Annotated in this window: 197 protein-coding genes and 3 pseudogenes (2 of these 200 only partly in view); 95 read left to right on the forward strand and 105 right to left on the reverse strand. The window is 63.3% G+C overall.

Annotated elements, in window-relative coordinates; translation table 11 throughout:
* Together BMY68_RS06645 and BMY68_RS06650 are read left to right on the forward strand one after the other, a co-directional pair.
* On the forward strand, window positions 1–348 hold the 3' portion of the coding sequence (locus tag BMY68_RS06645) for an FMN-dependent NADH-azoreductase (protein WP_085530920.1). Its footprint begins 264 nt before the window's first position; 348 of the gene's 612 nt are visible here — the last part of the coding sequence; its start codon lies beyond the left edge, outside the window; its stop codon occupies window positions 346–348.
* A gap of 227 nt (window positions 349–575) precedes the next feature.
* Complete coding sequence (locus tag BMY68_RS06650; RefSeq protein ID WP_085530919.1) at window positions 576–1,613, forward strand: alpha/beta hydrolase family protein; 1,038 nt, start codon at window positions 576–578, stop codon at window positions 1,611–1,613.
* 1 nt (window position 1,614) lies between these two features.
* Here BMY68_RS06650 and BMY68_RS06655 read toward each other — a convergent pair whose 3' ends face one another.
* From BMY68_RS06655 to BMY68_RS30035, 3 genes and pseudogenes are all read right to left on the reverse strand, one after another.
* Window positions 1,615–2,802, reverse strand: coding sequence for an MFS transporter (locus BMY68_RS06655; protein ID WP_085530918.1), 1,188 nt, complete (start codon window positions 2,800–2,802; stop codon window positions 1,615–1,617).
* Between the two features lie 203 nt (window positions 2,803–3,005).
* On the reverse strand, window positions 3,006–4,592 hold the full coding sequence (locus BMY68_RS06660; protein ID WP_009043780.1) for an ABC-F family ATPase: 1,587 nt from the start codon (window positions 4,590–4,592) through the stop codon (window positions 3,006–3,008).
* 5 nt (window positions 4,593–4,597) lie between these two features.
* Window positions 4,598–4,814, reverse strand: a pseudogene (locus BMY68_RS30035) (integrase); the annotation flags it as partial.
* Window positions 4,815–5,126: 312 nt separating this feature from the next.
* On the opposite strand from BMY68_RS30035, the gene lpxO reads away from it, so the two are divergent.
* Complete coding sequence (lpxO, locus tag BMY68_RS06670; protein ID WP_062825821.1) at window positions 5,127–6,026, forward strand: lipid A hydroxylase LpxO; 900 nt, start codon at window positions 5,127–5,129, stop codon at window positions 6,024–6,026.
* 86 nt (window positions 6,027–6,112) lie between these two features.
* Here the strand turns inward: lpxO and ligD are convergent, their stop codons facing one another.
* Entirely contained in the window at window positions 6,113–8,644 is a 2,532-nt protein-coding gene (gene ligD, locus BMY68_RS06675) for a DNA ligase D (protein WP_085530917.1), read from the reverse strand.
* 32 nt (window positions 8,645–8,676) lie between these two features.
* Window positions 8,677–9,540, reverse strand: a complete 864-nt coding sequence (locus BMY68_RS06680; protein WP_085530916.1) for a non-homologous end joining protein Ku — start codon at window positions 9,538–9,540, stop codon at window positions 8,677–8,679.
* 216 nt (window positions 9,541–9,756) lie between these two features.
* Between BMY68_RS06680 and BMY68_RS06685 the strand changes: the two genes are divergently transcribed.
* On the forward strand, window positions 9,757–10,122 hold the full coding sequence (locus BMY68_RS06685; protein WP_085530915.1) for a hypothetical protein: 366 nt from the start codon (window positions 9,757–9,759) through the stop codon (window positions 10,120–10,122).
* 67 nt (window positions 10,123–10,189) lie between these two features.
* Entirely contained in the window at window positions 10,190–11,341 is a 1,152-nt protein-coding gene (locus BMY68_RS06690) for a PQQ-dependent sugar dehydrogenase (protein ID WP_085530914.1), read from the forward strand.
* Window positions 11,342–11,453: 112 nt separating this feature from the next.
* On the opposite strand, the gene rimI is transcribed toward BMY68_RS06690, so the two are convergent.
* On the reverse strand, window positions 11,454–12,560 hold the full coding sequence (gene rimI / locus BMY68_RS06695; RefSeq protein ID WP_085530913.1) for a ribosomal protein S18-alanine N-acetyltransferase: 1,107 nt from the start codon (window positions 12,558–12,560) through the stop codon (window positions 11,454–11,456).
* Between the two features lie 176 nt (window positions 12,561–12,736).
* On the opposite strand from rimI, the gene BMY68_RS06700 reads away from it, so the two are divergent.
* Both BMY68_RS06700 and BMY68_RS06705 read left to right on the forward strand, forming a co-directional pair.
* Window positions 12,737–14,239: a RimK family protein gene (locus BMY68_RS06700; RefSeq protein WP_175534813.1), complete on the forward strand. Its 1,503-nt coding sequence runs from the start codon at window positions 12,737–12,739 to the stop codon at window positions 14,237–14,239.
* A gap of 7 nt (window positions 14,240–14,246) precedes the next feature.
* Window positions 14,247–15,188 (forward strand): magnesium transporter CorA family protein, encoded by a 942-nt coding sequence (locus BMY68_RS06705; RefSeq protein WP_085530911.1) that lies wholly within the window; start codon window positions 14,247–14,249, stop codon window positions 15,186–15,188.
* Between the two features lie 4 nt (window positions 15,189–15,192).
* Here BMY68_RS06705 and map read toward each other — a convergent pair whose 3' ends face one another.
* Window positions 15,193–15,957 carry a type I methionyl aminopeptidase gene (gene map / locus BMY68_RS06710; protein ID WP_085530910.1) on the reverse strand — a complete coding sequence of 255 codons (765 nt, stop codon included), beginning with the start codon at window positions 15,955–15,957 and terminating at the stop codon, window positions 15,193–15,195.
* Entirely contained in the window at window positions 15,954–16,157 is a 204-nt protein-coding gene (locus BMY68_RS06715; protein WP_009048910.1) for a ParD-like family protein, read from the reverse strand. Before BMY68_RS06715 ends, map begins: the two co-directional genes overlap by 4 nt.
* 271 nt (window positions 16,158–16,428) lie before the next feature.
* On the opposite strand from BMY68_RS06715, the pseudogene ilvA reads away from it, so the two are divergent.
* Window positions 16,429–17,436: pseudogene (ilvA, locus tag BMY68_RS06720) on the forward strand (threonine ammonia-lyase, biosynthetic); the annotation flags it as partial.
* A gap of 150 nt (window positions 17,437–17,586) precedes the next feature.
* Here the strand turns inward: ilvA and eco are convergent.
* The gene (eco, locus tag BMY68_RS06725; RefSeq protein WP_085530908.1) at window positions 17,587–18,069 is read right to left on the reverse strand and encodes a serine protease inhibitor ecotin; all 483 of its coding nucleotides are present in this window, start codon (window positions 18,067–18,069) and stop codon (window positions 17,587–17,589) included.
* A 493-nt stretch (window positions 18,070–18,562) separates the two neighbouring features.
* Between eco and BMY68_RS06730 the strand changes: the two genes are divergently transcribed.
* Window positions 18,563–18,832, forward strand: coding sequence for a DUF1652 domain-containing protein (locus BMY68_RS06730; RefSeq protein WP_007926398.1), 270 nt, complete (start codon window positions 18,563–18,565; stop codon window positions 18,830–18,832).
* Between the two features lie 147 nt (window positions 18,833–18,979).
* Here BMY68_RS06730 and BMY68_RS06735 read toward each other — a convergent pair whose 3' ends face one another.
* The 7 genes from BMY68_RS06735 to BMY68_RS06765 form a co-directional block, all read right to left on the reverse strand.
* Window positions 18,980–19,240, reverse strand: a complete 261-nt coding sequence (locus BMY68_RS06735; protein ID WP_085530907.1) for a DUF2790 domain-containing protein — start codon at window positions 19,238–19,240, stop codon at window positions 18,980–18,982.
* Window positions 19,241–19,497: 257 nt separating this feature from the next.
* Entirely contained in the window at window positions 19,498–20,469 is a 972-nt protein-coding gene (locus BMY68_RS06740; protein ID WP_085530906.1) for a tetratricopeptide repeat protein, read from the reverse strand.
* A gap of 7 nt (window positions 20,470–20,476) precedes the next feature.
* Window positions 20,477–21,463 (reverse strand): tetratricopeptide repeat protein, encoded by a 987-nt coding sequence (locus BMY68_RS06745; protein WP_239694069.1) that lies wholly within the window; start codon window positions 21,461–21,463, stop codon window positions 20,477–20,479.
* Window positions 21,463–25,026 carry a LysM peptidoglycan-binding domain-containing protein gene (locus tag BMY68_RS06750; protein WP_085530904.1) on the reverse strand — a complete coding sequence of 1,188 codons (3,564 nt, stop codon included), beginning with the start codon at window positions 25,024–25,026 and terminating at the stop codon, window positions 21,463–21,465. The genes BMY68_RS06745 and BMY68_RS06750 overlap by 1 nt, the downstream gene beginning before the upstream one ends.
* 50 nt (window positions 25,027–25,076) lie before the next feature.
* A complete protein-coding gene (locus BMY68_RS06755; protein ID WP_085530903.1) occupies window positions 25,077–25,922 on the reverse strand; it encodes a DUF4123 domain-containing protein in 846 nt (281 codons plus the stop codon).
* Window positions 25,913–27,961 (reverse strand): type VI secretion system Vgr family protein, encoded by a 2,049-nt coding sequence (locus BMY68_RS06760; protein WP_085530902.1) that lies wholly within the window; start codon window positions 27,959–27,961, stop codon window positions 25,913–25,915. The genes BMY68_RS06755 and BMY68_RS06760 overlap by 10 nt, the downstream gene beginning before the upstream one ends.
* Window positions 27,962–28,292: 331 nt before the next feature.
* Window positions 28,293–29,321 (reverse strand): NAD-dependent epimerase/dehydratase family protein, encoded by a 1,029-nt coding sequence (locus BMY68_RS06765; RefSeq protein WP_085530901.1) that lies wholly within the window; start codon window positions 29,319–29,321, stop codon window positions 28,293–28,295.
* Between the two features lie 774 nt (window positions 29,322–30,095).
* Here BMY68_RS06765 and BMY68_RS06770 point away from each other — a divergent pair.
* Complete coding sequence (locus tag BMY68_RS06770; protein WP_092160415.1) at window positions 30,096–31,406, forward strand: OprD family porin; 1,311 nt, start codon at window positions 30,096–30,098, stop codon at window positions 31,404–31,406.
* A 295-nt stretch (window positions 31,407–31,701) separates the two neighbouring features.
* Here the strand turns inward: BMY68_RS06770 and BMY68_RS06775 are convergent, their stop codons facing one another.
* From BMY68_RS06775 to BMY68_RS06815, 9 genes are all read right to left on the reverse strand, one after another.
* Complete coding sequence (locus BMY68_RS06775) at window positions 31,702–32,319, reverse strand: transglycosylase SLT domain-containing protein (protein ID WP_085530900.1); 618 nt, start codon at window positions 32,317–32,319, stop codon at window positions 31,702–31,704.
* A 62-nt stretch (window positions 32,320–32,381) separates the two neighbouring features.
* Window positions 32,382–33,320, reverse strand: coding sequence for a carbohydrate kinase family protein (locus BMY68_RS06780; protein WP_085530899.1), 939 nt, complete (start codon window positions 33,318–33,320; stop codon window positions 32,382–32,384).
* A 2-nt stretch (window positions 33,321–33,322) separates the two neighbouring features.
* A complete protein-coding gene (gene xylB, locus BMY68_RS06785; protein WP_085530898.1) occupies window positions 33,323–34,831 on the reverse strand; it encodes a xylulokinase in 1,509 nt (502 codons plus the stop codon).
* A 318-nt stretch (window positions 34,832–35,149) separates the two neighbouring features.
* Complete coding sequence (locus tag BMY68_RS06790; RefSeq protein WP_085530897.1) at window positions 35,150–36,631, reverse strand: mannitol dehydrogenase family protein; 1,482 nt, start codon at window positions 36,629–36,631, stop codon at window positions 35,150–35,152.
* A 14-nt stretch (window positions 36,632–36,645) separates the two neighbouring features.
* On the reverse strand, window positions 36,646–37,749 hold the full coding sequence (gene ugpC, locus BMY68_RS06795) for an ABC transporter ATP-binding protein (protein WP_062825837.1): 1,104 nt from the start codon (window positions 37,747–37,749) through the stop codon (window positions 36,646–36,648).
* 142 nt (window positions 37,750–37,891) lie between these two features.
* A complete protein-coding gene (locus BMY68_RS06800; protein ID WP_009043804.1) occupies window positions 37,892–38,722 on the reverse strand; it encodes a carbohydrate ABC transporter permease in 831 nt (276 codons plus the stop codon).
* A 10-nt stretch (window positions 38,723–38,732) separates the two neighbouring features.
* Window positions 38,733–39,626, reverse strand: coding sequence for a carbohydrate ABC transporter permease (locus BMY68_RS06805; protein ID WP_239694084.1), 894 nt, complete (start codon window positions 39,624–39,626; stop codon window positions 38,733–38,735).
* 183 nt (window positions 39,627–39,809) lie between these two features.
* Window positions 39,810–41,120, reverse strand: coding sequence for an ABC transporter substrate-binding protein (locus BMY68_RS06810; protein WP_085530895.1), 1,311 nt, complete (start codon window positions 41,118–41,120; stop codon window positions 39,810–39,812).
* A gap of 338 nt (window positions 41,121–41,458) precedes the next feature.
* The gene (locus tag BMY68_RS06815) at window positions 41,459–43,666 is read right to left on the reverse strand and encodes a TonB-dependent receptor (RefSeq protein WP_085530894.1); all 2,208 of its coding nucleotides are present in this window, start codon (window positions 43,664–43,666) and stop codon (window positions 41,459–41,461) included.
* A gap of 238 nt (window positions 43,667–43,904) precedes the next feature.
* Between BMY68_RS06815 and BMY68_RS06820 the strand changes: the two genes are divergently transcribed.
* From BMY68_RS06820 to BMY68_RS06845, 6 genes are all read left to right on the forward strand, one after another.
* Window positions 43,905–44,921, forward strand: coding sequence for an AraC family transcriptional regulator (locus BMY68_RS06820; protein ID WP_085530893.1), 1,017 nt, complete (start codon window positions 43,905–43,907; stop codon window positions 44,919–44,921).
* Between the two features lie 601 nt (window positions 44,922–45,522).
* Entirely contained in the window at window positions 45,523–47,187 is a 1,665-nt protein-coding gene (locus tag BMY68_RS06825; protein WP_085530892.1) for an AMP-binding protein, read from the forward strand.
* Window positions 47,188–47,205: 18 nt separating this feature from the next.
* Window positions 47,206–47,967 carry an SDR family NAD(P)-dependent oxidoreductase gene (locus BMY68_RS06830; protein WP_085530891.1) on the forward strand — a complete coding sequence of 254 codons (762 nt, stop codon included), beginning with the start codon at window positions 47,206–47,208 and terminating at the stop codon, window positions 47,965–47,967.
* Between the two features lie 12 nt (window positions 47,968–47,979).
* Window positions 47,980–49,167: an acetyl-CoA C-acyltransferase gene (locus BMY68_RS06835; RefSeq protein WP_085530890.1), complete on the forward strand. Its 1,188-nt coding sequence runs from the start codon at window positions 47,980–47,982 to the stop codon at window positions 49,165–49,167.
* 9 nt (window positions 49,168–49,176) lie between these two features.
* Window positions 49,177–50,304, forward strand: a complete 1,128-nt coding sequence (locus BMY68_RS06840) for an acyl-CoA dehydrogenase (RefSeq protein WP_009043812.1) — start codon at window positions 49,177–49,179, stop codon at window positions 50,302–50,304.
* A gap of 21 nt (window positions 50,305–50,325) precedes the next feature.
* The gene (locus tag BMY68_RS06845; protein ID WP_085530889.1) at window positions 50,326–51,099 is read left to right on the forward strand and encodes an enoyl-CoA hydratase; all 774 of its coding nucleotides are present in this window, start codon (window positions 50,326–50,328) and stop codon (window positions 51,097–51,099) included.
* Window positions 51,100–51,355: 256 nt separating this feature from the next.
* Here BMY68_RS06845 and BMY68_RS06850 read toward each other — a convergent pair whose 3' ends face one another.
* Both BMY68_RS06850 and BMY68_RS06855 read right to left on the reverse strand, forming a co-directional pair.
* Window positions 51,356–52,507 (reverse strand): acyl-CoA dehydrogenase family protein, encoded by a 1,152-nt coding sequence (locus BMY68_RS06850; protein WP_009043814.1) that lies wholly within the window; start codon window positions 52,505–52,507, stop codon window positions 51,356–51,358.
* Window positions 52,508–52,510: 3 nt separating this feature from the next.
* Entirely contained in the window at window positions 52,511–53,632 is a 1,122-nt protein-coding gene (locus BMY68_RS06855) for an enoyl-CoA hydratase/isomerase family protein (RefSeq protein WP_085530888.1), read from the reverse strand.
* Between the two features lie 260 nt (window positions 53,633–53,892).
* Here BMY68_RS06855 and BMY68_RS06860 point away from each other — a divergent pair, with 260 nt between their 5' ends.
* Window positions 53,893–54,756, forward strand: coding sequence for a LysR family transcriptional regulator (locus BMY68_RS06860; RefSeq protein ID WP_085530887.1), 864 nt, complete (start codon window positions 53,893–53,895; stop codon window positions 54,754–54,756).
* 194 nt (window positions 54,757–54,950) lie between these two features.
* Here the strand turns inward: BMY68_RS06860 and BMY68_RS06865 are convergent, their stop codons facing one another.
* The 12 genes from BMY68_RS06865 to arnB form a co-directional block, all read right to left on the reverse strand.
* Complete coding sequence (locus tag BMY68_RS06865) at window positions 54,951–55,658, reverse strand: HPP family protein (RefSeq protein ID WP_085530886.1); 708 nt, start codon at window positions 55,656–55,658, stop codon at window positions 54,951–54,953.
* Window positions 55,659–55,815: 157 nt separating this feature from the next.
* Window positions 55,816–57,000, reverse strand: a complete 1,185-nt coding sequence (locus BMY68_RS06870) for an MFS transporter (protein ID WP_085531565.1) — start codon at window positions 56,998–57,000, stop codon at window positions 55,816–55,818.
* A gap of 224 nt (window positions 57,001–57,224) precedes the next feature.
* A complete protein-coding gene (locus BMY68_RS06875; protein WP_085530885.1) occupies window positions 57,225–57,758 on the reverse strand; it encodes a GNAT family N-acetyltransferase in 534 nt (177 codons plus the stop codon).
* Between the two features lie 42 nt (window positions 57,759–57,800).
* Entirely contained in the window at window positions 57,801–59,420 is a 1,620-nt protein-coding gene (locus BMY68_RS06880) for an ArnT family glycosyltransferase (protein WP_085530884.1), read from the reverse strand.
* Window positions 59,421–60,794, reverse strand: coding sequence for a UDP-glucose dehydrogenase family protein (locus BMY68_RS06885; protein ID WP_009043829.1), 1,374 nt, complete (start codon window positions 60,792–60,794; stop codon window positions 59,421–59,423).
* Window positions 60,791–61,204, reverse strand: coding sequence for a 4-amino-4-deoxy-L-arabinose-phosphoundecaprenol flippase subunit ArnF (gene arnF / locus BMY68_RS06890; RefSeq protein WP_085530883.1), 414 nt, complete (start codon window positions 61,202–61,204; stop codon window positions 60,791–60,793). Before arnF ends, BMY68_RS06885 begins: the two co-directional genes overlap by 4 nt.
* Entirely contained in the window at window positions 61,201–61,545 is a 345-nt protein-coding gene (arnE, locus tag BMY68_RS06895; RefSeq protein WP_085530882.1) for a 4-amino-4-deoxy-L-arabinose-phosphoundecaprenol flippase subunit ArnE, read from the reverse strand. Before arnE ends, arnF begins: the two co-directional genes overlap by 4 nt.
* Window positions 61,542–63,188, reverse strand: coding sequence for a lipid IV(A) 4-amino-4-deoxy-L-arabinosyltransferase (arnT, locus tag BMY68_RS06900; RefSeq protein WP_085530881.1), 1,647 nt, complete (start codon window positions 63,186–63,188; stop codon window positions 61,542–61,544). The genes arnE and arnT overlap by 4 nt, the downstream gene beginning before the upstream one ends.
* On the reverse strand, window positions 63,185–64,069 hold the full coding sequence (arnD, locus tag BMY68_RS06905) for a 4-deoxy-4-formamido-L-arabinose-phosphoundecaprenol deformylase (protein ID WP_085531563.1): 885 nt from the start codon (window positions 64,067–64,069) through the stop codon (window positions 63,185–63,187). Before arnD ends, arnT begins: the two co-directional genes overlap by 4 nt.
* Window positions 64,069–66,075 carry a bifunctional UDP-4-amino-4-deoxy-L-arabinose formyltransferase/UDP-glucuronic acid oxidase ArnA gene (arnA, locus tag BMY68_RS06910; RefSeq protein WP_085530880.1) on the reverse strand — a complete coding sequence of 669 codons (2,007 nt, stop codon included), beginning with the start codon at window positions 66,073–66,075 and terminating at the stop codon, window positions 64,069–64,071. The genes arnD and arnA overlap by 1 nt, the downstream gene beginning before the upstream one ends.
* On the reverse strand, window positions 66,072–67,091 hold the full coding sequence (arnC, locus tag BMY68_RS06915; RefSeq protein WP_009043835.1) for an undecaprenyl-phosphate 4-deoxy-4-formamido-L-arabinose transferase: 1,020 nt from the start codon (window positions 67,089–67,091) through the stop codon (window positions 66,072–66,074). The genes arnA and arnC overlap by 4 nt, the downstream gene beginning before the upstream one ends.
* A gap of 4 nt (window positions 67,092–67,095) precedes the next feature.
* The gene (gene arnB / locus BMY68_RS06920) at window positions 67,096–68,235 is read right to left on the reverse strand and encodes a UDP-4-amino-4-deoxy-L-arabinose aminotransferase (protein ID WP_085530879.1); all 1,140 of its coding nucleotides are present in this window, start codon (window positions 68,233–68,235) and stop codon (window positions 67,096–67,098) included.
* Between the two features lie 780 nt (window positions 68,236–69,015).
* Between arnB and BMY68_RS06930 the strand changes: the two genes are divergently transcribed.
* The gene (locus tag BMY68_RS06930) at window positions 69,016–69,798 is read left to right on the forward strand and encodes a substrate-binding periplasmic protein (protein WP_085530878.1); all 783 of its coding nucleotides are present in this window, start codon (window positions 69,016–69,018) and stop codon (window positions 69,796–69,798) included.
* Window positions 69,799–69,861: 63 nt separating this feature from the next.
* On the opposite strand, the gene BMY68_RS06935 is transcribed toward BMY68_RS06930, so the two are convergent.
* Complete coding sequence (locus tag BMY68_RS06935; protein ID WP_239694070.1) at window positions 69,862–70,905, reverse strand: hypothetical protein; 1,044 nt, start codon at window positions 70,903–70,905, stop codon at window positions 69,862–69,864.
* A gap of 337 nt (window positions 70,906–71,242) precedes the next feature.
* Here BMY68_RS06935 and BMY68_RS06940 point away from each other — a divergent pair, with 337 nt between their 5' ends.
* From BMY68_RS06940 to BMY68_RS06995, 12 genes are all read left to right on the forward strand, one after another.
* Window positions 71,243–72,166, forward strand: coding sequence for an ABC transporter ATP-binding protein (locus BMY68_RS06940; protein WP_007925682.1), 924 nt, complete (start codon window positions 71,243–71,245; stop codon window positions 72,164–72,166).
* Window positions 72,163–72,897, forward strand: coding sequence for an ABC transporter permease subunit (locus BMY68_RS06945; protein ID WP_009043839.1), 735 nt, complete (start codon window positions 72,163–72,165; stop codon window positions 72,895–72,897). The genes BMY68_RS06940 and BMY68_RS06945 overlap by 4 nt, the downstream gene beginning before the upstream one ends.
* A 10-nt stretch (window positions 72,898–72,907) precedes the next feature.
* Window positions 72,908–74,794, forward strand: coding sequence for a GldG family protein (locus BMY68_RS06950; protein ID WP_085530876.1), 1,887 nt, complete (start codon window positions 72,908–72,910; stop codon window positions 74,792–74,794).
* A 99-nt stretch (window positions 74,795–74,893) separates the two neighbouring features.
* On the forward strand, window positions 74,894–75,418 hold the full coding sequence (locus tag BMY68_RS06955) for a cupin domain-containing protein (protein ID WP_085530875.1): 525 nt from the start codon (window positions 74,894–74,896) through the stop codon (window positions 75,416–75,418).
* A gap of 151 nt (window positions 75,419–75,569) precedes the next feature.
* On the forward strand, window positions 75,570–76,004 hold the full coding sequence (locus tag BMY68_RS06960) for a nuclear transport factor 2 family protein (RefSeq protein ID WP_009043842.1): 435 nt from the start codon (window positions 75,570–75,572) through the stop codon (window positions 76,002–76,004).
* A 304-nt stretch (window positions 76,005–76,308) separates the two neighbouring features.
* Window positions 76,309–76,977: a GntR family transcriptional regulator gene (locus BMY68_RS06965; RefSeq protein WP_085530874.1), complete on the forward strand. Its 669-nt coding sequence runs from the start codon at window positions 76,309–76,311 to the stop codon at window positions 76,975–76,977.
* Window positions 76,978–77,057: 80 nt separating this feature from the next.
* Window positions 77,058–77,867, forward strand: a complete 810-nt coding sequence (locus tag BMY68_RS06970) for an ABC transporter substrate-binding protein (protein WP_085530873.1) — start codon at window positions 77,058–77,060, stop codon at window positions 77,865–77,867.
* Between the two features lie 10 nt (window positions 77,868–77,877).
* Complete coding sequence (locus BMY68_RS06975) at window positions 77,878–78,645, forward strand: amino acid ABC transporter permease (protein WP_085530872.1); 768 nt, start codon at window positions 77,878–77,880, stop codon at window positions 78,643–78,645.
* 2 nt (window positions 78,646–78,647) lie between these two features.
* Entirely contained in the window at window positions 78,648–79,427 is a 780-nt protein-coding gene (locus BMY68_RS06980; protein WP_062825873.1) for an amino acid ABC transporter ATP-binding protein, read from the forward strand.
* Window positions 79,428–79,460: 33 nt separating this feature from the next.
* A complete protein-coding gene (locus BMY68_RS06985) occupies window positions 79,461–81,071 on the forward strand; it encodes a gamma-glutamyltransferase family protein (protein ID WP_085530871.1) in 1,611 nt (536 codons plus the stop codon).
* A 124-nt stretch (window positions 81,072–81,195) separates the two neighbouring features.
* The gene (gene ppk2, locus BMY68_RS06990; RefSeq protein ID WP_085530870.1) at window positions 81,196–82,017 is read left to right on the forward strand and encodes a polyphosphate kinase 2; all 822 of its coding nucleotides are present in this window, start codon (window positions 81,196–81,198) and stop codon (window positions 82,015–82,017) included.
* A 43-nt stretch (window positions 82,018–82,060) separates the two neighbouring features.
* Entirely contained in the window at window positions 82,061–83,845 is a 1,785-nt protein-coding gene (locus BMY68_RS06995; protein ID WP_085530869.1) for a SulP family inorganic anion transporter, read from the forward strand.
* Between the two features lie 81 nt (window positions 83,846–83,926).
* On the opposite strand, the gene BMY68_RS07000 is transcribed toward BMY68_RS06995, so the two are convergent.
* Window positions 83,927–84,586 (reverse strand): O-methyltransferase, encoded by a 660-nt coding sequence (locus BMY68_RS07000; RefSeq protein WP_085530868.1) that lies wholly within the window; start codon window positions 84,584–84,586, stop codon window positions 83,927–83,929.
* Window positions 84,587–84,715: 129 nt separating this feature from the next.
* Here BMY68_RS07000 and BMY68_RS07005 point away from each other — a divergent pair, with 129 nt between their 5' ends.
* On the forward strand, window positions 84,716–85,354 hold the full coding sequence (locus tag BMY68_RS07005; protein WP_085530867.1) for a TetR/AcrR family transcriptional regulator: 639 nt from the start codon (window positions 84,716–84,718) through the stop codon (window positions 85,352–85,354).
* Window positions 85,355–85,414: 60 nt separating this feature from the next.
* Here the strand turns inward: BMY68_RS07005 and BMY68_RS07010 are convergent, their stop codons facing one another.
* On the reverse strand, window positions 85,415–86,347 hold the full coding sequence (locus tag BMY68_RS07010; RefSeq protein WP_085530866.1) for a universal stress protein: 933 nt from the start codon (window positions 86,345–86,347) through the stop codon (window positions 85,415–85,417).
* A 259-nt stretch (window positions 86,348–86,606) separates the two neighbouring features.
* On the opposite strand from BMY68_RS07010, the gene BMY68_RS07015 reads away from it, so the two are divergent.
* From BMY68_RS07015 to BMY68_RS07030, 3 genes are all read left to right on the forward strand, one after another.
* Window positions 86,607–87,680, forward strand: a complete 1,074-nt coding sequence (locus tag BMY68_RS07015; RefSeq protein ID WP_085530865.1) for an NAD(P)-dependent alcohol dehydrogenase — start codon at window positions 86,607–86,609, stop codon at window positions 87,678–87,680.
* Between the two features lie 327 nt (window positions 87,681–88,007).
* Window positions 88,008–88,220: a hypothetical protein gene (locus BMY68_RS07025; protein ID WP_092160416.1), complete on the forward strand. Its 213-nt coding sequence runs from the start codon at window positions 88,008–88,010 to the stop codon at window positions 88,218–88,220.
* 106 nt (window positions 88,221–88,326) lie between these two features.
* Window positions 88,327–89,244, forward strand: a complete 918-nt coding sequence (locus BMY68_RS07030) for a universal stress protein (RefSeq protein WP_085530864.1) — start codon at window positions 88,327–88,329, stop codon at window positions 89,242–89,244.
* 60 nt (window positions 89,245–89,304) lie between these two features.
* Here the strand turns inward: BMY68_RS07030 and BMY68_RS07035 are convergent, their stop codons facing one another.
* A complete protein-coding gene (locus BMY68_RS07035) occupies window positions 89,305–89,868 on the reverse strand; it encodes a GNAT family N-acetyltransferase (protein ID WP_009043857.1) in 564 nt (187 codons plus the stop codon).
* A 222-nt stretch (window positions 89,869–90,090) separates the two neighbouring features.
* Between BMY68_RS07035 and BMY68_RS07040 the strand changes: the two genes are divergently transcribed.
* Window positions 90,091–90,987 carry a universal stress protein gene (locus BMY68_RS07040; protein WP_085530863.1) on the forward strand — a complete coding sequence of 299 codons (897 nt, stop codon included), beginning with the start codon at window positions 90,091–90,093 and terminating at the stop codon, window positions 90,985–90,987.
* 12 nt (window positions 90,988–90,999) lie between these two features.
* Here BMY68_RS07040 and BMY68_RS07045 read toward each other — a convergent pair whose 3' ends face one another.
* Window positions 91,000–91,983, reverse strand: coding sequence for a zinc-dependent alcohol dehydrogenase family protein (locus BMY68_RS07045; protein WP_085530862.1), 984 nt, complete (start codon window positions 91,981–91,983; stop codon window positions 91,000–91,002).
* Between the two features lie 23 nt (window positions 91,984–92,006).
* Complete coding sequence (fnr, locus tag BMY68_RS07050) at window positions 92,007–92,753, reverse strand: fumarate/nitrate reduction transcriptional regulator Fnr (protein ID WP_085530861.1); 747 nt, start codon at window positions 92,751–92,753, stop codon at window positions 92,007–92,009.
* A 329-nt stretch (window positions 92,754–93,082) separates the two neighbouring features.
* Between fnr and BMY68_RS07055 the strand changes: the two genes are divergently transcribed.
* From BMY68_RS07055 to BMY68_RS07065, 3 genes are all read left to right on the forward strand, one after another.
* Entirely contained in the window at window positions 93,083–93,973 is an 891-nt protein-coding gene (locus BMY68_RS07055) for a universal stress protein (protein ID WP_085530860.1), read from the forward strand.
* Between the two features lie 169 nt (window positions 93,974–94,142).
* A complete protein-coding gene (locus BMY68_RS07060) occupies window positions 94,143–95,063 on the forward strand; it encodes a universal stress protein (RefSeq protein WP_085530859.1) in 921 nt (306 codons plus the stop codon).
* Between the two features lie 97 nt (window positions 95,064–95,160).
* Window positions 95,161–96,549: an MBL fold metallo-hydrolase RNA specificity domain-containing protein gene (locus tag BMY68_RS07065; RefSeq protein ID WP_085530858.1), complete on the forward strand. Its 1,389-nt coding sequence runs from the start codon at window positions 95,161–95,163 to the stop codon at window positions 96,547–96,549.
* A 390-nt stretch (window positions 96,550–96,939) separates the two neighbouring features.
* Here the strand turns inward: BMY68_RS07065 and BMY68_RS07070 are convergent, their stop codons facing one another.
* The 9 genes from BMY68_RS07070 to BMY68_RS07105 all read right to left on the reverse strand — a co-directional run bounded on the left by BMY68_RS07070 (window position 96,940) and on the right by BMY68_RS07105 (window position 105,465).
* Window positions 96,940–97,347 carry a hypothetical protein gene (locus BMY68_RS07070; protein WP_085530857.1) on the reverse strand — a complete coding sequence of 136 codons (408 nt, stop codon included), beginning with the start codon at window positions 97,345–97,347 and terminating at the stop codon, window positions 96,940–96,942.
* Window positions 97,348–97,453: 106 nt separating this feature from the next.
* The gene (locus BMY68_RS07075; protein WP_085531561.1) at window positions 97,454–97,849 is read right to left on the reverse strand and encodes a hypothetical protein; all 396 of its coding nucleotides are present in this window, start codon (window positions 97,847–97,849) and stop codon (window positions 97,454–97,456) included.
* Window positions 97,850–97,963: 114 nt separating this feature from the next.
* On the reverse strand, window positions 97,964–98,986 hold the full coding sequence (locus tag BMY68_RS07080; protein ID WP_085530856.1) for an XdhC family protein: 1,023 nt from the start codon (window positions 98,984–98,986) through the stop codon (window positions 97,964–97,966).
* 81 nt (window positions 98,987–99,067) lie between these two features.
* Window positions 99,068–100,420: a c-type cytochrome gene (locus tag BMY68_RS07085; protein ID WP_085530855.1), complete on the reverse strand. Its 1,353-nt coding sequence runs from the start codon at window positions 100,418–100,420 to the stop codon at window positions 99,068–99,070.
* Window positions 100,421–100,436: 16 nt separating this feature from the next.
* Window positions 100,437–102,686, reverse strand: coding sequence for a xanthine dehydrogenase family protein molybdopterin-binding subunit (locus BMY68_RS07090; RefSeq protein ID WP_085530854.1), 2,250 nt, complete (start codon window positions 102,684–102,686; stop codon window positions 100,437–100,439).
* Window positions 102,686–103,153, reverse strand: coding sequence for a (2Fe-2S)-binding protein (locus tag BMY68_RS07095; RefSeq protein WP_085530853.1), 468 nt, complete (start codon window positions 103,151–103,153; stop codon window positions 102,686–102,688). The genes BMY68_RS07090 and BMY68_RS07095 overlap by 1 nt, the downstream gene beginning before the upstream one ends.
* A 72-nt stretch (window positions 103,154–103,225) precedes the next feature.
* Window positions 103,226–103,390, reverse strand: coding sequence for a hypothetical protein (locus BMY68_RS29825; protein WP_155736182.1), 165 nt, complete (start codon window positions 103,388–103,390; stop codon window positions 103,226–103,228).
* A gap of 188 nt (window positions 103,391–103,578) precedes the next feature.
* Window positions 103,579–104,301: an SDR family oxidoreductase gene (locus BMY68_RS07100; RefSeq protein ID WP_009043867.1), complete on the reverse strand. Its 723-nt coding sequence runs from the start codon at window positions 104,299–104,301 to the stop codon at window positions 103,579–103,581.
* Between the two features lie 237 nt (window positions 104,302–104,538).
* Window positions 104,539–105,465 carry a LysR family transcriptional regulator gene (locus tag BMY68_RS07105; RefSeq protein WP_085530852.1) on the reverse strand — a complete coding sequence of 309 codons (927 nt, stop codon included), beginning with the start codon at window positions 105,463–105,465 and terminating at the stop codon, window positions 104,539–104,541.
* Window positions 105,466–105,575: 110 nt separating this feature from the next.
* Here BMY68_RS07105 and BMY68_RS07110 point away from each other — a divergent pair, with 110 nt between their 5' ends.
* The 4 genes from BMY68_RS07110 to BMY68_RS07125 all read left to right on the forward strand — a co-directional run bounded on the left by BMY68_RS07110 (window position 105,576) and on the right by BMY68_RS07125 (window position 109,195).
* Entirely contained in the window at window positions 105,576–106,328 is a 753-nt protein-coding gene (locus BMY68_RS07110; protein WP_085530851.1) for a 3-oxoacyl-ACP reductase family protein, read from the forward strand.
* 16 nt (window positions 106,329–106,344) lie between these two features.
* Window positions 106,345–106,938, forward strand: a complete 594-nt coding sequence (locus BMY68_RS07115; protein ID WP_239694085.1) for an NADPH-dependent F420 reductase — start codon at window positions 106,345–106,347, stop codon at window positions 106,936–106,938.
* A 169-nt stretch (window positions 106,939–107,107) separates the two neighbouring features.
* Complete coding sequence (locus BMY68_RS07120; RefSeq protein ID WP_009043871.1) at window positions 107,108–107,728, forward strand: TetR/AcrR family transcriptional regulator; 621 nt, start codon at window positions 107,108–107,110, stop codon at window positions 107,726–107,728.
* A gap of 195 nt (window positions 107,729–107,923) precedes the next feature.
* Window positions 107,924–109,195 (forward strand): OmpP1/FadL family transporter, encoded by a 1,272-nt coding sequence (locus BMY68_RS07125; protein WP_062825885.1) that lies wholly within the window; start codon window positions 107,924–107,926, stop codon window positions 109,193–109,195.
* 100 nt (window positions 109,196–109,295) lie between these two features.
* Here the strand turns inward: BMY68_RS07125 and BMY68_RS07130 are convergent, their stop codons facing one another.
* Both BMY68_RS07130 and BMY68_RS07135 read right to left on the reverse strand, forming a co-directional pair.
* Window positions 109,296–110,081, reverse strand: coding sequence for an SDR family NAD(P)-dependent oxidoreductase (locus BMY68_RS07130; RefSeq protein ID WP_085530849.1), 786 nt, complete (start codon window positions 110,079–110,081; stop codon window positions 109,296–109,298).
* A gap of 155 nt (window positions 110,082–110,236) precedes the next feature.
* Window positions 110,237–111,697, reverse strand: coding sequence for an efflux transporter outer membrane subunit (locus BMY68_RS07135; protein ID WP_085530848.1), 1,461 nt, complete (start codon window positions 111,695–111,697; stop codon window positions 110,237–110,239).
* A gap of 219 nt (window positions 111,698–111,916) precedes the next feature.
* Here BMY68_RS07135 and BMY68_RS07140 point away from each other — a divergent pair, with 219 nt between their 5' ends.
* The 4 genes from BMY68_RS07140 (at window position 111,917) to BMY68_RS07155 (ending at window position 117,619) form a co-directional block, all read left to right on the forward strand.
* Entirely contained in the window at window positions 111,917–113,026 is a 1,110-nt protein-coding gene (locus tag BMY68_RS07140; RefSeq protein WP_085530847.1) for an efflux RND transporter periplasmic adaptor subunit, read from the forward strand.
* Complete coding sequence (locus BMY68_RS07145; RefSeq protein ID WP_085530846.1) at window positions 113,023–116,112, forward strand: efflux RND transporter permease subunit; 3,090 nt, start codon at window positions 113,023–113,025, stop codon at window positions 116,110–116,112. The genes BMY68_RS07140 and BMY68_RS07145 overlap by 4 nt, the downstream gene beginning before the upstream one ends.
* 268 nt (window positions 116,113–116,380) lie before the next feature.
* On the forward strand, window positions 116,381–116,971 hold the full coding sequence (locus BMY68_RS07150; protein ID WP_037004713.1) for a hypothetical protein: 591 nt from the start codon (window positions 116,381–116,383) through the stop codon (window positions 116,969–116,971).
* Window positions 116,972–117,349: 378 nt separating this feature from the next.
* On the forward strand, window positions 117,350–117,619 hold the full coding sequence (locus BMY68_RS07155; protein ID WP_239694071.1) for a hypothetical protein: 270 nt from the start codon (window positions 117,350–117,352) through the stop codon (window positions 117,617–117,619).
* Window positions 117,620–117,856: 237 nt separating this feature from the next.
* Here BMY68_RS07155 and BMY68_RS07160 read toward each other — a convergent pair whose 3' ends face one another.
* Window positions 117,857–119,422, reverse strand: coding sequence for a carbohydrate porin (locus BMY68_RS07160; protein ID WP_085530845.1), 1,566 nt, complete (start codon window positions 119,420–119,422; stop codon window positions 117,857–117,859).
* Between the two features lie 166 nt (window positions 119,423–119,588).
* Here BMY68_RS07160 and BMY68_RS07165 point away from each other — a divergent pair, with 166 nt between their 5' ends.
* From BMY68_RS07165 to BMY68_RS07190, 6 genes are all read left to right on the forward strand, one after another.
* Window positions 119,589–120,863 (forward strand): ABC transporter substrate-binding protein, encoded by a 1,275-nt coding sequence (locus BMY68_RS07165; RefSeq protein ID WP_062825892.1) that lies wholly within the window; start codon window positions 119,589–119,591, stop codon window positions 120,861–120,863.
* Between the two features lie 21 nt (window positions 120,864–120,884).
* Window positions 120,885–121,847: a carbohydrate ABC transporter permease gene (locus BMY68_RS07170; RefSeq protein WP_085530844.1), complete on the forward strand. Its 963-nt coding sequence runs from the start codon at window positions 120,885–120,887 to the stop codon at window positions 121,845–121,847.
* Window positions 121,844–122,686 (forward strand): carbohydrate ABC transporter permease, encoded by an 843-nt coding sequence (locus tag BMY68_RS07175; RefSeq protein WP_085530843.1) that lies wholly within the window; start codon window positions 121,844–121,846, stop codon window positions 122,684–122,686. Before BMY68_RS07170 ends, BMY68_RS07175 begins: the two co-directional genes overlap by 4 nt.
* Window positions 122,687–122,713: 27 nt before the next feature.
* Window positions 122,714–123,859, forward strand: a complete 1,146-nt coding sequence (gene ugpC, locus BMY68_RS07180; RefSeq protein ID WP_085530842.1) for an ABC transporter ATP-binding protein — start codon at window positions 122,714–122,716, stop codon at window positions 123,857–123,859.
* Window positions 123,856–125,358, forward strand: a complete 1,503-nt coding sequence (locus BMY68_RS07185; RefSeq protein WP_085530841.1) for a glycoside hydrolase family 32 protein — start codon at window positions 123,856–123,858, stop codon at window positions 125,356–125,358. Before ugpC (BMY68_RS07180) ends, BMY68_RS07185 begins: the two co-directional genes overlap by 4 nt.
* A gap of 76 nt (window positions 125,359–125,434) precedes the next feature.
* Entirely contained in the window at window positions 125,435–126,427 is a 993-nt protein-coding gene (locus tag BMY68_RS07190) for a LacI family DNA-binding transcriptional regulator (protein ID WP_085530840.1), read from the forward strand.
* 421 nt (window positions 126,428–126,848) lie between these two features.
* Here BMY68_RS07190 and BMY68_RS07195 read toward each other — a convergent pair whose 3' ends face one another.
* On the reverse strand, window positions 126,849–127,811 hold the full coding sequence (locus BMY68_RS07195) for a bifunctional GNAT family N-acetyltransferase/nucleoside diphosphate kinase regulator (RefSeq protein ID WP_085530839.1): 963 nt from the start codon (window positions 127,809–127,811) through the stop codon (window positions 126,849–126,851).
* 291 nt (window positions 127,812–128,102) lie between these two features.
* On the opposite strand from BMY68_RS07195, the gene BMY68_RS07200 reads away from it, so the two are divergent.
* The 6 genes and pseudogenes from BMY68_RS07200 to BMY68_RS07225 form a co-directional block, all read left to right on the forward strand.
* A complete protein-coding gene (locus tag BMY68_RS07200) occupies window positions 128,103–129,038 on the forward strand; it encodes a LysR family transcriptional regulator (RefSeq protein WP_085530838.1) in 936 nt (311 codons plus the stop codon).
* 173 nt (window positions 129,039–129,211) lie between these two features.
* Window positions 129,212–130,663 (forward strand): FAD-dependent tricarballylate dehydrogenase TcuA, encoded by a 1,452-nt coding sequence (gene tcuA, locus BMY68_RS07205; RefSeq protein ID WP_085531559.1) that lies wholly within the window; start codon window positions 129,212–129,214, stop codon window positions 130,661–130,663.
* A complete protein-coding gene (gene tcuB, locus BMY68_RS07210) occupies window positions 130,650–131,807 on the forward strand; it encodes a tricarballylate utilization 4Fe-4S protein TcuB (RefSeq protein ID WP_009043931.1) in 1,158 nt (385 codons plus the stop codon). Before tcuA ends, tcuB begins: the two co-directional genes overlap by 14 nt.
* Window positions 131,808–132,289: 482 nt before the next feature.
* Window positions 132,290–132,859, forward strand: coding sequence for a type 1 glutamine amidotransferase family protein (locus tag BMY68_RS07215; RefSeq protein ID WP_085530837.1), 570 nt, complete (start codon window positions 132,290–132,292; stop codon window positions 132,857–132,859).
* Window positions 132,834–133,088: an acyl carrier protein gene (locus BMY68_RS30305; protein WP_345788661.1), complete on the forward strand. Its 255-nt coding sequence runs from the start codon at window positions 132,834–132,836 to the stop codon at window positions 133,086–133,088. The genes BMY68_RS07215 and BMY68_RS30305 overlap by 26 nt, the downstream gene beginning before the upstream one ends.
* Window positions 133,073–133,294: pseudogene (locus BMY68_RS07225) on the forward strand (phospholipase); the annotation flags it as partial. The gene BMY68_RS30305 and the pseudogene BMY68_RS07225, both read left to right, overlap by 16 nt.
* Window positions 133,295–133,343: 49 nt before the next feature.
* Here BMY68_RS07225 and BMY68_RS07230 read toward each other — a convergent pair.
* Together BMY68_RS07230 and BMY68_RS07235 are read right to left on the reverse strand one after the other, a co-directional pair.
* Window positions 133,344–135,302, reverse strand: coding sequence for a GMC family oxidoreductase (locus tag BMY68_RS07230; RefSeq protein ID WP_085530835.1), 1,959 nt, complete (start codon window positions 135,300–135,302; stop codon window positions 133,344–133,346).
* Window positions 135,303–135,312: 10 nt separating this feature from the next.
* On the reverse strand, window positions 135,313–137,820 hold the full coding sequence (locus BMY68_RS07235) for a hypothetical protein (RefSeq protein WP_085530834.1): 2,508 nt from the start codon (window positions 137,818–137,820) through the stop codon (window positions 135,313–135,315).
* Window positions 137,821–138,184: 364 nt separating this feature from the next.
* Here BMY68_RS07235 and BMY68_RS07240 point away from each other — a divergent pair, with 364 nt between their 5' ends.
* Entirely contained in the window at window positions 138,185–138,898 is a 714-nt protein-coding gene (locus BMY68_RS07240) for an SGNH/GDSL hydrolase family protein (RefSeq protein WP_085530833.1), read from the forward strand.
* Window positions 138,899–139,058: 160 nt separating this feature from the next.
* On the forward strand, window positions 139,059–139,559 hold the full coding sequence (locus BMY68_RS07245) for a DUF4142 domain-containing protein (protein ID WP_085530832.1): 501 nt from the start codon (window positions 139,059–139,061) through the stop codon (window positions 139,557–139,559).
* A 39-nt stretch (window positions 139,560–139,598) separates the two neighbouring features.
* Here the strand turns inward: BMY68_RS07245 and BMY68_RS07250 are convergent, their stop codons facing one another.
* A complete protein-coding gene (locus tag BMY68_RS07250) occupies window positions 139,599–139,841 on the reverse strand; it encodes a hypothetical protein (protein ID WP_081361448.1) in 243 nt (80 codons plus the stop codon).
* Between the two features lie 121 nt (window positions 139,842–139,962).
* Entirely contained in the window at window positions 139,963–140,100 is a 138-nt protein-coding gene (locus BMY68_RS29830; protein ID WP_009043940.1) for a hypothetical protein, read from the reverse strand.
* Between the two features lie 257 nt (window positions 140,101–140,357).
* On the opposite strand from BMY68_RS29830, the gene BMY68_RS07255 reads away from it, so the two are divergent.
* Window positions 140,358–140,537 carry a con-10 family general stress protein gene (locus tag BMY68_RS07255; RefSeq protein ID WP_080748292.1) on the forward strand — a complete coding sequence of 60 codons (180 nt, stop codon included), beginning with the start codon at window positions 140,358–140,360 and terminating at the stop codon, window positions 140,535–140,537.
* A gap of 83 nt (window positions 140,538–140,620) precedes the next feature.
* Window positions 140,621–141,034 (forward strand): CBS domain-containing protein, encoded by a 414-nt coding sequence (locus tag BMY68_RS07260; RefSeq protein WP_062825908.1) that lies wholly within the window; start codon window positions 140,621–140,623, stop codon window positions 141,032–141,034.
* A 128-nt stretch (window positions 141,035–141,162) separates the two neighbouring features.
* Here BMY68_RS07260 and BMY68_RS07265 read toward each other — a convergent pair whose 3' ends face one another.
* The gene (locus BMY68_RS07265) at window positions 141,163–141,396 is read right to left on the reverse strand and encodes a PLD nuclease N-terminal domain-containing protein (RefSeq protein WP_085530831.1); all 234 of its coding nucleotides are present in this window, start codon (window positions 141,394–141,396) and stop codon (window positions 141,163–141,165) included.
* Window positions 141,397–141,805: 409 nt separating this feature from the next.
* Here BMY68_RS07265 and BMY68_RS07270 point away from each other — a divergent pair, with 409 nt between their 5' ends.
* The 3 genes from BMY68_RS07270 to BMY68_RS07280 all read left to right on the forward strand — a co-directional run bounded on the left by BMY68_RS07270 (window position 141,806) and on the right by BMY68_RS07280 (window position 144,081).
* A complete protein-coding gene (locus tag BMY68_RS07270) occupies window positions 141,806–142,381 on the forward strand; it encodes a DUF2238 domain-containing protein (RefSeq protein ID WP_239694072.1) in 576 nt (191 codons plus the stop codon).
* A gap of 104 nt (window positions 142,382–142,485) precedes the next feature.
* A complete protein-coding gene (locus BMY68_RS07275) occupies window positions 142,486–143,820 on the forward strand; it encodes an erythromycin esterase family protein (RefSeq protein ID WP_085530829.1) in 1,335 nt (444 codons plus the stop codon).
* A 9-nt stretch (window positions 143,821–143,829) separates the two neighbouring features.
* Window positions 143,830–144,081 (forward strand): hypothetical protein, encoded by a 252-nt coding sequence (locus tag BMY68_RS07280; RefSeq protein WP_239694073.1) that lies wholly within the window; start codon window positions 143,830–143,832, stop codon window positions 144,079–144,081.
* Between the two features lie 20 nt (window positions 144,082–144,101).
* On the opposite strand, the gene BMY68_RS07285 is transcribed toward BMY68_RS07280, so the two are convergent.
* A complete protein-coding gene (locus BMY68_RS07285) occupies window positions 144,102–144,968 on the reverse strand; it encodes a phytanoyl-CoA dioxygenase family protein (RefSeq protein WP_092160419.1) in 867 nt (288 codons plus the stop codon).
* Between the two features lie 78 nt (window positions 144,969–145,046).
* Between BMY68_RS07285 and BMY68_RS07290 the strand changes: the two genes are divergently transcribed.
* Entirely contained in the window at window positions 145,047–146,069 is a 1,023-nt protein-coding gene (locus BMY68_RS07290) for a helix-turn-helix domain-containing protein (RefSeq protein WP_085530827.1), read from the forward strand.
* Window positions 146,070–146,274: 205 nt separating this feature from the next.
* Here the strand turns inward: BMY68_RS07290 and BMY68_RS07300 are convergent, their stop codons facing one another.
* The 4 genes from BMY68_RS07300 to BMY68_RS07315 are packed head-to-tail and all read right to left on the reverse strand — an operon-like array spanning window position 146,275 to window position 152,176.
* Window positions 146,275–148,461, reverse strand: coding sequence for a lipase family protein (locus BMY68_RS07300; protein ID WP_085530826.1), 2,187 nt, complete (start codon window positions 148,459–148,461; stop codon window positions 146,275–146,277).
* A 12-nt stretch (window positions 148,462–148,473) separates the two neighbouring features.
* Entirely contained in the window at window positions 148,474–149,250 is a 777-nt protein-coding gene (locus BMY68_RS07305) for a hypothetical protein (protein ID WP_085530825.1), read from the reverse strand.
* A complete protein-coding gene (locus BMY68_RS07310; RefSeq protein WP_085530824.1) occupies window positions 149,250–150,104 on the reverse strand; it encodes a DUF4123 domain-containing protein in 855 nt (284 codons plus the stop codon). Before BMY68_RS07310 ends, BMY68_RS07305 begins: the two co-directional genes overlap by 1 nt.
* Window positions 150,101–152,176, reverse strand: coding sequence for a type VI secretion system Vgr family protein (locus BMY68_RS07315; protein ID WP_085530823.1), 2,076 nt, complete (start codon window positions 152,174–152,176; stop codon window positions 150,101–150,103). The genes BMY68_RS07310 and BMY68_RS07315 overlap by 4 nt, the downstream gene beginning before the upstream one ends.
* Window positions 152,177–152,530: 354 nt before the next feature.
* Here BMY68_RS07315 and BMY68_RS07320 point away from each other — a divergent pair, with 354 nt between their 5' ends.
* Window positions 152,531–154,948: a DUF3772 domain-containing protein gene (locus BMY68_RS07320; RefSeq protein WP_085530822.1), complete on the forward strand. Its 2,418-nt coding sequence runs from the start codon at window positions 152,531–152,533 to the stop codon at window positions 154,946–154,948.
* 169 nt (window positions 154,949–155,117) lie between these two features.
* The gene (locus tag BMY68_RS07325; RefSeq protein WP_085530821.1) at window positions 155,118–156,641 is read left to right on the forward strand and encodes a sensor domain-containing diguanylate cyclase; all 1,524 of its coding nucleotides are present in this window, start codon (window positions 155,118–155,120) and stop codon (window positions 156,639–156,641) included.
* On the opposite strand, the gene BMY68_RS07330 is transcribed toward BMY68_RS07325, so the two are convergent.
* On the reverse strand, window positions 156,638–157,516 hold the full coding sequence (locus BMY68_RS07330; RefSeq protein WP_085530820.1) for a putrescine utilization regulator PtrR: 879 nt from the start codon (window positions 157,514–157,516) through the stop codon (window positions 156,638–156,640). The genes BMY68_RS07325 and BMY68_RS07330 overlap by 4 nt on opposite strands.
* Window positions 157,517–157,617: 101 nt before the next feature.
* On the opposite strand from BMY68_RS07330, the gene BMY68_RS07335 reads away from it, so the two are divergent.
* The 3 genes from BMY68_RS07335 (at window position 157,618) to BMY68_RS29835 (ending at window position 160,623) form a co-directional block, all read left to right on the forward strand.
* Window positions 157,618–159,009 carry an aldehyde dehydrogenase family protein gene (locus BMY68_RS07335; RefSeq protein ID WP_085530819.1) on the forward strand — a complete coding sequence of 464 codons (1,392 nt, stop codon included), beginning with the start codon at window positions 157,618–157,620 and terminating at the stop codon, window positions 159,007–159,009.
* A 198-nt stretch (window positions 159,010–159,207) separates the two neighbouring features.
* Window positions 159,208–160,065, forward strand: coding sequence for an SDR family oxidoreductase (locus BMY68_RS07340; protein ID WP_085530818.1), 858 nt, complete (start codon window positions 159,208–159,210; stop codon window positions 160,063–160,065).
* A 270-nt stretch (window positions 160,066–160,335) separates the two neighbouring features.
* A complete protein-coding gene (locus tag BMY68_RS29835; protein ID WP_164486181.1) occupies window positions 160,336–160,623 on the forward strand; it encodes a hypothetical protein in 288 nt (95 codons plus the stop codon).
* A 377-nt stretch (window positions 160,624–161,000) separates the two neighbouring features.
* Here the strand turns inward: BMY68_RS29835 and BMY68_RS07350 are convergent, their stop codons facing one another.
* From BMY68_RS07350 to BMY68_RS07375, 6 genes are all read right to left on the reverse strand, one after another.
* Window positions 161,001–161,213, reverse strand: coding sequence for a hypothetical protein (locus BMY68_RS07350; protein ID WP_085530816.1), 213 nt, complete (start codon window positions 161,211–161,213; stop codon window positions 161,001–161,003).
* Between the two features lie 126 nt (window positions 161,214–161,339).
* Window positions 161,340–161,573 carry a PLD nuclease N-terminal domain-containing protein gene (locus tag BMY68_RS07355; protein WP_085530815.1) on the reverse strand — a complete coding sequence of 78 codons (234 nt, stop codon included), beginning with the start codon at window positions 161,571–161,573 and terminating at the stop codon, window positions 161,340–161,342.
* Window positions 161,574–161,760: 187 nt separating this feature from the next.
* Window positions 161,761–162,204, reverse strand: a complete 444-nt coding sequence (locus BMY68_RS07360; RefSeq protein WP_009043957.1) for a DUF421 domain-containing protein — start codon at window positions 162,202–162,204, stop codon at window positions 161,761–161,763.
* Between the two features lie 8 nt (window positions 162,205–162,212).
* Window positions 162,213–162,728 carry a hypothetical protein gene (locus BMY68_RS07365; RefSeq protein ID WP_085530814.1) on the reverse strand — a complete coding sequence of 172 codons (516 nt, stop codon included), beginning with the start codon at window positions 162,726–162,728 and terminating at the stop codon, window positions 162,213–162,215.
* Between the two features lie 8 nt (window positions 162,729–162,736).
* Window positions 162,737–163,237, reverse strand: coding sequence for a CinA family protein (locus BMY68_RS07370; protein WP_085530813.1), 501 nt, complete (start codon window positions 163,235–163,237; stop codon window positions 162,737–162,739).
* 156 nt (window positions 163,238–163,393) lie between these two features.
* Window positions 163,394–163,603, reverse strand: coding sequence for a hypothetical protein (locus BMY68_RS07375; RefSeq protein ID WP_009043960.1), 210 nt, complete (start codon window positions 163,601–163,603; stop codon window positions 163,394–163,396).
* Between the two features lie 279 nt (window positions 163,604–163,882).
* Between BMY68_RS07375 and BMY68_RS07380 the strand changes: the two genes are divergently transcribed.
* Window positions 163,883–164,185, forward strand: a complete 303-nt coding sequence (locus BMY68_RS07380) for a hypothetical protein (RefSeq protein WP_062825924.1) — start codon at window positions 163,883–163,885, stop codon at window positions 164,183–164,185.
* 146 nt (window positions 164,186–164,331) lie between these two features.
* Window positions 164,332–164,889: an ATP-dependent Clp protease proteolytic subunit gene (locus tag BMY68_RS07385; protein WP_085530812.1), complete on the forward strand. Its 558-nt coding sequence runs from the start codon at window positions 164,332–164,334 to the stop codon at window positions 164,887–164,889.
* A gap of 51 nt (window positions 164,890–164,940) precedes the next feature.
* Here the strand turns inward: BMY68_RS07385 and BMY68_RS07390 are convergent, their stop codons facing one another.
* Window positions 164,941–165,171 carry a hypothetical protein gene (locus BMY68_RS07390; protein ID WP_085530811.1) on the reverse strand — a complete coding sequence of 77 codons (231 nt, stop codon included), beginning with the start codon at window positions 165,169–165,171 and terminating at the stop codon, window positions 164,941–164,943.
* A 310-nt stretch (window positions 165,172–165,481) separates the two neighbouring features.
* On the opposite strand from BMY68_RS07390, the gene BMY68_RS07400 reads away from it, so the two are divergent.
* Complete coding sequence (locus tag BMY68_RS07400; protein ID WP_085530809.1) at window positions 165,482–166,849, forward strand: cation:proton antiporter; 1,368 nt, start codon at window positions 165,482–165,484, stop codon at window positions 166,847–166,849.
* 193 nt (window positions 166,850–167,042) lie between these two features.
* Window positions 167,043–167,519, forward strand: coding sequence for a hemerythrin domain-containing protein (locus tag BMY68_RS07405; RefSeq protein ID WP_085530808.1), 477 nt, complete (start codon window positions 167,043–167,045; stop codon window positions 167,517–167,519).
* A gap of 86 nt (window positions 167,520–167,605) precedes the next feature.
* Here BMY68_RS07405 and BMY68_RS07410 read toward each other — a convergent pair whose 3' ends face one another.
* Together BMY68_RS07410 and BMY68_RS07415 are read right to left on the reverse strand one after the other, a co-directional pair.
* Window positions 167,606–168,403, reverse strand: a complete 798-nt coding sequence (locus BMY68_RS07410; RefSeq protein WP_009043965.1) for an exodeoxyribonuclease III — start codon at window positions 168,401–168,403, stop codon at window positions 167,606–167,608.
* A gap of 59 nt (window positions 168,404–168,462) precedes the next feature.
* Complete coding sequence (locus BMY68_RS07415; protein WP_085531556.1) at window positions 168,463–170,409, reverse strand: hybrid sensor histidine kinase/response regulator; 1,947 nt, start codon at window positions 170,407–170,409, stop codon at window positions 168,463–168,465.
* A gap of 335 nt (window positions 170,410–170,744) precedes the next feature.
* Between BMY68_RS07415 and BMY68_RS29570 the strand changes: the two genes are divergently transcribed.
* The 5 genes from BMY68_RS29570 (at window position 170,745) to BMY68_RS07435 (ending at window position 174,170) form a co-directional block, all read left to right on the forward strand.
* Window positions 170,745–170,927: a hypothetical protein gene (locus tag BMY68_RS29570; protein WP_007925473.1), complete on the forward strand. Its 183-nt coding sequence runs from the start codon at window positions 170,745–170,747 to the stop codon at window positions 170,925–170,927.
* Between the two features lie 157 nt (window positions 170,928–171,084).
* Complete coding sequence (locus tag BMY68_RS07420) at window positions 171,085–171,543, forward strand: metallophosphoesterase family protein (protein ID WP_085530807.1); 459 nt, start codon at window positions 171,085–171,087, stop codon at window positions 171,541–171,543.
* A 248-nt stretch (window positions 171,544–171,791) separates the two neighbouring features.
* Window positions 171,792–173,327 carry an FAD-dependent oxidoreductase gene (locus BMY68_RS07425; protein WP_085530806.1) on the forward strand — a complete coding sequence of 512 codons (1,536 nt, stop codon included), beginning with the start codon at window positions 171,792–171,794 and terminating at the stop codon, window positions 173,325–173,327.
* A 142-nt stretch (window positions 173,328–173,469) separates the two neighbouring features.
* Window positions 173,470–173,901, forward strand: coding sequence for a hypothetical protein (locus tag BMY68_RS07430; RefSeq protein ID WP_085530805.1), 432 nt, complete (start codon window positions 173,470–173,472; stop codon window positions 173,899–173,901).
* Window positions 173,902–173,945: 44 nt separating this feature from the next.
* A complete protein-coding gene (locus BMY68_RS07435; RefSeq protein WP_062826311.1) occupies window positions 173,946–174,170 on the forward strand; it encodes a hypothetical protein in 225 nt (74 codons plus the stop codon).
* A 115-nt stretch (window positions 174,171–174,285) separates the two neighbouring features.
* Here BMY68_RS07435 and BMY68_RS07440 read toward each other — a convergent pair whose 3' ends face one another.
* Window positions 174,286–177,354 (reverse strand): D-2-hydroxyglutarate dehydrogenase YdiJ, encoded by a 3,069-nt coding sequence (locus BMY68_RS07440; RefSeq protein ID WP_085530804.1) that lies wholly within the window; start codon window positions 177,352–177,354, stop codon window positions 174,286–174,288.
* Window positions 177,355–177,514: 160 nt separating this feature from the next.
* Between BMY68_RS07440 and BMY68_RS07445 the strand changes: the two genes are divergently transcribed.
* On the forward strand, window positions 177,515–178,417 hold the full coding sequence (locus BMY68_RS07445) for a LysR substrate-binding domain-containing protein (RefSeq protein WP_009043973.1): 903 nt from the start codon (window positions 177,515–177,517) through the stop codon (window positions 178,415–178,417).
* A 12-nt stretch (window positions 178,418–178,429) separates the two neighbouring features.
* On the opposite strand, the gene BMY68_RS07450 is transcribed toward BMY68_RS07445, so the two are convergent.
* Window positions 178,430–179,191, reverse strand: coding sequence for a phytanoyl-CoA dioxygenase family protein (locus tag BMY68_RS07450; protein ID WP_085530803.1), 762 nt, complete (start codon window positions 179,189–179,191; stop codon window positions 178,430–178,432).
* Window positions 179,192–179,196: 5 nt separating this feature from the next.
* Window positions 179,197–179,427 (reverse strand): hypothetical protein, encoded by a 231-nt coding sequence (locus BMY68_RS07455; protein WP_007925461.1) that lies wholly within the window; start codon window positions 179,425–179,427, stop codon window positions 179,197–179,199.
* Between the two features lie 287 nt (window positions 179,428–179,714).
* Between BMY68_RS07455 and BMY68_RS07460 the strand changes: the two genes are divergently transcribed.
* From BMY68_RS07460 to BMY68_RS07475, 4 genes are read left to right on the forward strand one after another with little or no spacing between them, the layout of a single operon-like run.
* On the forward strand, window positions 179,715–181,103 hold the full coding sequence (locus BMY68_RS07460) for an S-type pyocin domain-containing protein (RefSeq protein ID WP_085530802.1): 1,389 nt from the start codon (window positions 179,715–179,717) through the stop codon (window positions 181,101–181,103).
* A gap of 1 nt (window position 181,104) precedes the next feature.
* Window positions 181,105–181,578 carry a DUF6392 family protein gene (locus BMY68_RS07465; RefSeq protein WP_085530801.1) on the forward strand — a complete coding sequence of 158 codons (474 nt, stop codon included), beginning with the start codon at window positions 181,105–181,107 and terminating at the stop codon, window positions 181,576–181,578.
* A complete protein-coding gene (locus BMY68_RS07470) occupies window positions 181,579–182,040 on the forward strand; it encodes a DUF6392 family protein (RefSeq protein WP_062825934.1) in 462 nt (153 codons plus the stop codon).
* Window positions 182,041–182,065: 25 nt separating this feature from the next.
* Window positions 182,066–182,536, forward strand: a complete 471-nt coding sequence (locus BMY68_RS07475) for a DUF6392 family protein (RefSeq protein WP_085530800.1) — start codon at window positions 182,066–182,068, stop codon at window positions 182,534–182,536.
* Window positions 182,537–182,543: 7 nt separating this feature from the next.
* On the opposite strand, the gene BMY68_RS07480 is transcribed toward BMY68_RS07475, so the two are convergent.
* The 20 genes from BMY68_RS07480 to BMY68_RS07575 form a co-directional block, all read right to left on the reverse strand.
* On the reverse strand, window positions 182,544–182,984 hold the full coding sequence (locus BMY68_RS07480; RefSeq protein ID WP_007925455.1) for a CBS domain-containing protein: 441 nt from the start codon (window positions 182,982–182,984) through the stop codon (window positions 182,544–182,546).
* 95 nt (window positions 182,985–183,079) lie between these two features.
* The gene (nirD, locus tag BMY68_RS07485; RefSeq protein ID WP_025808817.1) at window positions 183,080–183,469 is read right to left on the reverse strand and encodes a nitrite reductase small subunit NirD; all 390 of its coding nucleotides are present in this window, start codon (window positions 183,467–183,469) and stop codon (window positions 183,080–183,082) included.
* The gene (gene nirB, locus BMY68_RS07490) at window positions 183,469–186,030 is read right to left on the reverse strand and encodes a nitrite reductase large subunit NirB (protein WP_085530799.1); all 2,562 of its coding nucleotides are present in this window, start codon (window positions 186,028–186,030) and stop codon (window positions 183,469–183,471) included. Before nirB ends, nirD begins: the two co-directional genes overlap by 1 nt.
* Window positions 186,031–186,424: 394 nt before the next feature.
* Window positions 186,425–187,039, reverse strand: coding sequence for an RraA family protein (locus tag BMY68_RS07495; protein ID WP_085530798.1), 615 nt, complete (start codon window positions 187,037–187,039; stop codon window positions 186,425–186,427).
* Window positions 187,036–187,815 carry an IucA/IucC family C-terminal-domain containing protein gene (locus BMY68_RS07500; protein ID WP_085530797.1) on the reverse strand — a complete coding sequence of 260 codons (780 nt, stop codon included), beginning with the start codon at window positions 187,813–187,815 and terminating at the stop codon, window positions 187,036–187,038. The genes BMY68_RS07495 and BMY68_RS07500 overlap by 4 nt, the downstream gene beginning before the upstream one ends.
* On the reverse strand, window positions 187,812–188,603 hold the full coding sequence (locus tag BMY68_RS07505) for an ABC transporter ATP-binding protein (RefSeq protein ID WP_085530796.1): 792 nt from the start codon (window positions 188,601–188,603) through the stop codon (window positions 187,812–187,814). Before BMY68_RS07505 ends, BMY68_RS07500 begins: the two co-directional genes overlap by 4 nt.
* A gap of 10 nt (window positions 188,604–188,613) precedes the next feature.
* A complete protein-coding gene (locus BMY68_RS07510; RefSeq protein ID WP_085530795.1) occupies window positions 188,614–189,645 on the reverse strand; it encodes a FecCD family ABC transporter permease in 1,032 nt (343 codons plus the stop codon).
* Entirely contained in the window at window positions 189,638–190,627 is a 990-nt protein-coding gene (locus BMY68_RS07515) for a FecCD family ABC transporter permease (RefSeq protein ID WP_085530794.1), read from the reverse strand. The genes BMY68_RS07510 and BMY68_RS07515 overlap by 8 nt, the downstream gene beginning before the upstream one ends.
* Window positions 190,624–191,514, reverse strand: coding sequence for an ABC transporter substrate-binding protein (locus tag BMY68_RS07520; protein ID WP_085530793.1), 891 nt, complete (start codon window positions 191,512–191,514; stop codon window positions 190,624–190,626). Before BMY68_RS07520 ends, BMY68_RS07515 begins: the two co-directional genes overlap by 4 nt.
* Window positions 191,507–193,390 carry an IucA/IucC family protein gene (locus BMY68_RS07525; protein WP_085530792.1) on the reverse strand — a complete coding sequence of 628 codons (1,884 nt, stop codon included), beginning with the start codon at window positions 193,388–193,390 and terminating at the stop codon, window positions 191,507–191,509. The genes BMY68_RS07520 and BMY68_RS07525 overlap by 8 nt, the downstream gene beginning before the upstream one ends.
* A 4-nt stretch (window positions 193,391–193,394) precedes the next feature.
* Window positions 193,395–194,168 (reverse strand): HpcH/HpaI aldolase family protein, encoded by a 774-nt coding sequence (locus BMY68_RS07530; protein ID WP_085530791.1) that lies wholly within the window; start codon window positions 194,166–194,168, stop codon window positions 193,395–193,397.
* Window positions 194,162–196,051: an IucA/IucC family protein gene (locus BMY68_RS07535; protein ID WP_175534814.1), complete on the reverse strand. Its 1,890-nt coding sequence runs from the start codon at window positions 196,049–196,051 to the stop codon at window positions 194,162–194,164. The genes BMY68_RS07530 and BMY68_RS07535 overlap by 7 nt, the downstream gene beginning before the upstream one ends.
* Before the next feature lie 18 nt (window positions 196,052–196,069).
* Complete coding sequence (locus BMY68_RS07540; RefSeq protein ID WP_085530790.1) at window positions 196,070–197,485, reverse strand: DHA2 family efflux MFS transporter permease subunit; 1,416 nt, start codon at window positions 197,483–197,485, stop codon at window positions 196,070–196,072.
* Entirely contained in the window at window positions 197,482–198,702 is a 1,221-nt protein-coding gene (locus BMY68_RS07545; protein WP_085530789.1) for a type III PLP-dependent enzyme, read from the reverse strand. Before BMY68_RS07545 ends, BMY68_RS07540 begins: the two co-directional genes overlap by 4 nt.
* Complete coding sequence (locus BMY68_RS07550) at window positions 198,695–200,497, reverse strand: IucA/IucC family protein (RefSeq protein WP_085530788.1); 1,803 nt, start codon at window positions 200,495–200,497, stop codon at window positions 198,695–198,697. Before BMY68_RS07550 ends, BMY68_RS07545 begins: the two co-directional genes overlap by 8 nt.
* Window positions 200,498–200,731: 234 nt before the next feature.
* Window positions 200,732–202,108 carry a diaminobutyrate--2-oxoglutarate transaminase gene (locus BMY68_RS07555; RefSeq protein ID WP_085531553.1) on the reverse strand — a complete coding sequence of 459 codons (1,377 nt, stop codon included), beginning with the start codon at window positions 202,106–202,108 and terminating at the stop codon, window positions 200,732–200,734.
* 360 nt (window positions 202,109–202,468) lie between these two features.
* Window positions 202,469–204,883, reverse strand: a complete 2,415-nt coding sequence (locus BMY68_RS07560; RefSeq protein ID WP_085530787.1) for a TonB-dependent receptor — start codon at window positions 204,881–204,883, stop codon at window positions 202,469–202,471.
* Between the two features lie 68 nt (window positions 204,884–204,951).
* The gene (locus BMY68_RS07565; protein ID WP_009043996.1) at window positions 204,952–205,917 is read right to left on the reverse strand and encodes a FecR domain-containing protein; all 966 of its coding nucleotides are present in this window, start codon (window positions 205,915–205,917) and stop codon (window positions 204,952–204,954) included.
* Window positions 205,917–206,426, reverse strand: coding sequence for a sigma-70 family RNA polymerase sigma factor (locus BMY68_RS07570; RefSeq protein ID WP_007925423.1), 510 nt, complete (start codon window positions 206,424–206,426; stop codon window positions 205,917–205,919). Before BMY68_RS07570 ends, BMY68_RS07565 begins: the two co-directional genes overlap by 1 nt.
* A gap of 227 nt (window positions 206,427–206,653) precedes the next feature.
* On the reverse strand, window positions 206,654–208,798 hold the full coding sequence (locus BMY68_RS07575) for a phosphocholine-specific phospholipase C (protein ID WP_009043997.1): 2,145 nt from the start codon (window positions 208,796–208,798) through the stop codon (window positions 206,654–206,656).
* Between the two features lie 290 nt (window positions 208,799–209,088).
* On the opposite strand from BMY68_RS07575, the gene BMY68_RS07580 reads away from it, so the two are divergent.
* Window positions 209,089–211,803, forward strand: a complete 2,715-nt coding sequence (locus BMY68_RS07580) for a hypothetical protein (protein WP_085530786.1) — start codon at window positions 209,089–209,091, stop codon at window positions 211,801–211,803.
* Between the two features lie 45 nt (window positions 211,804–211,848).
* Here the strand turns inward: BMY68_RS07580 and BMY68_RS07585 are convergent, their stop codons facing one another.
* The gene (locus BMY68_RS07585) at window positions 211,849–212,754 is read right to left on the reverse strand and encodes a helix-turn-helix domain-containing protein (RefSeq protein ID WP_009043999.1); all 906 of its coding nucleotides are present in this window, start codon (window positions 212,752–212,754) and stop codon (window positions 211,849–211,851) included.
* Window positions 212,755–212,916: 162 nt separating this feature from the next.
* Here BMY68_RS07585 and BMY68_RS07590 point away from each other — a divergent pair, with 162 nt between their 5' ends.
* The 4 genes from BMY68_RS07590 to BMY68_RS07605 all read left to right on the forward strand — a co-directional run bounded on the left by BMY68_RS07590 (window position 212,917) and on the right by BMY68_RS07605 (window position 217,690).
* Window positions 212,917–214,275 carry a glutamine synthetase family protein gene (locus BMY68_RS07590; protein WP_009044000.1) on the forward strand — a complete coding sequence of 453 codons (1,359 nt, stop codon included), beginning with the start codon at window positions 212,917–212,919 and terminating at the stop codon, window positions 214,273–214,275.
* Between the two features lie 240 nt (window positions 214,276–214,515).
* Window positions 214,516–215,604 carry a polyamine ABC transporter substrate-binding protein gene (locus BMY68_RS07595; RefSeq protein WP_085530785.1) on the forward strand — a complete coding sequence of 363 codons (1,089 nt, stop codon included), beginning with the start codon at window positions 214,516–214,518 and terminating at the stop codon, window positions 215,602–215,604.
* The gene (locus BMY68_RS07600) at window positions 215,601–216,902 is read left to right on the forward strand and encodes an NAD(P)/FAD-dependent oxidoreductase (RefSeq protein ID WP_085530784.1); all 1,302 of its coding nucleotides are present in this window, start codon (window positions 215,601–215,603) and stop codon (window positions 216,900–216,902) included. Before BMY68_RS07595 ends, BMY68_RS07600 begins: the two co-directional genes overlap by 4 nt.
* Window positions 216,903–217,015: 113 nt before the next feature.
* Entirely contained in the window at window positions 217,016–217,690 is a 675-nt protein-coding gene (locus tag BMY68_RS07605; protein WP_062825943.1) for a hypothetical protein, read from the forward strand.
* A gap of 55 nt (window positions 217,691–217,745) precedes the next feature.
* On the opposite strand, the gene BMY68_RS07610 is transcribed toward BMY68_RS07605, so the two are convergent.
* The gene (locus tag BMY68_RS07610; protein WP_085530783.1) at window positions 217,746–218,513 is read right to left on the reverse strand and encodes an EAL domain-containing protein; all 768 of its coding nucleotides are present in this window, start codon (window positions 218,511–218,513) and stop codon (window positions 217,746–217,748) included.
* 250 nt (window positions 218,514–218,763) lie between these two features.
* On the opposite strand from BMY68_RS07610, the gene BMY68_RS07615 reads away from it, so the two are divergent.
* Complete coding sequence (locus tag BMY68_RS07615; RefSeq protein ID WP_085530782.1) at window positions 218,764–219,768, forward strand: AraC family transcriptional regulator; 1,005 nt, start codon at window positions 218,764–218,766, stop codon at window positions 219,766–219,768.
* A 157-nt stretch (window positions 219,769–219,925) separates the two neighbouring features.
* Here BMY68_RS07615 and BMY68_RS07620 read toward each other — a convergent pair whose 3' ends face one another.
* On the reverse strand, window positions 219,926–220,450 hold the full coding sequence (locus BMY68_RS07620; RefSeq protein ID WP_085530781.1) for an SgcJ/EcaC family oxidoreductase: 525 nt from the start codon (window positions 220,448–220,450) through the stop codon (window positions 219,926–219,928).
* 170 nt (window positions 220,451–220,620) lie between these two features.
* On the opposite strand from BMY68_RS07620, the gene BMY68_RS07625 reads away from it, so the two are divergent.
* From BMY68_RS07625 to BMY68_RS07640, 4 genes are read left to right on the forward strand one after another with little or no spacing between them, the layout of a single operon-like run.
* Complete coding sequence (locus BMY68_RS07625) at window positions 220,621–221,805, forward strand: sensor histidine kinase (RefSeq protein WP_085530780.1); 1,185 nt, start codon at window positions 220,621–220,623, stop codon at window positions 221,803–221,805.
* Window positions 221,802–222,476 (forward strand): response regulator, encoded by a 675-nt coding sequence (locus tag BMY68_RS07630; protein ID WP_085530779.1) that lies wholly within the window; start codon window positions 221,802–221,804, stop codon window positions 222,474–222,476. The genes BMY68_RS07625 and BMY68_RS07630 overlap by 4 nt, the downstream gene beginning before the upstream one ends.
* Window positions 222,473–224,815, forward strand: a complete 2,343-nt coding sequence (locus tag BMY68_RS07635) for an ATP-binding protein (protein ID WP_085530778.1) — start codon at window positions 222,473–222,475, stop codon at window positions 224,813–224,815. Before BMY68_RS07630 ends, BMY68_RS07635 begins: the two co-directional genes overlap by 4 nt.
* Entirely contained in the window at window positions 224,812–225,264 is a 453-nt protein-coding gene (locus BMY68_RS07640; protein WP_009044010.1) for a response regulator, read from the forward strand. Before BMY68_RS07635 ends, BMY68_RS07640 begins: the two co-directional genes overlap by 4 nt.
* 14 nt (window positions 225,265–225,278) lie before the next feature.
* Here BMY68_RS07640 and BMY68_RS07645 read toward each other — a convergent pair whose 3' ends face one another.
* Window positions 225,279–226,151, reverse strand: partial view of a T6SS phospholipase effector Tle1-like catalytic domain-containing protein gene (locus tag BMY68_RS07645; protein WP_085530777.1) — the 3' portion only. 390 nt of this gene lie beyond the right edge of the window; 873 of the gene's 1,263 nt are visible here — the last part of the coding sequence; its start codon lies off the right edge, out of view; the stop codon is at window positions 225,279–225,281.

A 226,151-nucleotide genomic window follows, 5' to 3' on the forward strand; every position in this document is an offset into this window, starting at 1 on the left:
GTAGTGATCGCCGCGCCTATGTACAACTTCACCATCCCGACCCAACTCAAGGCCTGGATCGACCGCATCGCCGTCGCCGGCCAGACATTCCGCTACACCGAAGCCGGCCCTGAAGGCCTGTGCGGTGGCAAGAAAGTCGTGGTGGTGTCTACCTCCGGCGGCCTGCATGTTGGCCAGGCCACTGGCGTGGCTCACGAGGATTACCTGAAAGTGCTGTTCGGCTTCCTCGGCATCACCGACATCGAATTCGTCCGCGCCCACGGCCTGGCTTATGGCGACGAAGTCCGCAACAAGGCCCTGAGCGACGCCCGGACGCACATCAGCGAGCAACTTTTCGCTGCCGCGTAAGGCTTGTGTAAAAGTCGCTTACGCCCCAGGCAAGGCCCTTTAAACTCTGTATTCTGTTGCCCTCCAGGCAGCGGAATACGGAGTTTTTCGTGTTCGCGTTTTTTATTCTGGCGCGGGTTATGCAGTGGCTTGACCAGGCCCGACAGCTCCAGGCAACAGGCCAGCGAATTCCTGGCCAGTGAAGCAATGAACCGGCGTTTTCATCAGGTAGGGAAGGTGGTGCATCCATGATGCGTCTTTGGGCAATGTCACTGATCTGCCTGCTCGGCGGCCCGATTATCGTGCACGCCGTGCCCGCGCCCCATCCGCACTGGAGCGTGGGCTTCCACGAGATGAGCTTTCTCGACCCGCTGGACCAGCAGCCGATGCGTGCCATTGCCTTCTATCCCTCCACCGGCATCGAACACAGCAGCAAGGTCGAGGGTTATCAGCTCGCCGCCTCTCGGGATTCGAAGGTCGCCATCGGCCGTTTTCCGCTGTTGATGCTGTCCCACGGCAATACCGGCACGCCGCTGGCCCTGCACGACCTGGCCACCTCGCTGGCGCGCAAGGGCTTCGTGGTGGTGGCGGTGATTCATCCGGGCGACAACTACAAGGATCACAGCCGGCTGGGGACCCTGAGCAATCTTTATGGCCGGCCGATCCAGATTTCCGAAGCCATCACCGCGACCCTGGCCGACCCGATGCTGTCGCCTTTCGTCAACGCCGGGCAGGTCGGGGTCATCGGTTACTCGGCCGGCGGCGAAACCGCGCTGATCCTGTCCGGAGCGACCCCCGACCTGGACCGCCTGCGCCGCTACTGCCAGGAGCGCCCCGACGATCACGATGCCTGCAATACCCAGGGCGAACTGATCGTCGATCGCGACGACCTGCAACCGGTCGCCGACCCGCGGGTCCAGGCCTTGCTGCTGATGGCGCCGCTGAGCCTGAAGTTCGGGCGCCAGACCCTGTCCGGCGTGCATGTACCGGTGCTGCTGTACAGCGGCGACGTCGACAAGCTGGTGGCCCTGGACAAGAACGCCGCGGCCCTGGCCCGCAAGCTGCCGGTCGCGCCGGACTTCAGGCTGTTGGCCGGGGCCGGGCACTTCGTGTTCATGGCGCCGTGCACCGAGGAGCAGTTGCTGAGCATGCCGGCCTTGTGCACTGACGCTGATGGCGTCGACCGCGAGGACATCCACCGCAATCTGATCGCCGAGGCCGGCCGCTTCTTTGCCCAGGCCCTGGGCAAGCCGAGCCGGGCCGGGATGCAGACCGCGGATCAGTGAATCAGGCGTCGGCCCGGCGCTTGAGCAGCAGGGTCAGGCCCAGGGCGCTGAGCGACAGCAGCGCCGCGCAGAAGAAGATCCACGAATACCCCAGATTCAACGCCACCGCGCCCATCAAGGGCCCGGCAATCGCCAGCGCCAGGTCGAAAAACACCGCGTAGGCGCTCAGGCCGGCGCCGCGGCTGGTGCTGGGCACCTGCTTGATCGCTTCCACCCCCAGCGCCGGGTACACCAGCGACAGGCCGAAGCCGGCGAGCCCGGCGCCGATCATGGCGAACGCCGTCGATGGCGCCAGCCACAGCAGGATCAGGCCCAGGGTCTCGATGCTCATGCAGGCGATGGCCGCGCGATAACCGCCAAACCGGCTGATGCTGGAGATGAACAGCAGGCGCGAGAGGATGAAGCAGATACCGAATACCGTCAGGCAATAGGCCGCGCCGGTCCAGCCGCGGCTGAGGTAGAACAGGGTAATAAAGGTGGTCAGGGTGCCGTAGCCGATGGACGCCAGGCTCAGGCCGGCGCCGTACGGCGCGATACGGCCGAACACCGCGCGAAACGACAGGCGCTCGCCGCGGATCACCGGCACCGATGGCTTGTTGCGGATCAGCAGCAGGGCCAGGGCTGCCAGCAGCGACAGGGCCAGCCCCAGGCTTTCGAAACCGTAGTCGGCGACCATCACCACCCCCAGCGGCGCGCCGATGGCAATCGCGCCATAGGAGGCTATACCGTTCCAGGAAATCGAGCGCGCGGTGTGCTCGGCGCCGACCTGGCCCATGCACCAGCTGATGGTGCCCACGCCGATCAGGCCCTGGGCCACTCCCAGCAGCAAACGTCCCAGCAACAGGACGCTCAGGCTGAGCAGCGGCAATGTTTGCAGGAGGGTGGACGCCAGGGTCAGCAGCCCGCTGAGGAAAATCCCCGCCAGGCCGTAGACGATCGCCCGTTTGGTGCCGATGTTGTCCGACAGGCGCCCGGCCATGGGCCGGCTGAGGAGGGTGGCCAGGTACTGCGAGCCGATGGTCAGCCCGGCCACCACCGCGCTGAAGCCCAGTTCGCCGTGGACGTAACCCGGCAGCACCGCGATCGGCAGGCCGATGCAGAGAAACGCGATAAAGGTATAGAAGACGATAGAGACGATCTGCAGGGTGATCGCCATGGAGCTGGGCACGGGCTGTTGTTGCGCAGACATGAGGGCTCGTTCGCGGGCGGGCGGTTGGAGAACCGCATCATGGCGCGGGCCGGAAATAAAAGGAAGCAGGCTAACGATTTCTTTATGGCCGGGTATTTGCGGTACCAGGGACCAGCTCAGCGCGAGTCGCTGCTTTTATATAAGGCATAAAAAAGCCCCGTCACCAGGACGGGGCTTGCAGACTGGCAACCAGCGGGCGTTCCTTAGAACACCACGCCCTGGCTGCGCAGGTAGTCGTCGTAGGTGCCGCTGAAGTCGGTCACGCCGTTCGGGCTCAGCTCGATGATGCGAGTGGCCAGGGACGACACGAACTCCCGGTCGTGGCTGACGAAGATCAGCGTGCCCGGGTAGTTTTCCAGCGCCAGGTTCAGCGCCTCGATGGATTCCATGTCCAGGTGGTTGGTCGGTTCGTCCATCACCAGGACGTTGGGCTTTTGCAGGATCAGCTTGCCGAACAGCATGCGACCTTGCTCACCACCGGAGATGACCTTGACCGACTTGAGGATCTCGTCGTTGGAAAACAGCATGCGGCCCAGGGTGCCACGGATGATCTGCTCGCCCTGGGTCCACTGGCCCATCCAGTCGAACAGGCTGACGTCGTCTTCGAAGTCATGGGCGTGGTCCTGGGCGTAGTAGCCCAGCTCGGCGCTTTCGGTCCACTTCACCGAACCGGCGTCCGGGGTCAGCTCGCCCATCAGGGTACGCAGCAGGGTGGTCTTGCCGATGCCGTTCGGGCCGATGATCGCCACTCGCTCGCCGGCTTCGACGGTGAAGCTGAAGTTCTTGAACAGGGTCTTGCCGTCGAAGCCCTTGGACATCTGCTCGATGGTCACGGCCTGGCGGTGCAGCTTCTTGGTCTGTTCGAAGCGGATGAACGGGCTGACGCGGCTCGATGGCTTGACCTCGGCCAGCTGGATCTTGTCGATCTGCTTGGCGCGGGAGGTGGCCTGCTTGGCTTTCGAGGCGTTGGCCGAGAAGCGGCTGACGAAGGTCTGCAGCTCGGCGATCTGGGCTTTCTTCTTGGCGTTGTCCGACAGCAGTTGCTCGCGGGACTGGGTCGCCGCGGTCATGTACTCGTCGTAGTTGCCCGGGAACAGGCGCAGCTCGCCGTAGTCCAGGTCGGCCATGTGGGTGCAGACGCTGTTGAGGAAGTGACGGTCGTGGGAAATGATGATCATGGTGCTGTTACGCGCCGTCAGAATCGTTTCCAGCCAGCGGATGGTGTTGATGTCCAGGTGGTTGGTTGGTTCGTCGAGCAGCAGCACTTCCGGATCGGAGAACAGCGCCTGGGCCAGCAAGACCCGCAGCTTCCAGCCCGGAGCCACTTCGGTCATCGGGCCGAAGTGCTGTTCCAGGGGAATGCCCAGGCCCAGCAGCAGTTCACCGGCGCGGGATTCGGCGGTGTAGCCGTCCATCTCGGCGAAGTCGGTTTCCAGCTCGGCCACGGCCATGCCGTCTTCTTCGCTCATTTCCGGCAGCGAGTAGATGCGATCGCGCTCGGCCTTGACCTTCCACAGCTCTTCGTGACCCATGATCACGGTGTCGATCACGGTGAATTCTTCGTAGGCGAACTGGTCCTGGCGCAATTTACCCAGGCGAACGTTCGGCTCCAGCATGACCTGGCCGCCGGACGGCTCGAGGTCGCCGCCGAGGATTTTCATGAAAGTCGACTTGCCGCAACCGTTGGCGCCGATCAGGCCATAGCGGTTGCCGCCGTTGAACTTGACCGAAACGTTCTCGAATAGCGGCTTGGCGCCGAACTGCATCGTGATGTTAGCTGTGGAGATCAATTACTTTACCTATCAAGGGGTTGCGAGCATCGTGTGGGCTCTTGGGCCATTCCCGGGGCATTCTGGAGCTTTTCCATTTCGCCAGGGTCGAGCCAGGGTCGAGCCAGCGAGCATAAGTAGACAGCAACATCTGGACGCTATGGCCAAGTTGCTGGGCAATAAAGGTGGGAGGTCATGTTGGAATTTGGCGCGCATTGTCGCATATGTGCGCCGGCAGTTGTATGACAGTGACCCACGGATTTTTCATCCAGGCCGATAAGCGTCAGGCGTTGCAAAAATCGCCGCTGCGGATTTGTCCCGGGCAATGCGACTTAGGTCGTGGCACGGTGGACGGACACATTTTCACAAATCGGAGTTAACCTTTGGTTACAAACTGTGGCTAAAATGCCGACCAGTTGCCACATGCCATCATTGGCATGGGCTCAGGGACGTGCCTTCAGGACCTCTTATCGCTTTCGGACGCTGCATATGACCCCGGCCCAGGTGGCCTATGTGGGGGCGCAGTATGTTCTCTTCTGACATGTGACGATTTCCGTGAAACTCATCATTGCCGCTGTTTACGTTTTATCCATCGCGTATGTGCACCTGCGTGGTCGCGTGCGCCATAAACTGGGCCGCCAGCTGAGTGATCACTCGACCTTCCTGGCCCCGATCAACTGCTTCCTTTATCTGTTCTCGAAGATCCCCAACCGCCCGTACCTCGATCCGGCCGACTTTCCCGACCTGAGCCCGCTGCAGGCTCACTGGGAAGAAATCCGCGCCGAGGGCCAAAGCCTGCTCAGGGCCGGGGAGATCAAGCGTTCGGAGCAGTACGACGACGTCGGCTTCAACTCATTCTTCAAGACCGGCTGGAAGCGCTTCTACCTCAAGTGGTACGGCGACAGCCATCCTTCGGCGATGAAGCTGTGCCCGCGGACCACCGAACTGGTGCAAAGCATCGGCTCGATCAAGGCGGCGATGTTCGCCGAACTGCCGCCGGGCTCGAAGCTGGTGCGCCACCGCGACCCTTATGCCGGTTCCTACCGTTACCACCTGGGCCTGGAAACGCCCAACAGCGCCGGTTGCTACATCAATGTCGACGGTGAGCACTATCACTGGCGCGACGGCGAAGCGGTGATGTTCGACGAGACCTACATCCACTACGCGGAAAACACCACCGAGCAGAACCGCATCATCCTGTTCTGTGACGTCGAGCGGCCGATGAAGTACCGCTGGGCCGCCGCCTTCAACCGCTGGTTCAGCCGCACCGTGATGGCCGCCGCCGGTTCGCCCAACGATGCCGGCGACCGCACCGGGGGCCTGAACCGCGCCTTCACCAGGCTGTACAAGATCCGCCTGCGCGGTAAAGAGCTGAAAAAGCGCAACCGCAAGCTTTATTACCTGGAAAAGTGGGCGATCTTCGCTGCGCTGTTGCTGCTGTTCATCTTCATCTGATTCGCCGCACGGCGAATCGCTGATCGCGGGCAAGCCTCGCTCCTGTATGGGCTCTGCAGGAACGAGGCTTGCCCGCAATCATTTCCTCAAGGCTTGTCCGCCCCCAATTGCTGCCACATCTTCGCGGTGATCCGCTGCCGATGGGCGTAGCCGTGCCACGGATCCTCGGTCAAGGCCTCCAGGCGCTGACTCAGGTTCGCCACATTCCACTGCTGGGCATGCCGGACATCGCCCAGCTCATCCCGCGCGATAGGCACCGAGACCGGCAGCCCGGGGCGCGCCCGTACCGAATAGGCGGCCACGGTGCTGGCGCCACGGGTATTGCGCAGGTAATCGACGAAGATTTTGCCGACCCGGTTTTTCGGGCCCATGGTCGCGGTGATGCGCTCCGGCAACTGCTGCGCCATGAATTGCGCGATGGCCTTGGCGAAACCCTTGACCGTGTCCCAGTCGGCCTTGCGCGCCAGCGGCACGACCAGGTGCATGCCTTTGCCGCCGCTGATTTTCAGGAAGACCTGCAAACCCAGCTCATCGAGCACCGAAAGGGTCAGTTGGGTGGCCTCCAGCATGCTTTTCCAGGGCAGGGCCGGGTCCGGGTCGAGGTCGAGCACGAACAGGTCCGGGGTTTCGATCTGGTCGTGGGTCGCGCCCCAGGTGTGCAGCTCGATGGTGCCCATCTGCACCGTGCCGATCAGCGCCGCAGTACTGTCGATTTCCATCAGGCGCGCGTGGCCGGGGTCCAGCGCCGGGTCGAGGTGGCGGATATGGGGGATGGCCAGGTGCTCGGCATGTTTCTGGAAAAACTGCTCGCCTTCCACCCCTTCAGGGGCTCGCAGCAAGGACACCGGCCGCTCGCGCAGGTGCGGCAGGATCTGCTGGTCGATGCTGGCGTAGAACTGCGCCAGTTGCAGTTTGGTGGTGCCAGACTGCTTGTCGATGACCCGTTCAGGGTGGGTGATCTTGACCCCGGCGACGCTGTGAGCGGCTGCCTTATCCGAACGGGCGGGCGTGCTCCGGCTGCGGGTCTCGACGGCCTTGGAGGTCTGCGGCTGCTCGCGGACGATTTCCCTGGCCGGCTTATCGCTGCGCAGGGCGATGAACGCCGCCTGGCGCACCACCTGTTCGCGGGTCCACTCGGCGAACTCGGCTTCGGCCACCAGTTGCGGTTCGATCCAGTGCACGCCGCGGGCCTGGGCCGCGGTCAGGGGCTTGGCCAAAGGCGATGAATCCCGCTCAAGTTCCTGCATCCGCTCATGCAGCTGCTTCAAGGTCTTCTGGTCGAAACCGGTGCCGACCCGGCCGGCGTACACCAGCCCGCTCGCGTCGTTGACCCCCAGCAGCAGGGCGCCAAAACCGCTGCGCGAACCTTGCGGGCGGGTATAGCCGACCACCACGAACTCCTGGCGCAGCCGGCATTTGAGCTTGATCCAGTCGGCGCTGCGGCGCGACACATAGGGGCTGCCGGCCCGCTTGCCGATCACTCCCTCGAGGGACAGGGCGCAGGCACGTTCGAGGACGTCCTGGTGGTGGGCGGCAAAGGCTTCGGAAAAGCGCAGGACCTTGCTCGATTTGCGCCCGAGCGCCTGCTTGAGGGCCTGACGGCGTTCCTCCACCGGCGTTTCGCGCAAGTCCTCGCCCTGCAGAAAAGGCGCATCGAACAGGTAATAGATGATGTCCACGCTGCGGCCGATATCGAAGGCGTTCTGCAGCGCCTGGAAGTCCGGCAGGCCTTCGTCGTTGAGCACTACCATTTCGCCGTCCAGCCAGCTGTCCTTGAGCTTCAGGGCGGCCAGGGCCTTGGCTTGCTGGGGCAGGCGGCTGGTCCAGTCGTGGCCGTTGCGGGTCAGCAGGCGCACCTCGTCGTCCTGGATTCGCGCCAGGATCCGGTAGCCGTCGAACTTGATCTCGTAGCGCCAGTCGCCGCTGGGCGCCTTGTCCACCAGGGTTGCCAGCTGCGGCGCCAGGCTTTGCGGCAGGACCACGGATTTTTTCCCCGATGGTTTCTTCGCGGCTTTTTTTGCAGCCTGGGGTTTGGCGCTGGCGGCTGTGCTGTAGCCCACCGTGGCACCGCTGAGCACGCTTCTGGGCAGGGCCTGGACCACGTCGTACTCGTCGCTCGGTCGCGCCTGGGCATCCTGCTCCTTGATCAGCAGCCACTGTTCCTTGTCGCCGCTGCCGCGCATATGGGTGCGCACCAGGGTCCAGTCGCCGCCAAGCTTCTCGCCGATCAGGGTGAACTTGAGCTTGCCCGCCCGATAGCTGGCGGCGGGGTCGTCATGGGGTTGCCAGACGCCATGGTCCCAGACGATCACGTCGCCGGCGCCGTATTGCCCGGCGGGGATGCTGCCTTCGAAATTGCCATAGCTCAGCGGGTGGTCTTCGACATGCACCGCCAGGCGTTTTTGCCTGGGGTCCAGGCTCGGGCCCTTGGGCACCGCCCAGCTTTTCAGGCTGCCGCCCAGTTCCAGGCGAAAGTCGTAATGCAGGTTGCGCGCATCGTGCTTCTGGATCACGAAACGCAGGGCTGAGGTGGACTTGGCGGAGGGTTTGTCCGCCGCCGGCTCCGAGGTGATTGCGAAGTTGCGCTTGCGCTGGTATTCACTCAGGGATTTGGCCATGACCCACTACCTCGTATGGCGAGCCGCGTGGTTCAGGCGCGGGAGCTCTTCGTGGTTTTCCTGGTCTTGCCGGGTTTGTCCGGGCTGGCGGGCGCCTTGCTCCTGGATCTGCTTCCCAGGCTGCGCTTGAGCATCTCGGTCAGGTCGATGACATCGGCGCTCTTGCGTTGCTCTTCGCCGGTGCTGCTTTCCACGTCCTCGATCTTGCCGGCCTGGGCCTTTTTCTCCACCAGGGCCATGATTTTGTCGGTGAAGCTGTCGCGGTATTCCTCCGGCTGCCAATCGGTGCTCATGTCCGCCACCAGGCGCTTGGCCATGTCCCGTTCGCCCTTGGCCAGGTCCGGGTGAGTCACTTCCGGCCCCAGGGCCAGTTCGTCGAGGCTGCGCACCTCGGCCGGCCAGCGCAGCATCACCAGCACCAGCGCCGACTCCAGCGGCATCAGCGCCGCTAGATGCTGGCGGGTGTGCAGCACCACCAGGGCCAGGGCGACTTTCGAGGTGCTCTGCAGGGTTTCGCGCAGCAGCGCATAGACCTTGCCGCCACGCTTGTCGGGGGCGAGGAAGTAGGGGGTGTCGATGTTCTGCAGCGGGATCTGCTGGCTGTCGACGAAGGCGAAGATGTCGATGGTCTGGGTCGACAGCGGGTGGGCCGAGCGGATTTCGTCCTCGCTGAGCAGCACATAGCGGCCTTTTTCGTAGGCCACGCCCTTGACGATATGTTCCTTGCCGACTTCCTTGCCGGTGACCTTGTTGACCCGTTTGTAACCCACCGGGTCCATGGTGCGCTGGTCCAGCCAGTCGAAGTCCACGCCCTGGGAGGAGGTCGCCGAGACCAGCGCTACCGGAATGTGAACCAGACCGAAACTGATCGCGCCTTTCCAGATTGCCCGTGCCATGAGCCTGTCCCCGTATTGACTGTGGAATCGCCATGCAGCGACTGATTTTCAGGTGACCCGTGGCGCGGCGCGAAAGTTTCCCCGGGGTGCCGGCCTGCATAGGGCAAGCCGATAACTCGTGTTACATGTCTGGCGGATTATTTAATTAACAAGGCCGAACGCGCGACGTAGCCTGGACTCGAATGCGATAACTCGTCGCCATCCAAGAGGGTCGCCATGAACAATCTGCTTCGCGCTCTTGTCGCTTTTGCACTGATGAGCGGGGCCAGCGCCGTGGCGTTCGCCGCGCCTCAGGCGGCGCATCCGGACAGCAGCCCAACGTCCGCCATGCTGTTGGCGCAGAACCTGCCCGGCAGTAACAACAACCCCTACAACAGCCCGATACGCCGGGCCAACCCCAACAGCATGCAGGGCACCCAGCCCAGCACCCCGGCTGTCCGTGGGGTTAATCCAGTACCCGTGCAACGCCCTCCGACCCTGGAGAACGGCGGCATCGGCAACGGTTACCCGCGCACCATCACCCAGCCACGGATCATCGATCCGACACCCGTGACCCCACCGCGTAACCAACAGCAGCGATAAACGCTGACCGCCCGAGGCCGATGCCGACCCCGGGCGGAACCCTTTTTATCGACAGAAGGAATTGTGCATGTTGCGTAAAACCCTCTTGGCAACCGTCTGTGCCAGTCTTTTTCTGAGCAGTGCGCTACCGCTCGCGGCCGCCCCGAGCCAACAGTTGCAGAGCGAGCTGGGCCCCCTCAGCGTGACCCCGCTGGTCGGAGGCCTGGACCACCCCTGGGCCCTGGCGTTCCTGCCGGACCGCCAGGGCATCCTGGTGACCGAGCGCCCAGGCAACCTGCGGCTGGTCGGCGCCGACGGCAAGCTCTCGGCGCCCCTGGACGGCGTGCCGCAGGTCTGGGCCAAGGGCCAGGGCGGCTTGTTGGACGTGGTGCTGTCGCCGGACTTCAAGCAGGACCGCCTGGTCTACCTGTCCTACGCCGAAGGCGGCGGCGAGGGCGGTACGGCGGGGACGGCGGTGGGGCGCGGACGGCTGTCCGAGGACCTGAAGACGCTCAAGGATTTCCAGGTGATTTTCCGCCAGGCGCCCAAGCTCTCCACCGGTAACCATTTCGGTTCGCGCCTGGTGTTCGACCGCGACGGCTACCTGTTTATCACCCTGGGGGAAAACAACGAGCGCCCGACCGCCCAGGACCTGGACAAGTTGCAAGGCAAGATCGTGCGCCTGTATCCGGATGGCCGGATCCCGCAGGACAACCCCTTTGTCGGCCAGCCGGGCGTGCGCCCGGAGATCTGGTCCTACGGCCACCGCAACCCCCAGGGCGCGGCGCTCAATCCCTGGAGCGGCACCCTGTGGGATAACGAGCACGGGCCCAAGGGCGGCGACGAAATCAACCTGATCGAGCGTGGCAAGAACTACGGCTGGCCCCTGGCGACCCACGGCATCAACTACTCCGGCGCGCCGATTCCCGAAGCCGAGGGCAAGACTGCCCCAGGCACCGTGGGGCCGCGGCATGTCTGGGAGAAATCCCCCGGCATCAGCGGCATGGCCTTCTACGACGGCGACCGCTTCAAGGCCTGGCAACACAACCTGTTCATCGGCGCCCTGGCGTCCCAGGAACTGATCCGCCTGCAATTCGACGGCGACAAGGTGGGCCACGAGGAGCGCCTGCTGGGTGAACTCAAGGAGCGCATCCGCGACGTGCGCCAGGGGCCGGACGGTTATCTGTATGTGCTGACCGACGAGGACAAGGGCAGGCTGTACAAGGTTGGCCTGGAATAACCCAGGCCCTTCTTCTGTAGGAGCGAAGCTTGCTCGCGAAAAAATCTTCAACGATAACGCGTGTTGGCAGGATGAATCGCCGCTTCGCGGCTATCGCGAGCAAGCTTCGCTCCTACAGAGGCACTGCGGGCGGGTAGAGGATCACCGCCGCCTGCAGCTTGCCACTGCCGAAACGGCACATCTTGGCGAACTCGCCGTGGCTCACCGGCAGGTGCTGGCAATCCATCGGCTGGCGGTGCTGGCTGTGGTCGACATCGGGATCGTGCAGGTAGACGAAGTCTTCGTCGCAGTCGGTGACCATCACCCAATGCGGGGCCTTGGAGCGGGTCAGGCGGTAGCTGCTGATCAGCACCAGGGGCTGGCCGCCGTCGGCCAGTAGCTTCGGCAGGTCCAGCGGGCCGCCCAGTACCTGCAAGACGTCGCTGCTATCCAGCTGGGCGCAGAACTCCTCATGCACCAGGCGCATGACGTCTTTTTTATGCTCGTCGCGCACTCCGCCGAGAAACAGCGGCCCCCGGGTATTGACCTGCAGCCTGACCCTGAAGCCCCGGCGCCACGCGGCCAGCGCCAGTCCCTGGGGGCTGCAGCCGCCGTGGCCGGAGGTCATGAACACGGTGGTCGCCTCGCGCCACAGCTGCAGTTCTTCACGGCGCTCCAGGGCGCGCCCGGGTTGCAGCGCGGCCATGGCCATCAGCAGGCAGGCCGGGCCGCAAGTGAAGTCGGTGGTCTGCTGGTAATAGGGCACGCGGATGGCGCGGGTCTCGCGATGCTGCAGGATGCGCTTTTCCAGGCGCAGGGCATCGGCGTGGTCCTCGTAGTAGTCGTGCAGCACGGCGAAGCGCCGGTAGCCGCTGCGTTCGTACAGGGCGATGGCCGTCGGGTTGTCGCTGCGCACCTCAAGCCGCAGGTAGGCGCAGTCATGCTCCCGCGCGCGGGCTTCGATCCGCTCCAGCAGGCGTTTGCCCAAGCCCGACCCGCGGGCCTCGACCGCGATGGCGATCGAGTACAGGCGGGCCAGGGACGTACCGCGATGGAACAGCACCAGGGCATAACCCAGCAGCTGTTGCGCCAGCTCGGCGACGATCAGGCACGCATGGGCGCGGCTGATCATCCACTGGAAGCTGCGCACCGTCAGGCGATCGGTGGTGAAACACTGCTGTTCCAGTCGCACTAAAGCAGGCAAGTCCTCAGGTGTGGCAATGCGAAAGACAAGATCCATATAACCGCCGTAAAAGTTGCGTAACGAAACGAGACTTTCGAAAAAGTTCGTGCTTAATAGAAAAGGTCTTGTTCTTAAGCGGATCAAACATTATGTCAGCGGTACAAGGTCATTGGCGTGGAGTATCCGAGCAAAGTCTGCCGGCGACAATAACTCCGGTTAATTATTTTTCAGCGATGAGTGAAACTTCCAGTCAGTTGCTGATTATTGTCGAGCGCAAGGAAGATTGGGCCTCCTACTTCCCCAGCGAAGACATCCTCAGCGCTCAGGAGTACCTGGAACAGACCCGTGAAACCCAGCCCGGCAAGCGGGTCCAGGTGATCAACCTGTGTCGCAGCTACAAGTACCTGGGCCACGGTTACTACTGCTCGCTGCTGGCCGAGGCGCGGGGGCACAAGGTGATCCCCTCGGTGCGCACCATCAGCGAACTGACCCGCAAGTCGCTCTATGGCCTGGCCCTGGACGACCTGGATAAAACCCTGGAAAAGGCCCTGAGCAATCATCTTTACAGCGATACCGAAGGTTTTACCCTGACCCTGTACTTCGGCAAGACTCATATCGAACCGTTACAGGAGTTGGCGCGGCAGTTATTCGAAGTCTTTCCCTGTCCGATATTGCTGGTGGACTTCAAGCGAACTAACGGTTGGCATATCGAAGGCGTGAAGTCCGGTGCCTTACATAAGTTGCGCGAAGACCAGGAAGATCAGTTCGCCCATTCCCTGGACAGTTTCAGTCGCAAGATCTGGCGCATTCCGCGCTCGAAAAGATTGGCCCGCTATGACCTGGCGATCCTGCATGACCCGCAGGAAGCCTTGCCACCTTCCAACGCCCGGGCGCTGGAGAATTTTGTCCGGGTCGGCAAGGGCCTGGGCATCGACGTCGAACTGATCGAGAAGAAGGATTACTCGCGTATCGCCGAGTACGACGCCTTGCTGATCCGCGAGACCACCAGCGTCGACAACCACACCTACCGCTTCGCCAAGAAGGCCGAAAGCGAGGGCCTGGTGGTGATGGACGACCCGGCCTCGATCCTGCGCTGCACCAACAAGGTCTACCTGACCGATCTGCTGAAAAGCCACCAGCTGGGCATGCCCGCCACCGAGATTCTCTACAAGGAACGACCGGAAGACTTCGAGCGGGTCGGCGAGCGTTTGGGTTTCCCCTTGGTGCTGAAGATTCCCGACGGTTGTTTCTCCCGCGGGGTGATCAAGGTCGAGAGCCAGCAGGCGCTGCTGGAAGCCACCGCCGAGCTGTTCGAGCATTCGGTGTTGCTGTTGGCCCAGGAGTTTTTCTACACCGAGTACGACTGGCGCATCGGCGTGCTCAACCGCAAGCCGATCTTCGCCTGCCAGTACTTCATGTCCAAGGGCCATTGGCAGATCTACAACCACAAGGCCAAGGGCCAGGACATCAACGGCGAATGCCGCACCCTGGCGGTCCACGAGGCGCCGCGGGCGGTGGTGGAACTGGCGGTGAAGACCGCCAACCTGATCGGCGACGGCCTGTACGGCGTGGACCTGAAACAGTCCGGCGACAAGGTGGTGGTGATCGAAGTCAACGACAACCCCAACCTGGACGCCGGCATCGAAGATGCCTACCTGCGCGACGACCTGTATTCCCTGGTGCTCGAGGAGTTCGTCCGCCGCCTGGAACTCAAGCGCCGCGGGCAGGCCTGGTGAACGGCCGATGATCAAGAGCTACCAGTTGAGCCAGGGCCGCCTGCTGCCGGTGGAGCGCCTGGACGCCGAAGTGATGCTGTTCAGCAATCCGGACCCCGCCGAGCGCGATCTGCTGCGCACCGGCTTCAAGCTCGACGAACACGCCCTGGCCTCGGCGCTGGACCCGGACGAGGTGTCGCGCATCGAGTTTCACCCGGACAACCTGTTCCTGATCTGGAAACGCCCGGAGAACTACTCCGGCGGCGGCAGCCTGTCGTTCGAGGTGTCGTCCTGCGGCCTGCTGTTTTCCCCGCAACGCCTGCTGGTGATCGCCCACGACGACAGCCAGCTCAGCGGCCTGGGCGCGCGGCAGGCCCTGAATAGCCCCCTGGATGTGTTGCTGGACCTGCTGTCGACCAACATCCATCACTACCTGGGGCACCTCAAGGTGATCAAGATGGTCGCCCGCGAGTTGCAGCAGCAGTTCAACGACTCGATGGAAAACCGCCACCTGATCCAGATGTTCAACCTCAGCGAAAGCCTGATCTATTACATCAATGCCATTCACAGCAACGGCGCGGTGCTGACCCGGCTGCGCAACCACGCCGAGAAGGCGCACTTCAGCGCCGAGGCCGTCGGCCTGATCGACGACCTGATCATCGAGAACAACCAGTGCTACAAGCAGGCGGAGATCTATTCGACGGTGTTTTCCGGGCTGATCGACGCGCGCGGCAACCTGATGAACAACAACATGAACAGCCTGTTGCGCAAACTGACCCTGATCAACGTGGTGTTCCTGCCGCTGAACCTGATCGCCAGCATCGGTGGCATGTCCGAATTCAGCATGATGACCGCCGGCACCCCGTGGCGGATTGCCTACCCGCTGTTCCTCGTGGCGATGCTGTTGGGGGCAGGGGGGATGGTGCTCGGGCTCAGGCGCCTGGCCGGTGGCAACGGCAAGTGCGCCTGAGGTTTCAGGCCGGTTGCAGGGTCAGTACCTCAAAGCCGTCGCGGGTCACTGCTACTGTGTGTTCCCACTGCGCCGACAGGCCGTTGTCGCGAGTGACCACGGTCCAGCCGTCTTTCAGGCCGCGCACCCGGGCGCTGCCCTGGTTGATCATCGGCTCGATGGTGAACACCATGCCTTCGCGCAGCTCCAGGCCGGTACCGGGGCGACCGAAATGCAGGATCTGCGGCTCTTCGTGCATCTGCCGGCCGATGCCATGGCCGCAGTACTCGCGCACCACGCTGTAGCCCCGGGTTTCGGCGTGTTTCTGGATGGCATGGCCGATATCTCCCAGGCGCGCGCCGGGGCGGACCACCTTGATGCCTTCCCACATCGCCTCGAAGGTGGTGCTCACCAGGCGCTGGGCCTTGGGGTTGACGTTGCCGATCAGGTACATCTTGCTGGAGTCGGCGATAAAGCCGTTCTTTTCCAGGGTGATGTCGATGTTGATGATGTCGCCGTCCTTGAGGATGGCCTTCTCATGGGGCATGCCATGGCACACCACTTCGTTGATCGAGGTGTTGATCGAGTAGGGGTAGTTGTACTGGCCCTTGCTGGCCGGACGGGCGCCGAGGTCGTGGCGGATAAAGCGCTCCACCGCCGTGTCCAGTTCCATGGTGGAAAGGCCGGGCGCGACCAAGTCGTCGAGAAAGCTGAACACCGTCGCCAGCAGGCGCCCGGACTCACGCATCAGCGCCAGTTGTTGCGGGGTCTTGATCAGGGCCTGGGTCATTCGCTACGCCCCCGGATCAGGTCGCTCTTGTTCAGCAGCAGTTTGTTGATCAGGTCGTTGTAGGCCAGGTGCGGATTGAGCTCGGCCAGCAGGCCGATCTTGATCCAGAACTCGGCCTGGGCGTTGATGGAGCGATCCATGGCGTCACTGGCGACGCGGATCTGTTCATGCAGTTGATCTGAAATCTTGACGATGCCCACGGGGTTTCTGTCCTGGTAAATATACGAAGCATATACGTTTCGTATATTTTTCGGCAAATGGCAGATAGCTCGACCTGTCATTGGCCATTGACTCACCAGCAACCCGCCGGTTAATTTCCTGGCCATGACTTTTTCCGCATTGCGTTCCCAGCCAAGCATTATTACCGCCATTCCTGATTGGCGGGCTTGCTGACGACTGCACCCAACCCGCCCTAGAGGCGGGTTTTTTCTTTCTGTCTCCGGGGCTCTCGACACCGCCAGGAGACACCCCATGAAGCATCCCGCCGAGCCGCACACCCCGCTGGACCTGCTTGAGCACTACGTGAAGAAGATTCTCGCGGCGCCGGTCTACGACCTGGCGGTGCGCACGCCGTTGCAACCGGCGCCGGTCCTGTCGGCGGCGCTGGGCAATCAGGTGCTGCTCAAGCGCGAGGACCTGCAACCGACCTTTTCCTTCAAGATCCGCGGCGCCTACAACAAGCTGGTGCAACTCAGCGACGAGCAAAAGCGCCGTGGGGTGATCACCGCCTCCGCCGGCAATCACGCTCAGGGCGTGGCGCTGGCGGCGCGGGAGCTGGGGATCAAGGCGACCATCGTCATGCCTTCCACCACGCCGCAGCTGAAAGTGCAGGGCGTCAGCAGCCGCGGCGCCGAGGCGGTGCTGCAGGGCGAGAGCTTTCCCTTCGCCCTGGCCCATGCCCTGCAACTGGCCGAGCGCGGCGGCCAGACCTTTGTCTCGCCCTTCGACGACCCGGACGTGATCGCCGGGCAGGGCACGGTGGGCATGGAGATCCTGCGCCAGCATCCCGGGCGCCTGGACGCGATCTTCGTCCCGGTGGGCGGTGGCGGATTGATCGCCGGTATCGTCGCCTATGTGAAATACCTGCGGCCCGAGGTGCGCATCGTCGGCGTCGAGTCCGAGCACTCCAACTGTCTGCAGCAGGCGTTGCGGGTTGGGGAAAGGGTGGTGCTGCCCAGCGTCGGTACCTTCGCCGACGGCGTTGCCGTGGCGCAGGTCGGCGCCCATTGTTTCGAGCTGTGCCGAGTGCTGGTCGATGAGGTGATCACGGTCAGCAACGACGAACTCTGCTGCGCGATGAAGGACATCTACGACGACACCCGCTCCATCACCGAGCCGTCGGGGGCGCTGGCGGTGGCCGGGATCAAGCAGTACGTGGCCCGCAGCGGCGTACAGGGCGAAACCCTGGTGGCCATCGATTCCGGGGCCAACATCAACTTCGATCGCCTGGGGCAGGTGGCCGAGCGCGCGGCCTTGGGCGCGGCCGCGTTGGTGTAAGAACGGAGCAGGGCCTCTTGTAGCCGCTGGCGCAGCCTGCGCACGAGCGCGAAGCACTCGCCAGTCGAACTACGAGGCACCGAGTTGCCTGGCCTGGCGGCTACATCACCTGCGGTGTAGCCGCTGCGAAGGTTATTCCGCGTGGGCCTTCTCGGCCTTGTCCGCGGCGGACCACAGGCGGTAGCGCACTTCGACGTCCTTGGGGGCGTAGATCACGATTGGCAGCTTGCTGTTGTAGCGCAGCACGAAGCCTTCGCCGACCACCGGCACGAACGCCTGCTTGCTGCTGCCCTCGGGGCAGGCCATCAAGGTGCTCATCGGCCCGCTGACCTTGTCCAGGCGGTAGTAGGGGTAACCCCAGCCTTCCAGGTTCTTCTCTTCCAGGGTACCGCCCAGGCGCTGACGGTTGCAGTCGACGGTCAAGGTCTTGCCGGCCAGGACCTCGACCTTGAAGTCCTCTTCCTTGGCCTGCTTGGGCAGATGGATCACCTGGCGCACAAAACCTTCTTCAGCCTTGGGGTAGGGCGCCACGTCTTCGAGTTTGGCCGCATGGCTCAGGGTGGAAATACCGCTCAACAGCACAGCGATGGCGGTGGAAACAGGAAAAAAGCGCATAAGGCCTCCTTGCAGGTTGATCGACGGCTTTCCCAATGGAGGGAGCCGTTGCTTGAAACGCCGGGCAGTTTGACTGGGGAAGGTCCGGTCATGCAATCCGTGGCCATTTCGCTCCGGCAAATTGCCGGGTGACCAACGGCAAATCCGGCAATCTGCACGACGCGATCCGCCGATGGGGCTTTATAACCCGATGATTTATCAGGGCATGACAATGAGTACGAAGACGGCACGCTTGATGCTCCATTCACTATCAGCGAGAAGCCGGCCGCACCCGTCCGCAAGAGGTCAGGAGGTATCGGGGCATCACGTGAAAAAAGCCCACTACTCAGAGCAAAATAGAATTTAGTAGAAGCGCAAATACGGCCTAGTCTAGGAATTGGCTTTCTCTTCCAGGGAGGTTTAGTCACGCCGTACGCCGTATTTCGGGGGTGGAATCCCGAGACGATATTCTTGCCATCATTGAATGGCCACTGCACCAACGGAGAGATCTGCCATGTTCTTATCTGCCTTGGAACTGCGCAATATCATTGAATGCAGCTTCCTGCCCAAACGCTGCGAGTGCACCCTGAGCCCCGACCTGCACATGACCGTGAAAGTCTATGGCGACCATGAAACCGACCGCGTGGACCTGGTGGTCACCGGTATCGATGCGGCGAGCCTCAACGGCTGCCGGGAAATCAACGATTTGATCGCCGAGTTGCGCTACGACCTGGCGAACCATCCGGGAAGCCAGCCCATCGCCCTCAAGTCCAGGGCTCATTGATCGGCGGCTTTGCCAATGCCTGTGTTGCTTGCCTGGCCTGGATAAATCCCGGGCCAGGCGCAAACTCGACCCTCACCGCGAATAAAATCCCTGCCTGAATCTCACAAAGCTGCCTGCAACCTTGCACGCGGTAGAGCAGGGCAGTCCTCAGTTCTGATAATTGCAAGCATCCGACAGCTTGCGGTAACTGATGGCTTCCAGCTTGCCCGCCTTGTCGATAAAGGTCATGTCCGCGGTGACCACCTTGCACTCCGGCGTCGCGGGCTCGGTCATCGACACCACCTTGGCCACCTTCAGCGGCATGCCATAGTGATAAGGCACCGGCTGCACCTGGGCCGTGTCCGCCTGAGCCACACCCACGACCCCGGCAAACGCCAGGGCCCCGACCAGCAAAATACGCATGTTCATGAGCGTTCTCCGATAAGCCCGACAAAACCGCCATCGAGTGCGCCGCGGAGGGGCGACAGAGGATTCTGCGCTGCGCGGTCGCGTACAGTTTTGGGCGGCGGGATTAATCAGAGATTAAGTAGGGGGCTAATGGTTTTTGTGGGGCGTGCTGGGTTGCGGATAGTGGGAGGTCAGGAGATCGGGGGTAATGGCATTGAACTGATTATGAGATCTAGGCAACGTTGCTTGGCGAGTCGCTACTTTTGGGGAGTGAGCCACTAAAAACCCAGCTTTGGAGGAAAGAACGAGAGCGGAGGATGGGTTTTCTTCCATTCGGAAGAAAATTTTTCAGCCTCGGTAATTTGCAAGACTGTCATCTTTGACTTTATTTCAGGCAAAACCAAATCTACGAACTTCAATACTCCACCGCCGCCGTCCAGTTCTTTTAAAAGAGATATTAGAGCGTACCCCTTAACAACGTTTGCTTTAAAGCCTAAAGTGTCAGGTTCTACTGCTAAGAAATATCCATAAGCGTAGACACCACTTTCATAACCGGTTTCAGCTGCGCGCTCTAGCCAGTAACGAGCTTCAGCCAAATCATTTTTGGCTCTTAGTAGCCCAAAGTACTCCATCATTGCCTTAGGGCTACCACCTTCGGCAGCTTGCTTTAATAAATTTTCGGTAGCTTGTGAGCGCGTCCAAGGAAAAACAAAAAAGCCTTTTCCTTCTTTATACCTATTGGCCAACAATCTTTGTGCAGGAGCATAGCCAGTGGAAGCAGATTTTTTTAACCATTCCAGGTCTGCTTTTGTGCTGTACATGACAGCCATCGCTTCACCGTCACCATTTTGCACTAGTGGTTCAACGGTTTGCCAAAGCAGTTTTAGCCAATCCTCGGAAGTCCTGATTCCGCTTGGGCAGTTTTTGATTACACTGCACAAGTCAGACTGAGCGGTGGCCAGGCGGGACATTGCGTAGTAATCTCCTTGCTCGGCAGAGGCTACATACCATTGATGTGCCTCCGTTGTAATGTATTGATTTTCCTTTCTTAACCCTTCCGCCAAATAATACTGAGATTCTCGATCACCTGCTTTTGCAGCGATTGTTAGTTCGGGTTTTGCGACTTTATATTGATTGTAGAGAATCCGCCCTCGATCTTTGGCGATCTGCTGCTCTGCAGATAATTGTGCATTAGCTTGAGTGATAAAAAGCACCAAAAAGAGACCGGCAATAATGAGGGGAGCTCTCATAGCGCAATCAACGACTCAGCTTGAAAGGAAAAAAAGAAAGGGGAGGGTGTGATGCTTTCCAAACAGACGATATTTTCTCTGCTTCAACTATCTGAAGTGGTGTCATTTTCTCCTTTATTTTAGGAAGAACATATTCGGCATCGTCTTTGGCGGTGCCACCACCATCAAGCTCAAGAAGTAGCGAAAGCAAAGCATAGGACTTCACCAGATCCACGGGAAAGCCATATTCCGGATATTTGCCTGAAAGGTAATACCCGTAGCCAAATATACCCTCGGCATATCCTGTCTCCGCGGCCTTCTCGGTCCACTTTCTGAAACCTTCCAGATCTTTTTTATCATAGAGAACCGCTGCAAAGTGAGTCATGCCTCTGGGATACCCTCCCTCTGCAGAAGCTTTCATCCAACGCTCAACCTCATTTGCACGGCCGGAAGGAGACAGAAAAAATCCAGAGCCTTCTTTATAATCTGTAGCAAGTAAATATTGTGCTAACGGAAAATTATTCTCGGCTGATTTTTTGAGCCATGCCTTATCGCCGGAGAGTTCATACATCAAATACATCGACTCCCCATTTTTTTGTGATGCTCCCATGCTTGCTGTACTTTTAGCTAACTCCAACCATTCTTTTGGAGTTTTTTCTGATTTTGGACAATTGCTCATTGCCGTACAAAGATCGCTGTCAACCTGAGTTAGCCGGATCATTGCATAGACATTTCCTTGCCTTGCGGCGGCTTGATAGGCTTGTTGAGCCTCTTCATCAATGTAGCGTTTGTTCTTTCTTATTGCCTCTCCCAAATAGTATTGAGCATCATCATCGCCACCGTCTGCTGCAATTCTTAAGTATGGAACTGCGGAGATTGCTTTGAATTGATTGTAAAGTTCTATCCCTGTGTCTTTGGCTTTTTTTTCCTCTATGGAAATAGCTGCGTTAGCGCTGATGCATGCAGTTAGTAATAGAAAATAAATCCAGGCTTCGCCTATTTTTCGGATTTTCATCATGAGCCCTCTTTGGCGCCAATATACTTTACAGTAGTCATAGGTACATAAGCCCTATGGGATACGGTGACTTTGCAAGATCCGTTTAGGCGTGCGCCTAGCAATGATACGGCCTCTTTATAACGCTCGCGGGATAAATCTGTACTACGATCACTCATTCTAAGAACGGGGTCGGACATGAATACATCTAATTTATGACGGTTCTCACAGTATTTCTGCCCTATATCTTTAGGCATTGTTCCAAATTTATTCATGCATCTGCAGGCATCTTCAAACTGTTTTTGAGCAAGTGCTATTTTTCCATTCTTTTTTGAGTTTTTTACTATCCAAGATAGAATCCGTTCAACGGCTTTTTGCTGAGTTGCATGGGATAGTTCCTTAGTATAGGTTCTTGTCTTTGTTGTGACATTTCCTGTGTCATCTGCTTCTGGTGTAACTATTGAGAACTTTTCCGGTTCAGAAGTTAACGTCATCAAAATCGGCCCCAATGCTGCGGGAGTGGCTTCAATAAACCATTTCTCGAGCTCTTCTTGATTCTGATATTCAATAATCGCATCAGCAATCGGCCCACCCTTACCACCACTGGTCATGGCATCGTAAAGGCTCAGGATGACCTCCAGTCCCATCATGTAAACCAGCGCCACATCCAAACCGGCGGCTCCCAGCACGTTGAGCATGGAGGCTTGTTCGGCGGCCTTGGGGTCTATCCAGGAGATTTGCGCGCCTTGTGTCTTGTAGAGTTCGCGGCGATAGAGGTTGACGATTTCGACCACTGCTTCGTAACCCACTTCGAGCTTGAAGGCGCCGCTCGCGCCCGGTCCCAGTACCACGGCAGCTTTCAGGTTGAGAATAAAGCGACCTTTATCCAGGGATATCTGGGCGTCGCCTTTGAAGCCTACACCAGCGGCGACACCGACCGAGCCGTTCAATTTGGCCAGGGTCAGCCATTGGCTGGCAGCGGTAGCCTCCTTACTGCTGTTTATGCCAGTGGCAGGCGGCGTACGCAGTGCTGCCAAGGCCTTGGGCGGCGACCAGTTCAGGGCGCCAGTCAACTCGATAGCAGCCTGGACACCGGCGAACAGATTGAAGTTGGCCTTGGCGCCATTTTCAATCTGCACCTTGGCCTTGCGCCCGGTCAGCACCTGATCGGAAGTCTTGGTGTCTACGCTGGTGAGTGCCTCGGATTTGTACTGCAGGTCCGGGGTAGGGCTATTGTCGTTCTTGGCCGCTTTGTCGGCTTTGAGCTTTTCATGGTCTGCTCGCTCGGCCTTGGCTTCGGCGTCTTCACGCTGCACGGGCTTGATCGGGCTGAGGTTGGCGCCGTATTTGGCATTGCCGAATATCGGGTTCAACTCGATGCTACCGGCGAGCATCAGGGAGGCACCCGCGTAGCCCCAGGCTCTGGCTCCGAAGTGGAAAGAGAAACGACCAAAATTCATGCTCTGGGCTTGAGGGTTGCCAACGATGAAATATTCGACGGTGAGGTCCCGGGCTTTCTCCCGGGCCGGCATGTCGACCTTCATCAGCTCCACTTCCCCACGAGCCAGGTCATAGCTCAATGACACGCTGGCCGAGGCCTGAAATCCTTCGGCGGCACTGAAGGAGGGCCCTTCAAACTTCGTTTCACCATGCAGTTTTGCCTGTGGCGGGGTAAGGCAGCGGACAAATTGCGCCTGAGGGCTTTTATCGAACAACCTCGCCGAACCCCGCACACTCTTTTTGAATACCACCTGTTTCAGGTGTTCGCCCCAGCCTTTGCGAGCGCCGGCGTCTTCCAGCTGGGTGACCTTGTAGCCTTCCTTTGTCAGGTACTTGTAGAACGCCTCGATGTCGAACCAGCCATTGCTGTCGAACCAGTCTCCGGCCTGATCGTCGATCTTGTGCGCCCCTTGGGATTCGAGCCATTGCCCAAAGACCTTTTGGGCGCTGTCCTTGGCTGCGCCACCACTGCCATTTTTTGGCACACTGTTCAGGACTTTCTTGCCTGCCTTTTGCAGATCGTTCTTGATGATCTTCCCCATGCCATCCAGGTCCAGAAGGCTGAACCAGCTTAGCGGATTGCCCTTGGCATCGACTCTGCTGACTTCCCGAAGAGGAAAACCGGCCTTGACCAGGCGATCGACGGGTTGCGGTTGAAACTGCTCCGGTTCCCAGAGCAGGTGAAGACTAGGGGGCTTGGCCAGTTTTGCTTGAGCCTTTTTATGCAATCCCTCTTTTATGAGCTGCAAGCGATCCCATTCGGCCCGCTCTTTTTCCACCAGGCCGGCCGGTGCCTGAGCATTCTGGCCGGTCGCTTCGATCCAGCGGCGATACTTCTCACGCAGGCGATCATTGACCTCCGATTGTTTTTTCTCCGTCTCCAGATACAACCGGAATTGCTGGATGCCAGTTGCCAACCCGTCGTCGATCAAGGCGAACTCCGGTAATGCAATGCCGTATTCCGCAACCTTCATGATGGCGTCGGTGTATTCGTAGTAAGCGAACTTGCCGGCGTTTTCCTGTTTCCAGACGAAATAGGTATGCAGGTCCCCTTGGCCTTCGGCCACACAGCATTGCAGGGCTTCGCGTTTCTGCTTGTCTTCTGCCAGCAGTTTGGCGATTTCTTCCGGAGAGTATTCGGTGGCGGCCTTGCTATCGAACTTCTTGAACACAGCCTTGCGTTTTTCCAGGTAGTTCTGCACCAGTACGCGGGCTTCGATAGCCTTTTCGGAAAACAGCGTACCGCTCTCGTAGGTGTATCCCTGCTCCTTGGCGATGGCGATGGCCTTATCCCTGAGCACACACCACTCTTTGCGCAATGTGTAGAAATTGTCGTATTCGGTTCTGATCTGGTTCCGAGCGTTTTCGTCGCTTATGTACTGGTCGATACGGGATTTCTGGGTGTCGGCCTTGGGGGCCTCCGGTTCGGACTTTTTCCCGGCCTGGGCCTTCTCGCTTCTGGAGCGCAGGGCCATGGCAGGGTCCATGTCGATATTGGGCTCCTCCTTCTCGATTGCCTCCATGCGCTGACGCTCTGCATCCTCGAGAAAACCGCCCAGCTTTGGCTCGAGGAAGTAACTCAGCAGGCCACTTTCATCCAGCCCCTTGATTCGCTCCACATTCGATTTGCTCGGAGATATCTGTTTCTCCAGGGTGTACATGGCCTCCTTCATCGATGCGCTGGCACGTTCTGGCAGCAGCCAGAATTGTTGTTCATCCGTCGCATAAATGGCATTGGCGTAGATTTTCGAGCAGGGTGGCGCGTGCTTTACGAAGTTCGCGTCGCAGGTTTTTGAGAAGTCTTTCTCCGCACCGAGCTTGATGCAGGCGGAATCAGGTGCGGTCTTGGCCGGGGAAGGCTGAGCGGCAGAGGACGTTGTGGCGTTTGCGGTACTTTTGGCTGGCGCGCCAGCGGCCGGTGCCTGGGCGCTCTTGGGAACGCTGAGGTTCCAGCCAGCCTTGATGTTGCCCGGGTTAATGATGAAGGGGTTGAGCTGTCGCAGTTGCGCAACAGTGGCGTTATAGCGAGAGGCAATCTGGCTAAGGGTTTCGCCAGGTTTGACCAGGTGATTGGTGATTTCCATGGTGCTTCCGTTCTGTTGTTGCGTCGGGTTCATCGGGGGACGACCAATGCCTATTGCATCAGCCGTTCGACCTTGATGAACGAGTCGTCCTTGGATTGCAGGATTGCCATCGTCACTGGCCGGGTTTTAAACAGTGGCCCATTGACCACTGGGGCCAGCTTGAGCAAATGCCGGCCTTCATAAATCTGGTGTTCCAGCAGTACGTCGAGGTTCTCGGTGATGTCTGGCAGGCGTTCATCCTCGGGTTCGCCGAAGGCGGCGTATTGCTCGTCGACCCAGTACACCCAGCCCAGGCGTGCCTGGACCCTGGCAGTGTCGGCGGGGAGGTTGAAGGCTGGTCCATCGGCGTTCCAGGGCTGCTGGGCGTCGGTACTCCAGGCCAGCCAGTGGCCGTTCTGTGGGCCGAAATTGCGCGGGGCAGGGCTGTAGACGTTCTGCCAGGGGCCGAACAGCTGATTCGCGGTGTCGCCGGCGGTATAGACCAGGGCGGCCCACAGGCTGGCCTTGTGATAGCTCAGCAGGCTCTGGCCGCCGGAGCCGTCATTGGCCTTCAGCAGCCAGCGGGCGTGGGCCAGGGCCTGGGCGGGATCTTCGGTGGTGAGGGCGATGCCGGCGCCGTTCTCTGCGCACAGGCGCGCGGCTTCGGCGGCCAGGCGACTGCCCCAGGGAGCGACCAGCCACAGCGGGCCTTCGCTGGCCAGCTCGGCCAAGTCGGTATTGCCGAACAGCGGCTGGGTGTTCATCGGCTCGCCGACACGATAAAGAATCGACATGGCCTCGGGCTGGCGGCCGCGATCGATGATGAAGTACAGGCTCTGGCTGGAGCCCTCGCGGGGCAGTTGCTCGAAGGTATAACGCGGTGCGGCCAGCAGGGCGTTCATGGCGTTTACATGCATGTGCAATCCTTACGGCTGCAGGCGCCGTTGCTCTGTTTTCCGCACAGCGGGGTAATACCCGACTCGTTCAGGCGGCTAGGCAGGGGGACCTTGCCGGCCTTGTCGTTATCGGCGAGTTTCAAGGGGCCCGGCAACAGCGGCGCCGCCGGCGTACCCACGCCCGGCGCGCCGCCGGAATTGACCTTCACATTCGCCCCGCTAATGGTCACGCCACCAGCATCGAGCTTGACGAAGCTGCCGCCGGCCTTGGCGGTGAGTTCGGCGCCGGCTTCCAGGACCACGATGTTGCCGGTCTTGTAGTGAATCTCCTGGCCCGCCTCGACGAATTGCGCGGTGCCGATGTTGGCGTGCTGGGTGACGGCCACGGTCAGGTGGTCGTTGGCGCGGATTTCGCTCTTGCGGTCGAGGTGGGTGATGCGGTGTTCCTCGGCCTTGAGTTCGGTCAGGGTGTTGGCTTCGACTGTGTCGTGGCGCTGGTTGCCGACGCGGATCCGCTGGTCGTGCTCGACGTTTTCGTCCCAATCACGCTGGGCGTGCAGGTAGATCTGCTCGGCGCCTTTCTTGTCTTCGATGCGCAGTTCGTTGTAACCCTTGCCGCCCGGCGAGCTGAGGGTCTTGAAGGTGCTGCGGGTCTTGTTCGCCGGCAGGTCGTAGGGGACCAGGTTTTCCTTGTGGTACAGGCAGCCGGTGACCAGGGGCTGGTCGGGGTCGCCTTCGAGGAAGGTCACCAGCACTTCCATGCCGATCCGCGGGATGGCAATACCGCCGTAGGCCTTGCCGGCCCAGCCGCTGGCAACGCGGACCCAGCAGGAAGTGTTGTCGTCGGCCTGGCCGTCGCGGTCCCAGTGGAACTGCACCTTGATCCGGCCGTATTGGTCGCAATGGATCTCTTCACCCTTGGGCCCGGTGACCAGCGCGGTCTGGCTGCCCAGGGACTTGGGTTTCGGGTGTTCCAGCGGCGGGCGGTAGTGGGCGTCCCAGGGCGTGGCGAGGAAGCGGTTGCGGTAGCCCTGGTGGAAGTCGTCCTTGTTGCTGGTGACGTCGCTGGTGATGTTCTCGCCCAGCACCTGCGGCTGCTTGCCTTCATGGATCACCTCCAGCAGCAGCCACAGGTCGTTCCATTCGCTGCGCGGGTGGGCGGCCAGGGTCAGGAAGTGACCGCTGACCAGGCTCGGCTCGTCGCCTTTGCCTTCGGCCAACCGGTAGTCGCTGCGATGGCGTTCCAGGGCGCGGGTCGCCAGTTGCTTGCCGCGGGCCTGCTGGGTGAACAGGCCGGGGTAGTCGTAGTCTTCCAGGTCCGGCACGAATTCGGACTTGGCCGCACCCTCGGGCAGCAGGCGCGGCTTCTCGAAATCGTAGTCGCGGCGGCTGACGCGGCTGGTGCGGGTTTCCAGGCGCAGGTTGAAGCGCTTGATCACCGGCTGTTCGGCGGCCATGCCCGAGTCCTGCTGGTAGTTCACCGCTGCCAGCTTGCGGAACACCGTCTGGTCGTCGCCGAACACCAGCTTGTGGCCGCTGGCGCTGTGCTGGAAGTGGAAGTGGATGCCTTCTTCTTCACACAGGCGCTGGATGAAGTGCAGGTCGGATTCGTCGTACTGGGTGCAGTAGACCCGCTCCGGGTAGGTGGCGCCGAGCTGGAAACTGTAGGCGTCGGCCAGGATGCCGCGGGCCTCGAGGACCTGGGCGATGATCTTCGGCACGCTGAGGTGCTGGTAGATCTTCTGGTTGAAGTTGTGGCGCAGGTAGTTGAGCTGCGGAGTCAGGCTGATGCTGTAGCGGGTCAGCTTGCGCCCGGAATCGCCTTGGGCGATGCGGTACACCAGGCCGTGGATCAGGCCTTTACCCGTACTGCCGAAGGTCAGGCAAGCCGGCTTGTGCAGGAGTTCTTCGAGCTTGAGGTCGGGACGCGCGCTGACCAGTTCGATATCGAAGCAGAAGGGTTGATTGAGGGCTTCGCGGCCAACGAAACTGAGGACCTGAAGGTCGACCGAGGCGCCTTCGATCGTCAGGGAAATATGGGTAGCGTTAGCATCCAGCATGCCGTGAAATCCATCCATTGAATAAGCAGGGGGCGGATGGTGCAGGAATAAGCCGGTCGATTCAAGCCGAGGCCGCCGCGGCTTTCCGCCCGCCGGAACATTCAGAAATGTCCCCGATAACCATTACTTATGCCTGACAACCCATCCGGCTAACGCCCTACGGGCATCAGCGGAGTTGGCTGTAAGGGATACGCCGATGGCCGCTCAGGGATTCCCGTGGCGACGCGGGCCGGCGACCGGCCTTTGAGCAGTGAGTCAGCGCCGCAATCGCCGTCGGCCAGTTGGCCCGCAAGGGCGACACAGGCTGTCGCCGGGGCAGGTCGTTGCCGCGTCAGGAACGCGGGGGCAACGGCGGCCGGTAGTAGCTCTGGAACCAATCGACAAAGCGCCCCAGGCCCTCGGCCAGGGGGACCTGCGGGCCGAAGCCGGTGACGTTCTCCAGGGCGCTGGCATCGGCGCAGCCGTTCAGCACGGTGCCGGGCTGCAACGGCAGGTACTCGACCTGTGCCTTGCGCCCGAGCAGTTGCTCCAGGGTGGCGACGTAGTCCTTGAGCTCCACCGAACGTTGCCCGCCGATATTGAACAGGCGCCAGGGCGCCATGCTGGTGGCGGGGTCGGGTTGTTCGCGGTTCCACAAGGGGTTGCGCACTGGTGGCTTGCCTAGCAGGCGAACCAGGGATTCGACCAGGTCGTCGATATAGGTGAAGTCGCGCTGGTGCATACCGTAGTTGAACAGCTTCAGCGGACGGCCTTCGCAGATGGCCCGGGCGAACAGCACCGGCGACATGTCCGGGCGTCCCCAGGGGCCATATACGGTAAAGAAGCGCAGGCCGGTGGCCGGCATGTCGAACAGATGGCTGTAGCTATGGGCCATCAGCTCGTTGGCCCTTTTGCTCGCGGCGTACAGCGACAGCGGATGGTCCGCGGTGTCGCTGGTCTTGTGCGGCAGTTGATGGTTGGCGCCGTACACCGAACTGGACGACGCGTAAATCAGGTGTTCGGGCGGATAGCGCCGGCACATTTCCAGCAGGTTGAGAAAGCCGCCGAGGTTGTTGTCCAGGTAAGCCTTGGGGTTTTCCAGGGAATAACGTCCCCCGGCCTGGGCCGCCAGGTTGATCACCACCTGCGGGCGAACCTGGGCGAACAGCCGGTCGAGGGCTTCGGTATTGCCGAGGTCGAGGCGGTACAGCGGGAACTGTCCCACCTGCTGCTCCACCCAGCGCACCCGGTCGTGCTTGAGTTGCGGGTCGTAGTAGTCGTTGAAATTATCCAGCCCGGTGACCTGATGCCCATCCTTGAGCAAACGCAGTGCGGTATGGGCGCCGATGAAGCCGGCGGCCCCGGTGATCAGGATATTCATGCGCAGAGCGCCCCCGGTACGCGCCAGGGCAAGCCACTGCCCGGGGGACACAGGCGAGCGATGTCCCGCGCGATGGCGAGGGCGACTGCTTGTACCAGGCCGACATGGCCGGTACCAAAAACGCTGACATCCAAGGGAGGAACCTCATCCGTGATGGGTAATGCGTGAGTTTCATGGCCCACTTTTTAAAGAACTGAATAGGTGCAAGTCCTTTTCGCGTTCTTTTTTTGACACTACCACAGCATGGAGACGGTTAATTGGCGTTTCGCCGTGTTATATAAATGACGAAGGCGTTTTGTATAACCCTATTTAAGAAATAATAACGTTTAAAATCAAATAGATAACATGAATGAAAGGCTCATGAAAGCCTTGGGGCAATTCCTGGGTAACAAACCCGGCAGGGCAAATTAATCCGACGAGCGGTAGAGATTTTAACGAAAAAAACGCCATTTTTATCCTGGCGCAGGCTTCCTTGGATCCAAAACCTCTCGAAGCGCCCAATGAATAGCGCCTTGGCCAAGAGTCTGGATAAAGGGAAAGAGTGTTGGAAATGATCGCTTTATTCGAGGCGAGGGCAGCGCGTTGAAGGAGGGCGCTCAGGGCCAAAGGCTGTAGCTGCTTCAGACTAAAGTCGGGTGTAGCCCGTCAAAGCCATCTGCCATCATTTGCGATCAACATTGATTTGATCAATTCACCTGGCCAGGAACGATTCGCCAGATGGATTGCTATTGCCTTTCTTTCGTCCGCGTTACCGATGCACTGCTGGAGCCTTTCATGCCTTTCCCTTTGCTGCACTCATTCCGACCACTGCGTTATCCAACGGTGGGCCTCGGCGCCCTGTGCCTGTGCGCGGGTTTTACCGCCCAGGCCGAGGCCGCGGGTTTCTTCGAAGACAGCAGCGCCAAGCTCGAGTCGCGCACTATCTACTTCAACCGTGACTTCCGCGACGGCCATACCAGCAACGATCAAGGCGCTTCCAAGCGCGAAGAGTCGGCGCAAGGGTTCATTCTCAACCTGCAATCGGGCTACACCGAAGGCACCGTCGGCTTTGGTATCGACGCGCTGGGCATGCTCGGCTTCAAGCTCGATTCCAGCCCCGACCGCAGCAACAGCGGCCTGCTGCCGTCCAGCGGCCACGACCCGCGGGGTTCCAAGGACCAATACGCCAAGCTCGGCCTGACGGCCAAGGTGCGCCTGTCGCAGAGCGTGCTCAAGTACGGCGCGCTGCTGCCGGACTTGCCGCTGCTCAAGTACAACGACGGGCGCCTGCTGCCGACTATGTTCAACGGCGCCATGCTCACCTCCAAAGAGATCAAGGACCTGACGTTCACGGCCGCGCGGCTGGATAAGTACACCGCCCGGGACTCCACGGACGCCCAGGACATCCGCGTGCACTGCAAGAACAAGCGGTATGCCTGCAACGTCACTGCCGACCATTTCGACATGTACGGCATCGACTACAAGTTCAACGACCGCCTGACCGGCCAGTATCACTACGCCGAACTGGAGGACATCTATCGCCAGCACTTCATCGGCCTGCTGGCCAACCAGCCGCTGGGCCAGGGCGTGCTCAAGGCTGACCTGCGCTTGCTCAAGAGCGCCGACAGCGGCGCTGAGCGCGCTGGCTCCATCGATAACCGCGCCCTGAGCGGCATGCTCGGCTACGCCATCGACGGCCACACCTTCAGCGCCGGCTGGCAGCGCATGAACGGCGACAACTCGATGCCGTACCTCGATGGCAGCAACCCGTACCTGGTCAACTATGTGCAGGTCAACGACTTCGCCGCCGCCCAGGAGCGTTCCTGGCAGCTGCGCTACGACTACGACTTCAAGGCCATCGGCATCAACGGCCTGAGCTTCCTGACCCGCTATGTCAGCGGCGACCATATCAAGGTCCCGGGCAGCGACCAGGAAGGCCGCGAGTGGGAACGCGACAGCGAACTCAAGTACGTGGTACAGAGCGGCACCTTCAAGGACGTCAGCCTGCGCCTGCGTAACGCCACCTACCGCAGCAACTACGAAAAGTACGCGCGGGACGTGGACGAGACGCGGCTGATCGTCAGCTACAACTTCTCGATTCTCTGACGGCGCTGCCGGAACCTGAGTCCGCGATCTGTCTGGATAAGCGCGTTGGCTGGTTTACGACTGCTTCGCAGCCGATCGCAGGCTGCGCCAGCGGCTACGGGGTTCGCGGTGTTTGTGTAGCCGCTGCCGAGCTTGCGAGGCTGCGATCGACTACGCAGTAGTCGCGATCTGCACGCGGCCACTTCAGATAGATCGCGTTGCTGGGTTTTGCGGCTGCCTTGCAGCCGGTCGCAGCCTCGCGGAGCTCGGTAGCGGCTACAGAGAATGCGGACGCGGGGAGACCCGTGTCAGGCGGTTACAGCCAGGGCCAGAAGCGGCTCCAGAAGCCGCGGTCCAGCTCTTCCCGGCAACTGGCGTATTGCTGGCCGTACAGGCTGGAGCGGCTTTGCACTTTCATCGCCACGGTCTGCAGCCAGGGCTTGGCCACATAGGTCTGCCGGCGGTAGCCACCCCAGCCTTCGTGATAGTTCAGGTACTGGCGGTAGGCGTCCTGTTTGGTCACGCCGTTGACCCGTGTGGTCTGGTCCATGTACCAGCCGATAAAGTCGGTGGCGTCGGCGAAGTTGGTGCGGCTGGCCCAGTAGTTGTCGCCCTTGCGTTGGTAGTCGCCCCAGACTTCGTCCTTGGCCTGCGGGTAGCCGGCCGCCGTGCTCACCCGGCCCCAGGGAATCACCCACAGCAGGTATTTGCGTGGCGGCAAGGCGTCCTGCTTGAAGCTCGATTCCTGGTAGATGATCGACAGCGGCACCTGGATCGGCACCCCCCATTTCTCTTCGGTGGCCTTGGCGGCTTTGTACCAGTCGCTTTTCTCGCGAAAGATCTCGCAGATGTCGTTGGGGTTGGCCGGCGGCGAGGTCGCGCAGCCGGTCAGGATGAGGGGGAAGACTACGGCGGCACAGGCAAAGCGGGTCAAAGGCAAGGCTCTATTCGGGTCGATGGGGGCGCCAATGTGGTACGAATGCGGCGCCCCTGCGATCAGTTCAATTGGTGGCGATAGGGCAGGTCCGGTCCGGTCTTGCCACAGGTCAGCGCCGCGGCGCGGATGGCGAACCTGAGCATCTGGTCGATCTGGTCCCGGCTCAAGCCCGCCACACCCTCCAACGAATCCAGCTGCCGTTCGGTCAGCCAGGCAATCAAGGCGGCCTGGAAGGTGTCGCCGGCGCCCACGGTGTCGGCCATCTTAATCGGCATGGCCGGCGCCGACCAGCGGCCATGCACCCGGCTGAACACCGTCGCACCCTCTGCGCCGCGGGTCAGGAACACCAGCTGGCAGTGATGCTGCAGCCAGCCTTCGATCACGTGCTGTGGATCCTGGTCGGGGTAGAGCAGGTGCAAGTCCTCGTCGCTGACCTTGATCAGGTCGGCCAACCGGACCAGGGTGTCGATGCGCTGGCGCCACAGCTGGATGTCCGGGGCCGGGTTGAGGCGCACGTTGGGGTCGAGGCTGATCAGGCGCTGGCCGCGCTCGCGGCGCACCAATTCCAGCAGGGTGTCGCCGATCGGCTGCACCACCAGGGAAAACGAACCGATGTGCAGGCCGCGCACCCGGCTGTCGAGCGGCGGCAGGTCGCTGAGCTGCAACTGGCGGTCGGCGCAGCCTTCGCCACGGAAGCTGTATTGCGGCGAGCCGTCGGCGCCCACCGCGACCATCGCCAGGGTGGTCGGCGCCTCGACGTGCAGCAGGTAGTCCTCGTCCACGCCTTCGTCGCGCAGCACCTGCAACAGGCGCCGGCCGAGGTAATCGGTGGACAGCCCGGCGAACAGCGCCGCGTCCACGCCCAGGCGGCGCAGACCGACCGCGACATTGAAGGGTGAACCGCCGGCGATGGCCTGGAAGTTGACCTGCGATGCCCGACCGCTGGCATCGTTTTCGCTGAAAAAATCGAACAGTGCTTCACCACAGACCAGATACATAGTCATTCGCTCTTCAAAAGGGTTGTCACATGCTGTTGGTAACGTTCATAGGCCTGCTGATAGGCCGCGACATTGGCTGCTATAGGCCAGGTCTCGCTGCTTGCATCGAACCTCACGCAGCGCTGGCACAATTGCGCCAGGCTCTGCGGCCGGTCGCTGCCGCGGGAATGGCACCAGGCCGCCTGGATCGCCGCGCCCAGGGCCGCCGCTTCGCTCTGCTCGGTACAGACCACCGGGGTGTGCATGATATCGGCGACCATCTGCCGCCACAGCGGGCTTTTCGAACCGCCGCCGATCAGGCGGATGTCCTGGCTTTGCAGGCCGTTGTGGCGCAGCAGGTCCAGGCCGTAACGCAGGCCGAAGGTGGTGCCCTCGACCACCGCGCGGCACAGGTTGGCCCGGGTCAGGTTGTCGGCGGTCAGCCCCAGCAGGCTGCCGCTGGCATGGGGCAGGGCGGGGACCCGCTCGCCGTTGAGGAACGGCAGCATGCACACGCCCTCGGCACCGATCGGCGCCTGCGCCACCAGTTGGTTGAAGGCATCGATATCCAGCTCGAACAGTTCGCGCACCGCGCCGGTGGCATTGGTCAGGTTCATGGTGCAGATCAGCGGCAGCCAGCCGCCGCTGGAGGAACAGAAGGTCGCCACCGCGGCGTCCGCGCTGACCCACGGTTGCTCGGCGTAGGCGTACAGGGTGCCGGAGGAACCCAGGCTCATGGTGATCGCCCCGGGCTGGATATTGCCGGTGCCGATGGCCCCGAGCATGTTGTCGCCGCCACCGCTGGACACCAGCGCCCGCGGGTTGAGGCCCAGGTGCCGGGCGAGCTCCGGCAGCAGCGTGCCCACCGGCTGCTCGGCTTCGAGCAGTTCCGGCAAGGCGGCTTCCAGGCGGCCGTCAGGGGCGATATGCCGGAGCAGTTCCAGGTCCCAGTGGCGGCTGCGCACATTGAAATAGCCAGTGCCCGAGGCATCGCCGTATTCGCTGCAGCAGCGGCCGGTCAGCCAGTAATTCAGGTAGTCGTGGGGCAGCAGCACATGAGCGATGCGTTGGAAAATCTGCGGATGCTGTTCCCGGGTCCACAGCAGTTTCGACACCGTGTAGCCGGGGGCAATCGCCACGCCGAGGCGCTCCAGGGAGCCCTGTTCGCCGCCCAGGTAATCCAGCAGGCGCTGGTTCTGCGGGGTGGATTCGGTGTCGCACCAGAGCTTGGCCGGGCGCAGCACCTGGCCCTGCTGGTCGAGCAGGACCAGGCCGTGCTGCTGGCCGGAGACGCCGAGGCCGAGGATGTCCAGGCCGCTGACCCCCGCCGTCAATAACGCACGGCGGGTGGCCAGGGTAAACGCCTCGCGCCATTGCTCGACGTCCTGTTCACGGCGGCCGTTGGCGCCGCTGATCAGGCTGTGGGGCGCCGCGCCCAGGCCCAGTACTTCACCGCTGGCGGCGTCGAGGACGATGGCCTTGGTGCTCTGGGTGCCGCAGTCGATGCCGAGGAAAAGCTGTTGCGTCGTCATGGATGAACCTGCACAAAATTAATCAAACCCACTGTAGCCGCTGCCGAGCCTGCGAGGCTGCGACCGGTTGCAGCGCAACCGCAAAACCTGCGTCCGCGATTTGCCTGGAGAAAGGCGTTGGCAGGCTTTGCGGCCGCTGCGTCGGAATGCCGCCCAATCCGATCGCAGGCTGCGCCAGCGGCTACAGGGCTCGCGGTGCTTGTGTAGCCGCTGCCGAGCTCGCGAGGCTGCGACCGGTTTGGGCGGCATTCCGACGTAGCAATCGCAAAACCTGAGTCTGTGGTCTGTCTGGAGAAGCGCATCGGCTACAGGCAAGCATCAGCGGTCCCGGGCCAATACCCGCTCCAGGGTACGGGTCACGCCGTCGTCGCGCAGGCTGGTGTAGCAGCGTTCGAAGGCTTCGACAAAGGCGGGCGAGTTGGGGATGGCGCTGCCGAAGATCTCCTCGACCGCTAACAATCGCTGGCTGATCAGTGCGTCGTCCGCCACCAGCGCCTGGCAGAACGCGGCGCGCGGGTCGGGAATGCGGTAGGTCTCGCCGTTTTCGTCCACGCCCTTGAGGTACCGGGCCCAGGCGGCGACCACCAGCGCGGCGCGCTCGGTGTCGCGGCCATCGGCGATCAGGCGGTTGAGGGTCGGCACGCTGAACTTGGGCAGCTTCGATGAGCCGTCGGAGCAGACCCGTTCCAACTGGTCGGCAATCGCCCGATTGGAGAAACGCGCCACCAGGGTGTCCTTGTAGTCGTCCAGGTCGATGCCCGGCACCGGCGCCAGCTGCGGGGTCACGTCCAGGTCCATGTAGGCGCGCATATAGGTGACGAACAGCGGGTCGGCCATGGTCTCGTGGACAAAGCGATAACCCTTGAGGAAACCCAGGTAGGTCAGGGCCAGGTGGCTGCCGTTGAGCAGCTTGATCTTCATCTCCTCATAGGGCGTGACGTCGTCGGTGAATTGCACGCCGACCTTTTCCCAGGCCGGCCGGCCGCTAACGAACTTGTCTTCCAGCACCCATTGCGCAAAGGGCTCGCAGACCACCGGCCAGGCGTCGTCGATGCCGTGCTGGTCGTGCAACTGCAGGCGGTGGGCGGTGCTGGTCATCGGCGTGATGCGGTCGACCATGGCATTGGGGAAACTGACGTTGGCGGCGATCCAGTCGCGCAGCTCGGTGTCGCGCTGCCCGGCGAAGGCCAGCAGCGCCTTGCGGGTCACCGCGCCGTTGTGTGGCAGGTTATCGCAGGACATCAGGGTAAAGGCCGGGACCCCGGCCGCCCGGCGCTGGGCCAGGGCCGCGCAGAGAAAGCCGAACACGGTCTGCGGCTGCTGCGGGTGGGCCAGGTCGTGCTGGATCTGCGGCAGATGGGCCATGAACTCGCCGCTGCTGTCGTCGATGCAGTAACCGCCCTCGGTGATGGTCAGCGAGACGATGCGGATCTGCGGGTCGGCCAGTTTGTCGATCAGCGCCCGGGCGCCGTCCTCGGCCAGCAGCATGTCGCTAATGGCGCCGATCACCCGAACTTCGGCGGCGTCGCTGTCGCCCAGCTCGAACAGGGTGAACAGGTAGTCCTGGCCGGCCAGGTCGTCGCGGGCGCGGCGGTCCTCGGCGCGCAGGCCGACCCCGCAGATGCTCCAGTCCAGGCCTTCGCCGGTGTTCATCAGGGCATCGGTGTAGTAGGCCTGGTGCGCCCGGTGGAAACCGCCCACGCCGATATGCACCATGCCTTGTCGGGTCTCGGCCAGGTCGTAGGCGGGCAGGCGGACTTCAGGGGCCAGGCGGTGGAGGTTGTGTCGGTTCAGTTTCATCGTTCGGTTCTCGTTCAGGCGGCGGCGCGCAGCGGCCTGGCCACGGCCACGCCGTCGGCATCGAAGAGGTGGCAGTGTTCGGCGTCCAGGTTCAGGCTCAGCTGCTGGCCATAGGCGCTGGCCAGGTCGCCGCGGATGCGCATCGTCAGGGCTTCGCCGGAGGTGGTGACGACGTGGCAGAAGGTGTCGCTGCCCAGGCGTTCGCTGACGTCGGCGGTGACCTGCAGGGTGCAGTCGCCGGGCCGGGCCAGCTCCAGGTGTTCGGGACGAATGCCCAGGGTCACCGGGCTGTCGACGCTCAAGTGGGCGCCGCTCTGCGGCAACTGGATACGGGTGCCGGCCTCCAGCTGCACCTCGCAGCCCTGGCCATCGACCCGGCTCAGCCGGCCCTTGAGAAAGCCCATCTTCGGCGTGCCGAGGAAGCCGGCGACAAACAGGTTGGCCGGGCTGTGGTACAGCTCCAGCGGCGAGCCCACCTGTTCCACGCGCCCGCCGTTGAGCACCACCACCTTGTCGGCCAGGGTCATGGCTTCGACCTGGTCGTGGGTCACGTAGATCATGGTCGCCTGCAGCTCTTTATGCAGGCGCGCCAGCTCCAGGCGCATCTGCACCCGCAGCGCCGCGTCGAGGTTGGACAGCGGCTCGTCGAACAGGAAGATCTTCGGGTTGCGCACGATTGCCCGGCCGATGGCCACGCGCTGGCGCTGGCCGCCGGACAGTTGCTTGGGCTTGCGCTCGAGCATCGGCCCCAGTTCGAGGATGCGCGCCGCTTCGTCGACCTTCTGTTGCACCTCGGCTTTCGGCACGCCGGCCAGGTCCAGGGCAAAGGACATGTTCTTGCGCACGCTCATGTGCGGGTACAGGGCGTAGGTCTGGAACACCATGGCCAGGTCGCGCTTGGCCGGGCTGACCTCGGTGATGTCGCGGCCATCGAGTTCGATGGTGCCGCCGCTGACTTCCTCCAGGCCGGCGATCAGCCGCAGCAGGGTGGACTTGCCGCAGCCCGAGGGGCCGACGAAGACCACGAACTCCTTGTCGCGCACCTCCAGGTCGATGCCTTTGATGATGGAAAAACCTTCGAAGCCTTTTTGCAGGTTGTTGATTTTCAGGTTGGCCATGACGGGCCTCCATGTTTCTGAATGTCGGTGTAGCCGCTGCCGCAGGCTGCGATAGGCACCGCAGGGGCCTCGGCGTCTGTGCGATCGCTGGCGAGCCTGCGGCTCGATCGCAGCCTTCGGCAGCGGCTACAGGGTTCGATGTTTATTTCACGGCGCCGAAGGACAGGCCGCGCACCAGCTGTTTCTGACTGATCCAGCCGAAGATCAGGATCGGCGCGCAGGCCAGGGTCGAGACCGCCGAGAGCTTGGCCCAGAACAGCCCTTCGGGGCTGGAGTAGGAGGCGATCAGCGCGGTCAGCGGCGCGGCGTTGGACGAGGTCAGGTTCAGCGACCAGAACGCCTCGTTCCAGCACAGGATCAGCGACAGCAGCACGGTGGAGGCCAGCCCGCCCTTGGCGATCGGCAGCAGCACCCGGAGCATTTCCTGGCCCAGGGTCGCGCCGTCCAGGCGCGCGGCCTCGAGGATGTCCCGGGGGATGTCCTTGAAGTAGGTGTAAATCATCCAGACCACGATCGGCAGGTTGATCAGGGTGTAGATCGCGATCAGCGCGATGCGCGTGTCCAGCAGGCCAAAGCTCTTGGCCAGCAGGTAGATCGGCATCAGCACGCCCACCGGCGGCAGCATCTTGGTCGACAGCATCCACAGCAGGGTGCGCTTGGTATTGCGGGTCTCGTAAAAGGCCATGGAGTAGGCCGCCGGCACCGCGATCAGCAGGCACAGGGCGGTGGCGCTGAAGGAGATCACCACCGAGTTCCAGGCGAAGGCGAAGTAGTTGCTGCGCTCGTTGATGTGCAGGTAATTCTCCAGCGTCGGCGTGAAGATGAACTGCGGCGGCGTGGCGAAGGCGTCGATTTCGCTCTTGAAGCTGGTCAGCAGCATCCAGAAGATCGGGAAGAAGATCAGGATGGCGATGGCCCAGGCCAGGGTGCCGAGCAGCAGGCTTTGCAGGCGGCGGGATTGTTGCAGGGTCATGGCGCGCACCTCAGGGCTTGTCAGTCAGGTTTTTGCCGAGCATCCGTACCAGGACGATCGCGGCGATATTGGCGATGACCACGGCGATCAGGCCGCCGGCCGAGGCCATGCCGACGTCGAACTGCACCAGCGCCTGGTTGTAGATCAGGTAGGCGAGGTTGGTCGAGGCGTAGCCCGGGCCACCGTTGGTGGTGGTGAAGATTTCGGCGAACACCGAGAGCAGGAAGATGGTCTCGATCATCACCACCACCGCGATCGGCCGCGCCAGGTGCGGCAGGGTCAGGTGCCAGAAGATCGCGATGGCCCCGGCGCCATCCAGGCGCGCGGCTTCCTTCTGTTCCTGGTCCAGCGACTGCATGGCGGTCATCAGGATCAGGATCGCGAACGGCAGCCACTGCCACGAGACAATGATGATGATCGACAGCAGCGGGTAGTGGGCCAGCCAGTCCACCGGCTGGGCGCCGAACAGCTTCCACACGGCGGCGAGAATCCCCGACACCGGGTGGAAGATCAGGTTCTTCCAGATCAGCGCGCCCACCGTGGGCATGATGAAGAACGGCGAGATCAGCAGCACCCGGACAATGCCGCGGCCAAGGAACTCGCTGGCCTCCAGCAGGGCGCTGATCAGCACCCCGAACACCACGCTGATCAGCAGCACGCTGCCCACCAGCAACAGGGTGTTGGCGGCCCCGGGCAGGAAGCCCGAGTCGGTGAGGAAGTAGCTGAAGTTCTCCAGGCCGACGAACTGGTTCTCGCCGGGGTACAGCAGGTTGTAGCGGATCAGCGAGAAGTACAGGGTCATGCCCAGGGGCACGATCATCCACAGCAGCAACAGCGCCACCGAGGGGCTGACCAGGAACCAGCCGGGGTTGAGCAGGCGGCGCTTGCGCGCGGCCTGGGGCATTTGCAGATGAGCATTGGCAGTCGAGGTATTCATGGCGATCACAACCGTTCAGGTGCGCGTAACGCGATTCCCTGTAGGAGCGAGCTTGCTCGCGATGGCCGTCAACGATAACGCGCCCAACCTGGGTGAATGCGGTGTCTTGACGTTCTTCGCGAGCAAGCTCGCTCCTACAGGTTTTGGGGATTACTTGGGGTAGCCGGCGCGTTTCATTTCGCGTTCGGTGGTCTGCTGGGCGGCGGCCAGGGCCTGGTCGACCGTGGTCTGGCCGATCAGCGCGGCGGAGAACAATTTGCCGACCTGAGTGCCGATGGCCTGGAACTCGGGGATGGTCACCAGCTGGATACCGATATAGGGCACCGGCTTGAGGGTCGGCCTGGTCGGGTCGGCGACTTTCAGCGACTCCAGGGTCACCCTGGCGAACGGCGCGGCCTGCATATAGGCCTCGCTGTAGGTGGAGGCGCGGGTGCCTGGCGGTACGTTGGCGATGCCGTCTTTCGCGGCGACCAGGGCCCCGTATTCCTTGGAGGTGGCCCAGGTGGCGAAGGTCCGCGCGGCGTCCTTGGCCTTGGAGCTGGTGGGGATCGCCAGCGCCCAGGAGTACATCCAGGCGCTGCCCTTGTCGGTCACCTGCCGCGGCGCGTAGGTAAAGCCGACGTGTTCGCTGACCTTGCTCTGCGACTTGTCGGTGACGAAGGAACCGGCGACGCTGGCGTCGACCCAGATCGCGCACTTGCCGCTGTTGAACAGCGCCAGGTTCTCGTTGAAACCGTTGCTGGAGGCGCCGGGCGGGCCGGCCTTTTTCATGGTATCGACGTAGAAGGCCAGGGCGTTTTTCCATTCCGGCCCGGTGAATTCCGGCTGCCACTGCTCATTGAACCAGCGCGCGCCGAAACCGTTGGCCAGGGTGGTGATCAGGGCCATGTTCTCGCCCCAGCCGGCCTTGCCGCGCAGGCAGATGCCGTACTGTTCCTGCTCGGGTTTGTTGAGCTTGCCGGCGAACTCGCCGATCTGTTCCCAGGTCGGGTGTTCGGGCATGACCAGGCCGGCGTCCTTGAACAGGTCGGTGCGGTAGTAGGTCATCGAGCTTTCGGCGTAGAACGGCAGGGCGTACAGCGTGCCCTTGGCCGACAGGCCTTCGCGGACCGAGGGGAAGATGTCCTGCAGGTCATAGGCGGCGGGCAGGTCCTGCATCGGTTGCAGCCAGCCCTTGGCGCCCCACAGTGCGGCTTCGTACATGCCGATGGTCAGTACGTCGAACTGCCCGCCCTGGGTGGCGATATCGGTGGTCAGGCGCTGGCGCAGCACGTTCTCTTCGAGCACCACCCAGTTCAGCTTGATGTCCGGATGCTCGCTCTCGAAGGCTTTCGAGAGTTTCTGCATGCGAATCATGTCGCTGTTGTTGACGGTGGCGATGGTCACGGTCTGGGCGCCGAGGCTGACGCCGCTTAAGGTCATGCAGGTGGTGACGAGCAGGGCTTTGATGCAGGGTTTCATCGTGCACTCCTCTTCCGGGCCCGGTGGGCGGCAGAAGGACGGTTATTGTTGTTGTGTCTTCCGGATGCTGGGAAGAATGTGGGGCTGATTACAGCCCTCAACGACCGAGCTGACAAATCATCCCTGACACTCGAATCGATACTTTTTTGCACTGCGATGAAAGCCTTCGCCCGGCGCAAGCCGCCATGGGTCAAGGATTCGCCCGTTCGGGCCGGGTAAAACCGGGGAGATTGCGTATTGGTTTTTTTGCCTGACGGCCTGGGCCGGAGAACGGCGAGAAGGTGCCGATGACAGCGGCGAAGCCCTGGTCGACCGGGGCTTCGCACTGAGGGGAGGGGTCAGAAGGTGTAGGTGGCCGACATAATCGCCGCGCGGGCGTCGCCGTATTCGATGGCCGAGGAGCGTGTCGTCGAGCCGCTCTGCTGGCGCACCCGTTCCACGTAGTCCTTGTCGAACAGGTTATTGACGTTCAACTGCAGGTCGAGGTTGTGGTTGACCTTGTAGCCGAGCATGGCGTTGTGCACCCAGTAGGCGTCCAGCTTGGCGCGGGTACTGGAGCTGACATTGCGCTCGCTGACATAGCGAGTGCCGTAACCCAGGGTCCAGCCGGCCGGTAGTTCATAGGTGGTCCACAGGTTGAGCGAGCGCGGCGGCGTGTTGCCCAGGGCCTGGCCCTTGCGCGCGATGCCCGAGGCGGTGTTCGCCGCGTTGAGGATTTCGCTGTCGAGGAAGGTGTAGTTGGCGAACACATCCCACTGCTCGCTGACATGCCCGGTGACGCCGACTTCCACACCTTGCACCCGCTGCTTGCCGGCCAGTTGGGTCGAACCGTCGGCCATGGTTTCCCGGGCGTTGCTCTTCTCTACGCGAAACAGCGCGGCGTCCAGCTCCAGGCGCTTGTCCAGCAGCTCCCACTTGGTGCCCAGTTCCCAGGTTTCGTTCTTCTCCGGCGCTAGGTCCTGGTTGCCCTTGCTCAAGCCGCCGCCGGTGGAGGCCAGGTTCTCGGCGGAAGGGTTGAAGGAGTTGCCCCAGGCGGCATAGATACGCCCGTTCTCGGTCGGCTTGAACACCAGCCCGGTGCGCGCGCTGGCCTTGTTCGTGTCCGAGGCCAGGCTGTCGTTTTTCACATGGCTGGCCGAGTACTTGTCGACGTCGCCCTTGATCTTGTCGTAGCGCAGGCCGAGGTTGAGGTCCCAGCGTTCGCTCAGGGCGATGGTGTCGAACAGGTAGTACGCCTGGCCCTTGAGGGTGGTCTCGGTGTAGCCGCTGGTGGCCTTGTTGACCGGGCCGTTCCAGCGCCCGGGCGGGCTGCCCAGGGCGTAGCCGTTGCGCGGATACAGGGCCGTGCTCAGGCCGTGGTTGTAGGTCTTCAGGTCGAGGGTTTCCCGCGACAGCTCCAGGCCCGCCACCAGGTCGTGGCGCATGCCGGCGAACTCGAAGTCGCCGATCAGGTTGGTCTGGTTGATCCACATTTCGGTGGTGGCGTCGCGCCCGTAGGCCTGGGGCCCGGCCGGGCGGTAGCGACCCGCCGGCACGCCGCTGGTGTTGACATGGGACGCCGAGACGACGGTGTCGCGCGCGGTGCGGCTGTAGCGCGTGAGGTTCTGCAGGCGTAACTGGTCGTTGAAGTCATGCTCGAAGTCGGCGGTGAAGGCGTTCTGTTCGATCTCTTCCTTGTCGAGGTTCTTCCAGCCGAAATAGGCGTCGCGCTTGACCCCGGCCAGCTTCTTGCCGTCCAGCGCCGGTACGCCGTAGTCGGGCAGGTTGTCGTCGGTCTGGTGGAAGGCGCTGAGGGTCAGCCGGGTGGCGTCGCTGAAGCCCAGGCGCAACGAGGGCGCGATGCCCCAGCGCTCGCGGTCGATCTTTTCGCGACCGGGCACATCGTTCTGATGGCCCATCAGGTTGATCCGCACCGCACTGTCCTGGCCGACGCCTTCCAGCGGCTGGTTGCTGTCCAGTGTCAGGCGGTAGTAATTGTCGGTGCCGAGGCTGCCGCCCAGACGGGTGAAGGCCTGGTTCTTCGGTTGCTTGCTGACCACGTTGATGCTGCCGCCGGTGGTGCCGGCGCCGCCGAACACCGAGTTTGGGCCCTTGATGACCTCCACCTGCTCGACGTTGAAGGTGTCGGAACGGTTGGTCTGCGCGCTGTCGCGCAGGCCGTCGATCTGCATGTTGCTGTTGGCCGAGAAGCCGCGGATGTTGATGCTGTCCCCCGAGCCGCCACCGCCTTCGCCGGCATTGAAGGTGATGCCGGACACGTTCGACAGCACCTGGCGCAGGCTCAGCGCCTGCTGTTCCTGGATCAGCTTGGGTGGCACCACGGTGATGGTCTGCGGGGTGTCCAGCAGCGGCGCCACGTACTTGGCGGAGGCCGAGCGTTCGGTGCGGGAACCGGGTTGCTCGGCTTCGACCTTGATGTTGTCCAGTTGCAGGGATTTCTGCCGTTCGCCGGCTTCGGCCGCGCCGGCGCAGGAGGCCAGGGCAAGGCCCAGGGTAGAGGCCAGTAGGCGATGGGGTGGCAAGGCAGATGGGGCTTTCGTTTGCATAAGAAACGCTCTCTTTTTGGTGAGAGTGAATCCTATTTGAGATTGATTGCTAAGAACGGCTACGAGGGGGCTATTGCGGCTATCCCGCGAAATTTAGGACGTTTCTCGGTGGAACCCAGTAAAAGTCACCACTGGGTATCGGACGTATGCTGCACTTTAGCCAAAAGCGCTCTGGCTTTTTACCGGTCACTGCCTAAGATGACCGGCCATTTCTTCATGCAGGAAACCGTTCAGCGCGATGTCGGAAAAAGACACCATCTCCATGCAACTGGTGCGCGAAGCGCTGCTGCAAAGCTGCGCCCCGGGTGCCGCCAGCGATGAAGTGCTGCTCAAGGCCGGTATCGACCCGGCCCAGCTGGACGTCAGCGCCGCCCGCGTGCCCGCGCTGGCCTATGCCCGGCTGTGGCGCCTGTTGGCCCGGCGCACGGACGACGAGTTTTTCGGCATGGACCCGCGCAAGCTGAAATCCGGCAGCCTGGCGTTTCTCTGTCGCACCGCTATGGCCCGGCAGAATCTGGCCGCGGGCCTGGAATCCGGGCTGACGTTCCTGTCGCTGATGCTCGAACAACTGCCGGCCCAACTGGTGCGCCAGCAGAGCCTGGCGGAGATCGTCCTGCTGGAGGACGAGCAGGCGCCGCGCCGCGCCTTCACCTATTTCACCTACTGGATGATCGTCCACGGCGTGGCTTGCTGGCTGGCCGGGCGGCGCATTCCGATCCTGGCCATCGAGCTGCGCTGCCCGGAACCGGATTTCTGCGACGACTACCAGGTGATGTTCTCGCAGAACCTGCGCTTCGACCGACCCCGCACGCGGATGATCATTGCCGCCGACTGCCTGGATCTGCCGATCAAGCGCAGTGACGAGGAGCTCAAGCGCTTCCTGGCCCAGGCGCCGGCCAACATCCTGGTCAAATACCGCGACCCGCAGAGCCTGGCCAGCCGCATCAAGCATGACCTGCGCCAGCTGCCCGCCGCGCAGTGGCCGGAAACCGAGAGCCTGGCCCACAGCCTATGCATGTCGGCCTCGACCCTGCGCCGCCGCCTGGCGGAAGAAGGGCAGACCTACCAGGGCCTCAAGGACGGGGTGCGCAAGGAACTGGCGATCGCCTGGCTGGCCGAGCCGCAGATCAGCTTCACGGAAATCGCCAGCCGCCTGGGCTTCGCCGACGCCAGCTCGTTCTACAAGGCCTTTCGCAAATGGTCCGGTTCCAACCCCGGACACTATCGCAGCCTGATCCTCAACGACCCGACCTGAGCGCCTCCCATCGATGTAGCCGCTGGCGCAGCCTGCGATCAACCGGAACGGTCGCAAAGGCGTGCAGCGCGGTGTCTCTGATGCACCGCGTCAAGGCTGATAGCGAGTCCTGCGGCCTCGATCGCAGCCTGCGGCAGCGGCTACGGGGAACCTGGGTAGCCGCTGCCGAGCAGCGCGAGGCTGCGATCGGCAACGCAGTTGCCGCGAAACCTGGGCCTGCCGTGCGTCAGGCAGAACGCGTCGCCCGGCTTGCGACCGCTGCGCAACCTCGCAGGCTCAGCAGCGGCCACACCGATTCCTGTAGCCGCTGCCGAGCAGCGCGAGGCTGCGACCGGCAACGCAGTTGCCGCGAAACCTGAGCTTGCGGTGCGTCAGGCAAAACGCGTCGCCCGGCTTGCGACCGCTGCGCGGTCGAACGCAGCCTCGCAGGCTCGGCAGCGGCTACAGGGGCTTGGTCGCCATGGGATTCTTGGCCAAACCAGTCACGCAACTTGAAAGCTTTGACCATTGTCCCGCCCGGGCCGTGGCGCCAGTATTTGCCCGATGTCTTTGTGGTTCCCATTGGTTCCCATCCTAATAAGAACAGCGAGGGATTCTGGCAATGCGCGATTACCTGTCTGCCACGGCACACTTCAATTATCAGCACACCGTCGACGCGGCCCTGCACGGCTCCTTGTCGGCCCTCAATGCCTGCGTCGAATGCTGTGACCGGCACGCCTTGCCGGGGCGCATCGCGCTGTTCTGGGAGGGCCGCGACGGCAGTAGCGCGACCTATACCTTCAGCGAGTTGCAGGACCAGGCCGCGCGTTTCGCCAACTTCCTGCTGGCCCAGGGCGTGGGCCAGGGCGACAAGGTCGCCGGCCTGCTGCCGCGCAACGTCGAACTGTTGATCGCGGTACTCGCCACCTGGCGCATCGGCGCGGTCTACCAGCCGCTGTTCACCGCCTTCGGCCCCAAGGCCATCGAACACCGCCTGAACAGCTCCGGGGCCAAAGTGGTGGTGACCGACGCGGTCAACCGGCCAAAGCTCAATGAGGTGGCCGACTGCCCGACCATCGTCACGGTCGCGGGCGCCAAGGGCCAGGGCATCGTCCGCGGCGACTTCAGTTTCTGGGCCGAGCTGGGCAATTACCCGGCGCAGTGCGAGCCCGTGCTGCTGACCGGCGAAGACCCGTTCCTGCTGATGTTCACCTCCGGCACCACCGGCCCGTCCAAAGCCCTGTACGTACCGCTCAAGGCCATCGTCGCGTTCCAGAGCTACACCCGCGACGCCGTCGACCTACGCCCCGAAGACGCGTTCTGGAACGTCGCCGACCCGGGCTGGGCCTACGGCATCTATTTCGGCGTCACCGGTCCGCTGGGCCTGGGCCACCCGATCACCTTCTACGATGGGCCCTTCACCCTGGAAAGCACCTGCCGGGTGATCAACAAGTACGGGATCAGCAACCTCACCGGTTCGCCGACCGCGTATCGCCTGTTGATCGCCGGCGGCGACGAGTTCGCCCGCTCGATCAAGGGCAAGCTGCGCATCGTCAGCAGCGCCGGCGAGCCGCTGAACCCGGAGGTGATCCGCTGGTTCGCCGACAACCTTGGCGTGGTGATCCACGACCATTACGGCCAGACCGAGCTGGGCATGGTCCTGTGCAACCACCATGGCCTGGAGCACCCGGTGCATGTCGGCGCGGCCGGTTTCGCCTCGCCCGGCCACCGCATCGTGGTGCTCGACGAGCAGCACCAGGAACTGTCGGTGGGCCAGCCGGGGATCCTCGCCATCGACCGCAGCCAGTCGCCGATGTGCTGGTTCAACGGCTACCACGGCGTGGTGACCAAGGCCTTCGTCGGCAATTACTACCTCAGCGGCGACACCGTGGAGCTGAACCCGGACGGCAGCATCAGCTTCGTCGGGCGCAGCGACGATGTGATCACCACCTCGGGTTACCGGGTCGGCCCGTTCGACGTGGAAAGCGCGCTGATCGAGCACCCGGCGGTGGTCGAAGCGGCGGTGATCGGCAAGCCCGATCCGGAGCGCACCGAGCTGGTCAAAGCCTTCGTCGTGCTCAGTCCGCAGTACCGCGCCGCACCGGAGCTGGCCGAAGAGCTGCGCCAGCATGTGCGCAAACGCCTGGCCGCGCACTCGTACCCCCGTGAAATCGAATTTGTCAGCGAATTGCCGAAAACCCCAAGCGGCAAGTTGCAGCGCTTCATCCTGCGCAACCAGGAAATCGCCAAGGCTCAAGAGGCCGCGGCGCACAAGGCTTCGGCCTGAATTACCCAGGAACTCATGATGCACATCGAAAACAAGGTTTTTCTCGTCAGCGGCGGCGCTTCCGGTCTCGGCGCGGCCACCGCGCAGATGCTGGTCAAGGCCGGCGCCCAGGTGATGCTGGTGGACCTCAACGTCGAGGCGGTGCAAGCCCAGGCGCAGTTGCTCGGCTGCCGGAGCACGGTCGCCGATATCACTGACGAAGCGGCCGCCGAAGCGGCGGTGCAGGCCACGCTCAAGGCGTTCGGCGGCTTGCACGGGCTGGTCAACTGCGCCGGCATCGTGCGCGGCGAGAAGATCCTCGGCAAGCACGGCCCCCATGCCCTGGCCAGCTTCAGCCAGGTGATCAACGTCAACCTGATCGGCAGCTTCAACCTGATGCGCCTGGCCGCGGCGGCGATTGCCGAAGGCGAGCCGAACGCCGACGGCGAGCGTGGGGTGATCATCAACACCGCCTCGGCGGCGGCCTTCGACGGGCAGATCGGCCAGGCCGCCTATGCCGCGTCCAAGGGCGCCATCGCCAGCCTGACCCTGCCGGCCGCCCGCGAACTGGCGCGCTTCGGCATCCGGGTGATGACCATCGCCCCGGGCATTTTCGAAACCCCGATGATGGCCGGCATGAGCGACGAAGTCCGCGCGTCCCTGGCCGCCGGCGTGCCGTTCCCGCCACGCCTGGGCAAGCCGGACGAGTACGCCGCCTTGGTCGGGCATATCATTAGCAACAGCATGCTCAACGGCGAGGTGATCCGTCTCGACGGCGCCCTGCGCATGGCAGCCAAGTAAGGAGGACTCCTCATGAACCAAGATCCGATCGTTATCGTCAGCGCCGTCCGCACCCCCATGGGCGGCTTCCAGGGCGAGCTGAAAAGCCTGACCGCGCCGCAGCTCGGCGCCGCCGCGATCCGTGCCGCCGTCGAGCGTGCCGGGGTGGCCAGCGACAGCGTCGATGAAGTGCTGTTCGGCTGCGTGCTGCCGGCCGGTCTCGGCCAGGCGCCGGCCCGCCAGGCGGCGCTGGGCGCCGGGCTGGACAAGGCCACCCGCTGCACCACCCTGAACAAGATGTGCGGCTCCGGCATGGCCGCGACCATCGCCGCCCACGACATGCTGCTGGCCGGCAGCGCCGATGTAGTGATCGCCGGCGGCATGGAAAGCATGTCCAACGCGCCGTACCTGCTGGACCGCGCCCGCAGCGGCTACCGCATGGGCCACGGGCGGGTGCTCGACCACATGTTCCTCGACGGCCTCGAAGACGCCTACGACAAGGGCCGCCTGATGGGCACCTTCGCCGAAGACTGCGCCGAGACCAACGGCTTCAGCCGCGAAGCCCAGGATGCCTTCGCCGTGGCCTCGCTGACCCGCGCCCAGCAGGCGATCAAGGACGGCAGCTTCAAGGCGGAAATCGTGCCGCTGCAGGTCACCGTCGGCAAGGAACAGCAGACCATCAGCGACGATGAACAGCCGCCCAAGGCCAGGCTGGACAAGATCGCCACGCTGAAGCCGGCGTTCCGCGACGGCGGTACCGTCACCGCGGCCAACTCCAGCTCGATCTCCGACGGCGCCGCGGCCCTGGTGCTGATGCGCCGTTCCCAGGCCGAGCAACGGGGCCTCAAGCCGCTGGCGGTGATCCACGGTCACGCGGCGTTCGCCGACACCCCGGGGCTGTTTCCGGTGGCCCCGGTCGGGGCGATCAAGAAACTGATGAAGAAGACCGGCTGGTCGCTGGATCAGGTCGAGCTGTTCGAAATCAACGAAGCCTTTGCCGTGGTCAGCCTGGTCACCATGCAGAAGCTGGAAATCCCCCACGACAAGGTCAACATCCACGGCGGCGCCTGTGCCCTGGGCCATCCGATCGGTGCGTCCGGCGCGCGGATCCTCGTGACCCTGCTCTCGGCCCTGCGCCAGCAAGGCCTGAAGCGCGGCGTCGCGGCCATCTGCATCGGCGGCGGCGAAGCCACGGCCATGGCCGTCGAATGCCTGTATTAAGGAATCACCATGCTGCCTAATGACGAACAACAGCAGATCAGCGACGCGGCCCGACAGTTCGCCCAGGAACGCCTGAAGCCGTTCGCCGCCGAATGGGACCGCGAGCATCGCTTCCCCCGCGAGGCCATCGGCGAGATGGCCGGGCTGGGCTTCTTCGGCATGCTGGTGCCGGAGCAGTGGGGCGGTTGCGACACCGGTTACCTGGCCTATGCCATGGCCCTGGAAGAGATCGCCGCCGGCGACGGCGCCTGCTCGACCATCATGAGCGTGCACAACTCGGTGGGCTGCGTGCCGATCCTCAAGTTCGGCAACGACGAGCAGAAGGAGCGTTTCCTCAAGCCCCTGGCCAGCGGCGCCATGCTCGGCGCCTTCGCCCTGACCGAACCCCAGGCCGGCTCCGACGCCAGCAGCCTGAAAACCCGGGCGCGGCGGGAGGGCGATTATTACGTGCTCAACGGCTGCAAGCAGTTCATCACCTCCGGGCAGAACGCCGGGGTGGTGATCGTGTTCGCGGTGACCGATCCGGCGGCCGGCAAGCGCGGCATCAGCGCCTTTATCGTGCCCACCGACTCGCCGGGCTACAGCGTCGCGCGGGTGGAGGACAAGCTCGGCCAGCACGCCTCCGACACCTGCCAGATCCTCTTCGAGGACGTGAAGGTGCCGCTGGCCAACCGCCTGGGCGAGGAGGGCGAGGGCTACAAGATCGCCCTGGCCAACCTTGAGGGCGGTCGCGTGGGTATCGCCTCGCAATCGGTGGGCATGGCCCGCGCGGCTTTCGAGGCCGCCCGTGACTACGCCCGCGAGCGGCAGAGCTTCGGCAAGCCGATCATCGAGCATCAGGCGGTGGCCTTCCGCCTGGCGGACATGGCCACCCAGATCGCCGTGGCGCGGCAGATGGTGCACTACGCCGCGGCCCTGCGCGACAGCGGCAAGCCAGCGCTGGTGGAGGCGTCGATGGCCAAACTGTTCGCCTCGGAAATGGCCGAGAAGGTCTGTTCCGCCGCCTTGCAAACCCTGGGCGGCTATGGCTACTTGAACGACTTTCCGCTGGAGCGCATCTACCGCGATGTGCGGGTCTGCCAGATCTACGAAGGCACCAGCGACATTCAGCGCATGGTCATTTCGCGCAACCTCTGACTTTTAGCAGGAGCTTGATCCATGAGTTACGAAACCATTCTGTTGGAGATCAAGGACCGCGTCGGCCTGATCACCCTCAACCGCCCGCAGGCGCTGAACGCCCTCAACGCGCAGATCGTCAGCGAGCTGAACCAGGCCCTGGACAGCCTGGAAGCTGATCCACGGATCGGCTGTATCGTCCTCACCGGCTCGAAGAAGGCCTTCGCCGCCGGCGCCGACATCAAGGAAATGGCCGAGCTGACCTACCCGCAGATCTACATGGACGACCTGTTCAGCGACAGCGACCGGGTGGCCAACCGGCGCAAGCCGATCATCGCCGCGGTCAACGGTTTTGCCCTGGGCGGCGGCTGCGAGCTGGCGCTGATGTGCGACTTTATCCTGGCCGGCGACAACGCCAAGTTCGGCCAGCCGGAAATCAACCTCGGCGTGCTGCCGGGCATGGGTGGCACCCAGCGCCTGACCCGCGCCGTGGGCAAGGCCAAGGCCATGGAAATGTGCCTGACCGGGCGTTTTATCGATGCGGTGGAAGCCGAGCGTTGCGGCATCGTCGCGCGCATCGTGCCGGCCGATGAGCTGTTGGACGAGGCGTTGAAAGTCGCGGCGCTGATCGCCGGCAAATCGCTGCCGGTGAGCATGATGATCAAGGAAAGCGTGAACCGCGCCTTCGAAGTCAGCCTCTCGGAAGGCGTGCGTTTCGAGCGCCGGGTGTTCCATGCGGCCTTCGCCACCGAGGATCAGAAGGAAGGCATGGCGGCGTTCATCGCCAAGCGCGAGGCGCAGTTCAAGGACAAATAGTCCGGGTTGTCGCTGCCCATAAAAAATCGCAGCCCTGGCTGCGATTTTTATTTGTGTGGTGTTTGTCCGGACGTTATCGCGGGCAGCGCGTGTGCCTGTAGCCGCTGGCGCAGCCTGCGATCGACCGGTACGGTCGCAAGGCGGGCGACGCGGTTCAATGGATGGGCCGCGTCAGGGCTGACAGCGAGTCCTTCGGCCTCGATCGCAGGCTGCGCCAGCGGCTACATCTCGGCGTGCCCGCGATGCTTTTAGGCGGTCACAACAGATAGTGCTTCAGCTCCCGGGCGATCAGCATGCGCTGGATCTCGCTGGAGCCTTCGTAGATCTGGGTGATCCGCGCGTCCCGGTAGTAACGCTCCACCGGGTAGTCCTCGAGGTAGCCGTAGCCGCCGTGGATCTGGATCGCCGAGGAGCAGACCTTCTCGGCCATTTCCGAGGCGAACAGCTTGGCCTGGGAGGCCTCCGACAGGCACGGCTGACCGGCGCTGCGCAGGCGCGCGGCATGCAGGATCAGCAGGCGTGCGGCGTTGAGGCGGGTGTGCATGTCGGCCAGCAGGTTGGCGATGCTCTGGTGCTCGATGATCGGTTTGTCGAACTGCACCCGTTCGCGGGCGTAGGCCAGCGCCGCTTCGAACGCGGCGCGGGCGATGCCCAGGGCCTGGGCGGCGATGCCGATGCGGCCGCCTTCGAGGTTGGACAGGGCGATGGCCAGGCCCTTGCCGCGTTCGCCCAGCAGGTTGGCCTCGGGGACGGTGCACTGGTTGAGGGTCACCGCGCAGGTGTCCGAGGCGCGGATGCCCATCTTGTGTTCGCTGCGATCGACGATAAAACCCGGGGTGTCGGTGGGCACCAGGAACGCCGACAGGCCTTTCTTGCCCAGCTCCGGATCGGTCACCGCGAAGACGATGGCCAGCTTGGCGCGCCGGCCGTTGCTGACGAACTGCTTGGCGCCGTTGATCACCCACTGGCCGTCCTTGAGTTCGGCGCGGGTGCGCAGGTTGTGGGCTTCGGAACCGGCCTGGGGTTCGGTCAGGCAGAAGCAGCCGATCGCCTGGCCGCTGGCGAGGTCCGCCAGCCAGGTCTGTTTCTGCTCCTCGCTGCCGTAGTTGAGGATCGGCCCGCAGCCCACCGAGTTGTGGATGCTCATCAGCGCACCGGTGGCGCCGTCGCCGGCGGAGATTTCTTCCACCGCCAGGGCGTAGGCCACGTAGTCGACGTAGGTGCCGCCCCATTCCTCGGGTACCACCATGCCCAGCAGGCCCAGCTCGCCCATCTTCGCCACCAGGGCGTCGTCGATCCAGCCGGCCTTTTCCCAGGCCTGGGCGTGGGGGGCGATTTCACCGCGGGCGAAGTCCCGGGCCATGTCGCGGATCATCACCTGCTCTTCGCTCAATTCAATGTCGTGCATGGCTCAGCTCCGGCTCGGGTCGAAAGCGCTGAAGAAACTCGCCACCTGCGCGGCGTCCAGCGCCTGCAGGGTCGGTGGGTTCCAGCGTGGGTTCTTGTCTTTGTCGATCAGCAGGGCGCGCACGCCCTCGATCAGGTCGCCGCGCTCGAACCACTGGCGGTCCAGATGCAGCTCCAGGGTGAAACACTGTTCCAGGCTCAGCTGGCGACCGCGCCGGAGCATTTCCAGGGTCACGGCCATGGCCAGCGGCGAGCGGGTCGCCAGCAAGTCGGCGGTGCTGGTGGCCCACTCATGAGTATCGCCCAGGGTCACTTCGCGCAGTTGCTGCACGATGCCCGGTACATCGGCCTGGGCAAAGAAGTGGTCGATGGCCGGGCGCAGCGCCGCCAGTGGCGCGTCCGGCAGTTGCTGCACACCGAGCCTGGCCAGCAGGCCCTGCAGGTCCTTGAGCGGGGTGTCGTGCCATTGCAGGTTGTCGAGGCGCTGGTCCAGCAGGCTCAGCTTGTCGCTCTCCAGGTACCAGTCCGCCAGCCCGCAGTACAGGGCATCGGCGGCGCGAATCTGCACGCCGCTGACCCCCAGGTAGATGCCCAGCTCGCCGGGGATGCGCGACAGGAAATAACTGCCGCCGACATCCGGGAAATAACCGATGCCGACTTCCGGCATCGCCAGGCGGCTGCGCTCGGTGACCAGGCGCAGGTCGGCGCCCTGGACCAGGCCCATGCCGCCGCCGAGGACAAAACCGTCCATCAGCGCCAGCACCGGCTTGCGGTAACGGTGGATCGCCAGGTCCAGCGCGTATTCCTCGACGAAGAATTCCTCGTGCAGGGTCTGGCCGTTCTGGTAGCTGTCGTACAGGGTGCGGATATCGCCGCCGGCGCAGAAGGCCTTCTCGCCGGCGCCGCGCAGGACCACCGCGTGCACCTGCGGATCCTGGGCCCAGGCATCGAGCTGGCGTTGCAGGGTGCGCACCATGCCGAGGGTGATGGCATTGAGGCCGGCGGGGCGGTTGAGGGTCAGGTGACCGATGTGGTTGCGGACTTCGGCCAGCACGTCCTGTTGCGAGGCCTCGACCGACGTGGCGCCGGCCTCTCGCGTGGCCTGGGATGGAACCTGAGCAGTCATCACTAACTCCCTGCTTTTATTGTTCTTTATAGGTGTGTTCGCGCGCGAACGATGAGGGATCGTAACAGTGCAAATTTGCCATGTACAACCCGGATAACTGCAGGTTGGCTGTGCATTTTTGCATGGGGCGCAGCCGCCTTCGACGCTGTTTGTGGTGCAGCCGAAACCTGCATGGCGGGCCCGTATTTATCCGCCGTCCAGGCGCACCGGACGACGAGCGCCGCTACAATGGCGCTCGACTTTCGTGACCCAGAGGCAACATGGACATCGACCTGGCCCGCACCTTTTTGCAAATCGTCCGCAGCGGCAGCCTGATCGCCGCGGCCGAACGCCTGCACCTGACCCAGACCGCGATCAGCGCCCGGGTGCAGAACCTCGAAGGCCAGCTCAACTGCAAGCTGTTCGTGCGCAACCGCGCCGGGGCCCGGCTGACGGCCGACGGCGAAGCGTTCATCGTCTACGCCAACCAGCTGGTGCAGACCTGGGAAGCCGCCCAGCGCGACCTGCCGCTGCTGGCCGGTTATCGCAACGTGCTGCATATCGGCGGTGAGGTCAGCCTGTGCAATCCGCTGATGCTCAACTGGGTAAGGCGTTTGCGCCAGGCGATTCCCAGTCACGCGGTGCGCAGCCAGATCGCCGAGGGTGCCAGCCTGCAACGCCAGCTGGAACTTGGCGTGCTGGACGCCGCGCTGGTGTTCCAGCCGGTGTACGGGCCGGGGTTGCAGGTCGAGCAGTTGCTCGAGGAAAAGCTGATCCTGGTGCGCCTGGCCGGCAAACCCGAGCCTTATGTGTACATCGATTGGGGCGAGGATTTCCGCCGCCAGCACGACGCGGCGCTGCCGGACCAGGCCAAGGCCGCGGTGGGTTTCAACCTCGGGCCGCTGGCCTTGCAGTTCATTCTCGAAGGCGGTGGTAGCGGCTACTTCCGCACCCGGGTGGTGCAAAGCTACCTGGACAGCGGCGTGCTGGAACGGGTGGAGAAGGCCCCGGAATTCAATTTCCCGACCTACCTGCTGTACGCCCGCGAACGGGATTCGTCCCAACTGCAGCAGGCCTTCGAGGTGCTGCGCGAAGTCATCGCCAGCGACACCGACTGGTCGCAGCGTTGGGATCCGATGATCTGAGTCGGGACACTCTTGAAAACGCGGCGCCTGGTTTTACGACCGCTTCGCCCGAACGCGGACCGAGCCGATCGCAGCCTGCGGCAGCGGCTACAGGGATTGTGGAGCCTGTGTAGCCGCTGCCGAGCCTGCGAGGCTGCGATCGGCAACGCAGTTGCCGTAAAACCTGAGTCCGCGATCTGTCCGGATAACCCCGATCACACCCGCGGCGCCAGCACCTCACCAATACTGCGTCGGCGCGCATGGGCCTCACTGGCGTGGATCAGTTGTTCCAGATCTTGCGGGGTGACGTCGAAGAATTTCTGCATATCATCCAGCGCCAGCTTGAGGTCGGCGGCGGTGATGGCCAGGGTATCGGTGGATAGCTGATCGGCGGGCAGCTTGGTCGCTGGTTCGCTCTGGCCCTTGGGGTAGCGGATGCGGGTCAGGTTGTTGTAGGCCAGGGCGCTGAGCAACAGGCACAGGGCCGCCAGCATCACCGGGCCCAGGGCCTGCCAGTCGAGGGCGATGGTGGCCGGGTCGGCCAGCACCATCGTCAGGGCCACGGCGCCGGCCGGCGGATGCAGGCAGCGCAGCCAGCACATCAGCACCAGGGACATGCCGGCGGCCAGGCACGCGCTGCCCAGGGTGCGTCCGAGCACATGGGCCACCAGCAACGCCAGGACCGCGGCGCACAGGTAGCCGCCGAGGATCGACCAGGGTTGCGCCAGCGCCCCGGACGACACCGCGAACAGCAGCACCGCCGAAGCCCCCAGCGGCCCGATCAGGTGCAGCGCCACTTCCATGCCGAAGACCCGGCCGCACAACCAGACACTGAACAGCGTGCCCAAGGCCATGCCGATCGCGGCGCGGCTCCATTCCGAGGGGCGGGTATTGATGGCGGCGGGTTTCCAGCGAGCGAGCATGACGAAGCGATCCAATTCCGGTTTTGCGGGCAAAAAGAAGGGCTTGTCTGGCGCACCAGAAAGCCCTGAAACGTTCCAACATTTGGGGGGAGGAACCGGCACAGTGTGCCGATCAAACCAAGCGCCTACAAATTCATAATAATGCCGTTTAAGTGCATTATTTTTGTACTGTAGTGGCCAGGGCCACCCGCCGTCCGCTCATGAAACACAGCAGGCCGCCCAGGGCGGTCAAGGTGCTCAGGGCATAGAACATGGTCGGTGCCGGGGTATGCACCAGCAGGTAGCCACAGATCACCGGGCTCAAGGCGCCGCCCAGGGCCGCGAGGTTCTGCGCGCCGTAATAACTGCCGCGCAGGGCCTCGGGCGCCAGGGTGTCGATGAACAGGAATTCCGCCGGGTAGATAATCATCTCGCCAAGGGTGAAGACGAACATCGCCAGGCACCAGCCCAGCAGGCTATCGGCCAGGCTGAAGCCGATCAGGCCGAGGATGAACAGGCTGGTGCCGACGGCGATCCAGTAGCGCAGCTGTTCGCGCTTGAGGAAACGGCCGATCTGGTACTGCAGCAGGATCACGCTGATGGCGTTGCAGGCCAGTAGGGCGGCCATGGTGTCGAGGGCGCTTTTCGCGTCTTCGGTGACCAGCAGGTATTGCGACAGGTACAGGGTGAAGCGCCCATGGACGATGGTGCTGAGCAGGCAGCCGCAGGTGAACATGATCAGCGTGCGGTCGTTTTTCAGGGTCACCAGGGTGTCGAGGAAACTCTGCGGCTTGTTCAGCGAGGGCAGGCCCGGCGTGGCTGGAATGCCGCGCATCAGCAGGGTGCTGAGAAAGGCAATGGCGCCGGCGATCAGGAACGGCGCCAGCGGCATGTGCCCGGCGATCACCACGCCGAGCATGGGGCCGGTGGCGTAGCCGATATTGGTCAGGGTGTAGCGCAGGGAGAACACCCTGGCCCGCTGACTCACCGGCAGGTTTTCGCTGATGATCGCCTTGGAACCGATCAGGAACAGCGCCGAGGCGGTTTCGGTGATCACCAGGATCGCGGTGGTCAGGTACAGGTTGTGGGCGAAGGTCAGCAGTACAAAGCCGATGCCGCTGGAGAGCATGCTCAGGATCAGCAGCCGGCGCTTGTCCAGGCGATCGAGGATGTAGCCGCCATACAGCGCGAGCAGCGTGGCGATGAACACCGCGACCCCCAGCAGCAGGCCGACGTCCTGCTGGTCGAGGCCGAGTTTTTCGCTGAGGAACAGGGTGAGCAGGGGGCTGGTGATGGCGCGACTGACGACAATGGTCAGCGAGCAGATCATCAGGCGGCGGATAACCAGCGAGTAAGTGGCCACGGTGGTGCACAAGTCCTTGTTGTCTGAGTGGGCGACAATCCCTAGCGATCCTGCAGCCCAGGCTTGCCATCCTCTGACAGTTGCGCGAGCACTTCAAGACAGGCCCGCCCCCCATCTCAAATACCGTACCCATCTTCCGTAGGAGCGAAGCTTACTCGCGATAAAGCCGGCACATGCACCATCGATTTTGCCTGGCAGGCCGTCATCGCGAGCAAGCTTCGCTCCTACAGTTGCATGGGGTGGGCAGGCAATGTCAGGCGCATGGCGCAGCGCCGGGCCGCCGGCAGGCCGTGGCGAGTTTCGTCGGCCAGCACCTGCCGCAGGCGCGGCCCCAATTGGTCGGCTTCCAGGGTGACGAAACCGCAGCGCTGGTAGAAGGGTTCATTCCATGGCAACTGGCGGAAGGTGCTCAGGGTCAGGGCGCTGAACCCCTGCTGGCGCGCCTGTTCGCCCACCGTCTGCAGCAGGCGACGGCCGATGCCGCGTCCTTGGACGGCGCTGGCGACCGAGATCTCCCAGATATGCAGCGCGTCGGCGCAGGCTTCGGCGTCGAGGAAGGCGCACACCTCTTGGTCGAGCACCGCCACCCACACCCGCTGCTCGCTGATATGCGCGCGGTGCTGCGCGGCGTCGGGCACCTCGGCGTCGGCCAGCCAGGCCAGTTCGGGGTCGCGGCGAAACAGCGCGGCGGCGCTGCGTTCGATGGCGGGGAGCAGGGTGGCATCGGCCTCTGTGGCCAGGCGGATTTGCAGAGTCATGGGGCGCGAGTGTAAGGAGCCAGGGCGCGACCGATCAACCGTTCAGGGTTGGGTGGTGGCGGGCAGGTGCAGCATGACGTAGTCGTTGTTGTCGAAACGCCCGCCGAGCACCGGGGTCAGTCGTGCCAACGGTGTGGTTTTCAGCGTCGCCAGCTCGCCTCGATCCATCACCACCCAGGCCGGGCCCGGGATGGCGGCAAGGGCCTCGGGGCGCTCGGTGAACAGCGGCTGCAGGTCCTGGTCGAGGTGGACCATGAACTTGATGGCCTTGGCGTCCTTGCCCATATGGTGCAGCACCACTGGGGCCGGGTCTTGCTCGATCTGCTTCCAGGCGGCCAGGGTGAAGGTGCGGGTGTCGTAGAGCTGCCGGGCCAGCGGCTCGAACCCAAGGATATAGGCACTCCAGACGGCCAGCACGGCGCCCAGGGCCAGGCCGCCAATCCGCCAGCGCGGCATGCGCAACAGGCCCAGCGCCGCCAGCTGCAAAACGCCGAGCAACACCAGCAGAGGACTCAAGCCGGCCAAGGGTTCGGCGAAGCGCCGCTGCGCCACCAGCAACGCGGCTATCAGCAATCCGGGTATCAGCAGCCACAGGCCCTGGATACCCCGGCGCAACCAGGCCAGGCCGCGGCCCTGGACGTTGTGGAAGGGATAAGCCGCGACGATCGCCAGCATGGGCAACATCGGCAGCAGGTAGCGGGCTTTTTTCGCCTGGGGAATCGACAGGCCGATCAACACCAGCAGGGCCGCGGCGCTGCACAGCACCAGCAACCTGCGCGCGGGGGCCTGCCGTTCGCGGGGACCGAGCCACACCGCCAGCCAGGTCAGGATCGCCAGCGGGTAGGCCAGGGCATAGTTGCCCAGGGAGCTGCTGAAGTAATAGAACGGGCCGCTGCTGCCTTCGCTGCCATCCATGCGCCCGGTGAACTGCATGCGGATCACCTCCTGCATAAAGGCCGGGCCGCCACTCAGCCGGGCCAGCCACAGCAACAGTGCCACGCATGCCAGCAACAACAGCAGGGCGCTGCCACCGAAGACCAGCATGCGTCGCCACTGGCCTTCGAGCAGGTAATAGCTGCACAGCATGCCGCAGGGAATCACCAGGCCGATCGGCCCGCGAATGGCGAACCCTGCGACCAGCAATGCGAGGATCAGCCACAGGCGGCGCGGCGCGGTGAAGTGATCGTGGGCATACCCCAGGTAGAACACCGCCAGGGCGATGGCGGCGAGCATCAGGTCGAGGGAGACGGCGCGGGTTTCGCTGATGAAGGTGCTGCTGAGCAACAGCAGGGCGATGCTGGTCAAGGCCCAGGTTTTCGAACAGGGCGCCAGCAGGCGGTACATGAGGTTGACGATCAGCGCCCCGGCGATGGCCGTGGGCAGCCAGGCCGCGAGGGTCGTGACCCGGCCCGAGGCCAGGGCGAACAGGTCGATCAGCAGGGTCGAGGCGCTGGAGTAGTCAGCATAGGGTTGGCCATAGGTGGTGGGAAAAAAGCCCGGCCCATGGCGCAGCATTTCCTTGGCGAACAGCACGAAGCGCGAATCGAAGCTGATCACCGCCACTTGGCCGGCGTTGGCACAAAACAGCAGCAGGGCCAGCAGCCCCAGCCCCCAGGCTTGCCAATGCAGGGTGCTGGAAGGCGTGCTGCCGGCCCTGGGCATTCAGGCCTTGGCCCTGGCGTCGGCCCATTGCCGATGAGGAATCGGCAGCTGGCGCGACTCGCCGCGGCCGATCGGGAAGTAGGTGAAGCCGTTGCGGGCCAGGCGCTCGGCGTCGTACAGGTTGCGCCCGTCGAAGATCACCGGGGCCTTGAGGCGCTGTTGCAGCAGTTGGAAGTCCGGCGCCTTGAACTGCTGCCACTCGGTGCAGATGATCAGCGCGTCGGCGTCGTTGAGCACCGATTCCGGGGTGCCCATCAGCATCAGCTTCGGCTCGTCGGGGTACAGGCGCTGGGTTTCCTGCATGGCCTCCGGGTCGAAGGCGCGCACGTTGGCGCCGGCGGCCCACAGGGATTCGAGCAGCACCCGGCTGGGGGCATCGCGCATGTCGTCGGTGTTGGGCTTGAAGGCCAGGCCCCAGAGGGCGAAGGTCTTGCCTTTCAGGTCGCCCTTGTAGAAGGCGTTGATGCGCTCGAACAACTTGTGTTTCTGCCGTTCGTTGATGGCTTCCACCGCTTGCAACAGGTCGCTGGAGCAATGAGCCTGCTCGGCGCTGTGGATCAGCGCGCGCATGTCCTTGGGGAAACACGAGCCGCCATAACCGCAGCCCGGATAGATGAAGTGATAGCCGATGCGCGAGTCGGCGCCGATCCCCAGGCGCACCGACTCGATATCGGCCCCCAGGTGTTCGGCCAGCTCGGCGATCTGGTTGATGAAGCTGATCTTGGTCGCCAGCATGCAGTTGGCGGCGTACTTGGTCAGCTCGGCGCTGCGCAGGTCCATGAACATGATGCGGTCATGGTTGCGGTTGAACGGCGCGTACAGGTCGCGCATCACGTCGCGGACTTCTTCGCGCTCGCAACCGACGATGATCCGGTCCGGGCGACGGCAGTCGGACACCGCCGAGCCTTCCTTGAGGAATTCCGGGTTGGAGACGATATCGAACTGCAGGGCGCGCCCGTCCAGGGCCTTTTCGATGTGGGCTTTCAAGGTGTCGCCAGTGCCCACCGGCACCGTGGATTTCTCCACCAGGATCACCGGCTGCTCGCGGTGCCGGGCCACGGCGTCGCCCACCGACAGCACGTAGCGCAGGTCGGCCGAGCCGTCCTCGCTGGACGGCGTGCCGACCGCGATAAACAGCACCTGGCCATGTTGCACCGCGAGTTTTTCGTCGCTGGTGAAACTCAGGCGCCGGCTTTCCAGATTGTCGCGCACCAGGCTCGACAGCCCGGGCTCGAAGATACTGACGTGCCCCTGTTGCAGCTGCTGGACCTTGTGCTCGTCAATGTCCATGCAAATGACATCGTGGCCGACCTCGGCCAGCACGGCGGCCTGTACGAGGCCGACATAACCACTTCCAAATACGCTGATTTTCATGGGGTATTCCTGGGACTTGTCGCGGGAGCAGGTCGTGAGTTGATGGTAATGACGCCGAGGATGACCAGCGCCACCCCCAGGGTTTTCGAGAGACTGAACGGTTCGTTGAACAGTGGCAGGCTGGCGGCCAGCAGGTAGACCAGGGCGTAGCTGATGCTGAGCAGGGAATAGGCCCGGCCCAGCGGCAGGTCGCGCAGGGCCAGCAGCCAGCAGAGCATCGACAGGACATAGGCGAGGATCGCCGCCAGCACCACGCCCAGCGCCAGCAGGTCGACCTGGCCGCCGGACAGCGCCGCCAGCCAGTCCGCGGGTACCGGCAGGCGGGTCATGCTCCAGCGCATGCCCAGTTGCGCGGCGCTGACCAGCAGCACGCTGCCCATGGCGAAGGTGAAGCCCAGAGCCCGGTTCATGCGTGACGACTCAACAGCAACACGCCAGCCAGTACCAGCGCAACGCCCAGCCAGTGGCGGCGGTCGATGGCTTCATGGAAGACGAAGCGCGCGATCAGGGTGATCAGCACGAAGTTCAGGCTGAGCATCGGGTAGGCGATGCCAACCTCGACCCGCTGCAGCACCAGCAACCACACCAGCAAGCCCAGGCCGAGGCTGGCCAGGGCCAGCCACAGCCAGGGCGAGCGCAGTTTGTCGAGGGCGCCGGAGGGCTGGCCACGCCAGCTTTCCACGGCAAACTTCTGCGCGATCTGGCCCAGGCAGGTCAGCAGGCAGGCGGCGAGCAGCAGCAACAGGCTCATGGCTGGCTCTGAGGGAAGATCAGGATCACGAGATTGCCCTGGTCATAACGTTTGAAATCCTGCGGCAACAGATCGATTTCGTAGTGTTCGTCGCCATTGACCCGCATCACCACGCCCACCTGGCCTTGCTTGCGGGCCTCGGGCATCCATTCGCCGACCTTGCGCAGGTCGATATAGCGATGCTGGGTGTCAGGATAGGCCAGGCCATATTTCACTTCGCCTGTCGTGTTGTACAAGGCGATATCCGGGCGCTTGAGACGCCAGGCCAGGGCCGAGGCCGCGCCCAGGTCGTTGCTCACCAGGGTGTGGCTCTTCGCGAGTTCCTCGGCGTGATCGATGATGAATTGATCCGGCATCTTGTTGTAGACCACCGAGTTCGGCAGGCCGGCCGGCAGCAGGGCGATGAACAGCCAACTGCCGAGCGCCGGCGCGGCCCACAGTTGCAGCGGGCGGAAGGCCGGCAGCAGGTTGCTCATGTTCCAGCCAAGCAGGGCCAGGAACACCAGCACCAGATGCCCGGGCTCGTTGCTGTACAGCGGCTTCTTCAGTTGGAAATACACCAGCGCCAACAGCAGCAACAGGCCCAGCACCAGGTTGAGCACCGCGTTGAGGCGGATGATCCGGGTTTGCCCGGCGTGCAGCCGGTCGCTCAGGCTATTGCCCATCAACAGCGCCAGCGGCAGCAGGCACGGCAGGATATAGGCCGGCAGCTTGCCCTTGCTCAGGCTGAAGAGCGCCAGCGGCAGGATCAGCCACAGCAGCAGGAAACCGATGCTCGCCTGACGCCGGGTCTGCCAGGCCTGCTTCAAGGCACCGGGCAGCACCAGGACCCACGGCATGCTGTAGGCCACCAGCAACGGCAGGTAGTACCACCATGGCGAAGCGTGCTGGGCGTCGTCACCGGCAAAACGGCGGATGTGTTCATGCCAGAAGAAGAACCGCCAGTAATCCGCTTCCTGGGCATGTACCGCCAGGGCCCACGGCAGGCTGACGACAATCGCCACCAGCACCGCCACACCGCCATGGATGAACAGTTCGCGCAGGCGTTTTTGCCAGAACATGTAGGGCAGGGCGATCAGCACCGGCAGCAGCCAGGCGAGGAAACCCTTGGTCATGAAACCCATGCCACAGGCGAAGCCCAGGCCGGCCCAGGCCAGCAGGCGGCCGCGCAGTGTCTGGTTGTCCAGGGCGAACCACAGGGCCACCAGGCTCAGGTTGACCCAGAGGGTGAACTGCGGGTCGAGGTTGGCATAACCACCGGCGCCGACCACCACGCAGAAGCTCATGTACAGCAGGGCGCAGACCAGGCTCTTGCGCGGGTCGTTCCACAGCCGCCCGGCCATCAAATAGGCCAGCAGCACGCTCAGGCCCATGCTCAGGGCCGAAGCCACCCGCACGCCGAACAGGTTCTGGCCGAACACCGCCTGGCCGAGGGCGATCATCCAGTAGCCGGCGGCCGGCTTCTCGAAATAACGGATGCCCATGAAATGCGGCGATGCCCAGTGGCCGGTCAGGAGCATTTCCTGGCTGATCTGCGCATAGCGGGTTTCATCGGGAATCCACAAACCGTGGGTGGCCATCGGCAGCAGGTAGAACAGGCCGAAGGCAAGCAGTAAAAGAGGCAGGGCCCAGCGTCTGGTCATGCGCCTTGCACCCCCAGCCAGCCTTCGCGGCCCTCGAGGGCGCCACGAATGACCTGCCCCTGGGGCAGGCTCTGCAAGGAGGCGGGCAACAGGTTGCCCAGGGTAGTGAAATGAATGTCGCGCTGGCGGGCTTGCGCCAGCAGTTGACGAAAATCGTTGGCCATCAGAATCCCTTCGACCTCGGCGTGAATGGTGTAGACGTTGAGCCTGTCAGGTCTGAACCGGTCCAGGATGAATGTGTTGAAGTCGTGGGCCGCGACGGCTGGCCCGACCACTTCGTCGAAGGTCGGAAGGTCGACCGGAATCTGCGGGGCGCCCAGGCCGCCATCCGCCAGCCGTGGCTGGAAGATCGACGTGCCGCGGCAATCGCTGTTGTAGCGAAAGCCGAAGCCCTGCTTGGCCTCGATCACACGCTCGTCGGCGCGCCAGCCGGCGGCCGCCGAGCAGTCGACGCGCTGGCCGAGAATGTCATTGAGGGTGTCGACGCCCTGGCGGATCTGCTCGATCAGCTGCGCCTGGTTCCAGCGCCCGGCATTGGCCTGCCAGCCGTGGTGATCCCAGGCGTGCAGGCCAACTTCATGACCGGCGTCCCGGGCCTGGCGCATCAGGTGCCCAAGGTCGCGGCCAATGGGCTTGCCCGGCCAGGCGGTGCCGGCCAGCAGGATGTCCCAGCCATACAGACCGGCGGCGTTGGAGCGCAGCATCTTCCACAAAAACTGCGGGCGGATCAGGCGCCACAGGTGGCGCCCCATATTGTCCGGGCCGACGCTGAAGAAGAAGGTGGCCTTGATCCCGGCCTCGTCGAGCAGTTCCAGCAACCGCGGCACCCCCTCACGGGTGCCGCGATAGGTGTCGACATCGATTCGCAGACCTGCCTGCATCAACATGCTTCTTCTTTAGAGTGCTCCGCGATTTCGAGCATGGCCTCGCGCAAGAAGAAGTCCAGCGTGTTGCCGATGGTTTCCTTCATCTCGACGGTCGGCTCCCAGTTCAGCAGGCGCTTGGCGTTGGCAATGCTCGGCTTGCGGTGTTCCACGTCCTGGTAACCGGCACCGTAGAAGGATTTGCTCTCGACCTCGCGGAAACCGGCGAACGGCGGGAAGTTGCCACGCAGCGGATGGGCCTCGAACTGACGCAGCAGCTCTTCGCCCAACTGGCGGATGCTGGCTTCGTTGTCCGGGTTGCCGATGTTGATGATCTGGCCGTTGCACACATCGTTTTCGTTGTCGACGATGCGCGCCAGGGCTTCGATGCCGTCGGCGATGTCGGTGAAGCAACGCTTCTGCTCGCCACCGTCGAACAGGCGGATCGGCGTGCCTTCCACCAGGTTGAGGATCAGTTGGGTGATGGCCCGGGAACTGCCAATGCGCGCCGAATCCAGGCGATCCAGGCGCGGGCCCATCCAGTTGAACGGACGGAACAGGGTGAAGTTCAGGCCCTTGCTGCCGTAGGCCCAGATCACCCGGTCCAGCAGTTGCTTGGACACCGAGTAGATCCAGCGCTGCTTGTTGATCGGGCCGACGATCAGATTGGAAGTGTCTTCGTCGAAGTTCTGGTCCTGGCACATGCCGTAGACCTCGGAGGTCGACGGGAAGATCACGCGCTTGTTGTATTTGACGCAGTAGCGGACCAGCTTGAGGTTCTCTTCGAAGTCCAGTTCGAACACACGCAGCGGGTTGCGGGTGTATTCGATCGGGGTGGCGATGGCCACCAGCGGCAGGACCACGTCGCACTTCTTGATGTGGTACTCGATCCACTCGGAGTGAATGCTGATGTCGCCTTCGACGAAGTGGAAATGCGGATGGTGACGCAGGCGCTCGATGGCGTCGCAGCCGATATCCAGGCCGTAGACCTCGTACTTGTCGTCACGCAGCAGGCGCTCGGACAGGTGGTTGCCGATGAAACCGTTGACGCCGAGGATCAGCACCCGGGTGCGCCGCGGGCCACGACCGGATTCGGCGCCGCGCAGCAGCGAGCCATCCACCAGGCCCAGCTCGTTGGCCAGTTGCGGGCCGCTGAGGTACAGGCCGTTGTCGTTGCGCTGGCCGGCGTTGATCAGCAGCGAGTCCTGGCCGCAGGCGATGCGCAGCGGGTCGACGCTGATCACCCGGCCCGGGGCCTGGCCTTCGTTGCCCTTGACCACCTCGGCGCTCCAGACGATCAGCTTGTGCTCGCCCACGGCGCAGAACGCGCCCGGGTAAGGCTTGGTCACGGCCCGCACCAGATTGAACAGTTGCTCGGCCGGCTGGCTCCACAGCAGCTTGCCATCCGCCGCGGTACGGCGACCGAAATAGCTGGCCCTGGATTCGTCCTGGGCGGTTTCGCTGACCTTGCCTTGCGCCAGGGCGGGCAGGGTGTCGCGCAGCAGGCTGGCGGCGGCATCGCGCAGCTTGCCGTGCAGGCTCAGCGCGGTATCGCTGCGCTCGATGGCCACCCGCTGCTGGGCAACGATCGCCCCGGCATCTGGGCGCTTGACCATGCGGTGCAGGGTCACGCCGGTTTCGCTTTCGCCGTTGACCAGCACCCAGTTGGCCGGCGCGCGGCCCCGGTAGCTCGGCAGCAGCGAACCGTGCAGGTTGAAGGCGCCCTTACTGGCGGTGGCCAGCAGCGCTTCGCTCAACAGGTTGCGATAGTAGAAGGAGAAGATGTAGTCGGGGTTGAGTTTGGCGATGCGCTCGACCCACAGCGGGTGGTTGGCGTCTTCCGGGGCATGCACCGGGATGCCTTTTAGCGAGCACAGTTGGGCCACGGAGCCGTAGAAGGTGTTTTCCTTGGGGGCGTCGGCATGGGTGAAGACCGCGCCGATTTCATAACCCGCGTTGAGCAGGGCTTCGATGCCCGCGCAGCCGATATCGTGGTAGGCGAAGACAACAGCTTTATGACTCATGGCGAAACCTGATCGGAGAGAGTGGAAGTTAGACCGTCGACGGTGACAGCGGGAGCAGGGGCGGCAGGCTGGCTGCGCAGAACTTTTTCAATGAAGAAGCGTGGACGGGCACGCACATCGCTGTACATGCGGCCCAGGTATTCGCCCAACAGGCCCATGCCGATGAACTGGCCACCGGTGAACACGAACAGGATGGCGAACAGCACGAACATACCGTCGCCGGCCCATTCGGCGCCGAACACCAGGCGCAGGAAGATCAGCAGCAGGGCGAACAGCACGCCGAGGCCGGCCATGCTGAAACCGATGATGCTCAGCAGGCGCAGCGGCGTGGTGGTCATGCAGGTGATCAGGTCGAACATCAGGTTGATCAGGCGCATCGGGCTGTACTTGGAGTCGCCGTGTTCACGCTCGGCGTGGTTCACCAGCACTTCGGTGGTGTGGCGGGCGAAGCTGTTGGCCAGGATCGGGATGAAGGTGCTGCGTTCGCGGCAGGCGAGCATGGCGTCGACCACGCTGCGGCGGTAGGCGCGCAGCATGCAGCCGTAGTCGTTCATGGCCACGCCGGTGGAGCGTTGCACGGCGAGGTTGATCAGCTTCGACGGCCAGCGGCGCCAGGCGGAGTCCTGGCGGTTGTTGCGCACCGTGCCGACCACGTCGTAGCCCAGCTCGGCCTGGGCCACCAGGCGCGGGATTTCTTCCGGCGGGTTCTGCAGGTCGGCGTCCAGGGTGATGATCACGTCGCCACGGCATTGCTCGAAACCGGCCATGATCGCCGCGTGCTGGCCGTAGTTGCGGTTGAGGATCACCGCCACCACCGGGCTGCCTTCGCGGCCGGCCGCTTCCTCGAGGATCTGTGCCGATTCGTCGCGGCTGCCATCGTCCACCAGGACGATCTCGAAATCGTGCTTGAGCTGGCGGCAGGCCGCTTCAGTGCGGCGCAGCAGTTCGGGCAGGCTTTCTTCTTCGTTGTAGACCGGAATGACGATCGACACGAACTGAATTGGATAAGGTTTCAAGGTTTCAGTCCAGACAGGTTTTGATGGCGCCGACGACCCGCTCGACATCGTCGAGGGTCATGTCGGGGAACAGCGGAATCGAGCACAGGCGTGCCGAGTTCCATTCGGTGTTGGGTAAATGCACATCCGGGAAGCGCTGGTGGTAATAGCTGTGCAGGTGAGTGGCGACGAAGTGGATGCCGCTGCCGATATTTTGCTCCTGCAAGGCCTTCATGAAGCCGTCGCGATCGATGCCGCAACGCTCGGCGTCGATGCGCAGGATGAACAGATGCCAGGCATGTTGCTGCGGATACTGCGGCAGATGCAGCGGTTGCACCGGCAGGTCGCGCAGTTGTTCCAGGTAGGCATTGGCCAGGACCTCGCGCTGGTGATTGATCGCATCCAGCCGCTGCAACTGCACCAGGGCGATGGCGGCATTGATATCCGCCAGGTTGTATTTGAAGCCGGGCTCGATCACTTCGGCCTGGGGCTTGCGCCCGTGGGTCAGGCGGTCATAGGCATCGACGCCCAGGCCATGGAACTTGAGCATGCGCACCCGGTTGGCCAGGGCCTCGTCGTCGCTGACGAACATCGCGCCTTCGGCGCAGGTCATGTTCTTGATCGCATGGAAGGAAAAGATCGCCGTGCCCCGGGCACCGACGGGCCGACCGCGATAGCTGGTGCCGGCGGCGTGGGCGGCGTCTTCGATCACCGCGATGCCGTATTGGTCGGCCAGGGCGTACAGCGGATCGAGGTCGAAGGCGGCACCGGCGTAATGCACCGGGATGATCGCCTTGGTCCGCGGTGTGATCGCCGCTTCAATCGTGGCGGCGTCGGTCATCAGGGTGTGCGGATCGACATCGACGAAGACCGGCGTCGCACCCAACAGGCAGATCATGTTGGCGGTGGAAACCCAGGTCTGCGAGGGGGTGATCACCTCATCGCCGGGGCCGATGCCCAGCGCCAGCAGGGTAATGTGCATGCCCCCGGTGGCCGATGACAGCGCCACTGCGTGCTTGCAGCCGACCCGCGCGGCGAATTGCTGCTCGAGCTCCTGGTTTTTCGGTCCGGTAGTGATCCAGCCAGAACGTAGAACCTGCTCGACCGCAGCGATCTCTTCATCGCCAATACTCGGGCGCGAGAAAGGAAGGAAAGCCTGGTTCATTGAGACCTCGGGGAAAAAGGATTTCAGCAATCGAAAGAAGAAAAAGCGCCTGTGCCACAGCTGGAGTTATTCAAAAAAGGCGTTTTTGGTTCGGTCATTGAAGCGCGTCCATAAGTGAGGTCGGTGCGGTCGTCCATGCTTGATTGCAGTAAAGACCACGCAGGGTAAAAGTAAAGCCAGATCAGTATGTTAGCTTTTGTTTCAATTAGATGGCCTGAGTGATTCCCTGCGTCTATGAATGGATTCAGGTTAAGCGGAAAAATGTGAAACGAACATGAAAAAAAGGCCAACGGAGCGTTTATCTTTCACCTAGACAGCCAGTGTTCAGACTTCGCCACTAGTTGATCGGGAAAACCCCTGTTACAGCATCCCCAAGGTGTTCTTTTTCGCGGATAACATGGATGAAAGTCGCTTGACCGAGAGAGGTTTTTTGCCTTTGCAGATACCACTGTTTTTCAAGCACCACCTGAACCAAGGAGTATCCATTTGCACGCCACCGATCCATGGACGCTCTATCTTGCTGCCTTGACACCTTCGGGGCGCTCGACCATGGCGACCGATACGACCTTTGATAGGGCCATGGCGTTCCCGTCGTATACTCCGTTGGGCTTGTAGCGGCGCTCGATCGTTTGCCTGAAGTCAAACAATGTGGAAAAAGCCGGCGCTATTGTCGGCGGAATCCGGGAGAAGGAGGGCGCTGGTAATAACATTGCTCTCATTCACCGCTGAATAACCACCGGCCATTCAATAACGAATAGAAGCCAACAAGAGGCTCGTTGTGTGATTGACAGAACACCCGCCAAAGGCGTTTTTCTTTTCAGCCTGTTGTTACTGCCGCTACTCCTGGGAACGGTTCCTGTGCTTGAGGCGCACGAAGCCCTCGAGTTTCTGATCCCGGACGCGCCGCCCCTGACCATGGTCAATCAGGGCGATCGTCACGGCATAGTCGGCGACATTGTTCTGCGGGCGCTGAAAAGCGGTGGATATGCCAGCGAACCCAGAACCCTGCCGTGGGCGCGGGCGCAGAAATACGCCATCGAAAATGACAACATCCTGATCGCGCCGCTTAGCCGCACGCCCGAGCGGGAAGATCGCTACACCTGGATTGCCCCGATCATGCCGATGGATCGGGCGTTTTTCAGCCTCGAGCATAAAGTGACGAGCTTCGAAGAAGCCCGGCAGCGTTTCAAGGCCATCGCCGTGGGGCTGGGCAGTGCCCAGGAAGAAATCCTGCGCAGCAAAGGCTTCGCCCCGGAGCAGATCTATGCGATCAAGATCGGCGAGAACCCCGCGCAATTGCTGTTGAAGGGCAGGGTGGACGCCTGGTTCAACGGGGTTCAGGAAAGCCGGTATATCTGGAAGCGCGTCTCCAGTCGGCCGCTGTTGATGAGCCCACCCATGGTGAGTCATGAGCTGTACCTCGCCTGTTCCAAAGTGTGCGACGCCAAGGTCGTTACTCATGTTGCGAAAGCCATAGAAACCATGCGCCGTGATGGTTATATCGAGAAAGTCAAAGACCGCTATCTAAATAACGACCCTTTAGCAAAGTCTGGCAATTTATAACTAGCCGCCTCAGGTTTACCTACCCTGGTAGTAATTAGAGTCTGTCCGGCGAGCAAGAAAAGCTTATTCGGACAGCGCATCCTCGTTGAGCCGAATGACCTCATTGAGGCTTCTAAGGGTGTTGTTGAAGTTGTCCTTGGCATGGTTGAGCTTCTTGAATTGCTCCGCCAGCTCCCTGGTTTTTTGCTGCAATGCTTCTTCGCGTTTATCCAGTTCGCCCTGACGTGCTTCTTGTTGCGCCCGCACCGTGCTGTCGGCTTGCCGATCCTCATCAAGTTGCCGTTGCAGTTGCTGTAACTGCTCTTCCTTCTGTTCGAGCGCGCGCTCTTTCTCCTGCAGTTGGGACTCTCTGGAGTCCAGGGTCTGCTGTTGCGCCTGGCTTTGCAGTTTCTGTTGCTTGAGCCGATTGGCGATGCTGGAAAACTCCATCAGGCTCGCCTCGACATCCTGCAGGAAGTGCTCGGGGTCGGTGCCCGGGAAAGGCCAGGCTTCATCCTGGGGTTCGGCAGCAGGCTGCTGTTCGTCCGGTATTGGCAGGGGGCCAGCATCGGAGTAGCGGATTTCGGCAGCGGGCGCGTCTGGCTGGGGGCTTTGCGTTACGCAGCTGCCCGTAGTCGCGGTGGATTCGTGGTGTTCTTGCTCGGCGCGGTCATCCCCCTGTTCGTCGAGCTGCGCCAGGGCGGCGTCGAGTTGCTGGTCATCGATGGCTGTGGGCAAATGCTCAGCCGCCGGGCCGAATTGAGCCGAATTCTGAAAGCTCAGCAGCTTGGCGATCCACTCTTTCTTGGTGCACAACAGGCGATGGTCCGCCGCTGCGGCGGGGGGCAACTGCTGTTTGTTCAGGTCCAGCAGATGGTAGGCCACATCGCTTTCACGGTGTTCGCCGGTGGCAGCCTCGCGCAGGATCTGGCTGAACACGCGAATTGCCAGCGGCCCGTCCTCGTCCGAGTCCAGGGCGCCCAGGCAGTAATTGCCTCCTTCGTTGAATAACAAGGCGATATAGACGCGCAGGTTATCGTCATCAAGGCTTTCGTTCAGGCTATAGGCGAGAAAGTTTCGACCTGCTTCTGGAACAGAAAAACTGCAGAGCAAAGCCGCTGTCAGCATTTGCTGCTCTTTGTTTTCGATGGAGATAGTGCGTAAGAGCATATGTCACCCAGTAAACTCAAGTAAAAAATATGAGCGCTAGGATACTAGGAAGTAATGTCAGTTGGCGTTAAGAGCAATACTCCGAATTTATAGGATAAATCTTATAATTCTATTGAATAGTCTTATTCATGTTGATTTACACCCTCATTAAAAATATCAGCGTGTATTGTATTGCGCCCATTCCGACACAACACAGCTGTTGATCCTGTTACAACTATTCAATCTCAACCCCCCTGCTGAATATGAATGGCTTTTAGCTGTTCACCTCAGACTTCTCTTGTTGAACCTGGAAGCCATGATCGAAATATCCAAACTAACCAAGTCTTTTTCCGGGCAGGTCGCGGTCGACGATCTGTCCTGTCATATCGGCCCGGGAGAAGTTCTGGGGATTCTTGGGCCAAACGGTGCAGGCAAATCCACCACGATGAAAATGCTCACCGGCTTTCTGGCGCCGACCTCCGGCACCGCGAGCATCCTGGGGTTCGACATCCGCACCCAGACCCGTCATGCCCAGCAGCAGATGGGCTACCTGCCGGAAGGCGCGCCCAGCTACAGCGACATGGCGGTACAGGGCTTTCTTGAGTTCATTGCCAGTGTTCGCGGCTATCGCGGCGCGCAGAAGCGCGAACGGGTGGACCGGGTGATCGACCTGCTGGAGCTCGGCGACGTCCGCCGGCAGACCATCGAGACCCTGTCCAAGGGCTTCACCCGCCGGGTCGGCCTGGGCCAGGCGATCCTCCACGATCCGCGGGTGCTGATCCTCGACGAACCCACCGACGGCCTCGACCCGAACCAGAAGCAACTGGTTCGCCAACTGATCCAGGACTTGGGCCAGGACAAGATCGTGATCATCTCGACCCATATCCTCGAAGAAGTCTCGGCCGTCTGTAACCGTGCCCTGATCATCAGCAATGGCCGCTTGCTGGCCGACAGCACGCCGTATGAGCTGGAGCGCAGTTCGCGCTATCGCCAGGCAGTGACCTTGCAGGCCGACGAGCCGCTGGACCTGCTGGCCCTGGTGGTCTTGCCGGGCGTGGCGGGCGTCGAGGAGAACCCGGCCGAGGGCAGCCTGACGCTGCTGGCTCGGCCCGGCGAGGTGATTTTCCCTCAGGTCAACGCATTGGTGACCGCGCGTGGCTGGAAGATGAAGCGTCTGGAACTGGAGCAGGGTCGTCTTGACGAGGTCTTCCAGACCCTGACCCGGGGAGAGTCGGCATGAGACAGTTACCGGTGATTTTCAAGCGCGAGCTGGGCAGCTACTTCGCCACTCCGCTGGCTTTCGTGTTCATCGAGATCTTCCTGGTGCTCTCGGGTGTCTTCACCTTCTACCTGGGCAATTTCTACGAGCGCAACCAGGCGGACCTGGCGCCGTTCTTCGACGTCCATCCCTGGCTCTATCTGTTCCTGTTGCCAGCCCTGGCCATGCGCCTGTGGTCGGAGGAGCGCAAGTCCGGCAGCATCGAATTGCTGATGACCCTGCCGGTGAGCTGTTTCGAAGCGGTGGTCGGCAAGTTCCTCGCCGCCTGGGTGGTCGCCGGCATCACCCTGCTGTTGACCCTGCCCATGGTGCTCACCGTGAACTACCTGGGGAATCCGGACAACGGCGTGATCCTGACCGGCTATCTGGGCAGTTGGCTGCTCGCCGGCACCTACCTGGCGATCGGCTCCTGCATGTCGGCCATGGCCAAGAGCCAGGTGATCGCCCTGATCCTCGCCTTCATGGTGTGTTTCCTGTTCGTTGCCTGCGGTTTCTCCCTGGTGCTGGATGCACTCAACCCGTGGGCACCGCAATGGCTGTTGGATTTGCTGGCCTCGCTGAGCCTGCTGACGCATTTCGGCGCGATCAGCAAAGGACTGATCGACCTGCGCGATCCGCTGTATTTCCTTAGCGTGATCGTCGCCTGGCTGATGGCCACGGTGGTGACGGTCAACCTGAAGAAAGCCGAGTGAGGACGATTCGATGAAACGCATGCTGTATTCCACTTCCGGCCTGTTGCTGATTGCCCTGCTGTTCCTGGCCTTCAATCTGGTGACAGGGCTGCTGCTCACCGGTGTCCGGCTCGACCTGACCCAGAACAAGCTCTATTCCATCAGTGCTGGCACCCGGCAGATTCTCGCGGAGCTGAAACAACCGCTCGACCTGTATTTCTACTTTTCCGACAGCGGCTCGAAGGAACTGGTGCCAATGCGCGGCTATGCCCAGCGCGTCCAGGAACTGCTCAAAGTCTACGAGCGCGAGGCCGACGGCAAGATCCGCCTGCACGTCATCGACCCGCTGCCGTTTTCCGCGGAGGAGGACAAGGCCGCCGAGTTCGGCCTGCAGGCCGTGCCGCTGGGGCAGGGCGGGGCGCCCGTGTACTTCGGCCTGGCCGGTACCGATGAGCAGAACAACGCCCAAGCGATCGAGTTTTTCGCGCCGGACCAGGAAGAGTTCCTCGAGTACGACATCAGCCGCTTGCTGCAGACCCTGGCCAACCCCAAGCGCCCGACCCTGGGCCTGTTGAGCAGCCTGCCGGCCAACGGTGGCTTCGATATCCGCACGCAGAGCAAGACCGAGCCGTGGATGCTGATCCAGGAGCTGCGTCGGGAGTTCGATCTGCAACAGCTCAAGCCCGATACCCAGGACATCCCGAAAGACGTCGACATCCTGATGTTGCTGCACCCGAAAAAACTCTCGCAGCCGACCCTGTACGCCATCGACCAGTTCGTGTTGCGCGGCGGCAAGCTGGTGGCCTTCGTCGATCCCTACAGCGAGCAGGACTCCGGCGAGGAGTACTTCGGTATCCAGAGCAAGGACAAGTCCTCCAATCTCGAGCCATTGTTCAAGGCCTGGGGCATTCATATGCAGCCGGGCAAGGTACTGGGGGACAACCTCTATGCCTTGCTGGAGACTTCCGAGGAGGACGGGCGTCCGCTGCCGCGGCCGTTCACCCTGGGTGTACCGCAAGCCGCCTTGAGCCAGCAGGACCCGAGTACCGCCGGGCTGGAGTTCATTGCCCTGACCACCGCCGGCATCCTCGAACCGGTGGCCGGCGCCAGCACGCGCTTCACACCGCTGATGTACAGCTCCGACTCGGCCAAGGCCTTCGAGGCGGACCGTTTCGACAAGCCAGCCGACCGCAAACAGATGTTGCGCGACCAGGAACAGCCCAGCCAGCGTTACGTGATCGCCGCCCGGGTGCAAGGCCCGGTACGCACGGCCTTTGCCGACGGCATCGAGGGTCGCAAGGACGGCCTCAAGGAGGCGCAGCAGGTCAACCTGGTGGTGGTGGCCGATACGGACCTGTTGAGCGACCGGATGTGGCTGGAAATGCAGGACGTCAACGGGCGCCCGGCAGCGCGACCATGGGCCGACAACGCCTCCTTCGTGCTCAATACCCTGGACAACCTCGCCGGTTCGGACGCCCTGAACAGCCTGCGCTCGCGCGGCCCCTACAGTCGTCCGTTCGTGGTGGTGGAGCAATTGCGCCGTCAGGCCGAAGCCAGCTTCCGCGCCAAACGCTTCGCCCTCGAGGAGAGTCTCGAGGAAACCGAAGGCAAGCTGCAGCAGTTGCAGGGCTCGCCGGACAAGGGCGAGACCCTCAGCGCCGAACAGCAGGCGACGGTGCGCCAGTTCCTGCAGGAGAAAACCCGCATTCGCAAGGAACTGCGCGAGGTGCAGTACCAGCTGAACGCCAATATCGATGAGCTGGGCAGGACCTTGAAGATGCTCAATATCGCCGCGGTTCCGCTGCTGTTGAGCCTTGGCATGCTGCTGGTCTGGGCCGTGCGCTACCTGCGCCGGAGCAAGGACCTGTCGCGCAAGTCTGCGCCGCTCGGCAAGGTAGCCGGCTCGCGGCGAGCGTAAGTGACCAGGGCCCGACCTGCCATTCATGCGGCAGGTCGGGCCAGCGCCAGGGCGAGGCGCTGCTACGCTGGGAGCAACTCCCCAACCTGTGACCCCGACATGACTGACCCGCTCCCGCCCACGCCTGCTTGCAGCGCCCGACAACTGCTGACCGCCCTCAACCTGGAACCTCACACGGAAGGCGGTTACTACCGCCGGACCTTCCAGACGGACCAGAGGCCGATGCTCGCCAGCGCGGGCGGGCAGCGGTACTTGATGACCTCCATCTATTACCTGCTGACCGGGGATTCGCCCATCGGCCATTTCCATCTGAACCAGTCCGACATCCTGCATTACTTTCACCTCGGCGATGCCCTCGAATACTGCCTGGTGTACCCGGATGGCCGCCTGGAAACCCGGGTGATGGGCAGCGATGTGCTGGCCGGTCAGTGCTTGCAGCTTCATGTCCCCGGCGGTGTATGGAAGGCCTCGCGGCTGCTGCCCGGCGCGGCGGGCTATGGCCTGATCAGCGAAGCGGTGTGCCCCGGGTTCGACTACGCGGACATGCAGCTGGGCTGCAAGCGCCAGCTCAGCGAACGCTTCCCGCGGCACGCCAAATTGTTCGAGCGGCTCTGCCAGTCCTGAAGAAAGCCAGCACGCCGATTGCTCATTGCGATCAATCAAGTGTCACTTGCGATCATTGTTGCGCGCGGCGCCCGGCGCTTATGGTGGCTCGGTCAATCGCCGTCGAACGACAGATCCCCGGTCCACCCCTTGCAAGCGACAGGAGAACACCATGTCCGATCTGAAACTGCATCCCCAGGCCGCCGCCTCCCTGCAACGCTGGCACGCCATGCTGGCCCAGGGTGACCTGGGCGCCTTGCCTGAACTGCTGGATTCGAAAGTGGTATTCCGTTCACCCATGGCCCATACGCCTTATCCGGGCGCGCCGGTGGTCTCGACCATCCTCAATACCGTGTTCAAGGTGTTCAGCGACTTCGCCTATCACCGTCAACTGGTCACCGCCGATGGCCTGAGCGTGGTGCTGGAGTTCAGCGCAAGGGTTGGCGAGCGGCAGATCAAGGGCATCGACCTGATCCGCTTCGACGAAGCCGGCAAGATCGTCGAGTTCGAGGTGATGGTCCGTCCCATGAGCGGTCTGCAGGCCCTCGGCGAAGAAATGGCACGCCGCCTGGCGCCCTATCTGGCGGCGAGCAAGGCGTCTGGCTGAGCGGCGGCGAGAGCAGGGCGGCCAGCCACAGGCCAGGAAAACGGGCGCCGTGACAGGCGCCCGTTTTTTATGCGGGGCAGCGGAAATGGTCAACTGTTACCGCCAGCACATTTTCTGCGCGCCATGAGCCCCGTCCTGGGGCGTTTTCACTCGCTGTCGTGATCAGCAATTTGCTTCGCCAGCCTTCCTGATTAATCAAAAACCAAGCGAATCAAACACCTGCAAAACGCGGCGGTCCTTGGCACGCAATGTGCTGTTTTGGCTATATGGATAATTGGATACAAAAATACAAAAGGTGCCGCCGATGAAATTTGCCCCAGCCTATACCGAGCGCCAGCCCGTGACCGCGGAGGAGGAGGCCTACAACTTTCTGTTGGAAGCGATCTGCAAAGGGCGCTTTCGCACCGGCGAGCGGCTAATCGCCGAGGACATCGCCAGCGAAATCAACATGAGCCGCATGCCGGTACGCGAAGCCTTCCGGCGCCTGGATGCCGATGGCCTGGTGACCCTGCGACCGAATCGCGGGGCCATCGTGCGTGGCCTGAACATCGACGAAATGCGCGAGGTCTTCGAAATGCGCAGTGCCCTCGAAGGCCTGGCGATCCGGGTGGCGGCGGGCAAGATCACCGAGCGTCACTTCAGCCATCTGGAGCGCTTGCTCGACGAGATGGACGACTACCGCGAAGACGGCGCCGAGTGGGTCAGCCGCCATCGCGCCTTCCATGAATACCTGTGCAGCCTGAGCGAACGCCCGCGGCTGATGCGGCAGATCTCGGCGCTGTATTCGGTGATCGAGCCGCACATGCGCCTGTGGCTGCAGCACGCCGACAAGCCCCGCAGCGCCCGTGACGAACACGCCTCGATCATTGCCGCGCTGCGTTCCGGCGACCCGGACAAGGCGGCGCAGGTGGTGTGCGAGCACATCGAAGGCACCATCCCGCGGCTGATCCAGTTCCTGGAGGCCCATCAGTAACCACGCACTGTTTGCCGGGCACTTCACGCTTGAGGTGAACGCCATCCCCCCTTGCTACCCGACATGACTGGAGTAATGCCATGCACAAGCCTTGCGCGTCAGCTGCCATTTTTACCTTGAGTCTGTGTTGTTCCCTGTGGGCGCAGGCCACCCCCGAGTTGCCGGAACGCCTGAGCAAGAGCGAGAAAATCGTCTACTGCTCCGGCATGGATTCGCCGCCGCTGGTGTCCTTCGACACGCAGCAGAAACCGGTGGGGTTGCAGGTGGACATGGGCGAGGCGATTGCCCAGCGCCTGGGCGGCAAGCAAGTCGAATGGCGCATCTCGCCGTTCGCCGGGCTGATCCCGGCGCTGCTGGCCCAGCAATGCGACATGATCGTCGACCAGCTGTTCGACAAACCCGAGCGCCGGGAAGTGATCGACATCGTCAATTTCATGTACTCCAGCCAGTCGATCGTGGTGCCCAAGGGCAACCCGAAAGCGGTGAACAGCCTGGAGGACCTGTCCGGGCTCAAGGTGGCGGTGAGCAACGGTTCGACCATCCGCCTCCTGCTCGGCGCCGAGAACGACAAGCTGCTGGCGGCCGGCAAGCCACCGATGAAACTGGTGGTGTACAACGTCGACGCCGATGCCTTCCAGGCGCTGCGCATCAACCAGGTGGACGCCTTCGGCACCACGGTGGAGTCCGCCGGGCACTATCAGCAACTGGCCCCGGACCTGTTCCAGTCGGCGGTGCCGGCGTTCAACCGGATCCTCACCGGTTTCGGCGTGCGCAAGCAGGACCCACAACTGAGCGCGGCGCTGAGCCAGGTTTTGCAGGACATGCGCACCGACGGCAGCTACGCCGCGCTGCTGGATAAATGGCACGTCGGCAGCGACAAACTGGACTGAGGGTGGCTCGATGAACTTCAATTGGGACGTGTTCTGGCAGTACCTGTTGCTGCCCAGCGATGTCTACCTGACGGGGCTCGGGCTGACCTGTCTGATCAGCGTGTCGGCCATGCTCCTGGGCTGTGTGCTGGGGTTGCTGGCGGCGCTGATGAAGCTGTCGCGCAACCCGCTGTTGCAGTACCCGGTGCGCTTCTATGTGTGGCTGATGCGCGGCACGCCGCTGCTGGTGCAGATCGTGTTCCTGTACACCGCGCTGGCGGCCGGGGGGATTTTCCGCTTCGAGGACCTGGACCTGGGCTGGTTGGTGGTGCCGGGCAATATCCAGGCGGCGATCATCGCCCTGGGCCTCAACGAAGGCGCGTACATGGCCGAGATCATCCGCGCCGGCATCGGTGCGGTCGATAAAGGACAGTACGAAGCCGGGCGCTCCCTGGGCATGACCTTCCCCAAACTGATGCGGCGCATCGTGCTGCCCCAGGCGTTCCGGGTGATCGTCCCGCCGCTGGGCAACGAGTTCAACGTGATGCTGAAGAACACCACCCTGGTCAGCGTCATCGGCGTGCAGGAGTTGCTGCTCAGCACGCAGATGGTCACTTCGGCGACCTTCCGGGTGTTCGAGCTGTACCTGGTGGTCGCCATCTACTTCCTGGCGTTGACCACGCTCTGGGGCTTTTTCCAGCGTTGGCTGGAGAACCGCTTCGGCCAGTCCGACCGCCCGGCGCCGGCGGCCAGCCGCCTGTTCGGGCGTCACACCCTGAAACTGCTGAGGGGGCGTTGAACATGCCGCACATGAATGAAGAACTGGTCATCGAAGCCCTGGATATTCACAAGTCCTTCGGCGACCTGGAGATCCTCAAGGGCATTTCCCTGCAGGTCCGGCGCGGCGAAGTGGTGGTGCTGATCGGCGCCTCCGGCTCGGGCAAGACCACCTTTATCCGCTGCATCAATCTGCTGGAGGACATCCAGGCCGGGCAGATCCGCGTCGCCGGCCAGCCCATGGGCTACCGCACACGGGCCGACGGCAGCCTGGTGCGCGATTCGGAACGCAACATCGCCCGCCAGCGCCGGGACATCGGCATGGTGTTCCAGCGCTTCAACCTGTTCCCGCACATGACCGCCCTGGAAAACATCATCGAAGCGCCAATCCACGTCCTGGGCGTGTCGCGCGCCGCGGCCGAGGAGCAGGCGCGGGCGCTGCTCAAGCGCGTGGGGCTGGCGGAGAAGGCGGGGCACTATCCTTCAATGTTGTCCGGCGGCCAGCAACAGCGGGTGGCCATCGCCCGGGCGCTGGCGATGAAGCCCCAGGCGATGCTGTTCGACGAGCCGACCAGCGCCCTCGACCCGGAGACGGTGGGCGAAGTGCTGCAAGTGATGAAGGAGCTGGCGGAGGAGGGCATGACCATGGTGGTGGTCACCCACGAAATGGGCTTTGCCCGCGAAGTCGCCGACCGGGTGGTGGTGCTCGATCAAGGTGAACTGATCGAGCAGGGGCCGCCCGAGCAGATTTTCAGCCAGCCACGCCATGCCCGTACCCGGGCCTTTCTCAGCCGGGTGTTGTGAACCCGAACCCTCAATATGCGTGTGAGACCTGCCATGTTCGAATTTTCTGCCCACGAGTATCCCTACGCCTCCCAGCGGCAAAGCGTGTTCGCCAAGCGCGGCATGGTCGCCGCGTCCCAGCCATTGGCCGCCGAGGCCGGCATTGAAATCATGCGACGCGGTGGCAACGCCATCGATGCGGCGATCACCACGGCGGCGGCCTTGACCGTGGTCGAGCCTACGGGATGCGGCATCGGTGGCGACGCCTTTGCCCTGGTCTGGACCCAGGACAAACTGCACGGCCTCAACGCCAACGGCGTGGCGCCCCAGGCCCTGAGCATCGAGGCGGTGAAAGCCGCTGGCCATGAACAGATGCCCTTGCACGGCTGGACGCCCGTGACGGTTCCCGGTTGCCCCTCGGCCTGGGCCGAGCTTTCCAGGCGTTTCGGCCGCCTGCCATTCGCCGACCTGTTGCAACCCGCCATCAGCCTGGCGCGCGACGGTTTCCCGGTGTCGCCGGTGGTTGCCCTGCAATGGCAAAGCGCGCTGGAGAACTTCACCCCGAGCCGCAACGCCGTGCTCGACAGTTGGTTCGACACCTATCTGATCGACGGCCGGGCACCGCGGGCCGGGGAAATGTTTCGCAATCCGGCGCAAGCCCGGACCCTGGCGGAACTGGCCGCCACCGGCTGCGAGAGCTTCTATCGAGGGGCCCTGGCGCAACGCCTGGACCTGCATTCGCGGGCCACCGGCGGTTATCTGCGTGCCAGCGACCTCAAGGATTACCGCGCCCAGTGGGTCGAGCCGATCAAGGTCAACTATCGCGGCGTGGACGTCTGGGAGATTCCGCCGAGCGGCCAGGGCCTGGTGGTATTGATGACCCTGAAGATTCTCGAAGGCTTCGACTTCGATCATCGCGACAGCCAGCAGACCTGGCACCGCCAGCTCGAGGCGATGAAGCTGGCCTACAGCGACGGTCTGCACTACATCACCGACCCCGCGCATATGCGGGTCGCGGTGGAGGATTTGCTCAGCGACCGTTATGCGGCCCAGCGCCGGGCGCAGATCGGCGAACAGGCGCTGGCCCCGCAGCCGGGCGACCCGCACGCCAGCGGCACGGTCTACCTGGCCAGCGCCGATGCCGAGGGCAACATGGTGTCGTTCATCCAGAGCAACTACCACGGCTTTGGCTCGGGCGTGGTGCTGCCCGACAGCGGCATCGCCCTGCAGAACCGTGGCGAAGAATTCAGCCTCGACCCCGCCCATGCCAACTGCCTGGCGCCCGGCAAGAAGACCTTCCACACCATCATCCCGGGGTTCCTCAGCAAGGGCGGCGTGCCCATGGGGCCGTTTGGCGTGATGGGCGGCTACATGCAGCCCCAGGGGCATGTGCAGATGGTCATGAACCTGGTGGATTTCGGCCTCAACCCGCAGGCGGCCCTGGATGCGCCGCGCTGGCAATGGCTGGGCGGGCTGCAGGTGGGGATCGAACAGAACGCCTCGCGGGACATGACCGCCGCCCTGGCGCGTCGCGGGCACGAGGTCCAGGTGGCCTGCGACCTGACCAGCTACGGGCGCGGGCAGATCATTCTGCGCGACCCGCAAACCGGCGTGCTGTGCGGCGGCACCGAACCGCGCACGGATGCGCATATCGCGGTGTTTTGAGCCACGGGGGGCGGGCGCGGGCGTTTGTCCTCGCCGCGTTCCCGGCCGGCCCGGGCCGTCCTGTGGAGGCCGGATCCTCGACTAGACTCACGCGATCGATGGAAGCGAGCATGAGGTTCCGGTCATGGCAAAAAACAAAAAGGGCGCCGCCAAGGGCGCTCCCGCTGAACCTGCGAAACTGAACAAAAAAGACTACGAGGAACAGTTGCGCCGCTTGCATGTGGAGCTGGTCAAGCTGCAGGAGTGGGTGCGCGAAAAAGGCATCAAGATCTGCATCGTCTTCGAGGGACGCGACGGCGCCGGCAAGGGCGGGACCATCAAGGCCCTGACCGAACGCCTGAGCCCGCGGGTGTTCCGGGTGGTGGCGCTGCCGGCACCGACCGACCGCGAAAAAAGCCAGATGTACCTGCAGCGCTACCTGCCGCACCTGCCGGCGGCGGGCGAAGTGGTGATCTTCGACCGCAGCTGGTACAACCGCGCGGGCGTCGAGCGGGTGATGGGGTTCTGCAGCGAAGAGCAGGCGGTCGCCTTCCTCAAGGCGGTGCCGCTGGTGGAGCGGGCGATCGTCGATTCGGGCGTGATCCTGCTCAAGTACTGGCTGGAAGTCAGCCCGGAAGAACAGACCCGCCGCCTCGAAGCGCGGATCAGGGACGGGCGCAAAATCTGGAAGCTGACGCCGATGGACGTCAAGTCATACAGCCGCTGGTATGACTATTCCCGTGCCCGCGACGCGATGTTCAAGGCCACCGACACCGAACATGGGCCCTGGCTGGTGGCCGACTCCAACGACAAGCGCCGCGCGCGCCTCAATATCATCAGCGACCTGCTCAGCCGCATTCCCTACAAGGAAGTACCACGGGAGAAAGTGGTGTTGCCCAAGCGCCAGAAGCCGGGCGGCTATCGGGAGTCGGACCATCCGCTGCGACGGGTTCCGCAGCAGTTCTGAGCGCCAGGCATCAGCCCATCTACCCGCCAAGGACCAGCGTCCGATGAAGCATTCGGGATCTTCTCCGCCCGTCCCGGAACCTGGCCGGATTGCCCGCCGGGACGCCGGCGACGAACAGCATCGCTGGAGCCGCTGGCTGCCGGGGCTGCGCATGCTGCGCGAATACCGCGTGGCCTGGTTGCGTCACGACTTCGTGGCCGGGCTGGTGCTGACGACGGTGCTGGTGCCTGTCGGCATCGCCTACGCGGTGGCGTCGGGACTGCCCGGCATCTATGGCCTCTACGCGACCATCGTGCCGTTGCTCGCCTATGCGCTGTTCGGCCCCAGCCGGATCCTGGTGTTGGGGCCGGATTCCTCACTGGTCGCGGTGATCCTCGCCGTGGTCCTGCCACTGTCCGGTGGTGACCCGCAGCGCGCGGTCGTCCTGGCGAGCATGATGGCGATCGTATCGGGGGCGGTATGCGTCCTGGCCGGTATCGCGCGCCTGGGTTTTGTCACTGAATTGCTTTCCAAACCGATCCGCTACGGCTATATGAACGGTATCGCATTGACGGTATTGATCAGCCAGTTGCCGAAACTCTTCGGCTTCTCGGTGGACGCCAACGGGCCGCTGAGCAACCTGTGGGCCATCGCCACAGCGGTGCTGGAGGGCAAGACCAACTGGACCGCCTTCATGGTCGGTGCGGCGACCCTGGCGCTGATCCTGCTGTTCAGAAAACACAAGCGGGTACCGGGCATTCTGATCGCCGTCACCGCGGCGACGGTCGCTGTCGCGGTGCTGGACCTTGCGGCAACAGCCGGCGTTTCGGTCCTGGGTTCTCTGCCACAAGGCCTGCCGGCGTTCGCCATCCCCTGGATCAGCCGCGCCGATATCGGCCCGGTGCTGATCGGCGGTTGCGCGGTGGCCCTGGTTTCGTTCGCCGATACCAGCGTGCTGTCCCGTGTCTACGCGGCGCGGACCCACAACTATGTCGACCCGAACCAGGAGATGGTCGGGCTTGGCGTGGCCAACCTGGCGGCCGGATTTTTCCAGGGTTTTGCCATCAGCAGCAGCTCGTCGCGCACCCCCGTGGCCGAGGCCGCCGGCGCCAGGACCCAGGTGAGCGGAGTCATAGGCGCCCTGGCCGTGGCCTTGCTGCTGGTGCTGGCGCCGAACCTGCTGGAAGATCTGCCCACCAGCGCCCTGGCCGCGGTGGTGATCGCATCGGCCATCGGCCTGATCGAAGTCAGCGACCTGCGGCGGATTTATCGCATCCAGCAATGGGAGTGCTGGCTCTCCATCGTCTGCACCGTCGGCGTGGCCGTGCTGGGTGCGATCGAGGGCATCGGCCTGGCCATCGTGATTGCCGTCATCGAGTTCCTGTGGGATGGCTGGCGCCCTTACTCGGCGGTCCTGGGGCGGGCAGAAGGGGTCAAGGGTTATCACGACATCACGCGCTATCCCGACGCGCGCCTGATCCCCGGCGTGGTGCTGTTTCGCTGGGACGCCCCGTTGTTCTTCGCCAACGCCGAGCTGTTCCATGACCGGGTGCTGGACGCCGTGGCGGCCTCGCCAACGCCGGTGCGCTGGCTGGTGGTGGCGGCGGAACCGGTGACCAGCGTCGACGTGACGTCCGCCGACATGCTGGCGGAACTGGACGACACCCTGCACCAGGCTGGCATCAAGCTGTGCGTGGCCCAGATGAAAGACCCGGTCAAGGACAAGCTGAAGCGGTTCGGGCTGTTCGCGCGGTTTGGCGAAGCGGCGTTCTTCCCGACCATCGGCGATGCCGTCGACAGCTACCTCGCGCAGCATCCGCTGGAGGGGGAAGGGCGCGAGGATCGCTGAGCGGCAGTGGCGCGACTCAGTGGCAAAGTCGCGGGTGATCAGGTCCCGATCTTGACCGGGGCCTCGCCTTCCAGGGGCGACTCAGGCGAAGCGCATCGACAGTTCCACGTCGCCGCCGAAGGGCACGGACAGGTAGCCGCTGGCGGGCGAACGGACCCGGGCCAGGTAGTCCGGGCAGTAGTCCGTGTTGTCGGCGACGATCAGCGCGCCCGGCCGCAGGCGGCTTTCGACCAGGGCCAGGATATCGGCATACAGCGCCTTGGCGCCGTCAAGCAGCAGCAGGTCGATAGATTCGGGAAGGTCGACCGCCAGGGTCTTCAGCGCGTCGCCCTCGCGGATTTCCACCAGGTCGGCCAGGCCGCCTTCGAGCAGGTGCTGGCGCGCCCGTTCCACCTTGGACGCCTCGAACTCGCTACCGATCAGGCGGCCGCCGCCGTTGTCGCGGATGGCCGCCGCCAGGTGCAGGGTCGAGATGCCGAACGAGGTGCCGAACTCGACGATGTGCCGGGCCCGGGTGCTGCGCGCCAGCATGTACAGCAGCCCGCCGGTCTCGCGGGAAACGGGCAGCCAGAGGTCTTTCAGGCGGCCATAGAAATCCCGGTATTCGGTCTTGCTGTGCATCAGGCGCTCGCGTTCCTCGCGGGAGATGCCGGCGACGGCCGGGCTGGTCGCCGTGTCGGCCTGCTCGAACAGTCGATCGAGCAGGGGTGCGAGTGGGGAGGTGGTCAATGTGCTGGTCATGGGGGCATCCCGTCCGAAGTTGACGCCTTGCGGCGCGTGGCTAAAATGCGATCAATTCGTCGCATTTAGAGGATATGAGCAAGTGACCCCCTCCGCTATTCGCATTGGCTGCGGCCCTGTCGGGCCATCATGAGCAACCGCCGGACCCCGCAGGTTTCCTCGCGCAAAGCGCCTAAACAGGCACGCTCGACGGAGCTGGTCGCGGCGATCCTGGAAGCCGCTACTCAGGTTTTGGCCAAGGAAGGCGCGCAGCGCTTCACCACTGCGCGGGTGGCCGAGAAGGCCGGCGTCAGCATCGGTTCGCTGTATCAGTATTTCCCGAACAAGGCGGCGATCCTGTTCCGCCTGCAAAGCGATGAGTGGCAACAGACCACAGAGATGCTGCGCAGCATCCTCGAAGAGGGTGGCAAAGCCCCGCTGGAGCGGCTGCGGGTGCTGGTCCGGGTGTTTATCCAGTCCGAGTGCGAGGAAGCCAGGATGCGTGTGGCGCTCAACGACGCTGCGCCGCTGTACCGCGACGCCCCCGAAGCGCAGGCCGTGAAGGCGCAAGGAGAGCGGATCTTCCAGGCTTTCATGGAGGAGGCGCTGCCCGAGGCGTCGCAGGCAACCCGCGCCCTGGCCAGCGACTTGATCACCGCCACGCTCAGCAGCGTGGGCAAGGACTTTTCAGAAAGCCCGCGCACCGCCACAGAGATCAAGACCTACGCCGACGCGATGGCCGACATGTTCTGCGCCTACCTCACGCAACTGGCGCGCCGCGCTGGCTGACCGGCAAAGCCGCGAGGTTGCCGGCCTGGCGCGCGTGGGCAAGCATCCTGAAAAGGGGCTTTATTCGGCCATCGGCACCTGGGGTGAAACCACCCATGCGCTGCAAGGCAGCTGGTACAGCAACTGCTCTGCCGTGCTGCCGATCAGGCGCCCCAGGCCGCCGCGATGGCCAACCCTGCCCATGACAATCACGTCGATGTCATAGGCTGCGACGTAACTGGCAAGGACCTTGGCCGGGCTGCCCATGATCATGTGCTGGCGTTCCGGCGCAATGCCGTTGCGTTCGGCCAGTTCGTTGAAGGCCGCGGCCTGCGCGTCGAACAGGGTCTTGGCCTTGCTTGTCGAGAAAAACGTCGAACTCTGGTCGAAGTTGAATTCGTCCGCGCCGATGGAGGACAGGTCATGGGCATAGACCACGTCGAGCTCGGCGTTGCAGGCGCTGGCCAGTTTGCTCGCCTCATGCAGTATCCGGTCGTTGAAGTCCTGGTACTGATCATCGCGGTGGAACGGGTCGACCGCCGCGACGATCTTGCGCGGCAATGCATGCTGTAGGTGGCTGACAAAATGCAGGGGCACCGGGCACTCGCGCAGCAAGTGGATATCCAGGGGCGTGAAGAACACCCTCGACAGCCGCGATTGATGCTCCAGAGCCTTGATCAGCAGGGCCATGGGCTGTTCTTTGAGATGCGTCAGGATTTCCTGCAGCGGGCTTTCGACCCATATCACTTCAGTGGTGACGGTGACACCCAGTTTGCGCAGCGGGCGGGCCTGTTCTTCGAGCCACTGGCGATGGCGTTCGACATAACCCAGGCGCATTTGCTCCAGGGCCTGTTCGTTGACCAGGCTGGCCGTGGCCAGGCCTTCCAGGTAGTCGAAGGCGACGATGTGCAGGGCTGCGTCTTCGGCCCTGGCCAGGGCGGCGGCCCGATCGAAGGCGGGGCTGTTCTCCATCAGCGGCGAGGCGACCAGCATGAAACGTGATTGCTCGGACATGACAAAACTCCCGTGGGTAACAGGTAACGGCAACGACGCGTCTTCGCCGTGAAACCTTGCTCAGATCCTGCCTCTGGTCGGCGGTGCGCGCTTGATCTGTATCAACCCGCCCGGCAGTGGAGCGGGCCAGCTGACGTGTGGTCAGTCGCGAGGGGCCCATTGATGAATTATTGATCATGATCAAGCTCAGGCCCTTGCTCCCGGCGCAGCCTGAAAGTCTTGCTGGACTCAAGCGCGGGCTCAAGGTTGGAGGATCGTCATGGCCACCATGAAAGCGGCAATTTTCGTTGAAAAGAACCGGATCGTGCTCGATGAAAAGCCGATCCCCGAAGTGGGGCCACTGGATGCCCTGGTGCGTATCACCACGACGACGATCTGCGGCACCGATGTGCACATCCTGCGGGGCGAGTACCCGGTGGCCAAGGGCCTGACCATCGGTCATGAACCGGTGGGAATCATCGAGCGGCTGGGCTCGCAGGTGCGCGGTTTTGTCGAGGGGCAGCGGGTGATTGCCGGGGCCATCACGCCCAGCGGGCAAAGTTATGCCTGCTTGTGCGGTTGCGCTTCCCAGGACGGCCCGGACACCCGCCATGGCTTTCGCGCCATCGGCGGCTGGAAGTTCGGCAACAGCATCGATGGCTGCCAGGCCGAGTACGTGCTGGTGCCGGATGCCCTGGCCAATCTGTGCCCGATCCCCGACGGCCTCAGCGACGAACAGGTGCTGATGTGCCCCGATATCATGTCCACCGGGTTCTCCGGGGCAGAGCGTGGCGAGGTCAATATCGGTGACACCGTCGCGGTATTCGCCCTGGGGCCGATCGGCCTCTGCGCGGTAGCCGGTGCGCGGCTCAAGGGTGCCAGCCAGATCATCGGCGTGGATGCCGTGGCGGAGCGCATGACGGTCGCCAAACGCCTGGGTGCCACCCATCTGGTCAACTTCAAGGACGGTAATGTGGTCGAGCAGATCATGGCGTTGACCGATGGCCGTGGCGTCGACGTGGCCATCGAAGCACTGGGCACCCAGGGCACCTTTGAGTCCGCCTTGCGCGTGCTGAGGCCAGGCGGGCGGTTGTCCAGCCTCGGCGTTTATTCCAGCGACCTGCACATTCCCCTCGACGCCTTCGCCGCCGGGCTGGGCGACTACAGCATCGTCAGCACCCTGTGCCCCGGCGGCAAAGAACGCATGCGCCGCTTGATGGCGGTGGTGCAAAGCGGCGGGGTCGATCTGTCGCCGCTGGTGACCCACCGTTTCAAACTCGACGATATCGAAGCCGCCTATGAGTTGTTCGCTCACCAGCGGGACGGGGTCATGAAGGTGGCGATTACCCCGTGATGCCCGGCCGGGCGACGCGGGTGCTTGAGCGGAGGCGATCGATGATCATCGATATCACAGCGAAACCGACAGGCCATGGCTGGCTCGTGCACATGGATGCCCTGACAGTGGGCTTCAGCAGCCTGGAAGCCGCGACGGCTTTCGTCGGTCAACTCCGGGCGCGCATCGATGCGCCGCATCCCTGGCCGACCAGCCCTGGCCAGACGGAGGCCCCCCCTCGGACAGCCGGCGACCGATCCGCTCCGGCTACCAGGAAGGGGGCTTGCCCTGGCCTGCTGAAGTAACCCTCGTGGCCAGGGCGGCAAGGTTCGTCCACAGGGAGGCTCTATGAGCGCGACCCTTGGCCTGGAAGGCACGGCGCCGGAATTGGCGATTGCCATTGGCGTGGCGATGGCGGGGCTGCTGACGTATCGACAAAAGTTGCATCACTTCGCCCGCAGTCAATTGAGCGAAGCGGAAATGCGCGACGGGCTGGTACTGCTGATCGCCGCACTGGTCGTGCTGCCGCTGGCGATGTGGGCCGGTATCTGGTTGTACTGAAGCCCGTCGCTTCGGGTAGCTGACAAAGATCAAGTCACCCGGCCCGGGAACGCTCAATCTGCAATTCCATTCCGTGTTCTGAGATGGCCGCGTGCCGAGGTGCCTTATGTCGCAGCCCCCGCGTTTACTGCTAATTGCCCCTCCCGCCATGACCCGCACACCGGCATTCGACCGCGCCGCGGCGTTGGTCCGGGCGATGCAGTTACCCTTGCATATCGTGGCCTTCGATTATCTGCAGGCGCTGGCGGTGGCCGGCCTGTTCGCGCCCGAGCAGATCGCCCAGGCCCGGGACGGGTATCTGCAAAGCCATCGGCAATGGCTTGACGAGCAGGCTCGCTCGATGAGCGAACAGGGGATCGAGGTCACCCGCGAAGTGCTCTGGGTGCAGCATCCGTTCGAAGAAATCCTGCACTTCGTCAATGAAATGCCCCTGGCCCTGATCGTCAAGGATGCCGAAGAAGAGCCCGCCTTGAAGCGCGTGTTCTTCACCCCGCTGGATTGGCAGTTGCTACGGGACTGTCCGGTACCGGTGCACCTGGTGACCAATGCCCTCAACCCACGGCCACGCAACGTACTGGCCATTGTCGATGTGCTGCGCAGCGATGAGCAGGACAGGGTGTTCAACGACCAGATTATCGACGCCGCGGTAAAGCTGGCCGGGCAATGTGCCGCGGCACTCGAGCTGGTGCATGTGTATGACTGGGCCGCGGTGTATGCCCAGGACATGGGGGTTGGCGTGCTGCCGCTGAGCGTCGGGATCTACGAAGTGTTGGGCGAGGCGCAATTCGAGGCATTCGCGGCGCTGGCCGAACGCCATGGCGTGCCTCCAGAGCGTCGCCATTTCATCGAGGGTACGCCGCTGTCGTGTATCTGTGATTTTGCGACTGCCCACCGGACTGACGTCATTGTCATGGGAACCGTGCAGCACAAGGGACTGAAAAAACTCTTGGGCAGCACCGCCGAGCAGCTTTTGCACCGGGCACCGTGCAGCGTACTGGCGATAAAACCGGACAAGACGCTTTGAGTGAGGATTGTTGAATCGCCCGTGGCGGCCCGCTGGCCGGTACGCCACGGGGCGCTGGTTTTACAGGTGGAGGCGATGGATGACCTGGCGGCTGTCGTCGGGATCGTGACTCCGTTCGAAACCCAGGGCCTTGGCCAGGTCGCGCATGGGCGCATTGCTGGCGGCGTCGACCGAATACATCTGGCGAAAGCCGTTCTTGCGGGCCGCCTTGATCAGATGCTCCATCAACAAGGTTCCCAGGCCCAGGTGCGTCCATTCGTCGGCGACGGTTACCGCGCATTCGCATTCGTGCTCGCCCGTGGCGGCGTAGCGGCTGATACCGATCTCGATCAGTTGTCCGTTTTCGTGAGCGAGCGCGACGTACGCCATGTGCTGCTTGCCGTCGGTGTGCATCAACTGATCGAGCAAGGCGCCACTGGGGTCGCTGATCTGGGCGAGGAACCGCATGTGCCTGGATTCGGGAGACAGGCGCCTGATAAAGGCGTACTCCCGCTCGCGGTCCTTTTCCGCCAGTGGCCGGATCAGCACATGGTGGCCGTCCTTCAGCGTTTCGATCCAGTGTTCTCCGGGGACCGCGGCGTAGACGGCGGCGGCCCGTTCGTTGTGGTTTTTGACAGTGAGCATGATGGGATTCTCCATACGGCCGAAAGGGGCCGCGCGGCAGGGCGCACGCGGTTCACTTCGTTTTACCCTGCTGCTGACAGGCGGATCTGATCTGGATCAGACACCGGCGACAGACGTCGCTCATCGAGTGGGATCTGATGTACATCAAGGCGCTTGCCGGCGGACAAGGCGCACTCTTGGCCTATGCCGGCCTGTTCGACCGGTGCCTGAGCGAGGTGTGTGATGGGGCATTACCAACGTTTGCTGCTGATCGCCGATCCAACGCTGCATCAGTCGCCAGCCTCGCTACGGGCTGTCGCGCTGGCCAAGGCCAGCGGGGCTGTGCTGCATGTACGCGGCTTTGCCGAGCCGGCGCCGGTGGTGCATCTGTGGGAAGAGAGAGTCGACGAGGCGGGCTATCAGCGTTATCTGCGTCGCCATCGCCGATGGGTGGCCGAAGAGACCCAGCGGCTCGGCGACCTGGGGCTGGAGGCGACGGTCGACGTGCTGTTCACCACCCATCCGCTGCTGGACATCCTGAAGACGGTCGAGGAGCTCGGTCCGGACCTGCTGATCAAGGACGTCAGCCTGGAACCGCTGCTCAAGCGGGTGTTCATCACGCCCCTGGATTGCCATCTGCTGCGTGAGTGCCCGATTCCCGTGCATCTGGTCAATCAGGCCCGTTACGGGTTGCCGCACCGGGTCGTGGCGGCGGTGGATCCATTCGATCCGCCAACCCAGATCAGCGGCCTGAACGACACCATCATCCAGACGGCCAACGCCCTGGCCCTGCAATGCGATGCGCCACTGCACCTGCTGTACGCCTATGACCTGTCGCCGGCCTTCAATGGCGATGCACCGCTGGTCAGCGGCGGCTGGGGCATGGACGTCGTCGAGGAGTTGCGTGAGTCCTTGCACCTGGCGTTTGTCAGCCTGGCGGAGCGCTACGCCATTGCGCCGGAACGCCGGCACTTCGTGTCGGGCCCGCCGGTGCCTGCGATCGGCGATTTCGTCGAGCAGTACCTGGCCGATGTGGTGGTGATGGGGACTGTGCATCGGGTGGGGATCGACCGCTTGATCGGCAGCACTACCGAGCGGGCGTTGTACTCGGTGCCGGGCAGTATTCTGGCGGTCAGGTGAACGGTTCGGGCGTCAGGGGGTGAGCACGATCGCCCCGTTGAACTGACCGGCCCGCAGGCGCTCCAGTGCCTGATTGGCATCGTCCAGGGCGAAGCAGGTGACGTCGCAGTGGACGGGGGTGTGCTGCAGTTCTGCGAAAAACGCGCTGCCGTCTTCACGGGTCAGGTTGGCTACCGAGCGCACGCTGCGTTCGCCCCAGAGCAGTCGATAAGGGAATGCCGGGATGTCGCTCATGTGGATGCCGGCGCAAATCACGCAGCCGCCCTTGACCGTGACGGCCAGCGCCGCCGGCACCAGCGGGCCGACGGGGGCGAAGATCAGGCTGGCATCGAGCAGGTGCGGCGGTGCTTGATCCGAGGGACCGGCCCAACGGGCCCCCAGTGACCGGGCATAGTCCTGGCCCGCGCGGTCATCGGGTCGGGTGAAGGCATACACCTGCTGCCCCCGGCCCAACGCCACCTGAATCGCCAGGTGCGCCGCCGCTCCGAAACCGTAGAGGCCCAGGTGGCGCGGGTTCCCGGCCATCCGCAGCGCCCGAAAACCGATCAGCCCGGCACACAGCAACGGCGCGGCCTGGGTGGCCGAGAGCGCTTCGGGAATCGGCAGGCAGAAACGGGCATCGGCGAGGGTGTAGTCGGCGTAGCCGCCGTCCAGGTGACAGCCGGTAAATTGCGCCTGGTCGCACAGGTTTTCCCGGCCCGTGCGGCAGAACGCGCATTCGCCGCATGTCCAGCCGAGCCACGGAACGCCCACTCGCTGGCCGATCCAGCCGGGCGCGACGTCGGCACCCACCGCGGTCACCTGGCCAACGATTTCATGGCCCGGCACCCGTGGCAGCAGCGCCTGGGGCAACTCGCCATCGACCAGGTGCAGGTCGGTGCGGCAGACGCCGCAGGCCAGGACCTTGATCAGCAGTTGCTGGGGGCCGGGTGTCGGGACCGGGCGTTGTTCCTGTCGCAGCGGCTCGCCGGGAATATGCAGGACCATGGCGCGCATGACGATTCTCCGGGCGTGCAGGGTCAGCGCAGAGCCGAGCGCTGGCAACCTGCGACCAATTGCTTGAGCCCCTCCAGGTTCAGGACCTTGACTTCCCGCCCGGAAATTTCCACCAGCCCCTGGTCCCGCAGGTGCGCGATGCCCCGGCAAATGGTTTCCAGCCTCAGCCCCAGGTAGGAGCCGATCTCCTCGCGGCGCATCTTCAGGATGAAGTCCCTGGACGAGTAGCCACGCAGGCTCAGGCGTTGCGACAGGTTCAGCAGGAAGGCCGCCAGGCGTTCGTCGGAGTTCATGTTGCCCATCAGCATCAACATGCTGTGATCGCGCACGATCTCTCGGCTCAGGAGTTTGTTCAGGCTGTGTTGCAAGGATGGCAAGTCCTGGGCGAGTTTCTCCAGTTGAGCAAAGTGGATGGGACAGACTTCGCTGTCCTCAAGGGCGAACGCACTGCAGGCGTGTTCGTCGGCACTGATGGCATCCAGACCAAGCATCTCGCCCGATATCTGAAAGCCGGTGACCTGTTCTCGACCGTCGATTGAAACCATGCTGGTCTTGAACGAGCCTATGCGGACCGCATACAGCGAGCGCAAGGGATCGCCTGTACGGTAGAGGGCCGCGCCTTTTTTAACCTTGAAGCGTTGCACGATCAGAGTGTCCAGACGCTCGATCTCCGGCCCGCTCAGGCCAAGCGGCAGGCACAGTTCCAGGACACTGCAGTTGGCGCATGCAGCCTTGAGATGAGGGTTGGGATACGTTCGGGCGTCTGGCATACCATGGACCCCTTTCCAGGTGGGTGAAGCATAGTTCCTGTGCCTTGCCAGGGCGTGCCGCTCGGCTGCTGGCGAAAAGCAGGCGACGAATGGGGAAAAACACCTGCTCCCTCATCGGGCACAGGCAGGATACGCCAGGGGTGGGTGCTCAGGTTTATCTGCGCAGGGGCGTTTTTCGGCGCCTCGCGCGGGGATCTGACATAGATCAGAACCCTGGAGGCGCGCAAGGAGGAGTCTGGGTCGACACTGATGCCGATCCCGCGAAGGCGCAACAGCTGCCTTCATCAACGGGCACCTGGCATCGAAGCCCACCTGTCTGGAGGTCGATCATGAGCCAGTACCAACGGTTGTTGCTGATCATCAACCCGGCTCAACGCCATTCCCATGCCATAGACCACGCCGCAGCCCTGGCCCGGGCCAGCGGTGCGAGCCTGCATATCGCGGCCTTGATGAGGTCGCTGGATATTCTGTGGTTGCTCGAAGAGGGCGACCGCAAACAGGCCAGGGAAGGTTACTTGCAGGACCATCGCGACTGGCTCAAGGCCCAGGTAGAAGACTTGCGTGGCCAGGGGCTGGCCGTGACGATGGAGGTGGCATGGGTCGATGACATGCAGCAAGGCATCCTCGACCATGTCGTGGAAATGCAGCCCGATCTGTTGATCAAGCAGATAGAGCATGAGCCGCGGCTCAGGCGCGCGCTCTTCACCCCCCTGGACTGGCACTTGCTGCGCCATTGCCCGATACCGGTGTATCTGACCGGCGGGAATGGCAGCCTCTTGCCGCGCAAAGTCGTGGCCGCGGTCGAAGTGTCGGACACCAAGCCCGCGGACAACGAGCTCAACGAGCGGATCATCCATGAGGCTTCCAGTCTCGCTTTGCAGTGCGATGCCGAGCTGCACCTGCTTTACGCCTGTGATATCTCCGCGGCCTTTCTGGAAAATATGAGCGGCGTCGGCCTGACCCTGGCGGACCTTACCCGCAAGCTGCGCGAGGATCTGGAACAATCCTTCCTCGGACTGGCCGAGCGCTTTGGCGTGCCTGCCGAGTGTCGGCACTTCATCAAGGGCCCACCCGTCTCGGTGCTGAGCGAGTTTGCCCACGCGCAGGAGGTGGATGTGATCGTGATGGGCAGGAACCAGTCCCGCGGGCTGGCCAAGCTGGTGGGTAGCACGATCGAACATATTCTGTATCAGGTGCCTTGCAGCGTTCTGGCGGTCTAGGGGAGGGCGCCGGAGCAGGCTTCGGGCAGAGCAGGAGCAGAAGGGCGCGGCCCTGGCCGAGACCAGACGCCGCGCATCGCCGATGCCCCATCGGCAAGGGTACGAAGGCTCTGGCAGGAAGCCGGGCTTGCGGTAAGGCAGGTGAAGCGTTACCAGGACGAGGTGTGCGATGTTGAGAATTCAGCGTTTATTGCTCATTGCCCCAATCGAGATGACCCGCACCCCGGCGTTCGACCGGGCGTTGGCGCTGGCCAGCGCAACCGGTGCGATGTTGCACATTGTCGCTTTCGATCATGTCAACGCGCTGGCGGTGGCCGGCCTGTTCGACCACGACGCCATGAGCCAGGCCCGGGAAGGTTACCTGCAGGTGCACCGCCACTGGCTCGAACAGCAGGCGCGCTTTCAACGCTGCGAGGGCTTGCGGGTGACCACTGAAGTGGTCTGGGCCAGGTTGAGCCCGGCCCACGTGCTTGAGTACGTGAACGACTTCCATCCGGACCTGCTGATCAAGGATGTGCAACGGGTGCCGGCACTCGACCGGGTCTTCCATCGGCCTCTGGACTGGCTGCTGTTGCGGGATTGTCCCGCTTTCTTGCACCTGGTCAGCAGTGCGGAAAACCCCAAGCCGCTGAAGATCCTCGCCGCCATCGACCTGTCCCACCTGGAAGCCCTGACCCATGGGCTCAACGAACGGATTCTCGACCTGGCCTCGACGCTGGCAACGTCCTGCGGCGCGACCTTGCACCTGCTCAATGTCAGCAACTGGTCGGTGGTGGGCGACGCGGTGATGAGTGTGCCGACCTCGAGCCTGGACGGCAGCTTGCGCGATGCGGTCAACGATGCCCAGCAAGAGGCCTTCGATCTGCTTGCCGAACGTTATGGGGTTGAGCAGAAACACCGACATCTGTTGGCCGGCATTCCCCATCAGGTGATCGGCCATTTCGCTCGCAGGAACGTGTTCGACATGGTCGTGCTGGGCACGGCCTGCCGCCAGGGGGGCGAGGTTTTCGTCGGCAGTACCGCCGAGAACCTGCTGCACCATGCCCCCTGCAGCCTGATGCTGGTCAAGCCGCCCGCCGAGGCCGGCTGAAATGATCGCGGGCACAGCCACGGTTGATAAAAGTCAACGGTCGCCAGGGCGAAAGGAGCGATCAATAGCCCTCCCATGAAGGTTCAAGGAGACAGCCATGCGAATGTCATTTCTCGGCGCGGCCGGCACGGTCACCGGCAGCAAGTACCTGCTGGAGCATGAAGGCCAGCACGTGTTGATCGATTGCGGTCTGTTCCAAGGCTACAAGCAATTGCGCCTGCATAACTGGGACCCGTTCCAGCTACCGGTTCGCGAGCTGGACGCCATCGTCCTGACCCATGCCCACCTGGATCACAGCGGCTACCTGCCGGTATTGGCGCGCAACGGTTACCGAGGCCCGGTGTATGCCACGGCCGCCACCTGTGAGCTGGTGAAAATCCTGTTGCGCGACAGTGGCCGCCTGCAGGAGGAAGAGGCCGAGTTCGCCAATCGCCATGGCTACTCGAAACACACCCCGGCGCTGCCGCTCTATACCGAGCAGGATGCGGAACGCGCCCTGAAGCTGCTGCGGCCGCTGGAGATGCACCATCGGGTCGATATCCTTCCGGGAATGAGCATCCAGTTGCGCTGCGCCGGGCATATTCTTGGCGCGGCCACGGTGGAAGTCGTGGCCGGCGGCGTCACGCTGGTGTGCTCCGGGGACCTGGGGCGACCCAACGACCCTTTGATGTTCGCCCCGGAAATCATCGAACAGGCCGATTATCTGCTGGTGGAGTCGACCTATGGCGACCGTCGGCACCCTGTCGAGTCGCCGGAGGAGCAATTGGCACAGGTCATCAGCCGAACCGCGATGCGCCGTGGCATCACCCTGGTACCGTCGTTTGCGGTCGGGCGCGCGCAATTGCTGATGTATCACCTGTACCGGCTGCTACAGCGGCGTGCGATCCCAGACCTGCCGATCTACCTCAACAGCCCCATGGCCACCGATGTCACGCGCCTGTACCAGCGTTTTCGCAGCGAGCACCGCCTCTCCCAGGAGGAGTGCGAAGGCATGTGCCATGTCGCGCATTTCGTGCGCACCACCCAGGAATCGATCAACCTGGATCTGCAGCGCACGCCCGCGGTGATCATCGCCGCCAGTGGCATGGCTACGGGTGGCCGGGTGGTTCACCACCTCAAGGCACTGGCCCCCAACCCGATCAATACGTTGCTGGTTCCGGGCTTCCAGGCCGGCGGCACCCGCGGCGCGCAGATTGTCGCGGGCGCCGAGTCGGTGCGTATCCACGGCAAGGATGTGCCGATCCGCGCCGAAGTAGTGCCCATGGAAACCTTGTCCGCGCACGCCGACGCCGATGAAATCATGCAGTGGTTGCGCGGGTTCAAGCGGCCGCCGAAACACACCTTTGTGGTGCACGGCGAACCCAACGCCTCGGACGTGCTGCGCCGCCGTATCAGTCAGGAGCTGGGATGGTCGGTCTCGGTGCCGGAGTACCGTGACAGCGTCGAGCTTTCTCCCATCGACCAGCCCCCACATCTGCCGTCCTGACAACAAAAAGCCCTTGCCGGTTTCCCGGCAAGGGGCAAACTGGCCCGGCTTCAAGTCGCCCCAGCCGTCCTGCCGGATCGTTTCGCCACCTTCAGATTCCATTAAGAAACGCCACCGATACTCCTCCCGAACTTACCCAGGGAGGCATCCATCCATGCCTGATCACGACTGGCACATCCCTCTGCCCTTGCACTTCGGCCAAGCCGATGTGTCTTGCCAGGGCCTTGCCGGACGAGCCTCAGCGTCCGCTCTTCGAAGCCTTTATCCAGATCGTGCCGTGGACCGGGCGGGCAACGTTGGAGATTCATCGCTTTTAATGTAGCCATGCCCCCCAACGCCAGCCGAAGCTCGATGAGCTGCGTTGCATTGCGCAGGTACGACGATTGCCTTTCACTTTTTCATTGGCATGTCCATCATCGACGACTGCTGCTCCATCATCTGCATCATTATGTCCATCATGCCTTTGCCTGCGCCGTCCTTGGCTCCAGACATCTCCATGCATCCCATGGACCCCTGCTCCTTGCTCATCATGGCCATGCTGTTCTTCAGCGCTTTCATGCCTTCTTGCAGGGCGGCCTGGCGCTCGGCGGGCGTTTTGGCTGCTGCGGCCTTGTCATGGGCAGCCTGCATTTTCTCCATCTGCTCGGTCATGGCTTCAGTCATGGCCGCCGGCGTCGGTGCGGTGCTCTCGATTGCGCTGCCTGGTGCATCGGCCGGGTGATGCGCATCCTCGGCAGAGGCCATGAGTGCCCCGCCAGCCAAGACGGCAGCTAGAACGAATGTTGAATGCTTGTGCATGATGAACTCCTGAACTCGTGAGGGAATAAGCAGCAAGGACAGAGGCGCGAAAAGTGGCGCAGCAAAACGGAGCGACCCGTGCGCTGGCACTTTTTAACCAGGGGGGTTAATTGTTGAAACGGACGAAAGTCAGGCGAGCCGGTTCTTTCGGAGGGGCGGGGCGCTTCAGTGCAAGAGCGGCAAAGGAGGATACTTTCGCCGGATCGAGCACCCTTATGACTGCCGCAGTTAACAGCAAGAGGGCGGCCCACTGGAGGGCGTCCAATGCTGGATGCTGCAATGCAGGTTTTATCGCCGTGACCGTGTCCTCACAGTTTTTCAGGCAACCACTGCTGTGAAGGGCATGGTCATCCGCCACATGCTGCTCGACATTATGTGGCGCGGCCAGATCGTGATTCGCCTGTACCAGGCAGCCCTGGATGGCCATCACGCCCATGGCCAACACCCATACCATGAGGGTGAGGTGCAACAGGCGTTGGCGATGACGGCGGAACCAGGACATGAAGTACAACCTCGACTTATGACGTCGTATCGGTTTTCAGTCTAGCCAGCAAGGCAGTGGAGAATTTGATCAAAATCAAATTTCGGCGATTGACCGCCGAAGCGGCTGTATCGATCAGGCCACGGGCGCCTCTTGCTCGCGGGCCTGCTTGGCGTTCGAAACGTCAAGGGTACGGGGCAGGGCGACAGCGTTCTTGGCGGCGAGGATCTCGGCCATGACGCTCACGGCGATCTCGGCGGGGGTCTTGCTGCCGATGTAGATGCCGATGGGGCCGTGCAGGCGCTGGAGCGAGGCTTCGGTTTCGCCGAAGTGTTCGATCAGGCGCTCGCGGCGCAGCTGGCTGTTGCGCCGCGAACCGATGGCGCCGATGTAGAAGGCCGGGCTGTGCAGGGCCTCGAGCAGGGCCAGGTCGTCGAGCTTGGGGTCGTGGCTGACGGCGACGATGCAAGTGCGCAGGTCCGGGGCGAAGGCCCGTACCACATCGTCCGGCATGCCGACCAACTGCTCCACGCCCGCCACGTTCCAGCCGCCGATGTATTCGGGGCGGGGGTCGCAGACCGCGACCCGGAAGCCATTGAACAACGCCATGGTCGCCAGGTATTCGGCCAGCGCGCCGGCCCCGATCAGCAGCAGGCGGTAGCCGGGGCCCAGGGTGTTGAGCATCTGCCGGCCATCGAAGATGAACTGCTCCGGAGTGGCGCTGATGGTCAGGGACACTTGGCCGCTGCCCAGGTCCAGGCTGCGGCGCACCAGCTTGCCGGCGTTGAGTTGGGCCAGCAGCTGTTCGAGGGCATCCCTCGATGGGGTGAATTCGAGGATCAGTTCCAGGGTGCCGCCACAGGGCAGGCCAAAGCGGTGCGCTTCGTCGGCGCTGATGCCGTAGCGCACCACTTGCGGCGGCCCGTCGGGCAGGCCGCTGCCATCGTAGGCGTTGGTGTAGCGGTGGATCAGGTCGTCCTCGATGCAACCTCCCGACACGCTGCCGACCACCCGACCATCGCCGCGCAGGGCCATCATCGAGCCCACGGGACGGGGCGAGGAGCCCCAGGTGCGGGCCACGGTGGCGAGCAACACGCGATGGCCGGCCTGGAGCCAGTCATGGGCGGTGCTCAGGACCAGTAGATCGATGCTTTCCATGGGGACCTCGGTTGTTCAGGGGAGGGGCTGCTGGCGGATCCGCTCCTGGCCAGGGGGATCGCCAGCACCTCACTCCTTCTTTCAGCGCATGTGCAGGATGATCGGGCTGCTGCTGGCCGGGTCGGTATGCCCGCGCAGCTTACCGACCGCTTGCGCATCGACCGCGCCACCCGAATTGCCCCAGGTGCCGCGCACGAAGCTCAGGACCTCGGCGATTTCCCGGTCCGACAATTGCTCGCGGAAGGCCGGCATGCGGTAGGCATCCGGCACGCCGGCGGCGACCACGCGCTGCGAGCCGTTGAGGGTGATGTTGATCGCCGACGCGTTCTCCTTGGCCAGTGCCGAAGTGGCGCCCGCCAAAGGCGGCATCCACTCGGCCTGGCCCTGGCCGTCCAGGCCGTGGCAGGAGGCGCATCGGGTCACGTAGGTATGGGCTCCGGGGCTGTCCAGGCGGGTGGCGGCGGACACGGCCTGGTACTGCCAGGGCGCGCCGTCGCGCTGCGGATCGCCGGGTAGCGACTTGAGGTAGCGGGCGATCGCGGCCAGGTCCTCGTCGGCCATGAACTGGGTGGAGTTGTTGAACGCCTCGGTCATCGAGCCGTAGACCACCGCGTGCTGGTTACGCCCGGTCTTGAGGAACTGCACGATCTGCGGCTCGCTCCAGCGGCCCAGGCCGGTGTTGGCGTCCTGGCGCAGGCTCGGCGCATACCAGCCATCGAGCAGGGCGCCGGCGAGGAACGGCGCGCCGGACTCATCCAGGGCCTTCTCGTTGAACGCCAGGCCGCGCGGGGTGTGGCAGCTGCCGCAGTGGCCCGGCCCCTGGACGATGTAGGCGCCGCGGTTCCACAACGCATCCTGCTCTGGTTTGGCCGCGTAGGGCGTGCTCGGGGCGAACAGGCCGTTCCACAGTGCGATAGGCCAGCGCATGTTCAGCGGCCAGGGGATAGCGCTGGGGACGTTGGGCTGGCTGGCCGGTTGCACGCCTTTCATGAAGAACGCGTACAGCGCGCGCATGTCATCGTCGCTGAGCTTGACGTAGGACGGGTAGGGCATGGCCGGGTAGAGCCGCCGGCCACCCGGGGCGACGCCATGGCGCACGGCGCGGTCGAAGTCGGCCAGGCTGTAGGCGCCGATGCCGGTGTCCCGGTCGGGGGTGACGTTGGTGGCGTGGATGGCGCCCAGCGGCGTGGCCATTTCCAGGCCGCCGGCAAAGGGCGCCTTGCCCGGCAGGCTGTGGCAGGCCACGCAATCGCTGACCCGGGCGACGTACTCGCCGCGGCTCACCAAGGCGGGGTCGAAGCGGGTCGCCGCGGCCTGTTCCTGCTCGAAGGGCGAGGCGGGCTCGCGGGTGACATACCAGGCCAGCAGGCCTGCCGCGACCAGGCACGGCAAGGCCAGCCAGCCTGCGGTTCTTGCGAATCGGCTGTTATTCATGGGCAGTCCTTGTCGGTCAGCTGAAAGTGTATCGGCTCAATGGCAGGCTACGGATGCGCTGGCCGGTCAGCCGCGCCACCGCGTTGGCCACCGCCGGCGCCACCGCGGGCAGCGGGGGCTCGCCGACGCCGCCCATCTTTTCGCCACTCTCGACAATCCGTACATGCACCCGCGCCATGCGTGAAGGCGGCAGGATCGGGTACAGGTCGTAGTTGCGCGCCCGGGGCTTGCCGTCCACGTACACCGCTTCTTCCACCAATGTCTGGGACAACCCCAGGGCCACGGCGCCATTGACCTGGGCCTCGACGATCGCCGGGTTGACGATGCTGCCCGGGTCGATGGCCTGCCAGATGTCGTGGACCTTGACCTGGCCATTTTCGATCGACACCTCGGCGATCACCGCCGTGTGCGAGCCGAACGGCGAGGCCATGGCCACGCCGCGGGCGCGGCGAGTGCCGTCCTCGGCGGTGAACGGGCCGCGCTTCCAGCCGCCGGACAGTTCGCCCACCGCCTGCAGCAACGTGGTCAGGCGCGGGTTGTCGCGCAGCAGGTGCTGGCGTAGCTCGTACGGGTCGCGACCGCCTTTGTCCGCCAGTTCGTCGAGGAAGGCTTCGTAGAAGAAGTCGTTGAGCGAATTGCCCACCGAGCGCCAGTAGCCGAGCATGGCCGGCCCCTTGACGTAGATCTGTGCGATGCGCTTGTTGGCAATGGCGTAGGACTTGCCCGACAAACCTTCGAGGGCGGTGGGGTCGAGTTTCTCGCCCTGTTTGCCGGCGATGGCCTCGGTGGGGCCTTCGGTGGCGCTCACCGCTTCGATGGCCACCGGCAGCCCCTGGGCATCCAGCGCGGCCTGGAACTTGACCACGGCGACCGGGCGCAGCACATCACGCAGGAACTCTTCCTCGCGGCTCCAGATCAGCTTGACCGGGCGGCCGACGGCCTTGGCCAGGGCGATGGCCTGCGGGTAGGGACTGGCCGAGTCATAGAGGAAATGCCGGCCGAAAAAGCCACCCAGCAGCGGCGAGTGCAGGGTGATCCGCGAGGGATCGAGACCGGTGCGCCTGGCGATGTCGGCACGGAACATGTCCGGCGCCTGGTTGGGCAGCCAGACCTCCAGCGAACCGTCGGGATTGAAGCGCGCCAGGGCCGAAGGCGGCTCCAGCTGGGCGTGGTTGAGGTACTGATTGTGGTAGGTGGCCTCGACCCGGGTCTTGGCACTGACCAGGGCGGCGGCCACGTCGCCTTCGTTTTCGTCGTCACGGGCCGGACCTTGCTGGGCGGCGAGAAAATCGCGGAACCCATCGCTGGAAAAGTCAGCGGGCATTGGCCGTACCTTCGAGTCGGCGGACGCTTCCTGCCAGTCGACCTGGATGGCTTCCACCGCGCGCTTGGCGTGCCACCAGCGTTCGGCGACCACGGCCACCGCGCCGGGCAGTTGGTGAACGGAGTGCACGCCTTTCATGGCCTTGACCTGGGCCTCGTTGCGCAGGCTGCCCACCGTCATGCCCAGGCGCGGCGCATGCTGCACGGCGGCGTGGAGCATGCCGTCGACCTTCAGGTCGATGCTGTACAGCGCCTTGCCGGTGGATTTCTCGTAGGCATCGACGCGCCGCACCGGTTTGCCGATCCAGCGGAACTGGCTCGGGTCGCGCAGGGTGATGCTGGCCGGGTCGGGCACCGGCATGTCCAGGGCGCGACCGGCCAATTCACCGTAACCCAGGGAGCGGCCGGAAGCGGCATGCAGCACCCGGCCAGGCTCGGTGGACAGCTCGGCCAGCGGTACGCCGAGCTGCTCGGCGCCGGCCTGCAGCAGCATGGCCCGCGCCAGGGCGCCCAGGCGGCGCATGGTCGGGTAGCTCATGCGTACCGACATGCTGCCGCCGGTGATGCGCATGCCGTTCTCCATGACCACGTAGGCTTCGCCAGGCGGCGCGGCCTCGACCACGAAGGTGGCGGGGTCGGCGTCCAGCTCTTCACCGACGATCTGCGCCATGGCGGTGTGGGTGCCTTGTCCGCCTTCCATGAAGGGGCTGAGCAGGCGCACGCTGCCATCCGGGCGAATCTCCAGGAACGCCGGCACCTGGGTCCCGCGTTCCGCGGTGCTCGCCGTGGCGGCCAGGACCCTGGCCGAACCCAGCGGCAGGCCGAAACCGAGCACCAGCGCGCCGACGGCGGCGCCGGTCAGAAAGCGCCGGCGGGACAGGTTGACCGGTTCGTCCAGCGGCAGGTCCAGGAGGTCTTCAGCGAAATCGATGGGCTTGTTCATCAGGCGCTTTCCTTCTTGGCAGGCTGGGCGGCCAGGTCATGCACGGCGGCATGGATGGCGTTGTAGGTGCCGCAGCGGCACAGGTTGACCATCGCCGCTTCGATCTGCGCATCGCTGGGCGCGGGGCTGTGCTTGAGCAGCGCGGTGGCCGCCATGACCTGCCCGGACTGGCAGTAGCCGCACTGGGCCACCTGGTGCTCGACCCAGGCGGCGACCACGCGCTTGCCGACTTCGTCCGCCTCGATCGCTTCGATGGTGGTGACCTCGCGGCCGACCACACCTGCCACCGGGGTGACGCAGGCGCGCACCACATTGCCGTCCACCAGCACCGAACAAGCGCCGCACTGGGCCAGGCCGCAGCCGTACTTGGTGCCGGTCAGGCCCAGGTCATCGCGGATCACCCACAGCAACGGCGTGTCGGCGTCGGCATCGACCTGATAGGTCTTCTGGTTGATTCGTAGTTCCATGGCTCACCTGCTGATCATCGGTTGGTGTGTCTTTGTTTTTTCTTCAGGAGGCGCCACCAGGCGCGTCCTTGCTCAAGAAACGCGGGTAAAGGGGCGGATACGCCAATCCGCTGCCCCGTGCGCCGGGCTGGCCGCGAGCACGTCGGAGTAGGCCGGAAGGTCCAGCGAGAGAAAATGCGAGGAGGTGTCGAGGGTGTGTGCCAGGGGCGATGCCTGGCCGGCGCGGGCTTGGGTCATGGCGGCTGGCTCCTAGTGATCGGACTCTAGCCCAGGGGCCAAGGGTTTCCTATCCGATACCCGGCAAGCTCAGAGGATCAGGCAAGTATTCCAGAGGAATGCGCAATAATGCGGAGGAGGGCGGCTCGAACACTGTAACCAGATCTGGGCAATTGCTTGAAAAAGGTGTTGAGCCGCAGGTGTTGTCGTTAGAACGTCGATTTACCGATGGACGCTCCGCCATCGACAAACAATGTCTGGCCAGTGATAAAACCGCTCTGCTCCGATAACAGAAAGGCGATGGCCGCCGCGATTTCATCCGGCTGACCGAGCCTGCCCATGGGAACGCTCGCCAGATAACGAGCTTCGCCGTCGCTGCCGGGCGGATTCCCGGCGCGGAACAACTCGGTTTCCGTGGGGCCTGGAGCAATGGCGTTGACGGTGATCCCGGTGGTTGCCAATTCCAGTGCCCAGGACCGCGTGAAACTGACCAGTGCGGCTTTTGCCGCGGCATAGGCGGTACGGTGCGCGATCCCCAGAATGGTCAAGCTGGAAATGTTGACGATCCTTCCCCAGCCTCGATTGCGCATGCCCGGCAGCAATGCTTGCGTTGCCTGCAAGGCGCTATGCAGGTTGATTCGCATGACCTCGTCAAAGTCATCCAGATGTATATCGCCCAATGCCTGCGGGCGCACCAGGCCAACGTTATTGATCAAGCCATCGAAGTCATAACGTGAAACGAGCGCCGCCAGCGTTCTTTCGGTTTGTTCTCGATTGCCCAGATCGAGGGAAATGAGGGTGCCGGGAAAGTGTGGATCGTTGCTGTCGCGAGCGATGCCGACCACCTGGTGGCCTGCTTGGAACAACTGGGCCGCGAGTGCGCGCCCGATGCCTTTGCTGGCACCGGTGATAAGGAAGGTACGTGTTTTCATTGCAGTACTCCAAACACCCGGCAACATCCGGGATCGGGGGAGGGGGCATCGCCAGGATGTGTCGCGCAATCGACCTGGGCAGTGTCAGAGGCGTGTTGTTTCAGTCGCCCGAGTTAATGTCCGGACACTCTATTGATGTGTGCCTTGACGATAAACCACCGCCAATGGAATTCATTTGGACCTTGAAGGCAATAATGCCGTGCGCTGGCGAGGCTTGAGTCTGGCTTTGCGACGTCGTTAGCCTCGCGCATCAAAGCGTTTCGCCCATTGCTGCTCGCGGGCATGACTCACCAGCAGGTCTACGAAGACCCGCGTCTTGGCCGGCAGCAGTTTCTGCCCGGCGAAGTACAGCGAGATGGGCCCCGCGTCGACATACCAGTCCGGCAGTACCCGTTCAAGGGCGCCACTTTGCAGATGCTCAAGCACATCGGGAATCGCCAGTAGCGCGACGCCCAGCCCCATGAGCGCGCTCTGGCAAAGTGCTTGTGGGTCGTTGACCAGCAACCGTGGGCGCAACTCCAGTGCCGCACGCTGTTCCTTGGGGCCTTGCAATGTCCAGCCGCGGACCTTGCCGCTTTGTAGCGAGCGCATGGCCAGATGCTCAAGGTCATTCAACTGCTCGGGACGACGTACAAGAGGGTGCCTGGACAGACAGTCCGGCGATGCCACGAGCACCAAATGCGCCGGTGACAGATCCCGGGCGATCACCCCGGGCGAAAGCTCGATGCCGCCGCCGATGGCGACGTCAAATCCATCGGCGATCAGCTCCACCTGGCGATTGTCGAAGTGCCACTCGGGAACCACCGCCGGATATCGCTTCATGAACTGCGGCATCAACGGCAGCAGGTAGTCGCGGCCAAAAGCGGGCGCCGCGGAAATACGCAGCACTCCAGCCGGTTCTCCGGCATTGCTGGTTACGTCGGCAATCGCCGCCTGGACAGTCTCCAGCCCACTCTCGACGTTTGCCAGAAAACGCTCCCCAGCCTCGGTCAAGGCCAGTCGGCGAGTACTGCGTTGAAACAGGCGTACCCCCAGGTTGGCTTCCAGTTGGGCGACATTCCTGCTCACCGCGGCCGGCGTGATACCCAGGCGCCGCGCGGCGGCAGAGAAACTGCCTGCCTCTGCGCTGCGAACGAAAGATTGCAGATTGGCCAGGGTTTCCATGATCGATACCTTCAAGCAAACGTTGAAAGTGATTCTAGTCACTCCCTACTACTTGATGGAAAAAGAAAAGCGTTTCATAGCCTCACCCACCACCACTCGAGGCTCACACCATGAACCCTGTCACGCTTCCTCTCTCTGGCAAGATCGCCATCGTCACCGGCGGCTCGCGCAGTATCGGAGCAGCCATTGCCCAACGCCTGGCCGCGGACGGCGCTGCTGTCGCCATTACCTACAACGCCTCGCCTGATCGTGCCGCGGCCCTGGTCGAGACGATCACCGCTGCCGGCGGTCGAGCTATTTCGCTGGCGGCCGACGCTGGAGATCCCGAGGCTGTACGCGCCGCGGTCCAGCAGGTCGCCACGTTATTCGGCAAGGTCGATATCCTGGTCAACAACGCTGGCATCAGTGTGCTCGGTGCTCCGGAAGACATCGCTTTCGAGGACTTCCAGCGCATCCTCGCGGTGAATGTCACCGGTGTTTTCGTGGCCACCCAGGAGGCGCTCAAGCACATGGGGCAGGGGGGGCGAATCATTCATATCGGCAGCTCCATGGTGCAATACGCGGCTTTCGCCACCGCCTCCGCCTATACCCTGACCAAGGGCGCCGTGGCGGGCTTCAGCCGCGGCCTGGTGCGAGACCTGGGGCCCCGCGGCATCACCGTGAATACCGTCCACCCCGGGCCGACCGACAGCGACATGAACCCCGCCGAGGGGCCGGTGGCGGACTTCGTGCGTCCCAATATCGCTGTGGGACGCTACGGGGAAGGCCAGGACATCGCCAGCGCAGTGGCCTATCTGGCCAGCCCCGAAGCCGGTTTCGTCACCGGTGCCGAATTGATGATTGACGGCGGCTTCACCGCCTGAGGAGACAGACATGAGCATGAATATCAGCATCATTGGAGCAGGCGCCCTAGGCAGCGCGATCGCCAGGTTACTGACGAAGGCCGGCCTGGACGTCAGCATCGCCAACAGCCGTGGCCCTGACAGCCTCACATCGCTGATCGCCGAACTGGGGCCCAAGGCTCAAGCCGTTACCGCCGAGCAAGCGGCTACCGCAGACCTGGTGTTCCTGGCGGTGAACTGGTCGAAGATTCCATCGGCACTGGCCGGGCTGGGCCCCTGGGAAGGAAGGATTGTGGTGGATACCAACAACCCGATTGAAGCGCCGCTGTTCAAGCCCTTTGACCTGGGAGGCCAACCTTCCACCCAGGTCGTGGCGCAAATGCTACCCGGCGCCCATGTGGTCAAGGCCTTCAACCATCTATCGCCGAATCTGCTGGCCAACCCGAACGCCGAAGGGGGCAAGCGCGTGTTGTTTGTCTCCGGAGAGCATGCACACGCCAAGCGGCAGGTCAGCGAGCTGATCCAGCAACTGGGGTTCCATGGCATCGACTTGGGCGACTTGCAACAAGGGCAACTCGCGCAATTTCCCGGAGGGCCTTTGCCGGCGCTCAATCTGGTCAAACATGACTGACGACGAGGCCGGTGAATACCGGCTTCACTTTATGAGGACTGTATTGAGAGCAGGTTCGGCCGGAGTTTTTCCAGTTGCCCTGGAAAGGCGTTCGGAACGATGGTTTTGTGACTGGATATCTTATCGGTCACAAGTTGTCAGTCCGCTATAGGGTGAGTAAGCTGTTCCCATGAATCAGCCATCGATATCTCCGCCCAGCGCCCGTGGCCCAGCCGATCACGACATTCGAAACCAGATTGTCGCGGCGGCCAACGAGCACTTCAGTCAGTACGGCTATGGCAAAACCACGGTCTCCGACCTGGCGAAAGCCATCGGTTTTTCCAAAGCCTATATCTACAAGTTTTTTGATTCCAAGCAGGCGATCGGTGAAGCCATCTGCACAAATTGCCTGGCAGAAATCGTTGCGGCTGTTGAACAGGCCATCAATGGAGAGACCCTTTCGGCAACGGAGCGCTTTCGGCGCCTGGTCAAAACGGTGATCGCCACAGGTGTGAACCTGTTCTTCAACGATCGGAAACTCTATGACATCGCAGCGTTTTCTGTGTCGGAGCGCTGGTCCAGTTCGCAAGTTTATGAAGCACAGATCAAGCAATTCATTTTGCAGATTGTGCGTGAAGGGCGAGAGGTCGGTGAGTTTGAACGCAAGACTCCCCTGGACGAGACGGTAGACGCGATACATCTTGCTCTGCGGCCATTCGTCAATCCTCTACTGCTGCAGTACAACCTCGATTTTGTCGAAGAGGCGCCCACGCTCACCTCCAATCTCATCTTGCGCAGCCTCATGCCTTGATCTTCGGCTAACGCTCGAACGCCTGCTGCTCTGGGCGAGGTATTGCCCAAGCGGCTTTTCACTTTGCCCTTCCTCCAACCGTCGAAGGGCATTTATTTATCTGTTATGTGACTATTGACTGAAATAGTCACATGGATAAGTATGCGTCCGTTGCTTCTGCTGTTTTATCCCGGTGATAACCCTAGAGTTCTAATAATGAAAAAAATATTGCTCATGAGCCCGCTTGGGCTCGCTGTTGCGCTCGCGTCTTCTTATGTGTCTGCGAGCGGCTTCGCTCTCAATGAACAGAGCATCAGCGGGATGGGCTCTGGATTTGCCGGTCGTTCCTCCTCCGCTGAAGATGCGAGCACGGTGTTCGGTAATCCGGCGGGCATGTCACGCTTGAAAAGAGAACAGGTCAGCGTAGGGGCGGCGACGCTTTTCGCGAAGTCCGACATCAGCCAGACCCGCAGTACATTCGCAGGCCAGGAAGACGGCGACATGGTACCCACGACTACGGTACCTATGGGCTACTACGTCAAACCCATTGATGAGCACTGGGCATTCGGTGTCGGGTTTTATGTGCCTTTCGGCCTGATGACCGATTATGGCAGCGGCTTTGCGGGGCGTTACTACGCTAACAAAAGCGAGGTCACGACATTCACCTTCCAGCCCACCATCAGCTATGCCTTTAACGACACCGTTTCGATCGGGTTCGGTCCCACCATCAACCGTATCAGCGGCGAGTTGTCCGGGATGGTGCCCAATCCACTCAGTCCTGGGCGCAACGACGGAAAACTCAAAAGCAATGGCGACGATACGGCCCTGGGTTTCAACGCCGGCATTCTGGTACAGGCTACCGATCGAACTCGCCTCGGATTGACCTACCATTCCAAGGTCAGTTACCACCTGGATGCCAAGACCAAGGTCACCGACGGCATCTTTAGCGTGTTGGGGGTGAGCGGCCGCAGCTATGACGCTTCGCTGGATGTGGATACGCCGGAGTCGGTGGACTTCTCGGTAACTCATCAGCTCAGTAATGACTGGACGCTCTATCTGGGGAGCACCTGGACCCGCTGGAGTCGCTTCAAGGAATTAACCATCGAGAACACGGGCTTGCCTCCTTTATTGAGCGGCTCGCTGGGCACGGTTACCGAAGAACAGGACTGGCACGATACGTGGGCCCACGCTATCGGTACGGCGTACAAGCTGAACGATCGCTGGGTACTTCGTGCCGGCTTGTCAGTCGACCAGTCGCCCGCCAACAACACCCATCGTGGACCCCGTATTCCAACGGGCGACCGGACGGTTATCAGCTTCGGGGCTGGCTGGACTCCGGCGGACAATGTCACGATCGATGTCGCTTATTCCTATCTGTGGGAGGAGAGCGTGCAGGTCAACGGTACCTCCGCGACCCGGGGCGCATACAGTGCCAAGTACAAGAACAGCGCGAGCGGGCTCGGCACTTCCGTCAGCTATCGTTTCTAAGATAGGGCGTCGTTCTACGATAAGGTGTCGGCCGGGAGTGCAGGTTACCTCCCGGCCTTTTAATGCATATTTTTCTCGGGGGAAGCCGCGTCGTCGCCACTCACACGCCCATGACGCGTGACATGAGCTCCTGATGAAATCGGCGTGGCGTGGCCCAGGTCAAGACGGTGATAGCCTTGTTGCCAAAACCTGGCACGACACTCATACGTCCGGCTTGCAGCGCACGGATTCCTGCACGTACAACGGGCTCGGGCTGCATCATGACGCTTTTCAAGGCCGGCGTGATTTTCTGCTTGGCGCTTTGTGCAAAGCCGGTGTCCGACATCCCAGGACAAAGGGCGGTCACGACGACGCCAGCGCTTTTGAGTTCACGATGAAGCGCGTCGGAGAAGCGAAGCACATAAGCCTTCGCCGCAGAGTAAACAGCGAAATTCTTCACGCCCTGAAAAGACAGCAGGCTGGCGACCATCAGGATGTGGCCACGTTGCCGGGTTCGCATGTCTGCCGCGACGAGGCGTGTCAGGGCCGTCAAGCTGGCGATATCCAGATCGATCATGGCCAGGGAGTTGTCCAGGGGCTGTTCCAGGAAGGGGCCCTGCAACCCATGACCCGCGTTGTTGATCAGCACATCGATCACGATGTTGCGTTCGCTTAGCCGCTTGTGCAGATCGATAACCGCCGGGATCGAGGACAGGTCTACTTGCTCGACGATGACCTCAACGCCGAAACGTTCGCGCAACTCTATCGATAGCGCTTCGAGCCTGCTCAGCCTGCGCGCCACCAGGACCAGTGATTTCCCTTGTGCTGCGTATTGCCGGGCAAACTCCTCGCCAAATCCGCTTGAGGCACCGGTGATGAGCACCCAGGAATTCTCGCTCGCTTTCATATCGCTGTTCTCTGGTTGGTTTATGGAATCGTTTGGGCAGCTGACCGCCGCGCAAGCAGAACGACGCAGATCAATGCTCGCCAGCCGGTCACGCGAAGCCCGCTCTCGAACGGGTAGTCGCGTGTGCGCATAAAGCGCCACGTCGCCTGGTCAAGTCATCGAGTCGCCACGGACCGGGTGTCAGGAGGTTGCCAGCCACCACCGAGGGCCTTGAACGCCGCGACCGCCGCCCGTGCCGATTCCGTTCGCGCCTGCGCTCGGGCATCGGAAGCCTGCAGCATCGTTTCGTCGGCGTGCAGGACATCGATCAGGCTGGCCGTGCCTTTCTGGTAGGCGATGAACGACGATTGGCGAGCCTGCGTCAGGGAGGCTTCGCCTTCGGTCAGGGTGGTTGCCTGGACTTCCCGATTCACCAGGGCGGAAAAGGCATTCTCGACATCTTCGGTGGCGCGCAGTACGGACTGGCGGTAAGCGGCCAGTGCTTGCGCTTCCTGGCCCTTGGCTTGATCGATTTGAGCGTTTATGCGGCCAAAGTCGAACAGTCTCCAGCGCAGGCCCAACACGCCCGCCGACTGATTGGCGCCGCCGGTGAAAAGATTGCCGCCGGATACCACCGTGGCGCTACCCAGCAATGCGCTGAGGGAGAATTTCGGGTAGTACTCGGCAATCGCCACCCCGATGCGCGCGTTGGAAGCCGCAAGCTGGCGCTCGGCGACGATGAGATCGGGCCTGCGGCGTAGCAGATCGGCCGGCGTCCCCATGGCCTTGATCTGCGGTGCAAGAGGAATGCTCCCTGCATTGGCCAGTTGCGCGCGATGAGTGCCGGGCGGTGTACCGAGCATGACATCCAGTGCATTCATGGCAGCATCCAGTCCGGTCTGCAGGACCGGCACGGTCGCCTGGACCTGCGATAGCGCGCCCTCGGTCTGCTGAACCTGATAGTTGGCAGCGAGGCCCTTGCCGTAAAGCAAGCGGACTTTCTCTAGCAGCCCCTGCTGCGTTTTGACTTGGCGGTTGGCAATGTCCAGCCGGGCCTGCAATCCGCGGAGGGTGATGTAGATATCGGCGGTCTGCGCGGCGACGGCCAGTCGTGTGGCGGCGGCGCCCGCCTCGGAAGCCTGGTACTCGGCGAGTGCGGCTTCGCGTCCGCGCCGCAGGCCGCCAAAGACATCGACTTCCCAGCCCGCACCGAGGTTAACCTCGTAGGAGTTTCCATACCGATCATAGCCGGGCGTTGAGTTCAACACCTGGCCGAGCGGGGTCTCGATCGATTGGTAGGAACGCGCGGCCTGGCCACTGATGTTCCCCGAGGGCAGCAAGGCGGCATTTGCGGCACCCAATCCTGCCCGAGCCTGCGTGACTCGCGCCGACGCCTGTGCCAGATCCAGGTTCTGTTCAAGCGCCTTGGAGACGAAGTCGGCTAGCACGGGATCACCAAAACCTTCCCACCAGGCCACAAGACTGGCCGGCGTCGCCACAGGCCTCTGCTCGACGGCAGACTGGCCCAGGTAACGGTCCAGAAGAGGAGGGTGCGGACGTTGATAGTCCGGACCGACTGCGCAGCCCGCCATCAAGCTGGCGCTTACCCAAAGAGCAATGGGGCGGAGGGGAGGCATTGAGGCTCCTTAAATCGAGGATATTTGTGACCATATTACGTTATGGTCACATCCTGTCAATCAGCACGCTTTGATCAGATTATAAAGTTTGCTCAATAAATACGGCGATTTTCCCATAAGCCTGGATAGTTCTGAGACGTCACAGAGTGTGACCATTGACAGATATGGTCACAATACTGAGAATGTGCTGCATGTCCTATTGTTCAAGTAAGGGAACCTATGCGCCGGCTCCGACCTGTCCCCATTGCCGCTTGCCTGTTGCCTCTATTCCTGACGGCGTGTGGCGACTCATCCACCGTTGAAGATCCACGCACGCAGGCCCCTCAGGTGAGGTCCTCTGCGGTGCAGGGGGCGTCCGGTGTTTCACGCTCTTTCACTGGCGTCGTGGCGGCCCGCGTCCAGGGCGACCTGGGTTTTCGGGTATCGGGCAAGATACTTGAGCGCTTGGTCGACACGGGCCAGACCGTCAAGCGGGGTCAACCGCTCATGCGTCTCGACCCAATCGACCTGGGATTGCAGGCGCGAGCGCAGCAAGAGTCGGTCATCGCCGCTCGGGCCCGAGCCAAGCAGACAGCCGATGACGAGGCGCGCTATCGCGACCTGGTCGCCGCGGGGGCTATTTCTGCATCGGCCTATGACCAGGTCAAAGCCGCAGCCGATACCGCAAAGGCGCAGCTCAGCGCCGCCGAAGCGCAGGCTGATGTAGCCCGCAATGCTTCTGGTTATGCGGTGCTGTTTGCCGATTCCGATGGCGTGGTGGTGGAGACGCTGGCCGAGCCCGGGCAAGTCGTCAGCCCGGGGCAGCCCGTGGTGCGACTGGCGCGGGCAGGGCAGCGCGAAGCCATCGTGCACCTGCCCGAGACGCTACGCCCGGCAGCGGGATCCACCGCGCAGGCGACGCTGTATGGCAACACCACGGAGGCTGTTACAGCGAAGCTGAGGTTGCTTTCAGACTCGGCCGACCGGATGACACGCACCTTCGAGGCGCGGTATGTGCTTGAGGGCGCGCTGGCCAATGCGCCGTTGGGTTCGACCGTCACCCTGCGGATCGCCGAGGGCAGCGCCAATGGACAGGTGCTGCAAGTGCCGATCGCCGCCATTCATGACCCGGGCCAAGGCACTGGCGTGTGGGTCATTGCTGGTACACCGGCGAAGGTGGCCTGGCGACCTGTCCGGGTCCTGGGCTTGAGCGATGACGCAGCGCAAGTTGCCGGCGATCTCAAGGCCGGCGAGCGGATTGTGGCCTTGGGCGCGCATCTACTGCGCGAGGGGGAGGAGGTGAGACTGGCTCAACAGGGTGACGTCAACGTTGCCGGGAGCCATCCATGAGCCAGGGGCGCTTCAATCTCTCGGCGATCGCCGTTCGCGAACGTTCGATCACGGTATTCCTGATCTTCCTGATCGCTGTTGCTGGCACCCTGGCGTTCTTCAAGCTGGGGCGGGCGGAAGATCCGCCGTTTACGGTCAAGCAGCTGACGGTCATTACCGCGTGGCCGGGCGCCACGGCGCAGGAGATGCAGGACCAGATCGCAGAGCCCCTGGAAAAACGCCTGCAGGAACTGAAATGGTACGACCGCACGGAAACCTACACGCGTCCAGGTCTCGCGTTCACGATGGTGTCGTTGCTTGACAGCACGCCGCCCTCGCAAGTGCAGGAAGAGTTCTATCAGGCGCGTAAAAAGCTCGACGACGAGGCCATCAAGCTACCGGCGGGTGTCATTGGTCCGATGGTCAACGATGAGTTCTCAGACGTGACATTTGCGCTTTTCGCCTTGAAAGCCAAAGGCGAGCCGCAGCGGCTGTTGGTGCGTGATACCGAGTCGTTGCGCCAGCGCCTGCTGCACGTGCCAGGCGTGAAGAAGGTCAACATTATCGGCGAGCAGGCCGAACGCATCTTTGTCTCCTTCTCCCATGATCGGCTGGCCACGCTGGGCGTCTCTGCCCAGGATATTTTTGCCGCGCTGAACAATCAGAACGCGCTCACGCCTGCCGGCTCGATTGAAACCGACGGGCCGCAGGTCTTCCTTCGTCTCGACGGCGCCTTCGATAAGGTGCAGAAGATTCGTGACACTCCGATTGTGGTCCAGGGGCGCACGCTCAAACTCTCTGACGTGGCAACTGTCGAACGGGGCTATGAAGATCCAGCAACTTTCCTTGTGCGTAATAACGGAGAAGAGGCTCTGTTGTTGGGCGTCGTGATGCGAGACGGCTGGAACGGCCTGGACCTGGGCAAGGCGCTGGACGCCGAGACGAGCAAAATCAATGAAGGCATGCCGCTGGGCATGACGCTGAGCAAGGTCACCGATCAGTCTGTGAACATCAGCTCGGCCGTCGACGAGTTCATGGTCAAGTTCTTCGTCGCCCTGTTGGTTGTGATGCTTGTCTGCTTTCTCAGCATGGGCTGGCATGTAGGTATTGTGGTGGCCGCCGCTGTGCCGTTGACCCTGGCCGTGGTGTTTGTGGTGATGGCGGCCACGGGCAAGAACTTTGACCGTATTACCCTCGGGTCGCTGATTCTGGCGCTTGGCCTGCTGGTGGATGACGCCATCATTGCCATCGAGATGATGGTGGTGAAAATGGAGGAGGGCTATGACCGCATCAAAGCTTCCGCGTATGCCTGGAGTCATACGGCCGCGCCGATGCTCTCCGGTACGCTGGTGACCGCCATTGGCTTTTTGCCCAACGGCTTCGCCCAGTCCACCGCCGGCGAGTACACCAGCAACATGTTCTGGATCGTGGGCATCGCCCTGATCGCCTCCTGGGTGGTCGCGGTGGCCTTTACCCCCTATCTGGGGGTGAAAATGTTGCCAGACATCAAGCCGGTCGAAGGTGGCCATGCGGCCATCTACGACACCCCTAATTACAATCGCTTTCGCCGGATTCTGACGCGGGTCATCGCCCGCAAATGGCTGGTGGCCGGCACGGTTATCGTGACCTTTGTCGTGGCAATTCTCGGTATGAGCCTGGTCAAGAAACAGTTCTTCCCCACCTCGGACCGTCCCGAGGTGCTGGTCGAAGTGCAAATGCCCTATGGAACCTCCATCGAGCAGACCAGTGCCACTGCCGCAAAGGTCGAGGCCTGGCTGCACAAGCAGGATGAAGCAAAAATTGTCACGGCCTATATCGGGCAAGGCGCGCCGCGCTTCTACCTGGCGATGGCGCCGGAGCTCCCCGATCCCTCGTTCGCCAAGATCGTGGTGTTGACGGACAGCCAGGAGGCGCGCGAGGCCCTCAAGTTCCGTCTGCGCGAGGCCATTGCTGAAGGGCTTGCCCCGCAAGCGCGGGTCAGGGTTACGCAGTTGGTGTTTGGTCCGTATTCGCCATTCCCCGTGGCCTACAGGGTAATGGGGCCTGACCCGATGAAGCTGCGCGAGATTGCCGGCCGGGTACAAGAGGTCATGCAAGCGAGCCCGATGATGAGGACGGTCAACCGCGACTGGGGACCACTGACGCCGACGCTGCATTTCAGCCTGGATCAGGATCGTTTGCAGGCGGTTGGCCTGACATCCAATGCAGTCGCCCAGCAGTTGCAGTTCCTGCTGGCCGGGGTGCCGATCACGGCGGTTCGTGAAGATATTCGTTCAGTGCAGGTGGTGGGGCGCGCCGCGGGTGACATCCGGCTCGACCCCGCCCGGATTGAAGGCTTCACATTGGTGGGAGCGGCGGGTCAGCGTATCCCTCTGTCCCAGGTTGGAGAGGTGGATGTGCGCATGGAGGATCCGATCCTTCGGCGTCGTGACCGCACCCCGACCATTACCGTGCGCGGCGACATTGCCGAAGGCTTGCAGCCACCGGACGTCTCGAGCGTGATCATGAAGGAGCTGCAGCCGGTCATCGACACCTTGCCTGCCGGGTATCGTATCGAGCAGGCGGGGGCCATCGAGGAGTCGGGCAAGGCTGGCCAGGCGATCTTGCCGCTGCTCCCTATCATGATTGCTGTCACGCTGCTGATCATCATCCTGCAGGTACGCTCGGTCTCGGCGATGATCATGGTGTTTCTCACCGCGCCGCTGGGATTGATTGGCGTGGTGCCGACATTGCTGATCTTCCAGCAACCGTTCGGAATCAACGCCCTGGTCGGCCTGATCGCACTTTCAGGCATCCTGATGCGTAATACGCTGATTCTGATCGGGCAAATCCATCACAACGCACAAGAAGGACTGGATCCGCTCCACGCAGTGATCGAAGCCACGGTGCAGCGTGCCCGCCCGGTATTGCTGACAGCGTTGGCAGCCATCCTGGCGTTCATCCCTCTGACGCACTCCGTCTTCTGGGGGACCCTGGCCTACACACTGATCGGCGGTACATTTGTCGGCACCATCATGACGCTGGTGTTCCTGCCGGCGATGTACTCCATCTGGTTCAAGATCATTCCTGTCAAGCAGAGGCAAGCCGAAACAGCGGAACTGATGTAGCAGGCGAACCCGCTAGAAGAGAGGACGCCATCGCCGTCCTCTCGTGGTTTCGAGCGTGGCCCGACCGCAAGGCAACGCCAGCATTGATAAGGGGAGGGTGGTGCAGCAGCTAGTTTTAGAAAAGTGGCATGGCACGGATCACCATTGACATCTTTCTTCACCCACTGGATGAATTTGATAAAGGGCGGATCAAAGCTATATTCACCAAGGACAGTGATCTTAATTATTTCCAAATACGTGTTAAATACCCGGGCAGGAGCCAAGAGACATGACAGGGGAAGATCTGATTAGAGCTATAAACAACAACCCAACACTCATGGAATTGAAGAATTGTCCTGGTGTGCCAGCTCAAATGAGCTGCGCTGTTTACGGGAAGGTGCAAGATGATGTTGGAAATGATGTCATTGAAAATAATGCGAGCATGAAGTACCAAATCGAACAGGCACTTTTATTTCGTGGTGATCACTCGCAGACAGCTGTTTGGCACTTTCTTATTACGGGGTCAGCGGTTCATCACTTTGTCGTTATCCCTTGGTACAAGCAGTCAGTCGGGACAGTGTATACGGTCTTTATGGCTTACGAGCATAAAAAGGGCGACGAGTATGGCTACTCGGTGGATAAGTATGTCAAACATATCAATCCAGCCCCTGGCGAGATTAAAGGCTACAAGACAGTTTGGACGGCAAACGACCTAAGCACCATGCTCTCTGACTTGCTAACTAAGAGTAACGCCTGGGAAGAATATTTCGGTAATGTTGGACCCGCTCAGGCAGATGCAATCCGCTACTATCAATACAAAACAACAGCACTAAGCTCTGCAGTTTCCAACGTGAATCAATATAAAGAGCTCTGTCGGTAGGCTACTTGACCATCTTGGCGACTTGGCCTGCGGTTACCCAAAGCCCACCTTCAGTACTTCGATGTGCAGGTGGGCCTCGGCCAGCAATTTCTTGAGTTTGGTATTCTCCGGCTCGATCTTTAGGCTCTGGTGCGCGCTCACCACGCAAGCCACGCACCAGGCCCGTCAATAATTACCACTGACCGCTTATGAGACAGCCGACGATTTCCCAACCGCTGTGTAAGGGCTCCTAGCCATCTGCGGTGGCCATTCAAAGGAGTATGCAATGGGTCATTTTCCAAGCTGGATGCTTCAAAGCGCTCATAATTACCTGAAAGCTTCTGAGGTTCTGGACGCGCAGGCAAAACCAGCCGTAAAACGGCGGATAAGCACGATCTGTTGACGCTGTTCCATGCGATGCCCGAAGCGATTCGTAGCAGCTTGTCCCTGGACAGCCAGGAAGATTCCTTCGAGAGATACCGCGACGTGTTCACCAACAGCCGGTATCCGTATGAGTCGGACAGCTGGAAATTTTCCGACCCGGTGCTGATGAGGTTGCTGCGGTGGACGCTGGCCAATGTGGTTGGCTATTACAAGGCGCAAGGTTCTCAGGATCCGTTCGTCCTGGATTACATCGTTGAGGTGCAGGCACAAGCTGCGGCAGAGTGAATCGAGGCCTGGGCCTGGCTTCAAATCTGAACACCAGAGCCCCCCAGTCCTGCATATTATGATTCGCATAATGTATATTATGTTAAATCATGTATGTTCTGTTTGGTTGCTCCATCCTTCGGGCATCAGATCTGGATCAAAAAACAGATCGGCCTCATTTCCTCGTCAACCGACATCTCTATTTGCAACAACCGCCGGCAGCTACGCTGAAGGCGGTTGGCCGGACGCGTTCAAGTATTAAAACCAGGTTTCCATTTGTATCCCGTATTGCCACACTCCTCCGGCGTTGAAGTCCGTCTTGCCGAAGTTGTCTGTGGAACTGTATCTGTCCAGATCCGAAGACCAATTCATGAAGCTTGCGAACACTCGCAATTCGGGACGTGTGAGAAGATCTCCAACGTCAGGCTTGAATGTCGGTGCGACTGTGAATTTCCAGAAGTTACCGTCGACCGCATTGCGCTGCAGGTAGCCCTTGGGGTCGAGATCCATGGTTTGCCAGCTCATTTCGTAGGCCATCTCGAAATTGCTGTTGATTGCATTGGCCAAACGCATGTTCAGGGTCATCCAGCGGTAATTGTCACCCTTGACGTATCTATCCTTGCTTTGTTCGGCCAACAAACTTGGGCCGATGCGCCAACCAGGCGCAATGGGAGTCTCGCCGTAAAGTGCCAGACGCAGAGCGCGGGCATCGTCAATCAGCTCACCATCCGAGCCGACATTCTTGACCTCTGCCCCCAGTCCTTGCCCGTAGAGCAGCGCCGTCTTGAAGAAGCCTTCCCTGCCGAAAAAGTTTTTCTGATGATTGGCGATCATGCTGTGCAAGCCGGAGTCCGCAGGCGTCAGCCCTGCTTCATTGCTGCGAGTGCCAATATCATTTTTCTTTGAGCCAATGGCGTTGAACATCCACTGCCACTGACCACCGTCGAAGAACTGGTTCGAGGTCAGGATGTAGCTTTCCACATCGGCGTTGATACCGCCCTCACTGAAATCCCCGTAGTTACGCCCGATCAAAGAGTAATTCGAGCGCCAGTTCTTGTTCATCTGCACATCGTAGATACCACCTCCGGTGCCGGCCAGATAGACCACGTCGGAGTCCAGCCAATGGATATCGAAGTTATCCCTGTCGAATCGTTTGCCTGCCCACAAGGTGGAGTTCTCGAACACTGAGTTGCCTTTGAAGGCGGCGAGATGATCGAGTTCGGCAAAGACCTGACGCACGTTCAGGTTGCTCTCGTCGGCCGTCCAGTCATTGGAGCTTTCCACACCATCGGCGATGGACACCGTGAATTTGGAACGGGTGCCATTCTGCGCATAGGTTTCTTTCGACAGGTCTATGCGCATGTAGGTGTCGTCTTCGTTGCCGAGTCGCCCGACTGCACCACCGACTGAACCGGCTGGGGTTGCATAAGGGCCGCCACGACCACCCCCCAGCCCATCGTTGATCAGCAATCCGGAACGGGCATAACCCTTGAAGCTGAAGCCGTCCGTGAGGTGGCCGCTGCTGCCCTGCTTTTCCATGCTTTGCTGGCGGGCTTCGAGTTTTGCTAATCGGGTGTCCAAAGCAGGCACCGAAATGGCTGCGGCAGTAGACGCAGCGGGCTGCAAGGCGGGAGCGGCGAGTTTGATTTGCTGCAATTCCCTGGCAAGTGCCTGGGTCTGCTGTTCGGCTGCGGCTGCACGCTTTTCCGCTGCGCTGGCACGGGCTTCAAACGCGGCCATGCGTTCTTCCAGAGTCGCGGCCTGAGACGTCGTCGCCGATGTGCCGAGCACGCCTGCAAGTAGCCAGCTTGTTGCTTTCTGCATGTGGAATCCCTGTTTTGTTTTTATTGTTTGTCCCGCGACGGAGCCTTTTTTACGTGAGTTGCGAGTTGTCGCAATCGACGAAAAAAGGGATGCCTCATCGCAAATACGCTGCTACATTTGGCGATGTTAACGTTAACTTTTCTAAAAACAAAAATAAAGGTGCTCAATGAAACAGCTGAAATCTCTCCTGCCAACCGCGGTAATCACCCTCTGTGCCGGACTTGCATCCGTCTCCAACGCAGCCGATCTGACGATCTCGTGCGGTGCGGTGGGTGCGGAGTTACAACTGTGCAAGGAGGCCGTCGAGACATGGTCGAAGCAGACCGGCAACAACGTCGAGGTGGTTTCCACGCCTAACTCGGCGACCGAGCGGTTGTCGTTCTACCAGCAGATCCTCAGCTCGCAGTCCACTGACATCGACATCATTCAGATCGATATGGTGTGGCCGGGAATGCTGGCCAAACACCTGATGGATCTGCGTGAGGTGCTTCCAGCCAACGCGACCCAAGGCTACTTCCAGGCACAGGTCGATAACGCCACGGTAAACGGACGGCTGGTGACGATGCCGTGGTTCACCGACTCGGGCCTGCTGTATTACCGCAAAGACTTGCTCGAGAAGTACAACAAGCAGGTTCCCCAAACGTGGGAGGAAATGACCGCTACCGCCAGGGATGTTCAACAGGCCGAGCGCACTGCCGGAAATCCCAATGCGTGGGGTTACATCTTTCAGGGGCGCGCCTACGAGGGGCTGACGTGTAATGCGCTGGAGTGGATCAGCAGCCAACCGGAAGGCGGACTGGTCAATCCACGAGGCGACATCGTGGTCAACAGTCAGGCCTCAAAAGCGGCTTTGGCCCTGGCGAAAAGCTGGGTGGGAGACATCTCCCCGCGTGGCGTACTCAATTACACCGAGGAAGAAGGACGTGGGGTATTCCAATCGGGCAATGCGCTGTTCATGCGTAACTGGCCTTACGTCTGGGCCCTGGTGCAAAGCCAGGACAGTGCCGTAAAAGACAAGGTCGGGGTCGCCCCCCTGCCCCGCGGCGGCGAGGCCGGCAGCCATGCATCCACCCTCGGAGGCTGGGGCCTGGCGGTATCGCGCTACAGCGCCCATCCAAAACTGGCCGCAGAGCTGGTGAGCTACCTGACCAGTGCCCAACAGCAAAAACATCGTGCCCTGATAGGCGCCTATAACCCGGTTATCGAGTCGCTGTATCAGGATCCCGAATTGCTCGCGGCCATGCCTTATTACGCTCAGCTGCACAGCATCCTCAACGATGGGGTCATGCGCCCCGCCTCTATCACTGCCGATCGATATCCACGGGTCTCCAATGCGTTCTTCGATCGAGTGCATGGCGTGCTGGCGGGCGAGTTGTCTGTCGATCAGGCGCTGGCCGAACTGGAAAGCGAACTCACACGCATCAAACGTCGGAACTGGTAAGCCACAAGGAAGGAAATCACCATGTCTGTCTCTACTACCCATGCCTCCTGTGACGAGCGCCTGCTCACCAGGGAAACGCCCATACAGCGTCGCCGAGTACGCGCCGCCTGGCTGTTTCTGACACCGATGTTGCTGTGTCTGACCCTGGTGGCGGCCTGGCCGCTACTGCGCACATTCTGGTTCAGCCTGACCGACGCCAACCTGGCGGACACCAGTGGCGGTTCCTTCGTAGGCTTGAGCAATTATCTGTTCCACGACGGTTCCAACTGGTCGGGCATCCTGGTCGATCCACAATGGTGGAACGCTGTGCGCAACACGTTGTATTTCACTGTGGTGTCGGTAGGACTGGAAATCGTCCTTGGGCTGTTGGTGGCGTTGCTGTTGAACATCAAGTTCACCGGCCGTTCCCTGGTGCGTGCGTTGATTCTGATTCCCTGGGCGATTCCGACCATTGTCTCGGCGAAGATATGGTCATGGATGCTGAACGACCAGTTCGGCATCATCAATCACCTGATGCTGAGCCTCGGCCTGATTGACGCTCCTCTGGCCTGGACGGCAGATGCGGATCTGTCGATGTGGGCAGTGATCATCGTCGACGTGTGGAAGACCGTCCCTTTTGTCACGCTGCTGATGCTGGCGGCCTTGCAGATGTTGCCGAGCGATTGCTACGAAGCCGCCAGGGTCGATGGCATTCATCCGCTGAACGTGTTCTGGCGCGTCACGCTTCCCCTGTTGATGCCTGCATTGCTGGTGGCGGCGATCTTTCGCATCCTCGACTCGCTGCGGGTATTCGACGTGATTTATGTGCTGACCTCGAACTCGTCGAGCACCATGAGCATGTCGGTGTATGCCCGCCAGCACCTGGTGGAATTCCAGGATGTTGGCTACGGCAGCGCGGCCTCGACGCTGCTGTTTCTGCTCGTTGCAGTAATCGCCATGCTTTATCTCTACCTCGGACGCCGTCAAATGGAGGTTCGATCATGAGCCCGCGCCTACTGAAAAAAGCGCTATTGCGCCTCGGATTCTGGTGCCTGATCGGGGTTTTGCTGCTGTATGCGGTCTTCCCTTTCTACTACGCCATCGTGACTTCGCTAAAGCCGTCCAGCGCCTTGTTCGAGGTGAGCTACTGGATCGAAAACCCCGACTTCTCCAATTACGCGGCGGTACTTCACCAAGCCTCATTCCTGCGGGCAATTGGTAATTCGCTGGTGGTTGCGCTGTGCGTGGTGACGCTGGCGCTGTTCCTCAGCCTGACCGCTGCCTATGCCTTGGGCCGGGTGAAATTCCGCGGGCGTGGCACGGTATTGATGATGGTTCTCGGCGTGTCGATGTTTCCCCAGGTCGCGGTGCTGTCGGGGCTGTTCGAAGTGATCCGCGCCCTGGGCCTGTACAACACGTCCTGGGCATTGATCCTGAGCTACACGATTTTCACCCTGCCCTTCACCGTCTGGGTGCTGACCACCTTCATGGGCCACCTGCCCCATGAACTGGAAGAAGCGGCAATCATGGATGGCGCTTCGCCCTGGGTCACGCTGACCCGAGTGCTGTTGCCCCTGCTCTGGCCCGCCCTGGTCACCACCGGTTTATTGGCCTTTATCGCAGCGTGGAACGAGTTCCTGTTTGCCCTGACCTTCACCCTCACCGACACCCAACGCACGGTGCCGGTCGCCATTGCCTTGATTTCCGGCGGCAGCCCCCATGAGCTGCCTTGGGGGCTGTTAATGGCCGCCTCGGTGCTGGTCACCGTCCCACTGGTGATTCTGGTGCTGATCTTCCAGCGCCGAATCGTTTCCGGTCTCACTGCCGGCGCGTTAAAGGGTTGATGCCCAACAAATACAAGGAACAGCATCGTGATCAAATTGAAACTGGACAACGTGAACAAACAACTGGGCGGCGTGCGGATTCTTCGCGACATCAACCTGGAGATCGCTGCGGGTGAATTCGTGGTGTTCGTCGGCCCTTCGGGCTGCGGAAAGTCGACCCTGCTGCGACTGATCGCCGGACTGGATTCGATCTGCGCCGGCGACCTGCTGATCGACGGGCGACGGGTCAACGACCTGGAGCCGCGCGAACGTGGCGTCGGCATGGTGTTTCAGTCTTATGCGCTGTACCCGCACATGAGCGTCTACGACAACATCAGCTTTGGTCTCAAACTGGCCAAGACCGAAAAGACCAGCCTGCGCGAGCGCGTGCTGAAAACTGCGCAGATCCTGCAATTGGACAACCTGCTGCAACGCAAGCCAAAGGAACTGTCTGGCGGCCAGCGTCAGCGTGTGGCGATGGGCAGAGCCATGGCGCGGGAACCGGACATTTTGTTGTTCGATGAGCCGCTCTCCAACCTGGATGCTTCCTTGCGGGTGCAGATGCGCAACGAAATCGCCCGGCTGCATGACCGACTGGGCTCGACCATGATCTACGTCACCCATGATCAGGTGGAAGCGATGACCCTGGCCGACAAAATTGTCGTGCTCAATGGCGGTCGCGTAGAGCAGGTCGGTTCACCGCGCGAGCTCTATGAGCGCCCGGCCAGCCGCTTTGTCGCCGGTTTTCTCGGTTCGCCCAGAATGAATTTTCTACCGGCGCGCCTGCATGCTCCGGGCGAAACCAGCCTGGTCGATACGCCCGTTCTGGGTATGACCGCCCTGCCCTTCGACAGCTCGGATCTGGCGGCGGGCACGCTGCTGAGCCTGGGGATTCGCCCGGAGCACGTATCGCTCAAAGCGGCGGAAGAAACCGTCGGCATCGTGGTGACGGGGGTCGAGTACCTGGGCAGCGAAACGTATGTGCACCTCGAAACAGGTCAGGACGAGCCTCTGATTTGTCGTTGCGAGGTCAACGCCGGATGGCAGGCAGGCGATCGGGTCGAACTGCAACTGGACACCGACCACCTGCACCTGTTCGACGCCGACGGCACGGCCTTGAAGCGCCACCCACAAGCCATTGAAAACCTGCCGAATGACATTTCTCTGCGCTCAGTCCGAGCACGCGCCCTATGACTTTGTCTTTGAATACCATGAGCGACCTGATGTCTTCTTCCCTTGACCTTGCGCAACGTGCACTGAGTGACGGCGTGTCTCGCGTCATCCACGATTATCGCCCCGGCTATCATATTGCTCCGCCGGCAGGCTGGATGAACGACCCTAACGGGGTCGTGTACTTTCGTGGCGAATATCACGTGTTCTATCAGCATTACCCCTTCGACGCGAAATGGGGCCCGATGTATTGGGGCCACGCCAAGAGTGCCGATCTGGTTCATTGGCAGCACCTGCCCATTGCACTGGCACCCGGCGATGACTTCGACCGTGACGGTTGTTTTTCCGGTAGCGCCGTGGTGTGTGGCGATACCCTGGCCCTGATCTACACCGGGCACACCTGGCTGGGGGAAGTGGGTGACGAGCGCTTCATCCGTCAAGTCCAGTGCCTGGCAACCAGTAGCGATGGCATCCATTTCGTCAAACATGGCGCCGTCATCGACACCGCACCGTACAACACCATCATGCACTTCCGCGACCCCAAGGTATGGCAGGAGGATGACTATTGGTACCTGATTGCCGGCGCACGTCTGGGCGATGTGCCGCTGCTGCCGTTGTACCGCTCCACGGATCTGCACGTCTGGGAGTTCCTTGACTCTGTGTCCGGCGGTAGCGAGGGCGATGGCTATATGTGGGAGTGCCCGGATCTGTTTCGACTGAATGGACGCGATGTACTGCTGTACTCGCCCCAAGGCATGCAAGCCGAAGGTTACGAGCGCCTCAACAAGTACCAGACGGGTTATCGAGTGGGCCGACTCGATAGCCAATGGCACTTCACGGGAGGGCCTTTTATCGAGCTGGATAACGGCCATGATTTCTATGCTGCGCAAACACTACTGGCCGCTGATGGTCGGCGCCTTGTGTGGGCGTGGCTCGACATGTGGGAAAGCCCGATGCCGAGCCAGGACCATCACTGGTGCGGCATGCTCGGTTTACCGCGCGAACTTGAACTGTGCGCCGATCGCCTTTGCGTGTATCCGGCACGGGAGCTCACCGCCCTACGCAAGGCGCCATTGCCGAATACGCCCTGGTGGGATGAGACGGGGTCCCGGTGGGTGCCGGACGTGAAAGGCGATATGCTCGAAATCCATGTGCATCTGGACTTGCTCGGCTGCACCGACGGCCACCTGGGAATTGCCTTGCGCTGCAGCGACGATGGCCGTGAAGAAACCCTGCTCTACTACGATGCATCACTGCATCGCCTGGTGCTTGACCGCAGCCGCTCGGGTGCGCAAGTCACAGGCCAGCGCAGCGTATCGATAGACCCGACACAAGTGCGACTTGAACTGCGCGTGTTCCTCGATCGCTCCTCCATCGAGGTATTCGACGAAAACGGGCGCTTCAGCCTCAGCAGTCGCCTCTATCCGCGGCCCGACAGTCTGGGCGTGAAGCTTCTGGCTAGCGGGAGTGGCGGGCGTGTCTCGATTCCCAAAGCGTGGTCTCTCGGTTCTGGATGGCTATGAGGCACCGTCATTCGGGTCGCGAGAAGTCCGGGCCATGTGTCATGATTCGGCGTCAACCTGACCGATTTCGCCTCACATGACTTCAGTGAAAGACGTTGCACAGCTGGCCGGCGTGTCCCTGATGACGGTTTCTCGAGCGCTCAACACTCCGGAAAAACTGAGCGCCGAAACCCTTCTGCGGGTGCGTCGCGCCATTGATGAACTGCAATTCGTACCGAGCCTGTCAGCGCGCAAGATGCGCGGCGACAACCTCCAGTCGCGAACCATCGGTGTGTTCGCGCTGGACACTGCGACCACACCATTCGCGGTCGAGCTGCTGCTGTCCATCGAACAAACCGCGCAGCAAGCCGGCTGGAATGTCTTTATCCTCAACCTGCTAAACAACCCGCCCACTGACCAGAACATCGACCTGATGCTGTCGCACCGTCCCGACGGCTTGATCTTCAGCGCCATGGGGTTTCGCCAGGTGTGCATTCCCGAGCGGTTGAAGAGCAAACCCCTGGTGCTCGCCAATTGCCTGACCGATGACAGTCACCTGGTGAGTTATGTGCCAGACGACGAAAAGGGGCAGTATCGAGCCGTACATCACGCGTTAAGCCAAGGCTATCGGCGCCCGCTGTGCATCAATCTGCCAAAACAGAGCCTGGCCTGGGGCTTGCGACAAAAAGGCCTGCAACGTGCCTGTCAGGAATTCGGCCTGGCGCCTGGCGCACTCCTGCAATACGACCTTTCCGATCATGACGCCTATGGGGAAACCGCAGCCATCCTCGACCGGCATATCATCGAAGGTCGCCCCCAATTCGACATTCTGATCTGTGGCAATGACCGTATTGCCTTTTGTGCCTATCAGCTGTTGTTGGGCCGTGGCCTGAAGATTCCCGCCGATGTCGCTGTGCTCGGCTATGACAACATGATCGGCATCGCCGAACTGTTCATCCCGCCGCTGACCACCGTGCAACTGCCGTATTACGAGATCGGTCGCAATGCTGCCCGGCACCTGATCCAGGCCCTCGAGGTATCGGGAGCCCAGCCAGTTGATTGTCCGTTGGTGGTCAGGGCATCACTATAAGAATTAGTTAATTCGGTGAAGCAGTTAGCGTACCCTCCCCCTGACCTTTTTCAGTTCTTCATGAACATACATCTGTGAACATGAGGTTCCCTACAACCGCCAAAACCCCTAGCAATGATTGGAAGTTTCGGTCACTCATGAACAGTAAACATCGCCCACTTTGTTAAACCAGATGCTATGTCAGAAATGTTCATGAGGTTCATGGAGATGCGGCGCCGTTACCCATTCTCGTCACTGAAACGGCACCTTTCCCGCAGGTCGATTCGCGTACCCGGGACCAGAACCTGCGGTTGCTCAAGCAGTTCCTGTCCTGGTGTGTTACTCGTTACATCCCGCGCGCCCGTCAGAAGGTACGGAAGCGCGGCCCCGTCCTTTGGGGGATCTTCGCGTCTGATGGACGAACACTGAGCTAAAGGCGCAATTACAGGTGGAAATCACCCGCGGCCTCCGGCTGGTAAAGCACTTTCCTGATCTCAATCCGGCGGGTCCGATCAGAAATTCGCCAGTCGATGGCGTCCCCCTCCTGATAGCCCAGGATGGCAGCGCCGATGTCGGAACACACGGAATGCTTCCCGGCGCTGCTGTCCGCGTCGTCAGGGTAGACCAAGGCCACTTCGATCTCTTCGTCGTCCAACTGCAGCAAGGCCCTGGAGTTCATCGTGACGACATTGCGCGCCACCTGCTGCGGCTTGACGACAATGGCTCGCTCAAGCTCATGTTCGAGTTCAACAACGGCCGGGCCTTGCTCAAGCGCGATCAGACTCTCGAGCCTGGCCTTGTCGATTTCAGTGATGTAGATCCCCGTGGAGTCGCCAACGGCACCTTCGCGCAAGAACTGGAGATAGCGCCCCGCCGTCATGGAAAACGACTTCAATGCCGGTGTTTCGCTCTCAAGCAGAAAGCCGCTGCGCAGAAAGGCTTTCAGCGAGCGCGCGTTGTCCGGGTGGATCTTGGCGATGAGCTTTTCGGCCCGCATGTCGAGGAAGGCCAGTTTCATGCCTTCGCGGATCGTGCGGGCGCCAAGGTTTCGGCCCCATTTGTCGCTGTCTCCGATGACCAGGACTATTTCGCAATTCGAGCCGGTCTTGATGAGACGGACAAAGCCCACCGGGGCGTCATGCCGGTCATAGGCCATGAAGAATCGGCCACCCCGGTTGAATAGATGGGTCAGGATCGGTAATTGAGTCCGATCAATGACTTGCTCGATGGAGCGGGAAACGTCACGTGAATCGCTCAGATAGCAAGTGACGCGCTCATCCTCCAACCAATCCTTCAACGTCAGCGCATGTGCCCGAGTAATTTCAGGGCACAGCGAAATGAAAGGCTTGTTCATCTTCACCACACTTATTTGTAAAGGATGAAAGCCCTTCATGGCTGTGGCCATGACGGTTCTTTCGGCAACCGGCCATCTTAAGGCATAACGCGAGTAATGCCGAACAGCCTGCGCACTTGTCCTTAATAAGCGGTTCAGCAGCGTCAGGAGGTACCACACCCTTCCCTGCTTCAAGGATCAAAAAAAATGAAACCGGGGCCTCTAGCCGATTTTTGAAATATGAGGACAAAAACCGAAGCGCCAACCTACTTTCAGGCCCTCTCCTATATTGTCTTGCGGTTTGGTGGTCGCCGCGGTAATCGATAGGCATTCCAACAACAATTTGACGTGGAGCGGCGACGTTTGGAATTAAGACAACTGCGATATTTCGTAAAAATCCTCGAACACGGCAGCTTGGGACGCGCAGCTCTTGAACTGGACGTCGGCGTATCAGCCCTTAGCCAACAGATCGCGAAACTTGAAAGTGAGCTGTCAACCCGCCTCCTTAATCGCACCACTACTGGCGTCACACCTACCAGCTCCGGTATGGCGTTCCTGCACCATGCCCAGCTGTGTTTGCGGCAAGCCGAAAATGCGATCATGGCCGCTCACCGTGGGCGAATGAGTGGGTACGTTACCGTCGGAATGGCGCCCACGACTGCCACTGTTCTTGCCCTGCCATTGATCAACGCGATGCGAGAGCGCTACCCGGATATTCAGTTGCACCTGGTCGAGATGCTGTCCGGGCATTTGGCCACACAACTCAATGCTCGCCAGATCGACCTGGCCATTCTGTTTCAACTCGAAGGTGGCAAGCGCTGGAGCGTGACACCGCTGCTCGACGAAAAACTATTTGTCATCAGCTCACCGCGCCTGCCCCACGCACCACAAGGAACCAGCGTGCAACTGGCGGATCTGGGGCAACTTCCACTAGTAATGCCGAGCGCGCAACACGGTTTGCGTTCTACGCTGATGGTTGCGTTTGAACGTTCGGGATTGGCTCCCAACATCATCATGGAAGTGGATGGTCTTGCCGTATTGATGAACGCCGTACGCGCAGGTCATGCTGCCACCATCCAGCCCGGTGCGGCAGCGGTGCTCAAAGGTGAGTCGGGGCTTTCAGTGGTGGAAATTTCCGATGCTCACGTAGGTCGACGAAACCTGTTGGCGACACTGCCTGATGATGAGCTGTCTCCCGCTGCTCTGGCGGCGCGACTGGTCATCACCGATGTCGCTCGACAGTTGGTCGTTGATCAACAATGGCCGGGAGCGTCGTGGATTGAGGACGTCGCGTCATGATCCCGGCACGTCCTCTTCCCGGTTTCCAATACTGGGGTGTCCGCGCCAAAGCCTTTAAGAAAACTAAACACCCCCACTCATTTCGCGCCTTTCGACAATAAGCTGACAGCTCTATCTTCTCCCCACTCGAGAGGAGCACTTCGTTCATGCCTCCTTGCGATTGAGGAATGATGATGATCGACGTATTAGTAATTGGCGGCGGCAATGCCGCCTTGTGTGCAGCGTTGATGGCGCGAGAGGCTGGCGCTAGCGTGATGCTGCTGGAGGGCGCACCGAAAATCTGGCGCGGTGGCAACTCGCAACACACCCGAAACCTGCGATGCATGCACGAAGCACCGCAAGATGTATTGGTCGATGCTTATCCCGAAGAAGAATACTGGCAGGATCTGCTGAAGGTCACCGGCGGGATTACCAACGAAAAGCTTGCTCGTATTGTCATCCGCACCTCGTCGAACTGCCGTGACTGGATGCGCTCCCATGGTGTGCATTTTCAGCCGTCGTTGTCTGGTGCCCTACATGTTGCGCGCACTAATGCTTTTTTTATGGGCGGCGGCAAAGCGTTGGTTAATTCGTACTTCCGTAGCGCCGAGCGGCTGGGCGTCAAGATCCGCTACAACGCTCAAGTCACTGATATTGAGATGAAGGGCGGAGAGTTCGTCGCGGCGTACATCGGTGAACGTGAGGTCGATGGTCAGCGTTTACCCGCCGAGCGTATTCAGGCCAAAGCCTGCGTTCTGGGGGCTGGCGGTTTCGAGTCGAACCGCGAATGGCTCCGCGAAGCTTGGGGCCAAAACGAGCGCGGAGAATGGCCCTCAGACAACTTTCTGATTCGCGGGACGCGCTTCAATACCGGCGTACTGCTTCGGCGCATGCAGAGCCTGGGCGCCGATTTTATCGGCGACCCAACCCAAGCGCACATGGTGGCCATCGACGCCAGAGCCCCCCTGTATGACGGTGGCATCTGCACCCGTATCGATTGCGTATCGCTGGGCGTGGTGGTTAATCGCGACGGCGAACGCTTCTATGACGAGGGCGAAGATTTCTGGCCCAAGCGCTATGCGATCTGGGGCCGCCTGGTGGCCGGTCAACCCGGTCAACAGGCCTACTCGATCATCGACCAACAAGCCCTCGGCCGTTTCATGCCTCCGGTGTTTGCGGGTACTAAAGCCAACTCCCTGCAAGACCTGGCCCGCCAGTTGAAGCTTCCCGTTACGCAATTCGTCAAAACCATCGAGCAATACAACGCGGCCTGCCGCATCGGCACGTTCGACCACACCGCGCTGGACGATTGCCACACCGAAGGTTTGACACCCGCCAAAACCCATTGGGCCCGCCCATTGGTAAAGCCTCCCTTCTGTGCCTACCCACTTAAACCTGGCGTGACCTTCACCTATCTAGGCCTCGCTACCGACGATACCGCCGCCGTTCACTTCAACGGCGAAGCTAGCCCCAACCTGTTTGTCGCAGGAGAAATGATGGCGGGCAACGTATTGGGCAAGGGCTATACCGCCGGCATCGGTATGGCCATTGGTACCGCATTCGGTCGCATCGCCGGTGTGCAAGCCGCGGCTGCGGCTGGCTTCCTGACTCCTTCCTCCACGGAGCCCCAACATGCAGCTGTTTGATCCCAAGGCACCGGGTAATTTGATTCCCGTACTCAACCTTGATGAAAGCGAAGTTCAGCGACAAATGACCGTTTGCAATGCCTGCCGTTACTGCGAGGGCTTCTGCGCTGTATTTCCGGCCATGACACGACGTCTGGAGTTTTCCCAGGCCGATATTCATTACCTGGCGAACCTTTGCCATAACTGCGGCGCATGCCTGCATGCCTGCCAGTACGCCGCACCTCATGAATTCGAAATCAATGTGCCCAAGGCCATGGCCAAAGTCCGCCTCGACACTTACGCCGAGTACGCCTGGCCACAGGTGATGGGCACGCTATACCGGCGCAACGGACTGACTCTGGCACTGTCAGCCGGTGCCGGGCTGGCACTGTTCCTGTGTCTCACGTTGATGGTGATGGGCAACCTGTTCACGGCGATGCCCGGGGGAAATTTCTACGGGATCTTCCCGCACAACACCCTGGCCGTAATGTTCGGTACAGTTTTCGGATTCGCGGTACTCGCGTTAACCCTTGGCGCGCGGCGCTTCTGGCGCAATGTTTCACCGGCCGACGCGCCCGCGCAGGAAAAAACCGCTGCTGCGCTGGAAGCCACGGCCAACGTCGCCCGGCTCAAATTTCTGGACGGTGGCCATGGCGAGGGCTGCAATAACGCTGATGATCGATTCACCTTGTGGCGGCGGCGCTTCCACCACTTCACCTTCTACGGATTCATGCTGTGCTTCGCAGCTACTGGGGTCGCCACGCTCTACCATTTCCTTCTGGACTGGTCGGCGCCCTACCCCGTCTTGAGCTTGCCGGTGATGCTGGGCATCAGCGGTGGGCTCGGGTTGCTGGTCGGCCCTGCGGGTCTGTTGTGGTTGAACCTGCGTCGCAACCCCGAACACGGCGACGAAAACCAGAAACCCATGGATCGCGGCTTTATCGCACTGCTGTTCCTGGTCAGCGCCAGCGGCCTGGCACTCCTGGCGTTCCGTGAAACCGCAGCCTTGGGCCTGTTGTTGGCAATCCATCTCGGCCTGGTCATGGCGTTTTTCCTGACAATGCCTTACAGCAAATTCGCCCATGGCATCTTCCGTAGCGCCGCACTGCTCAAGTACTCCATCGAAAAACGCCAACCCAACCCGATTAACGCCGGAAGCGATTGATCGTAGAACCACTCATTCCAATAACAATATTGATCACCTGGGTAATTGCACTGACTTGACCACCCATTTGCATTCGACCTAATCAGCCATGTGCATCGGACTTGACCAGCACATTTCGTATCCATGGCCGGCAGAGAGCGACCCAGGTTGTGTGAAAACACCTGCAATTTACGCGAGGGTATGGCGCTGCTAGCTATGAGGCGTTCGCAGCTGGGCCTAAAAGCTGCTGCGTCCTTAAGTTCGCCCCAACCGCCCTCATTACCGCAACCTGCACACAACACCACCGAAGCCCCCCTCGCTGATTTCAATCCTCAACCCGCCGCCCCTTTGACCACTGTCATTGTCGAATCCGATGCATCCCATCGATACTCAGCCCCGTCATTCAGCGATACCGCCAGCGCCTCACTCGACGGCAACCGGCCAGGACCCGCATTCTGGATCATTGCCGCCGATCATCATGGATACTTGAGAAGGACACTCAAATGGTACGTGCCGTCACTATTCTCACCGAGAATTTCTCCGACTGGGAACCCGCACTCATCAACTCCACGGGGCGGGCCTACTATGGCTTCGACACTCGTTTCGCAGCCCCCGGTGGCCAGCAAGTGACTTCATCCGGAGGAATGACCATCATCCCGAACCTGGCCATCGAAGCCATCGAGCTGGACGATGTCGACTTGCTGATCGTGACGGGAGGCCCTGTGTGGAAAACAGACAAGGCACCGGCAATCGAGGCGCTGGTTCGGGCGGCCCACGCCAGGAACATCGTCGTTGCCGGTATCTGTGACGGCACCCGCGTCCTGGCCCAGGCCGGAGTGCTGGATCACGTGCGGCATACGTCCAACTCCGCCGAGAACCTGAAGCAGGTGCATTATCGCGGAGCGGATTATTACCAGGATGTGCCCTATGCCGTTGCCGACCAGGGTGTGGTCACCGCTCCTGGCAGCGCGCCTGTCAGCTTCATGGCGCAAATTCTCAGCACCTTGGGTTTGAACGACAAGAAGCTCGATGCCTACCTGGCCATGCATGCGGCTGAACACATTCACGGCTGAGCCCCCTTCCCTCTATCTCGACGGCGACTCCTTCGACGCTATCCGGGTGATGTCACGCTTGTCCTGCGACCTGCCCATCGTGACGCTTTTCGAGCACCCCACGGCAGCTGACCTGGCCCGGCGCATCCTCTGCGAAGCCACTCGACAATTCGCCCGCCTGGTGATCTACGGCCACTGCGCCGGCGCGGCCACCGCGGCGTGCATTGCCTCGAGCACAGCAAGACCATGAAGATCGATGGGCAGGTGGCCTGGATCGGCACCAGCAACTGGCTCGGCGGTTACCTGGACAATTCGCGCAACCTGGAAGTGGTGATGCACGACAGCGCGATGGCCAGGCGCATCGGTGAGCTGCACGCGCAGTTGTGGGATGGGCCTTATGCAAAGCCGCTGGAGGTGATGGCTGAGTATCCGGATCCGCATCCGGGCACGCCGTGAGGGCAAAAAAAGGCCGAGCCTTTCAACGGCCCGGCCTCCTGTCCAGCGTTCAGCGTTTTGACGCAACCATCGCCTCCACCGTGGTCGCTCTGTCCGCACTGGCCGTAGCCTGCCCTGCCCCCCGCACTGCCTGCGCCCGTACCGCGGCCGCATCCTGCAGGATCACCTGCGCGGCTTTCTCCGCCGCGACATAGATCGAGGTGACGATGAAGAACCCGGGGATTTTCGGGAAGATCGAGGCGTCCACCACCCGCAGGTTGGTCACGCCGCGCACGCGGAAGGCGCTGTCGAGCACCGCCATCGGGTCGTCGTCGGCGCCGATCGGGCAGGTGCAGGAGGCGTGGTGGCCCCAGGCCTGGTTCATGACGAAGGTCTTGAGCTGTTCGTCGGTCTGTACCGCATCGCCGGGCAGTTCTTCGCTGGCGATCAGCCCGGCGTCTTTCAGCGGCTGGGCCAGGTTGCGCACGAACTTGATGCCCTCCACCACCGATTGCAGGTCTTCGCCCTGGGTGTCGCTGCCCTCCTCGAAGTAATGGAAGTTGATCAGCGGGGTGTCGGCCGGGTCTTTCGAACGCAGGGTGACGTAGCCGGCGTTGTTGTTGGTATGGGCCTTGAGTATGGCCCAGGTCAGGTAGTTCAGGTGCTCGACGATCAGCTTCGAGTAGCCGGGGAAATAGCCGCGAAACAGCGCCAGAAGGGAGAAGCAGAACAGGTCCGGCAGCGGCCGTTGCTTCAGGGATTTCTTGATGATCGCCAGGACCGCGCCGTTGGTGCTGTAGACCCCGACCTTGCCCTTGGCCCACTCCTCGTACTGCGGATCGCCCTTGGCGTAGCGCGCGCCCTTGAGCACTTCCCAGTGCTCGAAGTTCATCCGGTTGACCACCCCGACCTCGTAGCGGTCCTGCAGGTTGCGCCCGACGCCCGGCAACTCGACCCGCACCGGGATGTCCTTGGCTTCCAGGGTTTCGCGCGGGCCGATGCCGGAGAGCATCAGCAGTTGCGGGGTGTTGAAGGCGCCGCCAGCGAGTATCACTTCACGGCTGGCGTGCACCTGGCGCAGTTCACCGGCGGCATTGCGCGGCAAGGTGCAGGCCCGGTACAGCCGCGCGCCCTTGATGTACTCCACGCCATAGGCGCGCTGCTGGTCATCGAGCAGCACCCGGGTCACCAGCGCATCCAGCTCGATGTGCAGGTTGTCCGGGTGGCGCTTTTGCACATCCAGCAGGCGTTCGCGGGTCCCGTGGCGATGGTGGTGCCGGGTGGTCAGCGGCGGATAGCGCAGGCCGATGGCTTCCTCGCGCACCAGCCGCCAGTCGTTGGGGTCGCCCACGCCCTGCAATTGCCAGCCGATGCGCTTGAGGGTTTCGCCCAGGGTCTTGAACGCCTGCTCGGCGGACTTGACGATCGAACGCACCAGCGACAGGTCGTCGATCACCGCTTCCGGCACGGCCTTTTCCACGTGCAGCCAGCCCTTGAAGCCATGCCGCGACGGGTTGATGCCGAACCAGGAGAGAAACCGCTGGAACGGCCGGTGATGGCAGTTCTCCAGGCGCTGGAAGTGCTCGCGCATGGCACTGGCCTTCCACGACGGGTCGCCGGTGATCTGCGCGATATGGTCCCAGTCCTGGTTGTGCGGGTAGACGGTGATCATCGCGTTGTGCGCGGTGCAGCCGCCCAGGCAACTGGCCCGCGGGTACAGCACCCCGTCGACGTTCTCGCCCTGGAAGGTCCGGGTGAACTTGGGGTCCTGCAACTGGCGGGCGTCGTTGCTGTAGTGGCGGACGAAGAAGTCCCAACGCATCGCATCGTTCTCGGTGGAGCGCGGGTGGAACGCCGGAACTTCGTACTCCTCCGGCAGCCGCGGGGCGGTGGTGTCCGCCGCCGCCGGGTCGCTGCCCGACTCCAGCACCAGCACCTTGCGGCCCTGTTCGGCCAGGCGGGCGGCGACGGTGCCGCCCCCTGCCCCGGAGCCCACCACGATGTACTCGTAATCCATTTCGTTGTTCATCGCTGGCCACCTAGAAAGTTTTCAGCAGGGCGATCAAGGCCCGTTTGTCTGCATCACTCAGGGGCGCTTCTTCCTTGAGGAAGCTGGTGCCGAAGTAATGCCCCTTGTCCACCACGAAGTCCGGGCACTTGCTCACCTGCAGCAGCGGCTTGACCAGGCCGGCGAAGACCTTGCGCGCTTCTTCGTCGGTGGCGCCGGCCGGCAGTTGCTTGAGGTCGTGCTTGATCTTCAGCAGCAGGTCCAGCACCTGGTCGCGTTTCTCCAGGTCGATATTGGACAGCAGGCTCACCGGCGTGCCTTGCGGGATCGGCCCGAGCTGGATGCCATCCTCGCCGAACAGCCACGGCAGCCAGCGGCCGAACAGGCCTTCGAGCTTTTGCAGGAAGGTCGGCAGATAGCCGCTGCTGACCCGCAGGTAGCTGGTCTCACTGGTGACGTCGACGGTGCCCATATGGCTCTTGCCGGAGCGGGTCATGACCTGGAAGTCGCCGGTGCGGTGTTCCGGCCACAGCAACATCTCGATCGCGCTGTCGAAGGACGCCATGCGGTCCTCCACCCCACCCTTCCAGTGGAATTGCCCCAGGCGGTTGTTCAGCAGCAGCGGCGCGGTGGACCACACACTGACCAGCGAGGCCGGCCGCGTATAACCACGCCCCCCCGCGGGCATCGCGTATTCCCAGGGCTCGCCGGTGTACGGGTTCTGCACCAGGACCGAGCCTACCGTCGGCAATTGCTTGTACGACTCCGACGAGAAGTTGTCCCAGATATTGCCGCCCAGGGCATTGGTCGCCAGCGGGCTGCAGGCGTTGGTTTCGGTCAGGGTGACCGGCACCCGCAGTTCGGTGGAGAGGAAGTTGTCGGTCAGGAACTTCTCATCCTTGACGATGGCGCGCATCGCCGTCTTGAACTCCGGCGTCTTGCTCCAGGTCCAGTAATTGTTCCAGCACTTGAGGTAACCGTCGTTCACGCAGCCATGGTCGGGAAAGAAGGTCCAGGCTTTTTCCGGCAGTTTGCTGGAGTGGCAACGGGCGCAGGTGTCGGCGAACACTTCCTTGCCGCGATCCAGTACCGCCGCCGGTTCACTCAGGTGTGCCGTGCCACCGGGGGCGTTCTTCAGGTAGTCCGGGGTCGCCGAGGCCAGGAAGAACAACGCCAGGTCCGGGGTCTGCGCCTCGTTGGCGTTCCAGTAGGAGGAGTTCTTGCGTGCCACGTCGATACGGAACGGGGTGATCGGCTTGCCGCCGATCAGCGGCCGGAAGTGGGTGGTCCATTCCTCGCTGTACAGGCCGATATTGATGAACACCCGGTTCAAGGCTCCGAGCGCGCCCACCGAGTCGGCGCCGTCCTTGAGCACCCGCGGGGTGAACACCGTGTCAGGCTTTTTGTAGAACTGCGCCAGCGGGCTGTCCGGCGGCACGCCGGGCACCTCGTTGAACTGACGGTTGTCCAGCCCGCCGCCGGCGAGTTTTTCCTTGCCCAGGTTCGAGGCCAGCTCGATGCGCGCCTTGAGGTTGTAGACCGCATTCATGGTGCGCGGGTTGTTGATGTAGTCGGTGGAGACGAACGAGGTGTCCAGCGCTCCCGGTTTCGAGGTGTGGAACAGCTGGTACGGGAAGCTGCTCGGGTCCTGGTTCCACATGAAGATCCGGTCGACCCAGAAGTACTGCGCGCCGGGGTTGGAGTTGAGGTTGGACCAGGCCGGATGTTCAGGGTCGGCCGGCGGGTTGGTCGGGTTCGGCCCGACATGGCAGAAGCCGCAGGACATGCCGACCCGGTAAGGTTTCACCAGCTTGCTGTCGTTGTAATAGGCCGGGTCTTCGTAATAGCGCTTGGCGTCCCACTTCTTCTGCGCGTGCTTGTCGAAGTCCGGGTTGGGGAACAGCCGCAGGCCGACGATCCCGGTGCCGTAGCCGTAGTAGGAGCCCACGGGCAGGTTCTTGCCCCGGGCGCCGATCTTCACCCCGGGGTACTTGGTTTCGTCCTCGAAAGGGTCGGCGGCGCAGGACGGGTCGCGCTTGTCCAGCCACAGGCCGTAGCGGTCGTCGCGCGGCCCCTCGCCCTTGACGTAGCAGGGCTCGTTGACCACCCCCAGCACTTGCCAGCGTTTATCGCGGTTGTATTTCAGGCTCGGGTGGTTGGAGACGGTCTTGAGCAGGTCCAGGTTGCCGACGCTGTCGCGCGAGAGCTTGTCCCACAGCGCATCGTTGCCGGCGGTCCAGACGATCCAGTTGTTGCGCCCGCGGGCGAAGGCCTGGAGCGCCTGCTGTTCGGTAATGCCGGGGATGAAGGGCGACAGTCGCTCGACCAGCAACTGCGGTTGCCTGGACACGCCGTAGTCCATGTCGGCGAAGTAGTCCTCGTCGGCGCCTCTGAGGCTGCCGGCATCGCGGCCGACGCACTTGGCTTCGTCGAGTCGCTCGCCGGGTTTGTCGCCGCAGGGGTTTTTCGTCTCGCTGCTACAGCCCTGTAACAGCACCAAAGGAAGGAAAATGCTCAACATCAGCTTCACGGGTGTCATGCGCTGCTCCTTGCACGTGCTGCAGACCGGCCCCTCTGTCCTTGGGGACACCTGTGTCGCGACCGGTTCTTTTTCTGATGGCCGAACAACCGACTGCCTGCGCACCGGGCCGGTTAACCTCGGTGCGCCAGCCGCTTTAAAACGCCCTACAGCCGCCATACTAGGTCATGGCGAGCGGGTCAATTCTTCCATTTGGCGATGAAAAACCGGGGGTAATTGCGATTGGCTATCGGGGATAACCGGGGGCCGTTATTCACCCTTCGGCGTCCCCGGCGCTCAGGACTACACTCGCCTGTCATACCCGTTCCGAGCAGGCCACTTCTACCTGCAACGTCACCCTTTTTTATCGCGAGCGTAACTGCCCATGACCGACGTGTTCGCCAAGGTGGCCCTGGGGCCGCTGTTACTCGCCCAGGGCCTGTACACCCGCTGGGTCACCCCCAGGTTGCCGGAGGCCGAAGGCCCGCGCCAAGGCAGGCACGCCGACGCCAGCGGGCCGGCCCTGCGCCTGTTGATCCTCGGCGACTCCGCGGCGGCGGGTGTCGGCGCCCTTACCCAGGACGAGGCGATTGCCGGCCGGCTGGTGGCTGGCCTCGCCGGCGACTTCCAGCTGTCATGGCAGCTGCGGGCACAGTCCGGGCTGGACTCGCGACAGTTGTTCCAGCTGTTGGACGCGGGCCCGGCCGAGCCCTTCGATGTGGCCCTGGTGTCCATCGGCGTCAACGACGTCACCAGCCGCATCGCCGCGGCCGAATGGCAGGCGCGGATCTCGCGCCTGATCGCCCTCTTGAGCGAGCGTTTCGAGGCCCGGCATATCGTCTTCCTGCCCGTGCCGCCCATGCACCTGTTCCCCGCCCTGCCCCAGCCGCTGCGCTGGTACCTGGGCCTCAGGGCCCGACGCTTCAACCGCCTGCTGGTCGAGCTGCTGGCCGGCCAGGATCGCTGCGTATTGCTGGCGACCCGCTTCCAGCCGGCCGCCAGCCTGATGGCCGGGGACGGCTTCCACCCTTCCCCGGCGCTCTACCGGATCCTCGCGGATGACGCGGCGCAGGTGATTCGCCAGCGCTGCGGCCGCTGAGTCACACCTGGCTGAACCCGGCAGGCGCGCGGCCTACGGATCGAAGCGGGCCAGGCTTGCCTGCGGGTGGTCGAAAAACCTGGAAATAATTTAAACCTTTGCCGCAGGTTCCCTATCAACCATCAGGCGACACCTGTCGTGCCACGAATGGAGAAAGAACATGAACAACCTGCTGATGAAACAAATGGGCCTGTTGTTCCTGCTGAGCGCAGGAAGCCTTTCAAGTGCCATGGCGATGAGCTCCAGCGACTTTGTCGAAGAGGCCGCGCAAGCCGGGATCAACGAAATCGAAAGCAGCAAGCTGGCCCTGGAAAAAAGCGCCTCTGCGGACGTCAAGGCCTTTGCCACGCAGATGATCAGTGATCACAGCAAAGCCAACCAGGAATTGCGGGTGCTGGCGAAAAAACTCGACATCCAGATCCCGGACGAAGCCTCGCTGACGGCCAAGGCCAAGCAAATGATCCTGGAGATGCGTGACGAGTCCTTCGACAAAGCCTATGCCGACAACCAGGTAGTGGCCCATGAGAAGGCCGTGGAGTTGTTCAAGAAAGAAGTGGCGTCTTCGGACAAGCCGGACCTGAAAGCCTTCGCCGAGGAGATCCTGCCCAAGCTGCAGGACCACCTGGACATGGCCAGGCACCTGCAGTCCAAGACCAAGTGAAGCACCCGCAAACCCCGCCTGAGCGCGGGGTTTGCCGGCTCACGCCTTCGGATCGGCGACCCGTTGCGCCACGGCTTCCTCGATGGCCCGCTCATAGGCGGTGTTGGCCTGGTCCTTGAGTTCGAGCCAGCCGGCCTGGTCGATCACGCCGCTGCGCAGCATGTTTTCCGCCGCGTCCAGCAGCGCCTGATGCCAGGCGTCGGGCGAGTCCGCACGGTAGCCGCGGTCCTCCAGCAGGATCTTCCAGGCCTCCAGTACCGAGGCCTTGCGTTCGCTGATCATGACCGTTCTCCTCTGTTGATGACCGATAGACTTTCGAGTCCCGACCGGGCGCCAATGTTCAGCTCAACGGTCCGGTGCGCGCCTGGCCCAACCACAAACGCAAGCCAGGCGCCGCGCCGGATCACTTCTTGTCGGCATCAGGCTGGGTCATCTGCACCGAGGATTTCGAGTTGTCCTTGTCTTTATCCTCGGTGTTTTCAAAACAGCCTTGCAGGACCAGCAGGCAGCACAGCAGCGATAACACTCGGGTCAGGTTCATGGCGTGGCTCCAGGGGGGCAAATCGGCGCCGCGGACAGGTAGCGCCCCATAAGCAAACTGACTCGGGGCTGGCGAGCGGCGTTCAGAAAAGTTTGCCGAAGACGGACAGAACGCACCCTCGAAGGCCCCCGTCCCTAGCGGCTAACCACTCGTCGTACGCCGCCGAACAAATTTCAACTTTTGAAAAATCCCGGTACTCCCAATTAGTGCTTGCTGCAATTGCGAGCGAAATTCAATCGACCAGGAGGTAGCGAATCATGGCCAACACCGGACATTCCAATCCCGGGAATTTTGCCAACGATCGTCAAAAAGCATCCGAAGCCGGCAGGAAAGGTGGCCAGGCATCGGGCGGCAACGTTGCCAACGACCGGCAGAAAGCGTCGGACGCCAACAAGAAAGGCGGCCAACCCAGCGGTGCCCGCGGAGGGCGTAGCTGATCGTTGAGCCCCACCGTGCAAGGGCTCCGGCCCTTGCCTCTCATGCCGGGCCACCACGGCCCGGCCTTTCGAGGAGAACCATGATGAAGATCTCTGAAGTCATGACCCGTGACGTACAGACCGCACGTCCCGAGCAGACGCTGCGGGAAGTCGCCAACATGATGGCCAGCATCGACAGCGGCGCCATCCTGGTGAACAACGAGGACCGGCTGGTCGGCATGATCACCGACCGCGATATCGTCATTCGTGCCGTGGCCAAGGGCCAAAGCTGCGATATGCCGATCAGCAGCGTGATGAGCAGCGACATCCGCTATTGCTTCGACGACCAGGAGGTCGACGAAGTGGCCCGCAACATGGCCGATATCCAGCTGCGGCGCCTGCCGGTGGTCAATCGCCAGAAACGCCTGGTGGGCGTGGTGTCCCTGGGCAATATCGTCAAGGCCCACGATCGCGATGCCAACAGCACCGTGCTGCAGGGCGTGGCCAAGGCCCATTGATAGCCTGGCCCCAGACGGCTGTGGCCGAGCGGCCACGGCCGGTGTTTACCCGGTGGGCCGCTGCGCGGATCGCCACGTAGCGGCCCTCGCCTGGCGCCCAGGCAATGTCGGCCTGCGCCCCGCAGTCACTATCCTTTGCTGTGCTCGGGCGACGTCGGCCCGCTACCCGGCTTGATTCCGCGCGGGCCGGCGATGCCCCAGGCGATCAGGCCCAGCACGGGAAAAATAACGATGCCAAGGAACCACATGACCTTGACCCCGGCGGACTTGCTGCTGCGAAAGACGCTGATGATTGCCCAGAGATCGAGGAGGATGATCATCGCGGCGACGAAGATCCAAAAATAGCTGACAAGATCTGTCATGACGGCTACTCCCTTCGGGTTGATACAACTTAGGTTTCATTCCCGCTCGACGGGTTCAACCTTTCTTGGCTCCGCCGAGCATGGCGCCGGGGCGCTCCGCTGCCGTTGCGGCCGGGTGCCATTCGTCTCTTCCCAGCGTCTTGCAACGAACGTCCCGGCGCCGGAAAGACCCAATGCATAGGCTTTTTTGAAAGTGCGCGGGAGCGGCTATGAAACCGGTCGAACGCCGTGTCGGCCTCCTGGGTCGCGAGACTGTCGAGGGGCCCGGGTGGTTACCTGGCCTGACACTGGGCTCATGCCGCGGCCCTGGCGCGACAAGCTGACCGGCCCCTTCGAAAGTGCGCGTATGGACAATTCGAAGATATCGCACGCCTCCCCCGCTCAAGTGACCGTCAGCCTGGCGCTTGGCATGGCCCTGGTCGTTGCGTCCGGTATCGCGCCGCACAATCGCGTGGATTGGCTCCTGGAAAATATCCTGCCTGTCGCCTTGCTGTTGGCACTGCTGGCGGGTTGGCGATATGTGCGGCTGTCCCCGCTGGCGTATGGCTCGATTCTTTTATTGCTGGCCATACATGAGCTCGGTGCCCACTACACCTATGCCAAGGTGCCCTATGACGAGTGGCTGCGCCATGTCACCGGGCAGTCGCTGAATGGCGCCCTGGGCTGGGAGCGCAACCAATATGACCGCCTGGTGCATCTGAGCTACGGCCTGCTGTTCTATCTGCCGGTGCGCGAACTGCTGGGGCGCTGCACGCCGTTGCGTGGCTTCTGGCTGGCCACTCTCACACTCAGCCTGATCCTGGCCACTTCCGCGTCGTACGAGCTGATCGAATGGATCGGTGGCCAGTACCTGGGCAAGGACAAGGCCAAGGCTTTCCTGGCGACCCAGCGCGATCCCTGGGACGCGCAAAAGGACATGGCGCTCGCCTTGGCCGGAGCCTGTGCCAGCGAGGTCATCCGTGCCCTCGCGGCATTCAGGCGTTGAACCCTCGACCTTCGGTCCCCGAGCGGGAACATCGCCGCCGCGCCAGCGTCTGCTCTATATCGACCCTGGCCATTCAAATCCTCGCCCCGAGAGGAGGCAGCGCCATGAAGTCACACGCCAAGGACCCGCAGGCGGCCCGCCAACCCGGCACCGCGCTCCAGGCCTTGCTGCGCCGCTACGCCGAGCCCTTGCCCGCCCTCGAATCCGCGGCTTTCGGCGAGCTGTTCGACCGTTATGCCGATGCCAGGGTGGTGCTGATCGGTGAAGCCAGCCACGGCACCCGTGAGTTCTATCGAACCCGCGCGGCCATCAGCCAACGGCTGATCACCCAGCACGGCTTCGGCATCGTCGCCATCGAGGCCGACTGGCCCGACGCCGGGCACATCGACCGGCATGTGCGCGACCTGGGCCCGTCCACCGCCGGGCAGCAGGCGTTCAGCCGCTTTCCGAGCTGGATGTGGCGCAACGTCGAGGTGTGCGACTTCATCCGTTGGCTGCACCGCCACAATCGCCCCCTGCCCGCGCAGCAGCGTGTCGAGTTTCGTGGGCTGGATGTCTACAGCCTGCGCAATTCCATCAGCGAAGTACTGGCCTATCTCGATCGCACCGACGCCCGGCTGGCGCATGAAGCGCGTCACCGTTATGGTTGCCTGACGCCCTGGCAGGACGACCCAGCGCTGTATGGCCATTTCGTCGAGCGCGGGCACGAGGCTTCCTGCGAAGAAGCGGTGGTCCAGCAGTTGAACACGTTGTTGAGCGAACGCCTTGCCAGCAACCCTGAAGCGCTCTTCAGCGCCACTCAGAATGCCCGGGTCATACGCTCTGCCGAACAGTACTACCGGGCCATGTACCGAAGCTCGGCCGCCTCCTGGAACCTGCGCGACAAGCACATGTTCGATACCTTGCAGACCTTGCTCGCGCACCGCGGCGCGGGCGCCAAGGCAGTGGTCTGGGCGCATAACTCGCACATCGGCAATGCGGCGGCGACCGACATGGGCTGGCGCGGCGAATTCAACATCGGTCAGCTGTGCCGCACGGCCTACGGCGACGCTGCGGTGCTGATCGGCATGAGCACCGACCGCGGCCAGGTGGTGGCCGCCGATAACTGGGACGGTGACATGGGGATCAAGGAGGTGCGGCCTTCCCTTGCGGACAGCTGGGAGCAGCAGTTTCTCCAGGCGGGCATTCCCGCCTCGTTGACCGACTGGCGTGCCCCCGATCGCGAAGACCTGCGCCAGGCGCTATCCGAGCCGCTGCTGGAGCGGGCGATCGGCGTCATTTACCGGCCCGCGACGGAGCGCCAGAGCCATTATTTCCAGGCGGTGCTGGGCGAGCAGTTCGATGCGCTGGTCTGGCATGAAACGACCGGTGCCGTTACCCCGCTGCCGGTGGCGAGCGGTCTCAGTCATGAAGAAGACACCTTTCCTTTCGGGGTATAGGCCTCCCCCTTGACCATCAAGAACCCCAGCGAGGGCCCCACCATGAACCCTGAATCGCACTATCCGAAAGCATCCACATCGGCCTCCGGGACCACCCCCGAAGAACGCCCCGGGCAGCCGGACCCTGGCGACGAGGAAGAGTCGAGCCATGGCGTCGATGACGCCGCCACGCCAGACCCTGCGAAAGGCAATGAGCAGGAGGCCGAGGACATCGCCAGGAAAATCGCCGAGATAGAAAGGAAGGTCGCCGACGGCAACTGAGCCCCTCGGCCCGGCAGCACTCAACGCCCCTGCGGCTCTTCGAGCATGCGCTTGGGATGCATGCCATTGACCATGCCCATGAACGGCGCGTGGATCGAGTAGCCGAGCATGCGCTGGATGTGTTCGCTGCATTGTCGGGCGACGTGGCGCGGGGTCGACAGGATGAAGTTCTCCTGCTGGCGCGCCCAGGGTTCGCAGTACTGCGCCGTCAGCGCCAGGCGTGGCGCGCCGCTGCGATTGGCGCCGCCGCCGTGCCAGAGGGTGCCGAGGAAAAACACCACCGAGCCCTTGGGCATGACCACCGGCAGCACGGGGGCCTGCTCGGCGGCGGTGGGCAGGCGCCCGTCCCACAGATGGCTGCCGGGAATCACCACGGTGGCGCCGTTGTCGACGGTGAAGTCGTCCAGGGCCATGATCGTCGCCGCGCCATAGGGCGGCCGCGGGCGGGCCATGGGATAGAAGGCGTCGTCGTAATGCAGGTGCTGGGCGCACTCATCCGGCAGGATATTGATCGCCTGCAGCTGCGACAGCAGGTAGTTGGGCGCCAGGAGCCGGTCCAGCAGGCCAAGGATCAGCGGGTGCTCCACCAGCCCATCGCAGACCCGCGTTTTCGCAATCACCGCATACAACCGCTGGGTGCGTGCGCCCTCGAACGAGTTGCGCCCGGTCTGGCAGAAACGTCCCAGCAGATCCTCGCGCATGCGACTAACCTGCTGCTCATCGAACAGCCGTTCGAGCACCACGAAGCCGTCGCGTTGCAGGCGAGCCATCAGCTCGTCGAGTTGCGCGGCGGGCACGGCGGGTTGGGTACCGGCGGTCGATCGATAAGTCCTGGCGCATCCGCTGCTCATGTAGTCGTGCCGCTCGGGCAAGGTTGTTGTAGTCATCGACTGGCTCCTGGGAGTGGGTCGCATCAATCTGCCGGACTCTGGAGTGCCCGCCAATGACGCTTTGCCTCAAATGACATGACCCGCCCTTACCCGCACTGGATCGTCGCCCCGACCATTCCCGCGCGTTTTGTACGCGAGATGCTGGGGCAACTGCGTCTCGACGCCGACGCACGCGCCGCGCTGCTCGAGCGTTGCGACCTGCCCAGGGAAGCCCTTCGCGACGGCTATCGCGTGGCGCCGCTCAACTACCGCGCCTTGAGTCGCCTGGCCGTGGGCGTCGGCGATGACGAAGCCTTGGGTTTCTTCGCCCGTACCGTGCCGCTGGGTAGCTTCGAACAGTTGCTGCGGTTGCTGGTGCACCTGCCGACCCTGGCCGAGGCCTTCGAAGAGGCCGCGCGCTTCTACAAGCTGTTCGACGATTCGCCGCCCTGGCGCCTGGAAAAACACGCCAGGATTGCCCGCCTGTTGCTGACACCGCGCCCCGGGGCGCAGACCGATTCGGTGCTCTGGCCGCATATGCTGCTGTTGGGGCTCTGGCACACCGGCAGCTGGCTCACCGGCGAAATCCTGCCGCTGCGGCGGATCGTCCTGCCCGGGCATCTCAGCGCCTTCACCGCGCAAACACGCTTTCTGTTCGGCCGCCAACCGGCTTTCGCCACGCAGGCATGGCTGGAACTGCCGGCGGTGAACCTGCAGGCGCCGCTGATGCGCCGGCCGGCGGAGGCCGCGCGCTTCGCCCGCCACTTGTTGCCGGCGGTGATCGCCCCCGGCCCGCTGGCCAGTTTCGAAGCGCACCTGCGAGCCTTGCTGTGCGCCGCTGAGCCCTTTGCCGGGCTGTCGGAACTCGAGGCGGCCAGAGCCCTGGGCATTTCACGGCAGACCCTGGCCCGCCGCTTGGCGGCGCTCGGCGTGACCTTCCTCGGGGTGCGCGATGAATTGCGCCGGGACCTGGCCTGCACCCTGCTCGCCCGCGGCTCGGTGAGCGTCGCCAAATTGGCCGAACGCCTGGGCTACTCGGAACCCAGCGCCTTCCAGCGCGCCTTCAAACAGTGGACCGGGCTGCCACCGGGGGCCTATCGCGGCGGCCGGCGCGAGTGATGCAGGTCAAAGGGGGTTCCACGACTCACGCTCAGGCGGTGATGGGGCACACTGCGAGGACGATTACTTTTGACATCTACGGCTGTGGGGTGTCCGTTGAAACCGTAGCGAAGGTTCTTGAAGGGTTCTTCAAACCGTAGCGATTCGAGTGGGAGATTGTGTAGGCACACCATTTCGTCGCGCGTTGCCTGCTACTGCTCCGTCATTAGACGATTGAATCAATATCAAGCGTATGTGGCGCGCCAATGCTGTGTCCGTAGATTGAAGCCAACAGACCATCATCAACGTTTGCAGTGGGGGCCATGGCCAATTGTTCGGCGACTCTGTTTTCCGGGTGGGCATTCCAGCGAGGCAGGCTCTCGGTCACCAGGTCAGGCTGTGTTGAAACCGACCCATAAACAAACTTCTGGTCAATCGTCACTCGGCGCAGGGTCTCCAAACGTTCGAGGGTCATTTGCACTTTATCGACCTCGCGATTGAGCGCCTCGATGACTAGTTCATGGGCTCGGCCATAGGGACCAGGGTTAGCGTTGAGCATGTGGCGCTTGAGGCGCAGTTGGTCAGTGATTTTTGTCAGGTCCCCTTTGACCCGTTCGACCTCTCCATCGGTCACTCGCGAACGCTTGAGCTCCAGGGCCTCCTGCCAGCGTCGCAATGTTGCCCAGCAACCAGGGATATAGCCGCCGACCATTGAATGATTACCCCCGTCAAGAATCTGCGAAATCAAGCCCGATCTTTCAGGCAATCCCTTGTTCTGTTGAATGGCCAGGGTGCAGGCCGCATGCTGGGTAATGGTGTCGCAACCTGGCTCCCAAAGGATGGCGGATTTCTCCTGGCCACCCAGGTCTACTGGAAAGAAGTGGTACAACGTCCCGTGATGCTCATAGGGTTCTCCGCTCAGGTTGGTAATACCTGCTACGAACACCGAGAGGCCCAAGGGGACGTTGACGAAGGTCAAGGCTGCCCCTGTGCCATAGACAGATGCCTTGGTGTTCATCCAGGTCCCCGGCACGCTGGGCACTGGGTCGTTATGGTTGACCATGCGGTAATGCACTAAATCGGCAGCGCCTTTTACGAAGGTCGCGTCAGCAGCTCTTGGGGAGCCGTAGGTGTACAGCACGATGTCATAGTCGAAATCCTTCCTGCGACGCAGCATTTCCGAAAGCAGCAAGGTGATTGCCCCGCCCAGGCTATGGCCGCAAATGATCAGTTTTTGTCCGGTGTGGAACTTGTCGAAATAGCTGGTCGCGAGGTCATAGACCTTCAGTGCCGCCTCATAGAACCCTCGATGCACCTTACCCACGCCTTCCACAAAGGGGACTTGGAGTGCATCGGCGTCTCGAAGGCCATCCGCTATTTTTTCGTTGGTGCCGCGTACTGCAATCAGGACCAGCTCATCGTTATGGGTGATAAACGCTTGGGTGTCGGTGTCATCAGTTTGGTTACGATCATCAAGAAAATGAATTTTGGCCGGGTGTTCTTGTTCCTCTCCTAAATCCGGGCTATTCGATGGATACAGGTCAGGATCGAACGGCGCGATCTCCAGACGTTTGGAGTACGGCACGTCTTCGTATAGCGGGTAGTACGCCTTGGCTTGTCCTGGGTCCACCTTCCAGATTTCATCGAACTTGGCCAGGGCGTCGCCAAACCAGTTACCCATACTGGGTTTCTGTGGGAAACCTACGGTCTTCTTCGTGATCGGTGCCTTATCCGGTTCCTGGCCAAACGGGTTGTAGCTCAAGGTGGCCATGATGGCGAGTTGATACAAATTCAGCGCACAGAACTGTGAATCGGTGGAGAGCATCGGGCGCAAGGCCCGTAAAGGGCGGACTTCCAACACGTTGTGCTTGTTGGGCAGCAGACAGACACCACGCTCGCCATGTTCCCGCATCAGCTTGGCCCATCCCGGACGGAGTGGGTAGTGACACTCGACCTCAGGTGGTAAGTGCGCAACATGCTCGACCAAATGACGAACTTCAACTTGGCAGAAAAAATCCGCACAGGCTTGCGCCGGGTTGCTTTGGGTCCGCGAGCCGTTTTTATGATAGTAACGGGTTTGCTCGGCACGAACTTGAAGCTCGGTTATGGGGAGTGGGTAATGTAATCTTTGTTGTAGGTAGGCATAAAACCCATTATTCCCTTGATACTTCTCTTCGAGAATCAAGGCTATTGGGCCAGCAAAGTGATTATCTACTTTTCCTTTGCCCGTGCCGTCGAGTTTTCCGGTGTATGTGTAGCCTTCCGTATCGATGACTTTATAGGAAAGTCCAGCGTATGGCTGTCCCTCGCCAAACTCGTCCACCAATTGAAAACTGGTCCATTTACCTTGAACAGGGCAGGTAAACATACGGTTGTTTAGCGGGTGCTTCAGCTCTTCATCCAAAGTGACCATTGAGTGATTTCCTTATTCTGTGCAGCCAGGGTAAATGGAGCATTGCTTGCCATCGGGCATGCGGAATGTACTGAAGTCTTTATAGTTGCCGAAGCAGAATGCATATTGGTCTTCAAAGCTTTTGCCCATGCAACGCTTCCAGCCACCTGGGACCTTGACCCACGTATCGCCTATAGCTGGTCTTTCCTCATCAGCCAGCTTGATATTCAGTTTTACGGTTTTACCCGGTAGTTGATCCAAGGTGTAAGCCCCAACGGGACGCCCTTTCGTCACCATGCCCTGAGCGTCAACTTTCTTACAGATGAGGCTCTTCGAAAGACGGCGCTTTGGTCCTTGGGTACGGAAAAACCATTGACACTGGCCATTTATGGCGCTTTCTCCAGCAGTATCAAAAGTTCTTTTTTGGTGTTCTTCAAGTTGCTCGCGAACAACAATTACTGCCGTATCGCTGCCGAAGTCTCCACGATCTTCTCCATAAGCTGCATAAATATCTAACTCGACGCGATAGATAACCAGCCGGCAACCTTCGACAGTGCGATAAATGGGGATTTCAGAGTCAGGCTTGTATTTTTCCCTGAATTCTAAACGCCATCTTTGATTGTAACCAATATCCGGCTTTTTAACCGTACAGGTTTCTCCCTTGACGGGAGCATATTGAGCCACGGCTTCGTAAGTAAAGTTAGAAGGCATATCGGTGGTAAAGGTAAAGGTTTCCGACTTACCAATAGTGCACCCTGCTACCAGGGCCATACAGGAACCCCAAAACAGGCTTTTAAATGTTCGTGTCATTACGAGGCGTCTCCTTGCCAGAATTGTGCTGTCTGATAAACCCGCTGGAAATGAGCTGTCGGAGTTTCCTCAGGGTGCGCCTGCCAGCGCGCGGCAAGTGTACCGTCTGTTTCCTTTAAGCTCTGGACCAACAAGAACTCCAGTTGCTCCGGTGATTGCCAACCCCAAGCGTCAGCCAAGGCCAACTGAGCGCTGAGCCATAGGCCGGGATCTTGTTGCTCGGCCATTTGGGCGTAGGCCTCCATATGCTCTGCCAGTAGATAGCGACGGGCATTGACCTCGCGTAGGTGGGCCGATTGGTCGCCTTCAGTGGGCACGTTCCACCATGCAGGGTTCTTGGGGACTGGATGGTTGCCTGGGGCTGGGTTGCTATGGAGTTGCCAGTGTTCTCCCTGCCAGTAGCAGACGCTGATTATGGGCCCGAGGTATTCAGGAAGGACCTCGACGGTCAAGTGCCCCAGTGCGCGGCTCAGCACACGGTTGTCGTGAAAGCGGTAGAGAGCTTGATGGGGACGTATCCCGACAATCAGCCGTTCGCGCCAATGTCTGACCAGCTCGTTTAGTCCTGCTTCTGGCGCAACACTGGCCAACCAACCCCAGTTCCTTTCAGGCGCCTTGAGCAACTCGTTCAAGCGTCCATCTTCAGGGTTGTCGATGAGGAATATAAAAGGCCCTGCATCCGCCAGATCGGAGACCGGTGTCTCGCTGTACACGCTGCAATACTGGCCAGCATCCTGACTGCCTGATAGAAGCTGGCGAGTGTTGAGTTCACCCTCCGAGTCCAGAATCAGGCATAGCGAATGCCCCAGACGGTGTTGTTCGATCATCCATTGCTGAGGCGCCGTTCTGGTCATGCCGTGGCTCCTTCAGTCAGGCAAAGACCATTTTTGCAGGCCTCGCAGATCGGACAGAAGTCAGGGCTTTTCACCTTGGAGACGGCCATCAGGGCATTCTGGGAGGGGGCAATCATCGGCGGGAGTGCTGGAGGGGTCGTCAGGGCTGTCAGTGCCCCAGGCAATATGGGATTGGCCGCAGTGCCTCCTACCGGGGCGCCACCGAGTTGAATATCGGAACTGCTGAAGATCCCACCAGGGCCAATCACGATGTGTTGACCACCGGCCTTCAAGGTAATGCTGGCGCCTGCGTCCAGAATCAGATTGGCTCCGGCCTTAAGGTGGACTTCCTGCCCCGCTTCGGCGACCAGCGTTTGGCCTACGCGGGTATGGCTGCTGTTACCTACCAACAAGTAGTCGTTGGCCTTGAGCTGGACTTTGCGATCAGCGGTGACCGTGCGCTGGTCCTCGGCTTCCAGCACGACGATGCTGTTGCCCTTGATGATTTCCTTACGCTCGTTGCCGACTTCCAAGCGGCTATCGTTTTCGACTTTATGTTCCATGTCACGTTGGGCGCGCAGGTAGATCAGCTCTTGGCCGCTACGGTCTTCCAGATGCAATTCGTTGAAGCCGGTGCTGTCGGGCGAACTGCGACTGCGGAAAACGCTGCGAGTCTTGTGGGCGGGCAGTTCGTAAGGGACAGGGTTAGCGCTGTTGCTGAGACATCCACTGATCAAGGGGGAATCCGGGTTGCCCTCCAGGAATGAAACCAGTACCTCCATACCGACCCGAGGGATGGTCACCGCGCCGTGGCTGGTTCCTGCCCAACTGGAAGCGACCCGCAACCAGCAACTGCTTTTGTCATCGATCAGGCCTGCGCGGTCCCAATGGAACTGGACCTTGACCCGCCCATACTGGTCACAATGGATTTCCTCGCCTTGGGGGCCGGTGACCACCGCCGTCTGACTGCCGAGTATCCGGGGTTTCTCGTAGGCCTGTTGCGGGCGGTAGAGCACGTCCCACGGAGTGGCCGTGAAAGTGTTGCGGTAGCCCTGATGGAAGTCGTCTTTGCGCTCGCGGGTGTCACTGGGAAGGTTCTCTTCCAGCACCTGGGGTTGCAAGCCTTCGTGGCGAATTGAAGTGAGCAGCCAGAGGTCATTCCACTCTTGGCGTGGATGCTCGCAAAGCTCCAGAAAGTGGCCGCTGACCAGCGAGGGTTGATCGCTTTTACCTTCGGCCTGACGGTAGTCGGCACGATGTCCTTCCAGGCTCCGTTGGCTCAGCAGCTTGCCCCGTTCGCGCTGAAGGAAACCACCAGGGTAGCGGTAATCCTCCAGATCAGGCTGCCCGTCCCGAGGTGCTGGGCGGCAGTCAGCCTCCAGGGTCATGCGGGCTTTCTCGAAGTCGTAATCACGTTGCGTGGTTCGACTGGTGCGGGTCGCAAGGCGCAGGCTAAAGCCTTTGATCACGGGGTCATCGGCAACCAGACCACTCTCCTGCACATAGGCTGTCGGTCTGCCCAGCCTGGGGAATATCGTCTGGTCGTCACCCAATACCAGTACGTGGCCTTGTTGCGAATGTTGAAAGTGGTAATGGATGCCTTCTTCCCAGCACAGGCGCTGAATGAAGTAGAGGTCAGATTCGTTGTACTGGACGCAATAGTCACGGGCTGGGTAGATCGACCCCAACTGGAATTGGTAAGCGTCGCTATGGATACCCTGTTCTTCAAGAACCTGCGCGATGATGTGCGGGACGGTTTGCTGCTGGAATATTCGTTGGTTGGTCCGGTGCGCCAGATAGGCTAACTGCGGGACCAGGGTCAGGCTGTAGCGGGTCAGACGCTTACCGGAGTCGCCTTGCGCGATGCGATAAACCTGTCCATGAATACCGGCGCCACTGTTGTTGAAGGCCAGAAAGGCCTGCTTGTGCAATAGACTTTCAATGTCCAGGTCGGGCCGTTCGCTGACCAACTCCAGATCAAATGAATACGGCGCGCTGATGGATTCTTGGCCAGTGAAGGAAAGGACCTGAAGGTCGTGCTTGAAGTCGTTGAGGGTCAGGCTGAACTGCGTCTGTGGACTTGCATTGAACATCCAATGCTCCTTTTCCAATCATGTTGCGTGGCCCCATAGAGGGCAAAGGCTTCTGTGGGTAAGCAGGAAGCAAAACGCCTTCACGCTAACAAGCGAGGAAAAGAAAATATTTGGGAGCTTTCCCAAAATACCGGTTGAATTGTCGGTATTCAGGCTGCACTGGCCCGATCCGCCACGTCCAGGCGCCCCTCGGTGGATTTTTTTCACCGCCACCCCGTTCTCGAACGCCGCGTAAACCGGCATGCTGCGCCACCCTGATCGCCACGGCAGCGGGCCGCCCACCGGGGAATTTATGCCGGGATGGCGCGGTCTATGCTCGTCAGGGCTGGTGAACAGCAAAAGAGGACATGACAGATGCGGCGAGTGAGACAGAACCGCTGGGGGATGGGGCTGTTGGCCCTGTTGCTGTGTATTGCGCTACCGGCCTTCGCGGCCCCGGCGCCCGGACCGCAGAGTGTTGCCCGCAACCAGCTGCCGTTGCTTGCCGAGGGTGCGGATCTTGAGCAACTCAACGACCGGCTGGAGCTGATCCGCCAGAGCGTATCGGCGAGCGGTAACGACGACCTGCTCTCGGACCTGCGCCAGGCCGCGCTGCAAGTGCAGAAGCAGGCCGACAGCCTGGTCGCCCTGCGCGCCACCGATATCGAGCGCCTGGACGACCAGCTCAAGGTCCTGGGCCCACCGTTGCCCGACGAAGCGCCCAGCCTGACCAGCCAGCGCCAGGTGCTGAGCGCGCAGAAGGACAACCTGCTCGACGAAGAGCGCCAGGCCACTCTGCTCAGCCAGTCCGGCCGCGACCTCGCGGCGCAGATCATCAACCTGCGGCGCAGCCTGTTCAATTCGCAGATCAGCACCCGCTCGGCGAGCCCCCTCAGCCCGGCCTTCTGGTCCACGCTGATCCGCCCGACCGAGGATGACCTCAGGCGCCTGAACCGCCTCTCCGATGAGGTCTGGACCGCATTCGATACGGCACTGGCCCCCGGCAATCGCGGGCTGTTCATCACCACGCTGGTCATCGCGGCGCTGATCTGGGTGGTCGGCCGGCGCCTGCTGGAACGCCTGGCGACCTGGTCGATGATCCGCTGGCTGCCCGAAGGCCGCTTGCGCCGCAGCGCCCTGGCGCTGACCGTGGGGCTGGCGACCATCGTCACCATCAATGCCGCCGCCTCGCTGCTGCGCTGGGGGCTGGTCAACAGCGCGACCCTGAGCGCCGATGTGCTCAACCTGATCGGCCAGTGGCTGACCCTGCTGATTTTCTGCTCCTTCATCGTCGGCCTCGGCCGCGCCATGTTGATGTTGTCGCGCCCGTCCTGGCGCCTGCCGCCGATTCCCGATCAGATCGCCACGGCCCTGGGGCCGTTCCCGCTGATCCTCGCGCTGGCGCTGCTGCTCACCGCCGGCGAGGAGCGGATCAACAGCGTGATCGCCAGCAGCCTGGCCCTGACCGTGGCGGTCAACGGCCTGACGGCGCTGGTCACCGCGCTGATCTTTTTCTTCGCCCTGCTGCGTCATCGCCGTACCCGCCGGCGCTTCGAGCTGGAGCGCCCCACCGGCATCGCCGGGCTGCTGCCCTTCATCGTGGCGGTCTGGGTGGCGGTGATCCTGCTGTCGCTGCTCAGCGGCTACCTGAGCCTGGCGTACTTCCTCACCGTCAAGCTGCTGTGGATCAGCGTGGTGACCACCAGCGCCTACCTGCTGATCGCCTGCTTCGGCGACCTCTGCGAAACCCTGCTGTCGCCCAAGCAGCCCGGCGGCCTGGCGCTGGCGGCGGCCCTGGGCTTGTCGCCGCGCCACCAGGCCCAGGCCACCACCGTGCTGGCGGGCATCGGCCGGACCCTGCTGCTGTTCACCGCGGCGCTGCTGGCCTTCATGCCGTCCGGGTCGAGCCCGGGGGAACTGCTGGAAGGCTTTACCCAGCTGGATGTCAGCGGCCGGTCCCTGGGCAACCTCAACATCGTGCCCCAGGACCTGCTGCTGGCGGCGGCGTTCCTGGTCGGCGGCATGTTCGCCGTGCGTGTGCTCAAGCGCTGGCTGAGCGAGCGGCTGCTGCCGGAAACCAATATGGACGCCGGCATGCGCGCCTCGCTGGTGACCCTGGTCGGCTATATCGGCTTTGTCCTACTGGCGATCGTGGTGATGTCGACCCTGCGGATCAACCTGACCAACCTGACCTGGGTGGTCAGCGCCCTGTCGGTGGGTATCGGTTTCGGCTTGCAAGCCATCGTGCAGAACTTCATTTCCGGGTTGATCCTGCTCACCGAGCGGCCGGTGAAGGTCGGCGATTGGGTCAGCCTGGCCGGGGTCGAGGGCGATATCCGGCGGATCAACGTGCGCGCCACGGAAATCCAGATGTCCGACCGCTCCACGGTGATCGTGCCGAACTCGCAGTTCATCTCGCAGAACGTGCGCAACGTGACCATGGACAACGCCCTGGGTGTGGTCGGCATCACCCTGACCCTGCCCCTGGAAACCGATGTGCTGCAGGTGCGCGAGCTGTTGCTGCAGGCCTATGCCGAGCACGAGGCGATTCTCAAGGCGCCAGCGACTTCGGTGTCGTTCAAGGACCTGACCAGCAATGGCCTGATCATCAGCGTCAGCGGCTACGTCGGCAGCCCGCGCTCGGTGTCCGGCGCCCGCAGCGACCTGCTGTTCACCATCCTCGGGCGCCTGCGCGAAGTGGGTATCGCCCTGTCGTCGCCGCAGAACCTGATGCTGATCAGCGACAACCAGGACAAGGCGCCTGGCGAGCCACCGGCCCAGCCTAGCGCATGAACCGGCCCCTACAGGACGCACTGCCAGCAAGCGTCCTGTTTTTTATCTTGCGGCGGGAAGCACTGAGCTATCGTGGCTGAGGCCCTGGCAACTTTTTTCAACGAGCGGCAGCTGTCATCGAGGAGCCCGACGACAGCCCTGTTTCACTCCCGGCAAGACAAGGAACACCATGGACGGAAAACCCGACATCAGCCCCGAAGATATTGCCCTGGAGTCGAAACGACTTCCCGCACTGGCGGTCACCGTCGCCTTCCTGATGGTGGTCGCGGTGTCGATTCTCAGCATCTATGGCATCCAGGTCATCAACAGCAAGGCCCACGAACTGGCGCAAGCCCGGCTGATCTCCGGCAACCTGGCCCTGTCCATCGCGCAACAGGCGACCGATACCTTCGACGAAGCCAACCTGATCCTCGAAGAGCTGATCGAGCGCCTCGACGACCTGTCGCCCCAGGCCCTGGAAAAAACCCAGAAGCTGCTGAAAAAGCGCGTGTTCACCACCGAACAGTTGCACGGCCTGTTCTTCTATGACCGGGAAGGCAACTGGGTGCTCACCTCGTTCGACTACAAGCCGCCAAAGGCGAACAACTCGGACCGCGACTACTTCAAGTTCCACCGCGAGAATGTAACCCTGTCCCCCAGGGTCGGCGCGGCCGTGCGCAGCAAGACCACCGGCGACTGGGTAATCCCGTTCTCACGCCGGATCAACGACGCCCAGGGCAACTTCAAGGGCGTGGTGCTGGCGACCATCAAGATGGAGTATTTCGACACCTTCTTCGATCGTTTCAGCATCGACGACAAGGGCGCGATCTTTCTCGCCCTGCCCCAGGGCACGATCATCGCCAGGCGGCCGTTCGACGAGAAACTCATCGGTGCGTCCCTGGCCCGGGGCGAAATCTTCTCCGTGCATATACCCCGTGCCCCGGCCGACACGGTCATGGTCAAGTCGATCATCGACGGCGTCGACCGCCTGTTCGGCTATCGGGTGCTGTCCAAGTACCCGCTGGTGGTGGCGGCGGCCAATTCCCGGGAGTCCATTCTCAGCAGCTGGCGCGCCGACACTTACCAGCTGACCGCCATGATCGCCGTGGTGCTGCTGATCAACCTGCTGGCCGGCATCCTGTTGTTCAAACAGGTGCGCAAGGGCCTGCGGGTGGAAAGCCATTTGAAGAAAGCCCGCTCGGTGCTGGAGACCCTGGTGTTGCAGGACGGCCTGACGGGCCTGGCCAACCGCCGGCACCTGGAGCGCAACCTGGAACTGGAGTGGCGGCGGGCGGCCCGGCAACGCTCGTCGATCAGCCTGATCATGCTCGATATCGACCACTTCAAGAGCTTCAACGACCGCTATGGCCATGTGGCGGGCGACCATTGCATCTGCGCCGTCAGCCGGGCCATCAGCCAGTGCGTGCGGCGCCCCTCGGACCTGGCGGTGCGCTACGGCGGCGAAGAGTTCGCGGTGCTGCTGCCGGACACCGAGCCTGGCGGTGCCTACGTGCTGGCCGAGAGCATCCGCCTGGCGGTACAGGAACTGGCGATCGAGCATGTCGACAACCCCGGCGGCGTCGTGACCATCAGTCTCGGCGTCTACAGCTGCGTGCCCGCCACGCCCGAGTTCAAGACCCTCTTGATGCAGGCCGACTCGGCGCTGTACATGGCCAAGCGCGCGGGGCGCAACCAGACCGTGCCGACCTCCTAGGCGCTGGCCGATACCGCCCCGCGTTCCTCCAGCAAGCGCACGAAGTGGGTCAGGCTGCGCGATACCGTGCCGCGGCGCCAGATCAGCCAGGTCTGCAGGAAACGGAACGGCTGTGCCAGCTGCCAGATGCTCACGGTGCCGCAGCCCGGCATGCTTTCCAGCATGCTGCGCGGCATCAGCGCCAGGCCGGCGCCGGCACTGACGCAGGCCAGCATGCCGTGGTAGGACTCCAGTTCGTGGATCTTGCCCGGCACCGCGCCATCCTTGCTGAACCAGCGTTCGAAGTGATGGCGGTAGGAGCAGTTGGCGCGAAAGGCGTAGATGCTCTCGCCGTTGACGTCGCGCCCGCGGGTGATGGGCGCATGCCCCAGCGGCGCGACGATGAGCATTTCCTCGTCGAACACCGGTACGCCTTCCAGGCTCGGGTGCAGCACCGGGCCATCGACGAAAGCCGCGGTCAGGCGCCCGGACAGCACGCCATCGATCATGGTCCCGGAGGGGCCGGTGGACAGGTCCAGCTCGACCTTGACGTGCTTCTGGTTGTAGGCCGCCAGCAAGGCCGGAATCCGCACCGCCGCCGTGCTCTCCAGGGAGCCGAGGGAGAACGGGCCCTGGGGTTCTTCGCCGGCGACCGTCAGCCGCGCTTCCTGCACCAGGTCGAGAATCCGCCGGGCGTAGTCGAGGAAACTCCAGCCGGCCGGCGACAGGCGCAGGCGGCTTTTCTCGCGGATAAACAGCTCGACCCCCAAATCCTGCTCCAGCTGCTTGATCCGCGTGGTCAGGTTGGAGGGCACCCGGTGGATGAGTTGCGCCGCGGCGCTGATGCTGCCCTGCTCGGCCACTGCCTTGAAGATTTCCAGCTGCACCAGGTCCATCTCATTCTCCAAACGTGAAAGATAGGCTCTTTATTATTCAGTTTTCATAAGCCCTGTACCAGCCTAACCTGCGGCCATTCCCCAGCCCACAGGACGCTGCCATGACCCCGGTTTCCAGCCAGACCCACGCCCTTTCGATCAACCCCGCCACAGGCGAGCAGATCGCTCATTACCCCTATGAATCCGCCGAGGCGCTGGACGCCGCCCTCGCCCGCGCCGCCGCGGCCGCCGCCCAGTGGCGCCGCACCGGCCTCGAACAGCGCTCGACACTGTTGCTGGCCCTGGCCAAGGCCTTGCGCGGCAACGGCGACACCCTGGCCCGCAGCATCACCCTGGAAATGGGCAAGCCAATCGCCCAGGCCCGCGGCGAGATCGAGAAGTGCGCCCAGCTCTGCGAGTGGTACGCCGCCGAAGGCCCGGCGATGCTCGCCCCCGAGCCGGCCGCGGTGCCGAGCGGCAAGGCGCGCATCGAGTACCGGCCGCTGGGCCCGATCCTTGCGGTGATGCCGTGGAACTTCCCGATCTGGCAGGTGCTGCGCGGCGCGGTGCCGGCGCTGATCGCCGGCAATACCTACGTGCTCAAGCATGCGCCGAACGTCATGGGCAGCGCCTACCTGCTGCTGGAAGCCTTCCAGCGCGCCGGTTTCCCGCAGGGCGTGTTCGAGGTGATCAACGTCACCGCGGACGGCGTCTCCCGGGCCATCGCCGATCCGCGGATCGCCGCCGTGACCCTGACCGGCAGCGTGCGCGCCGGCATGGCCATCGGCGCCCAGGCCGGCGCGGCCCTGAAGAAATGCGTGCTGGAACTCGGCGGTTCCGACCCCTTTATCGTGCTCAACGACGCCGACCTGGACGCCGCCGTGCAGGCCGCGGTCATCGGCCGCTACCAGAACACCGGGCAAGTCTGCGCCGCCGCCAAGCGCCTGATCGTCGAGCAAGGGGTGGTCGAGGCCTTCACCGAGAAGTTCGTCGCCGCCACTCGCCAGCTGGTAGTCGGCGATCCGCTGGCCGACGCCACCTACATCGGCCCCATGGCGCGCTTCGACCTGCGCGACGAACTGGACGCGCAAGTGCAGGCCACCTTGAGCGAAGGCGCGACCCTGCTGCTGGGCGGCGCCAAGGCCGAGGGCCCGGGCAACTTCTACCTGCCGACGGTGCTGGCCGGCGTCACCGACCGGATGACCTCGTTCAAGCAGGAACTGTTCGGCCCCGTGGCCTCGATCATTACTGCCCGGGATGCCCGACACGCCCTGGAACTGGCCAACGACAGCGAATTCGGCCTGGCCTCGACTATTTACACCCGGGATGTCGCCCTGGCCGAACGCCTGACCGCCGAACTGGAAACCGGCGGCGTGTTCATCAACGGCTATTGCGCCAGCGATCCGCGGGTGACCTTCGGCGGCGTAAAGAAAAGCGGCTTCGGCCGTGAGCTGTCGCACTTCGGCGTCCGCGAGTTCTGCAACGCACAGACGGTATGGCTGGACCGCAACTGATCCCCCACCCCCGACCCTGCAGGAGCGAGCTTGCTCGCTCCTGCAGAAGGGTTATCCGGCGCCGAGGACCCTGGTTCAACCGCCTGTCGCGCTGCGGGCCACTGCGTTTCAACTTTCAGCGCCGACTGTTCTCCCAATAGATGTCCGGCCCGGTGAAACCCGGCCGTGTCCTCACCGACATCGACAGGAGACACACCGATGAAAACCTATCCCAAACCACCCTTCCCGCCCCAGGCCCAGCCTGTTCCCGGCAGCCAGGCGAAGATGCGGCCGCAACCGGACTGCGGCGAACAGAGTTATGTCGGCTCGGGCCGGCTGGCGAACAAGGTCGCGCTGATTACCGGCGCCGACAGCGGCATCGGCCGCGCGGTGGCCATCGCCTTTGCCCGCGAGGGCGCGGATGTAGCCATCGCCTACCTGGACGAACACGAGGATGCCCGCGAGACCGCGCGCTGGGTCGAGCAGGCCGGCCGCCAGTGCCTGCTACTGCCCGGCGACCTGGCGCAGAAGTCGGTGTGCGACAGCGTGGTCGAGCGCACGGTGGCGCAATTCGGGCGTATCGATGTGCTGGTGAATAACGCGGCCTACCAGATGACCCACGACGAAATCGAAGACATTTCCGACAGCGAATGGTGCAAGACCTTCGACATCAACATCACCGCCATCTTCCGCATCTGCAAGGCGGCCCTGGCGCACATGGGCCAAGGCAGCTCGATCATCAATACCAGTTCGATCAACTCCGACATGCCCAGGCCCACCCTGCTGGCCTACGCCACCACCAAGGGCGCGATCGCCAACTTCAGCGCCGGCCTGGCGCAACTGCTGGGCAAGCGCGGCATCCGGGTCAACAGCGTGGCGCCGGGGCCGATCTGGACCCCGCTGATCGTCTCGACCATGCCTGAGGACCACGTCAGCCACTTCGGCGAACAGACGCCCCTGGGGCGCCCGGGACAACCGGTGGAAGTGGCGCCGATCTATGTGCTGCTGGCTTCGGATGAGGCCAGCTATCTATCGGGTTGCCGTTATGGGGTGACCGGCGGCAAGCCGATCCTGTAGCCGCGGTCGTTGGCCACCGGCGCTGGCGCGCACCTCGGGCGACCTTGCCGCGAGGGGCGCGCCGCCCGCCAGGTCGATACCGCCTGGTGCCAGCAATGTAGGGAGAACCGCCGGTAAGGTCCCGTGCCGAGGCAAGCACACGCCATCAGGAACCAGAACCATGCACTCGCCCGCAGAAACCCATCGGCTGACCCTGGAGTACCTCCAGGACACGCTGTTGGGTGTGAATGCGCTCAGCGCCGAATGCATGTCCAGGTGTCCTGCCTCGTCATGACGACTCGCTTCAACCAACCGCAGGCGCCGCAAAAAGCCGGTGGCCATCCGCGCCACCGGCATGACGGGAAACAGGCCTCAACGTTCTTTGCCCCCGCGGTTTCCTCCGTGGCTGTGCTGTCCGCCGATGCGCGCCTTTTCAGCGCGATCGGTTTTCACATCGGGGGCTGCTGGATCGCCTTTTTTGCCCGCGCCCCTTACTTTCTCGGGGTCATCGGCAAAGGAATGGTCACTTCTATGTTTGTCGCTCATCAGAACTTCCTCCATCAGTGGCTGCCGGTATGAAAGCCGCTTCGCCATGGAGCAAGCCCGAACCGACAGCAGTACCGCTATCACGTATTGCTCCCGCGCATCCATGCGGATTCAGGGTTTACCAGCAAAGTCATGCCAGGCCGAAAGCGCCTGTATCTTCGCTTCATCGTACATAGCCGATGCTCCAGAGGGTGCTACGGTTGAGGCCGCAAGAGATCGGGAGGTTCGGCGTAGACGACATACGGTAACGGACACCAGGGCGCTGAGCCGAGAAGCACTGGCAACGATGGGACAAGCGAATGGAGGAAATGGCGTTATCGAGACAATCATTGCATCTGCTGAAGATTTGACGGTATCGCGGACAGACCTGACACCTGCCCGCGCTACCCTCGCTCCAAGCCAAGATGGCTCTAAACCTCCGTTCCCACGGCACGCGCATAAGCAACCGTCGCCACGGCTATCAAGGCCTGGCGCTCTTCGGCGTCGATAATGCCCTTCTCCCGGAAACAGTCCGCGAGCCTGATCAGCTCGTCGTACTGCTCCTGTGCATCCATCCTGATCCCGGGGTTCGCCAGCACGTCATGCCAGTCGGAAAATGCCTGTACCTTCGTATCGTCGTACATAGCCGGTTCTCCTGGGTGTGTCTCGGTAGAAACCGCCATGCTCCTGGGGTTTCGTCGGACACGACATACGGTATGCAAACGGCCCGGTACCGAGACTCGCCCGGATCGATCCCGTCGCAGACGACCTTATCCCTTGCTGTGTTCCGAGGAAGTCGGCCCTGTCCCTGGCTTGATTCCGCGTGGCCCGGCGAGCCCCCAGGCAATCAGGCCCAGGACCGGGAACAGCACAATGCCGAGAAACCAGGCCACCTTGACGCCATCGCTTTTTTCGCTGCGAAAGACACTGAAGATCGCCCATAGATCGGCGAGGATGAGGACTACCGCGACGGCAATCCAAAAGTAGCTGATCGGGTCTGACATGATCGATACCCTCCGGTTTGATGTGGCGTGCCGCCATTGGCGGCAGGCCTAGCGCACAGGCGACATGCAACGCCGGTGGCTGATGGAGAGCCACGTATCCATTTGGAAAGGCACTGGGTACCGGGGTGCCGCCTGGTGGACGAATGGCACCATTCGAGCAGGGCCGACCTTGGCTAACCTCCTCCCCTCAGTCATAGGCAATGATCGATATCTTGCCGTTGCGCTCGATGACCGCGAACTTGATCTGTTCCAGGCTCGTCAGCCCCTGGCTGGCGCGGGCCGCTTCGAGTATGTCCGCCTCCACCAGCCGGGCATGGCGCATCCGCCCGCGCAGGAGCCGGCCATGTTCGACGATCACGGTCGGCCCGCCGTCGACCAGGCGCGAGAAACCGTCGGAGTGCAGCTTGAGCAGCGACAGGCCGACGTCGATGACGATCAGCGTGACAATCACAAGCAGCGCATTGGTCAGGGAAAAATCCTCGCCGAGCAAGGCCTGCTGGGTCGCCTCGCCGATCACCATCAGCAGCACCAGATCGAAAGTGGTCAGCTCGGCCAGGGAACGCCGCCCGGCGATCTTGAACAGCACCAGCAGCACCAGATAGATAAACGCCGCGCGCAAGACCGAATCCATGGCATCACCTAGGGATAAATGAACTGGGAAATGGACAGTGGCGGGTGGTCGGCCAGGCGGATCCGGCTGTCATAGAACCCCACCCCGGTACTGAGCAGCGTCAGGTACAGACGGGCCTGGCCATCGGCGTCGGTGCGCAGCCACAGGCGGATGCCAGCGCCGGCGGAACTGGCCTTGAGCGGCTCGGGTTGCAGCGTCTGCACGCTGAAGCCCTGCAACAGCTCGCCGGCGATTTCCACCTCGAGCAATTGCCGGGCGCCGCCGCGCAGGTGCAGGGTCAGCGAATCCGTCGCGCCGTTGCGCAGAAAGCGCTGGTACTCCACGCGCAGGCTCCCGTCCGCGCTGCTGATGTCCCGGGTGCTCAGCGGGCCCCTGGAAAACAGCCCGGCCAAGGTCAGCAGGACGACCACCACCAGGGCATACCAACCCACTCGCTCGAAACGCCAGACCTTGCGCTGCAGGGCCATGTCCTCCTGGATCGGCTGGCTGCGCGGCAGCAGGTCGTCTTCGGCGGAATCGTCCATGGTCGCCCCTAGCCACGTTCGCCGTTGAGCGCGGCCTGGTGAAAGTGCGGCAGTTGCAGCAGGCCGTGCAGCGACGCCAGTTCCTGGACCTTCTCGCGGGAACCGAAAAACCGTTCCTTGCGGGTGAACAGGGCCATTTGCCCGGCAATCGCGAAGGCCCAGGCGAAACACACCGTGCCCGCCGGGATGCCGTCGACATCGTCCGGCCCCAGCAGCCCGGTAGTGGCCACCGCCACCGTGGCCGGGCTGTCGCGCAAGGCGCCCAGGGCCATTTCCCCGGCGACTTCGCAACTGGTGAGGTTGAAGGTCTCGATGGTCTGGCGGCTGACATTCAGCAGGCGCTGCTTGGCCTCGGACGAATACACCACGTAGCCGCTTTCGATCAGCTCGCCGCTGCCCGGCACCTGGGCCAGCAAGGTCACCATGGCGCCAGCGGTGCAGGACTCGGCGGTAGTCAACCGCAGGTGCTGCTGGCGCAGGTACTCGACAATCTGTTCCACGCCGCTCATGTCGATAGGTCCCTGTGGGGTTTGTTCTGGGTTGACCGCTGGCGTTCGCCCACGTTCTATCGAGGTGCGCGGTCAATGAAAAGGAGCTGCCCGCGGCACGCGGCAGCCCTGACAGAAACAAGCCCGCCACACCGGCGGGCTTGTTTGCGGGACGCGTCAGCGTCGGTCATCGGAGAGTGGCGTCGGCTCGTCTGGGGCCGGCAGGTCGGGGTCCATCGGCCGCTCCATATCGTCGTCCTGAGGCTTGTTGCGTTCGGCATCGCCGTTGACGTTGGGGTCGGTCACCGGGTCGTTCCGACGGGCCGGTTGCAGAGGGTCGGGTTCGGGAGTGCGGGGCTCGCTGGGGTCATGCATCGACTGGTTCATGGTGCACCTCACGGCAGGCCCGGTGAATCCGGGCCTTATCGGGTTAGGCACTGGGCCGGGCCACGGGGTGCGAGGCAATGGATGAGTGGTCGGCCAGGCTGTCTGGCCCTGGTCACCGATTGAAAAACATGATTTTTCGCTGCGCGGAACCGCGGGCGATCCAACGGTTTTTCCGCTGATTATTTTTGCAGTCCCGCCTCCAGCGGCCGGGTCGAACTCTTAACGATGCATGACCAGCACATGGCCGCACACCCGATTGCACAGAATAAGGAGAATGTCATGAACAGCACCCACCAGCGTTTCCAGATCCGTGCCTGCCACAAGCTCGCCCTGGAGCAGAACCAGCGACTGTTCAATCAGGCCCGGGCCCTGAATGCCCAGGCTTATGAACTGCTGGAGAATGGGCGCCTGGATATCGACACGTTCGAGCAGTACCGCCGCCTGCGCAACAAGGCCGAAGCCAAGCAGCGCGAAGCGATCGAACACCTGCGCCTGGTGAACCAGGAGTTCGCCGAACTGGAAACCCGGCCCAAATCCACGCCCGACAGCGACCCGGCCATCCTGCAGCACACCGGGCGCTGAGCCGTTGCCGTGTTGACAGCCGCCGGTTCGGGCGCCGCGCGTCTCCGCCCGTCGCTCGCCACGGGTCGCGAAGAAACCTTCGCCGCCGCCCGGGCTCAATCGTAGAGCCTGGGCACACGATGTGCCCCACACCGGGAGGCCGTCCGATGACCGAGCACATCGTGCATTTTCACTGCCAGATCGACCAGGGCACCACAGAACGCTTTCGCGACAGTTGCCTGGAAGCCATCGAGCAAGGCGCCACCTCGCTGCTGCTGAATCTTTCCACCACCGGCGGCAGCACCAACTTCGGCTTCACCCTCTACACCTTTCTCAAATCCCTGCCGGTGCCGCTGTGCGCGATCAACGCGGGCAACATCGAGTCGATGGGCATCATCATGTTTCTCGCCGCCAACCGACGCATCACCACGCCGCATTCGCGCTTTCTGATCCACCCGATGAACTGGTATTTCAGCCAGAGTTCGGTGGATCACCAGCGCCTGCGCGAATACCTCTCCAGCCTGGACAACGACCTGGCGCGCTACGTGAAAATCTACGAGCTGGAAACCGCCGACGCGGCGACCCAGCTGGACATCTTCAAATGCCTGTCGGCCGAGGAAAAGGTCATCGCCGCCCATGAGTCGCTGGCCTACGGCATCGCCCACGAGGTGCGCCAGGTGGTCTTCGCCGACGACGTCAGACACTGGAAAGTCTCGGGCGGCTGACCCTGTTGCCCCGGGCGCCAAGACCGCCCCGTCGCGGCGCGAGCCACGGCCTCAAGCGGTTTTTTCGTTGTCCTGTTCCGGGGTTTGGTTGCCAGGTTCAGTGGCGCCCGGTTCGGGCTCGGGGCGATTGGCCGGGCCCTTGGCGGGCTTTTTCTCACCCGCGGCCGCGGCCCGCCCGGGGTAGCCAGGCAACCCGTGGGCGTCCTGCGGTTCCAGCGGTTCGGGGGCGCGCGTGCGATCGTTCTGCGGATCGTTGCGCGGATCAACGGGCTGGCGAGTCATAAGCACCTCTGTATCGGTCCGGGCGGCATTGCCTGTTCTTGTTCGATGCCGAACCGCGCCCCGGGTGCGAAGCACTGGACGAATGGCCATGGCGCCTGCCGTACGGCTGCGCGGTGGAACGTCCGGGCCTGGCGGGCGTCTTCAGCTTGAGGGCCCGCCGCTTCGAGCTGGCGAGCGCTCCTGCCTTGTACGTCCGCGTTCATGAGGATCCGTTCATGCCTGTCGCCCCCAGCCCGCTCATGATCGCCGCCGCGCTGGCCGGGCCCGCCAACGCTCAAGGCAGCCTCGCTGCGCGCGACCTGAGGCCGGCATGACCTTCATTGCCTGGGTCGCGGTCCTGGGCGCGGTGCTGCTGATCCTCGCGCTGACCTCCTCCTACCTGCGCTGGATGCCCGTGACCACCTCGGTGGTCTGCCTGGCGCTGGGGATCGCCATCGGCCCCGCCGGCCTGGGCCTGCTGCAACTGGACATCCACCAGGCTTCGGGCTGGATGGAACACCTGACCGAAGTGGCGGTGCTGTTCTCGCTGTTCGTCAGCGGCCTCAAGCTCAGGTTGCCGCTCAACAGCCGCAGTTGGCGCATCGCCTTCGGCCTGGCCGGGCCGGTGATGCTGCTGTCGATCGCTGGGGTCGGCCTGCTGCTGCACTACGGTTTGCACATGCCCTGGGGGCCGTCGCTGCTGATCGGCGCGATCCTCGCCCCGACCGACCCGGTGCTGGCGACCCTGGTCCAGGTCAGCGACGCCCAGGACTACGACCGGGTGCGCTTCGGCCTGTCCGGTGAGGCCGGGCTGAACGACGGCGTGGCGTTTCCGTTCGTGATCCTCGGCCTGCTGCTGACCCGCCAGGGCGACGACACCGGCGCCTGGCTCGGCGACTGGGTGGTGTTCAGCCTGCTCTGGGCAGTGCCCGCGGGTCTGCTCAGCGGTTACTGGATGGGCCGCGGTCTCGGCCACCTGACCCTGCACCTGCGGATCAAGTACGCCGACAGCACGGTCTCGCCGAACGACTACCTGACCTTCGCCCTGATCGCCCTGGCCTACGTGGTGGCGGAACTGATCCACGGCTACGGTTTTCTCGCGGTGTTCGCCGCTGCCCTCGGGTTGCGCCAGGCCGAGGTGCATTCCAGCGACCATGCCCGGGCGCCGGCCGAACACCTGGTGCAACCGGTGGTCGGCCACCAGCATGTCGATCCGGCGCAGGCGGTGCATGGCGACGTCGAGGCCCTGGGCGAAAGCCAGGTCGCGGCGGGCATCATGCTCGGCGACATGCTGGCCTTCGGCGGCCTAGTGGAGCGGGCCATGGAAGTGTTCCTGGTGACCCTGCTCGGCGTGGTGCTGGTCGCCCATTGGGAGTGGCATGCGCTGACCGTCGGCGCCCTGCTGTTCCTGCTGATCCGCCCGCTCAGCGTCTTGCTGATCCCCTGGGGCCGCCTGCTCGACGGCCGCCAGCGCCTGCTGCTCGGCTGGTTCGGCATCCGCGGCATCGGTAGCCTCTATTACCTGTTCTATGCCCTCAACCATGACCTCGACCCGGCGCTGGCCGACGCCAGCGCCAACCTCACCCTGTCGGTGGTGGCCTTGAGCATCCTGGTTCACGGCCTGAGCACCCAACCGATGCTCGCCCGCTACGAGAGCAACAAGAAACGCCGGCGCCATCCCGACCGACCACCGGGATAAGCCAGCAGAATGCAGGGCGCCAAGGGCCTGCGCCATGCAACTTGCACGAAGGAGTTGTCGCGGTGATGGACACAAGCCATTGATTAACCAAGGTTTTATCCAATTCGTCACTCTGGCACGGGCGATGCAATTTTCAGGACTAACGAGGACGACATGCGAGCGTCCCATTACCCGTGACAGCAGAGGAACCATCATGAACGCCATCGACCTGTTGCTAGCCGACCACGAACGCGTGAAAACCATCCTGACCCAACTGAGCGAATCCACCGAGCGCGGGATCAAGAAACGCACCGACCTGCTGAACAAGCTGGAAATGGAAGTCACCGTGCACACCCAGCTCGAAGAACAGATCCTGTACCCGGCGTTCAAGAAAGCCGGGAGCAAGGAGCAGCAAGTGATGTATTACGAGGCCAAGGAAGAGCACCGCAGCGTCGACTCGCTGGTGCTGCCCGACCTCAAGGCCACCGATCCGTCGGCCCCGGAATTCGCCGGGCGGGTCAAGGTGGTCAAGGAGCTGCTCGAGCATCACATCGACGAGGAAGAGCGTGAGATGTTTCCCCAGGCGCGCAAGCTGCTGGGCAAGGCGACCCTCGAACAACTGGGCGCCGAAATGGAAATGCTCAAGGCCGAATACAAGAAAACCATGGGCACATCGCGCCATGCCGCCTGACCTCTTTCCTCACCCTGGCGAGCTCTTTTGCTCGCGGGCCCGGCCTTGGCGCCGGGCTTTTTTATGCCTGTGCCTTGTCTTCAGGCTCAGCCGCGCCGCTTGCGCGTGCCCAGGGCAATCCAGGCGGGCGCGTGATCGCTGGCGTGGGGCTCGTTGCGCACCCAGGCATCGACCCCGGCGTTCTCCAGGTAAGGAGCCAGGGCCCGGTTGAGCAGCAGGTGGTCGATGCGCAGGCCGGAGTTTCTTGGCCAGTGCTGGCGAAAGTAATCCCAGAAGGTGTAGACCCGCTGATCCGGGTACAGCTCGCGCAAGGCGTCGGTCCAGCCCTGTGCCAGCAGCCGCTGGTAGCACTCGCGGCTTTGCGGTTGCAGCAGCGCGTCCTTGAGCCAGGAGCGCGGGTTGTAGATATCGAAATCCGTCGGCACCACGTTGTAGTCCCCCGCCAGCAGCACCGGGTGCGCGCTGTCCTGCAGAGTCGCGGCATGCGCGATCAGGCGCTCGAACCAGGCCAGCTTGTAGTCGAATTTCGGCCCCGGTTGCGGGTTGCCGTTGGGCAGGTACAGGCACCCCACCAGCACGCCGTGGACCGCCGCCTCCAGGTAGCGGCTTTGCCCGTCGTCCTCGATGCCCGGCAGCGCGCGACGGATTTCCAGGGGCTGGCTGTCGCGGGCGAGGATCGCCACACCGTTCCAGGACGCCTGGCCGTGGTGCAGGCTGCCATACCCCGCGGCCTCCAGGGCCGCCTTGGGAAACTCCCGGTCGAGCGCCTTGAGCTCCTGCAGGCAGACGATGTCGGGGCGCTCGCGTTCCAGCCAGGCCAGCAGGTTCGGCAGGCGCGCACGGATGCCATTGAGGTTGAAGGTGGCGATTTTCAGCGCGTTCATCGGCAGTGCCCCCTGGTCGTATCGACGTATCCGCGGCGCCCGGCGAGCTCAATCGGCGGTCAGCGGCACGTCCTGAGGCTGGACGGCGTTTGTCTCACCGCCTGCGCCAGCGCCTCGATCAATTGCAGTTGGGTGTAAGGCTTGGGCACCCGCGGCAAAGCCGCGGCCAGCCCCTCCAGGCGCTGGGCGTAACCACTGGCGAGAATGATCGGCAGGTCCGGGCGCAGCTCGCGCACGGCGCTCGCCAGTTGCCCGCCGTCCATCACCGGCATCGCCAGGTCGGTGATCATCAGGTCGATCGCCGGGTATTCGGCGAACCGTTGCAGCGCCTGGGCCCCGGACATCGCGCAGAGCACCTGGTGCCCGAGGTCTTCGAGCAGCAGCGTGGTGCTGGTCAGCACCAGGCTGTCGTCGTCGACCACCAGCACGCACAAAGGCTGCGGCTGCGAGTCCGGAGCCGGCATACGAGCCGGGACGACGGGGGTCGCCTGGCTCGCCAGGGGCAACCACAACTCGGCGGTGGTGCCCTGCCCCTTGAGGCTCTTGAGGATCAGCCGGCCTCCCAGTTGTTCGGCCAGGCCATGCACCATCGACAAGCCAAGGCCGGTGCCCTTGCCCACGCCCTTGGTGGTGAAAAACGGATCGGCGGCCAGGGCCAGGGTCTGCTCGTCCATGCCTTCGCCGCTGTCGATCACGCACAGGCGCACATAACGCTCATGGGGCAGGTTGACGCCGGCGGCCTGGCCGCTGTCGCACAGATCGGCCTTGAACACGAGGGTGCCGCCGCCCGGCATCGCATCGCGGGCATTGGTCGCCAGGTTGAGCACTGCCAATTCCAGCTGGTTGACGTCGGCGAGCACTGTCGGCAGGGATTCGGGCAGCTCGGTGAGGATGGTCACCTGGGGCCCCAGCGAGCTGTCGAGCAAACCACTGAGGTTGGTCATCAGTTGCGTCAGGGCCACGGGCTCGGTCTTGAGTTCCTGGCGCCGGGCAAAGGCCAGCATGCGCTGGGTCAGCGACACCCCACGCTCGGCGCCGACCACCGCATTGTCCAGCAGGCGCGAGAGTTTCGGGTCGCCGCCGATGCGTTTGCGCGCCAGCTCCAGGTTGCCCAGGATCACCGTCAGCAGGTTATTGAAGTCATGGGCGATGCCGCCGCTGAGCTGGCCGATGGCTTGCAGTTTCTGCGCCTGGAACAGCGCCTCGCGGGCACTTTCCAGGGCCTTCTGCGCCTCGACCGTCTCGCTGATATCGCGGGTGACCTTGGCGAACCCCAACAGCTCACCGGCATCGCCGCGGATCGGATCGATGATCACATGGGCGAGGAACTGCGTGCCGTCCTTGCGTACCCGCCAGCCCTGTTTTTCGAAACGGCCCTCGCGGGTGGCGATTTCCAGGGCCCGCTGGGGCACGCCGTCGAGGCGATCCTGCTCGGTGTAGAAGCGCGAGAAATGCTCGCCGATGATTTCCTGCGGCAGGTAGCCCTTGATCCGCTGCGCGCCGAGGTTCCAGCTGCTGACCCGGCCGTTGGGGTCGAGCATATAGATGGCGTAGTCGGTGACGCTCTGCACCAGCAGGCGAAACTGCTGCTCGCTCTGCTTGAGGGTTTCTTCGGCGATCTTGCGCTCGGTCAGGTCGCGGGTGATCTTGGCGAAACCCAGCAGCTGCCCGCTGGAATCGCGGATCGGATCGATCACCACATGGCACCAGAAGCGCGTACCGTCCTTGCGCACCCGCCAACCCTCGCCCTCGAAACGCCCCTCGGTGAGCGCGGTATGCAACGCGCGTTCCGGCAACCCGGCCTGGCGGTCTTCGGGGGTGTAGAAACAGGAAAAGTGCGCGCCGAGGATTTCCGCTTCCTGGTAACCCTTGAACCGCCTGGCGCCGGCATTCCAGCTGGTGACGATGCCCTGGGGATCGATCATGTAGATCGCGTAGTCGACCACCGCTTCGACCAGCAAGCGAAAACGGTCCTCGTCCAGAACTCTGCGCGGCTGATCAGCCATATCGGTCTCCGCCAGGCTATTTTTATGCATTCTTGCGCATGGGCCAGTAGGGTCGGTTGTCTGGCCATCGGCACGCGGCCAACGCACGTGCGGCCAGCCAGCCGGCAAATGCCGCGCGTCGTTCAGTTAGACCGATAGGCCCTCTGGTCCTCCAATTGAAAATACAACTTGATCCCCCAGGCCCTATAAACCGACTTAATGTTGGACAACTGCCCGCGGCCAATCGATCCCCCGCCACTCGTCGTCCCGCAAGAAACTTTTTCAAACTTTCGTTTGCAGTTTTGTTTCCCAATCTTGCGAGGTGTCAAATCGCTCACTATCGAGGATTGAAAAAAATGGCTACCAGCGGAAAGAACCCACTCATGGGCAACAAGGACACTCAAAAACCCTCACCGGCCGGCAAGAAATCCGGCGGCCAGGGTTCGGGGGGCAACATCCCCGCCGATCGGCAAAAAGCCCCTGACGCAGGCAAGAAAGGCGGCACCCAAGGCTCCGGCGGCGGTACCCGCAAAGCCTGATCCACAACGCCGGAGTGTCGTCCCTGACGCACTCCGGCTTTTTTTTGCCCGGACAGCCCATGCCAGCGGCCTGCCCGCGCCGGTTATCGTCGAGCGCGACTGGCTATGCTTGCACCACGGCGAAACCACGTTAACCAGCCTTCGATGAAAAGCGCGCATGAAAATAGGCCTGATCTCCGACACCCATGGTTTGCTTCGCCCCGGTGCGCTGGCGGCGCTGCAGGGGTGCGCGCACATCCTGCATGCCGGCGATATCGGCGACCCGCAGATGCTCGCCACCCTCGGACATCTGGCGCCGGTGACCGCGGTATTCGGCAATGTCGATCAGCCCCATGACTGGGCCCGGGCACTGCCCCATCACATCACCGTGCGGCTCGATGGCGTCGACCTGCTGCTCTGCCATGTCCTGGCCGAGGTGCCGAAGCCTCTGCCGCCGGGCGTGCGGGTGGTGGTCAGCGGCCACTCCCACCGGCCGCTGCAGTTCTGGCAGGACGATGTGCTCTACATCAACCCGGGCAGCGCCGGGCCAAGGCGCTTCAAGCTGCCGGTCAGCCTGGGCTGCCTGACCATCGAGGCCGGCCAGGTCGAAGGCCGGTTGATCGAACTGGCGGTCTAGCGGTCTGGCTGTCTAGCGGCTTGGCCCGGGCCCGGGCATGACCGGCTATCGGAGCGCGCCCATCGGTCGCGCTTTGCAGGGTCCACACTTAATCCAGCGATTGGCGGCGTTCATGACGAAAGCCGTGCGAAGCCACTTGGCCGGGCCGCGTTGCGCCCTCGAGCAGAAGATTCCGTACCCGGCCCCGCGCCCCCGAGAAGGTGGCGCGCAAGGATGGCCGAGGGCGCGCAATGCGCAGGAGAAAAGCGATGACCTTTTATGTCGTGGCCCGCCTCGACCAGTTGCCCGAAGACCGCGGCACCCGGGTCCAGGTCGGCGCCGAAGCCGTGCTGCTGGTTCGCACCGGCGATCAGGTCCGGGCCTACCAGGCCGATTGCCCCCACGCCGGGGCGCCGCTGGAACAGGGCGCGGTGTATCAGGGGCGACTGATCTGCCCCTGGCACAAGGGCGCCTTTGCCTGCGACAGCGGGCTGGTCTGCGAGCCGCCTCCGCTGGCGAGCCTCAAGCGCTACAAAGTCGACATCCGCCATGACAACCGGGTCTGGGTCGCCGACCAGCCCATGGCCGAACCCGCCCCGCCACGCCAGGCCGACTCGCGCCGGCTGCTGGTGATCGGCGCCGGCGCTGCCGGGGCCGCCGCGGTAGCGACCCTGCAGGCCAAAGGCTTCGGCAGGAACCTGACCTGGATCGACAAGCAAGCGCGGCCCGCCTATGACCGCACCGCCCTGAGCAAATACGTGCTGGCCGGCGAGATGCCGCCGGAGGAAGTCCCGGCCCTGCTCGAGCCGGAGTTCTATCGCAAGGCCGATCTACAGGTGCTCAAGGCCGAGGTCCTGCGCCTCGACCCAAGGCGGCGACAGATCCTGTTGGCCAACGGCCAGCGCCTGGACTACGACGCCGCGCTCCTGGCCACCGGCGCCGAACCGCGCCTGCCGGCCATCGAAGGCGCCGACCTGCCGGGGGTGTTCATGCTGCGCTCGCGGGAGGATGCCGCGCGCCTGCTGGAACAGGCCCGGCCCGGTAAACGCGTGGCGATCGTCGGCGACAGCTTTATCGGCCTCGAAGCCGCCTCGGCCCTGCGCAAACGCGGGCTGATGGTGCACCTGATCGGTCGCCACCCGGTACCGCTGCAACGCCAGTTGGGCGAACGCATCGGTAGCGCCATACGGGTCCTGCATGAACAGCACGGGGTGATCTACCACGCCGGTTGCGAAGCCCGGGCCCTGGTCGGCGAGGGCCAGGTGCAACAGGTAGTCCTCGACAACGACCAGCGCATCGCCGTCGACCTGGTGCTGTTCGGCATCGGCGTCAGCCCTGCCACGGCCTTCGTCGAAGGCCTCGACCGGGCCGAGGACGGTTCGCTCAAGGCCGATGCCGGCCTGGCCGTGGCCGATGGCCTGTGGGCGGCCGGCGACCTCGTGAGTTTCCCCTACGACGGCCGCTCGCAGCGCATCGAACACTGGCGCGTGGCCCAGCAACAAGGCCGGCTCGCCGCCTGCAACATGCTTGGCGAGCAACTGAGTTTCAGCGTGGTGCCCTTCTTCTGGACCTATTTCTACGACCAGACCTTCGAGGTGCTCGGCCATGCTCGCCGGTGGAACCAGAGCGTCTTCGAGGGCGAGCCGGAGCAGTACCGCTTTATCGCCCTGCTGTGTTTCAACGAACAGGTGGAGTCGATAGTCGCCTGCGAGTACCCGCGGGCCATGGCCCTGCTGTCGCAGCGCATGCAGCGGCCGCTGTCGCGCAGCGAGGCCCTGGAGCTGATCCATGGCACGCCGGAATGAAGTGGCTGGCGACAACCGCTCGGCAGCCCCACGGAACCCCGGGCAAGGGCCGATTTTCCAAATTCAGGCAGGGTTTGACTGTCTCGGCCGCCCGCTACAGCGCAGGTCGCCGAGGCCCCCAGAGCCAGGAAGAGGGATCGCCATGAATAGCCGTACGCTGACTTGTCTTGCCGTGGTTGCCCTGTGCAGCGGCGGCGCCTTCGCCCAGAGCTGCGACGTGGTCACCCGCTCGCAAAGCGCCGATGTCGCCAATGTCGACACCCACACCTGTTACCTCTTCGAAGGCATGCCGGCCGAAGCCATCGGCTGGTCGTGCAGCAATGAGAGCACGGGCACCCTGGTCCAGGAGAAACAAAAGGTCGCCAATTGCGACGAGTCCTACCTCGCCGTGTGCCGGGCGCGCCTGACCCAGGAAGCGCTGGCCAACCCGCGGGCGACCGCCAAGGATCCACAGGGCTCGTCCCTGAACATCCCCGACAAGGCCCGGGTGGTGACCTTTTATTACCAGGCGGAACACCTCCAGCAGGCCAGGACCGACTGTGAAATGGCCGGCGGCAAATGGCAGTGGAAATGACCCCGGCCGGCCATAGGCAGGATTCAGACGAGGACGATGCATCCATGAGCAGGACAGAACGAATCAACCGGGAGCTGGCGCACAACGCCCGGCTGTTTGCCGAAGCCGACCGCCTGGATGTCCAGGCCTATGAGCTGCTTAACACCGACCATGTCGACGACGACCGCCTGGCCCTGTTCAGCCAAGCCAAGCAGTTGGCGAACGAAAAATACCTGGAAGCGCGCAACGACTGGCTGCGCATCAAGCAGTTGATGGACGGCACCGACTGAAGCCCCCGCGCCGGCGGGAAGATCCGGATGCTGGGTTTGCGGGCGCTGCGTCGGAATGCCGCCCAAACCGAGCGCAGCCTCGCGGGCTCGGCAGCGGCTACATCGCCCCCTGTCGTCAGGTCGCTAGCGGGCGTTTGCGCAGTTGTTCCAGCAGAGCCTGGAGTGGATGCTGCAGGCCCTGCCCCTCCTGGCGCTTGACCTGGCTGCGGCAGGAATAACCGTCGGCCAGCAGTCGGCCGCCCTGGCCGTGACGCGCCACCAGCGGCTGCCAGGACTGCTGGTAGATCACCTGCGAAGTGGCCAGGTTGCGGCTCTCGTGGCCGTAGGTGCCGGACATGCCGCAGCAACCGCTGGCCAGCACTTGCAACTTCAACCCCATCCGCGCGAACACCTGTTGCCACAGGCCGATGCTGCCCGGCTCGTTGGTCTTCTCGGTGCAGTGCGCGAGGAACTGATACGGCTCGGCCTCGGCGGTCGGGTTCGCTTCGGCCGACGCCTCACTAGGTACTGCAGGCAGCACCCGGGCCAGCCATTCCTGCGGCAGCAGCACTTCGGGCGCCTGAGCCGCCCCCAGGGTCTTGCGGTACTCCTGGCGGTAGACCAGGGTCATCGCCGGATCGAGCCCGACCAGGGGCACGCCGCTGGCTTGCAGCTTCAGCAGCGATTGCGCGTTGTAGCGCGCGGCCCGGGCAAAGGCGCCGAGGAAGCCCTGGACCTGCAAGGGCTTGCCGTTAGGCGCGAACGGCGCGAGGTAGATCTGGAAGCCCAGGCGCTCGATCAGCTCCAGCCACTCGGCCGCCAGCGGCGTTTCGAAGAACCGGGTAAAGGCGTCCTGCACCAGGATCACGCTACGTTCGCGCTGTTCGGCAGACAGCGCCGCCAGTTCTGCGGCGTTGGCCATGCGCACGTTGCGCCGGCGGCACACCGCCTGGAAATCCAGGGTGCTGAGCAACGGGCTGTCGACCATCCCCGCCAGGTGCTGGAGCGCCCGGCTCACCGGCGCCGCGCCGATCAGCGCGTTGTACAGCCGCGGCAGGCGCGCCAGATAGGGAACGCTGAACTCCAGGGAACCGATCAGGTAGTCCTTCAGCGGGCGCAGGTAGCGGCCATGGTACAGCTCGAGAAAGCGCGAGCGGAACTCCGGCACATTGACCTTGACCGGGCACTGCCCCGCGCAGGACTTGCACGCCAGGCAGCCGGCCATGGCGTCGTACACCTCATGGGAGAAGTCCTCGCGCCCGGCCAGCCGCGCCGCGCTGTTGTAGACGCGCCGGGCCAGGTTGGAAAGCCGCGCGCCACCGCCGTTCAGCACGTCCACCCCCTGCTCGCCCTGCAGGCGCAGCCACTCGCGGATCAGCGAGGCGCGGCCCTTGGGCGAATGAATGCGGTTGCGGGTGGCCTTCCACGACGGGCACATGGCGTCGTCCGGGTCGAAGTTGTAGCAGGCGCCGTTGCCGTTGCAATGCAGGGCGCTGTCATAGCTCTGCCAGACGCGCTCGTCGATGGTGCGGTCGAGCTCGCCGCGCAGCACCACTTCGTCGACCCGGGTCAGGCGCGCCTCTGGCACCGAGGCCGGGGTGGCGATCTTGCCGGGGTTGAGCTGGTTGAACGGGTCGAACGCGGCCTTCAGGGCCTGCAGCGACGGGTAGAGCTCGCCGAAATAGTCCGGCACGTACTGCGAGCGCAGGCCCTTGCCGTGCTCGCCCCACAACAGGCCGCCGTGCTTGTGGGTCAGCGCCGCCACCGCATCGGAGATCGGCCGGATCAACGCCGCCTGCTTGGGGTCCTTCATGTCGAGGATCGGCCGCACGTGCAATACGCCGGCGTCGACATGGCCGAACATGCCGTATTGCAGGCCGTAGCCATCGAGCAGCGCACGGAACTCGAGGATGTAGTCCGCCAGGTTCTCCGGCGGCACCGCGGTGTCTTCGACAAAGGGCTGCGGCCGCGCCTCGCCCTGGACGTTGCCCAGCAGGCCCACCGCGCGCTTGCGCATGGCGTACACCTGGTTCACCGCCTGGGCGCCGATGGCCAGGGTATGGCCCAGGCGCACCACCGAGCTGTCCTGCTGCAGGTGGCGGACGAAGGCGTCGACCCGCTGCTCCAGCTCTTCCTGGTCGTCGCCGCTGAACTCGATCAGGTTGATGCCCAGGGTCGGGGTGTCGGCCTGCTCGGGGAAATACCGCGCCACGCCATGCCAGACGATGTCCTGCATGGCCAGCATCAGCACCTTGGAATCCACCGTCTCGATCGACAGCGGCTTCAGCGCCATCAGCGCCTTGGCATCGCGCAGCGCATCCATGAAGCCGGCGTAACGCACGTTGACCAGGATCGAGTGCCGGGGAATCGGCAGCACATTCAGCCGCGCCTCGACGATAAAGCCCAGGGAGCCCTCGGAGCCACAGAGCACGCTGTTGAGGTTGAAACGCTCCGGACTCTCGCGCAGGTGCGCCAGGTCATAGCCGGTCAGGCAGCGATTGAGCTTGGGAAAGATCGCCTCGATCAGCTCGGCCTGGTGGTCGGCGATGTCCTGGGCGCAGCGGTAGACCTCGCCGATCCGCCCGGGCTGCGCGGCCTCCTCGGTCAATTGGCGGTTGTCGATCGGCGCGCTGTCCAGGCGGCTGCCGCCCAGCAGCACGGTGCTCAACGCCAGTACGTGATCGCGGGTCTTGCCGTAGGTGCAACTGCCCTGGCCGCTGGCATCGGTGTTGATCATGCCGCCGACGGTGGCGCGGTTGGAGGTCGACAGCTCCGGGGCGAAGAACAGGCCGTGGGGCTTGAGGGCGTCGTTGAGCTGGTCCTTGACCACCCCGCTCTGCACCCGCACCCAACGCTCCTCGACGTTGATCTCGAGGATCCGGTTCATGTGCCGCGACAGGTCGACCACGATGCCGTCGGTCAGCGACTGGCCGTTGGTGCCGGTGCCGCCGCCACGAGGAGTGAGCACCACCGCGCGATGTTCCGGGCTCGCCGCCAGCCGGGCCAGGCGTTCCACGTCCGCGACATCCCTGGGGAAGACCGCAGCCTGCGGCAGCCGCTGGTAGATCGAGTTGTCGGTGGCCAGCACCGTGCGCAGGCCCAGGTCACGGGCGATCTCGCCGCGAAAGCCGTCGGCGGCCAGGGCGTCGAGGAAGCTTTGGTAGTGGGCCAGCGGGTCGCGTTCGGGGGCAAGCAGAGCAATCATCAAAAAGGTTTCCAGGCAGAGAAAAGGCGCAGCGGTGCATGCAAAACACGTATGCTTGAACGCAGCCCGAGGGGCGGCGGCCAGCCGAAAAAGCCTATTTTCCTAGAGCCTTGCACCTTGGGCAAATGTATTTCATGTGCTTTTTTCATGAGTTTTATGAATGAACCCGAGACGACTCACTCCGTCGATGTCGGTGCTGGTGGCCTTCGAGGCCGCGGCGCGGCATGGCAGCTTCACCAAGGCCGCCGAAGAACTGGCGCTGACCCAGAGCGCCGTCAGCCGCCAGGTCCAGGCCCTGGAGTCGCTGCTGGAAGTGCCGCTGTTCAACCGTGACGGCCGGCATATCGAGCTGACCGCCGCCGGCGCCCTGTATCACCACGAACTGGCGGCGGCCCTGGCGCGGATCCGCAACGCCACCTTGCAGACCATCGCCCACAAGGCCGGCGGCGGCCCGCTGCACCTGGCGGTGTTGCCGACCTTCGGTTCGAAATGGCTGCTGCCGCGCATGCATGACTTTTACGCCAGCCACCCGGGCACCCTGGTGCATATCCATTCGCGGATCGTCACCAGCGACCTGTCGAAGGACACCGCCGACATGCACGCGATCATCTGCGCCGGCACGGGCCACTGGCCCGGCTACGAGGCCCATCGGCTGCTCTCGGAAAAGCTCACGGTGGTGGCCAGCCCCAAGGCCCTGCCCGAGCACGGCTCGATGTCCGTCGGCGACGTGGCCGGGCAGTTGCTGCTGAACGTGGTGTCGCGTCCCGACGCCTGGCCCGAATGGTTCGAGCAGAACGGCCTGCACCCGCGGGCGATGCGCATGGGCCCGGGGTTCGAGTTGACCGCGCACCTGATCCAGGCGGTGGTCGCCGGCATCGGCATCGGCCTGGTGCCGCGCATCCTGGTGCAGGACGAGATCCACAGCGGCGAACTGGTGGCGCTGTTCGAGCCGGTGGACAGCGGCCGCGGCTATTACCTGGCCTACCCCAGCCGCTATCAGCACCTGCCGTCGTTGCAGGCGTTCAGCCGCTGGTTGCTGTCGATCCCCTTTCCCGACAGCTGACAGTCCCTTCGCTCAGTCGTATTCCGCTTCCTCATGCTCGCCGAGCAACCGCCGCTGGCGCGCCGAGGCCGCCGCCAGCACCTCGGGGTTGAAACGCCAGTGCAGGTACGGCGAAAACTTCTGCGCCACCATGCGCCGGCCATAGTGCACCTGCAGCAGGTAGCGGATGCGTTCGGCGCTGCTGTTCTCGCTGCCGGCATGCCACAGCTCGCTGCGAAACATCAGCGCGTCGCCGGCCTGGCACAGCACGGCCTGGGCAGTTTGGCCATGCCAATGTTCCTCGCCAGCTCGCGGGGGGCGCCCGGCGCGATGACTGCCCGGCACCACGCGGGTCGGGCACAGGTCCTGGTCGATATCGTCCAGGTACAGGTGGCAGGTGCAGATCTGCATCGGCAACTCGAAGGCCGGATCGCTGAGCAGGCTGCGCGGCAGTCGCATCGCCAGGTAATCCAGGTGCAGGCCCATCCCCTGGAAACCCGGATGACAGCGCCAGGCGGTCTGGCCGATGACATGGCAATCCTCACCCAGCGCCGCCTCAGCCAGCTCAATCACCCCCGGCAGGTCGAGAAACGGTAGCCACAGCGGGTCGCGGTTGAACACGCATTTGTAGTGTTCGAGCAAGCCGCTGTAGTCCCAATGCTGGGGCTTGAGGCCGTCGATGGCATGGCGCAGCAAGTTGATCCGGTCAGCGTCGAGTACCCCGGGCAACAGCACGAAGCCTTCGCGGTGCAAGGCCCGCAGGCGTTCGGCGGTCAGTGCTGGCATGCAGACCATGATGGCTAGTCGATGGGGCCGATATTGATCAGCCGGTCGCTACCCAGCCCCGGCACCCTGGCCAGCACCCCGACCGGCGTGGCGGCGGAAAACTCGATGACATAACCCATGCCACTGCCGTCCTCTTCCATGGCCACCACCCAGCGCGCCACTTCGTCGGGGTTCAGGCTCAGCGCCCGCGCCACCCGGCGCTGGCGACGTTCCTCGAGCGTTTCGTCCAGGGAGTCGTCGTTCATCTGGCTCAACCTCCGGCGGCTAACAGCCCCTCCGGGCCTGGCGCGGCCCTTACAACAGCTGTGAAAAACATTGTGGGCAAAAGTTGAATCCCGCTCCGTGCGCCGTGACGAACGGCAGCTTTTAGCGCCAGAAACGGATCGCCGGTTTTATCGCCGGCCCACAAGCGAGTTTTCTTTCGAGCGTTTCAGAAAGGGCCTAAAGCGCCGCGCCAGGATGGCCCCCTAGCATGCGTGGCTTATCCAGAAGCCGGGGCCGCTCATGCATTTACTGATTTGCGCTTACTGACATGCGCTTGTTGAAAGCCTCCGACCGGCAGGCACGGAACGCGCACGATCCGTATTTCGCCGAAACCCAGGTGCGCATGGCGCTGCAACGCAACAGGTCAAGTCTTGAAGGGCTGGACGAGCTGTTGCGCGAGCACTACAGCATCAACAGCGACCGGGAAATTCTGGCCGCCGTCAGAAACGGCGACTGGGTGCTGGTCACCGACAGCTCCAGCGCAGGAATCGGCAACCTGCTCTGCCCCGCACCCGAAGCGGAGCCGGTCTACCTTCGGCCAGACCCCTGGCCCGATCCCGTTCCTCGCACCGACCTGGTCTTCGCCAAGTCCATCAGCAGCGTCCCCTGGGGCACCACCCGGGCCGGCAGCGCCAGCGAGCCCGCGGGCAATTTCGGCAAGACCATGCTCATGGCCTCCTCGGCCACCGAGGTCGGGCTCGGCAGGGTCGCCGGCGAACGGCTCCTCAGGAGCTTCGCCTGGTCAGTGCAGATGGCCGGCACCGCGGCCAGGACCGTCGGCGGCCCGGCGGGACAGGTGCTGCTCCTGGCCATGACCCCGACCCGGCTCGGCGACGACGCCTTCTACAGCGAAGAACAATTGCGCGAGCTGCGCGCCGCCACCACGCGGGTGCGCTTCCAGTTCCGCCGCGACCGCCAGGGTGTGCTGCAAATCCATGGCATCCACACCAGCGCCCAGTCGGGCCAGGACAGCGTCCCGGTGATCAAGGCCCACTGGAACGCCGGCAAAAACGCCATGCAGGCCCACCTCGGCACGCTCACCATCACCTGGACACCGCACAACGGCCCGGTGGTCACCGCCCCGACACCCTACCCGGGGGTGACCGACGAACTCGCCAACCTCATGGTCCACCCCATCGCCGAAGGCGGCGACAGCCAACTCCAGGGCGCGCCTCTCGACGAGCTCAAGGTCGAAGACTGCATCATCACCTTCCCGGCAGACAGCGGCCTCCGCTCGTTGTACCTAGTCTTCGCCAAGCCTCTGGTCAACCCGCTGGAAGTCGGCCCGGCGAATGATCTTTCCAGTAGAAGCGCCAAGGATGGGTTGGATATTGATCACATACCGTCGCAGAAGGCGTTGGAAGCTTTTTTGAAAGCAAACGATCCACATATACAAGGTGAAGATATTCAAGACAATTTACGCAAAGCCCCGAGCATCGCGATCCCGCGAAAAGTTCACCAAAAATACAGTGCGACGTATGGAGGTAGAAACACCAAGGCCCGGCAGGTCGAGGATGCCTCTGACCTGCGTGCAGCTGTAGATACTAATCTCGACGCTATGAAACCTTATCTGCTGGACGAAGGCTTTACCGAAGAACAGATCGAAACGGCACGCACCCACCTGCATAATCTCCACCAAGAACAGGGTTGGTACTGATATGAACGCAGCAACAATTGATGACTTGGTTAAAAGTCTCGGCCGTACCTATCCCGAAATGATTGCCTCCGGAATGTATCTTCCAGGTGGACCGCCTAAAGGTATTTTCGAGGACAGTGAGACCTTGGCAATGTCACCTGAGCCTGGAATCGAATTAGGTTTTTGGGCTAAGAGTCAGCGCTTTGAAATGCTGTTCATCAGCTTACTGGAAAGCTTCCAAGGGAAGTCCCTCTACAAGGGAAGCCTACCCTACCAACTTAAAAGTCAAATGAATCTGGGGTGGATAAGGTCTCGCTTTGGAGAGCCACTGGAGTCAAAAGCACCTTTCAAAATGCCCATACGGGGCATGACGGGAGGGTGGGACATTTATCGCTTTCCGAGCATTCCCAAAGGAACACAGGTGGTTTTTAAATACAGCGCCAGGATGGAAGTTGAAACGATAGTGTTCGAACTGAACGAGAGATCACCCGCTTAAATGATCGATGACTTGATTAAAAGCCTTGGCTGCACCTATCCGGAGCTGATTGCCTCCGGAATGTACCTTCCCGGCGGCCCGCCCAAAGGTATTTTCGAGGACAGCGACACCTTATCTATGTCGCCTGAACCGGGTATTGAGCTGGGATTCTGGGCCAGCAATCAGCGGTTTGAAGACCTGTTCATTACTTTCCTGGAAACCTTTCCCGGAAGGCCCACCTACAAAGGAGGGCTTCCCTATCAACTCAAAACAAAAATGAACCAGAGCTGGGTTAGATCCCAATACGGTGAGCCCCTGGAATCAAAAGGTCCTTACAAAATCCCTGTGCGTGGGCTGGTAGGCGGATGGGAAACCTATCGTTTTCCAGGCATGTCCAAAAACATCAATGTGTTGTTCAAGTACACCGTTGAGATGGAAGTGGAAGGAATCGTGTTCAGACTCAACGAAAAATCCCACCCTTAGTTTTACGGGGCACACTGGCACGAATATGAACGCCGCAATGATCGATGACCTGATTAAAAGTATGGGGAAGACCTATTCCGAGTTGATCGCATCTGGAATGTATCTCCCTGGCGGGCCGCCAAAAGGTATGTTCGAGGGCGATGAGACCTCGTTCATGTCACCTGCAGCCGGAATAGATTTGGGCTTTTCAGGCACTCAGCTCTTTGACTCTCTCGCTATCTACTTGCATAAGACCTCCGACGACGACTCAGTTTACGAGGATGGATTGCCGTACCAGCTTCAACGTCGAATGAACCAAGCTTGGGTAAGGTCCCATTACGGAGAGCCTTTGGAGTCAAAAGCACCTTTCAAAATGCCGGTACTTGGAATGACTGGTGGCTGGGATACTTATCACCTTCCCGGCACGGCAAAAAACATTACAGCCGTATTCCAGTACAACACTGAAATGAACGTGGAAGGGATCGCCTTCAGACTAAACCAGGAACCCCTTCTCTGACCTCGATTCAATCCCCCCGAATATAGTGCTCCAACTGCCGAATCAGATCCGCCTGTTCGACAATCGCTTCCTTCACCAGATCGCCGATCGACAGCAGCCCGATCAGTTGCTCGCCTTCCAGCACCGGCAGGTGCCGCAGGTGGCTGTCGGTCATCACGGCCATGCAGCGTTCGATGCTGTGCTGGCTGTCGGCGGTGACCACGGGGGCGCTCATGATGGCGCGGACCGGGGTGCCCACCGATGAGCGGCCTTGCAGCACCACCTTGCGCGCATAGTCGCGTTCGCTGATGACGCCGACCACCTGCCCGGCCTCCATCACCGGCAGTGCGCCGACGTTTTTCTGCGCCATCATCTGCAGTGCTTCGAGCACCATCTGGTCCGGGCCGATGCTGTGCACCTGGCGGTGTTCCACGGCCTTCAACTTCAGCAACTGAGCAGCGGTTTTCATAGGCGTCTCCGATACCTTGAGCAACAGGGGTTCCGGCCCCGCGCCACGGGGCGCGAAGTCAGGCATGGATCTGGATCGAGTAAGGCGCGCGCGGCTTAGCGCACGCCGATTTCCACCACGTCGCCACGCAGCCGCGCCGGCCAGGTACGCAGGCGTTGCTCCGGGTATTCCAGGCAGGTGCCGTCGGCCAGGCGGAAGTGCTGCTTGTACAGGGGCGAGGCGATCACCAGCTCATCCTTGATGCAGCCCACCAGGCCGCGGCCGATCACATTGGCGCCGGACTGCGGGTCGTGGTTGTCGATGGCGTAGAGGGTCTGCTGCGCGGCATCCGGCAGGTAGATCAGCGCCACCTGGGCGCCGTCGTGCCAGACCACCACGCCGCTGTGGCTGACCAGGTCCTGGCGGCTGCACACCGCCTGCCACTGCACGCCGGGCTGCTCGGCGAATCCACTTTCGATAGGTTGCAGGCTTGGCGACAGGCTCATCAGAGCACCTCCTCGGTGACAGGGATCAGGTTCAGTTCGGCGGCCATGATCGGCCGGCGCTGGCCGCGTTCCTCGACAAAATGAATGTCCGGGTCGGGGCGCTGGTCGTTGACGAAGGTGCGGAAGCGCTTGAGTTTTTCCGGGTCCTTGAGGGCGTTGGCCCATTCGCATTCGTAGCGGTCCACCACCAGCTGCATCTGCGCTTCCAGTTCGGCGCCCAGGCCCAGACTGTCGTCGATCACCACCGCCTTGAGGTAATCCAGGCCGCCCTCCAGGCTCTCGCGCCACACCGAGGTGCGTTGCAGGCGGTCGGCGGTGCGGATGTAGAACATCAGGAAGCGGTCGATGTAGCGGATCAGCGTCTGGTCGTCGAGGTCGGTGGCGAACAGCTCGGCGTGGCGCGGACGCATGCCGCCGTTGCCGCAGACGTACAGGTTCCAGCCCTTCTCAGTGGCGATCACGCCGACGTCCTTGCTCTGCGCCTCGGCGCATTCGCGGGTGCAGCCGGACACCGCGAACTTCAGCTTGTGCGGCGAGCGTAGGCCCTTGTAGCGGTCCTCGATCTCCAGGGCCATGCGCACGCTGTCCTGCACGCCGTAGCGACACCAGGTACTGCCCACGCAGGACTTCACGGTGCGGGTCGACTTGCCGTAGGCATGCCCGGTCTCGAAACCGGCCGCGATCAGCTCGGCCCAGATATCCGGCAACTGGTGCAACTGGGCGCCGAACAGGTCGATGCGCTGGCCGCCGGTGATCTTGGTGTAGAGGTCGTATTTCTTCGCCACCTGGCCGATCACGATCAGCTTGTCGGCGGTGATCTCGCCACCGGCGATCCGCGGCACCACCGAGTAGGTGCCGTTCTTCTGCATGTTGGCCATGAAGGTGTCGTTGGTGTCCTGCAACGGCACCAGGGAGCGGTCCATGATCGGCTGGTTCCAGCACGAGGCGAGGATCGAGCCCACCGCCGGCTTGCAGATATCGCAGCCAACGTGGCCGCGGCCATGCTTGGCGAGTATCTCGTCGAAACTGAGGATGCCCTCCACTCGCACCAGCGCGTACAGCTCCTGGCGGGTGTAGGCGAAATGTTCGCACAGGCTCTTGTCGACGCTGACGCCACGGGCGATCAGTTCGTGCTCGAACACCTGCTTGAGCAGGCCGGCGCAACCGCCGCAACCGGTGCAGGCCTTGGTCCGGGCCTTGAGCTGGCCGAGGTCGGAACAGCCGCCGTCAATGGCCGAGCAGATCGCGCCCTTGGTCACGTTATGGCAGGAACAGACCGTGGCCGATTCGGGCAAGGCGCCCGGGCCGAGGGTCGGCGCGCCGGCGCTGGACGGCAGGATCAGGCCGGCCGGCTCGGCGGGCAAGGCGATGCCGTTCTGCATGTATTGCAGCAAGGTGTCGTAGTAGCTGTTGTCGCCCACCAGCACCGCGCCGAGCACCTGCTTGCCGCTGGCATCCACCACCAGGCGCCGGTAGCTGGCCGTGGCCTCGTCGATGAACTGATAGCTGCGCGCACCCGGGGTCAGGCCCTGGGCGTCGCCGATGGAGCCGACATCGACCCCCAGCAGCTTGAGCTTGGTCGACATGTCCGCGCCCATGAAGGGTTCGCCCGGCTCGCCGCACAGCTGCGCGGCGACGCTGCGGGCCATCTGGTAACCCGGGGCCACCAGGCCGAAGAGGCTGCCGTTCCAGCTGGCGCACTCGCCGATCGCGTAGATGTGCGGGTCGCCACTCAGGCACTGGTTGTCCACCACCACGCCGCCGCGCGGGCCGATCTCCAGGGCGCAGTCGCGGGCCAGGGCATCCTGGGCGCGAATCCCGGCGGAGAACACAATCAGGTCGGTTTCGAGGAAGTCGTCGCCGGCGAAGTTCATCCGATAGCGGTACTGCTCGCCGGCGCTGATCGACTGGGTGCCCTTGCCCAGGTGCACGCCGACGCCCAGGGCTTCGATCCGCGCCTTCAGCGCGCGACCGCCCTGCTCGTCCAGCTGCACCGGCATCAGCCGTGGGGCGAACTCCACCACATGGGCTTCCAGGCCCAGGCTCTTCAAGGCGTTGGCCGCCTCCAGGCCGAGCAGCCCGCCGCCCACCACCACACCGCGCCGGGCATTGGCGGCCGCGGCGCGGATGGCGTCGAGGTCTTGCAGGGTGCGATAGACCAGGCGCGAATCGCCTGCGGCGCCCTCGATCGGCGGCACAAAGGGATAGGAACCGGTGGCCAGCACCAGCTTGTCGTAGTGCACCGGGCCGGCGGCGGTGATGACCTGGCGGTGCTCGCGGTCGATGCGCAGCACCGCCACCCCCAGGTGCAGGGTCAGGCCCGGGGTCTGGTACAGCGCGGCATCGCCCAGGGCCAAGGATTCGGCGTCGCGACCGCTGAAATACTCGGACAGGTGCACTCGGTCGTAGGCGCGCATCGGCTCTTCGCTGAAGACGTGCAGGCGGTACTGCACGAGGGCGCCACGCGCCACCAGCTGTTCGACGCAATGATGTCCGACCATGCCGTTGCCGATCACGATCAGGGTTTTGTGTGTGTTCAAAGGGGCAACAATGGCATTCATAAATAGCACCCGACCCAAGCCAATCACGGTTTTTTTAAAGCAAAAAAAAAGCGCCTGAAACCTTACGGTTCCAGGCGCCTTTGCCTGTTATTTGCGGTGTGCGATCGGGCTGCTGTGCCTGACTCACCGAGTGCCCATGGCCGGTTGGCCGATCGATCCGCGTTGACCGATGGGGCGGCCCGCCCGCGACATGCGCGGTGGGGCGTTAGCGGCTGTCTTGCAGCCTTTGTGCCAGGCTGCGCCGCACGCCTTGAAAGGCCCTGCTGGCGGACTTGCGCGGTCATTCTGCAAGGCTCCCGGATAGCCTACCCTGGGCCAGGAATCGCCTTAGCCTGGTGCAAGGCCGGGGCCGCGAGCCTTATAAAAGTGCAAACCCGGCCGGTTTGCCGACGCGTCAGCGGATGGCGGCCAGGCGCTGCAAGAATGCCGCGCGCCGCTCGCGGTCCTGCTCTTCCTTGGCCAGCAGCTGCGGCAACAGCGCCTCGGCCCGTTGCCGGTCGAGGATGAACACGCCGTCGTCGTCGCCGATGGCGATATCCCCCGGGTTGACCCGCACCCCAGCCACTTCGATAGGCAGGTTGACCTCCCCCTGCTCGCCGATGCCGCGGGTGGTGTAGGCGCTGACGCCACGGCTGAACAGCGGCAGGCGATGTTCGCGCAAGGCGTCGACATCGGTGACCGCGCCCTCCACCACCACCCCGGCCAGGCCCTTGATCAATCCGGCCAGGGTCCGCAGTTCGCCCCAGCAGGCGCACTCCTGATCGCCCACACACTGGATCACCAACACGTCCCCCGGTTCGCTGAGCAGCAGCGCGTCGCGCAGGATGGCGCCATCCGGGGCGAAGACCTTGACCGTCACCACATTGCCGAGCATGCGCAGCCCGTCGAACAACGGGCGGATACCGCGCAGGTAACCCTCATCGCCAAAGTGGCCAATGGTCGAGGCCGCGATGCCGTGGTAATGCTCAAGCGAGGCGGCGCTGGCGTGGTGTTGGCGGGGAGCGATCATCGGCATTTCCTCGGGCGCAACAGCGGACAGGTGGAGCAGTATTCGGCGGGCTCGGTGGCCTCGTAATAGAAGCAGCAGGTGCGGCGAAAGCGGATGCTCTTGCCCTCCTCCAGTTGCGTCGGCGGTCGGCGAAAGTGCCGCAGCGGGTTGTAGTCCAGGCCGAACAGCGCTGGCGCGGCCTCTTGCAGCAGCCAGTCGAAGTCCGCCTCGTGGCGCAGGCGGATCAGCGGGTCCTCGACCTTGCTCATGCGTTTTTCGTACAGCGAATAGACCCGCACCGCGGTGTTTTCCCAGAGGATGCGCCGGGAGATGCCGCTGACCCGGTTGAAGGTCTGCCACAGCGGCGCCAGCACTCCGGCGAACAGCGCCTCGACAATCGCCGCGCGCCAGGCGTCGCGCTCACCCGCGGCATAGGCCTGGGGCGGCCGGTCCGCCAGCGGCATCGACGACGTCCAGAGCCCGTCGTCGTGGCCGTACTCGATCACGCAGTCGTCCAGGGACAGCAGCAGGCCCTGGTCGCACACCGACATGGCGTACAGGCAGGCGCCGGTGGCGAGGAAGGAAAAACGCTTGGCCAGCAGCGAGGCGGTGATCGCCCGGGTCGGCGAACCGATCACCGGCCCCAGCTGGTCGAGCAGCGCGATGCAGGTTTCATCGTCGAGCAAGGCCCGGGCGCTGAGGGAGCGCTGGCGGTCGCGTTGGGCCATGGGTTTCAGGCGCAGCGGCCCGGATAGCACGCTCCAGTCTTGCGGGTTGAAGGCGGCTTGCAGGTTCATCGCGGCAGTTCCCGGCCAAAGGGAATGCACAGCGGCGTGCCGAAAAACGGATCGGGGATGATCCGACAATTGAGGTCGAACACCTGCTTGACCAGTTCCTCGGTCAGGATCTCCGCGGGCCGGCCCTGGGCGAACGCGGTGCGCTGGTGCACCGCCACCATATGGTCGGCGTAGCGGCAGGCCAGGTTGAGGTCGTGCAGGACCATGACGATGGTCTTGTTTTCCTGGCGATTGAGTTCGCGCAACAGGTCCAGCACTTCGATCTGGTGCGCCAGGTCGAGAAAGGTGGTGGGCTCGTCGAGCAGCACGATCTCGGTGTCCTGGGCCAGGGTCATGGCGATCCACACCCGCTGGCGCTGGCCGCCGGACAAGGCGTCCACCGGCCGCTCCGCCAGCGCCTGCACGCCAGTCTGCAACAGGGCGCGCTCGACCATGGCTTCGTCCTGGGCCGACCATTGCTGCATCCAGTTCTGGTAGGGATAACGCCCCAGCGCCACCAGCTGGCGCACGGTGATGCCTTCGGGGGCGCTGGGCATCTGCGGCAGGATCGCCAGTTCGCGCGCCACCGCCGCGGTGGATTTGCGCTGGATATCCTCGCCATTGAGGATCACCGAACCCTGCTGCGGCTTGAGCAGCCGCGCCAGGGATTTGAGCAGGGTGCTCTTGCCGCAGCCGTTGCTGCCGATCAGCACCGACACCTGGCCCGCCGGCAGTTGCAGGTCCAGCCCGTCGATAATCACCTGGCGCTGATAGCCCAGGGTCAGTTGCTGGGTTGCCATCGAGGACATCGGGAATTCCTTAGTGCCGCTGGTTGATCAAAAGATAAAGAAAGAACGGCGTGCCCAGCACCGCAACAAAGATCCCCGCCGGCAGATCCAGCGGCAGGAACAGGGTGCGCCCGATCAGGTCGGCGAGCATCACCAGGTTGGCGCCGACCAACGCCGCCATCACCGCCTGCCCGGCAAAGCCCGGGGCCACCAGGCGCTTGGCGATGTGCGGCGCGATCAGGCCGACAAAGGCAATCGCCCCGCCCCAGGCCACCGCCGCCCCGGCCAGGGCCACGCTGACCAGCAGCAGGCCGGCGCGCAGCCACTGTACCCGCACGCCGATGCCCTGGGCCAAGGCATCGTCCAATTGTTGCACCCGCACCTGGCGGGCCAGCCACACCAGCAACGGCAGGATCGCCAGCAACCAGCCGGCCAGGGCCCGCGGCTCCGGCCAGCTGGCGCCATAGACGCTGCCGGTGAGCCAGACATAGGCCGACAAGGTGGTGGTCAGCGGGCTGAACACCAGGACAAAGGTGGTCACCGCCGCCAGCAGCGCCGACACGCCGACGCCGATCAGCACCAGGCGCAGCGGCGAGGTGCCCTGCTTCCAGGCCAGCAGGTAAATGGCCAGGGCCGCCAGCCCGGCGCCGAGCATCGCCGCCAATGGCAAAAACTGCGGGCCCAGCAGCAACGAAAAGAACGACAGGTACAGCACCGCCGCGGCACTGGCGCCGCTGGTGATGCCCAGCAGATCGGGGGACGCCAGCGGGTTGCGGATGATGCTCTGCAAAATCAGGCCGGACACCGCCAGCGCCGCGCCGACCAGGGCCGCCAGCAGCAGGCGCGGCAGGCGCAGTTGCTCGACGATGAACAGCAGGCGCTCGTCGCCGCCGCGCCACAGCAGCTCCAGCACGGTCAGCGGCGACAGGTTGAGCTTGCCCAGGGACAAGGCGCCGAGCATCACCAGCGCCGTCGCCAGCACGGCCAGCAATAGCCGCCACAGGGTCGCCAGGTCGATGCGCCGCGAAAAGCCGGCGGTGCGCAGGGTCAGGGTGTTACTCATAACGGCCTCCGCGACGGGCCAGGAAAATAAAGAACGGCGCGCCGAACAACGCGGTCATCACCCCCACCGGCACCTCCTGCGGCAGAATCACCAGGCGCCCCAGGGTGTCGGCCAGCAACAGCAGGATCGCCCCCAGCACCGCGCACCCCGGCAGCAACCAGCGATGATCGATGGACAGCCCCTTGCGCACCATGTGCGGCACCAGCAGGCCGATGAAACCGATGCTGCCCGCCAGCGCCACCGCGCTACCCGCCAGGCCGATGATCAGCACGCTCATCAGCAGGCGGATCAGCCCGGTGCGCTGGCCCAGGCCGATGGCGATCGCATCGCCGGCATTGAGCACATTGACCTGCCCGGCCAGCAGCAAGGCCCCGAGCAAGGCCAGGAGCACGCCGACCAGCAAGGGCGCGGCCAGCGCCAGGTCGCGCTCGGACAACGACCCGGCGAGCCAGAACAGCACGGTGTCCAGGCCTTCCTGGTTGACCACCAGCAGCGCCTGGCTGAAGGCGGAAAACAGCGCGGTCATCGCCGCGCCGGCGAGCACGATGCGCAGCGGATTGAGGCTGCCCTGCCCGCGGTTGCCGATCAGCCACACCAGGCTGCCGGCCGCCGCCGCGCCGATAAAGGCGCACCACAGCCACTGCTGCGGGTCGTGCAACGCCAGCAGCGACGAGCCGAGGATGATGGCGAAAGTCGCGCCGGCGTTGACCCCGAACAGCCCCGGCGATGCCAGCGGGTTGCGGGTCAGCGCCTGCATCAGGGCGCCGGCTACCGCCAGGCTGGCACCGACGGCCACCGCCATCAGGGTCCGTGACAGCCGCGTGGACACCACCAGGCTGTGGATCGGGTCCAGGGTATCGGGGTGCACCAGGGTGCCGACGATCTGCTGCGGGGCGATCCAGCTGGCCCCGGTCGACAGGCTCAACAGCATGCACAGCAACAGCAGCCCCCCCAGGGCCGAAAGTTTCAGGGCCGGGCTCATGTCGCCGCCGCCCGGGCGATTTCATCGAGCATCAGATTGGCGCCCAGGATGCCCCCCGACAGGCTCCAGGCCACGCTGTCGACGCGCCACACCAGGCCGGCGCGCGGGGCCCGCAACTGCTGCCACAGCGGGTGCCGGACCAGGTTCTGGTAATTGCGTTGCGCAGCCGGGCTGTCGGTGCGCTGGAAGACGAAAAACAGATCGGCGTTGACCACCGGCAAGCTCTCTTTACTGGTGAGTTTCAGGGATGCCCCCCGGGCCTCGCGGGCGGCTGGCGTCCAGGCGAACCCCAGTTCGCTGAGCACCGAGCCGGCGAAGCTGTCCGGCAGGTAGCTGCGAATATGGTCCTCGCGGATATCCAGCACCGCGACGGTCAGCGGCCAGCGCCCGGCGAAGCGCGCCTGCAATTGCGCGCGCAGCTGGCCCAGGCGTTGCTCCCACTGGGCCAGCAGCTCCATGGCCTGGGGTTGCCGGCCGAGCGCCGCGCCCATCAGCGCCAGGGTGCGCTTGAACTCGAACACCTCGTCGAGCATCACCACCCGGCCCATCTGCTCCAGCAGGGGCGCGATGCGCTGGTGGCGAAACCGCGAGGCGACGATCAAGTCCGGACGCAACAGGGCAATGTCCTCCAGGCTCGGCTGGGTTTCCAGGCCGACATGGGGCACCCCCTGCACGGCCGGGCGCAGGTAGCGGTACATGGGTTTCTCGCTCCAGGAGTCGACGATGCCGCAGGGCGTCACGCCCAGCGCCACGGCGCTGTCGGTGGCGCCCTGGAACAGGGTGACCAGGCGCAGCGGTTCGGCGCGGGCGATCCGTGGCAAGGCCAGCAACCCCAGGGACAGGCGCAACAGCGTGCGCCTGCCGGGATGGATCAGCGGGTCAGGCATCGGAAGCCAGCCGCTGGAACGGGTTGACCACCTCGCCCTTGCCGAATGGCATGCTGCCCGGGCCGCCGGCGCGTTCGATCATCGGCGTCAGCAACAGCTTCTGCGGCCAGCGCGGCGCTTCGAACAGCTGGTGCCTGATCATCGCCCGCGCCTCGTCGTCGAAGTCGATGCTCTGCAACAGAGCGTCCAATACCTGGCGCAAGGTGCTCCACAGCGTGGTGGCCGGCACGGCGTAGACCTGGGCCAGGGTGTCGATGATCGCCCGCACGTTGACCTGGATCGCCAGGGTCTGCAGCCAGAACAGCAGGTCCTCGGGACGCTGGTGGTACAGGGTGTTGGCGTGGCCCTTCTTGATCCGGTACTCCGGGTCGGCCATGCCGTTGCGCTCCAGCCACGGCACGAAGATGCGCAGCGAATCGTGGTCGCGCAGCAGCAGGCCCTGGGCCTGGCCGGCCTTCCACACCAGCACCGCGTTCTGCCCGTGCACCTCGCCGAGCATGCCCAGGCGGAACATCCGCAGGTTGACGTCGAAGAAGCGCTGGCACAGCTCGCCGAACAGGGTCAGCACCGAAGCCTGGGTCGCCGGCAGTTCGCGGTACTGCATCCACTCATCGAAGAAGTGCCGGTTGCTGCCGGGCAATGGCGTGCCCAGGGCGGCCATCGGCAGCAGGCGGCAGTCCGGGTCGTCGAGCAAGGCTTGCGGGTAACCGCGGACCATCGCCGACAGGTGCCGCGGCGCCTCGTCGAACAGGGTCGCCTGGGGCGGCATGAAGGCCCACCACTTGCTCTCGTCGCACAGGTGCAGGCTCTGTTCCAGCACCGGATCGAGGCGCCGCACCTGATGCAGCAGCGCCTCGCTGAGGCCGCCGTTGATCATCTTCACCGCCGGCAGGTAGCGCGAGGCGCCCAGGGAATAGATGGCCATCGGCAGCTTGAGGTAGTCGGCGCTGGCAAAACACGGGGTCATCGAACGCAGCGACGAGGTGGCGAAGACCGTGGCTTCGCTGAAGTCCAGGCGCTGGCAGTCGCCACGGGCGAAGGCATCGCCCAGCTGCGCCGGCAACACATGCTCGAGCTGCCACGGGTGCGCCGGCAAGGCCACGTGGCTGTCACCGATACCGCGCTCGCGCAGCTCCGCGGCCAGGCGTTCCTGCAAGGTTTCCGGCAACAGGTAGCGCGCCGGGTAGACCTGTTCCAGGTCCGCCACGCCCGCGCCGCCTTGTAGCAGGTCCTTGCGCACCGCCACCCAGTTCAGCGCCACCGGCTGGGCGAACTCGGCCTGGTACTGCTGGTATTCGGCCTGCAGCAAACCCTGCTTGGCCTTGGCCAGCGGGTGGTACGGACGATCGCGCAGCGAAGCCCACTGCTCCATGGTGCGGAAAAAGGTGGCGCCGTCCTGGGCCATCAGGCCCTGGTGGTCAACCCGGTGCTCCAGGGACAAGGCGGTCTGCCAGACGCTGATATGCAGCACTTCGAGAAACAGCGTCAGGCCCTTCTCGTTGTCCTGGAAACGCGGGCCCATGCCGGTGAACACCCGGCGCATGAAGTCCACCGGGCCCAGGGCGGTCCAGCGCTGCTCCTGGCGGGCCAGAACCTGCGTGCCCGGGACCTTTTCCCACTGCTGGGTGATGCCCGGGCGCAGGGCGATGCTGATAAAGCGCTGTTCCTGGGCGTCGCAGCACCATTCCCAGATCCGCTGCCGGGCATCCGCGCCTTCAAGGGTTGGGGCTTCGAGGGCTGGCGCTTCTGGATGGGCCTGGCGCCATTGGCTGGCGGTCAGCAGCGGCAAGGGTTCGCGGCCAAAAAAGTCTTCGGCCAGCAGGCAATCGATCAGGTCCTGCATCACCACTTCAGCGGCCATGGTTGTGAAGTTCATCGGATTATTTTCCTTCTAGAGAAAGGGTGGCCAACCTGGCCTGGAGAGCACGAAAGGCAATGCCGCGTTCGTCGCCGAGGACAAAGGCCCGGACCCCACGCTCGCGCCAGCGTCCCAGGTCGCCGGCCTGCCGGGGAATGGCGCAATACGCCACGCCGGCATGGTCCGCGGCCTGCCAGCTGTCGAGCAGCGCCTGCTGGACCGTCGGCTGGTCGATCTGCCAGGGCATGCCGAGGGATTGCGAGAGATCGGCCGCGCCTTCGAGGATCATGTCCAGGCCCGGCACCGCGGCGATCTGCGCGGCGTTGCGCACGCCGGCGGCGCTTTCGATCATCGCCACCAGCATGATCTGCTCGTTAGCCTGCCCCACGTACTGCGCCAGGCTGTGCTTGCCGAAACTGCCGGGGCGCCCGGCGTTGAGGCTGCGCTGGCCCAGCGGGTGGTATTTGCAGGCGGCAATCGCCGCCTGCAACTGCTCGGCGGACTCGATCATCGGCAGCACGATGCCCTGGGCGCCACCGTCGAGCAGGCGCAGCATTGTCTTGGGGTTGAGGTCGGCGACGCGCACCAGCGGCGTCAGCTCGTAGGCCTCGGCGGTGCGGATCATGTGCTCGACGGTTTCCGGATTGATCAGCACGTGCTCCATGTCGATGATCACGAAGTCGAACCCGGCCTCGGCGATCAGCTCGATGGCCGCCGGCGCCGGGATCGAACTGATCAACCCGTACACCGTTTGCCCGGCCGCCAGTTTGCGTTTCAGCTGGTTGCTTCTCAGCATGCTTGCGGCCTGTAGGCATGAAGTGGGTTGGGCACCGACTTGAAGCGTCGCTCGCCGTCGCCCAGCAGGCGGCGCTTGGTCAGCTCTTCGACCTCGTAGCTCGGCGCGAACACGTCGAACAGGCCGAAACGGTCGCGGTGCTGCGGATGGGCGTCCTGGTAGTCGAGGATTACCTCGGCGGTCATTTGCCAGAACTGGCCTTCGTCGAGCTGGTAGTGCTGGCGCAGGAAGATCGCCATTTCCGCCAGGCAGATAAAGAAGAAGCAGTCGCAGGAGAAATCCCGTACCGCGTTGACGTCATCCGTGAGGATGAACGAGTTGCGATTGAGCTTGGCGTGGCTGGCCGGCAGCGGCACCAGCTCCGGGCACAGTTCGGGACGCGCCAGGTGCGCCGGCGAGTAACGCACGCCATCGTGGAAGTCCTTGAGGGCGATGCGCTGCGGCCAGCCCTCTTTGACGATCAGCACGATGTTCTGGCCGTGGGATTCCATGCCGATGCCTTCGGCGTAGAGCATGTGGATGATCGGCGGCACCGTCACCTGCAACAGTTGGCGGGTCCAGGCCTGCAGGCCGTACTGGCGGATCCAGGCGTCGATGAACGGCTGCTGCGGCCCTGTGCCGTAGCGGTTCTCCACATGGCTCAGGCCATTGAACGGCACCGCCTGCTCGTCCGCCTTGAGGTACTGATGGAGGCTTTCGCGCCAGATCGCCCCCAGGGTGCCGTAGGCCTGGGGACTGCGGGACTCAGGCAGGTGCTGGTAGTCGAAGCTGACCCCGGCCACTTCGCCGAGGATCACGAAATCCAGTTGGCGCGCGGTGCTGTCGCTGGCGATCAGCTGTTGCAGCCAGTCGGTGATGATCGGCCCGTTCAGCACCGTGTGCCGGGCCAGGATGCGCGTGCTGGAGGTGTTGGTCATGCTCATGGCCAGCTTGACGTACGGCCGCTGCTTGGCCGTAGCGTTGGCCAGGGTGCGGATCGACTGCTGGGCCTTGTACTGGTCACCCGAGGTGCCGAGGTAGATCAGCTCGCCGCTGAGCAGCTCCGGGTAGAAGGTCGGGACAATCAGGTTTTCCCACTGCCACGGGTGCACCGGCAGCAGCTGGTAGTCGTCCAGCGCCCTGCCCTGGCTGGCCAGTTGTTGCTCGACCTGCTGCCAGCGCGCGGCGCCCAGCTCCTGGCGGATAAAGGCCGGGAAGTCGAGTTTCCGCGAATGGTTGAGCGAGGCCCGGTTGCGCGCGACCGCCAGCCACACCACAGCGATCGGCGTGGCGAATTCCGGGCCGTAGGCCTGGTTGTCCGCCAGGGAAAAGCCGATGCGCGACTTGTAGCACGGGTGGTAGCTGTGGGCGTCCATGAAGTGCTGCTCCAGGGCGTCCACGTCCAGCTCGTGGGCCGGCTTTTCGGCCTGGTAGCCCTGGCTGCGCGCTTGCAGATCCTTGAGCTGGGTCTGCTCCAGCTCCTGGATGAAACGCCCCAGGTGCGGGCTGTCCTGATAGTCGCCGAGCAGCTCGGCCAGGGCCTGGTGCAGATCCGGCACGCTGCGCTGGCCACGGCTGTCGAGGCGTTCCAGGCTGGCGGAATCGAGGCGGATCAAATCGAAGCTGGCGCTGAGCAGGCCGTTGCAGTGGTATTCCACCCGCTGCTGCTGGCCGTCGATGCCGCGCACCACGAAACGCCGCTGGCCGCTGTCATGGCCGTGCGAGGCACCGGTCAGCGGCTGGCTGTCGAACGGCAGCACGCCTTCATACAGCAGGGTCTGCAACAGCTGGCCGACCACCCGCTGCTGGACTTTTTCGCCGATACGCGCATCCACCGTGGCCAGCCAGGCACCGGGGCCGGAGGGCTGGCTTGAGGTTGTCGAGATTGCAGTCGCCATGTTCATACCTTGTGCAAAGAAGGGTTAACGGTGTTCGAGGGCGCCGGGCACAGCCTCGGCGGTCTCGTCGGAAAGGGGAAAACGCCAGGCGCAGGGCAACGCCAGCAGGATCAGCAGGCCGGTGGCCACGAACACCTCGCTGATGGCGGACGACATGCCCGCCTGGGCCTGCACGCCGCCATCGACCAGGCGGAACTCCAGCCACAGCGAGGCGATGACAATGCCCAGGGACGACACCAGGCGCCGCGAGATGTTGTTCATCGCCGCGCCCTGGGTGACCATCGGCTCGGGCAAGGCATTCAGCCCGGCGGTGGTCACCGGCATGTAGGACAGGCCCAGGCCGGCGCCGCGCAGCATCATCAGCGCGAACACCAGGCCGATCGCCGCATTGGCCGGAAGCAGGCCCAGGGCCAGGGTCGACAGCCCGGTCAGCAGCAGGCCGATGGACACCACCCGGCGCGGCCCGTGGCGATCCAGGGCGCTGCCGCCCATGCGCCCGAACAGGCTGGCGAACACCGCCGTGCAGAGCAGCGCCAGGCCGGTCCAGATCGCGCTGTAGCCGAGCACCGTCTGCACCAGCAACGGCAGCAGCACCAGGCACTCGAACATGCCCACCGACTGCACCACGGCGATGATCACGCTCAGGCGGTAACCGCGCAGGGCGAAGATCCGCAGGTTGAGCAGCGGCGCCTCGCGGCGCAGCTCCAGGCGGACAAAGGCCGCCAGGCACAGCAGCGCCACCAGCAGCAGGCCCAGATTCAGCGGATTGGCCAGCGCGGCGGCGTGGTGCAGACGACTGATGGCGATCATCAGCAGGCCGATGCCCGAGGCAATCAGCAGGTAGCCGGCCAGGTCGAACGGCTTGCGCTCGGCCGGCTCGGAGGCCGGCAAGACCGCAAGGCCCATCAGCAGCGCGACGACGCCGATCGGCACGTTCATCAAAAACAGCGAGCGCCAGCTGAACCACTCCAGCAGCAGGCTGCCGCACAGCGGGCCCACCGCCGGCGCCAGCATCACCGCCGCGCCCCACAGGCCGGTGACCCGGCCGCGCTCGTCCTTGGCGTACACCGAAAAGATGATCGCCAGGGACAGCGGGATCATCAGCCCGCTGGCGATCCCCTGCACCACCCGCGCGGCGATCACCAGGGCGATGGAATCGGCCAGGGCTCCGAGCAGCGAACCGCCGATAAACAGCGCCACGCCCCACAGGTACAGGCGCCGGCGGCCCAGGCGCTGGCTGAGGAAGCTGGTCAGCGGCATGGTCATGCCCATGCTGGTCATGAAGGCCGCGACTATCCAGGTAGCCATCAGCGGGCCGATGGCGAACGCCTGCATGAACGCCGGCAACGCCGGGTTCAGTGAGCTGTTGTTGAGGCTGACGGTCATAGTGCCAAGCAGCACGTTGACCACCACCCAAGCGCGCGGTGCCTTGAAACTCACAGACCGGCTCCTTCGAGCAATTCACCCTGGCGCAGGAAGTGCTGCGCCGGCCGTGGATGACAGAGGAAATCGGCGTGGGAAATGTTGTAGCCATAGGCCCCGGCCATCGGCAGCACCAGCAGGTCGCCGACGCTGACGCCCTTGAGCGGCTGGGCCCGGCTCAGCACATCCTTGGGCGTGCACAGCTGGCCGACCACGGTCCAGGCCTGCTCCGCGCTGTGCGCCGGCTGCGGCACGCGCGGCAGGTGAATCAGCGGGTGATCGTGGCTCTGCGCCGCGGGCAGGCGGAACTGATGGGTGCCGCCGCGACACACCAGGAAGTGCTCGCCGTGGCTGGTCTTGGTGTCCAGCACCTCGATCACGTAGTAACCGCAGAAGGCGCTGATAAAGCGCCCCGGCTCGAAGCGCAGGATCGGCGCCTGAGCGCCCTGCTCCGCCAGCCGGCGTTCCAGGTAGCGGCACAGGCGCTGCCAGTCGAACTGCTGGCCACTGAGGTAATCGACGCCGATGCCGCCGCCGACATTCAGGTGGGTCAGTTGCTCGGGGTGCGCCGCCAGGGCCTTCCACAGCGGCCAGCGTTGCAGGTAGAAATCCAGCAACTGCTCATGGCGCTCCACCGACTGCTGGTGGGACATGGCGTGCACATGGAAACCCTTGAGGCGCAGATGGCTGGCGCGGTCGACTCTTTGCACGGCCTCGGCCAGTTCCGCCTCGTCGATGCCGAACGGCGTGGCGGTGCCGGCCATGGCCAGCCGGCTCGACTGGTTCTGCGGCAACTGCGGGTTGATGCGGATGAATACCGGCTGTACTCGCCCGGCTTCTTCGGCCAGGCGTTGCAGGCGCTCGATCTCGTTGAGGCTTTCCAGGTGCACCGCTTCCACCTGATGGGCCAGGGCCGCGCGCAGGTCGGAATCGAGCTTGCCCGGGCCGGAAAACACATAGGGCTTGCGGGTCGGACAGGCCACCACCCGCTCGATCTCGCCACCCGAGGAAATCTCGAAACCACTGACCAGCGGGGCCAGCGCCGCCAATACCGGCGCCTCGCTGTTGGCCTTGATCGCGTAATACAGCTCGACCCCGGTCGGCAACGCCGCCATCACTTGGCGCACATGGGCCTGCAAGGCGTCCAGGTCGTAGATAAAGGCCGCCAGCGGGTCGGCACTGCCGGCCCGGGCCAGCTCGATGGCGCGCAGGACCGCCTGGGACAACTCAGCCATAACGGGCCTCCTCGCTCCACGGCGAACTCAGGCTGACGTAGCCGGCCTGGCGGTCGGCCTTGGCGGCCAGGCGCACCTTGAGGTTGGTCTTGCAGGCAATCGGCTGGCCGGCGATCAGCGCGTCCAGTTCCGGCGCCGGGCGTACCAGCTCGTCACGGATGCGCCGCAGCTGTTGCTCGACCCGTTGCCACATCAGCGGCGCCAGGTGCGGGCGTTCCCAGCTCAGGGCCAGCACCGCTTCCGACAGGTTGTTGATCAGCAGGCAATAGGTGATCCGGCTCCAGCCCTGCTCGCGGGAATACAGCAGCGACTGGCGCACCCGCGGGTGCAGGCCGACCTCGATCTGCGCCATGCCCAGCTCATCGGTAAGCTTGACCCCCTCGAAGTCCCGCAGCAGCAGCTGTTGCGGCTGGCCCTGGTCGTGGATCAGCACGCTGTTCTGCAGGTGCGGCTCCATCACCACGCCATGGTTGAAGAACAGCGCCAGCACCGGCCGCAGCAGCAGCGCCTGGTACTGGTCGAACCAGTCCACCAGCTGCTCGTCCACCAGTTCACTGGCGTTGAAACCTTGCAGGAAGTCATGCACCAGCGGCCGCGAATGGATGTCGCGGGCGAACAGGGTGCCGGCCATCACGCTGCGCTCGGCGCCGGCGCGGCGGCAGAAGTTCTCCCGCAGGATCGCCCCGGTCTGTTCGCGGAACCAATGGGCATCGGCTTCGCTGGCCTGGGCCGGGGCCCAGCTCATGGAACCCGGCTCGGCCACCGCCGACAGCCCGCCGAGGGTTTCGGCCTGGGTCCGCTGCAGGCGCTGGAACAGCTGGTCGATGATCAGCGTGCTTTCCAGCTCGTACCAGGCGTTCTTGCGCACGCAATTGGTGATGCGCACGTTCAGCGAGCCCTTGATGAAAAAGTCGTGGCCCTCGATGTACCAGGTGCGCATCGAGGCCGTCGGGCTGGCCACCGGCCCGGTGGCCCCATGGTCGACCACCTCGCCCAGCTCCAGCAGGCGCTGCACGCGGCGGTCCTGCATGAACAGCTCGGCCTGCACCGGGTGCATGCAGATCATCGCGTGCCCCGGGCGTGCCCGGCCCTGGTCGGCGAAACCGGCCATCACCTGCTCTTCGCTGAGGCCGCTGGCGGTCACCCGCAGGCCCTGGCGCGGCACTTCGAACAGGTGCAACGCGGTCTCGGCCTGGAATTCCGGGGCGTAGGTTTCCTGGGCCAGGTGTGCCGGCCACAGCCGCGCCTTGGGCGCCGGATGGTTGGGGTGGCCGAACCACAGGCCCTGCTCGCTGGCCAGGTAGCCGCTCAGCGGCGCCGGGCCCTGGCCGTCCATGTTGTGGGCGACGATGGCGGCGGTCAGCGACTGGCTTTGCAGCACCTGGTCCAGGAGTTCGTCGTTGCTGGCCCGGGTCATGTGCTCGCAGGCGCCGAGCAACTGCTCGACGAATTCGGCAAAGGCCAGGCAGCGCCAGGTCTCGCCTGCGTCGCGCCGGGCATACACGTCCGACAGGTAACGGTGGCTGCCCAGGTGGTCGCGGCGGTCGACCATGACGAAGAACTGTTGCCGGTTGGGCAGGTCGATGGTCAGCGGGATGCCCTTCCATTCCAGGCCGTCCAGGTAACTGCCGGGCGCGATGCCCTGCATCTGTGTCGGCCAGCTGTAACTGAGGCAGTTTTCCGGCAAGGCGAACTCTTTGATCAGGCAATTGAGCAAGGCGCGAGTAGTCGCCAGCTCACTGACCATCTTCGATAAAACATGCTTTGACAAAACATCGCGATCCGAATAATTCATACATGCTCCACAGTAGCCCGTGCGGTCACTGGTTACGTACTGTCGCGGCAAATAGTTAGTTGCTCTTGGGCCATACCAAAAGCCGACAGATACCCGTCGAACGAACTCGTCCGCTCGCACTTTCCTGCAACCTTTAACAAGAAAAACCTGTCGCCCGACAGTTATTAAACCAAGACTTCAAAGTGTGAAAAACGACACACTTTCATCGAACAGGGTTCATTTCAAAACAGCACTTCAGGCACGTACCTGCAATAAAGCGTCCGCCATTGCGCGGGTAAACCGCTGGATAACTTGCTGGCACTGTTCGTCGTCGATGACCAGCGGCGGCAACAGGCGGATCACATTGCCGCGGCGTCCGCCGCGCTCCAGCAGCAGGCCCTGTTTGAAGCAGTGCTGCTGGATGGCCACGGCCAGGCCCGGGTCCGAGGGGAAATGCCCGTGGCGGTCGGCCGGCTGGCGCTCGTCGACGATCTCGATGCCCAGCATCAGGCCACGCCCACGCACCTGGCCCAGGGCCGGATAGGTTTGCTGCAAGGCCGTCAGTTGCTCCTTGAGCCACTGCCCGCGGCGCTCAGCCTGGGCCGCGATGCCCTGGTCGCGCAACACTTGCAGGGTCGCCAGGCCCGCGGCCATGGCCATCTGGTTGCCGCGGAAGGTGCCGGCATGGTTGCCCGGCTCCCAGGCATCGAATTCGCGCTTGATGCCCAGCACCGCCATCGGCAGGCCGCCGCCCACCGCCTTGGACATGACGATCATGTCCGGCTCGATGCCGGCGTGCTCGAAGGCGAACATCTTGCCGGTGCGGGCAAAACCGGCCTGCACTTCGTCGAGGATCAGCACAATGCCGTGCTGGCGGGTCACGTCGCGGATCGCCCGCAGCCAGCTGGCCGGCGCGCAGTTAACCCCGCCCTCGCCCTGCACCGCCTCGAGAATCACTGCCGCCGGCAGCGACACGCCGCTTTCCACGTCTTCGATGAACTGGGTGAAGTAATGGGTCAGCGCCTCGACCCCGGCCTCACCGCCGATCCCCAGCGGGCAGCGGTATTCGTGGGGGTACGGCATGAACTGCACGCCCGGCATCAGGCCGGCGATGGCGTGCTTGGGCGCGGTATTGCCGGTCAGCGCCAGGGCGCCGTGGGTCATGCCGTGGTAGGCCCCGGAGAAACTGATGACGTTGTGCCGCCCGGTATGGGTCTTGGCCAGCTTCAGCGCCGCTTCCACCGCGTCCGCCCCGGACGGCCCGCAGAATTGCAGGCAGTAGTCGCGGCCCTGGCCCGGCAGCAGGCTGAGCAGGGTTTCACTGAAGGCGTCCTTGACCACGGTGGTCAGGTCCAGGGTGTGCATGGGCAGGCCCGAGGCCAGGAAACTGTCGAGACTGGCCATGATCGCCGGGTGGTTGTGCCCCAGGGCCAGGGTGCCGGCGCCGGCCAGGCAGTCCAGGTAGGTCTTGCCTTCGACGTCAGTGACCCAGACCCCATGCGCCTTGGCGATGGCCAGCGGCAACTTGCGCGGATAACTGCGCACATTGGATTCGAACTTGCCTTGCCGGGCCAGATAGTCGGCATTGGTTTTTTGCAGAGGACTAGTGCGCAATATGCCATCATTCAACATCTGTTCACCCTCGTTAAATTCGACATGCAAATTATTATCATTAATAAAAACGCGCAACTACTTATTCAAACTTATTTGGAATAGTCGCATGGTACTTGCGGATATAAGTTAATTATCGCGCCCACGCCAAAAACCAAGTTTATAAACTTGGTAAAGCGTCATTTATGACGTATAAAACTGCCATGTTATTGCCATCTTTCCGACAACTTCATTAGTTGCCATTAAATGGCCAACACCTCATTCAAGAGGCGAGCAAGTTGATCAACTGATAACGGACATACTTTCTTCCTCGACCAAAGGAACCGGTCATGACCAACACGGCGGTGCGCCCTTCCCTGTGGCGCTGGTCCGCTTCGCTTCTTAGAAACCCACGGTTGCCGAGAGCAACAGGGTCCGGGGAGTCGCCAGGGTCAAGCCCGGCTCGCTGTCGTCCGAGGCCCCGGCCGAACTCCAGTAACGCTTGTCCAGCACGTTCTCGACATTGGCGCGCAAGGTGATGTCCTTGTCGTCGAGCTTGAAGGCGTAGCGCGCGCCCAGGTCGAAACGCTCCCAGGAGTCGATTTCCTTGCTGTTGGCCTGGTCCAGGTACTGCGAGCTGGAATAGATGCCGCGTGCGGTCAGGGTCAGGCCCTGGACCTTCGGCACGTCCCATTCGGCCCCCAGGTTGACGTTGTACTTCGGCGTGGCCGGTGCGCGGTTGCCGTCGAAGGTGCCGTTGGTGGTGTCCTTCAGTTCGCTGTCGATGTACATCACCCCGCCCAGCAGGCGGAAGCCCTTGAGTGGTTCACCGAACACGCTGAGCTCGACACCGTCGTTCTGGCGCTTGCCGTTCGGGCCGAAAACCCGGGTGGTGGCGTTGGTCTCGTAGGCCGGCTGCTTGATGCGGAACACCGCGGCAGTCAGGGCAAAGACTCCGGCGTCGTACTTGGCGCCGGCCTCGACCTGGCGGCTGATGAACGGCGGGAAGATTTCGTCTTCGTTGATCGAGGTCGACGGCGCGATCTTGCCCTGGCTCAGGCCTTCCATGTAGTTGACGTACAGCGACAACTGGTCGGTGGCCTTGAACAGCAGGCCGCCCGAAGGCGAGACCTTTTCCTCGTCGTAGGCGGTGTCGCCTTTGACGCCGTCGCTCCAGTCGTCGACCTTGACCCGTTGCCAGCGCGCGCCGAGGGTCAGCAGCAGGCGGTCATCGAAGAAGCCCAGGGTGTCGGACAGCGCCACGCCGCTGAAGCGGTTCTCGGTGTAGACCTTGGGGTCGAAACGCGTCGGCCGCGACGGGGTCGGCGTCGGCCGTGGGTTATAGAGGTTGCTGGGGGACGCGGCATAGCGCGCGCCGCCGTTTTCGAAATCCATGTAGAAGTAGCTGGCCGCCAGGTTGACCTCATGGCTCACCGGGCCGGTGTGGAACCAGCTGCGCACGCCCGCCGTGGTGGTGCGCACGTTTTCGTCGCGGGTGAAGTCGCGCGGCTGGACGCTGAAGTCGCCGGCGTCGTTGGTGATCGACACCGCATGCCGGAGGAAGTCGTGGTTGCTTTTGCGCGCGCCGACGCCGCCGTACAGCATGATCGAGTCGTTGACGTCGTATTCGGCGTTGACCGTACCGAAGGTGTCCTTGGTGCGTGCCTTGCTCCAGGACTGCGCATAGTTGTGCCGCACATCGTCGGCGTCCGGCACCTTGGCGTTGGCGCCTATCTGCACCCGCTCCTGGGGCGCGTCGGTGTCGCGCTCGGTGTGGCCGATGTCGGTCGACAGGCGCAGGCGTTCGCCACGGAAGTCCAGGCCCAGCACGGCCATTTCGCGGTCGACGCTCTGGTGGTCCCACTTGGTGTCGCCGGATTGCTTGACCGCGTTCAGGCGCACGCCGAACTTGTTGTCCTCGCCGAAGCGCCGGCCGATGTCCACCGCGCCGCCCACTTGGCTGTCCGAGGCGTAGCTGCCGGTGAACTCGGTGATGGGCTTGTCGGTGGCACGCTTGGGCACCACGTTGATCCCGCCGCCGACGCTGCCCCGCGGCGAGATGCCGTTGATCAACTGGGTCGGGCCCTTGAGGATGTCCACCCGGTCGGCCATTTCCATGTCGATGGTGTAGGTCGGCAGCACACCGTACAGGCCGTTGTAGGCGACATCGCTGTTGAACAGGCTGAAGCCGCGGATGGTGAACTGCTCGTAACGGCCGCCCGCCGGGTTGGTGGCGCGCACCGAGGGGTCGCTGGCGATCAGGTCGCCGAGGGTCCGCGCCTGCTGGTTCTTCACCACTTCGCTGGTGTAGGTGGTCATGCTGAACGGCGTTTCCATGAAGTCCTTCGAGCCCAGCAGGCCTTGCGAGCCACGGCGCGCCACCTGGCCACCGGCGAAGACGTCGCTGTCGGTCGCGCCGCTGGCGCCGAGAATCGAAGTCGGCGCCAGTTGCAGGCTGCTGCCTTGCGGCGCCGGGGTCAGGATGTACGCCTGCTCACCCACCGGTTGCAGTTGCAGGCCGGAGCCTTGCAGCAAGCGGGCAAAGCCCTCCTCCACCCCGTACTCGCCGGACAGGCCGCCGCTGTTGCGGCCGCTGACCAGCTGAGGGTCCACCGACAGGTTGACTCCGGCGAGGCCGGCGAAACGGGTCAGCGCGGCACTCAGCGGGCCGGCCGGCACCTGATAGCTGCGCCGCGCAGCGTCGTCGGCCAGGCTGGCCTGGATGAATAACGGGCTGGAACTGAGTGTCAGGATGAGGCCCAACTGCAACAGTCCGGGGGAAACCGGACGCAAACGGTATGGCAATACTACGGGCATGGGAGGAAGCTCTCGTTTTTTGTTCACTTACCTGGAATGACCGGCGAGGCGAAAAAAAGGGACAGGCTTCAGCCAATATTTTTTTGCGGGGGTTCTTTTGCCGAAGTCAGGGTGACCCAATAACGGGTGCGCGAATGCACCTCCAGCGGCAGGCTGGCGGCCAGCAGCGACAGCACGCGGTCGGTGTTGTCGAGACGGAAGCTGCCGGTGACGCGCAGGGCTTCCAGTTCCGGATCCCAGCGCAGCAGGCCCGGACGATAACGACCGAGCTCGCGCAGGAAATCCCCCAGGGGCTGGTTCTGCGCCATCAGCACGCCATCGCGCCAGCCCGGCAACTGCGCGTCGAAGGCATCGATCTGCCCGGCGCCGTCCACTCGCAGCCGCACCCGCTGGCCTTCGCGCAACAGCAGTTGCGGGCCGAACAAGGGTTGCAGCTGCACCGAGCCGCTGACCACCGACACCCGGCAATCGTGTTCGTTGAGACGCACGCAGACTTCGCTGCGGCTGACGACGATGCGGCCATAAGGCGCCTGGATGGTCAGCGGCGCGCTGCCGGTGACCTTGAGCGCCATCTCGCCGCGCACCAGGGTCACCTGCCGGGCGCCCAGGTCGACGTTGACCGCGCTGGCGGTGTTCAACTGCAAGGCGCTGCCATCGGCCAGGGATAATTTGCGATGTTCGCCGGTGCCGGTCTGCAGGTCGGCGCGCCATACGTCCAGGGGCAGCTGGCGCCCCAGCAGCCAGGCGGTCGGCACCAGCGCGGCGACGCCGAGGGCACGCTTGAGGACCGCGCGCCGCGACGGCTCGGGACGCCGGTCCAGGGTAGCCATCGCCAGCGCCGAAGGCAGCGCGGAGAAACGCTGGCGCAGCAGCTGCGCCTTCTGCCAGGCGCTTTCGTGACGGCTGTTGCTGTTGCGCCAGTGCTGCAAGCGCGCGTGATCGTCGGCGTTGGCCGCGCCGGACTCCAGCAGCGCCAGCCATTGGGCCGCCGCGCGGGCCACCTCGCGGGTTTCGCTGGACGGCGCCGAGCGCATCACAGCTCCACCAGCAGGCAGTGTTCGTAGGCCTGGGCCATGTAGCGCTTGACGGTGCGTTCCGAGACGTCGAGGCGTTCGGCGATCTCGCGGTAGCCCAGCCCTTCCAGCTGGCTCCAGAGAAACGCCCGGCGCACCAAGGGCGGCAGGCCGTCGAGCAATTCGTCGAGGGCTTGCAGGGTTTCCAGCAGCACCCAGCGCTGTTCCGGGGACGGCACGCTGTCTTCGGGCAGGCTGGCCAGCGCGTCCAGGTAAGCCTGTTCCAGTTTGCGCCGGGTATAGAAGTTGCTCAGCAGGCGCTTGCCCACGGTCACCAGGTAGGCCCGTGGTTCGCGCAGGTCGACCAGCTGTTGGGAGCTGGTGAGCACGCGCAGGAAGGTGTCCTGGCTCAGGTCCGCCGCATCCCAGGCGTTGCCCATCCGCTGGCGCAACCAGCTCTCGAGCCAGCTGCGATGATCGCGGTACAGGGCATGTAGGCTTTGCTCCGGTGGCGTCGCTGCTTCAATCATGTCAAGAGCCCTGCGCGAAGGATTATTCAAATGAGACTGATTCTAATTAATATTCATTAGGCAAACCAAGTCCTTTCGTGTGATTGGGTTCTGGTTTTCGTCTGCTGGGGAACATCGGCGGGTGCCCTGGAACCAGGGTCCCAGGGACTGAAGAGATCCAGGTGAAGCACCCGGTCGGCTGTTGAAACAGCGCCCGGCCCCTTGCGGGCCGGGCACGATTGCGCGGTTTACACGCCCATCAACGGGTCGCTGATGCTGTGCGCACCGGTTTCCAGGCGCCCGGCCAGGCGCCGCAGCCAGCCGCCCTCGCCGCGCAGGGTCAGGTCGTACCAGCCGCCGCTGGCCTGGCAGGCGAACATCTGGTGGACCTCGCTGCGCCCGGGCACATCGAAACGCCATGGCCCCTGGTGGGTGTAGGGGCAACGCTCGATGGTGATCGACACCGGCTCCTTGCCCGGGTTGCTCAGGGTCAGTTGCAGGTTGTTGCCGCGGCTGAACATCGACACCTCGGGCTGACGCTCCAGCAGATTGCCGTGGAAGCTGCGGTGAAAGCCGTTAGGCCCCAGCAGCCACAGCTTGTAGCGGCCCGCGGTCTGCCAGCTGTCCTTGAGCTGCTTGCCCGCCTCCACCGTATAGCGACGGGGAATGTCCAGCAGGTGCAGGCGATCGTAGACATGGAACACCGCGCCCTGCTCGCCGCTGTTCTGCAGGCTCAGGGTCAGGCTCAACGCCTTGCGCTTGGCCTTGGCCTCGACATTCAGCCGATACGGCAAGGCCCGCGATGGCCGGGCCACGCGCTGCTGCTGCGGCAGTTGCTGGCGGCTGGGGTCCGGCAGCGGCACCTGGGCCAGTTGTTCCTGGCGCTGGCGCAACAGGTCCGCGGCCTGGCGGGTGGTGGTGTGTAGCGGCGGGAGGATTTCGCTGTTGGGATTGACGAAGTTGAAGGCCGAAGTCAGGTCGCCGCACACCGCGCGGCGCCAGGCGCTGATGTTCGGCTCGCGCACGCCGAAGCGCTTCTCGAGAAATTGCAGGACCGAGGTGTGGTCGAACGCCTGGGAGTTGACCCAGCCGCCGCGGCTCCAGGGCGACAGCACCAGCATCGGCACCCGTGGACCGGGGCCGTAGATGCCGCCGTCCGGACGCGGTTGCTGGGTGGTCCCCGGTGGCGCCGGGTGGGTGAATACCTCACTGTCGAAATCCACCGTGGACTTGCCGGCGAAGCTGCCGTCCAGGCGCCGCGAAGGTGCCGAGGGCGACGGCAGGTGGTCGAAGAAACCGTCGTTCTCGTCGTAGTTGACCAGCAGCACGGTCTTGCTCCAGACCTCGGGATTGTCGGTCAGCGCCTTGAGGATTTCCTGGGTGAACCAGCCGCCCTGTACCGGGCTGGACGGCCCCGGGTGCTCGGAATAGGTGGCCGGGGCGACGATCCAGCTGACCTTGGGCAACTTGCCCTGCTGCACATCGTTGCGAAACCCGGCGATCATGCCTTCCAGGTCGCTGCCGCTGCGCGCCGGCAAGGTGTTGCCATTGCCCTTGTACAGCGGCACCCGGGCATTCAGCGCATCGCTGTAGGGCACGAAGGCGGTGAAGCCTTCCGGCGGCTGCGCCGGGTTGCCGGCCGCCACGCTGGCGCGGCGGTACTGGCGGAAACCGGCCAGCGGGTTGTCGCCGAAGTTGTCCGGCAGGTACTGGTAGATCTTCCAGCTGACGCCCCGCTCTTCCAGGCGCTCGGGGTAGGTTTTCCAGGTGTAGCCGACGTCCACCGCGCCCGGGCCGTCCCATTCGTTGACCACCGCCGCCACGTTGGCGCCGGTCGGGCCGTTGGTGCCGGTCCAGTGGAACAGGCGGTTGGGGTTGGTCCCGGCGTGCACCGAGCAGTGGTAGGCATCGCACAGGGTGAAGGTGTTGGCCAGGGCGAACTGGAACGGCAGCTCCTGCTCGCGGTAGTAGCCCATGGATGTGTTGGTCTTGAAGGTCGGCCAGGCGCTCATGCGCCCGCTGCCCCAGGCCGCGTGCTCGTCGATCCACGAATGCGGCGTGCCGTTGACCCGCTGCGCGTTGCCCCGCGAGCTGTCCAGATGATACGGCAGCACCACTCGCCCGATGCCCTGCTGCTCCCACACCGAACGCTTGCCGGGCAGCGGGATGGTGAAGCGGTCGCTGAAACCGCGGACCCCGGGCAAGGTGCCGAAGTAATGGTCGAAGGAGCGGTTTTCCTGCATCAGGATCACCACGTGCTCGACGTCGCGGATAGTGCCGGTGCGGTTGTTGGCGGGGATCGCCAGGGCCTGGCGGATGGAGTCTGGCAGTAAGGTAAAGGCCGAGCCGATAGCGGCGGCCTGCATGAGCTTCCTGCGAGTGAGAGTAGGCATACGCGGTTGAATTCCTTGAAGTTACAGGGCGGGAAATAGCGACCCACGCAAAGTAGTGACCTCAAGTAACAAGCAAGTTACACGGCGGTTGCAGGCCGCGGTCAAGGCATTCATTGATCTTGATACAGCCGCATTAACTCTCTAAGCCGATGATTTTTAATTACATTTCTAAATAAAGAATATTTCGTGAACTTCATCCCGAGTTGCTCCTTGTATTCGGAAAAATCTGACAGTGTTCTGCTTTAATCCTATTTGCACAATGCCACTACTTCAGTTTGCAAGGAGCAATCATGGACTCGGCCCAGCACTACGAGGGGGAAAGGAAGCGCATCGAGAACCGCCGTACTGCATTGGGTCTCAAATACCTTCCCGCGCCGGCCGGCCAGCCTCCCAGGATCTGGGGGCTGGCGCTGTCCGGGGGTGGCATCCGCAGCGCCACCTTTTGCCTGGGGGTGCTGCAGGCGATGGCCCGGGCCGATGCGCCGGAACAGGCCAACCCACGACCGTCGAAGACACCGCAAGACAACCTCACCACCACCCTGCTGCCGCGTTTCGACTACCTCTGCACGGTCAGCGGCGGCGGTTATATCGGCAGTTTCTTCTCCAGCCTGTTCATCCCCAATCGCCTGCGCCGGGAGCAGGCCCAGGAGCGCGCCGAAGCCTCGCACCTGTCGCCCGCCCAGCAAGCGGCCAGGACCGCGGCGGTCAACGCCTATGAGGTCCTGCACTACGAGCCGCCGGGACGTATCAGTACCCACATCGACTACGCCAACGCCAGCGACAAAGACATCGGCAAAGGCCCCACGGCCTGGCTCCGGGAGAACGGCCGCTACCTGACCCCGACCGGCTCGGGGGACGCGCTCTACGCCCTGGCGATCACCTGGCGCAACTGGCTGTCGCTGCACTTTGTCATCGGCATGCCGATTGTCCTGGTCCTGTCGTTGCTGATGCTGTTGCAAGTGAAGTACGTGCCCAATCTGTTCCTGCTGCCCGGTGCGGTGTTCCTCCTCGGCTTGCTGCCCTGCTGCCTGGCCTACTGGCTGGTGCTGCCGAAAAACAGCCTGAGCAATCCTCCGGCCCTGAGCAACCTGGCGGCCGTGGCTTGCACGGTGATGGTGCTGGTCTTCATCGGTATCTGGGCGCTGCTGCAACAGCCGGACGACAGGCCGAACGTACGCTACCTGTTCCTCGGGTTCGCCGCCATCGCGCTGCTGGGCATCGCCTACGCCTGGTTGCTGATCTGGCGCCTGAAATACCGCACCCGCAAGGCCAACGACGAAGACGGAATCTTTACCGTGCGCAACTACCGGGTCGAGGTCACCCGGGTGCTGTCGCAGATCATCATGGCCCTCGGGGTGCTGCTGTTCGCCGCGTTCCTGGTGTCGCTCTCCGAAGCGATCTACCTGCACCTGCAGACCCTGACCCAGGGCACCATCGGCATTCTCCCGGTGCTGATCTGGCTGGTGCGCCGCGTGGCGCTGTTGCGGGACGAGAAGAGCCTGCCGGGCTGGCTGCGCCTGCTGCCCCTGGAGGTCATGAGCCTGATCGGCGGCGTGCTGTTGCTGGCGGCGGTCTGCCTGGCGTGGATGCTGTTCGTGATATGGGTCACCGCCGATGGCAGCTTCGACCTGCAGGAAGACGGGCATGTGCTGCGGCTGGCCCTGCTGGCCGGGGTGGCGGCGGCCCTGACCTGGGTCAGCAGCCGCTTCGTCGGTTTCCTCAATACCTCGTCCTTGCAGTCCTACTACAGCGCGCGCCTGGTCCGCGCCTACATGGGCGCCACCAACGGCAAGCGCTTCGACGGCACGCCCGAGCAACGGCGCAAGCACATGAGCGTGGCCGAGCCACTGAGCAACGACGACATCAGCGTCGAGCACTACTACGGCACGCCGAACGCCGGCCCGCTGCACCTGATCAACGTGACCATGAACCTCACGGTCGACCCCGCCGAGCAACTGGTGCAGCGCGACCGCAAGGGCAAGCCGCTGTGCCTGGCGCCGGGCAGCGTCAAGGGCGAAGGGGCCTTCATCCTCGACGGCAAGCTCTATCAGCGCGACCTGGAGAATATCCCCGCTTCGGAAATCGCCTACCCGCTGACCATCGGCCAGTGGATCGGCGTTTCCGGCGCGGCCTTCACCACCGGCCTGGGGCGCGCCACCAGCCTGGGCATGTCGCTGCTGCTGGGCCTGGCCAACGTGCGCCTGGGCAACTGGTGGCCCAGCCGCTTTATCGACGCTAAACCGGAAAAACCCAGGCAATCCCTGGGCCTGAAACTGTCGCGCTGGCTGCCGACCCAGACCTACCTGTTCTACGAATTGACCGCGCACTTCCACGGCCATCGGCGCGCCTATCAGTACCTCTCGGACGGCGGCCACTTCGAGAACACGGCGGCCTATGAACTGCTGCGCCAGGAACGCCAGGTCGAGTTGATCGTGATGTGCGACTGTGGCTGCGATCCCGACTACCGGTTCGACGACCTGAGCAATCTCATCCGCCTGGCGCGCATCGACCACGGCCTGGAGATCAGGGAAGACGCAGCGATCACCGGGGACGAGGTACTGGGCAAAGTGTTCGGGCGCATGGAGGACTTCAAGATCGCGCCATCGCCGGCGGACCCGCATTGCGCGCTGCTGCTCAACGTCTACGCCTGCACCGCGCCGGACACCCTGGTCAGTCGCATCCTGGTGCTCAAGCCCCGGCTGATCCCCTCGGTATCGCCGGACGTGCAGAACTACGCGCTGATCAACACGTCCTTCCCCAACCAGCCCACCGTCGACCAGTTCTTCGACGAGGCGCAGTTCGAAAGCTACCGCCAGCTCGGCTTGAGCATCGGCCAGCAGGTCTTCGGCAAAGGGGTCAACGGCGATGCCATCGCCCGGGCGCTGTGGCGCTACCTGCGCGACCACCCTGCGGCAAGCGCGCACGAGGACGACCAGCCCAAGCCGTCGCGGCCGAGCCGCAATGGCCAGCGCCGCCCTTCGGCAGACAGGCCTCCCCGCGCATGACGCTGGAAATGGCGCCGACCCTGCGGGCCCGCGGTCAGGAACAGCTCAACGCTGGCCGCGGCGCAGGGTCTCGCTCGGCAGTTCCTTGAACAGCGCCCGGTAGCTGCTGGAAAACCGCCCGAGGTGCCAGAACGACCAGCGCATGGCCACCTCGGCCACGGTGGTTTCGTCCGGGCCGCGGCGCAGCAGTTCGCGGTGCGCGCTGTTCAGCCGGCGCAGGCGCAGCCACTGGGTCGGCGCCATGCCGGCGAAGGCCTTAAACGCGCCTTGCAACTGGCGCAGGGAAACCCCGGCCACCTGCGCCAACTCCAGCAGGTTGAGGCTGTCTTCCGGGCCGTCCGCCGCCCACTGCGCCACCCGCTGCATGATCGCCCGCTCCTCGGCGCGCCGGCGCAGGCCGCCACCGTCCAGACGCACGCAGGCGTTGTCGAGGATAAACAGGCAGTCCTCGAGCAACTGCTGGGTCAGGGCTTCGCGACTCGGTGGGTCGAGGGTCTGCGACAGGCGCGTCAGGGTGGTGCTGAGCCAGCGGCTGAACAAGGCGTTCTGCCCGCAGTTGAGCGGCGCCAGGAACAGGCCATCGAGGCGCTGCGCGTCGAGGCCATGGCCGCGGACGAATTCCGGGCCGAACACCACGGCGATTTCCTGGTAGTTCTCCGGGGTGATCCAGATGTTGCGGCTCTCGCCATTGAGCAGGTACAGGGCGTTGTCGCTGCGATCGAAACAGAACGCCAGGGAGTCCTCGGGCGCGCTGAAATTCTGCTCGACCCGGGTGTTCATGCATTCCTCGTAGATCTGCACCCCTTGCAGGTCCAGATAACGCACTTGCCCGGCGAAATGCCCGGGCGACATCTGCTGGTAATGCTGCACCCAACCCGGGGTGGCACGGATCTGATCGGCCACATCGAAGGTGTTGAAGGCCTGGACCTGGAGAGCTGTCGACGCTGTCATGAAGGAACCTTGCGCACTCTTTTGGTGCGCTTTGGTGCTGCTTAAAGTGGATAGATGGAACCGCAAGGCTTGCCCAAGATAGTCGCCAACGCGCCACAGGGGAAGCCTTGCCGGACCACCCCAAGCACTGGCGCGTCACCGACAATCATTGACGAGGTCCTTATGAATGCCCCTTTCGATCAGCTGTCTGCCTGGCTGAAAGAACACAAGATTACCGAAGTGGAATGCGTGGTCAGCGACCTGACCGGCATCGCCCGCGGCAAGATAGCGCCCACCAACAAGTTCCTGCATGAGCGAGGCATGCGCCTGCCGGAAAGTGTGCTGTTGCAAACGGTAACCGGGGACTTCGTCGACGACGACATCTACTACGACCTGCTGGACCCGGCGGACATCGACATGGTCTGCCGCCCCGACGCCGCAGGGGTTTACCTGGTGCCCTGGGCCATCGAGCCGACCGCCATCGTCATCCACGACACCTTCGACAAGTTCGGCAACCCCATCGAACTGTCGCCGCGCAACGTGCTGAAGAAAGTCCTGCAGTTGTACGCCGACAAGGGCTGGCAGCCGATCGTCGCGCCGGAGATGGAGTTCTACCTGACCCAGCGCTGCGAAGACCCGGACCTGCCGCTGAAGGCGCCACTGGGCCGCTCCGGCCGGGCCGAAAGCGGACGCCAGTCGTTCTCCATCGACGCCGCCAACGAATTCGATCCGCTGTTCGAGGATGTCTACGACTGGTGCGAAGCCCAGGGCCTGGACCTCGACACGCTGATCCACGAAGACGGTCCGGCGCAGATGGAAATCAACTTCCGCCACGGCGACGCCCTCGACCTGGCCGACCAGATCACGGTGTTCAAGCGCACCCTGCGCGAGGCCGCGCTCAAGCACAACGTCACCGCCACCTTCATGGCCAAGCCGGTGGCCGACGAGCCCGGCAGCGCCATGCACCTGCACCAGAGCGTGGTCGACAGCGCCACCGGCAAGCCGATCTTCGCCGACGCCGAGGGCCGCATGAGCGAGCTGTTCCGCCACCATATCGGCGGCCTGCAGAAGTACATCCCCAAGGTGCTGCCGATGTTCGCGCCCAACGTCAATTCGTTCCGCCGCTTCCTGCCGGACACCTCGGCGCCGGTCAACGTCGAATGGGGCGAAGAGAACCGCACCGTCGGCCTGCGCGTGCCGACCTCCGGCCCGGAAGCCATGCGCGTGGAAAACCGCCTGCCCGGCGCCGACGCCAACCCTTACCTGGCCATCGCCGCCAGCCTGCTGTGCGGCTACCTGGGCATGGTCGAGGGCATCGAGCCGAGCGCCGCGGTGGAAGGCCGGGCCTATGAGCGGCGCAACCTGCGCCTGCCGATCACCATCGAAGACGCCCTGACCCGCATGGAAGAGTGCCCGACCATCGAGCGCTACCTGGGCAGCAAGTTCGTGCGCGGCTACGTCGCGGTGAAACGCGCCGAGCACGAGAACTTCAAGCGCGTGATCAGCTCTTGGGAACGCGAGTTCCTGTTGCTCAGCGTCTGAGGCCTGCGCGCCGCGCACACCGTTGTAGCCGCTGCCGAGCCTGCGAGGCTGCGATCGATGGCGCAGCCATCGCCAGACCGTCGCACGCGGTGTACCTGATGCAACGCGGTTGCCGGGTTTACGACGGCTACGCCGCCGATCGCAGCCTCGCAGGCTCGGCAGCGGCTACAGGGCTACAGGGCTACAGGCGGCTTCATGAATTTGGCAAACACCATAACAACCGCAAAAAGGGGTATCGCTATGCGTCTATGGAAATCGGTGGTTCCGCTGGCCCTCACGGTGCTGTTCGGCGCCACGGCCCAGGCCGAATCGACAGTCAGCGTGTACAACTGGACCGACTATATCGGCGAGACCACCCTCGCCGACTTCCAGGCAAAAACCGGGACCCGGGTCATCTACGACGTCTTCGACTCCAACGAAACCCTGGAGGGCAAGCTGTTGGCCGGGCGCACCGGCTATGACCTGGTGGTGCCGTCCAACCACTTCCTGGCGCGGCAGGTCAAGGCCGGGGCCTTTCTCAAGCTGGACCGCGCGCAGCTGCCGAACTGGCAGAACCTCGACCCGAAACTGCTGGCCCTGCTGGAGCAGAACGACCCCGGCAACCAGTACTCGGTGCCTTACCTGTGGGGCACCAACGGCATCGGCTACAACGTCGACAAGGTCAAGCAGGTGCTGGGCATCGACAGCATCGATTCCTGGGCGGTGTTCTTCGAGCCGGAGAACCTGAAGAAGCTCAGCCAGTGCGGGGTGTCGATGATGGACTCGCCGGACGAGGTGTTCCCGGCGGTGCTCAACTATATGGGCCTGGACCCGCGCAGCGAAAACCCCGCGGACTACAAGAAAGCCGAAGCCAAGCTGCTGGCGATCCGTCCCTACATCACCTACTTCCACTCCTCCAAGTACGTCTCGGACCTGGCCAACGGCAACATCTGCCTGGCCTTCGGTTATTCCGGCGACGTGTTCCAGGCCGCCAACCGCGCCAAGGAAGCCAAGAACGGGGTGAAGATCGCCTATTTGATTCCCAAGGAAGGCAGCAACCTGTGGTTCGACCTGCTGGCGATCCCGGCGGACGCCAGCAATCCCAAGGAGGCCCATGCCTTTATCAACTACCTGCTGGACCCGCAGGTGATCGCCAAGGTCAGCGCCTATGTCGGCTACGCCAACCCCAACCCGGCATCGCAGCAATACATGGACCCCGAGCTGGTGAACAACCCCGAGGTCTACTCACCCCAGGCGGTGCTCGACAAGCTGTACATCTCCAGCACCCAGAGCCCGCAGACCATGCGCCTGATGACCCGCGCCTGGAGCAAAGTGAAGTCCAACCAATGAACCGGCACAGCCCTGCGCAACACACCCGCTCCTACTACGCCGCCTCGGCCAACGCGCTGCCGGACTACCCGCCGCTGAATGCCGACCTCAGCGCCGATGTCTGCGTGATCGGCGGTGGCTTCACCGGGGTCAACACCGCCATCGAACTGGCGCAGCGCGGCCTCTCGGTGATCCTCCTGGAAGCCCGGCGCATCGGCTGGGGCGCCAGCGGGCGCAACGGCGGGCAACTGATCCGCGGCATCGGCCACGACGTCAGCGGCTTCGCCCGCTACGTCGGCGCCGAGGGCGTGCGTTACCTGGAACAGGCCGGCATCGACTCGGTGGCGCTGGTCGGCCAGCGCGTGCGCGAGCACGGCATCGACTGCGACCTGCGCTGGGGCTTCTGCGAGCTGGCCAACACCCCGGCCCAGTTCGCCGCGTTCCAGACCGAGCAGGAACACCTCGCGGCCCTGGGCTACGTGCATGAAACCCGCCTGGTCGCCCCACAGGACATGGCCCGGGTGGTGGCGTCCTCGGCCTATGCCGGGGGCCTGGTGGACATGGGTTCCGGGCACCTGCACCCGCTCAACCTGGTGCTCGGCGAAGCCGCCCTGGCCCGGACGCTGGGGGTGCGGATCTTCGAGCAGAGCCCGATGCTGGAGCTGATCCACGGCGACAGCGTGCAGGTGCGTTGCGCCAGCGGCACGGTGCGCGCCGGCAGCCTGGTGCTGGCCTGCAACGCTCACCTGGATGACCTGGAGCCGCGGCTTGCCGGCAAGGTGCTGCCGGCGGGCAGCTACATCATCGCCACCGAGCCCCTGGCGCCGGCCCTGGCCGCCGAACTGATCCCGCAGAACCTGGCGCTGTGCGACCAGAAGGTCGGCCTCGACTACTACCGGCTCTCGGCGGATCGGCGCCTGCTGTTCGGCGGCGCCTGCCACTACTCCGGGCGCGACCCGGCGGACATCGGCGCCTATATGCGGCCGAAGCTGCTCAAAGTGTTCCCGCAGCTGGCGAATGTACGCATCGACTACCAATGGGGCGGCAAGATCGGCATCACCGCCAACCGTTTCCCCCAGGTCGGGCGCCTGCGCCAGTACCCCAATGTGTATTACGCCCAGGGTTACTCCGGGCACGGGCTCAACGTCAGCCACTGGACCGCGCGCCTGCTGGCCGAGGCCATCCACGCCGGCCACAGCCAGGGCCTGGACATCTTCAGCGCAGTGCCGCACATGACCTTCCCTGGCGGCCCCGCCCTGCGCGCGCCGCTGCTGGCGCTGGGCATGCTGTGGCATCGATTGCGTGAGGTGCTGGGCTGACGGCAAGGGCGGCGGTAGCTCCACAGATCCCTTCAGGGAACGGGTGGAGCCACCGCTGATTGTGTCTACGCTGTTCGACAGGGAATACCGTCACGACTCCGCCAGGAGGCCTTATGTCATCGCCTTGGAACTCACTGGAAATAACCAAGCTTTTTTTCAATGCGCTAACCCCGCTGACAATCTTTTCCATTGGCCTGATGGTGACCGCGGCCAACGAGAAAGCTCGGCTGGATCAACAGGAGAAAGCCAACAACGCCGCCTATGAGCGCGCGGTCGTTGAAAAGAACGAATCCAAGGACCGGGATATCGCAAAAACCGTAATCGAACGCTTGCAGCGTGACGATGCCTGCGCCCGCCCTACCCATCTGCGGGCATTGATCGCAATGGCCACCCCGGACCGCGCCCAATCGCTGCAAGCATTGTTCTCCGAGCAATGCAGCTTGCCGCAGACAGAAACAACGAATACATACGAGGTCGCACGAACCAACGAAATCAGCGGCATATTGACCGACCTGCGCGGCTCGGCCCGCAGGGCCGCCCGAGAACGGCTCAGAACCCTGTTTGAAGCCGACAAGGCATTTGTCGGACCGCTGATTGCCAATTACATGAGCAGCAACCTCAACGACTATCAAGGCATGCTCGGAGCTCTGGTGGTGCTCGGGAGCGCCAATGGCGGTTGGTCAAATGCCGATATCGCCACCCTGCTCAAGGCCCTGGAGGGCAACCCGAATCTCAAGGACAAGACCTTCAAGGGCTGGTACGACAAAGCCATGTCCAACAAGAGTTGAAGGAGCTGGCACGGTGAAACAGCTTCAACCCCGCTCGCCGCCCCTGTAACCCGGCTCACTCCACCACCACGCCCCTGGCCGCCACCCCACGCAACCGGCATGGCGCGCCCAGGCGGTCGAGCCGTGGCCGGCCGAACAGGTAGCCCTGGCCCCATTCGCCACCGCAGGCCGTGGCCAGGGCGCGGTCGGCTTCGCTCTCGATGCCTTCGATGATCACGCAGGGCGCCAGGGTCTTGCACAGCTGCACCAGGTGTTTCAGGGTCTGCACGCTGTTGGGTTCGCTGCGGGCGCGTTGCAGGTAACCCTGGTCGATCTTGACCATGTCAGGAAGGCTCTGGCGGATGAATTCCAGGGTGCCGAGGCCGGCGCCGAAGTCGTCCACCGCCACCCGGCAGCCCAGCTCGCGCAGGCACAGGACAAACTCGATGGCCGCCTCGGTGCTCGGCGGCGTGGCGCTTTCGGTGATTTCGATCACCAGCCGCGCGGCCACTGAAGGCACGTCGCGCAACCGCGCAAGGGTGGCGGACCAGAACGGATCGACGATCGCGCTCTGCGCCGAGATGTTGCAGCCCAGGCGCAGATGCTCGTCCTCCAGCAGGCGCTCGATCACGCCCCCCACCACGCTGCGGTCCAGCTCGCGCATCAGCTGATGGCGTTCGAGCATGGCGAACGGGTAGACGCCATTGCCGGGCTGTTCGACATGGCGCAGCAATCCTTCCAGGTACAGCACCCGGCTGGTGTCGGGCAGCCACACCACCGGCTGGAAGGCCAGCGCCAGTCGCCCCTGCGCCAGTTCCCGATAAAAGTCTTTGACGCTTTGCATGACAGATCCGTAGTCGAAGCGGCGACAGCGCGCCGGGTGGGCTTGGCCAGGATGCGTCGGCGCGCCCGACGCGTTAATGGCTCATTGCCACTTATGATCCCCCCTGCCCGGACGGCTCGAAAGTGTTCCCGGATACCTTTCGTTTGTCCTTGGAAACACCGCACCGCCCTTTCTCGACTGTGGCCCGAGGTTTATTGCGATCATGCGCCAGCGCCAATGACATCAATTAGCCACCAGTCCAGGAAGTACTATGCACAGAATGACCGGCACCAGTTTCCGGGTGCTTGCCGATGTCCTGAGCGACGCCGGAGTCAAGGTCGAGGCCTTGCTCAAGCGCCATGGCAGCAGCCACCAGGAGGCCTGTGAAAACCCCATGGGCGTCAGGCTGGAGCTGGTCTACGCGGTGCTGCAAGACGCCGTGCACCTGTGCGGCAACCCGGACCTCGGCCTGCTGGCGTACACCAAGGCCCACCCGGCCAACCTGGAAGTGCTCGGCTACGCGCTGATGTCCGGCGCCACCCTGGGCACCGCGCTGCAACGCCTGGTGGACTATCACTCGCTGGTCAGCAACGGCTTCTACCTGTGCCTGGAGCGCAACCCCCAGGCCGTCACCCTGATCGGCTTCGACATCGCCCTCGAACCGGGCCTGGTGCCGCGGGCCTTTATCGATGCCGGCGCGGCGCAGACCCTGGGCCTGGTGCACTGGCTGCTGCCCGGGCACAAGCCGCAACCGCTGGCGGCAAGCTTCACCTACCCGCGACCGCCCGACACCCGCGCCCTGGAGCACCTGCTGGGCGCCAACCTGCAGTTCGACGCGCCCTACAACAGCCTGAGTTTCAGCCCGCGCGATTGCGCCATGGCCCTGCCCAGCGCCGACCCGGCCCTGGACGTGCTGCACATGGAATACGCGCGAACCCGCCTCAAGCTGCTGCTCGACGGCTCGATGACCGCGCAGGTAAGGCGGGTGTTGTCCGAGCGCCTGGCCCAGGGCGGGCCCAGCGACCTGCGGCATATCGCGCAGTTGGTGGGGGTCAGCAGCCGCAGCCTGCAGCGACGCCTGGGCAACGAAGACATGCACTTCTCGGCCCTGCTCGACGAGGCGCGGCTGATGCTGGCCCACAGTTTCCTGCGCAACTCGGCGCGCAGCGTCAAGTACATCGGCGCCCTGCTCGGCTTTCGCGACCAGAGCAGCTTTCACAAGGCCTGCCGCCGCTGGTTCGGCATGACCCCGGGGCGTTATCGCCAGGAAGGCTGAAGACCGCAAAACGCCGGGGCGATCCCCTGTAGGAGCGAGCTTGCTCGCGATGAACTCAAGAGCGCCGCGTTTACTCAAGTAAAGACGCGGTGTCGTTAGCCACCCTCGCGAGCAAGCTCGCTCCTACAAGATCGGCATCCGGCTGGTCAGATGAAATTCAGCGATGGCTGGCCTGCAGTTGCGGCTGTGCCTGGGGCATGGCCGAGGAATGGTGGTTGAGGATCTTCCACTGGCCGTCGATGCGCTCGTAGAGGAAGGTGTAGCGCGCCTGCACCTGGCGGGTCGCGCCACCGGCCTCGTGCAGGGTGAAGGTATAGACGCCGCTGTCCATGGCCGCGTCCGGGCCCAGGCGGCGGATTTCCCGGTAGTTGATCTGGCCCACCGGCTTGCCCGCGAGGAAATGCTCGAAGTAGTCCTGGATCTGCGCCGGGGTGGTGCGCACCTGGTTCGACACGGTCGGCTGGAGGATCGCGTCGGCGGCGTAAAGACTGGTTACGTTTTTTGCACTGCCACTTTGCAGGGCCGCGTTCCAGCGATCGAACAGGCCGGCAATCTCCCGGTCTTCCTGATTCTGCGGCTGCGCGGCGACGGTGCGGTACACATAAGGCGTGGCGTCCAGGGCCTGGGCCAGGGGCGCGGTCAGGGCCAGCAACAGGGCAATGGCGGTGGTTGGCAGTTTCATCGGAAGGCTCCAGTGGGTTTCAATGCGCCCACTTTGCCCACCCGTTGCTGCCTCGCCATCGGCCAACCGGTGCCGGCGGCCTATGCCATTCGGCAGATAGGCCCACAGCCGGCAACCGGGTCTAATGCCTGCTCGCGAGCGCACGCCCTTCACGCTGGAGCCTGTTTTTCATGCAAAGCCCGACCCACGACCCCGGCAGCGCCCTGGCCATTCGCAGCCAGTATCGCCAGGCGCAAAGCCGCGCGGCGCGCCTGCGCCTGCTGGTGGACACCGGCCAGGAACTGACCCAGCTGCCACCCGCGGCCATGCGCCAGCGCGCCCTGCAACGGGCCTGTGCCTTTATGGCGATGGACCACGGCCTGCTGCTGGAATGGCACGCCGCCCAACCGCCCCAGGCCACCGCCCAGCACGGCGGCAGCGAACGCCTGGCCGCCCTGCACGAGCTGGCCAAGTCTGCGACCCTGCACCCCGAATGGCTGCCGCAGACCGATACCGCCCTGCCCCAGGTGCTGCGTATTCCCCTGCCCGGCGCCGACGGCCAGGCCTTCGGCGCGCTGCTGCTGGCCAACAGCGTGGCCCTGGCCGCGCCCGACAGCGAGGACCTGGAATCCCTGCAACTGTTGGCCACCCTGCTGGCGGCGCACCTGGAAAACCAGCGCTTGCTCCAGGCCCTGCAAGCCCGGGAACGCACCATGTCGGAACTGGTGCACCGGCTGTTCAGCGCCCAGGAAGACGAACGCAAGCGCGTGGCCTACGACCTGCACGACGGCCTGGCGCAAACCCTGGCCGGGCTGCACCAACGCCTGCAGGGGTTTGCCGGGCGCTGCCCGACATTGCCACAGGAGCTGCACAACGAGCTGCAAAGCATCCTGACCCTGGCCCAGGGTTGCGTCGGCGAGGGCCGGCAGTTGATCGGCGGCCTGCGCCCCAACGTGCTGGATGACTTTGGTCTGTACAAGGCCATCGACAAGGAAGCCGACCGCCTGCGCGACGCCGGTCTCGAGGTGCACTGGCGGCAACAGTCCAGCGCGCGCCTGCCGGGCGCCAGCGAGATCGCCCTGTTCCGCATCGCCCAGGAAGGCATCAACAACATCCTCAAGCATGCCCGGGCCAGCCGCGCCGAACTGAGCCTGCAGCTGGCCGATGGCCAGGCCGCGCTGGCGCTGGCAGACAACGGCGTCGGCTTCGCCCTGGACAGCCCGCTGTCCAGCTGCGGCGGCCAGCACCTGGGTCTGGCGGCGATGCAGGAACGCGCCAGCCTGCTGGGCGGCGAGCTGTCCTGGCACAGCGCCCCCGGCCACGGCACCCGCCTGCTGGCCCGGGTGCCGCTGCCCACTGCGGGAGAGCAGCCATGAACCCTGCCCTGCGCCTGGTGCTGGCGGACGATCATGAAGTCACCCGCACCGGTTTTGTCGCCCTGCTCGCCGGCCACCCGGAGTTCGAGGTGGTCGGCCAGGCCCGCGATGGCCAGGAAGCCCTCGACCTGTGCGAGCGCCTGCAACCGGACATCGCCATCCTCGACATCCGCATGCCGCTGCTCAACGGCCTGGGCGCCGCGCGCCTGCTGCACCAACGGCAACCGGCGATCAAGGTGGTGATCTTCACCATGGACGACAGCCCCGACCACCTGGAAGCGGCGATTGCCGCCGGCGCCGTCGGCTACCTGCTCAAGGACGCCAGTCGCGGCGAAGTGCTCGGCGCCCTGCAGCGGGTGGCCCAGGGCGAGGAAGCCCTCAACAGCAGCGTCAGCGCCCGGCTGCTGCGGCGCATGGCCGAACGCAACGCCGGCGGCAGCGGCGGCGCCCAGGTTGTCGCCCTGACCGCCCGCGAACGCCAGGTGCTGGGGCTGGTGGCCGGCGGTTTCAGCAACCGCGAGATCGGCGAAAAGCTCGGCATCACCACCGGCACCGCCAAGGCCCATGTGGAACGGGTGATCGGCAAGCTCGGCGCGGCGGACCGCACCCAGGCCGCGGTGCGCGGCATCGCCCTGGGGCTGGTGGCGCAGCCCGCGGGAGACTGGCCATGAGGCTCCTGGCCAGCCGGCACTGGCTCGACCTGCCGCTGCGCGGCAAGGCGCTGGTGGTGATTTCCCTGCCGCTGGTGATCCTGCTGCTGTCGCTGGTGCTGATCTACATCACCGAACGCCAGACCGCCCGCGCCGAGGAGGACGTGCGCCGGGTGCTGCTGGTGCAGGGCGACATCCAGACCGTGCACACCCTGCTGGCCGAAGCGGCGGCCAGCGTGCGCGGCTACCTGCTGACCCGCCGCGAAGACTTCCTGCCCAGCTACGAACGTGCCCAGCCGCTGATCCAGGCCGCGCTGCAACGGCTGGACAGCAACATTCGCGATGCGCGCATGCGCGACCACCTCAAGGCCATCGCCCCGCTGATCGGCCACAAGCTCGACGGCCTGGTGGCCCTGCGCAACGGTCGGCCCGACGACAGCGCCAGCATCACCGCGATCCTGATCGAGAACAAACAGGTGCTCGACGTGCTGCGCGAGCAGATCAGCGCCATGCGCATCCGCGAAGACGGCCTGCTCGCCGAACGCAGCGCCGCGGCCTCGGCGACCCGCATGCGCCTGCTGCTGGCCACGCTGCTGGCGGCGCTCTGCGGCTTGTTTGGGGCGATTGTCGCGGTGCTGTTCTTGTCCAAGGGCATAGTCGCCCGGGTGCAGCAGGTGCAAGGCAACGCCCAGCGCCTGGCCCTCGGCCAACCGTTGCGGCCGCAAGCCCCGGAACAGGACGAAATCGGCCAGCTCGGCACCCGACTGGTGGAAGCCGGGCAGCTGCTGGCCGAGCGCGAGCGGGCCCTGCGCGACAACGAAGAACGCCTGCGGCTGATCATCGACGGGGTCAAGGACTACGGGATCTTCGCCCTCGACACCCAGGGCCGGGTCACCACCTGGAACGCCGGCGCCGAACGGATCAAGGGCTACAGCGAACAGGAAATCCTCGGCCGGCACTTCTCGCTGTTCTACCTGGCGGAAGAATGCCCGGCGCACCCGGACATGGCCCTGCGCGAGGCCACCCGCGACGGCCACTACATGGAAGAGGCCTGGCGCTGCCGCAAGGACGGCAGCCGCTTCTGGGCCAGCGTGGTGATCACCGCGCAGTACGATGCCAGCGGCGCGTTGCGCGGCTTCTCGAAGATCACCCGCGACATCACCGACCGCCGCGCCGCGGAAATCGCCCTGCGCACCGCCCGCGAGGAAGCCGAAAGCGCCAGCCGCGCCAAGAGCGAATTCCTCTCGCGCATGAGCCACGAACTGCGTACCCCGCTCAACGCCATCCTCGGTTTCGCGCAACTGCTGGACATGGACTCGCCGAGCGGCCAACGGCCCCAGGTCGGCCATATCCTGCGCGCCGGCCAGCACCTGCTGACCCTGATCAACGAGGTGCTGGATATCGCCCGCATCGAGGCCGGGCACCTGGCGCTGAATGTCGAGCCGATCGCCCTGGCCGCGGTGCTGCACGAGGCCCTGACCCTGGTCTCGCCGATGGCCACCGACGCCGGCATCCAGCTGGCCGCCCTGCCCGCGCTGAGCGAACACAGCGGGGTGATCGCCGACCGCCAGCGGCTGATCCAGGTGCTGCTCAACCTGCTGTCCAACGCCATCAAGTACAACCGGCCCCAGGGCCAGGTGCGGATCGCGGTCAAGGTGCTCGACACCCGGGTCGAGGTGGCGGTCAGCGACACCGGCGCCGGCATTCCCCTGGAGCGTCTGGACCAGTTGTTCCGCCCCTTCGAACGCCTGGGCGCCGACCCGCGGGTGGAAGGCACCGGCCTGGGCCTGGCCCTGAGCAAGAGCCTGCTGGAAATGATGGACGGCAGCCTGCGGGTGCACAGCACGCCGGGCCAGGGCTGCTGTTTTACCTTGCAACTGCCCTTTGTCCAGGTGGCCGCGACCGGCACGCGCCTGGCCCTGGAGCAACAGCTAGTGGAACAACCGGCGGCGGTGCTGCCGGCCCGGGTCGAGGCCGTGGCATACCGGGGCCAGGTGCTGTGCATCGAAGACAACCTGTCGAGCCTGGCGCTGATCGAAACCCTGCTGCAACGCCGCCCGGGCATTCGCCTGCTGTCGAGCATGCAGGGCCAGATGGGCCTGGACCTGGCGCGCCAGCATGCACCGCAACTGATCCTGCTGGACGTCAGCCTGCCGGACCTTGCAGGCATGGAAGTGCTGCGCCGGCTGCGGGAGTCGCCGAGCACCGCCAGCACCCCGGTCGTGATGATCACCGCCGACGCCAGCGCCCTGACCCACCGCGCCCTGTTGCAGGCCGGGGCCACGGCGATCCTGACCAAGCCCATTCATATCCCGGCGTTTCTCGCCCACCTTGAGCAACATTTACCGGAGCCCGCATGAACCACGATTTGCGCATCCTGATCATCGACGACCAGCGCCCCAACCTCGAGCTGATGGAGCAACTGCTGGCCCGCGAAGGCCTGCACAACGTGCTGAGCAGCACCCAGCCGCTGCGCACCCTGGAGCTGTTCAACAGCTTCGAGCCGGACCTGGTGATCCTCGACCTGCACATGCCCGAATTCGACGGCTTCGCCGTGCTCGAACAGCTCAACCGACGGATCCCGGCCCACGACTACCTGCCGATCCTGGTACTGACCGCCGACGCCACCCGCGACACCCGCTTGCGCGCCCTGGCCCTGGGCGCCCGCGACTTCATCAGCAAGCCCCTGGACGCGCTGGAAACCCTGCTGCGGATCTGGAACCTGCTGGAAACCCGCGCCCTGTACAAAGCCCTGCGCCAGCAGGTGCCGGCGCAGCAGATCGAGCTGCTGCGCCGGCATCGGCAGTGAATGGGCGAGCAGCCCTAGAGGTTGTACTCATCCAGCCTCGGCGAGTCGCCCACCTGCTCGATCAGCGCGGCATCGATGCGCAGCAGGTTCTCCGGCTGGTAGGTCAGCTGGCTGCCCCAGGGCTGGTCGTCGGCCAGGGAGCCTTTCAGGCGGACAGCCACGGAGTCATGCACCCGGACTTTCTGCCCGGCCCCAGGCACAGGAATCTCCCGCGACCTGGGTTTGCCGAACGGCGGCATCGAACCGTATTCGCGGACTCGCTTGTGGGTTTTCGGGTTCCAGACCAGGCGTGGCACCCACTCGGCGATCAGCCAGTTGCGGGTCAGGGAATCGTGGGCCTGGACCAGCGGATCCCGTAGCACCGAGGATGCTGGATAAAGTTGCGCGCGACAGGCTTCGACATCGATGCTCAACCCGGCCTCTAGGCACTCGCCGACCATCCAGCGCAAGGCAATCAATGCCAGCTGCGATTCGCCGGCGGGGTAACCGCCGCCCACATCGGCATGCACGCCGGCGAACCAGACCTGTTTCAGGTTCACGCCCTGGCCTTCTGTCCAGAGGTTCTGGCGGAAAAAGCTGCGGCGTTCGTCCAGGGACACCGCATGGCGGATGATCTTCACGTCCTCGTTCCGTCGCGTGTAGGGAACGATCAGCGGGTCGTACACCCAGCCCACCGAACTCACGGTGTCGAACAGCCCGAGAAAGTGAATGCTCACCTTCCGGGCAAAGCTGGCCTTGAACGCCCCCATCAACTTGAAGTCCGGTTTTTTGTCCGCGCTCATGCGCCACCAGGCGTAACTCATGGCGCGTTGGCGATTCGGTCTGGAGCTGTTTCCATCGGGTTGCAGGCGCGTGGTCAGCAGCGACCAGGCAAAGTCCATCAGCTG

The sequence above is a fragment of the Pseudomonas sp. NFACC41-3 genome, assembly GCF_900109505.1.
Classification (GTDB): Bacteria; Pseudomonadota; Gammaproteobacteria; order Pseudomonadales; family Pseudomonadaceae; genus Aquipseudomonas; species Aquipseudomonas chlororaphis.

What these genes read in the sequence shown, in the direction of transcription:
- BMY68_RS06690 (WP_085530914.1), top strand. Translation starts at nt 10,190, where the DNA reads ATGTTGCGTAAAACCCTCTTGGCAACCGTCTGTGCCAGTCTTTTTCTG.
- BMY68_RS07560 (WP_085530787.1), bottom strand. Translation starts at nt 204,883, where the DNA reads ATGCCCGTAGTATTGCCATACCGTTTGCGTCCGGTTTCCCCCGGACTG.
- BMY68_RS06935 (WP_239694070.1), bottom strand. Translation starts at nt 70,905, where the DNA reads ATGCTGACAGCGGCTTTGCTCTGCAGTTTTTCTGTTCCAGAAGCAGGT.
- BMY68_RS06965 (WP_085530874.1), top strand. Translation starts at nt 76,309, where the DNA reads ATGAAATTTGCCCCAGCCTATACCGAGCGCCAGCCCGTGACCGCGGAG.
- BMY68_RS07370 (WP_085530813.1), bottom strand. Translation starts at nt 163,237, where the DNA reads ATGAGCGGCGTGGAACAGATTGTCGAGTACCTGCGCCAGCAGCACCTG.
- nirD (WP_025808817.1), bottom strand. Translation starts at nt 183,469, where the DNA reads ATGAGCCTGTCGCCAAGCCTGCAACCTATCGAAAGTGGATTCGCCGAG.
- BMY68_RS07165 (WP_062825892.1), top strand. Translation starts at nt 119,589, where the DNA reads ATGAAACAGCTGAAATCTCTCCTGCCAACCGCGGTAATCACCCTCTGT.
- BMY68_RS07615 (WP_085530782.1), top strand. Translation starts at nt 218,764, where the DNA reads ATGCACAGAATGACCGGCACCAGTTTCCGGGTGCTTGCCGATGTCCTG.
- BMY68_RS07240 (WP_085530833.1), top strand. Translation starts at nt 138,185, where the DNA reads ATGACCGACGTGTTCGCCAAGGTGGCCCTGGGGCCGCTGTTACTCGCC.
- BMY68_RS06650 (WP_085530919.1), top strand. Translation starts at nt 576, where the DNA reads ATGATGCGTCTTTGGGCAATGTCACTGATCTGCCTGCTCGGCGGCCCG.
- BMY68_RS07030 (WP_085530864.1), top strand. Translation starts at nt 88,327, where the DNA reads ATGTCGCAGCCCCCGCGTTTACTGCTAATTGCCCCTCCCGCCATGACC.
- BMY68_RS06790 (WP_085530897.1), bottom strand. Translation starts at nt 36,631, where the DNA reads ATGAAACTGAACCGACACAACCTCCACCGCCTGGCCCCTGAAGTCCGC.
- BMY68_RS07510 (WP_085530795.1), bottom strand. Translation starts at nt 189,645, where the DNA reads ATGAGTAACACCCTGACCCTGCGCACCGCCGGCTTTTCGCGGCGCATC.
- BMY68_RS06830 (WP_085530891.1), top strand. Translation starts at nt 47,206, where the DNA reads ATGCACATCGAAAACAAGGTTTTTCTCGTCAGCGGCGGCGCTTCCGGT.
- BMY68_RS06855 (WP_085530888.1), bottom strand. Translation starts at nt 53,632, where the DNA reads ATGACTGCTCAGGTTCCATCCCAGGCCACGCGAGAGGCCGGCGCCACG.
- arnT (WP_085530881.1), bottom strand. Translation starts at nt 63,188, where the DNA reads ATGACCAGACGCTGGGCCCTGCCTCTTTTACTGCTTGCCTTCGGCCTG.
- BMY68_RS06700 (WP_175534813.1), top strand. Translation starts at nt 12,737, where the DNA reads ATGAGTGAAACTTCCAGTCAGTTGCTGATTATTGTCGAGCGCAAGGAA.
- BMY68_RS07105 (WP_085530852.1), bottom strand. Translation starts at nt 105,465, where the DNA reads ATGGAAACCCTGGCCAATCTGCAATCTTTCGTTCGCAGCGCAGAGGCA.
- BMY68_RS07365 (WP_085530814.1), bottom strand. Translation starts at nt 162,728, where the DNA reads ATGGACGATTCCGCCGAAGACGACCTGCTGCCGCGCAGCCAGCCGATC.
- BMY68_RS07595 (WP_085530785.1), top strand. Translation starts at nt 214,516, where the DNA reads ATGCGTCTATGGAAATCGGTGGTTCCGCTGGCCCTCACGGTGCTGTTC.
- BMY68_RS07170 (WP_085530844.1), top strand. Translation starts at nt 120,885, where the DNA reads ATGTCTGTCTCTACTACCCATGCCTCCTGTGACGAGCGCCTGCTCACC.
- BMY68_RS07470 (WP_062825934.1), top strand. Translation starts at nt 181,579, where the DNA reads ATGATCGATGACTTGATTAAAAGCCTTGGCTGCACCTATCCGGAGCTG.
- arnE (WP_085530882.1), bottom strand. Translation starts at nt 61,545, where the DNA reads ATGAGCCTGTTGCTGCTGCTCGCCGCCTGCCTGCTGACCTGCCTGGGC.
- BMY68_RS07060 (WP_085530859.1), top strand. Translation starts at nt 94,143, where the DNA reads ATGTTGAGAATTCAGCGTTTATTGCTCATTGCCCCAATCGAGATGACC.
- BMY68_RS07100 (WP_009043867.1), bottom strand. Translation starts at nt 104,301, where the DNA reads ATGAAAACACGTACCTTCCTTATCACCGGTGCCAGCAAAGGCATCGGG.
- BMY68_RS07195 (WP_085530839.1), bottom strand. Translation starts at nt 127,811, where the DNA reads ATGGCCACAGCCATGAAGGGCTTTCATCCTTTACAAATAAGTGTGGTG.
- BMY68_RS07465 (WP_085530801.1), top strand. Translation starts at nt 181,105, where the DNA reads ATGAACGCAGCAACAATTGATGACTTGGTTAAAAGTCTCGGCCGTACC.
- BMY68_RS06765 (WP_085530901.1), bottom strand. Translation starts at nt 29,321, where the DNA reads ATGAATATCCTGATCACCGGGGCCGCCGGCTTCATCGGCGCCCATACC.
- BMY68_RS06680 (WP_085530916.1), bottom strand. Translation starts at nt 9,540, where the DNA reads ATGGCACGGGCAATCTGGAAAGGCGCGATCAGTTTCGGTCTGGTTCAC.
- BMY68_RS06735 (WP_085530907.1), bottom strand. Translation starts at nt 19,240, where the DNA reads ATGAACATGCGTATTTTGCTGGTCGGGGCCCTGGCGTTTGCCGGGGTC.
- BMY68_RS06740 (WP_085530906.1), bottom strand. Translation starts at nt 20,469, where the DNA reads ATGAGAGCTCCCCTCATTATTGCCGGTCTCTTTTTGGTGCTTTTTATC.
- BMY68_RS07625 (WP_085530780.1), top strand. Translation starts at nt 220,621, where the DNA reads ATGCAAAGCCCGACCCACGACCCCGGCAGCGCCCTGGCCATTCGCAGC.
- BMY68_RS07305 (WP_085530825.1), bottom strand. Translation starts at nt 149,250, where the DNA reads ATGACACGAACATTTAAAAGCCTGTTTTGGGGTTCCTGTATGGCCCTG.
- BMY68_RS07310 (WP_085530824.1), bottom strand. Translation starts at nt 150,104, where the DNA reads ATGACCAGAACGGCGCCTCAGCAATGGATGATCGAACAACACCGTCTG.
- BMY68_RS07330 (WP_085530820.1), bottom strand. Translation starts at nt 157,516, where the DNA reads ATGGACCTGGTGCAGCTGGAAATCTTCAAGGCAGTGGCCGAGCAGGGC.
- BMY68_RS07325 (WP_085530821.1), top strand. Translation starts at nt 155,118, where the DNA reads ATGGACGGAAAACCCGACATCAGCCCCGAAGATATTGCCCTGGAGTCG.
- BMY68_RS07275 (WP_085530829.1), top strand. Translation starts at nt 142,486, where the DNA reads ATGAAGTCACACGCCAAGGACCCGCAGGCGGCCCGCCAACCCGGCACC.
- BMY68_RS07245 (WP_085530832.1), top strand. Translation starts at nt 139,059, where the DNA reads ATGAACAACCTGCTGATGAAACAAATGGGCCTGTTGTTCCTGCTGAGC.
- BMY68_RS07025 (WP_092160416.1), top strand. Translation starts at nt 88,008, where the DNA reads ATGAGCGCGACCCTTGGCCTGGAAGGCACGGCGCCGGAATTGGCGATT.
- BMY68_RS07620 (WP_085530781.1), bottom strand. Translation starts at nt 220,450, where the DNA reads ATGAAACTGCCAACCACCGCCATTGCCCTGTTGCTGGCCCTGACCGCG.
- BMY68_RS07500 (WP_085530797.1), bottom strand. Translation starts at nt 187,815, where the DNA reads ATGAACCTGCAAGCCGCCTTCAACCCGCAAGACTGGAGCGTGCTATCC.
- BMY68_RS07630 (WP_085530779.1), top strand. Translation starts at nt 221,802, where the DNA reads ATGAACCCTGCCCTGCGCCTGGTGCTGGCGGACGATCATGAAGTCACC.
- BMY68_RS06970 (WP_085530873.1), top strand. Translation starts at nt 77,058, where the DNA reads ATGCACAAGCCTTGCGCGTCAGCTGCCATTTTTACCTTGAGTCTGTGT.
- BMY68_RS06755 (WP_085530903.1), bottom strand. Translation starts at nt 25,922, where the DNA reads ATGCATGTAAACGCCATGAACGCCCTGCTGGCCGCACCGCGTTATACC.
- BMY68_RS07265 (WP_085530831.1), bottom strand. Translation starts at nt 141,396, where the DNA reads ATGACAGATCTTGTCAGCTATTTTTGGATCTTCGTCGCCGCGATGATC.
- BMY68_RS06810 (WP_085530895.1), bottom strand. Translation starts at nt 41,120, where the DNA reads ATGAAACCCTGCATCAAAGCCCTGCTCGTCACCACCTGCATGACCTTA.
- BMY68_RS06840 (WP_009043812.1), top strand. Translation starts at nt 49,177, where the DNA reads ATGCTGCCTAATGACGAACAACAGCAGATCAGCGACGCGGCCCGACAG.
- BMY68_RS29570 (WP_007925473.1), top strand. Translation starts at nt 170,745, where the DNA reads ATGGCTACCAGCGGAAAGAACCCACTCATGGGCAACAAGGACACTCAA.
- BMY68_RS07335 (WP_085530819.1), top strand. Translation starts at nt 157,618, where the DNA reads ATGACCCCGGTTTCCAGCCAGACCCACGCCCTTTCGATCAACCCCGCC.
- BMY68_RS07390 (WP_085530811.1), bottom strand. Translation starts at nt 165,171, where the DNA reads ATGACTCGCCAGCCCGTTGATCCGCGCAACGATCCGCAGAACGATCGC.
- BMY68_RS07385 (WP_085530812.1), top strand. Translation starts at nt 164,332, where the DNA reads ATGACCGAGCACATCGTGCATTTTCACTGCCAGATCGACCAGGGCACC.
- BMY68_RS07480 (WP_007925455.1), bottom strand. Translation starts at nt 182,984, where the DNA reads ATGAAAACCGCTGCTCAGTTGCTGAAGTTGAAGGCCGTGGAACACCGC.
- BMY68_RS07135 (WP_085530848.1), bottom strand. Translation starts at nt 111,697, where the DNA reads ATGCCTCCCCTCCGCCCCATTGCTCTTTGGGTAAGCGCCAGCTTGATG.
- BMY68_RS07290 (WP_085530827.1), top strand. Translation starts at nt 145,047, where the DNA reads ATGACCCGCCCTTACCCGCACTGGATCGTCGCCCCGACCATTCCCGCG.
- BMY68_RS06850 (WP_009043814.1), bottom strand. Translation starts at nt 52,507, where the DNA reads ATGCACGACATTGAATTGAGCGAAGAGCAGGTGATGATCCGCGACATG.
- BMY68_RS29835 (WP_164486181.1), top strand. Translation starts at nt 160,336, where the DNA reads ATGACGACTCGCTTCAACCAACCGCAGGCGCCGCAAAAAGCCGGTGGC.
- BMY68_RS07185 (WP_085530841.1), top strand. Translation starts at nt 123,856, where the DNA reads ATGACTTTGTCTTTGAATACCATGAGCGACCTGATGTCTTCTTCCCTT.
- BMY68_RS07080 (WP_085530856.1), bottom strand. Translation starts at nt 98,986, where the DNA reads ATGGAAAGCATCGATCTACTGGTCCTGAGCACCGCCCATGACTGGCTC.
- rimI (WP_085530913.1), bottom strand. Translation starts at nt 12,560, where the DNA reads ATGGATCTTGTCTTTCGCATTGCCACACCTGAGGACTTGCCTGCTTTA.
- BMY68_RS07640 (WP_009044010.1), top strand. Translation starts at nt 224,812, where the DNA reads ATGAACCACGATTTGCGCATCCTGATCATCGACGACCAGCGCCCCAAC.
- BMY68_RS07570 (WP_007925423.1), bottom strand. Translation starts at nt 206,426, where the DNA reads ATGATTGAAGCAGCGACGCCACCGGAGCAAAGCCTACATGCCCTGTAC.
- ppk2 (WP_085530870.1), top strand. Translation starts at nt 81,196, where the DNA reads ATGGCAAAAAACAAAAAGGGCGCCGCCAAGGGCGCTCCCGCTGAACCT.
- arnA (WP_085530880.1), bottom strand. Translation starts at nt 66,075, where the DNA reads ATGAGTCATAAAGCTGTTGTCTTCGCCTACCACGATATCGGCTGCGCG.
- BMY68_RS07065 (WP_085530858.1), top strand. Translation starts at nt 95,161, where the DNA reads ATGCGAATGTCATTTCTCGGCGCGGCCGGCACGGTCACCGGCAGCAAG.
- BMY68_RS07355 (WP_085530815.1), bottom strand. Translation starts at nt 161,573, where the DNA reads ATGTCAGACCCGATCAGCTACTTTTGGATTGCCGTCGCGGTAGTCCTC.
- BMY68_RS06940 (WP_007925682.1), top strand. Translation starts at nt 71,243, where the DNA reads ATGATCGAAATATCCAAACTAACCAAGTCTTTTTCCGGGCAGGTCGCG.
- BMY68_RS07000 (WP_085530868.1), bottom strand. Translation starts at nt 84,586, where the DNA reads ATGACCAGCACATTGACCACCTCCCCACTCGCACCCCTGCTCGATCGA.
- BMY68_RS07260 (WP_062825908.1), top strand. Translation starts at nt 140,621, where the DNA reads ATGAAGATCTCTGAAGTCATGACCCGTGACGTACAGACCGCACGTCCC.
- BMY68_RS07255 (WP_080748292.1), top strand. Translation starts at nt 140,358, where the DNA reads ATGGCCAACACCGGACATTCCAATCCCGGGAATTTTGCCAACGATCGT.
- BMY68_RS07430 (WP_085530805.1), top strand. Translation starts at nt 173,470, where the DNA reads ATGAATAGCCGTACGCTGACTTGTCTTGCCGTGGTTGCCCTGTGCAGC.
- BMY68_RS07150 (WP_037004713.1), top strand. Translation starts at nt 116,381, where the DNA reads ATGACAGGGGAAGATCTGATTAGAGCTATAAACAACAACCCAACACTC.
- BMY68_RS06975 (WP_085530872.1), top strand. Translation starts at nt 77,878, where the DNA reads ATGAACTTCAATTGGGACGTGTTCTGGCAGTACCTGTTGCTGCCCAGC.
- BMY68_RS06685 (WP_085530915.1), top strand. Translation starts at nt 9,757, where the DNA reads ATGAACAATCTGCTTCGCGCTCTTGTCGCTTTTGCACTGATGAGCGGG.
- BMY68_RS07505 (WP_085530796.1), bottom strand. Translation starts at nt 188,603, where the DNA reads ATGTCCTCGATGGCAACCCAGCAACTGACCCTGGGCTATCAGCGCCAG.
- BMY68_RS06980 (WP_062825873.1), top strand. Translation starts at nt 78,648, where the DNA reads ATGCCGCACATGAATGAAGAACTGGTCATCGAAGCCCTGGATATTCAC.
- arnD (WP_085531563.1), bottom strand. Translation starts at nt 64,069, where the DNA reads ATGCAGGCAGGTCTGCGAATCGATGTCGACACCTATCGCGGCACCCGT.
- BMY68_RS30305 (WP_345788661.1), top strand. Translation starts at nt 132,834, where the DNA reads ATGCGGCTGAACACATTCACGGCTGAGCCCCCTTCCCTCTATCTCGAC.
- BMY68_RS07070 (WP_085530857.1), bottom strand. Translation starts at nt 97,347, where the DNA reads ATGCACAAGCATTCAACATTCGTTCTAGCTGCCGTCTTGGCTGGCGGG.
- BMY68_RS07525 (WP_085530792.1), bottom strand. Translation starts at nt 193,390, where the DNA reads ATGAACTTCACAACCATGGCCGCTGAAGTGGTGATGCAGGACCTGATC.
- BMY68_RS07350 (WP_085530816.1), bottom strand. Translation starts at nt 161,213, where the DNA reads ATGTACGACGATACGAAGGTACAGGCATTTTCCGACTGGCATGACGTG.
- BMY68_RS07415 (WP_085531556.1), bottom strand. Translation starts at nt 170,409, where the DNA reads ATGGCTGATCAGCCGCGCAGAGTTCTGGACGAGGACCGTTTTCGCTTG.
- BMY68_RS06865 (WP_085530886.1), bottom strand. Translation starts at nt 55,658, where the DNA reads ATGCTCGCTCGCTGGAAACCCGCCGCCATCAATACCCGCCCCTCGGAA.
- BMY68_RS07005 (WP_085530867.1), top strand. Translation starts at nt 84,716, where the DNA reads ATGAGCAACCGCCGGACCCCGCAGGTTTCCTCGCGCAAAGCGCCTAAA.
- BMY68_RS07550 (WP_085530788.1), bottom strand. Translation starts at nt 200,497, where the DNA reads ATGAATTATTCGGATCGCGATGTTTTGTCAAAGCATGTTTTATCGAAG.
- BMY68_RS07120 (WP_009043871.1), top strand. Translation starts at nt 107,108, where the DNA reads ATGAATCAGCCATCGATATCTCCGCCCAGCGCCCGTGGCCCAGCCGAT.
- BMY68_RS07450 (WP_085530803.1), bottom strand. Translation starts at nt 179,191, where the DNA reads ATGGTCTGCATGCCAGCACTGACCGCCGAACGCCTGCGGGCCTTGCAC.
- BMY68_RS07340 (WP_085530818.1), top strand. Translation starts at nt 159,208, where the DNA reads ATGAAAACCTATCCCAAACCACCCTTCCCGCCCCAGGCCCAGCCTGTT.
- BMY68_RS07115 (WP_239694085.1), top strand. Translation starts at nt 106,345, where the DNA reads ATGAATATCAGCATCATTGGAGCAGGCGCCCTAGGCAGCGCGATCGCC.
- BMY68_RS06655 (WP_085530918.1), bottom strand. Translation starts at nt 2,802, where the DNA reads ATGTCTGCGCAACAACAGCCCGTGCCCAGCTCCATGGCGATCACCCTG.
- BMY68_RS07535 (WP_175534814.1), bottom strand. Translation starts at nt 196,051, where the DNA reads ATGAACATGGCGACTGCAATCTCGACAACCTCAAGCCAGCCCTCCGGC.
- BMY68_RS07635 (WP_085530778.1), top strand. Translation starts at nt 222,473, where the DNA reads ATGAGGCTCCTGGCCAGCCGGCACTGGCTCGACCTGCCGCTGCGCGGC.
- BMY68_RS06845 (WP_085530889.1), top strand. Translation starts at nt 50,326, where the DNA reads ATGAGTTACGAAACCATTCTGTTGGAGATCAAGGACCGCGTCGGCCTG.
- BMY68_RS06750 (WP_085530904.1), bottom strand. Translation starts at nt 25,026, where the DNA reads ATGGAAATCACCAATCACCTGGTCAAACCTGGCGAAACCCTTAGCCAG.
- BMY68_RS07360 (WP_009043957.1), bottom strand. Translation starts at nt 162,204, where the DNA reads ATGGATTCGGTCTTGCGCGCGGCGTTTATCTATCTGGTGCTGCTGGTG.
- BMY68_RS07235 (WP_085530834.1), bottom strand. Translation starts at nt 137,820, where the DNA reads ATGACACCCGTGAAGCTGATGTTGAGCATTTTCCTTCCTTTGGTGCTG.
- BMY68_RS07590 (WP_009044000.1), top strand. Translation starts at nt 212,917, where the DNA reads ATGAATGCCCCTTTCGATCAGCTGTCTGCCTGGCTGAAAGAACACAAG.
- BMY68_RS07040 (WP_085530863.1), top strand. Translation starts at nt 90,091, where the DNA reads ATGGGGCATTACCAACGTTTGCTGCTGATCGCCGATCCAACGCTGCAT.
- BMY68_RS07545 (WP_085530789.1), bottom strand. Translation starts at nt 198,702, where the DNA reads ATGGCTGAGTTGTCCCAGGCGGTCCTGCGCGCCATCGAGCTGGCCCGG.
- BMY68_RS07145 (WP_085530846.1), top strand. Translation starts at nt 113,023, where the DNA reads ATGAGCCAGGGGCGCTTCAATCTCTCGGCGATCGCCGTTCGCGAACGT.
- BMY68_RS07190 (WP_085530840.1), top strand. Translation starts at nt 125,435, where the DNA reads ATGACTTCAGTGAAAGACGTTGCACAGCTGGCCGGCGTGTCCCTGATG.
- BMY68_RS07110 (WP_085530851.1), top strand. Translation starts at nt 105,576, where the DNA reads ATGAACCCTGTCACGCTTCCTCTCTCTGGCAAGATCGCCATCGTCACC.
- BMY68_RS07215 (WP_085530837.1), top strand. Translation starts at nt 132,290, where the DNA reads ATGGTACGTGCCGTCACTATTCTCACCGAGAATTTCTCCGACTGGGAA.
- BMY68_RS07565 (WP_009043996.1), bottom strand. Translation starts at nt 205,917, where the DNA reads ATGCGCTCGGCGCCGTCCAGCGAAACCCGCGAGGTGGCCCGCGCGGCG.
- arnB (WP_085530879.1), bottom strand. Translation starts at nt 68,235, where the DNA reads ATGAACCAGGCTTTCCTTCCTTTCTCGCGCCCGAGTATTGGCGATGAA.
- BMY68_RS07400 (WP_085530809.1), top strand. Translation starts at nt 165,482, where the DNA reads ATGACCTTCATTGCCTGGGTCGCGGTCCTGGGCGCGGTGCTGCTGATC.
- BMY68_RS06760 (WP_085530902.1), bottom strand. Translation starts at nt 27,961, where the DNA reads ATGCTGGATGCTAACGCTACCCATATTTCCCTGACGATCGAAGGCGCC.
- BMY68_RS06875 (WP_085530885.1), bottom strand. Translation starts at nt 57,758, where the DNA reads ATGACTCTGCAAATCCGCCTGGCCACAGAGGCCGATGCCACCCTGCTC.
- BMY68_RS07425 (WP_085530806.1), top strand. Translation starts at nt 171,792, where the DNA reads ATGACCTTTTATGTCGTGGCCCGCCTCGACCAGTTGCCCGAAGACCGC.
- tcuB (WP_009043931.1), top strand. Translation starts at nt 130,650, where the DNA reads ATGCAGCTGTTTGATCCCAAGGCACCGGGTAATTTGATTCCCGTACTC.
- BMY68_RS07435 (WP_062826311.1), top strand. Translation starts at nt 173,946, where the DNA reads ATGAGCAGGACAGAACGAATCAACCGGGAGCTGGCGCACAACGCCCGG.
- tcuA (WP_085531559.1), top strand. Translation starts at nt 129,212, where the DNA reads ATGATCGACGTATTAGTAATTGGCGGCGGCAATGCCGCCTTGTGTGCA.
- BMY68_RS07175 (WP_085530843.1), top strand. Translation starts at nt 121,844, where the DNA reads ATGAGCCCGCGCCTACTGAAAAAAGCGCTATTGCGCCTCGGATTCTGG.
- BMY68_RS07585 (WP_009043999.1), bottom strand. Translation starts at nt 212,754, where the DNA reads ATGACAGCGTCGACAGCTCTCCAGGTCCAGGCCTTCAACACCTTCGAT.
- BMY68_RS07315 (WP_085530823.1), bottom strand. Translation starts at nt 152,176, where the DNA reads ATGTTCAATGCAAGTCCACAGACGCAGTTCAGCCTGACCCTCAACGAC.
- BMY68_RS06960 (WP_009043842.1), top strand. Translation starts at nt 75,570, where the DNA reads ATGTCCGATCTGAAACTGCATCCCCAGGCCGCCGCCTCCCTGCAACGC.
- BMY68_RS07160 (WP_085530845.1), bottom strand. Translation starts at nt 119,422, where the DNA reads ATGCAGAAAGCAACAAGCTGGCTACTTGCAGGCGTGCTCGGCACATCG.
- BMY68_RS07010 (WP_085530866.1), bottom strand. Translation starts at nt 86,347, where the DNA reads ATGTCCGAGCAATCACGTTTCATGCTGGTCGCCTCGCCGCTGATGGAG.
- BMY68_RS06800 (WP_009043804.1), bottom strand. Translation starts at nt 38,722, where the DNA reads ATGACCCTGCAACAATCCCGCCGCCTGCAAAGCCTGCTGCTCGGCACC.
- BMY68_RS07095 (WP_085530853.1), bottom strand. Translation starts at nt 103,153, where the DNA reads ATGGAACTACGAATCAACCAGAAGACCTATCAGGTCGATGCCGACGCC.
- BMY68_RS07125 (WP_062825885.1), top strand. Translation starts at nt 107,924, where the DNA reads ATGAAAAAAATATTGCTCATGAGCCCGCTTGGGCTCGCTGTTGCGCTC.
- BMY68_RS06955 (WP_085530875.1), top strand. Translation starts at nt 74,894, where the DNA reads ATGACTGACCCGCTCCCGCCCACGCCTGCTTGCAGCGCCCGACAACTG.
- BMY68_RS06730 (WP_007926398.1), top strand. Translation starts at nt 18,563, where the DNA reads ATGTTCTTATCTGCCTTGGAACTGCGCAATATCATTGAATGCAGCTTC.
- BMY68_RS06705 (WP_085530911.1), top strand. Translation starts at nt 14,247, where the DNA reads ATGATCAAGAGCTACCAGTTGAGCCAGGGCCGCCTGCTGCCGGTGGAG.
- BMY68_RS06880 (WP_085530884.1), bottom strand. Translation starts at nt 59,420, where the DNA reads ATGCCCAGGGCCGGCAGCACGCCTTCCAGCACCCTGCATTGGCAAGCC.
- BMY68_RS07380 (WP_062825924.1), top strand. Translation starts at nt 163,883, where the DNA reads ATGAACAGCACCCACCAGCGTTTCCAGATCCGTGCCTGCCACAAGCTC.
- BMY68_RS29830 (WP_009043940.1), bottom strand. Translation starts at nt 140,100, where the DNA reads ATGAACCTGACCCGAGTGTTATCGCTGCTGTGCTGCCTGCTGGTCCTG.
- BMY68_RS07605 (WP_062825943.1), top strand. Translation starts at nt 217,016, where the DNA reads ATGTCATCGCCTTGGAACTCACTGGAAATAACCAAGCTTTTTTTCAAT.
- BMY68_RS07055 (WP_085530860.1), top strand. Translation starts at nt 93,083, where the DNA reads ATGAGCCAGTACCAACGGTTGTTGCTGATCATCAACCCGGCTCAACGC.
- BMY68_RS07035 (WP_009043857.1), bottom strand. Translation starts at nt 89,868, where the DNA reads ATGCTCACTGTCAAAAACCACAACGAACGGGCCGCCGCCGTCTACGCC.
- BMY68_RS06995 (WP_085530869.1), top strand. Translation starts at nt 82,061, where the DNA reads ATGAAGCATTCGGGATCTTCTCCGCCCGTCCCGGAACCTGGCCGGATT.
- BMY68_RS29825 (WP_155736182.1), bottom strand. Translation starts at nt 103,390, where the DNA reads ATGACCCAAGCCCGCGCCGGCCAGGCATCGCCCCTGGCACACACCCTC.
- BMY68_RS07440 (WP_085530804.1), bottom strand. Translation starts at nt 177,354, where the DNA reads ATGATTGCTCTGCTTGCCCCCGAACGCGACCCGCTGGCCCACTACCAA.
- BMY68_RS07420 (WP_085530807.1), top strand. Translation starts at nt 171,085, where the DNA reads ATGAAAATAGGCCTGATCTCCGACACCCATGGTTTGCTTCGCCCCGGT.
- BMY68_RS07015 (WP_085530865.1), top strand. Translation starts at nt 86,607, where the DNA reads ATGGCCACCATGAAAGCGGCAATTTTCGTTGAAAAGAACCGGATCGTG.
- BMY68_RS06825 (WP_085530892.1), top strand. Translation starts at nt 45,523, where the DNA reads ATGCGCGATTACCTGTCTGCCACGGCACACTTCAATTATCAGCACACC.
- ugpC (WP_062825837.1), bottom strand. Translation starts at nt 37,749, where the DNA reads ATGGCCAACCTGAAAATCAACAACCTGCAAAAAGGCTTCGAAGGTTTT.
- arnF (WP_085530883.1), bottom strand. Translation starts at nt 61,204, where the DNA reads ATGAACCGGGCTCTGGGCTTCACCTTCGCCATGGGCAGCGTGCTGCTG.
- BMY68_RS07610 (WP_085530783.1), bottom strand. Translation starts at nt 218,513, where the DNA reads ATGCAAAGCGTCAAAGACTTTTATCGGGAACTGGCGCAGGGGCGACTG.
- BMY68_RS07475 (WP_085530800.1), top strand. Translation starts at nt 182,066, where the DNA reads ATGAACGCCGCAATGATCGATGACCTGATTAAAAGTATGGGGAAGACC.
- BMY68_RS07320 (WP_085530822.1), top strand. Translation starts at nt 152,531, where the DNA reads ATGCGGCGAGTGAGACAGAACCGCTGGGGGATGGGGCTGTTGGCCCTG.
- BMY68_RS07575 (WP_009043997.1), bottom strand. Translation starts at nt 208,798, where the DNA reads ATGCCTACTCTCACTCGCAGGAAGCTCATGCAGGCCGCCGCTATCGGC.
- BMY68_RS07270 (WP_239694072.1), top strand. Translation starts at nt 141,806, where the DNA reads ATGGCCCTGGTCGTTGCGTCCGGTATCGCGCCGCACAATCGCGTGGAT.
- BMY68_RS07600 (WP_085530784.1), top strand. Translation starts at nt 215,601, where the DNA reads ATGAACCGGCACAGCCCTGCGCAACACACCCGCTCCTACTACGCCGCC.
- xylB (WP_085530898.1), bottom strand. Translation starts at nt 34,831, where the DNA reads ATGACGACGCAACAGCTTTTCCTCGGCATCGACTGCGGCACCCAGAGC.
- ligD (WP_085530917.1), bottom strand. Translation starts at nt 8,644, where the DNA reads ATGGCCAAATCCCTGAGTGAATACCAGCGCAAGCGCAACTTCGCAATC.
- BMY68_RS07520 (WP_085530793.1), bottom strand. Translation starts at nt 191,514, where the DNA reads ATGCCTGACCCGCTGATCCATCCCGGCAGGCGCACGCTGTTGCGCCTG.
- BMY68_RS07045 (WP_085530862.1), bottom strand. Translation starts at nt 91,983, where the DNA reads ATGCGCGCCATGGTCCTGCATATTCCCGGCGAGCCGCTGCGACAGGAA.
- BMY68_RS07085 (WP_085530855.1), bottom strand. Translation starts at nt 100,420, where the DNA reads ATGAATAACAGCCGATTCGCAAGAACCGCAGGCTGGCTGGCCTTGCCG.
- BMY68_RS07530 (WP_085530791.1), bottom strand. Translation starts at nt 194,168, where the DNA reads ATGCTGAGAAGCAACCAGCTGAAACGCAAACTGGCGGCCGGGCAAACG.
- BMY68_RS06985 (WP_085530871.1), top strand. Translation starts at nt 79,461, where the DNA reads ATGTTCGAATTTTCTGCCCACGAGTATCCCTACGCCTCCCAGCGGCAA.
- BMY68_RS06805 (WP_239694084.1), bottom strand. Translation starts at nt 39,626, where the DNA reads ATGCCCCAGGCCGCGCGCAAGCGCCGCCTGCTCAACCCCGGCTGGTTC.
- BMY68_RS07140 (WP_085530847.1), top strand. Translation starts at nt 111,917, where the DNA reads ATGCGCCGGCTCCGACCTGTCCCCATTGCCGCTTGCCTGTTGCCTCTA.
- BMY68_RS07555 (WP_085531553.1), bottom strand. Translation starts at nt 202,108, where the DNA reads ATGTTGAATGATGGCATATTGCGCACTAGTCCTCTGCAAAAAACCAAT.
- BMY68_RS06835 (WP_085530890.1), top strand. Translation starts at nt 47,980, where the DNA reads ATGAACCAAGATCCGATCGTTATCGTCAGCGCCGTCCGCACCCCCATG.
- BMY68_RS07375 (WP_009043960.1), bottom strand. Translation starts at nt 163,603, where the DNA reads ATGAACCAGTCGATGCATGACCCCAGCGAGCCCCGCACTCCCGAACCC.
- BMY68_RS06950 (WP_085530876.1), top strand. Translation starts at nt 72,908, where the DNA reads ATGAAACGCATGCTGTATTCCACTTCCGGCCTGTTGCTGATTGCCCTG.
- BMY68_RS06815 (WP_085530894.1), bottom strand. Translation starts at nt 43,666, where the DNA reads ATGCAAACGAAAGCCCCATCTGCCTTGCCACCCCATCGCCTACTGGCC.
- nirB (WP_085530799.1), bottom strand. Translation starts at nt 186,030, where the DNA reads ATGAATGCCATTGTTGCCCCTTTGAACACACACAAAACCCTGATCGTG.
- BMY68_RS06820 (WP_085530893.1), top strand. Translation starts at nt 43,905, where the DNA reads ATGTCGGAAAAAGACACCATCTCCATGCAACTGGTGCGCGAAGCGCTG.
- BMY68_RS07405 (WP_085530808.1), top strand. Translation starts at nt 167,043, where the DNA reads ATGAACGCCATCGACCTGTTGCTAGCCGACCACGAACGCGTGAAAACC.
- BMY68_RS06745 (WP_239694069.1), bottom strand. Translation starts at nt 21,463, where the DNA reads ATGAAAATCCGAAAAATAGGCGAAGCCTGGATTTATTTTCTATTACTA.
- BMY68_RS07445 (WP_009043973.1), top strand. Translation starts at nt 177,515, where the DNA reads ATGAACCCGAGACGACTCACTCCGTCGATGTCGGTGCTGGTGGCCTTC.
- BMY68_RS07460 (WP_085530802.1), top strand. Translation starts at nt 179,715, where the DNA reads ATGCGCTTGTTGAAAGCCTCCGACCGGCAGGCACGGAACGCGCACGAT.
- eco (WP_085530908.1), bottom strand. Translation starts at nt 18,069, where the DNA reads ATGCGCTTTTTTCCTGTTTCCACCGCCATCGCTGTGCTGTTGAGCGGT.
- BMY68_RS07250 (WP_081361448.1), bottom strand. Translation starts at nt 139,841, where the DNA reads ATGATCAGCGAACGCAAGGCCTCGGTACTGGAGGCCTGGAAGATCCTG.
- BMY68_RS07455 (WP_007925461.1), bottom strand. Translation starts at nt 179,427, where the DNA reads ATGAACGACGACTCCCTGGACGAAACGCTCGAGGAACGTCGCCAGCGC.
- BMY68_RS07515 (WP_085530794.1), bottom strand. Translation starts at nt 190,627, where the DNA reads ATGAGCCCGGCCCTGAAACTTTCGGCCCTGGGGGGGCTGCTGTTGCTG.
- BMY68_RS06780 (WP_085530899.1), bottom strand. Translation starts at nt 33,320, where the DNA reads ATGTATCTGGTCTGTGGTGAAGCACTGTTCGATTTTTTCAGCGAAAAC.
- BMY68_RS07580 (WP_085530786.1), top strand. Translation starts at nt 209,089, where the DNA reads ATGGACTCGGCCCAGCACTACGAGGGGGAAAGGAAGCGCATCGAGAAC.
- BMY68_RS06770 (WP_092160415.1), top strand. Translation starts at nt 30,096, where the DNA reads ATGCCTTTCCCTTTGCTGCACTCATTCCGACCACTGCGTTATCCAACG.
- BMY68_RS07495 (WP_085530798.1), bottom strand. Translation starts at nt 187,039, where the DNA reads ATGATCGCTCCCCGCCAACACCACGCCAGCGCCGCCTCGCTTGAGCAT.
- BMY68_RS07285 (WP_092160419.1), bottom strand. Translation starts at nt 144,968, where the DNA reads ATGACTACAACAACCTTGCCCGAGCGGCACGACTACATGAGCAGCGGA.
- BMY68_RS07230 (WP_085530835.1), bottom strand. Translation starts at nt 135,302, where the DNA reads ATGAACAACGAAATGGATTACGAGTACATCGTGGTGGGCTCCGGGGCA.
- map (WP_085530910.1), bottom strand. Translation starts at nt 15,957, where the DNA reads ATGACCCAGGCCCTGATCAAGACCCCGCAACAACTGGCGCTGATGCGT.
- BMY68_RS07300 (WP_085530826.1), bottom strand. Translation starts at nt 148,461, where the DNA reads ATGGTCACTTTGGATGAAGAGCTGAAGCACCCGCTAAACAACCGTATG.
- BMY68_RS06885 (WP_009043829.1), bottom strand. Translation starts at nt 60,794, where the DNA reads ATGAAAATCAGCGTATTTGGAAGTGGTTATGTCGGCCTCGTACAGGCC.
- BMY68_RS07090 (WP_085530854.1), bottom strand. Translation starts at nt 102,686, where the DNA reads ATGAACAAGCCCATCGATTTCGCTGAAGACCTCCTGGACCTGCCGCTG.
- BMY68_RS06945 (WP_009043839.1), top strand. Translation starts at nt 72,163, where the DNA reads ATGAGACAGTTACCGGTGATTTTCAAGCGCGAGCTGGGCAGCTACTTC.
- BMY68_RS07410 (WP_009043965.1), bottom strand. Translation starts at nt 168,403, where the DNA reads ATGAACGCGCTGAAAATCGCCACCTTCAACCTCAATGGCATCCGTGCG.
- BMY68_RS07130 (WP_085530849.1), bottom strand. Translation starts at nt 110,081, where the DNA reads ATGAAAGCGAGCGAGAATTCCTGGGTGCTCATCACCGGTGCCTCAAGC.
- fnr (WP_085530861.1), bottom strand. Translation starts at nt 92,753, where the DNA reads ATGCCAGACGCCCGAACGTATCCCAACCCTCATCTCAAGGCTGCATGC.
- BMY68_RS07075 (WP_085531561.1), bottom strand. Translation starts at nt 97,849, where the DNA reads ATGTCCTGGTTCCGCCGTCATCGCCAACGCCTGTTGCACCTCACCCTC.
- BMY68_RS06860 (WP_085530887.1), top strand. Translation starts at nt 53,893, where the DNA reads ATGGACATCGACCTGGCCCGCACCTTTTTGCAAATCGTCCGCAGCGGC.